The organism is Patescibacteria group bacterium (assembly GCA_041665345.1).
Classification (GTDB): domain Bacteria; phylum Patescibacteriota; class Patescibacteriia; order PEXW01; family PEXW01; genus JBAYJA01.
The window spans coordinates 1-202647 of record JBAYJA010000002.1; the positions used below are offsets into that span (position 1 = coordinate 1).

Sequence of the window (202647 nt, forward strand, 5' to 3'; positions counted from 1 at the left end):
CCGCCATACCTTTTCGCTCACGCATGTATGCACTGCATCTACTGCGGATCAACCGGACCCTTTAATAAGGAGCACGTCATCCCTCAATTTTTGGGGACGTTTACTCCGGTCAATCCAACACTCCAAGGTGCAGATGGCCTGGTCTGCCAGCGCTGCAACTCAGTTGTCTTCAGTGCGCTCGAAACCGAATTCAAAGAAGACACCTGGGAGGGCATCACCGGGCAAATGTTGAACTTCCTTGGGGCCAACAGCATCCGTATCCGTGGTATCAATGTCACCATGGAGTTTTTCTCCGGCATGGGTGACAACTTCTTTGACGAAATCTTCCCGTTCCTTAAGCAGCAGGATGGTAAGTTTGTCGTCGATCCTAAGGCGCAGGTGAAAATAAAAAATTACGGTGGCGAGCACGGCTACCAAGTCTTTGCACTGGAGGCGCTTCAACGTCTCAAAGATGAGGCTCCTCAGTCGCGTACGAAACTGGAAGCTTTTAATCGCGTCAAGAAACGTCTCCGAATGTCTGGAAGGGACAACATTGCGGTGTTTGTTGGCGGCAATGCCCAGACTGATGATGGTGCGCTAGATCGGGCGATCGTCTTACTGGGTGATTTTGGCGTTACGTATCGAGAACGAGAGCGAAAGTTTGCTCCCGTAGGGGTCAACCCGGATGCTCAATTTGAAGTCCAGATGCAGGTCACTATTACACCGAATATTTGCCGCCTTATCGCGAAAGTAGCTTTCAACTACTTTGTCTGTTGTGCGCTCCAAGAAGGTCGGCAGGCCATCCTCTATGACACACGGTTCGACCGAATCAAACGATTCATCTTAGGCGACACTGCTATTCAGCGAAAGGATGTCATTGTCGAGGTATCTGACGAGCCAATTACAATCCATGAAAAGGAGTCTGGACGTCGATACGTAGGCCACACTATCGTCTTCTATCAGGAAAATAATTTACAATATGCGAGGGTAAGCTTTTTTGGTGGGAAAGTATACAAAGTGCTCCTGGGCCAGGCGCTGCCAGAATTCCTTAATCCTCACTTTGGCTGCGGTCACCTCTTCTATCCTTTTAATCAAACTATCCATAATCTAGCTCAGCACTTCAAAGCAAACCCAACAGCAGAAGAGCTTAGGCAATCCTTCGGTTTATTTAGGCGGCTTGATCTCTCAGGGCAACGATAGGGTTCTACCCCCCCGCCAGCGGTGTAATCGTTTTGTTCTTTTACCCTCTTCCCACCGCCACGCCGAGGATGGGGAGGTTTGTGGTTTTCCGAATTGCTTGGGCTACTTCCTGGAGCGTTGAACCAGTCGTGGTGACATCATCCACGAGGATAATCCTCTTTGCATCGATCGGTTGTGCCTCAAAGGCGTCCGCCAGGTTGGTGCGGCGCTCGTCGCCATTGCACTCCACCTGGGGTTTGGTGTGGCGCGTGCGCACGGCACCTTGTAACACCGGTGCGCGCAATGTTTGCCCCACCCGGTCTGCCAGGAGCTGGCTCTGATTGTAGCCGCGGGTGCGTTGCCGCCGGCGATGGAGGGGGACGGGGATCAGCACATCCCCAGGTTGCAGCATGGCCCGGACAACTGGAGTTAACCATTGTGCCAAAGGTTCTGCCGCGGCTTTGATGCCTTCGTACTTCAGGGCGTGAATAAGGTCGCGGACCAGCGGGGTTTCAAAATCCATAGCTGAGGTGATGGACTCCAAAGGTGCAGGTCCAAGAGTTTTTTGGACATGCGGTTGCACTTTCGCCAGGCAGTCTGCACAGGCAATGTCGTCAATAGTGTTACAACCCACACAGCGCAGCGGAGCCAGTGCGTCCAGCACAAAACGCCCCACCGCAGGGCTGTGCTGGCGGAGGAACGACAGAACAGACATACAGCTAGTTCAACGTGAAACCTGCCTTCCCCGCGTGCACCTTAATGGTGGAGCCTTTGGGGAATTTGCCTTCCAGCAAGGCGCGCGCCAGGGGATTCTCAATTTCATCCTGTACCACTTTGCGAATGGCACGGGCGCCCTGGTCTGGAGAAAAGCCAAGTTCGGCAATCCGTTGCACGGCGGCGGGTGTCGCAGTCAGTTTGTACCCTTGCGCTTCAGCCAGGCGCTGGAGTTCCGCTACCTGAAGCAATACAATCTTCTTCACGTCCACGGGTTGCAAGGGGCGGAAGACAATAATTTTATCAATGCGGTTCAAGAACTCTGGGCGGAATTGTTCGTGCAGCTGGCCGGTCACTTCCCGTTTAATATGGTCAAACTCAGCTTCTGCTTTCACCTTGGCATTGCTGCTGGCGGTTTCAAAACCCACGTGGGCACTCTGGTTCAGGCTTTCCAAGCCCACGTTGCTGGTGAAAATGATAATGGTGTTCTTGAAGTTCACCTGTTTGCCCGTGGCATCCGTCAGCTGCCCGTCCTCCAGCACTTGCAAAAGCAGGTTGAACACTTCGGGGTGCGCTTTTTCCACTTCGTCAAACAGCACCACGGCGTAGGGTTTGCGGCGCACGGGTTCCGTTAGCTTGTTCCCTTCCTTGTACCCAACATAGCCGGCTGGTGCGCCAATGAGCTTGGAGACGTTGAAGCTCTCGCCAAACTCAGACATGTCAATGCGAATGAGCGCGTTCTCATCCTCAAAGACTTCCCGGGCCAGGACTTTGGCCATTTCGGTTTTCCCTACCCCGGACGGACCCATGAAAATGAAAGAGCCAATAGGCCGGTTGTGGTTGCGCAGACCCACCCGGGAGCGGCGAATGGCATCGCTGATGGCGTGCACGGCTTCGTCTTGGCCGACCACATACTTGCGCAGGCTCTCTTCCAGGTGGAGGAGCCGGTCGCGTTCCTCGTTCACCAAGTCTTTCAGCGGGACATTGGTTATGCGGTGCACCACATCGGCAATGTCTTGCCGGGTAATGGTGCCCAGGCGTTTGCGCTGACCCTTCTTGGGCTGTTGCAGTTTACGGAGTTTTTCCTCCAGCTCGTCCTCGGCTTCCTTCAGTTCCAGGGCATCTGAGAAGCGCTCTTCCAACGCCGCGCGCTGCTTGTTCTGGCGCAAGGTTTGCAGCTCTTTTTTCAGTTGCCGGAGTTTGCGCAGCTCACCACCTTTGGTGGCGCTCACTTTCACTTTGGCCGCGGCTTCGTCAATGAGGTCAATGGCTTTGTCGGGCAAGAATTTATCTTGGACGTAGCGCTCGGAAAGCTCCACTGCCGCCTGGATGGCATCATCCGTGATGGTCACGTGGTGGAAGGTTTCGTAGTTGGCGCGCAGACCTTCAAGAATTTTAATCGTTTCCGCTGGGGCGGGTTCAGCCACCACAATGGGCTGAAAGCGACGTTCCAAAGCCGCGTCATTCTCAATGTGCTTACGGTACTCATCCAGCGTCGTTGCACCAATCACCCGAATTTCGCCGCGCGCCAGAGCAGGCTTCAGAATGTTCGCCGCGTCCATGGAACCTGAAGCAGAGCCAGCACCAATCAAGGTGTGGATTTCATCAATGAAGACAATAATGTCGTCGTCGGCTTTCACTTCATCAACTAGCTGCTTGAGACGAGATTCAAATTCGCCCCGGTACATGGTGCCGGCAACCACCAAGGAAAGATCCAGCCGAAGAATGCGTTTGCCAAGCAAAGTCTCTGGCACATCACCCAGGACAATCTTCTTTGCCAAGCCTTCCACAATGGCAGTCTTGCCCACGCCAGGATCGCCCAGCAGCACAGGGTTGTTCTTGGTGCGGCGGGAAAGAATGTGCACCAAGCGTTCCAGCTCGGGTTGGCGGCCAATGACCGGGTCAATGCTTTCTTGCAATTTGTCATTCGTCAGATCAGTTGCAAAGAAATCCAAGGCCGGGGTCTTGGACTGCTGCTTGCCGGGTCGGTCTTCATCACCCACCGCTTTTTCAAACAGTTCGGTAATGTCTGGGAACTTGGAGGTGGTGCGCAGCACCATGGAAATTTGATTACGTAGCTCCTGCGTGTCAACTTTTTGCTCACGCCACATGCGCGTCACAAAGGTATTCTCCAATTTCAAAATGCCGTACAGCAAATGCTCGGTCCCAATGTACCGGTGCTGGTGCTTCGCGGCCACAATCGCGCCTTTCTGAATAGCATCTTTGCTCTCTGCGGAGAGTAGAGGTTGGTTGCGGTTTGTGGTTGCAGGGCTGACGTCCGTTTCCGTGCCGCCATCGCGCAGTTGGATTGCAGTTCGGATGGCTTCCACGTTCATCCCGGCTTTTTGCAGCAGCTCGTAGGCAATGGCACCCTTCTGGAGAATGAGCGCGTACAGCAAATGCTCAGGTCCAATTTCCGTGGCCCGGTTTCCGGAAGCGAAGTTGGTTGCCTTTTGCAAAACTTCCTTCAGGTGCGTGGTGAATTTGTTCAGAATCGGTAGCATACCGTTGTCGTACGGTACCATGGAACGCTCACTGTGTCAAAGCTGGTTCTCCGACAATGGGATAAGAGAAAAGACCGCTAGAGCAGTCCCAACGGTCTTTATCCAAAGACCTATATTTTTTTGAGCTCATACTCGAAAACGAAATCAAGAGCTCAGAATTTTTTATTTTTGTATTCAGGTAAGTTGAACTTACCCTACAGACATAGTATAGCGCAAAAAACAGCTTTTGTCAACTACGAAGAGGGTTACGAATTACGAAAAGATACTACGAAAATACGTCCGCCAGAGGCGGATCCGCCTCTGGCGGAAATGCAGAGGGGGAAGATTGAGAATAATGGTTTGATTTGCTTAAAGCTTGGTTCATGTAATACAGGCTTTGACCGGTAAGGGTTACCCCACCTAACCTCCCCTTTGGAAGGGGAGGAAACGTACAAACAGACCTTAGTCGGTAATGAACCAAAAACTGCTCCCCTCCTTTCGAAGGAGGGGGGAGGGGGGGGAGGTAACCCTGATGTGTAGACTTGGTCCAAAAGACCAAGAATGCAAAAAGAGCACAGATAGTCATCTTGGTTCTGTATTACCGCAAGATTGCCACGCTCCTGCCCTCCTCCGCCTTTGGCTTCGGCGGACAAGCTGGAGCTCGCAATGACAGAGTAGAGATCTCTATAGCTTACAGCCCTACGGCTTACAGCTTCCCCTATATTTTCCGCAGCTGCGCTATCCGTTCCTCAATTGGCGGGTGGGTGGAGAACATTTTACTTAGCCCATGTGCGTGCATGGCGCCAAATGGGTTGGCAATGAAGAGATGCGCCGTGGCATTGCTCGCTGATGCTAAGCGTCCGTCTTGCTGGCCAATTTTTTCCAAAGCGCGGGCTAAGCCTTCTGGGTAGCGGGTGAGTTGCACGCCAGATGCGTCAGCCAAAAATTCTCGCTTGCGTGAGATCGCCAGCTGGATGAGCGTGGCGGCTATGGGCGCCAGAATGGACAGCACCAAGCCAATGATCATCAAAATCCCTGCAGCGTTTCCGCCGCGGTCAGAGCTGGAGCGTCGGCCGCCGAAAATGTTGAAGCGGAGGAACCAGTGGGCGAGCAAACCAATGATACCCACCAGGACAGCCACCAAGGTCATGAAGCGAATGTCGTAGTTCCCGACGTGCGAAAGTTCGTGGGCAAGCACACCTTCCAGTTCTTCGTTCTCCAGTTTTTCAATTGCTCCGGCGGTCACGGCAATGGATGCGTGCTGCGGATCTCGGCCGGTAGCAAACGCATTGATCATCTCGTCGGGGATGACGTACACCCGGGGAAGGGGAAGGCCAGCAGTGATGGCTAAGTTTTCCACCATGCGCACCAGGTATGGGTTTTGCTCTTTGGTCACTGACACTGCGCCAGCAGTCCACAACGCAACCTTGTCACCAGAGTAGTAGCCCACCAAGGTCATGCCCAAGGAGAAGAGGATGGCCAGCAGCAAAACCCCAGGACCAGCTTGGTAGGCCGTGCTGAAGATCCACCCCAAAGCCAGGATGATGATGATAAAAATTGCAATGAGAAACACGCTGCGACGTTTGTTGGTGTTGATTAGAGAATATGTAGTCATAGTACGGTAAGGGTAACATGAGTGTTTTTCCTTGTCATCGAACGTCCTCTTTCTGTCATTGCGAGGGAGTCCTGTTGCAGGACGACCGCGGCAATCCCGAAGTATCAAGAACCAGATTGGTTCCGTAGTAGTACGGGATTGCCACACCTCGTTGCTGCGAGGTTCGCAATGACAATAGAAAAACAAAAGCGCCCTGCTTTTGCAGAGCGCTAGGTTTTTCGTTCAATGTTAGCTCTAGAATTTCACTTCCACGGGCTTCCCCGCCGCGGCCTTCTCATCCTCCGCCAGTTCAAAGAATTCCCGTTTGGCAAAGCCAAAGCTGGACGCAATCATGTTGGTGGGGAAGGTTTCAATCTTCGTGTTCAGGTCACGCACGTTGCCGTTGTAGAACCGGCGAGAGGCTTGGATCTTGTTCTCCGTGTCAGACAGTTCATCCTGGAGCTTCGCAAAGTTCTCGTTGGCCTTCAGGTTGGGGTAATTTTCCGCCACCGCGAACAAGGACTTCAGGGTGTCGGTCAGCATGTTCTCGGCTTTGGACTTGTCCGCAAAGCCCTGGGCACCCATGGCTGCAGCGCGAGCTTTGGTCACGTTCTCAAAAATCTGCTGCTCATGCGTGGCGTAGCCTTTCACCGTGTTCACCAGGTTGGGAATCAGGTCATACCGGCGCTTCAGCTGCACGTCAATATCCGACCAGGCTTCTTCCGTCTGGTTCTTGAGTTTCACTAAGCCATTGTACGTAGCCCACAACCACAAGACAATGATGGCAGCGAGGGCAATGATAATCCAGACAATGGTCATAAATGTATTGGGTAAAGGTTAGGGGTAAAGAACCAGGTACACTTTTTCCGCTTTGTAGGTTGCGCCCTCTTTGAGCGTGACGATCACCACTTCGTCACCGGTTTTCAGATCGGTTTTTGCAATTTTTACCCCGTCACCCACGCCATTCTTTGGAATGGAACGGAAATCGAGTTTTCGATAGGTCGTCGTACTTGTCAGCTCAGTGCGTTGGTTCGCCTCCTGGTCGGTGCCAGTCAGCTTCACCTCCAAGCCTGTGTCACTCATGGAGGCCAACTTGCCGCTGAGGGTGACTTGGTTGACGTTTGGTTGCGATGTGCTGTTTGCTACCGTGTTTGCATTCGTGTCCTCCGCTATGGTTTCAGCCGTGGGCAGCACGGTGTTCTTGCCGTACCAGTACCCCCCAAAGGTGAAAAGGATGAGGAAGAGGGTCATCACCGTGGTGGCCAGCGCTGATTTCCGTGCTGGGCTCATGGTGGACCACACTGAAGGGGTTTGATTTTCTGGCATACGGATTTTTGGGTCAGGTGACAAACTGCTTCTTTTCTGGTATACTCAGTATACCGTTCTTCGCTCTACGTAGCAAACCCCATGCAAACACAGGTTTTCCAAAAAATTGCCCACCCCTGGCTGCTTGGCGTGTCTTTGCTTGTGGTGGGTATTTTTGCCGGTGCCGGAATCCAGATGTTGAAAGCGCAAACCACACCTTTCACTGAGCCGACGTGCAATCCAGGTGAAGCCTGCAATCCCAATGCCCCGTTGCTCGGTTCTTCTAGTTCGACACAGACAATTTCTAGTGATTTAAATTTGAACGGAAATCTAGCCTTGCAAACTGGGAAACAACTCCAAACTGCAGTGGGTTATGCCGGTATGCCAATTAATGTCACAACCACAGATAATTTTACCATTGTTGCAAATACGAGCAGTGGTGTACATTCTGCGATGCAGGCGAATGGGACTGGCAGCGCTACGGGTTTATGGGCAACCTCAGTGAACGGAAATGCAATACGCGCAATTGCAACTGGCTCTGGGTTAGCTGGGTACTTTCAAGGGAATGTTGATATTGGGTCACTCACGAATGCTGGTAGCTTGCGCCTTCCAAATGGCGGAATTACGGCCAGTAATACTATCTCCGGCGGACGACTTCATTCCACCAGCGGGGCGTCCATTTTAGGTGGCGTTGGCATTACCGGTGGTTTGACGGTTAATGGCCAACCAGTGGCGGTTGGTGAAACGCGGCATACAGTGTTGTATGCAAGTTTAGCTGCTGCAGCTGGTACGAATACGACGTTTACCGGTTCGCAGATTGTTGGCAGCTCAGCGTCATTTCGGCTGGTTTCGTACCAAGTTTTTTCAACGAGCACTGCCGCGGCTTACGCAACAAATCGAACCTGGGCACCCGCAAGCGCACTCGTTGCATCGCTGTATACCGAGTGTAGTGCCAGCGCATTTTCTGGTTCGCTGAAGGTGACTAATAATTCTGGGCAAGCAATCTCCGTTCGGGTTATGGTGACCTACCAAACAGATCCAGTACCGTGCGGGAACCCTGACGTTACCCCACCAACAGTGTCAATCAGCTCCCCAATCAGCGGCACACCCGTCACTGGAGCTACATCAATCACCATCACCGCGAGTGACGTGGTTTCCAACCCTATCCAACTGTACGAGTTGTTGATCAATGGTAATGTAGTGGCTACGAGCACAACGAGCGGTACTTTCTCACATGACTTCACTAACTATCCTTTCAGCCCTCCAAATATTACTGTTTCTGGTCGGGCAACAGATAATGCAGGGAATAAGGCCACTTCTTTGCCAATAGAAGTTTCACACACGAATGCACTTTGTAGCCCTGCCTGTACAGGTATTACCTCCTGCATCTACTTTGGGTGCACTGGCCCTACAGATTATCGGTGCTGGGATCCAAACCTCTCACACACTTGTGGCGGAGGCGGTCCTGGTGAGACATAGTATGCAAAAAATCGTTTCCATTCCTGTGAAACCCTTGCTCTGGTCCATTCTTGGTGCCGGCTTGGCCACGTTGTTTGCATTGCCCATTGTCTTTGCCCAAACCTTTAATGACCCCGAGTGCGACCCGAAGATTGACCCGGCGCTGTGCAACAAAGAAACGCCCATTTTCTCGGCGTTGAATCCGATCTCGACGAATCAAATAATCAAAACCCCGTTGCAAGTGGGGGAGGCAAGCACCCCCCAGAACCTCACCTTGCGGGGTGGGTTGGTTTTGGGTCAGGCCAATGCCGGGATTACCCGTGCAGCGTTGGCAGGAACGGCAATTGACGTGGAAAGTAGTGACGTTAATGCGATTATCGCAAAGTCTAGTGGAACAGCTGCTTTAGCGGCGAATGGCTTAGCGGCAGCCGGTGGGTTAACCGCAAGTTCCATTAATGGGAATGCACTGTACTCCTATTCGGTTTCTGGGAATGCTGCTTTTTTTGAAGGGAAGGTGCTTATTGGCTCTACCACAAAACCCAGCAACGTCCTCTTACAGCGTGGCAACCTCACGCTCGCGAATGGTAACTTGGCGGTTACTGGAGCACTGACAGTGAATGGTCAGCCAGTCTCAACTGGAGATAATAAAACAGTCACGCTCACCGCAAGTATTCTTGGTAACGCATCCCGAACATTTTCGGCTACAGAGATTATCGGCAGTCCGGCATCTGGCTCAGTGGGTTCGTACCGGCCACTTTGGTACCAGGCGGTGTACGCGGTCACTGGCACCCGAACGTGGTTACCGCTTGTCCCTAACCCCGCAGCTGCGCCAACGAATTTGCTCTTTACAGAATGTACCGGGGCAAATTTTACGGGCAGCCTTTTCGTTCGCAATCCCAGTGCAACGCCAGTGATGATGAAAGTAACATTTGCGTATAAGTTAGAGGCCACGGATTGCAGCAATGCCGATGTTACCCCGCCAACCGTCACCATGACCGCGCCCACGAATGGCCAAAATGTTTCCGGTGTGAATTTCGCGGTAACCGGCACGCATGCGGATTCGGGTGGCTCGGGTTTCAAACAAGTCGAACTCTTCATTGACGGAGCGCCAACTTCACCAGCTGTGACGTATACCGGTGCGTCGCCGTTTTCACTCAGTTGGGACACCACCAAATACTCTGATGGCCAGCATGCCGTTTCCGTTCGCGCCTCAGACAATGCAGGGAATATGACGACCACGCCGGCAGTGAATGTGCAAATTGTGAATGGTGCTGGCGTTGCCTGCGGAAGCCTCATTTGCAGTGGCGGGACGCCAGTCTGCTGTGACTTCTTGGTCTGCAATGGCACAACCATGTGCATTTCCAGTTCTGATAGTTGCGCCGCACATACCCCAATCTGTAGTTAGAGAACTTTGTGAGTGGAAAAGCATTTGCTTTTTTGCAAATTTTGTGGTAGAATAGTTCTACTTCCAAGAGCAGAAACCAACCCTAGGATACCAAGCAATGCAGCTTCCCTTTTCCGGGATACGTGCCGTTTTCCTCTCGCTGATCTGCGCTGGGGTGCTCAGCATCCTCGGCGTTTTTGGGTTGCGGGTGGGGGACACCCATGCCGGACTGACGGTTCCTACAACGATTACACAGCAAGGTACGCAGTATGGGGCACAAGAGGGCATGGGCTGGTTTCCCCAGGGTGCCTGGCGAGGGGAAAATCAATCAACCCAAAGAATTGTACATGTTCGACCGAACGGCGCTGATTACCTAGTTGCGGGAGTGGTTCGCTATGATAACGCCCAACCGTACTCAACTACTAATGGTGTACTTGAATTTCGTGTAAGTTATGACGCTGGGTTAACTTGGGGTCAAGCAATTCGAGGAAGTACATTAACCTTGGATCTTGTTGATGATTCGAATTACTTTTCGTATTCGCTTTTCGTTGACCCAAACGGGTATGACATATGGGTCGGATATGTAACAGCAAAAACTGGGGCAACTAGCACTTACCCAAAAACGACAATTCGGAAATTAATTTGGGACGGAGCTGGGGGGTGGCGTTTTGGAACCTATGGCCATGCGCCGTTGTTAAACTCTGGCCCTCCTTCAAACACTATTGTTGATGCTAGTCCCACCGCTGTTGGTGTACAGAGTGTGAACGGGAAAGAACGCGTGTGGGCAGTCATTGGTTTACGAGGGACGGGTCTGCCCTGGGCTCCGCCATTACCCTATGGTTTTTACTACTGGTTGATTTACACCGAGAATGACCCAGGTGTTTTTGACTCGAGTGTTACAGTGTCATGGACACCAGTAGGTCAGGTTTTTGGTTCTCCCTCGGGGTACATTGGTGATCCAGCTGGTTCACTAACAGTTACTGGTCCAATGTCGCGTTTCGCTTTTGTGCCCGTTGGCCAAGGAACAACGAAATCCATAGCAGTGATTATGGGGAAACATAAAACTACCGGGAACCAGGGCGGCATTTGTGGGTCAACCACAACTGCACCAGAAGGAATACAAACTTATATCCTAAAAGATTCTACAAACCCCGCAGCATGGTCCACTGGTATTAGCTTAGCAACAGTCTACCCCTACCAGGAGATAGCTTTTGACTGTAATGGAAATGGCAATGCGAACAATACATATTCGTTTGATTATTCAGTTGGGTATTTGCCAAGTACTACAGCTACAACATCTCGCATTTTGCTCACCTACGAAGGGGGGACAAGTAGCGCAACGCCGACAGTATACGAAGACGGAAAACTTCGGGTAAAAAGTTGTACTCTCACAGCGGGCGCAACACCCAGCGCTGTATGCGGTAGTGAGGTTGCTATTGATAGCACAAATCAGTATTACGCACCCCAGGCGGGGTTTCACCAGGATAAGGGGTACATTGCTGTACGCCGTGGTGGCACGAATCGACTGGTTATTTTTAAAGAAGATCCGGTTAATACCTGGACACAAATATTGGCAGCGAGCCCAAATCCAACAACCTATGCTCAATCTCCCGCGACTCCAGCATATGGTCCCAATACCTCCACTCCGACTTTTTCCATAAATTCAGGTCTCCCACCCGTTGCTTGGGCTGAAGCTCCAGCACAGCACAAAGTAAATTTTTCAGCCAATAGTGGTGGAAATTTATTTGGTTGGGGTTGGTCATCTAACTTCGGGTGGCTCTCATTAAACTGTGCCAACGAAGGATTGCCGCCAACAGTTTGTACCAATCCGTATGGAACTCTTGTAGCCGTCCCCCCACTTGATAGCACTCCAAGTGAAAGAACGTCTGGTGTTTCCGGTGTCACTTTTAATCCGTACGGCTATCCACTCAGTGGTTTTGCCTGGTCATCCAATGCTGGATGGTTTACCTTTGATCGTTCCTATAGCGTGAGCGCTGCAAACCCCAATGGGAACCCACCTGGCCAAGATTACAATCTGCTTTCAGTATCGACACATCCAATCGCAAAATACGTTCCATCCACCCAAAAAATTCACGGTTGGGGTCGTTTCTTGAATTTATGCAGTTTTTCCAGTGGTGTTTGCCAGAGCAAGGATGGCGGATGGGTTCGGATGCATGGTTACTGGCTTGATCCCGCAAGACAAACAACCATTTCCGCCGTTGGAGGATACGTTGCTGGTGCGGCGACAATTTCTGTTGCCAGCTGTGCAAATTTTGCGACAAATCCAGGCCTTGGGATGGTCGGGGCAGAAATTTTTGGTTTTAGTGGTTGCGCTGCAAACACGCTAACCATTATTTCTCAGGATCGCCCACAGAAGAGCTATCTTCAAAATACCGTAGTTTCAAATGTTACGAATCAAGGATACGGCGTCGACGGTTACTGGACTGGCAGCCGGTATGAGGTTTCCGGTTGGGCGTGGAGCACGGAGTATGGCTGGATTCACTTCCGGCCTACGCTGTTTGCAGGTTTTGCGTGGCTGGAAACCCTGTTTGGGAATATTTACGCGCAAGATGATATTGTCTTACCTAATCCGCAGGATGCGGACAGACAGCCGTTGAAGAGCTGCGGTGCAGCGGGTACGGAGCAGTGCTATACCGCAACGTACCGGATTGAGGCCGGGGGTACGATCACGCAGCTCACTGTCCCAGGCACGGGGCAGACCGGTGGTTTTGCGAGTAGCGCAATTCCTTATATTCAAACGCTGACGAATCCAGTGACAGGTCTCCCATATAAACTTCTGCATTCAACCACAGCTGGAGTCTTAGATCCTTTTGTCAGTCGGGAAAATTCAGCATCTGGCATCACCTTTCCAACCGTCAATCCAGATTCCACCACATTCCGCAATGCCTTGGGGAAGGTTGATGTGGGGGCGCTGACCACCTTTGTGGGAACGCCGGATGATGATGGTAATCATGTACCCAGTCATGTGAAACAGAATAAGGACAATCGGCTTGGGAATCAGCTGTATAAAACTGATCAAGCGCTTGTTGGAACACACGAGTGGAAGCTGGCAGATTTGGCCGGCTATATACCGGCTGGCGGTACCATGCTTGGCTGGTCGCCACCCGGTATACCCTTAAATACTCTACGCAATCAAGTTATTCACGTTCAAGGTGATTTGAGTATGCTCCCAAATCGAACCGATCCAACAAAAATTGCAGAAACAACCTACAGCAACCTTGCAGCTGGAACCATGACCGTAGGCAGTGCGGTAAATTTTCCAGAACAGGGCTACCTGGTTATTGACCCGGGAGGTGCGCACCAAGAGTACTATTCGTATACAGACGCACCAACAGGCACAACAATTACCGGTGTTGCTAGTCTCACCACCCCGAAATCGCATTCGGCAGGTGAACGAGTTCGTTGGGCTTGGAAGCTGCCAAATCCGGTAAGTGGGGACAACCATGCAGATACTGCTACCATTGTGGTAGACGGAGACCTAAATATTCAGTATAATATCTTCAGTATTCCGCCAGTCAATCCCGGAAGTGTTCGAGAAATTCCAACGATTGCCTTCATTGTTCGTGGTGATGTGACCATTGATCCCGCGGTCACGCAGGTTGCCGGGGCATTCGTGGTCTTAGGGAAAGACAGCGCATTGGTCCCAACAGACCCAGCTGGGCGTGGGCAATTCAGTACTGGAAGCGATGATGCGCTCTGCGACCCAACAAGTAAGAAGTGCAATCCGTTGAAAATTTTGGGCCTGCTCTTTGCTCGCCAGTTCAATTTTGAACGGACAGGCGACCAAAAATTGGCCTCGCCAGGTGAGCAAGTTACCTTTGATTCCAACCTCTTACTCAATCCGCCACCAGGGCTGGAAGACCTGACGAAAGCCTTACCTAGGATTACCCGAGTTAATCAGTAAAAAATTCCCCCATGCCCCTCTTTCAGAACAAGCAAAGTTACCTCGGTGTGGACATTGGCGGTTCCTCCATTAAGGTGGTGGAACTGAAGGCTGTGAATGCACGGCCAACTTTGGTGACCTATGGGTTTGCAGAGCGGCGGAGCGATTTGCTGAAGAGCAGCCCGGCCGAAGAAATGCGCGCCATAGCTCAAGCCATTAAGCAGGTAACCAGTGCAGCAAAAATTACGTCCAAGCAGGCGGTGACCGCGTTGCCAAGTTTTACGGTGTTTAGTTCCATCATTTCCCTGCCCCAGATGTCCAAGAAGGAGCTGATGTCCGCGGTGAAGTGGGAAGCCAAGAAGTTCGTGCCCATGCCGCTGGAAGAGACGATTTTGGACTGGGAAGTGCTGCGGGAGGATACGCTGGCGGCCAAGATGACCGCAGCGAACCAAGCGGCGCCAGCCAAAGGAGCTGCAGGCTCAAACCCAGCGCCAGGGGCAGGTCCGCAAAAGGATATGAAAGTGTTGCTGACGGCGGCACCCAAGAATTTGGTGCGGCGGTACATGGACATATTCAAAATGGCTGACCTCCAGCTCGTGGCTTTGGAAACCGAGGCGTTTGCCATGGAACGTTCCCTCATTGGGCATGACAAAGCGCCCATTATGATTGTGGACATTGGTGCAGTGGCCACGGACATTGTGGTTTTCAGCGAGGGGATTCCCATGCTCACCCGGTCCATTGACGTGGGTGGGGATACGATTACCAAAACCATTGCCAGCACCCTGCGCGTAAGCAAAGAACGCGCTGAGCAGTTTAAGCGTGACTTCTTCATTGTGGCGGAAGGTGCCAGTCAGAGTAACATCCCCAAAGCCATTGAGTTCGTGGTGAATTCTATTACCAATGAAATTCGGTACGTGCTGAACCTCTACCAGAACCAGGGGACTGGGCGGGGGATTGAGAAAATTGTGCTCGCGGGCGGCTCTGCCTTCCTGGGCAATTTACCAGAGTACTTCACCAAAGTGCTGAACCTCCGTGCGTACATTGGTGACCCGTGGGCTCGGGTGTCTTACCCAGTGGAGCTCAAGTCAGTGTGGAATGAAATTGGCCCGCGGTTTGGGGTGGCAGTTGGTCTTGCCCTTCGTCAGCTTGGCACCTAAGTATTACCCATGGAATCCGACATTAACCTCCTTCCAGAAAAGGACAAGCAGCTGGGAAAACCCAGGCCAAAACCAAAGGCGGTGGTGGAAATGACCACACCGAAGGATCGTGTTGTCCAAGAGCGCGTGGTTCGTACAGGTGGGCTTATGGATTTTTTCCGGAATCTCTTCCCGAAGAAGCCTCAAACCCTAGTGAAAAATGAGCAGAAGCAAAATCTGGGGATTCCCAGTATGCCGCAGCAGGCCAAAAATGCCCCGGCGCCAGTCACCAAACTGGAGGCAATGTCTGATCGTTTTGCGCGGGATACCCGGGTAACGTCAGTTGTGCCGCCGCCACTGCCACCAACATCTCCACTCCCAGTGCCGCCGCCACCCGTGCCTGCAGCCGGAGCTGAGAACATGCTGAAGACGGCGCCAGTGGTTCCGCCGCCAATGCCGCCAGTTCGGAAAGCCCCAGCCTGGGCTCCACCGCCACCAGGTATGCCGCGGCCAGGGCAGCCAAGCGGGGTGGCTGCTGCCGTTCCCATGCCAGTGCCCCCACCTGCTCCAGCCTTCAAACCAGTGTCAGCGCCAGTAGCTTCAACTATGCCGGAGAGTGCCCGGGTGGGCATGGCTGCGCCAGGTGGCAGCACCAATGCAGAGTTGGTTCGGGGTGGTGGTTTGGACGTGAACTTAGTGCCGGAGGAGTACCAACCTGAGGTGACCCCCAAAGATAAGCTGATCTTCGGCTTGTCCATTGGCGTGGCACTCGTCTTGGTCGCCGCCATTGTGGTTGGCCTGCAGCTGTACAGCAAGCGGGTGGAAGCGCGGGTGGCGAATGTGCAAGCAGAGCTTGATACCATCACCGTGAGCGTCTCTGCCTTGGAATCTGGTACGTTGGGTCGGGCGCAGGTTTTGCAACGCCTAACCGGTGACGTGCGGCGGATTCTGGATCAGCACGTCTACTGGGATGGCTTTTTCCAAAAATTGGAAGCCGTGACGTTACCCAGTGTCACGTACACGAATATGTCGGTTGATGTTTCCGGCACCGTTACCCTCTCTGCTGTAGCCAAGACCTACAACGATGTGGGTGACCAGCTGCTTACCATGCAGCAAGCCAAAGACTTCATTACGGACGTGACCATAACTTCCGGCACCAAGTCTTCCGCCGCAACCCCGGGTGCACCTGGGCAGTCAACAACCGCGGAAGTTGTCACCTTTTCCATTTCTCTCCGCGTGGTTCCCACGGTTTTCTACCAAGCCGCCCCAAGTCTATGACCCTGAGTCTCATGCCCCTGCTCCGGTTTTTCCAGCGTCACCTAGTGGTGATTGGCTTCGTGGTGAGCTTGCTCATCTTGGTCATTGGACTGTTCAGTTTCATCTTGCCTCGCTACACCAAAGTGCAGGAGTTGGGTGGTTTGAACTACAACCAGAAACGGGCAGAGTTAGAAACCAAGCAGCAGTACCTGGATGACTTGCGTGCCTTGCGAGCCAATTTGAACCTGGTGACGCCCGAAGACTTGGAGCGGGTGAATTTGGTGGTGCCGCGGGGCAAGGATATTCCTGGGATATTCAGCCAAATGCAGGAGTTTGCAAAGGAAGCAAAAATGGAATTACTCTCCGTTGCCGTGAGTGATGGGAGTACGGTGTCGTCTACGGGAGCCACAGGAAGTGTGACGAATGCTTCAAGCCAGCTCCGCACCGTGAGCGTGTCCGTGGTCTTGGGCGGGGCGTTGAATTACGAAGGACTGAAAAGTTTCCTCAACGTCGTCTCTCGCCAGGCGCCAATCCTAGATCTCACGGCGATTTCTTATGCACCAGGCGCAGGCACGTCGCAAGCTTCGTACAAATTTTCTTTCCGCTCCTACTTCTTGGAACCCTAAGCGCATGCTCGTCCATCGCCAACAATCTTCGCGGCTTCGCATGCTCCTCCTGGTAGGAGGTGGGTTAGTGCTTCTCGCTCTCGGCTACCTGCTCTACCAGCAGTTTTCTACCTCGGGTGATGCCGGGACAACCACAGGCACGGTTCCCCGCGCCACAGTTCCTAAAGACTTTGGTCAGTCGCTCTTTCGTGATCCACGTTTCTACAGCCTGCAACCCAAGGTTGGGACTGATTTGCTGCAGCAGACCACGGCGAACATTCCTCGGAACAGCGTTACCGCACCCCAAAGCTTCCGCGCGTTTGATGTGCGGACAGGGAAATCTGTACTGGTGGTCTGGAGCGTGCCAGCTGGGTTAACTGACGTCACGGATATTTCTCTGGATCGCTCCCTGGACGGGACGGTACAGAATGTGGCCACCCTCCCCCTGAAGACCACGAGCTTCTTGGATACCACTGCAAAAGATAAAGCTGTGGCGACGTACGCTGCGGCGTTCGTGCGCTACGTCGGTCAGCTGACCAGCCCGCAAGTTGCGGCGCGTACCGGCCGAAAAGAAGAGCAAACCACTGAGTCACAAATGTCGATTGCTGTGGAGCCAACCAGCGCCGGGGTACGAGTGAGCTGGGTTCGTCCGCAGCTGGCAAGTGGGAAAGCCGCGGACATTTTCCGTTCCACGACCGCAGGGATGCTGGGACAGCGGGTTGGCCGAGTGACCAGCGATGAGCAAAGTTTTACCGATGCCGACGGCAAAGCTGGCCTCCATTTTTACACTATCCGTTGGTACGATAGCGTGGTGATTGGTGAAGTTGCTACTGCCGAAGCAATGCCTACGGATACTATGCCGCCACAACCCCCAGAGAGTGTGACCGTCGTGTACAATGCTGATGCCAAGGCCTTCACTGTATCGTGGACGCCGTCTGTCTCCCTGGACGTAGCCCGCTACGATGTCTACCGCTCCATTACCCCCCTGCAGTTGGGCGTGAAAATCAGCGGTGAGAAAGGAATTGCGCCTGATGCAACCAAACCTGTGGAAGAGCAGAACCTCAGCTACCTGGACGTTAGCCCTCCAGCCTCGGGAACAGTGTACTACACGGTTTTGGGTGTAGACACCACTGGGAATACCTCTCGCTACCAAGAATTGCAGCGTGCCGGTCGGCGTAATCCGTTCGGCGAGCTATGACCAGTCCTGTCCGACAAGCAGAACTGAAGGATTTGGGAGCAGTCCTGGTGGAGCGGAAAGTCATTACTGCTACCCAAAAGGCAGAAGCAGAACGACAAGCACAGCAACGGCGCGTGCCGGTCATTCAGATTTTGGAGGAGCAGAACCTGGTGCATGACGAAGATGTAGCGAAGGCGCGCTCCGTGGTTTTTCAGGTGCCCTACGTGGAATTGCAGGGTAAAGTTTTATCACAGGAATTGCTCAATTTTGTGCCGCGCGATCTGGCCAGCAATGCCCAGATGGTCGCGTACGCCAAGGAGGGCGCCAAACTCTCCGTGGCCCTGGTTGACCCCGCCAACTTCCGGGCGCTGGAAGCCATTGAATTCATTGCCCGAAACAATAATTTGGTTCTGGAGTACGCGGTTACCTCGCTTTCCTCTCTGCAGTCCATCCTGAAGCAGTACTCCAGCCTGAGTGCGGAGGTGCAGGAAGCGCTGGCTGCCACTGCCGGGGCTGAGAAACCCGTCACCACGAACCTGGATGAAATTAGCCTGGCGGACAAGGGGATAGAAGAAGTTATTAAAACTGCGCCGGTATCCAAGATGGTGGCGGTCATTCTCCGGCACGCTATTGAAGGGAAAGCCTCGGACATTCACATTGAACCTACGGCTGAGGGTTCGCGGGTGCGCTATCGCGTGGATGGCATTCTCCACACGTCCATCAAGCTGCCGCCGTACGTGCACTCGGCCATTGTGGCACGCATCAAAGTGATTTCCAACCTCAAGCTGGATGAGACGCGCTTGCCGCAGGATGGTCGCTTCCATACGGAAGTGGATGGGAAGAGCATTGACCTGCGCGTTTCCACTCTCCCGCTGATGGGCAATGAGAAAGTGGTGATGCGTATTCTGGACTCTACCGCTCAGAAACTCACCCTCACCGATCTGGGCTTCGTCGGCCGCGAAAAAGACGTGCTGCAGAAGTCCCTCACCTCCACCCAAGGTATGGTACTCAGTACCGGTCCAACCGGCTCCGGAAAATCCACCACCCTATACACGCTCATGGGGATGATCAACAAAGAAGATATTAACATTGTGACCCTGGAGGATCCGGTGGAGTACCACATGGAGGGGGTGAACCAAAGTCAGGTGAATGCGGAAGTGGGTTTGTCTTTTGCCAACGGGCTGCGCTCCATCCTTCGCCAAGATCCCGACGTGATTATGGTGGGTGAAATTCGGGACCGGGAGACGGCAGAATTAGCCGTGAACGCTGCGCTGACCGGGCACTTGGTCTTTTCCACACTGCACACGAACGACGCCTTTGGCGCAGTGCCTCGGCTCATTGATATGAAAGTTGAACCTTTCCTCATCGCGGCATCACTTTCCACAGTCATTGCCCAGCGCTTGGTGCGCCGAATTTGCGAAAGCTGCCGGGAGCCTATTGACGTGCCAGAGGCAACGCATAAAGAGGTTTTGGAAGTGCTGCAGAATGCCTCCCAAAGTGCCTTTCCAGAAGGAGTGAACCTGAAAGAAAAATTTACATTCATGCATGGGAAGGGCTGCCAACGCTGCGGGAACAGTGGCTACCGAGGTCGGTTGGTCATTGCCGAAGTGCTGGAAATTACCGAGCAGATGCAGGACATTATCACCGGCGGTTCCAAGCTGGCGGACATCAAAGCTGAAGCGAAGCGGCAAGGTGTGCTGACCATGAAAGAGGACGGTTTTGTGAAAGCCATCCTGGGCATGACGACCATTGAAGAAGTGCTACGCGCAACGCAAGAGTAACTTTCCATTTTCCACCCCTATGCCAACCCCCCCCAAGAAAACCGCCAAATCCAAAGCCACCCCCAGCAAAGTCAAACCGTTAATCCTCCTGGTGGAAGATGATACCTTTCTGGCCGGGATGTACGTGACCAAGCTGGAGCTGGAAGGTTTCCGGGTGAATTTGGCCACCGATGGCGAGCAAGCGCTGCAGCTAGTGAAGAGAGAACTTCCGCGGATCATGCTGCTGGATATCGTCTTGCCGAAGAAGAGCGGATTTGAAGTGCTGGCTGCGGTGAAAGCCGATCCAGCCACCAAAGACGTGCCGGTCATTTTGCTCACCAACTTGGGCCAAAAGGAAGATGTGCAGAAAGGCCTCAAGCTTGGCGCCCTGGACTACCTCATCAAAGCCCACTTCATGCCGTCAGAGGTTGTGACGAAAGTGAAGCGATTGGTGAAATAGGGTTACGAATTACGAAAAAAGATACGAATATACGAATTACGAATGGGGATGGGAAATAATGGAAGGCGGATGACTTTTCTTTCCACCCAACCCGTCCTCCCCTTTCCAAGGGGGCCAGCAGGCGGGTGCGACCCATCGGAAGCACCCCGGACGGTGCGGAGGGGTAACCCTTATCAGGAAGAAGTTCGTCTTCGGGACAAAGATTGATACAACCTCCAAAAAACCTCCTTCCTCCTCATACATCCATGCTTACTTCCGAGCAACAAGCTATTACCGCAATCCTTACCCAAGCGACGCAATACCGAGCGTCGGATGTGCATTTGGTTCCTGGAAGCCAACCCATGCTGCGGGTGGATGGGAAGCTAACACCCTTGCCAGATGCCAGCGTGCTCACGGCAGACCAACTGCGTGGGTACATTGAGGCAACCCTCACCCCGGCGCAGCTGGCCTTGCTGGAAAAGGAGCGAGATGTTCGCGTTGCCATTTCCCTGGAAGGGAAGCTGCGTTTTCGGCTGGTTGTGGCCTACCAGAAAGGTTCCTTGGCTTTGGAGCTTCGGTACATTCCGGACGTGCTCCCTGGGGTGAAAGAGCTTGGCCTGCCGCCCATTGTGGAGCAGATTCCAAGTTTTACCCACGGCTTGGTCCTGCTCTCCGGTCCGTATGGTTCTGGGCGGACAACTGTTCTGGCGAGCATACTGCAGACCATCAACCTCACCCGCGCTTGCCGCATTGTGACCCTGGAACGGCCAATTGAGTTTCTCCTGGCTGGTGAGAAGAGTGTCATTGAGCAGCGAGAAATTGGTACAGACGTACCCAGCGTTGCGCACGGCTTAGATCTCTTAGACCGGGAGGATGCAGACGTGGTGGCGATTTCGGAATTGGAAAAGCCAGAAGACCTGCAGGCCACGCTCCGCTCCGCGCATGCCGGGCGGCTTATCATTGCCACTCTTCCCGCAGATTCGGCGGTGCAGACACTGGAAGCCATGGTGGCGGCTTTTTCCTTGGATGAGCAGACCTGGGCCCGGAAAAGGCTGTCTGAGGCTCTCCAGGCCGTCATAAACCTGCGTTTGGTGCCCCGGGTGGGCGGTGGACGCATCCTGGTTTCTGAAGTGCTGGCGCCGTCCACCCCCATTCGCGCGGGGATTCGGGATGGGCAGTTCCTTCAGCTGGCAAACACCCTGCAAACCAGCCGTGAGGAGGGGAGCGTGTCGCTCGACCGATCCCTAGCCGAACTGGTACGCTTAAATGAGATCAAGCCAGATGATGCCGAAGCCGTTGCCTTGGATCCCACCAATTTCAAATTCATGATTAGCCGTTCCTAAACCCTGCTATGGCCATTTACGACTACCGAGCGAAGAATGATACCGGGCAAACCGTGGTTGGAGCTGTGGTGGCGCCAACCGACGCGGTTGCGTACGATACCCTACGGGAAAAATCCCTGACGATTATTTCGCTGAAAGAGCGGAAGAAGAGCGCGCAACTTTTTGGCACCGACATTTTTAACCGGGTGAGCGTGAAGGAGCAGGTCATCTTTGCCCGGCAGCTCTCGGTGATGATTTCCGCCAACGTGCCCATTGTGCGTGCCTTGCGTATTTTGGTACGGCAAACCAAGAATGTGCACTTCAAAATGATCCTCTCCGACATTCTGGATGAAGTGGATGGTGGCGCAAAATTTTCGGCTGCCCTGGCACGGTACCCACAGGTGTTCAATACGTTCTTCGTCTCCATGATCCGCTCAGGGGAAACCACGGGTAAGCTGGACGAAACCTTGGTGTACTTGGCTGACCAGAAGGAAAAAGATTACGGCGTCATTAGCCGGGTACGAGGTGCCTTCATCTACCCAGCAGTCATCCTCTTTGCCGTTCTGGCTGTAGGTATTGTCATGGTGGTGTTTGTGCTGCCCAAGCTCATGGAAATTTTCTTGCAGAGCGAAACAGAATTACCTTTTACCACCAAGGCGCTTATCGCGGTCAGCGACTTTGTGCGGTTCCGATGGTACATTGTGATTCTGCTCATCATTGGCATTATTGTGGCCTTCGTTGCCTGGCGCCGGACACCTGGTGGCCGCCGGGCAATTGACCTTATCAAACTAAAAGTCCCAGTGGCGGGCAGTATTTTTTCCATGATTTATCTGAGCCGCATGTCCCGGGCGTTGTCCACACTGTTGGCGTCCGGTGTGCCCATTTCCCAAGCCTTAGCCATCACCTCCGAAGTAGTTGGTAACCAAACCTACCAGCGCATTCTCCAAGCCACAATCCGGGATGTAGAAGATGGGAATTCCATCACCACCCAGTTTATGAAGAGCAAGAGCGTGCCCTTGATGCTCAGCCAGATGATGAGCGTGGGTGAGCAGTCTGGGAAAATGGACTTGGTCTTGTTCAAGGTCGCTCAGTTCTATGAGAACGAGCTGGACGGCATGGTCCGCAACCTGGTGGCGCTCATTGAACCAATTATCCTGCTCATCATGGGTGTGGGTGTGGGCTTCCTGGTGTCGTCCATTCTCATGCCAATTTACAACGTGAGCAATGCGATACAGTAACAGTTTAGATTGAAGGTTTGGTTTTCGATAGCGGTATTGGTAGAAGATAGAGGTAATAAAGAAGTGGAAATACGAAAAGCATGATTGTGCAACGTCTCCCTCGCCCGCTGAGGGAGAGGGAACAAGGGAGAGGGGAGGTTTGGATAATAACCCCCTCCTTTCCAAGGAGGGGCTAGGGGTGGTTCTTACTTCCCACAAGGAATCGCCAGCGCGCTAGCTAGCAACCCCCTACATACAGTCCCCGCAAAACCTGGTATACTATTCACATATCCTTGTCGTGGCATGCAGGCTTGTTCCCTCACTCTCGTGGGGGGTCTAGGAGATGGGTGGTGCAGTACTGATCACTGATCCCCTTTACCCAAGCCTTCATCAATTTTCCACGGATACCCTGAAGGGAGGTGACAATGACATGACACAACGAAAAGGTTTTACCCTCATTGAACTTTTGGTGGTCATTGCCATCATTGGTATCCTCTCAGCGGTCGGTTTGATCGCTTTGAACGGTGCTCGTGAAAAGGCACGCGACAGCCAACGTAAGAGCGATTTGGGACAGCTCCGCACGGGTTTGGCGCTGTACTATGACACGAATAATGATTACCCATCGTCAGATGCGGGAACTGCGAATGGCCACACAACAGATAATGCCGAAGGTACAAATCCAACGCTCCCAACAGCCGGAACCGGGTCTATTGCTACAACGACGGTAAAATGGGTTCGCGCAGACTCTGGTCCTATTGCTGGGTTCTCAGCAGCAGGAGACTTGCTGTTCGATGCGTTAGTAGCAGGACAAAAGTATATTTCTCGTTTGCCCGCAGCACCAAATGGTGGAGCGAATAACTCCATGAAGCAGTATTGGTACGCTTCATGTACCACTGCTGGCGCAATAGGCAATACTGCCTACGCGATCGCAACGGAATTGGAACGTCCAGCTGATAGTACAAAACAGATGTGGATAGTAAACTCCACAAATGGTACAGCAGCTGAAACGACGCCCGCAGCAACCTACTGCTCGTAGTCTTGATGTTAGTGAAACCAAAGAAGGACCCAGCGGTCCTTTTTTGGCATACTCATCCATAGAGTAAAAAGTTTTTTTAATAGCAATACGAGTGCCTTTGTATTATACTAGTAGCATGAAAATGATACCCGACCGTAAAGGCTTCACTTTAGTTGAACTCCTTGTGGTTATTGCCATCATTGGAATCCTTTCAGCGGTCGGACTTATAGCTCTTAACGGAACACGTGAGAAAGCAAGGGATGTTACTCGAAAAAGCGATTTGAAGCAGCTAACAACAGGGTTAGCCTTATACTACGATTCAAATAATAGTACATACCCTGATTCTACTGCTGCGGGTGTTGCTACTTGGACAGGTTTGGGAGGCGCACAGCTTGGTGAGCGAGCAGATGCAACAGGGTGTGGCCTTGGATGTGTGGTTTACGATGCTTTGGTTGGATCAAGCAAACATATTGCGCGTTTACCAAATGCACAGACGGTGGGACCAACAGACCTCTCAAAACAGTTTTGGTACATGTCTTGTGTTGGCAAAGGAGATTCAAGTCAGGTGAGTGCAGAAGCTTATGCGTTAGTAACTGAATTGGAGCGTCCTGCAGATCCTACAAAATCCTGGTGGATATACCGTTCAACTGAGTCAGCAGCGGAAGAAAGTGCACCAACTTCCACGCCTTGCGACTAAGCTATGATGACGTACCTCCGCTACTGGTTGCCGGTGGGTTTTCTGCTAATCGCAGTAGCTGCAGGTTGGTTCCTGCCAAGTTTTACCAGTAAATGGCCTTTGGTGGTCATGGGGTTTTTGCTGCTTCCTCTCGCATGGTCGTTTCATTATTTGGTAAAAATTAAGTTTTCCTGGCGAGAACCGGCGGTGTACTTGTGGCTGAGTGTGGGTTTGGGGCTAATCAGCAGTGCTCTAGCTGCAAATCCATATTTGGCACTGCGGGGTTGGTTGGTGTTCTTGGCTGGGGTGGTTGTGTACTTTTTGGTTCGTTCACTAACCCCTGAGCATAGGCAACCCTTGATGATTGGTATCGTCATTGTCGGTGTGGTGATTGTTGGTTGGTCATATCTCGCCACAAAAACGTCATTGTCTATTCCTTGGGTTCCTGTAGTTAGCAAAGACCCACTACTCCTGACTGCTGCAGTGTTGCTCCCCTTGGCCTGTGCAATTATTCTGCTCATCAGGGCTCAGGGAAGGGGATTGAGGGTATTGTTTGCTGCTATAGCCATATTCCTCGTTAGCCCGTGGGTACTCCCAAGCACGTGGCAGGCATGGCATAGTGCCTGGGCAGCGCTCACCCAGCAAATGAATGTACTGCAACAGATATTTTCTGCACACCCGTTGGTGGGCGTTGGTTCAGGGAACTACACTTTTTACTTTCCCCGGTTTGCGTCGAATGCCTCGGTATATGCCGAACATGCACCAAGTTCACTAGTAGACGCCATTGTAGGTTTTGGCATACTCCCTATTGCCGCTTTCCTCGTTTTTCTCTTTTTCAGTATCCAACCACTGGTGGCACAAAAAGCCAAAATGCCTTGGGTATACGTGGCGTGCCTTGGTTTGCTTGGAGCCGTAGCCTGTGTCGTCTTTGTGGATCACCCGGCTGTGGCACTCAGTTGGCCAATCCTGTTTGGACTCATGAGTTCACCGTTCATAACCCAAGAGGGCTCCAGTCAAGAGACGCGACGAATCTTTCGGCGGTCACTTCTTGTTGGTGGTTGGGTGGTAGCACTCCTGAGTCTGGCTATGGGTTTTGGTATTAATCGCTTTGGGCGAGCAGAGCGGGCAGCACAGTCCGGAGACACCAAGAGCGCTGCATCGCTCTATGCCTCTGCCCTGCATTTTGATGCTGACCCAATGCAACGTCGGGCATATGCGGAGTCGCTTTGGCTGAATGGACACCAAAAGAAGGATCTTGCTGAGGCGGAGCATCAAGCCCGTTTAGCCTACCAGTGGAATAGGGAAGACACTTTTGCATACCAAGTCGCTGCTCGAATTGCTTTTTCAGAGGGCAATAATGCCGAGGCGGAACGGTTATACAAAGAGGTGCTACAACGAGATAGATTTTTTTCCTTAGACGCAGCTATTTCTTTGGCTGATGTGTATAAGAAGCAGGGGAAGAAAGTTGAGGAACAACAACTTGTCGAACAAACCCTGGCGCCATTTACTGTAGAGGTAGTGGAAAAAGGCTTTGCTTTTTCAACTATCTCCCAGCAACTTGAGCAAATCAAGAAACGTCTTGTAGATCTAAAAAAGTAGTTTTCTTTGGGGTTTTCGTGTATACTTTTTGCTGTATGAAAGCAATACCAAAAGGTCTCTCCATGGTAAGTCTCGTCCTCATTGGCCTGGTGTTCCTGGCATTGGCTGCTGGGGCGCTGAGTTTGGTTGGCCGGGAACGCGCCAAGGCGCGGGATGCCCAACGCGTGGCCGATATGGCGCGGCTGCAGGTTGGGTTTTTGCTGCTGTACAATCGGACGGCCAGTTACGCCGGTGCGGCCCAAGGTGGGTGTGCCACGGTCAATGCTCCGGTTCGTACTTGTAACCTTGCACAAGATTTGACCAGCATCGCTTCCTTCAAAGACCCACGCGGGGGTGACTACCTGGTGTCCAAAGTGCCAGATGAGAAGACGTACGAAATTTCCTTCACCTTGGAACGTGGCACCTCTGGACTGGTTGCCGGAAAGCATGTCCTAACCCCGGCTGGGTTGCAGTAAACAGAAGAGTATTCCCCTCTCCCAGCCTTCCTCCATCCGGGTGAACCCGGATGGAGGAAGGCGTCCCTCTCCCACAGAGTGGAGAGGGTGAGGAGGTTCCGTGTCCGAGCAGTTTTCACAGTTGCTGTTTTATCCCCTCCCTCGCCTCACCAGAGGAGAGGGTTCGCGCAGCGCGGGGGAGAGGAGAAGAATGTTATGTCCACGAAGCGCACATCACAAGCACGAGCTCTGCGGAAGAACCAGACGGAAACTGAGGCCATACTCTGGCAACATCTGCGCGCACATCGCTTCTCGGGTGTGAAGTTTCGCCGGCAGTATCCCATTGGTCCGTACATTGCAGATTTTTGTGCGCCAAGCTGTAGGTTGATTGTTGAGGTGGATGGGAGTGGACATGAGGTGCCGGAGCAGCGCATGCATGATGTTCGGCGAGATACTTGGTTGTCCGAACAAGGGTGGAAAGTATTGCGTTTTTGGAACAATGAAGTTGGAAGTGAACTTGAAGCGGTGTTAGAGAAAATATTTGAAAGTATCCCCCAGATACAGAACATGGATGCAGAAGGTAAAAATCCCTAACGAATAAAATGAAAATACTCATCCTCACCACCCTCTTCTTCCTCGGCGCCTGCATAGGCAGTTTTTTGAATGTTGTCATTTACCGTCTACCACGCCGGAAGAGTTTTTTGAAAATCAAAGACCGGTCGTACTGTCCCCGTTGTCGGAGAGGTTTGGAGTGGTACGATCTCATTCCAGTTGTAAGCTACCTGGTGCTCCGGGGGAAGTGCAGGAAGTGCGGCAAAAAAATTAGTCCCCAGTACATTTTGGTTGAGCTAAGCATGGCTATCCTTGTACCGTTGCTGTGGTGGATGCATGGGACCAGCGTGTACGCACTGATTGGTGTTGTGGGTGCCGTGGGATTACTCATCATTGCCTGGATTGATGGTCAACGGAAGGTAGTGCCAGATGCCGTGAGTTTGCCAACTCTGGGAGCGCTCGTCATCTTGCAGGTGGTGTATGCGTTTGTGGGGACTGATGCGCCCTGGCAGCACTTGTGGCACATTGCTTTAGCTTCCGTCCTTGGTGGGGGTTGGTTTGCCGCCCAATGGTTCCTTTCCAAGGGGCGATGGGTGGGGTCTGGGGATATCCGTATAGGGGCAATTCTTGGTGCGTATCTTGGCTTGTCCCTGGGTGGCTTAGCACTCTTTGGTTCGTACATTTTTGGGAGTATCTGGGCGGCGGTGCTGCTTAGCCGTGGCAAGGCGAAATTTGGCACGCAGTTGCCCTTTGGCGTCTTCCTGGGGCTTGCCGGCATCTTGACGTTCCTCTTTGGGCATGTCGTGGTAGAATGGTACCAGGAGCTCATTGGCTTCTAGTACCATTTCAGTAGTCAAAAGACCCTCATGCGCAAAGTAGCAGGATTTACCCTTATTGAAGCCCTGGTTGTCATTGCCATCACCGGCATAATGCTAGGTGTGCTTTTGGCTAATTACCGAAGGTCAAACGAGAATAGTTTGCTGATTCGGGAGGTTGCCAGCGTGATGAGCCACATTCGCTTGGCGCAGGAAACCGCGGCGAGTAGTAAAATAACTGAGGCTCAAAATAATAATGATGAACTTCGGTTTTGTGAGAATGATATTCACCGTGAGTGTGATGCAGACAGTGACTGTCCTGGATCACCAGGTGTACAAAGATGTGCATTGATGCCACCTGCTGGAGGTGAGGTCATTAAATTTGATTGTGGATCAAACGAGTATGATTGGTATGCTGACACAGTACAGTGCAAGGCGAATTGCTTTCTTGGAGCGCATGTTTTTGCTGACGCGGAACTACTCTTAAACGCTTCTGATAACATTATTCACCATGGTACCGATCCTGACGGAGCCGGTGTTCCACCGCATCTAGAGGATTATAAGCGAGAACGGCTGGTCTGGGATGCAAAAGTTCAAGTGAAGGATATAAAAATTAGTAATGCGGTTGCGTACGCGCAGTGTACCGGACTTGGAGGGAATCGTACTGTTTGGAATGGGAGTTCTACTTTAGCGCCAACGAGCTCTGCGGTGCCTGTTGATCGAGAATTAAGCGCAACTATCCAATTTACTTCTGAATCAGGCGACGCATTCTCTGCGAGTATTGGCCGGAAAGTGATTCTGACCGATAATGTCGCTCCAACGTCCGCAGATGGTGCACATACGCCATGGTCAAAGGTGGAAATATTGATGGGATTGGTCAATCGGACTACTGATTGCCGACTCGTTATAATGACTGATAAAAATGTGTTAACTGATACACCAGATGCCGATTGCGCGATCTAAAAAATTTCGCTTGCCGGCTGGAACCACTCTCTTGGAGGGAATTATTGCCATTGGGGTAATAATCACTGCGGTTGTTGGGTCTTTGGTACTCATTATGACTACCATTAAGCTTGGCCGAGCAAACCAAGACCGCGTGGTGGCGCAGAATCTAGCGAGGGAAGGTGTGGAGCTGGTGGTGAGTTTACGGAACAGTGCGTCCCTCATGCGGGCGAGTGATGCATCAGTTTCATGGGATCAATTTTTCACTACATTAGTCCCAAAAAATTACGCGGCTTTGGCTCACATGGATGTTGGAGCTGACTTTTTGGGTTTCTATCAAATTACCGGAGACACGCGTTGGTGTTACGAACGTGGCGCAGATGTTACTCCTCCAGCCTGCGGTGGGTACCCATCGGATAACTGCGTCCGATATGATTCTAACGTCATCACTGGTGTGGATATTGTTGTGAATCCGGGGCAGACCGTTCCTGCAGGAGTGGTGAATCGATGTGACATCATTGCCCTTGAAAATTACATTTTTGCTGGGTGGGATCTCCCACGGCTCTGTGGTCCGCTCCAAGATGCTTTTCCATATCCAGGTGTTTCAACAACGGTAGATTGTGACTTTAATGGAGATAACCAGCTAGACATCTCTGACCTCGTCATGATGGTAAACACCATTAATGACGCTTCATACCACTTGACCACTGGGTTTCCAAAAATGGCAATCAAACCCCCAGGGACGCAGACTGTGGCTGCGCAGTTGGAGATGTTTGTACCAGCCACAATAGATCTCACCTTTGACCCAAATGAAGCTTGGAATGATTCCCGAGCGAGGGTGCAAAGTTACCTGGGTACCTACATGCAAAACGTTGATGCAAGCAACCCTGCACTTGCTGCAACGAAGTACTTCCGAGTTGTTTCAACCCGTGAAGTATGCCGAACCCCTGGTGGGGAGGAAATTATGCCAATGAATAGTAACAATGATTGCAAGGGGGAATTTGCTGGGGCAAAGAAGGTGGGTGTTTTGGTGACCAGTGAAGTACGCTGGCCAACGCCAACGAGTTCAACCAAAGCAGTGTACCAAACGTATTTGTATGACTGGCTCCAGTTTTAATTTTTTTGTCTTTGGCTTTCGGAACCGTCAACGGTCTGGTTTTACGCTTATTGAAGTTATTGTGACTATGGCGCTTTTCTCCATGACGGTGCTCATGGCAGTCACATTGCTCGTAGTATTCATTCAGCAGCAGCGAAGAGCGGTTTCCCAAGAGCAACTGCAAAATGATATTCGGGCAGTTATTGAGCAAATGTCGCAAGAACTTCGTGAAAGCTCTATTGACTATGCATTCTACCAAAGTGAATTCCCATTACCTACTGGCAGACAGCGTCTATTCACTTCACTTGATGGTCAGGCGAATAATTCGGGTGATAGCTACCTCGCTTTTGTTGATGCCTTTGAACAGCGGATTCTCTATCGTTTTGCCTCGAATACCCTCCAACGCTGCGTACCCACCATTACTCTCGACTGTACGGATGCAGCTGAGAGTTGGGAAACCGTCACTCCGGTCTCAATGCAGATTACTAACTTCACTTTTTATGTGTCGCCTTCAGCCGACCCTTTTGCAGGCACTGGTCCGATAAATTGCGGAACACCTCCCGGAGGCGGCGTCACAGGGGTCTACAATGAAAGCATCTGTCGTTGGGGTGAGCACTGCCAAACAATTGATGGGAATGGCTTGCTAGGAGATAATTGCGCTTTTGGAAAAGGAAATCCACGTGCATGCTATTGCATTCCGCAAAAGTTTGGTGAAGTCATTGGTCTCCATCCCCGGGTGACCTTCAGCATTGCTGCGCAACGGACAGTAGGCCAGAATACCGTGAGTGATATTTTTCAAACCACCGTTGCCAGCCGGGTCTTCCAAAACATGCAACAACTGAACCAGTATGCGCCGTAAGCAATTTTCACCAAAGCGAAAGGGTGTCACATTGATTTTAGCACTCATGGTCATGAGTGCCGTCATTGCCATTGGGGTGACGATAGTTGCGATTGTCGTTTTCCAAACCCGCATTAATGCAACAACAACTCAGGGGCAGCAGGGCTACTACGCGGCGGAATCTGGCATTGAGCAGGCACTCAGCAAAGTCTCAGGACTTCGAAGCGGTACCTTAGCTGCAGCAGAATTGGCTTTACAAGGCTCCCTTGCGCCAAATGCATCTCCTTTTCCTTTCAATCTTGACCTGAGTACGGCCGTGACAAGTGGAACTGTAACCCAAAAAGAGTTAAAGCAAAATCAAAGTACGTTTGTGGAAATCTATGATGTTGATGCCTCCATCACCACAAACCTGGGTGCTCCTGGTTTATGTGTTTTTGCTGAAAGTGGCGACACGACCAGTGATGAAGTCCTTGAAATTAGCTGGGTTGCTTGGCTGCAGACAACTGGGCAAGTTTCTGCAACGCAACGCGTCTTAGCTTCGTATTCTGAATTCTCTACTGAAAATAATTGTACGATTGGAGGGGTAACGTACGACGGTTTCGTTGTCCCACTTACCCAATTTTACCCGGCGTTTCCAGGAACGTACGCAGGTTTTCGGATCCGCATTACAGCTTTGGCGCCGGAGGGAACGAATGCAAATGGTGATGTTGCAAATCTCACAATCAACAGTTACCCGCAGCTGAATTCCCACCTCCGCATCAAATCCACTTCACGCAGCGCGTTCGCTAACCAGCAGCAAGCATTGCTGGCCGTCGTACCCTGGTCAATACCCCTTTCCTCCCTCTTTGACTTTGTCATATTCAGTGAAAAAGATTTGACGAAAGACAAAGCGCAATCAACGACGGATGAAATTTTGCGGTATGGACCGTACACTGCCCCAGCACCTAACACCCCTACTTTAGTTGGATCAGCTGCAATTCAAAATAATGCCGATCCATTAGTGAATCCATTCACTTCATGCGATACTGCTCCGTGTAAATACTATGTTCGTCTGTTGTATACCACTGGATATAGCGGGAGCGTTACCTTACCAACATCAGGCGGAACAACGGAAACCGTCAATGCTGTCGGAAGTGGTTCGTGTATTATTACTGATCAATTCACAATTTCTACAAAGACACCGCCCCCAAGTATCAACATAAACTTTGGAGGAGATACGACGGGGGTGAGCTACGAACTTCTGAATCACCTCACGTATCGTGACCCAACCGAAGGACCTTGTCCGTAAGTTACGGAGTGAGTTCTGTCAGCGAGACTGCATTTTTACTGACCGACACAACCAACGCGTGAAACTTCTGGGGTAGCAAGCCGCCCAGGGCATTTTGGATTGGCTGACCGCCGCCCCCAGACACCGTAATCGGAATGGACTTCGTGGGTTTGTTGGTGTTGTCCCAGCTCACCACCAACGGAAAATCAATCTTGGTGTGCAAATGGCCGGTGAAAATTTGGGCAACGTCGTGCTTGGCCAGGATTTCTAAGAAGCGTTCGTTGCTCTTGCGGGAGGTGCGTGTTTCATCATCACCCAGGATGTCTGCCAAGGGGTAGCCAAATGGTCGGTGGTAGGCAAGGATAGTCATTTTGTCCGGCTGCACCGCGGCAAGATCTTGCTCCAGCCAGTCCAGCTCCTCAGCAGGAAAACCTACTTTCCGTTCAGCATTGTCCAGCAACACCAAGTGGACGTTTTCAATATCCAAAGATCGCCACGGTGTACCGTAGGTTACGTTCCAGTTTTTTCGGTCAGGGTCGTCAATGATGTCGTGGTTGCCTGGTACAGCGTAGACAGGGATAGTCAGACCTAGCTCCTGGTGCAGCTTTTTCAGCTCAGCGTGTTCCTGGGCAGTTCCATGTGCCGTTGCATCACCGACGTGTAGCAAGAATTGCACCTGGTTGTTTTTCGCAATCTGGGTAATCAAACTCCGGTACGCAGGATTATCACCTTCATTGTCGCCAATCACGGCAAAGGTCATGATGCTCTCTTGATCGTGCTTTTGCGTATCAATCGTTGTCTGTTGTGTGTTGTCTGTCGTCAGTTGCCGTGCACCCCACGCCAAAATGCCCAGAGCAACCAGGCTGGCGCAGGCAAGCACAATGAGGATTCTGCGGTATACTACATGCATGGTTTCCCCAGCATACCGTGAAGTGCAGTCTTTGCCTACGGCATCTAGCCTATGGCTTACAGCTTTCCCCTATGACTAAAGCCGAAGCCAAAATTCGCGTTGCCAAACTTCGCCAGCAGATTGACCACTACCGGTACCAGTACCACGTCTTGGACAAGTCCGAAATTCCTGATGCCGCGCTTGATTCACTCAAGCATGAGCTGCAATCCCTGGAAGCGCAGTTCCCAGATTTACTTACCCCGGATTCGCCGACCCAGCGGGTGGGTGGCAAACCATTGGCCAAGTTCACCAAGGCGCCGCACGTGGTTCCCATGCTCTCCTTGAACGATGTCTTTAGCCCGGAAGAAGTTGCAGACTGGGAGACGCGCATCAGGAAATTACTGCCAGCAAAGCAGAAGCTTTCGTACTTTGCGGAACTGAAGGTGGATGGGCTGGCACTGAGTTTGACGTACCAGGACGGCGTGCTCACCCGTGCGGCTACCCGCGGTGACGGCCGCGTGGGAGAAGACGTCACGCAGAATGCAAAGACCATTGACGCCATTCCTTTGCGGCTGCGGCAGACCAGCAGGAAACTTCCGGCAACCATGGAAATCCGCGGTGAAGTGTTCATGCTTCGGAGTGTGTTTGACACCCTGAACAAGCAGCAAGCAGCCGCTGGGCAGCCGCTGTACGCCAACCCCAGGAATGCCGCGGCCGGTGCGGTTCGCCAGCTTGACCCAAAAATAACCGCCAACCGGAAACTCTCCTTCTTGGCATATGACATGGTGACGGACATTGGACTGCGCACGCACGCCGAAGTGCACGGAATGCTGGCTGAACTGGGTTTTACCAGCGGTAAGCATAATCGGCTGTGCCACACTTTGGCAGAAATTGAGCAGTACCACAAAGATATTGATAAGGTTCGAGCCAAGCTCCCGTTCTGGATGGATGGGAATGTGATCAGCGTGAATGCGCTTGCATTGGTTCGGCAGCTGGGCGTGGTGGGGAAAACCCCTCGCGGTGCCATTGCGTACAAGTACCCGGCGGAGCAAGCCACCACCGTGGTGGAAGATATTGCCGTACAAGTAGGGAGGACTGGCGCGCTCACACCTGTGGCGCATCTCCGACCCGTGCAGGTGGCCGGTTCCACCGTCTCCCGTGCAACCTTGCATAACCTGGACGAAATCCGCCGCTTAAACGTGCGAGTTGGGGATACGGTGATTATTCAAAAAGCTGGGGAAATTATTCCTGACATTCTGCAGGTTCTCCCAGCGCTCCGACCCAAAGGGACGTCAGCGTTTCAGATGCCCAAGCGCTGTCCAATCTGCAAGGCAGCGGTGCTACATCCCGCCGGTGAGGTTGCGTACTACTGCACCAACAAGAAGTGCTTTGCGCAGCAAATGGAAAACCTGCAGCACTTTGTCGCTAAGACTGCGTTTGATATTGTTGGCCTAGGACCCAAAATTCTGGAATCCCTATGGAATGCAGATTTGATCCGCACCCCAGCGGATATTTTCCAACTGACTGAAGCAGACATTGCACCGCTGGAACGCTTTGCGGAAACCTCAGCAAAGAAGCTGATAGCCAGCATTGAGGCCAAGCGCCAAGGAGTGGAGCTTTGGCGGTTCATCAACAGCCTGGGCATCAGGCATGTGGGTGAGCAAACCAGCCGCGCGTTTGCTCAACAGTTCCGCACGCTGGAAAAGCTGCAGCAAGCTGATGCGGAAACGCTGCAGGCCGTCCCAGATGTTGGCTTGGTGGTGGCTGAGAGTATCCATGCGTATTTCAAAGATCCAGAAACCAAGAAAATGCTGCAGGCGCTGGCCAGCCGGGTGCGCATTCTTCCGGTTGCTGCTGGGAAGCAGTCAGGGCCTTTGGCTGGGAAGAGCATTGTGGTGACCGGCGCGCTGGAAAATTTCAGCCGCGATGCCGCAAAGGAAGCAATTCGCAAGGCGGGCGGGAAGTGGACAGACAGCGTGAGCAAGAAAACGGATTTCGTGGTGGTAGGGGAGAATCCAGGCTCCAAGGCGGCAAAAGCGAAAGCCCTGGGGGTGAAGGTTATTGATGAGCAGGCTTTTCAAAAGTTGCTAGGGTAGCATGGACACCCTTTCCCATGCCTTGTGGCCAGCCGCGCTATTCCCCAACGCGCGGTGGCGCTGGGTGGCTGCACTGTGGGGCATTCTGTCAGACCTAGGGATGGCCGGGCCGTTGCTGTACGTCATCTCTCAGGACGGTCTACGGCAACTGTGCTGGATAACCCCGGGTTGGGTGTGCAGCGCCGCGATCCCGCACTACAACATCCCAGATGTTTGGATGCTGCCGTACACCCTGCTGCACAGTTTTGTGCCCTGGGTCATTGTTGGCGTTGGCTTATCCCTGGTTTTTCGCAAACTGTATTTCCCCATAGTTGGCTGGGGTTTGCACATCCTCCTGGATATGACCATGCATGACGGTGACTATGCCACGCAAATTTTCTACCCATTTTCCAGCTACCACCCACCATTCCTGGTAAGCTGGCAGGATAGCCGGGTCTTGCTGGTCAATTGGGTTTTGTTGGTAGCTTTGCTTGGGGTTGGTTTTTTCGTGCGAAAACGAAGGAGGAAATCCAACGTGTAGCTCTTTGGTAATGTGTATGCGACGCACTACACGCATGGGAAATGCTATACTTTAGCCATGCAACTCACCCCTGAAGAAGTAGAAAAATTGGCCAAGCTTGCCCGCCTGGAGCTCACCCCCGGGGTTCGGGAGCAATTTGCTGACCAGCTTTCCAAAATTGTGGAGTACGTGGATCAGGTGCAAGAGGTTGGCAAAGGCCTTACCGTGCAAACGGAGCGACGGACAGTAGCCGCAGCAGACCTGGCCAAAGATGCAGTTCTGGAAACGGCCACTGAGCCGCTGCTGGACTTAGCGGCAAAGCTGGAAGGGCGTTCTATTGTTGCTCCGGGCGTCAAGGCGTAACTATGGATCCTCGTCGCCTTACCATCCCTGAGCTCCACGCTGCCTACACCGCAGGTGATTTGAGCGTGGAAGCCGTCACCGGCGCGTACTTGGATGCCATTGACCGGCACGGTGCAACCGTCGGAGCGTATTTGGAAGTGTTTGGGAGCCAGGCGATTCAGCAGGCAGAGGCTTTGGATGCGCGCCTTCGTGACGGCGAAAAACCCAGCGGCCTCTTTGGTGTCCCCACGGCTGTCAAAGATAACCTTTGCCTTACCGGGACGCGCACCACAGCGGGTTCAAAAATGTTGGAACGGTACATTGCACCGTATACGGCAACCAGCGTGCAGCGGGTTATGGATGCGGGCGCGGTGGTGCTGGGGAAAACCAACTTGGATGAGTTTGCCATGGGTTCGTCAACGGAAAATTCTGCTTACCAGAAAACCACAAACCCCTGGGATGCTGCGCGCGTGCCCGGCGGTTCCTCTGGTGGTTCAGCCGCAGCAGTAGCCGCCAGCCAAGCGCTGGTTGCCTTGGGGTCAGATACCGGTGGTTCCATCCGGCAACCCGCCAGTTTCTGCGGGACAGTTGGTTTGAAGCCAACCTACGGCCGCGTGTCACGGCACGGACTCATTGCTCTGTCTTCATCATTGGATCAGGTTGGGCCATTTGCCAGAACCGTTGCTGATGCGTTTTCACTGTACACCGCACTGGTAGGGGTTGACCCGTTCGACGCAACCACGGTGCAGGCGCCTGCGTTTGATACTTCAGTGCTGAGCAAAGGTTTGCGCGGCCTCACCATTGGCGTTTTGGATACGGACATTGCCGGCATGGACGAAGAAGTTGTGGCCCGCATTACCGAAGCAACTGATTGTATGCAGAAAGCCGGCGCAACCATCAAGAAGATCTCACTTCCCCTCTCCCGGGCGAGTTTGGCCGTGTACTACCTCATTGTGTCCAGCGAAGTCTCTTCCAACCTTGGGCGGTACGATGGGGTTCGGTACGGCGGCACCGGGCAGGCGCGCACGGGCAACTACTGGCAGACCAGTATGGTTGAGCGCTCCCAAGGGTTTGGTGATGAAGCGCAACGGCGTATTCTCTTGGGTACCTACACCCTGTCCGCTGGCTATGCTGACCGGTACTACAAGCGTGCGCTGGAGTTGCAGCGGGGAATTGCTGCGGAGTTCGTGCAAGCGTTCAAAGATGTGGATGTGCTCTTTGGTCCCACGTCCCCGTCGGTCGCGTTCCGGCTGGGGGAGAAGTTTGATGACCCGCTCACTATGTACCTGTCAGACATTTTCACCGTGCCGGCCAACATAGCGAATGTGCCTGCGCTCTCACAACCCATTGGGTTTGCCAAAAAAATGCCTGTGGGTGGGCAGTTCATTGGCCCCAGCTTCCGGGAAGACCTGGTATTTCAGGCGGCTGCCGCTTTAGAACGGGAATTAACCTATGCAAATCTCGCCGCCCCGCTTGCGTGAAACGCAGCGCTCTGCTATCCATTGAGTATGGCTACGAACCAAAAACCCACCGTTGTGCTCATTGAAGATGACCCGCTGATTGCAGAAATGTACACGGCGAAATTCACCAAGGAAGGTTTTGACCTGCACCACGCCGCCGATGGTCAGGCTGGTCTGGATCTCCTCAAGACCGTCACCCCGCAGGTTGTTCTGCTGGATATCATCATGCCCAAGCTTGACGGTTTTCAAGTGCTGCAGGCACTGCGCAAGGAACCAAAGTACGCTACTCTGCCCATCATCATGCTCACCAACCTGGGCCAGGAAGAAGATGTGCAGAAAGGCCGCCAGTACGGAGCAACCGACTATTTCATTAAAACGAATTTCACCCCGGCCGCCATTGTGGACAAAGTGCGCGCCGTTCTCGCTACGCAATAATTGCATTTTTTATGACGAAAGCAGTACACCCCAAAGAAGAGCGAACGCTGGTGCTGGTGAAACCCGACGGTGTGAAGCGTGGGTTGACTGGGGAGATTATCCGTCGGTTTGAGCAGCGCAATTTGAAAGTGATTGGTTTAAAAATGATTTGGGCAACCAAGGATGAAATGCACAAGCACTACCCAAATGACGATGCATGGTTAACCCGCGTGGGGGAGAAGACCGCCAAAACCTACGAGAAGTACGGCTACGACCTTCAGGGTGAGCTTGGAACAACGGATCTCCTGGCGATTGGCAAAATGGTGCGCGGGTGGTTGCTGGACTTCATGACCAGTGGACCCGTGGTGAAGATGGTGGTTCAGGGTGTGCACGCCGTGGACATGGTCCGAAAGATTTGCGGGGTGACCATGCCCTACATGGCAGACATGGGCACCATTCGTGGCGACTACTCGGTTGACTCTGCTGCCGCTGCGAACAAGGAGAAGCGCTCGGTGCACAATCTGGTCCACGCTTCAGAAACCCCAGAAGAGGCAGCAAATGAACTGGGAAACTGGTTCACCCCAGAAGAGATCCACGGCTACAAGCGGATGGAAGAGGACATGCAGTTCTAGGGGAAGCGAGCTTTGTACGTAGTAAGAAACAACAGTTTTCCGCTTCAGTGGCCGGGGTATAGCGCAGTTGGCTAGCGCGCTTGCATGGGGTGCAAGAGGTCGCCGGTTCAAGTCCGGCTACCCCGACCACTGGTGCGGAGCTACGCCCGGAATTAAGATTTCCTCCGTTCATTGGTACGGGTTTCTTTGACGTGGAAAGTTGATTGTCCTGTTCAACGGATATGCTATATTCAGGTTCTGACAAGCGGCGAAACCTCGTACTCCGCTATATTTATGTCCGAATATCTAACCAAACAAGAATTTACCAGTTTTACTAAGGGTTTGTACGCGACTATGCGTCAGAATACCCGTGAAATTATTGAACACTTCAATCAGAGCCAGTCTCAGCAAAATGTGAGCCTTGATAGGCTAGAAAACGGCCTTCAAAGTGTTTCTGATGATGTTGTTACTATTAAAGTAGCAGTTCTCGATTTGACGAATACAGATCGTCACCTGCACAACCTTGTTGATGAATTGCATGATAAAGGGGTTGCAGTGAATAAGAAACGTATTTTTTCTTGAAGACCGCTGAATATGAAAAACACCTCTTCTCTATGATGAGGTGTTTTTCTTTCGACAAGTTACTTTGCCGACGGGGTAGTTACCAGGTACACCACCGCGGCTTTATCATCGGTAATGTACAATCGGCCATCCGCTGTCGGTAGCACATCCACGGGTCTGCCCAAGGCGCCGTCTGCCGTGAGCCACCCAGAAATGAAGTCATGCGTGTCACCAGCTGATCCGTCAGCAGTGATATCAATCCGCACCACTTTGTACCCCGTGGGTTGGGTGCGGTTCCACGAACCGTGGTAGGCAACCAGCAGATCACCACGCATGTCTGCTGGCCAGGCTTCGGTATCTGGGATAAAGGCCAGACCAAGTGGGGCAGAGTGTGCTTGCAGGTTGATATGTGCAGGAACGGCAGTAGCGCAGCGTGTGGCCGCATTCCGGCTGAAGTTCAGGTCTGCCACATTGTTGCCGTAGCAAAATGGCCAGCCGTAGAATTTGCCGGCTTCCAGAATATTCACTTCATCTGGTGGGAGATTGTCACCCAGCAGGTCGCGGCCGTTTTCCGTTGCCCAGAGCTTTCCATCCGCTGGTCGAAAAGCCAAAAACGCTGCATTACGCAAGCCTGTGGCAAAAACCTTGAAGTCAGATCCATCGCGGTTCAGGGAGTAGACCGTTGCATTTTGTTGGTTTGACTCATTGCAGACATTGCAGCTGGAACCAATGCTCACGTACAGCCGCTTGTCCGAGCCAATGGCTAAGGTACGGCGATTATGGTTGTTCCCATCAGGGAGGTCTACGAGTTTTTCCAGCGGCGCATCGCTGTTCAATCGTGCTTTGCTAATGCGGCGCTCCTCGGCAATGTAGAGTAGGTTCGCATCGTCCGGATCTAGCACCAAGCCGTGGGGGTTGCTGAGATTTCGGAAGGGAGTCGTTTTCTCCGTCACCTTTCCATCCACCACCGTGAGTTTTGTCACTGTCCCTTGGGTTAGCTGACTCACCCACAAGTTTCCTTCGGCATCTTGGGCGATGTCCCGGGCTCCCACCAGCAGTTTGGCAAAAACGCTAATGGAAAAACCTGCAGGTAAGGTGAGAGGGAAACCCGTTGCGTTGTGCGAGACTTGGGTAGAAACATTTGCATTTGCGGTTGGTGTGGTGTTCGTTGCCTGAGTATTCGTGGGTTGGGTGTTGGCGTTTTCCAGCAGGTCCACAATGTCCTGCGGTGCGGGTTGCACAGCTGGGCCAGCCCCGCGAAAATTCCGGTACGCAAACACCCCCAGGGCAGTGAGGCCAAGGGCAAGAACGATGATAATGGTGACAACTGCCAGGCGGCGTGGCATGTGCTTACTGTACTTGAATTTCCTTTTTCAGGATAGTGTCCCGGTCTTTGAAGTGGAATGTACCGTGAATATTTTTTCCTTCCAAAAGCAAGGGGAGCCAGAAGATATCGTCTGGCCACATGTCCGCGTAGGGGACAGCGGCATGCAAAAACCACAGTGGCCGCATTTCTTCAGACTCAGTAGCCTCGCCAGAAAATTGCGTAGTACTAAAGAGGTGGACGACCAGGGTTTCATCCGGCTTTTCCACAAATGAAAAACGGAGTACGCCGCGTGCCATGAGGTTGTCTGACGTAATCCCAGCTTCTTCTTCCAGTTCTCGCTTTGCTGCTGCTTCAATCGTTTCGCCTTCGTGCACTTTGCCCCCAAAGCCGTTCCACCGACCTTCCCCAAACCCGCGTTTCTTCATACCCAGCAGAATGCGCTGATCATCGTACACAATCACAAGCGTGAGGTGTTTTTCGGTCATGGGGGAAGTATAGTGGAGAGAATAGCGAGTTGGCCAGTTTTCGAGTTAGCGAGCTGGCGCGTTGGTAAAGCGGGTTCCTATTGACTGTAAGTAACTCGTTTGCTAGGTTGATGTATTCAGAAAAACAGAAATTCCTAAAGGAGGAAAAATGGACCTTCAATCAATCCTAGCGGCGATCGATAGTTTGTCGATGGAACAGTCTCGTCAGCTACGTTCAAAGCTCGATGACCATTGCGAAAAAATTCGTGCAAGCCTAACCGCGGCATTGCCAGAATTACTTCAGGAGAAGTATGGGGATTGGGACAAAACTTCCAACCTTGTGTGGAATCGTGAGTGCGAATTCTGGATGTTTGAGGGGGTTGGAATGGAACTGACCGAAGATCAAATCGACGAGTACCGGCGGAAAGCTATGGTAATGCTCGAACCAGTGATAGCTGCCTGGGAACCCCTCGGTGTCGAATTCGATGTTGTGACGCACCTTAAGTGTAATAACGGTCTTATCATGGCGTACTTCAAGGCTTGATGTTGTACGCAAAGAATTTACAAACCACGATTGCAAAGTCGTGGTTTTTCTATTTGACAGTACATCAAATCGAGCTATCCTGGACATATCCGTAGTGAGGAATGGCCACCCTTCCTACTTCTCCATCAGGAGTGACGTTGGATACGGCTGCCGCGAGTGTTGGGGGAGCGTCATACTAGTTGCTCCTTGTATACTAAGCCCAACAACTATACTCGCGGCTTTTCTTTTTTCGTCCGCACAAAAGTCCGCTTTCTGTTCTTAGATAGTCTCCTTTCAATTTCTGGGTGGCGTTTCAGGTATGCAGCAAGTTGCGCTGGCAGTGCATTTGCCGGAACAATTACCTTAACACCCGGTGGAATGACTCGCTGTATTTGTTTCGCAATAATTCCAAAGTGGGTGCAGGCTAAGATCAGGATGTCGATACCAGAAAACTTTTGCTGCAGTGTTTGTAGCGTTGACTGAATGAATTTCGGTTTTTTAGATTCAACCGCGAGGACAAGTTTGAATGTTGGAATTCCCGTAACCTGTGTTCCAGGAAACCGAGTTTTGATTTCCGTTTGAAAAACTTTTGACCGAATGGTACTGGGTGTCGCTAAGATACCAATATGTTTCCCTTTGTGCTTCTCTACGTGTTCGATGGTTGGAATGACAATTCCCAACACGCGCCGGTCAGGGAAGTGTTTGGGGAGCCACTGCTTTTGGATTTTTCGTAAGGCTTGGGCTGAGGCGGTGTTGCATGCCAAGATTACCAGAGCGCAATCGTGCTCGAAGAGATAGTGTAGGGCTTTTGTGACGAGTTTGTAGATTTGTGCCGGCGACTTGGTGCCGTAAGGGAGATTGGCAGTATCCGAATACGCCAGGTAGTCATACCTGGGTAACTTTTTCACAATTTGTTGTAGGACATGCAAGCCTCCAAGGCCAGAGTCGAATATGCCAATGTAAGTACTCATCAATTTTTTTTCTTTGATTTAATTCGGTACCCAAAACGCGTAGCGCCTCCATAGGAATTCTTTACTACCGGAGATTTGGCGTATTCTTGTAATGATCTAAAGAAACTAACAGACTTTGCTCCCCTTAAGTGGAAGTTAATATAGTTAATTTTATTTTTTGTTAATATATGATGGTATTTATTTTCAAGATCACGAGCATACATCATTTTCCATGCATGAAATTCTTCTTGATCTAATTTAGCATTTTGAATTTCATTTATAACACCTGGCATCAGATAAAAAATTCTATAAAAAATTGTGTGGAATTTAATAATTTCTTTTCTCGATATTTTTTTATTATGAAGGAATTCAATTTCCTCCTTATGAAATTTTATCCAGCTCAAGTGATAACCGTGAATTACAGTATTCCTAACTGGGTAAATTTCTTTTGAAAGTTTAATTGCTGCACCAATAATAGTTTTTGAGAAATTATCTTGAAAATTCTTCTGAAAAAATTCTAATTTTTTCCAAGGAAAGTCCCTAATAATCCTGTTAGCCCATTCCCTTTGCAAAGTGACATCATGATTGAAAAGTATTATTGCTTGATTGATAATTTCAGTAATGTAATATTCAAAAAAAATTGAAAAAAATAAGGCACCAAGAACAATTTCCTTAGGTTTAGGTTTTTTCTTTCTTAAAAATTTGTTGCAAAATTCATTATAATAGAGCTCAGAACCAAACTCATTTCCAATAATTATTTTATAAATGAATTCCTTTTTCCCCATATTTCAAAAGTAGCACCGCTGGTATTAAAAGAAAAGCCAAAAAACCACCTATTGGTGGTCTAATCAATCAACATGCAAATTGCTACTTCGTTGGTACAGCAGCCTTGGCTGCAGCCTGGGTCACTTGCTTCGCATTTGTTCGAACGCACGACGTACACGCCATCACCCGCTTTCCTTTGAGGAAAAGGGTTTGGAGGTTGACATGCTGCCGGCGGATGGTAGCAATGTTGGAGTGGCTCCGGCTATTCGCCTTCAGACTCCCTTTGCCGCAAATGGTGCAATTACGTGCCATATAAGGTATGCTGGGTGCTGTGCCGGGAAGCCTACCATGTCTTTTTCGCTCAGGCAAGTCCATGACCGTATGCCCTTCCTCCACCTCCTCACCACGAATCCGTTAGAAGCCGTTGCTTGGGTTTTGGCCATTATTTTGGCCATTACCGTGCATGAATTTAGCCATGCCCTGGTGGCTTGGCTGCAAGGGGACTCTACCGCCCAGTTGGAAGGCCGGGTCACGCTCAATCCCATAGCGCACGTTGACCCCGTTGGGTTCATCGCCCTCATTTTGGTGGGTTTTGGCTGGGGCAAGCCGGTGCCATTCAATCCGTACAACCTTAAAGCCAAACGCTGGGGTCCAGCCCTCGTTTCACTTGCCGGCCCTGCGTCCAACCTCCTGGGGGTTGTAGTTTTTGGCTTGGTACTCCGGTTGGTACTGCAGTTTTCAAGCTTACCATCAGACAACTTACTCATCACTTTTCTCATCCTGTGCGTGCAGTTCAACGTGGTGCTCATGCTCTTCAACCTGCTGCCTGTGCCGCCATTGGATGGGTCAAAACTCCTGCAATTGCTCCCATCCCGGTTTGACTATATCATCGAAAACCTCAATAAATACGGGTTTATTATCCTCCTCGCCGTGGTATTATTGGGTCAGCCATTCCTTAGTCGGATTTTTGGCGCAGTGACCGATTTTATGTTCAGTTTGATTCTGAAGGGTCTCGACTAACGTAGGGCTGCACACTTCGCCTTGACGTACCTGACTTCTCATGGTACGCTCAGCCCTGTTCTGAGGTCGCGGTTCCCCGCCCACGGATGAGCGAGGCGCTTTCTCACTAGCTACATTTTTTTCTCATGCCAACGGTCAACCAGCTCGTCCGCCTGGGACGACATACAAACCTGAAGAAATCAAAGACTCCGGCCCTCCAGCCGGTGCTGAACGCTTTGAAGCGCCACCGACATGAATTGCCGGAAGGTAGCCCGTTTAAGCGTGGTGTGTGCGTGAAAGTGACCACGACCACCCCCAAGAAGCCAAACTCCGCACTCCGCAAGATTGCGCGTGTTCGGCTGTCCAACGGTATGGAAGTCACAGCGTACATTCCGGGGATTGGCCATAATTTGCAAGAGCACTCCATTGTCCTCATTCGTGGCGGCCGGGTGAAAGACTTGCCAGGTGTGCGGTACCACATTGTTCGCGGAGTCTACGACACCCAAGGTGTTGCCAATCGCAAGCAAGGTCGCAGTCTCTACGGTGTAAAAGCCAAGTAATATGCGCGGAAAACAAGCACCCCGTCGTGTCATTGCCCCAGATCCGCTCTTCCAGAGCATTCCTTTGGCAAAATTTATCAACTACGTCATGCAGCGTGGCAAGAAGACCGTGGCACAGAAAATTGTCTACGGTGCTTTGGCCATTGTGAAAGAGAAGACGGGTAAACCAGAAATGGAGAGCTTTGATCTAGCCATCCGCAACGTGGCGCCGGTGGTGGAAGTGAAAGCCAAGCGCGTGGGTGGTGCAAACTACCAAGTCCCCATGGAAGTCCGCGGTGATCGTCGGATGGCACTGGCCTACCGTTGGTTGCTGGACGCAGCGCGGAATAAGAAGGGGAAACCCATGGCGCAGAAATTGGCTGCAGAATTGCTGTCTGCCTTGGCCAATGAAGGTGATGCGGTGAAGAAGAAAATGGACGTGCACCGCATGGCAGAGGCCAACCGTGCTTTCGCTCACTTTGCATAAGAAAAGCGAATTTTCGCTCAACTGTGGCAATCGACTTTTTCCTGCGGCCGCGTGTGCCGCGGTTTCTATAACTAGCGATTTTTCAAACCCAGTATGCCTAGAGAATACTCCTTAGAAGATACCCGTAACATTGGCATTATTGCCCACATTGACGCGGGAAAAACCACGGTTTCCGAGCGTGTGCTTTTCTACACCGGCAAGAAGCACAAGATTGGTGAAGTGCACGAAGGCGCAGCGGAAATGGACTGGATGGAACAGGAGAAAGAGCGCGGGATTACCATTACCGCCGCCGCAACTACCTGCTTTTGGAAGAACAAGCGCATCAACCTGATTGATACCCCAGGCCACATTGACTTCACCGTGGAAGTGCAGCGATCTTTGCGCGTGCTGGATGGTGGTGTGGTGGTTTTTGACGGCGTAGCGGGTGTGGAATCCCAATCCGAAACCGTCTGGCACCAGGCTGAAAAGTTTGGCGTGCCCCGCATTTGCTTTATCAACAAGATGGACCGCATGGGCGCGGATTTCTACTACGATCTGAAGAGCATCCACGAACGTTTGACCACGAATGCTCATCCACTGCAGCTGCCCATTGGCGCGGCAGAGACGTTTACGGGTCTCATCGACCTGTTTACCCGCAAGGCCTACATTTCCAAGGACGATTTAGGGAAAGACATTGAAGAAACGGATGTGCCGGCAGACATGAAGGAAAAAGTGGAAGAGTACCGCCACAGCCTCATTGAAGCCATTGTGGAGCAAGATGAAACCTTGCTGAGCCAGTATTTGGAAGGGAAGGAGCCTGAGATTGATGCCCTGAAGGCTACCCTCCGAAAGGCCTGCATTGCGAATAAACTGGTGCCAGTGCTGTGCGGCTCTGCTTTGAAGAACAAAGGTGTTCAAGCGCTGCTGGATGCAGTCATTGACTTCCTGCCGAATCCGCTGGACGTGCCACCGGTCGTTGGGAAACATCCAAAGACAGACGAGCCGGTTGCATGCCCACCTGATGACACCAAGCCTTTTGCTGGTCTCGTTTTCAAAATTGCGGCTGACCCGTTTGTGGGCAAACTCGCGTTCTTCCGGGTGTACTCTGGCATGCTCAAAGCCGGTTCCTACGTGCTGAATACCAGCACGGGTAACCAAGAGCGCATCGGCCGCATTGTCCGTTTACATGCCAACCACCGGGAAGATGTGAACGAAGTGTACGCCGGCGACATTGCCGCTGCGGTGGGCATGAAGAGCACATTCACTGGCCAAACCATTTGCGACCCAGACCATCCATTGGTTTTGGAGAGCATTGTCTTTCCCACGCCGGTCATTGACCTGGCCATTGAACCCAAGACCAAAGCTGACCAGGAGAAAATGGGCACGGCTATTCAACGTTTGGCAGAAGAAGACCCAACCTTCCGCGTCAAATTCAACGAAGAAACCAACCAAACCATCATCTCCGGTATGGGCGAATTGCACTTGGATATTATCGTTGACCGCATGAAGCGGGAATTCAAAGTGGAGGCCAACGTAGGTAAGCCTCAGGTAGCGTACAAGGAAACCATCAAAGGCACGGCCGAAGGTGAAGGGAAGTACATTCGCCAAACTGGCGGTCGCGGGCAGTACGGCCACTGCTGGGTCAAAGTTGAACCCAATGAGAAGGGGAAAGGCTACGAATTCATTGACGAAGTGACGGGTGGTGCTATTCCCCGCGAGTACATTCAGCCCATTAACAAAGGGATCCACGAAGCATTGGAGCGCGGCGTCATTGCCGGGTACCCCATGGTAGACGTAAAAGCAACGGTCTATGACGGTAGCTACCACGATGTGGACTCCTCCGAAATCGCCTTTAAAATTGCGGGTTCCATGGCTGTCCAGACTGCTGTGAAGAAGGCTACCCCCGTGATTTTGGAACCAATCATGAAAGTAGAAGTGGTTACCCCAGAAGCGAACATGGGTGACGTGATGGGTGATTTGAACTCCAAACGCGCGCAAATTAAGGAAATGCGCGATCGTGGCTCTATGCGCGTGATTGATGCAGAAGTACCGCTGGCAGCGATGTTTGGCTATGCCACCAGCTTGCGCTCCATGACCCAAGGCCGAGCCTCGTACAGCATGGAATTCTCCCACTACGCCGAAGTACCAAAGAACATTGCAGCCGAGCTGATTGCCAAAGCCGCTGGAGAAACCACCCGAGTGTAGCCAGAAAGTTGACACGATTCAGTAGATGTGTTGGAATGGCGTTTCAGGGGTGAAGACTTGCGCCATTTGCGAACCCCTGCTATACTCGCTCCTGCACCTGCAGGTTTGCCTGCAGGCTCAGCCGTAGTTACTTTTTCTCACTATTTTACTTCGCTAACCGTAACGACCATGGCAGACAAATTTGACCGATCGAAGCTCCATGTGAACGTGGGAACCATTGGCCACGTTGACCATGGAAAGACCACCCTCACTGCGGCAATCCTGAAGACCCTTGCGGACAACGGGATGATGGCTCAGCAAAAAGGGGTTGACCAAATTGATAACGCGCCTGAAGAAAAGGCACGTGGTATTACCATTGCCACCGCACACGTTGAGTACGAATCCGAGAAGCGCCACTACGCGCACGTGGACTGCCCAGGCCACGCGGACTACGTGAAGAACATGATCACCGGCGCAGCCCAGATGGACGGCGCAATTCTGGTGGTTTCTGCTGCTGACGGTCCCATGCCCCAGACCCGCGAGCACATTCTCTTGGCTCGACAGGTTGGCGTGCCCTACATCGTCGTTTTCCTCAACAAAGTTGACATGGTGTCTGACGCGGAACTCATTGACCTGGTGGAAGTGGAAATCCGCGACTTGCTGAAGAAGTACGAATTCCCAGGGGATACCACCCCAATCATCCGTGGTTCAGCTTTGAAAGCCCTGGAAGGGGACAAGGCCAGCCAGGAATCTATCCTCCAATTGGTCAAAACGTTGGACGAGTACATTCCTGATCCAGCGCGCGATTTGGACAAGCCATTCCTCATGCCTGCCGAAGACGTCTTCTCCATCGAAGGCCGTGGCACAGTGGTCACGGGTCGTATCGAACGCGGGGTCATCAAAGTGAACGACGAAGTGGAACTGGTTGGCCTCCGCGCCACGCAGAAGACCGTGGTGACTGGCATTGAAATGTTCAACAAGTCCCTGGATCAAGGTCAAGCTGGTGACAACGCCGGTTTGCTCCTCCGCGGTACCAAGAAGGACGAAGTGGAACGCGGGCAGGTCATTGCCAAGCCCGGCACCATCACCCCTCACACGGAATTTGAAGCAGAGTGTCTGATTCTCACCAAGGAAGAAGGTGGCCGCCATACCCCATTCATGAAAGGGTACAAGCCACAGTTCTACCTCCGCACCACAGACGTCACCGGTGAAATCATGTTGCCCGAAGGTACGGAAATGGTGATGCCTGGCGACCAGCTGAAATTCGTGGTGAAACTCGTCTCCCCGGTGGCTTTGGAAGAGAAGCAACGCTTCGCCATTCGCGAAGGTGGCCACACGGTCGGTGCCGGTGTCATTACCAAGATTTTGAAGTAAACTTTCTTCCCCCGTCCTCCGCCTCTGGCGGGGGGCGGGGGTTTCTCTCTCCGTTCTTTCTGCACGTTTCCCATCCATGCCAACGCCTGAACCCGCCATTCCCCAGACTGTGCTTGCCCCCGAGGAAGAATCCCACCAGCGGATTCGCATCCGCATTCGTGGGTATGATCACAAGATCATTGACCAGTCCATTCACACGATTATAGAAACCGTGAAACGGACGGGTGCGAGCGTGCGCGGACCAGTGCCGTTGCCCACGGAGAAGAATCGCTTCACCGTCATTCGCTCCGCCTTCGTGCATAAGAATTCCCGCGAGCAGTACGAAATGCGAACCCACAAGCGTTTACTGGATATCGTTGACCCTACAGCCAAGACCGTGGATGCGCTCATGAATTTGAACTTACCGGCCGGGGTTGACGTGGAAATTAAAATGTAGGAAGCTGCAGTGCCCTGCGCCCACGCGATGACGAATGTCACCCCGTGCGCAGAGGGTACCAAGTGTGCCCATCGTTAGGCTAATAGGTTCTGGGGCCAAGAAGACTTGTACTGGTTGCGCGAAGCCCTGGATAACGATTTGCCGATAGTCTGTGTTCGCCAAAGGCGAATCAGTCCATCTGGCAGTATGACCGCCAGATTTTTCTTTACCTGTAACTATGAGCTTCATTCTCGCCAAAAAGATTGGGATGTCCCAACGGTTCGCCGACAACGGTGACGTTGTGCCCGTGACCTTGCTGGAAGCAGGTCCGTGCGTGGTCACCCAGGTGAAAACCCAAGAAAAAGATGGCTACACGGCCATCCAGCTTGGTTTTGGCAAAGCGAAGCACATGTCAAAGGCACGCACTGGCCATTTGAAAGATTTGGCACCCAGCCAGTGGTTGCGAGAATTTTGGGTGGAGGATGCAAAAGGTTTGGATCGGGGAACGAAAGTTGATGCTTCAGTCTTTACCCCTGGTGATACCGTGGAAGTGAGCGGTACCTCCAAAGGCAAAGGCTTCCAAGGCGTCGTGCGGCGGCACCACTTCCGTGGGGGTCCGGCGAGCCACGGCCATAAAGACAACTTGCGCGCCCCAGGGTCTATTGGTGCAACCTTCCCCCAGCACGTGATGAAGGGCTTGCGCATGGCTGGCCGCATGGGCGGGGAGAAAACCACGGTCAAACACCTGAAAGTTGTGGAAGTGCTGGCTGACAAAAATTTGCTGGCAATTTCTGGCGCCATTCCCGGAAGCCGGGGTAGTTTGGTGCTGATCCGGAAAACTGCGTAACCTGTATGCCCGCGACGAAAACTCCCACTCCCGAAAAGTTGACCCTGGATGTGTTTTCCGTGACTGGCGAAAAGCAGAAGACGTTGGCGTTGGACGCAGACATTTTTGGCGTCAAGCCAGACACGGGTTTACTGCACGACGTGGTGGAAGCGCACTTGGCTAACCAGCGGTTGGGACTGGCGCACACCAAGACCAAAGGCGAAGTGCGGGGTGGTGGGAAGAAGCCCTGGAAGCAGAAGGGGACTGGCCGCGCACGCACGGGTTCGATTCGCAACCCACAGTGGCGCGGGGGTGGTGTCACCTTTGGCCCACGTACGGGAGCAAACCACACCAAGAAGATCAACGTGAAAGCCAAGCGGAAGGCACTGGCCATGGCGCTGTCTGCCCAAGTTGCGGCTAAGCACGTCATTCTGGTGGAAGGTATGCCAACGGATGGAAAGACCAAGAGCGTCCACACGCTGTTGACCAAGCTTTCCGCACGACGGCGTGCCCTGCTGGTTCCTGCTGCACACTCCGCAGTCATTGTTCGGGCGACGCGGAACCACCCGGAAATCACCGTGCTTCGTTCCGACAGCCTGAATGTCTACGACGTCCTGCGCGCACATCGTGTTGTCCTCAGCGTGGATAGCTTGCCAGTGATTCGCAAAACTTTCTTCGCCGCTGCAGCCAAGGCGTAATTCTATGAGCCTGCTTGATAAATTCCGAAAAAAGCACGAGGCCGTTGGCCAAGAGAAGAAACCCACGAATGTGGTGAAAACTTCGGATGCGCCTAAGGAGAAAAAGGCTGAGGCAAAAGAAACGACAAAGCCCGTGAAGGCTGAAGCGCGCGTCCTGAAGAGTGACACCCGCCACGCGTACCGTGTCCTCCTCCGTCCGTTGATCACCGAAAAAGCCACTCGCTTGCAGCAAATCCACCAGTACACGTTTGCCGTCGCCAAGCGGGCGTCCAAAGTGGAAATCGCGCAGGCCATTCACGCGGCGTACGGCGTTCGGCCAACCATGGTGCGCACGCAGGTGGTGCACGGGAAAGCCGTTCGGTTTGGTCGGATGCAAGGCAGCCAGAAAGAGTGGAAGAAAGCCATTGTCTCGGTGCCGGCCGACAAGCATTTGAACATCAGCGAGTAAGTGTATGGCCATTACCTCCTACAAACCAACCAGTCCATCTCGCCGCTTTGCCAGTGTGTCGCCGTGGAACAAAGAGGTGACCAAGGGCAAACCCGAGAAGTCCCTGCTGTCCATCCGGAAACGCAACGCCGGCCGCAACAACCAGGGGAAAATCACCACCCGGCACCGCGGGGGTGGGGCCAAGCGCATGCTGCGCGATTTGGACAGCTTGCAAGAGCGTCTGGACATTCCAGCCAAAGTCGACAGCATTCAGTACGATCCAAATCGCACTGCGTACATTGCGCTGCTGGTGTACCCGGATGGTGAGAAGCGCTACATCATTGCCCCAACTGGTCTGAAGCCTGGCATGCAGATCCTGAGTGCCAGCAAGCGTGTCGAACTTGATCCAGGAAATCGGATGCCGTTGCAAGATATTCCTGCTGGCACCATGGTGCACAGCGTGGAATTGCAACCTGGCCGTGGGGGTCGGATTGTCCGCTCGGCTGGTTCATCGGCAACCCTCATGTCCGTAGACGCGGGCATGGCGCAGGTGAAACTTCCATCTGGAGAAGTGCGAATGATTGCTGCACATGCGCGTGCGTCCATTGGTCAGGTGTCTAACATTGACCATGGCAATGTGCGCTTGGGCAAAGCTGGCCGCACGCGCCACCTGGGTTTCCGTCCGTCGGTTCGTGGGAAAGCCATGAACCCGGTGGATCACCCACACGGTGGTGGTGAAGGTAACCAACCAATTGGTCTGAAGCACCCCAAGACGCCGTGGGGCAAACCCGCCTTGGGCGTTCGCACCCGGAAGAAGGGCAAGTTCTCCGACCGATTCATTCTCAAACCTCGAAAGAACCGTTAACCTATGTCCCGCTCGCTTAAAAAAGGTCCATTCACCCACCCGAAGCTCTTGAAGAAAGTTGGTAAGCTTCGCCAAGGTGATAAGACGATCATCAAAACCTGGTCCCGCGATTCCGTCATTACACCGGAAATGGTGGGTTTCAGCTTTGGCGTGCACAATGGTCGCGTCCACGTAACGGTGAATGCTACGGAGAACATGGTGGGTCACCGCCTGGGTGAGTTCTCACCAACCAAGAAATTTGTCCGTCACGGCGGAAAGATGCAGAAGGAGAACGAAATGGCTGCAGCCGCTGCAACCAAGCCCGCTGCTGCACCAGCTCCAGCGAAGAAGTAAGGCATACCTATGGCAACTGCTCCCAAAAAAGTGAAGAAGCCAGCCGTCGTGGCGCCCGAGCTGTACTCGGCCACACTGCGGCACTTGCGCATTTCCTCGCGGAAAGTGCGGTTGGTGGCTAACCTGATTCGGGGCAAAGCCGTGCTTGAAGCGCAGAATATTCTCACCCATTTGGCCAAAGGCAGCACAGGTCCGCTGCGGAAACTCCTGGACTCGGCCGTTGCCAATGCCAAACAAGCCGGGGAGAAAGTGGAAGGCTTGCACATTGCAAAAATTACGGCTGACATGGCACCTCGCTTGGAACGCTACCGCCCCCGCGCAATGGGTCGCGCTGCCTTGATTCTGAAGCATGCATCGCACATCACGCTTTCCGTTGCGCATCGTGATATCCCCGTCGTCACCCCTGTGGCAAAAGCAAAGGCCGAGAAACAGCCTGCGTCCGTCACCCCTAAAGCCCCAGCGGCAAAAAGCTAATTGTATGGGACAGAAAGTTCACCCAACCGCGTTTCGCCTCGGCATCACCACGGAATGGAGCTCCAAGTGGTTCTCCGTGCGTGGTTTCCGCAGCCAGCTCCAAGAGGATGTGAAGGTAAAGTCCTTCATCCGCAAGAAGTTGAAGGCGGCTGCTGTTTCCCGCGTGGAAATTGAGCGCTCTGGGAATGCCATTACCGTAACGATCGCGACGGCGAAACCTGGCATTGTCATTGGTCGCGGGGGAGCGGGAGTGGAAGATTTGAAGAAGCAGTTGGCTTCCTACTTCCCACCCAAGATGAAGTTCCGTCTGAACATTCAGGAAGTAGCAAACCCAGCACTGGTCGCGCAGTTGGTGGCGCAGAACATGATTGAGCAAATTGAGCGCCGTTTGCCTTTCCGCCGCATCCTCAAACAGTCTATTGAGCAGGTGAAGAAAGCTGGTGGCCAAGGGGTGAAAGTGATGGTTGCCGGCCGCTTGAATGGCTCAGACATTGCCCGCACGGAAGCGCTCAGCTGGGGCAAACTCCCTTTGCAAACCCTTCGTGCTGACATTGACTTTGGTCGCGGCGCTGCTTTCACCACCTACGGTGCCGTGGGCGTAAAAGTCTGGCTGTACCGCGGCGACGTGTTCGCCAAGAAGGACGGCACTCCACCCGAGGTCAAGTAACTATTTCTATGCTTACTCCCAAGAAGGTCAAACACCGAAAGCACCACCGCGGGCACATCCGCGGGAATGCCACGCAAAAACTCCGCGTGAGTTTCGGCGCCTTTGGTTTGAAAGCTTTGGAGTCAGGATGGATTAGCGCGCGGCAGATTGAAGCTGCCCGCCGTGCCATGACTCGCTTGCTGCAACGCGGTGGCAAAGTGTGGATCCGCATCTTCCCCGACAAGCCCGTGACCCTCAAAGGCTCAGAAATTCGCATGGGTGGCGGCAAAGGCCCAGTTGATCACTACGTAGCCATTATCAAACCCGGCACGGTGATGTTTGAACTGGATGGCGTTGCTGAAAGTGTCGCGCGGCGCGCCATGCAATTGGCGGCGTACAAGCTGGCCGTGAAGACGAGGTTTGTCACCAAGGCCGAAACCCTGTAGAGTCCTATGCACCTCACACTCAAAGAACTGAAGAACAAAACCGCCGAAGAACTTCGCCTGCACCTGGCTGAAGCACGCGAGCGCGTGCGCGACCTCCGTTTCCGGGTGGCGCAAGACAGCCACAAGGATGTGCGGGAAGTCCGGGAAGTCCGGCAGATGATTGCGCGCATTCTCACGCTCCTCCGCAAGCCGCACACTCCGTCTAAAGTCTAATTTCGTATGGAAACTGCAACTCCCAAAACCCGCGTGCCTCGATCCTTCAGTGGGGTTGTCACCGCAAATGCGATGACCAAAACCATTGTGGTTCGGGTTGACCGCATTCTGGTGCACCCCAAGTACGGCAAGCGCTACCGCGTGAGCAAGAAGTACCACGTGCACGCAGAGCAGGGGACTTTCCCCGTGGGAACCAAAGTGCAGTTTGTGGAATGTCGGCCGTACTCCAAGACCGTTCGGTGGCGCGTGCTCACCCCCACCGCGTAAGCTCCTATGGTACAACTTCGCTCAAAACTCGTTTCTGCCGACAACACTGGCGCCCGCGACTTGCAGGTGATCACTGTGCTCAATGGCTACAAAAAGCGCTACGGGCAGATTGGCGACATTGTGAAGGTCGTGGTGAAAGCTGCGGTGCCGCATGCCGCCGTGAAGAAGAGTGAAATGTACCACGCCGTCATTGTGCGCCAGCGGAAAGAGTACCGTCGCGTGGACGGCTCCTACATTCGCTTCGATGACAACGCTGCGGTGATTGTTGACCCAAAGTCCAAAGAGCCCAAAGGCACCCGTATCTTTGGACCCGTGGCTCGCGAATTGAAGGCCATGGGCTACAGCAAACTCATTTCTCTCGCTCCTGAAGTTCTGTAATTGTATGCGACTCAAGACTGGCGACCAGGTACAAGTAGTGAGCGGACGCAACCGCGGCAAGCAGGGCAAAGTCCTGCAGGTCTTTCCTGAGCGCGCCCTGGTGGTTGTGGATGGTTTGAACAAGCGCACGCGCCACATCCGCAGCAAGCAGACCCGCGACAAGGGACAGAAAGTGGAATTCTTTGCCCCCCTTCACGAATCCAACGTCATGCTGGTGTGCGCGTCCTGCGGAAAGCCCCGCCGGGCAAAAGTGCACGTGGGCACAGACAAGAAGAAGCAGCGCTTGTGCGCAAAGTGTGGTAAACCTTTTGGTGCCTAATTCTCTATGACTCCTCGCCTCCTCAAACTCTACCGAACGACCGTCATCCCCGCCTTGCGTACCCGCTTGGGCGTGCAGAATGTGCATGCATTACCGCGTGTGACCAAAGTCGTTTTGAACACCAGCTTTGGCACGTCGGTGAAGGACCCCAAAATTCAGGAGACGGTAGTTTCCACCTTCACCCGCATTACCGGGCAGAAGCCGGTGCTCACCCGAGCCAAGAAATCTATTTCTGCTTTCAAATTGCGACAAGGGATGGTCATTGGTGCGAAAGTCACCTTGCGCGGTACCCGTATGTACGAATTTTTGGACAAGCTCATCAACGTTACTCTGCCGCGCGTCCGCGACTTCCGCGGCGTGTCACCCAAAGCATTTGACCGGCAGGGGAACTTCACGCTCGGCTTCCGCGAGCACTTAGCTTTTCCAGAAATCCACACAGACGAAGTGGAAAAAATCCATGGTTTGGAAGTGATTGTGGCTACCTCGGCAAAAACCATTGACGCTGGCCGAACGTTGCTGGAACTCCTGGGTTTCCCTTTCCGCGACACCGCAGTTTCTGCTCGCACGCGGGAAGAAGAGAAGCTGGGCGCCAAGAAGCAAGCTCCCGTCGTGAAGAAATCCCCTTCAAAGTAAGCTCACCCTATGGCTACAGCCGCACAAGTCGCAAAGTCCAAACGCACGCCCAAGTTCAGCTCCCGGCTGGTTCGCCGGTGCTGGCGCTGTGGTCGGCGGCGTGGGTACATGCGCAAGTTTGACCTCTGCCGCATCTGCGTGCGCGAGTTGGCCAACAAGGGCGAAATTCCTGGACTCCGTAAAGCTAGCTGGTAACCTATGGACCCTATCGCAGACATGCTCACCCGGATTCGGAACGCTGGCTTAGCCCGGCACCGAACCGTCACCATTCCCCAATCGAAACTTCGTTTCGCGCTTGCCAGCGTACTCGTGCGCGAGCAGTACCTGGCTGCGGCAATTCCGGCTCCTGATGGCCGAACGTTCACCGTGACCTTGAAGTACCAGCCCAACGGTGCTCCGCACATCCAGGAATTGCATCGCTCGTCCACCCCTGGCCGTCGCTACTACGTTTCCGTGGGTGCAATCCCCCGGGTGAAGAACGGCTTGGGTATGGCGGTGCTCTCCACGTCCCAAGGTATTCTCACCGATCGGGAAGCTCGGAAAGCACGCACGGGCGGCGAGCTCCTCTGTACAGTCGCTTAACTTTTTCCTATGTCCCGCATTGGCAAACTCCCCATTCCCATCCCCGCCGGCACCACTGTGCGTTTCACCGCACCAGAAGTGGCGGTTTCGGGTACCAAAGGGAGCCTGACCTTCAACCTGCACCACCGGGTGACATTGGACGTGCAGCCAACGGAGGTTCTGGTCAAAGTGCCAAACCCTGATAACCGGAATGATCGTGCGCTCTGGGGTCTGTGCCGCCAGCTGGTGGCAAATGCAGTGCACGGGGTGACCACGGGTTTTGAGAAGCGGTTGGAAATTACGGGCGTGGGCTTTAAAGCTGCAATGCAAGGCAAAGACCTTCAACTGAACCTGGGCTTCTCTCATCCCATTCTCTTCGCTGCACCCGCTGGGATTACCCTGGGGGTGGAGAAGAATGTTATTATCGTGGGTGGGGTGGACAAGCAGGTGGTTGGAGAAACCGCTGCGCAAATTCGCCGTCTGAAGCCGCCGGAACCGTACAAGGGCAAGGGTCTGAAGTACGTGGGTGAAGTCATCCGCCGTAAAGCTGGTAAGGTCATGAAGGCCGCCGCAAAGTAACTGTATGCCTGTATCCACACGCACATCTCGTCGGTTTCGTCGGCACACTCGGATTCGCACGCGCGTCTCCGGTACGGCAACGCGTCCACGCGTGAGCGTCTTCCGCAGCGCCGCGCACATTCGCGTGCAGCTCATTGATGACGTGGCTGGAAAAACTTTGGTTGCAGTAACCGATGAACAACTGAAAGCAATTCCCAAGGATGCAGAGCGCACGGGCAAGGTGGCCAAAGCCTACGCCGTGGGCCAAGCACTGGCTGAAGGTGCAAAAGCAAAAAAAATTACTGCCGTGGTCTTTGACCGCGCTGGTTACCGCTACCATGGCCGCGTTCGCGCCTTGGCTGAAGGCGCCCGCGCCGGAGGCTTAACTTTCTAATACTTTCGCTATGCCCGCACCCCAACGACCAGGACGCTTCGGCCATCGACCTCACCGTGAACGTGAGAAGTCTGAGTTTGACCAGAAGACCATTGACCTCGCGCGCGTCACCCGCGTGGTCGCGGGTGGGAAGCGCATGCGCTTCCGCGCCTGTGTGGTTGTTGGTGATCGCAAAGGCCGGGTAGGCATGGGCGTGGCCAAAGGTGTGGACGTGCAGAGTGCCGTGGAAAAAGCGTCTACCGCCGCCAAGAAGCGCCTCGTCACTGTTGTTCTGGAACGCGGTACCATTCCCCATGCAATTCAGGTCAAATTTGGTGCAGCCCTCGTCCTCCTCAAACCCGCCCCCCAAGGTTCTGGGGTTATTGCTGGCGGTGCCGCGCGTGCCGTGCTGGATCTGGCTGGGGTCACCAACATCAGCAGCAAGATGCTAGGTTCCAAGAACAAGGTGAATAATGTTCGTGCCGTGGTCATTGCGCTTAGCCGCTTGCAACCTCGCATGCGCGTGAAGACGAAGACCGCCAACGCTTAACTCTATGGCAACCACGCTCCACACCCTCAAACCCAACAAAGGTAGCCGCAAGCGCAGTGTGCGTATTGGACGTGGGAACGCGTCTGGTCATGGTGCGTACAGTGGCCGAGGTATCAAAGGCCAACGCGCCCGAAGTGGTGGCCGGAAGAACCTGGCTCGCCGGGGTTTGAAGCAAATGCTCATGCAGTTGCCCAAGAACCGCGGTTTCCGGAGCATGCACGCAGCGGCAGCGGTGGTGAATCTCTCCCTCTTGCAATCAACCTTTCCTGCACATACGCATGTGACCCCAGTGCTCCTGCTCCGCCGGAAGCTCATCACCAGCACCAAGTATGTGAAAATCTTGGGTGATGGGACATTGAAGAATGCATTGGATGTGCACGCGCATGCGTTTTCTGCGACGGCCAAAACTGCCATTGAAAAAGCTGGGGGCACTGTGCATATCATGGTGGTTCCAAAGCAACCCACGCCTCGCCGTCAGGCAGAGCGTCTCGCCAAAGCCGCAGCTGCGGCCTAGCGCCATACACAAACCATGCTAGAACGCCTCCGTCAGCTCTGGAACGTCCGAGAACTGCGGAATAAAATTCTGTTCGTGCTTGGAATGCTCGTGATTTTTCGCATTCTGGCACATATTCCCATTCCGGCCATAGACGCAGCGGGTCTGAAGTCCTTCCTCTCCGGCAACCCACTGCTTGGGCTTTTGAATTTGTTCTCCGGTGGTGGTCTGGAAAACTTCTCCATTGTCATGTTGGGTGTGGGGCCGTACATTACGGCTTCCATTATCATGCAGCTGCTCACCATGATTGTGCCAAAGCTGGAAGCGATTCAGAAAGACGGTGAGTCAGGGCAAGCAAAAATTAACCAGTATACGCGCTACCTGACACTGCCCATGGCTTTGCTCCAGGGTTTTAGCACCCTCACGTTCCTGCGGCAGCAAGCGGGCGGGGCTTCCGTGCTTGGCGCCATCTCCCCGTTTGACATGGTTGTGGCTCTTGCGGCAATTTTGGGCGGCACCATGCTGCTCATGTGGATTGGTGAACTTATCTCCGAGAAAAAAGTTGGGAACGGCATTTCTCTACTCATTTTTGCTGGGATCATCGCCCAGCTCCCGCAGTCGGTGCAGCAGACGGTCAGCGTCATTGATCAAACGCAAATTCTGACCATTGTCTCTTTCTTGGTCATTGGACTCATTACCATTGCGGGTGTGGTTTTTGTCACCGAAGGGCAGCGGAATATCCCCGTGACCTACGCCAAGCGGGCAATTGGTACTAGCTCTATGGGTGGGGTAAACACGCACCTCCCTTTGCGGGTGAACCAGGCCGGCGTTATCCCCATTATTTTCGCCGTGTCTATCATTCTCTTCCCCCCACTCATTGCGCAGTTTTTCACCACGAGCGCTACTCCGTGGATTGCAAACCTGGCGGTGTGGGTTCGGGATTTTTTCCAAAATCAGACCTACTACGGGCTCATGTACTTTATCTTGGTCGTGGCGTTTACGTACTTCTACACCGCCGTGGTTTTCCAGCCCCAGCAAATTGCTGAAAACCTCCAGAAGCAAGGCGGGTTCATTCCTGGCATTCGTCCCGGCACACCCACAGCGCACTACCTGAGCTACGTCAGCAATCGTATTATCTTGGGTGGCGCGCTTTTCTTGGGTCTCATTGCGGTTTTGCCCACAATCTTGCAGTCATTTTCCAACATGCAGTCAATTGCCATTGGCGGTACTAGTTTGCTCATCGTCGTCAGCGTCGTACTGGAAATGCTGAAGCAAGTGCAGGCGCAGCTGGTGATGCGGGACTACGAGTCATTCTACAAGTAAGCGACGTCATGTACACTTTGCACAGACGCCGAGCAGTCGCCCAGCGTTGATTTTGCAGTTTCTCTCGTCTACGGTATAGTATTCAAGCACGACACATGTCTACCTCACACGCTCGCCCAATGAACCTAGTGCTCCTTGGCCCACCAGGCTCGGGGAAAGGCACGCAGAGTCAGCTCCTTGAGGAGCGTTTTTCGTTATACCATTTGGGAACAGGTGATTTGATCAGAGCAGTTTTGCATCGTGCAGGTGGGACGGATACTTTTGCGAATGAGGTGCAGGAACGCTACAGCGCTGGGGTACCGCAGCCCGACCACGTCATACTGGAAATGGTGGAGCACGAACTGACCCGTTTGCACCACAAAACCGGTTTTGTCTTTGACGCTTTTCCACTTTCGCTACCCCAGGCAATTGATCTGGAGCGGATGGTACAGAAGTTTGATATGCGGGCGCCCATTGCCATCTCCATTGATGTGATTCGGGAGGAAGCTGTACGCCGCCTCACCCTGCGGAAGTACTGCCCAAATGACAAACTGGTTTTCCACCCGCAGGACGCTGATTACAAAGGCAACCACTGTCATATCTGTAGTGCAGAACTCCAGCATCGATCAGATGACACACCGGAAATTGCTGGGAAGCGGTACGATGGGTACGTGCAGCGTATTCTGGATTTGAAAGCTTTCTACAAGGAACGTGGTCGTCTGCTGGATGTGAATGGTGAGCAACCCATCAAGGCTGTTTTCAACGACATCCTTCACGCACTGGTGCCATACCTATGATTCGCTTGAAATCTGCCCAAGACATTGCCATCCTCCGCGAGGGCGGTGCGATTTTAGCACGAACATTGCATACGGTTCGTGAGGCAGTTGTTCCTGGGGTACGGGCAGCATTCTTGGACAGTATTGCGGAAGAAGCTATTCTGCAGGCGGGAGGAAAACCGGCGTTCAAAGGCTACGAAGGGTTCCCTGCCACGCTCTGCGTCTCCATTAACGATGCAGTGGTGCACGGCATTCCGGGCGAGCAAGTTTTGCAGGAGGGGGATATCGTGGGCATTGATTGTGGCGTGACCTACAAGGGGTTGATTACCGACGCGGCGATGACCGTTCCGGTTGGCAAGGTCAAGAAAGACGCGCAGAAGTTAATTCGGGTGGCCGAGGAAGCGCTTCAGGAAGCCATTGCTTTTGCCGCGCCAGGGAAAATGACCGGTGACTTGGGTGCGCTTATTCAACGGTATGTAGAGAAGCGGGGTTTTGGTATTGTTCGGGCGTTGGTTGGTCACGGCGTTGGCTATGCTGTGCACGAAGAACCCAAGGTGCCCAACTACGGCGTCGTCGGGAGCGGCACAATCCTGGAGCCAGGTTTGGTCATTGCCATTGAACCCATGATTACCGCGGGTGGGTATGAAGTGAAGACGCACAAAGATGGCTGGACCATTGTGACGGCAGACGGCAGCTTGGCCGCCCATGCCGAGCATACAGTGGTGATTACCGAAACCGGCTGCGAGATTCTTACCCAGATATGAAAATTTTGGGTATTGATTGGGGCGAGCGACACTTGGGGCTGGCGTTGAGTAGTGAAGACGGTGCTTGGGCCTTTCCCTGGAAGACCGAAAGCATCCGGGGTTTTTCGCATGCCATGCAGGTCATTACCCAGATTGTGGGAGCAGAGAAAATTGGGGCCGTCGTGGTGGGGTTACCATTAGGGATGAACGGAAAAGACACGCCACAGACCAGCCGGGTACGGGAAGTCGTGGCAGATTTGTCCAATCTGATTTCGGTTCCGGTGGAGATGGTTGATGAGCGTTTGACCACCCAGTCGGCCGTGCGTTTGCAGCAGGATGGTGATCGGCATACTGATGCGCCAAATGACACCCAGGCAGCAGTGGCGATTCTCCAAACCTACCTTGACCAGCATCGGTCATGAACTTCGTGCTTGCCTTTGGCGCTGCTTTTTTGCTCAGCCTGGGTCTGACCCCGATGGTGAGACGCGTCGCGTTACGCTGGGGGATTGTTGACCGGCCCAGCGACGCGCCAGACCGGAAGATCCAAACCCAACCCATTGCCTTGCTGGGTGGCATTGCGCCGTTCCTGAGTTTTACCATGGTAAGTTGGGGCTTTGCGTTGGGCACTGATTGGTTTCTGCAAGGTTTTTTGCAACCCAAGTTTCTCTTGGGTATGACCGTGGCTGGTGTCGTGCTTATGATTGGCGGTGTGCTGGATGATGTGAAGCACCTTCGCCCCAGCCGGCAGCTACTCTTCCCAATTCTCGCTGTACTCATCATCATCGCATCTGGTATTGGCATCCCGTACATTACCAATCCTTTTGGCGGAATCATCAATTTAGAAAGCGTATCCTGGACTGTGCTGGTGATTGCCGGCGTGCCGTACATGCTCACCTTGTTCGCTGACCTCTTTGCCTTTGGTTGGGTCATGGCCACCACGTACACCACCAAGATTCTGGATGGGTTGGATGGTTTGGTCGCCGGCACCACGCTCATTGGTGGTATTGTCATTGCCATCCTCAGTTTTTCCAAAGAGGTATACCAGCCAGAGCTGGCCGTGCTCGCGCTGGCTTTGGCCGGAGCCGCAGCCGGGTTCTTGGTGTGGAACTGGCACCCAGCAAAAATTTTCTTGGGTGAAGGTGGGTCAACCTGGACTGGCTTCATGCTGGGCACGCTCGCTATTCTCGCCGGGGGAAAAATTGCCACCGCCTTGCTCATCCTGGGCATTCCCGCGCTGGACGTCGCTTGGGTCATTCTCCGACGTTTATTCGGCCACCGATCTGCAGCCAGTGCAGACAGAGGACACCTGCACTTCCGTTTGCTGGACGCTGGTTTGAGCCACCGACAGGCAGTGCTCATGCTGTATACCATCACTGCAGTGTTTGGTATGGTCACCCTGGTCACGCGCGGCCCGCAGAAAGTGTACGCCCTCTTGGGGCTGGCAGGAGTCATGGTGCTGCTGGCAACGGCAGTCGTTCTTGCTTACAGGCAGAAACAGCGTAGATAAAAAAAGACCCAGGAAGAGGATTCCTGGGCTTTATTGAAGGTGGGTTTTTGTTACGTTGTGCGGAAAGTAGCGTCGATGTTGTTGCTTGGAAAGAAAGTTCTGAACAGGTATTCCCGAACTCGATGTCCCTGACTTGCGCAGGCGCGTTCGGCTTGCGTTCTCACTTTTCGACCCCGGGCACATTCAATTTCGATTTGTTCTTCAGTAATCCGAAGCCAGAGAAAGACTGTTCGACAGTTAATAATTGGCTTCCAGAAGTTAATGATGAAGGACTCCTGCGAATCTTCTTGAGCAGCTTCGAAACTGATTCGATTAAGAATGCAGTCTCGAACACCTTCCGCCTGCGCTCCTAATGAGTACAGTCGTTTCAGCAAACGAGCAATGTTTTGAAGATCCAAATTTGGATCCAGACACGCGATGGATAACTCCTGAAGGATAAGCTCCTGCTCATCCTTTATTACTTTGTCCCTTTTTCGCAGGGTACAAGCGTCTTGTTCCTCTACAAGAAATTCAGGTTTTTCCACTGCAGGTTCCTTTCCTGGTTTGTGAGGGTACGATGTTTCCCAACAGTCCCGTCCTGGGGCTGCGAGCACTTTTTGATATCTCAATCTACCAAGCTGGACCCACTTTGTCAATGGTATGCGGGGCAGGGTAGGGGTGGTACCATGCAAATATATGCAACGAAGCTGGGTTACACTACTTGCGGTTTTCTTTGTCCTCATTGCCACATTTTGGGCGTTTGGCGGGGATGAAGTGACGGAGTACCTCCCGTACGCTACCCAGCGTTTCACCGGCCAGTCTGCCCACGTGTTGGTTGGCGGGAAGACGTTTGGTACTGAAGTTGTGCGAAGTGAAAAATCTCAGGCCAAGGGTTTGTCTGGGCGTCGAAGTTTACCCGCAGACCGGGGGATGCTCTTCGTCTTTGCAAAACCAGGGTTGTACCCTTTTGTGATGCGGGACATGCGCTTTGCATTAGATATCATCTGGATCCAGGATGGGAAAATTGTTGACCTCTGGCGGAACGCACCATATGGGAAAGAACCTCCAGCCCAGTACACGCCAAAGACCGCCGCTGACCAAGTGTTGGAAATTCGGGCAGGTATGGCAGGTGTTCTCCAGGTAGGAGATATGGTGGTTATTACTGACGATCGGTGGTTCTTCCGCTAGTATGGCAAACAGTAAAGCGCCGGTTGGGTGCCTCCTCATCCATGGGTTTACCTCGCACCGCTCCAGTTTGGAAGCGGTTATTCCGGAATTGGAAAAGCGGCACATTCCATGGCACTACCCCATTCTGGCAGGACACGGCACTTCACCCGCTGATTTGCGAAATGTTACCTGGCAAGATTGGGTGAATGATGTGACGCAAGGGCTACAGTACTTGCAAGGGGATGTTGAAAAAGTGGTGGTGGTCGCGCTGTCCATGGGCAGCATGTTGGGACTAGAATTAGCTGCTGCTTTTCCAACGCAGATTGTGGGAGTGGAGCTGCTCTCACCAACACTCCATTTCCGATTGAAATTGGCGAAGTTTACGCCTATGCTCAGCCGGGTCATCAGACGTTTTCCAAATCCCAGCCCCGCGAAGTTCAGCTCGTTGAAGTTGGCCAAGCAGGATAAAGGTTACCAGTGGTTCCCGACAGGGACTTTTCGGCAGTACTGGGAACGCACACAGGATTTTGACCCGGTCATCCAGCGGGTACACCAGCCCACCCGGATCATCCACGCCAAGCGGGACATGGTTGGCCATCCCTCTGGGGCGCAGCATATTTTTGACCTGCTCCCAGCCAAGCAGAAGGAGCTCATTTGGCTGCACAAGTCTGGCCACGAAGTACTGCTGGATGCGGAAGTCCCAACGGTTTTGGAGCATATCCTCAGTTTTCCACCCCTGCAGGCAGCCGCCAGAGCCCTTGACGGGACAAGGTAAGCCTGGTAGCATTCTGTGTACATTCCTATGGATACCTTCGCAGTCATCGCAACCGGCGGTAAGCAATACCTCGTCAAAGAGGGGGACGTCCTTCAGGTGGAAAAACTGGAAGGCGAAGCAAAGGCCAAACTGACGTTTGACCAGGTGCTTCTGGTTGCCAAAGGCAAAACCCCAACCGTGGGTAAGCCTTTTATTGCCGGAGCAAAGGTGGAAGCAGAACTCATGAACCAGATGCAAGGTAAGAAAATCTACGTGGAAACCTATAAGGCGAAGACCCGCAAGCACCGGAAAATTGGCCATCGGCAGCAGCTGACCAAAGTGAAGATTACCAAAATCACCGGGTAAAGGTTTTTTTGGGGTGATTGGTGATGCGAGGTGAAAACCTCGTTTTTTTATTTGACTTGGGTGTTGGTCCTTGGTAAGGTTGCAGGAATCAAAAAAATGGAGGAAAGTCATGATTCAAGAGGTTGTTCCGAGATTTCGAACGTCGGTTGAAAAATTTGATACGACGACATGTCAGCGGACAAACCAGCGTTTTGCAAATCTCAATCCACAGTGTGGACCTTGGCCTTTTACAGAAATCGCCTACACACATCAAGCTGGAGAGTTTGCGCAGTTTAGTACACAACTTACGCCCGAGTTTATCCAGGCACAGATCCTTCCCCGTGGGCGGCCGCATTTTTCCCTGCTCCACATTGCCCTCATCGATGATGCGATTGCGTCATCATCATTCCAGTGCATCATGGGCGAGTCATACGGGGAAAGGTATCGGTACCTTGAGCTCGGCGCGATTGCTGGGTTTCATCACGAAGCTTTTTTCCGTGGGAGTTTGAGTCAGGTACCCTTGGGGGCAATTGAAGTGAACGGGTTTTTGGTCCGATGGCAATGTATGAAGCGGAAACCAACGAGCAGGCTTGAGCAGCGAGGAATTCTACAAGTGGCTGTGCTCACGGAAAGCGCGGGTGAAGAGCAGCAAATTGCTTCTGTCGAAATTGAGTATTTCCGTCGTCACGGCGTACTAAACATTGCAAAGCAGTAGCACATTGAAAAAAGACTTACCCTGAGAAGTAAGTCTTTTTTTCTGATTCTTAAAAGTATTTTCCTTAAAGCGCGGGCAAAGTGATCCTGAGAAAGGATAAAGCAATAGAAGACCAAGTGTGTCTTTCTTATACTCTGGGTTCTAAACACCCTAGTTTTCCCCATCAGGATTACCTCCCCCTACCCCCTCCTTCGAAAGGAGGGGAGGAGTTTTATCAGTAACCCATGCCCCTACCCTCTAACCCCACTCGCCGCTTCAACTAAACCCTACTCTCTGTGGCGAAACCGTACTCCGTATTACCGAGCTTCTTCAAACCGTCCTTCTCCCCTTCATCGCATCCCCCAACGTCACTTCATCCGCATACTCCAGGTTTGAGCCCATGGGCAGACCTCGCGCCAGGCGGGTAAGCTTCAGGTTGAGTGGTCGGAGCAGCTTGGTGAGGTAGAGCATCGTCGTTTCGCCTTCCAAGTCTGGGTTTAAGCCAAAGATCACCTCAGTTATTTGTGTACTTGGGTTTTTGAGTCGCGTCAGCAGTTTGTCGACATGCAAATCATCGCCTGTAATCCCAGCCAGGGGATTGACCACCCCACCCAGCACGTGGTAGAACCCGCGAAATTCATGCGTGCGTTCAATGGCGGCCACGTCCTGGGTTTCGGCCACCACGCACAGCAACGCCGTGTTGCGTTTCACATCCGCGCAAATGCGGCAGGGGTCGGCGCCGCTCCACTGGCCGCAGGTGCTGCAACGGTGCACGCCGGTTTGGACATTGGTAATCGCCCGCGTGAGCTGCTCCCGCTCGGTCACTGGCGCTTTCACCAAATGGAACGCCAGACGTTCTGCTGACTTGGGGCCAATACCCGGCAGGCGGTTCAGCCGCTCAATGAGTTCCTGGATGGCGTCAGCGTAGGTTGGCATGCGCTAGACCGGGAGGTTGGGGAGACCACCCATTTCTTTCACCCGGCTGGCCATTTTCTTCTGCGCCTTCTTGGTGGCGTCGTTCACGGCTTCGGCCACGGCCTTTTGCACGTCACTGGCTTTTTCTGGGTGGAGCATATCAGGCTCGATTGTCACATCCTGCACTTCCAAGTTACCATCCATGGAAACTTTCACTTTGCCCCAGCCGCCACTGCCTTCCACCAGCTCTGTTTTTAGCGAGCTCTGGATCTTCTTGGCTTGGCTGCGGTAATCTTTTATCTGCTTCAGCTTTTCAAACATAAACTTGCGTGGGTTAGGGAATTAGAGAGGAGCGGGGCCGGTAAATTTTTCATCTGCCCGGCTTTCAAACCGCACTTTATTATCGTTGAAGATGAGATCAACCTGGCCGGTGGGGCCATTGCGATGCTTGGCCACGTGAATTTCTGCAACGTTCTTCTTCATCGGGTCAATATTTTCACGGTCGTACATGGCTGGGCGGTAAATGAACATGACCACGTCGGCATCTTGCTCAATGCTCCCAGACTCGCGGAGGTCAGCCAGCATAGGGATTTTCCGTTCCCGGCTTTCCACGGCGCGGGAGAGCTGGGACAGGGCAATGACTGGAATGCTCAGCTCGCGGGCAATTGCTTTGAGGCCGCGGGTAATTTCCGCCACTTCTTGTACCCGGTTTTCCGAATTGGATCGGCCTTCCATGAGCTGCAAGTAGTCCACCACAATCATGCCCAGGCCGTGCTCCGCCTGCAAGCGGCGGGCTTTGGTACGCATCATCATGACGTTGCTGGTGGCGGAGTCATCAATGTACAGCGGGGCTTCGCTCAGCACACCCATGGCATGGCCAATCTTGGGGAAGTCATTGTCCTCGGGCCGGTCAGACAAGCGGCCGGTGCGCATTTTCCAGAGGTCCACCCCGGCTTCAGCGCACAGCATTTTGTCCACCAGCTGCTCCTTGGACATTTCCAAAGAGAAGATACCAACCGGAACCCGGGCCTTCACCGCCGCGTACCGGGCAAAGTCCATAGCAAGCGTCGTTTTGCCCATGCTCGGGCGGGCAGCGACAATGATCAGGTCACTTTTTTGGAACCCAGCCAGGAGTTTATCAATGTCTGGGAAGCCGCTGGTAATGCCGCGCAGTTTGCCTGCGCCTTTGTGGAGTTCATCAATGCGGTCAAACGCCTCGGTCAGGACAGAGCGAATGGGGATGAAGTTCTGCTTTAGGTAACGCTGGGAGACGCCAAAGACCTCTTGCTCAGCTTCGTCCAGCACGCCCTCCACATTTGCTTCTTCCTGATAGGCCAGGGAAGTGATTTGCGAAGCGGCGTGGAGCAGCCGGCGGAGCGTGGATTTTCGCTGCACAATGTTGGCGTAGCTCACCACGTGGCTGGCCGTAGGCACAGCATTGGCCAGGGCGGTAAGGGCACTCATGCCACCCAGTTTTTCTAAGAGCTTTCGCTCTTCTAAGCGGTTGGCCAAGCTCACCACGTCAATGGGTTCCTGGGCAGTGTACAGTTCCTGCATGGCCTCGTAGATCTTACCGTTCAAGTCCCGGTAGAAATCCGTGGGTTGCAGAATGTCCGCGACCTTAATAATAGCGTCTTTATCAATGAGTAAAGAGCCCAAAAGCGCCTGTTCGGCCTCCAGGTTCTGCGGGGGGAGTTTTTCCAGAGAATGCGTGTCTACCATAGGTCTTCATATGATACCTGCGGGGCAAAACTGGGGCAAGGCGCACCTGTCCCCAGCGGGTGCACGGGTTGTGCACAGTTTTGAACTTGGTAGAGGGTTTGGGTGTAGAAGCTTGTATGGTTGGAGGGTGGGGGTGTAGCAGCGAAAAAGGGAGTTTAAAGAAAACCCCTCCTCTTTGCCTATTTACCTAACTAGCCTCAAAACCTTTATCCTTCTGCATCTAGCTCGCTTCATGCTATTCTACCTACCGATGTCTATCACCGACCCCATTGTTGTTGTCCTCGACGTGGAAACCACTGGTCTGAAACCAGAGGACGGCCATGAGATTATTGAAATTGCCGCGCAGAAAGTCCAAGGCCAGGATGTGGTGGGGGAATTCTGCTGCTTGGTGAAACCCATTCGTCGGGTGGAAGCAGACGTGGAAAAAGTGCATGGTATTAGTAACGAACTCCTTGCAGTTGAAGGCAAAAACCCAGAGGATGTATTTCCTGCCTTCGTGGCATTTTTGGGAACCCTGCCCATTGTGGCGCACAATGCTCCATTTGATGTGGGTTTCATTAACGCGCACCTGAAGCGAATGGGTATTCCCACGTTGACGAACCAAGTGTTGGACACCATTACCCTGGCGAAGAAGTACCTGATTATTCCCAGCTACAGTTTGCAAAAAGTAGCAGCCTACCTGGAAGTGCCGCAGCCAACCGCGCACCGGGCGTTGGCAGACGTGGAAACCACCCGGCAGGTGTTTTGGAAACTAGTGCAAAGGGCGAAGGGGAAGTGAGATAGCGAGTTAGAAGGTTGGCGAGCTGGCGCGTTGGTAAGGAGGAATTGCCTGCAAGCTTTGAAAGGCTTGCATTATTCTGCTAATTACAGCACAATCAACCTGTATTTGGGTTCGTAGCTCAATGGTAGAGCAGGGGCCTTTTAAGCCCAAGGTTCTGGGTTCGAGTCCCAGCGAGCCCACCACGCGTGCAAGCGCCATTCGCCCTCCTCGGGCGTGCTTCGCGTGCCCGATTGCGGGCTTCGGCGCAGCCCGCTTTCCCCGTAAACCCCTTCGGTGTTTGCGGGGGCCCCATTAAAAATTTAACGAAGCCTCGCTTTGCCCCACAAACCCGTGCTCACTACATTCCGCTTCGTGTTTGTGGGAACCCCCTATCATTAAGGTTTTTTGGTATACTAAACGTATGTTAGAAAGCAAAGGAGAAGGTGGCCAACAATTCAAAGCACCCGAGGAGGAAGGAAAAAAAGAGAGTAGTTTTTTTGATGCGCCAATGGATGAAAAAGTTGGTGCACTGAAGACCACGTACCTGAAGGATTTGGCTGAGCTTGTTACTGGTGAAGCAGTGCCAGAATTAACAAAAGAAGAGGATCCGAATGCATATGAAATCGATCATCATTACGCAAAGGATGAAATAATCGCCGAGTACTTTTCCAGACTCATGAAAGACAAGGTGGTTTTGGATCTTGGATGCGGAGTCCAGACTACTGGGTACAAGATCGCAAATTTTTCACATGCTAAAGAATACATTGGCGTGGAGAAGCATTTTGGGAAAAGCGCGTTTGAAAAAACAGCAGAAACTGCAGCTGGTGAATCAACGCCATTTCAGATTGTACAACAAGACATGGTTGAGTATGTTCAAGATCAGTCGCACTCGGCAGATGTCATCTTTTTAGTGGGTGTTGACCTCATTATTATTCCTGAAAACGAGTGGGAAAGACTTTTGCAAGGAATCCATCAAACTCTAACTGAGGATGGGCGTCTGCTCATCGGGGGTGGGATGGGGAAACCATGGCAGACAATTGAGAAATACTTTGTTCAGGACGCTTCGCTGGATGAGGTAAAAGCAAAACCAGAGTACATGCTTACTTGGATTCCATCAGTATGGAAAAAGAGGATGCACAGCCAGTAGTAGTCATTTTGGATTATTTGTAAATAGTGACTCTACCTTTCCTTATCTTAAACAGATTTCACTATGATTGAAGGCTCAGGTGAGAATCGTGAACAGTTTAATGCTCCTGATGAGGAGCAAGCTGAAGGAGAAAAATTTCCAACGCTTGTTAACCGTAAAGGTGAGCAGCGCATTGTTCGAAGCGCAGAAGAGGCTACTGCCTTAGTTACGGGGAGTAAGGATTGGGAGCGCGGAAATTTTTATCTTCTTGGCGGAACAAATGAAAAGCTGCGTGACGATTTATTGAAGAGTATAGGTTTGACCTTCGCGGAGCTGTATAAAATCTCTGCACAACACGTGGAAAATGCCCGGTTAGCGCTAAATAAGGATAGAGAAATACTGTATCTTCAAGAAGGGTCCGAGCAATGGCATGAGGCGGTGAGAAATTATCACTATTTTAACCGGTTGGAAAGCGAGCAAAGAAAGGAAAGAAATCCAGAAGAAGATTTCCCTCCGCTGTATGCTAAAGTTGAAGGTCTTGAAGCTGAGGTTCTTGAGAAAATTGAAACAACAATTGTAAGAATTGCTCATTATATTGGCAAAGATTCACGTGCGTTGCTTGACTCATATGGGAGATTTAATAAAAGTCTCCTTGAGCAGCATGTGGAATTTGAACCTTTTAATGCAAAGAATTTATACGAGGCGTTCTGTCTCTTTGATTATTATTTTAACTATTCTGATGGTATGAATAAGAAAATCGAAAATGTCATGGAAAATCACAAGCCAAAAAAAGTAATGAAGTATGAAAAAAATCCACTCCTTAGCCCTTTTACAGAAACATGTAGAAAACTTCAAGCGGAAGGTGCAGAGCACATACCTGCCTGGCTGGCAGAACAAGCAAACATGGCAGGTACATCAGCTGTTTTCAGTGATGCGCAAGAGTTTATGAGTCAATTTGTAAAGGATATGACTAGCTATAAGGAACGGTATGAGGCTTATATCCTTCAGAATAAGATTGAAAACACACCAGCTTTTCCTGTTGAAATGTCATTCATAACGAATTTTGAAAAGATGTCTAAAGAAATTAGCCGTGTTGGAAAGCCAAAGGGTGAATCTGCAGAGGAATAATTAGCAGACATAAGGTTTGTTGCATTTTTCTGGTACAATGTATCCATGCCAGATTTCCGACCGGCAACGGTGCCGATAGATGACGTTTTTCACCAGGTTGATGCTTCTAAACGGGGTTTGACCCAGCTTGAGGTTGATGCCCGATTGCAGCAGTTTGGACCCAATAAGCTCCCAACCAACGAAGCTTCTTCTTCGGCGCGGACGTTCTTCCGGCAGTTTGAGAGCAGCTTGGTGATTATTATGCTCATTGCCACGGTGGTGAGTTTTTTCTTAGGTGATAACCTAGACGCTGTGGTTATTCTGGCCGCAGTTTTTTTGAATGTGCTGGTTGGTTTTTTCCAAGAGCGCCGGGCGGAGCGTGCGCTGGCTGCATTGCAAAAGGTTGCAACCTTCACTTCCACTGTGCTGCGCGATGGGCGGGAGCGGGACATTGCTTCATCCGAGGTTGTGCCAGGTGATGTGCTGGTGCTCCATGCTGGGCAGAAGGTTGCTGCTGATGCACGGCTGCTGGAAGTGTACGAATTTGAGGCAAATGAATCTGCGCTGACTGGTGAGTCCGCCCCTGTGGAGAAGCAGGCCGGGGTGCTCCCAGAAGCCGTGACCATTCCAGAACAGTTGAACATGGCTTTTGCGGGCACGGTGATTACCCGCGGCCGGGGATTAGCAATAGTGACGACGACGGGTTTGCGGACGGAGCTGGGGAAGATCGCGCAGCTCTTAGATACTACGGTGACCGAGAAAACCCCGCTGCAACGTCGCTTGGTCAAGCTCAGCCGGAATCTTGCTGCAATTATTCTCGTTGTCGCGGCGCTGGTGTTCCTGCTGGGCTTATTCCGTTTGTACGACATCGAAATAATGTTCACCACGGCAGTGGCTATTGCCGTGGCCTCCATTCCCGAAGGTTTAGCCGTGGTGGTTACCATTGCCTTGGCCTTGGGCATGACGCACATGCTGAAGCAACGCGCCTTGGCCCGGTCACTCCTGGCAGCCGAAGCGCTGGGTTCTGTAACGGTGATTGCGACGGATAAGACTGGAACCGTCACCGAAGGCTACATGCGTGTGGTGCAAATATTGACGCATGACCGTGCTGTGGGGCACCCGCACCGTGATCCAGGCGAACCTGATCCAACCGCGCTCACTGTGCTGAAGATCGCCGCCCTGGCCTCAGATGCCACGATTGAGAACCCAGACCGGCCGTTGGAAGAGTGGGACATTCGGGGCAACCTCACCGAACGAGCACTAGTACGCGCTGCAGCTGAATCCGGTTTCAACTTGCCGGAGCTACGCCGGCAGTACACCCGCTTGGGTGAAGTACCGTTTGATTCTTCCCGGCGGTTCATGGCCGCGCTGCTGGAGCGGAAAAATGATGGCACCAGCGTGGTGGTGAAAGGCGCGCCCGAGGTGCTCTTTGCAAATGTGCAGTTCATTGACGAAGATGGGAAGCGGGTTCCGTTTACTCCAGAACGGAAACGTGAATGGGAAACCCGAGTGCGAGACATGAGTTCCCAAGGGCTTCGAGCTTTGGCTGTTGGTGAAAGGAAGGATGTGGCAGGCATTACAGAACTAACTGATGAAAACGCGCTGCACGACCTTACACTGGTTGGTGTGGTTGGTATTCAAGACCCACTTCGGTCAGACGCCAAAGAAACCATTCGAATTCTCACAGAAGCAGGCATTCGAACGGTCATGCTGACCGGTGACAACCGGGCTACTGCGCTGGCGATTGCCAAAGGCTTGCAACTTGCGTCAACGGAAGCCGAGGTGATGGACGGCCGGGATTTGGAAGCATTGGATGCCGAAACGTTACAAGAACGCGTGGCGAATATTCGCGTCTTTGCGCGGGTGAGTCCCAAGGACAAACTTCGTATCATTGATGCATTGCAGGCACGCGGAGAAGTGGTGGCCATGACGGGCGACGGGGTGAATGACGCCCCAGCGCTGAAAGCTGCCGACATTGGCGTGGCTTTGGGTTCGGGGACAGATGTGGCCAAAGAGGCCGCGGATTTAGTTTTGCTCGATAATAATTTGCGAACGATTAGCAATGCAGTGTTTGAAGGACGAGTTATTTACCGCAATATCAAGCGGATTGTTCTCTACCTTCTCTCTGGCAGTTTTGCAGAGTTTGTCATCATCTGTGCAGCAGTTCTGCTTGGTTGGCCTTTGCCCATGGTGGCATCGCAAATTTTGTGGAACAACTTGGTGACCGATGGTCTGCCGACCATTGCCCTAACGCAGGAAACTGAGGATGCTGGGATTTTGAAGGAGAAGCCTATTAAACCCAACCAACCCATTGTTGGCCCTTTCACCCTCCGGCTGACCATTGTCATGAGCCTGGTCATCGGTCTGGGTGCGCTGGCGCTGTTCTGGCTGGGTTGGGACAATGGTCGTAACCTTGCCTACGGCCGAACACTGGCCTTTGCCGCGGTGGGTATTTCTACGTTGCTGTGCGCGTTTTCTGCCCGCACGCTGCGTCACCCCCTCACGTCCAGCTCACCACTTCGTAACCCATCTCTACTCGTAGCTTTAGGGTTTAGCCTGGGCCTGCAACTTTTGGCTGTATACCTGCCCCTTGGACAGAAAGTGTTTGGCACGGTGGCACTCAGCCTGGGTGACTGGGTACTGATTTTGGCCTTTGCGGTAATCGTGGTGGCAATTACCGAGATGAGTAAAGTCTGGTTCCGAAAGCGGGATGTGCCAGTGATAGCCTTTGTGGGGAAGGGGGATGGGGAAGCCGTAAAGCTATAGAGGTGTAGAGTTTTAGAGATCTTGGAATTCTGTAACAATCTGTCATTGCGAGGAACGAGTCCTCGAGCGACGCGGCAATCCCGCTGTAACACGGAACCAAGAAGACTCACTAAGCTCCTTTTTTCTGTCATCCTGAACGTAGCGTAGCGGAGTGAAGGATCTTGCTTTTCATTAAGGACTGTCCGCAAGATTCTTCGTCAGACTCAGAATGACAGAGGAAGGGGGATAATGAGTCTACAGCCAAAAAAAAGTTCACCATCCATTGACGGTGAACTGAATATGTTCGTATTTTTTGGTGCAATTACCCGTGCGATTCTACACGCTCGAGCCAACCACTTTGCGTTGTAAAATCCAGCATCCCTTTAAACTGGATCCAACAGGTCATATGTTCGACTGCGATCATATCCCGGAAGTCTTCACAGGCTGCCCAAAGGAAGGCGGTAAACTCTTGAGCCATTCCGCTTCGATTAACCCTTTTTGTATCAGTGATGATTAGCAGGAGTTCTCGCTTCTCACCCTTTTCATTTTCCGTTAAGAAAGTTTCACCTCGAAATGTTGGTGATTTGACTCCTCCTCGGCTGTGCGGTGGGGGTAAGTAGCCGGGATATGGGTCTGCATCGATTTCCGTAAACAGGGAATGCATAAACGCCAGTCGATCGGGACCTGCCAAAATTTGTATCCTAGGCATTTTTCCTCCTACAGGTTGTTAAGTGATTTACTATATTAGGTATCAAACTCTTCATACAAACTACACTAACCTGACGGATAATCAAGCGTGAAAATTACTTGCCAAAGCCCTGAAAAATCAGTATATTTAGGCCATGAATGTTCGGATTGCTGACATTGCTGGTTTTGACGGCAAAGAGGTTTCTATCCAAGGCTGGGCCGCCAATGTGCGCTCCAGCGGGAAGATTGCGTTCCTCCAATTGCGTGACGGCTCAGCTGGCTTGCTGCAAGTTGTCGTGTCGCACGAGGCCGTGGGGGATGCAGTTTTTGCGTCCGCAAAAGCAGTGACCATTGAGTCCTCGATCATTGTCACCGGTCTGGTGAAAGCTGAGCCCCGTTCACCCGGCGGTTTTGAGTTACAGGCCACCAAGGTCGAGCTGCTCCAAAAAGCTGAAGAATACCCCATTGGCAAGAAAGAGCATGGTCCAGACTTTTTGCTGGATAACCGGCATCTGTGGATCCGCAGCCCGCGTCAGGCCGCGATTCTCCGCGTGCGGGACACAGTCATTTGGGCGTTACGGGACTTTTTCCGCAAAGAAGGGTTTATTCTCACGGACACGCCCATTTTGACGCCCACCTCCTGCGAAGGGACGACGACCCTTTTTGAAACTGAGTACTTTGACCAACAGGCGTACCTCTCGCAGTCTGGCCAGCTCTACCTGGAAGCCTTGGCAATGGCTTTGGGCAAGGTCTACGATTTTGGTCCCACCTTTCGCGCGGAAAAGTCCAAAACCCGGCGGCACCTGACCGAATTCTGGATGCTGGACGCGGAAGCAGCGTACATGGACTTGGAAGCCAGCATGCAGCTGCAGGAGCGGATGATTGTCCATGTTGTCCAAACAGTCCTTACCGAGCGCAAGACAGAGCTCGCACTCTTGGAGCGAGATGTCACAGCCTTGGAAAAAATTCAATCGCCATTCGAACGCATGACCTACGATCAAGCACTGGCAAAACTCAAAGAACTTGGCTCTGACATCAAATGGGGGACAGACTTGGGTAACGATGACGAGACCATCTTGACCAAAGCCTACGACAAGCCAATTTTCATTACACACTACCCTTCGGAGATCAAAGCTTTCTACATGAAGCCAGACCCAACGAATCCAAAAGTTGCCTTATGTGCCGACCTCCTTGCCCCGGAAGGGTATGGGGAAGTAATTGGTGGCTCGCAGCGCATTGATGATTTGCAGATGCTGGAGCAGCGGATTGCCGAGCACAAGCTTCCCAAGAAGGATCTGGAGTGGTACTTGGATTTGCGGCGTTACGGTTCGGTGCCGCACAGTGGCTTTGGCATTGGCCTGGAGCGCACGGTGACCTGGCTGTGTGGTCTCACTCATGTCCGTGAGTCCATCCCTTTCCCAAGATTGATTAATCGTCTAACACCGTAACTATGGAACGCACGCTCGCTGTAGAAACCCCACAACTCGTTGGTCAGGAAGTGAAACTTCAAGGCTGGGTACACAACCACCGGCGCTTGGGGAAAATGGTGTTCATTGACTTGCGGGATCGCACAGGTTTGGTGCAAGTGCTTTTTGCTGATGATTTGACCGAACCAGCCAATCAAATTCGGCCAGAGTACGTGGTGGAAATAACTGGCACGGTTGTTGAACGGAAAGGCAAAGGTGCAAATCCAAATCTTCCCACAGGCTTGGTGGAAATTCATGCGAAGTCGCTCAGCGTCTTGAGTGAGGCGCAAACTCCACCTTTTCCCATCAACGACGAAACCAAAGCTCAGGAGACGAATGAGGAGCTTCGGTTGGAGTACCGGTATTTGGATTTACGCCGCCAGAGTATGCGGCAGAATCTGGCCTTACGCGCCAAAGTGAATGCACACTTCCGAGCTTTCTTGCAGGAGCAAGGTTTTACCGAAGTAGAAACACCGTACCTAACCAAAGGCACACCCGAAGGTGCGCGGGAGTTCATTGTGCCGTCCAGGAATTTTGCCGGGAAGTTTTACGTGTTGCCGCAGAGCCCGCAGCAATTCAAGCAGCTGCTTATGGTGGCTGGGGTGGAACGCTACTTCCAGATTGTGCGGTGCTTCCGGGATGAAGACCAGCGGGGCGACCGGCAGCCAGAGTTCACCCAGCTGGATATGGAAATGAGCTTTGTAGATGAACACGAAGTCATGCAGTTGGTGGAAGACATGATGATCGCCTTGGTCAAAGCTGTCACACCGGAAAAGCACATCACCCAGGTGCCGTTCCCGCGCATTCCATATGTTGAAGCAATGGCCAAGTACAATTCGGACAAGCCAGATATTCGGAAAGATAAGAACGATCCAAACGAGCTGGGCTTTTGTTTCATTACTGACTTCCCCTTGTTTGAATATTCGGAAGAGGAAAAGAAGTTGGTTCCGGTGCACCATCTCTTCACCGCGCCCAAAGACGCTGACCTGGAGTTGCTGGCCACTGATCCAGCCAAAGTCACGGCCAAGCAGTATGACTTGGCGCTGAATGGGTTTGAGGTTGCAGGTGGCAGTATTCGGAATCACAAACCAGAGGTGCAGCAGCAAATTTTTAACATCCTCAAACTGGCACCCGAAGACGTTACCCGTCGGTTTGGCCACATGCTGAAGGCCTTTAGCTACGGTGTGCCACCGCACGGGGGGATTGCCCCAGGCATTGACCGGCTGGTTGCGATTCTCGCCGGTGTGCCAAACATCCGGGAAGTCATTGCTTTCCCCAAGACCGGTGACGCACGCGACCCCATGATGGGCGCGCCAACTGAGCTGCCCGAGCAGCAACTGAGAGACGTGCACATCGCATCCATCAAGAAAGAGTAAGGTCTATGCCTGCCCTGTCTCGCCTCCAGCGGTTCATTCTCCGAGAAGCACTTGGGGGAGTGGTGACCAAGCGAGCAGCGTTTCAAAAGTTTTATTCTAAGCAACCCAAGCCGCCCTCAGCGCATGATCGAGAGAACGCCATAACCAAGTCTATTGAACGGCTGATCGACAATGGGTACCTGGTGGGGCTGGGTCGTCGCACACCCCAGAGGTGGTTCTTGGAAGCCGTGCGGTTGACCCCCGCCGGCAAAAAGACTGCCAAACGGCTACTTGGCCAGCAACAACAATTTCCCTTTCGCCGAAAGTAAACCCTATGTCCATCCCCGCAAAAATCAGCAAGTTCCTGGGCGCCAAGAAAGTGCAGTACGACGTGGTGCCGCACAAGACCGTTTTCACCGTGTACGACTTAGCCCAGACCATGAAGCTCAAGTTGGAGCAGATTGCCAAGACGCTGCTGGTCAAAGCTGACAAGCGGTACATTCTGGTGGTCATGCCCGCACACTACCGTCTGGATTTTGGGAAATTGAAAAAAGTGTTGAAAGTGAAGGACGTGAGCATTGCCAAGGAAAAGGACATGCAAGCCAAGTTCAAGACCAAACCCGGGGCCATGGTTCCGTTTGGGGCCATTCACAAGTTGGATGTCATTACCGACAAGTCATTTTTGAAAGTGAAGGACGCGCTGTTCTCCGCCGGCAGTTTCACAGATAGTATCCGGATGAAGTTAAAGGACTATTTGAAAGCTGTTGAGCCAACCGTGGCTGATATTGGAAAGAAGTTTCCCATCAAACTTCAGATCGTGAAGAAGGCACCGAAGAAACCACATCGCAAAGGTACGCGAAAGCCAAAACTAGCCAAGCGGAAGAAGCGGTAGTCATGGACGCAATTTCTCATGCCGCCTGGGGAGCGACCATCCTTCGGAATCGGAAATTTGTGGGTTGGGCAGCGCTCACTGGCATTTTGCCAGATTTGATCCCTGCGCTCTACGGCGTGGTGCGGTATGGGAAGCGCTACTTTACTGATATCATTGATCAGTCCTTCGCTGAACACCCCGGGAACTTTTACATCATCCTGTATCGCTTCACGCACAGCTTGCTCCCCATTAGTCTTGTATCGCTCGTGCTTTGGGTGGTCGCTCCGGTGTGGCTCCCACTGGTCATTCCGTACTACTTGCACTTGGCCATGGACGTCTTTACGCACCGCGGCTTGTGGGCAACGCGCTTGCTCTACCCCGTGTCAGACTGGCATATTGAAGGTTGGAATTGGTGGCAGCGACGCTGGGTGAACATTGGGAACTGGAGCGCGCTCGTCATTCTCAATTTGTGGTTCTTCCTTCGTTAAACCATGCGCAACATTACTGTGGAAAAATTTGAAGGCCCACTTGACCTCCTCCTCCAACTCATTGAGACCGAGGAGCTGGACATTACCCAAGTAGCTTTAGCGCAGGTAACGGAACAGTACTTGCGTACCCTGGAAGGCGCAACGAATGTGGGGCCAGAAGAACTCGCTGATTTTTTAGTGGTGGCGGCAAAGCTCTTACTCATCAAGTCCAGAGTGCTGCTGCCGCAGCTGCAGGTGGGGGACGAAACTGAGGCGACAGATTTGGAACGGCAGCTGAAGATGTACAAGGCGTACTTGGATGCCTCCCGGGCTGTAGCCAAAATTATTCACAAGCGGCGGTTCACCTTTGGTCGGGGCAAACCAGCGGTGATGATTGAGCAGAAATTTTCACCCCCGCCATCGTTGACGAGTGCAGCATTGCACGTCACTTTCCTCACGGTTCTGCAAGAATTGGAGCCAATCATCAGCCTGCCCAAGGCGGTGATTGAGCGCACAGTGTCCATTGCCGAGAAGATTGAGCATATCCGGGTTTTGATTCTGGACCAAGCTTTGGTATCCTTCAAGCAGATTGTGCAGCAAGCAGGCTCCAAAACCGACGTGATCGTTTCCTTCCTCGCCCTCTTGGAGCTGGTGAAGCAGCGGGGGATCATGGTGAAGCAGACTGCACTCTTCGATGACATTGCCATTCAACGCCTAGACCCACCCACCAATGCTGAAGCATAAGATTGAAACCCTCCTCTTCCTGGCTGGCAAACCACTCACGGTAAAAAAACTTGTTGAGTTGGTTGATGCACCCAAAGCTGACGTGCAAGCAGCGGCGACGGAGCTCATGCATGACTACGAACAGAAGCAGACCGGTCTGCTCATCCAGCAGGCGGGGGACAGCTTCCAGCTCGTCAGTCACCCAGACCATCGGGCCTTGGCGCAAACCTTTGTGAAAGATGAAGTGTCCGGCGAGCTTACCAAGCCCAGCCTGGAAGCACTGACCATTGTGGCGTACCGCGGGCCTGTGACCAAAACTGAGCTGGAGCAAATTCGCGGGGTGAATTGCACGCTCATTCTCCGCAACCTGTTGATCCGTGGTTTGGTGGAAGCGAGTTACGATAAAACGCAAGCCACCACGGTCTACTCCGTTACCCATGACTTTGTTCGCTTCCTGGGGCTTGCTACGGTAGAAGAGCTTCCTGACTACGAAAAACTCCATTCCCATGCCACCCTCAACGAATTCCTTGAGCGGACGGGCGCGGTCGCCGCAGCGGACAGCAACGCCCAAGCGGAAACCGTCCCAGCCGCGTAAACCTATGATGCATCCAGTGCCCATCTCACCAGTCAATCCGGCTGGGAGCGTGCGTCGTCGCTTGCTTCCTGGGAATGCCTTTGCCGTCCTTGGCTTCTTGCTGGTCAGTGGGGTCATTGTGGCAGTCATTGCCATGGCCTACGTTTTTGTCTACCTGCCTGATGCGCGGCTGGCAGCACATCTGGGAAAAGTTGCAGGGGCAACGTACACGCGTTCGCTTCCAGTCGTCCCCTTGCCCACGACACCTGTGCCAGTGGTTACCCCGGTTTCCGGGATTTTACTGGATGTTGATTCTGCAACCGTGCTGTGGGAGAAAAATGCACTCCAACCTCGGCCAATTGCCAGCCTCACAAAGTTGGTGAGTGCGGTGACCTGGCTCAACACCAACCCAAAACTTGATGCCTACGTCACCATTCCCAGTGACATTGATCAAGCCGTGGCCGAAGCCGGTGAACCCGGCGATGTTGCAAGTAAAGTGAGTCTCCAGCCAGGGGAGCGCGTGCGGGCAAAAGATCTCCTTGCCAGCGCTATCATTGCTTCGGCGAATAATGCCCTGCTGGCGCTGGTTCGAAGCACGGGGTCGGTGGCTGACTTTACGCAAGAGATGGCGCAGTCTGCGGCTGACGCGCATACTACAACCTTGACCGTGGCTGACCCCACGGGCTTAGACCGGGCGAACGTTGCCTCGGCCAAGGACATTGCTCTGCTGGCGCACCAAGCCTTCCAGAACCCAGTGCTCAAGCCATTCTTCACCCAAGCGCAGACGCGCATCACTACCGCCGGGGGCCGGACCTTCACTGCCCGCAGCACTGATGAGCTGGTTCGGACGACCCGGACGTACACGGTGGTGGGGGCGAAAACTGGGTACTTGCCTGAGGCTGGGTACACCTTTGCGGTTGAAGCCAAGAAAGACGACAGAAAACTCGTCTTGGTCTTGCTGGGTGAACCAAATTCCGCTGCCCGTTTTGCAGACGCTGACGCCTTGCTGCAGTGGGGTTTTAGCGCGACGTAGCAACCAGAAGCTGCATTGCCAGTACCGTGCAGCCGAGCTACAATTGCTGCATGCGACCGCTTGTCGTTGCCAATTGGAAAATGCACGTTACACCGCCGCAAGCGGAGGCTTTTGTGCAGGATTTTTTAGCCCAGGATCCAGCGCCGCTCCAGGCCGCGAACGTGGTGCTCTGCCCGGCCGCGCCGGTGATTGGCACGGTGGCCCAGGTCTGCGCCGGTTCCCCCGTGCGCTGGGGGGCGCAGAACGCATACTGGGAAGCGCGAGGGCAGTTTACCGGTGAGGTGTCCATGGAAATGCTCCGCGCGTTGGGCTGTGCCTACGTGCTGTGTGGCCATTCAGAACGGCGGGCACACTTTGGGGAAACGGACCAGGATGTGAGCCGGAAGGTGCAGCAGGCCGTGGCGAATGGCATTGAACCAATTCTGTGTGTCGGGGAGACATTTGCGCAGCGGCAGCAGCAGATTCATGAGGTAACGGTGAGCGAGCAGGTACGCAAAGGTGTGGATCTCCTCAGTGCGTTCCCGCAAAAGAAGTTTACTATTGCGTACGAGCCTGTTTGGTCTGTGGGTACCGGACATCCAATCGAACCGGAACAAGCGTGGGCAATGGCACGGCTGATCCACCAAACCCTACGAGAGGAAATGCCTGACACTGCCGATACAGTGCCAATTATTTATGGCGGCAGCGTGAAACCCGACAATGCAAAATCCTTTGTGGATGGGAAGCACCTCGTTGGCGTCCTGGTCGGGAGTGCAAGCCTTGACCCAAAAGCCTTGTACGAAATTATTACCCAGCTGACAACGAAATAGTATGCTTACTCACGTGAAAGAAATTGTGCATGATGCTATTGCCAGGAACTACGCCATTGGCGCCTTCAACGTGGAAAATTTGGAGACAACCCTGGGTGTTGTTCGGGCAGCGGTGAAGGAGAAGTCCCCCCTCATTTTGCAGGTGTCAGAAAAGACCATTGCCTACGCCGGGCTCCGGGCGATTACCAGCATTGTGGAGCACATTGCGCGTGATGAAGCCGGCACCATTCCGGTTGCCTTACACTTAGACCATGGCAAGTCGTTCCGTTCCGTGGCAGCGTGTATCAGCGCAGGTTTTTCTTCCATCATGATTGACGCGTCTGACGTGCCGTTCCAGGAAAATGTGATTCTCACCAAGCAGGCAGTTGACTACGCACACCGCAAAGAAGCTTGGGCGCAAGGGGAGTTGGGGGTGGTGAAAGGTTTGGAAGAAGCAATGACCCTGGCGCAGCGTGAACCTTTTATGACCAAGCCGGACGAAGCGAAAGCGTTTGTTGCCCAAACCGGGGTTGATACCCTGGCCGTAGCCGTGGGGAACATGCATGGGGTAGTGAAAATGCGGAAAGGCGCTACCCAGGAGCTGGATCAAGCCCGGTTGGAAGCCATCCACGACATGCTGCCCGACACTCCTTTGGTGCTCCACGGTGCGTCTGGGCTTGGGAAGGCGGAATTGACCCGCGCGGCTGACCATGGCGTGCGGATTGTGAACATGAACACAGAACTCAAACTCGCTTTTGCCAATGCACTCCGCGCAACGCTGACCAAGGATGATGAGGCGTATGACCCGCGGCTGATTTTTGGGCCAGCCATGGCCGCCTTGGAGGCGTTGGTCAGTACCAAGCTCCGCGCCTTAGGCAGCACCGGTAAAGCAAACGGTTAATTTTTTTCACCTTTTCTCCTCCTTCTAAACACTTCACTATGCCAGTACGCATTGCCATCAACGGTTTCGGTCGCATTGGTCGTATCGCCGTTCGTGCGGGGTGGAAAAACCCCAAGCTGCAGTTTGTGGCTATAAATGACCTTACCGATGCTGCCACGAATGCACATTTGCTGCAGCGCGACACCGTGCATGGCAAGTTTGACGCGCCAGTGAAAGTCCAAGGGAATACCATCATGGTTGGGAAGCACAAAATGGAAGTCCTGGCGGAGAAGGATCCCACCAAGCTCCCCTGGAAGCGCTTGAAAGTGGATGTGGTGCTGGAGTGTACCGGCCGGTTTACCAAACGTGAGCAGGCTGCCATGCACCTGAAAGCAGGGGCAAAGAAAGTCATCATTTCGGCGCCGGCGGACGATGTCGATGCGACGGTCGTTTTGGGGGTGAACGAAGAAGTACTGAAGAAGAAGCCCACGATTCTCAGTAACGCGTCCTGCACCACAAACTCACTTTCGCCTGTGGCCTGGGTGATGGAACAAGCGTTTGGGATTGATCGGGGGATGATGAACACCATTCACTCGTACACCAATGACCAGCGCATCCTGGATTTGCCGCACAAAGATTTGCGCCGGGCAAGGGCTGCAGCGCAGAATATCATTCCCACCACCACCGGTGCCACCAAAGCCGCTGCAAAGGCAATGCCCAGCCTGAAAGATCGGATGCAGGGGATCAGCCTCCGCGTGCCCACCCCTTGCGGTTCCATTACTGACTTTGTGTTCGTGGCCAAGCGCGTACCCAAAGATGCTGCCGCCGTTAATGCGGCCCTGAAAAAGGCTGCCAATGGCAAGCTCAAAGGCATTCTGGAGTACAGTGAAGAGCCCCTGGTGTCATCGGACATTGTGGGCAATTCCCACTCAGCGATTGTTGATGGACTCTCAACTCAAGTGAACGGCAACTTAGTCCGCGTGATGGCCTGGTACGACAACGAGTGGGGCTACTCTTGCCGCCTTGTGGAACTCGCGGCGAAGCTAGGATAAGACTTGCGTTTCCGCTTCACTTTGGGTAGTCTCTCAAGTACTGCGGCGCCATCGTCTTCCACCAGTCTCCGACCCGGAGGGAGGCGGATCCGCCGAAGCGGCGGAAGCGGTGAAACAGTACATCCGCTGGGCAAAATAGTCAGACCTATACTTAGGGCGCCATCGTCTAGCGGCTAGGACGCCAGGTTCTCATCCTGGTAACAGGGGTTCGATTCCCCTTGGCGCTACCAGCTCGTTTCGCGCTCAGAGCTACGCGTCTCCGGTTGCTACCGAATCCGCTCCGCCCGTCGCGCGAAGCCTCGCTTAACCCCATGAACGCGTGCTCACCCCGCAGACGGGTTTCCGCGCCACATTCATGGGGGTCCTGGAAAAATTTTGAACCAAGTGGGTAGCCTGGGTCCCTTGACCTAGGCATGAAGTTTTGGGTCACCAAAAAAAAGAAGGTCTAGGAAGTTCCTAGACCTTATACTGACAAAGCTAGCTGCCTTAGAGATCGATTCTCAAGGCGTAAGCCATGCTTGCGAAAGCGGCGACAATGGCGGCTGCCATCAGTATCACCGTGCTGAGTTTTTTGCGCATTACTCCTCCACGTCGTAAGGTGTATTTTATAACGATTGCAATTTGAGTATAGCATAAAGAAAAGCGGCGCATACCTGTAGATACACACCGCCTGCAATAAGCACCACCATCTGGGCTTTATTCCCATTTGGGGGACATGTACATACTGTAGAGCGTGAGGTTAGCTAAGTCAAATTTTACAATCTAGACAGCTTTACCCTTAGTGCTAGGCTTATCCTATATGCGACCACATTTTGAACAGGATTTGAAAGAGTACAATGCCGTTGCCAAGACGGAACGCCGGATAAGCCGGAAATTTGACCAGGAACTCTTGGCCGAAGACTTGCTGAATTTGGAAAAGGACATTGCAGAAAATGAGCAAACTTCCCTGGGGACGCAGGCTCTGGTGATGAAGCTGCAGCGGCAGAAGCAGGAAATACTTGCGGAGCTCCATGCGGATCTGCGAGGAATTGATGACCAAAGTTATACACCTGAGTCTTCGTTGGAGGATAATCCACAAGCCTGGAATGTGCGGGAGACGAAGAATGGAGACTTTGTGGCGCAGCAAGGTGAGCGTACTTTCCCAGTCACTTTGGGTGATTTGGTGGCTGACCAGGAGTGGGGAGTGGACTATACTTTGGACAGGAAAAGTATGCCCAGGCAGGTGCAGAAGCGTTTTGCATTGGAAAAAGCGCGCAAGCAGGTACAGGACGCCCTTGATGAACAGATTCTGCTCGTCAGCCAAGATAGCGGACGGGTGAATGCGTATGCCCAGGAAGGCTACAAGGATATTGCGAAAGACCGAGAAGGCGGGCATGATCGCCGCATTGGAGTCATTGCTGAAAAAATGGTGCGAACGTTTCTGGAAAAACTCAGCTATGACGTGCCAGACCTGGAATTCACCATTGCACGAGCAGACTTGCACCAAGACGTGGAAGAGAAAATTGATTTCTTGGTACACCGGAAGCGAAAATGGCGCGGGGTGCGGGTTGCGACGAAAGGGAAAGATGATGAAGGCATTCAGTTCACTACTGATGAGCGAAACGAAACCGCCGAAAAGAAACGAGCTGCGCTGGAACGGGTAAAGCCCTGGGCGCTGCAGCGGGAGCACTTGGATGATATTGTGCTGGTCCAAATTTCCCCAGATGATTTTCGGTCTGCATACAATGCATGGCAAGAAGCTGGTTCGCCGCCTGGTGGGCCGGATAGTTTTTGGGATACAGCCACAAAGGAAAAAATATTCCGGCATTTGCTGCAAGACATGTTTACTCCAGAAGAACTGGATGCCCAATGGCAAAGCGCGGTGCAATCAATTCCTGAGCATCGAGCCGCGGCGTAAAAAGTAATTACCTCTTTACCCTTCGACTCCCCCTCGGCAAGCTCGGGGTCGCTCAGAGTTATCTTTGCATTATCAAATAATGCAAAGATAAGAAAACCCTCGTGCCGGAGCGCGAGAGTGCGAATGAGCTAGTGGATGTTTTCCATACCACCAACACCATACAGCACGAGGGTGACGCCCCCAGCCATGATCACTAGCTCGATGAGGAGCCCAATGACCGCCAGAGGATCGCCGCGGCGAAACCGACCACGTCGCCTGGGCCTCCATAAATTGAGGAGGAGCAGGAACGCGCCCGAGAGCGCCGCCTCTAAGCCCGTTGGAATCGTCAACATATGTGTTTGACGGTTACGGAAAAGAGGTTGCACCAGGGACTGGTGCGCTGTATTGGTGTTGGCAAAGGGCGGTTTTTGGTAGCCTCAAAGTATAGGCCTTTTGGGGAGAAAGTCAAGGGGAAGCTGTAAAGCTGTAGAGGTCTTTTTTCTGTCATCTTGAATCAGATGACCTGCCCGCCGAAATCGCAGAGGCGATGCAGGCGGGAGGATCCCCAGGCTATGTACCTACTTCGGAGATTCTCCCGCCTACGTTCAGAAACTTCGGCCTATGCCGACCGAAGTCGGCTTCGGCCGACGAAGGTCGGCGGACAGGTCGTAAGACTCAGAATGACAGAGAGGGAGAAAGCTTTGGGTATGGACGCTGGATGGATTGAAGGCGAAGATGGAGATGGAAGGGAAAAATAAGAACCACCCCTAGTCCCTCCTTGCCCCGCTAGTCAGTGAGGGTAGGAAAAGGAGGGGAAATAAATCCGAATCCCGAAACCTCTACCTTCTGCCGATACTGGCAGCGATAGCGTATTCCGTTCCCTCCCTACTACCTATCCCACACCCCCGCCTCTCAACCCTTGACAAGGTTTTTTAATGTGCTAAGGTGTAAGTCCAAGATAAAAAAAGTCATTTCTGTTCAATATTTGCGGCCCAGGTGTAGTTTGTCTGTGAGTTTTCTGCCCCCCTCTCACGGACACCACCTGTGGCCGCTTTTTTTATCCAAACCTTTTTTCCAAACAGGCCTCTAAACCTTCTTCCTCATCTCACCATCCCACCTGGTATACTACCTGGGTATGGAACACGCAATGTACACCAATCTTCTCACCCGGAAATTCTGGCGAACTGCCTGGTTGCTTGGCTTCTGCTTGTACGCCATTGCGCTACTGTACGTGTACGGTGCAGATCATACTTTTTCTGCAATGAGCCTGAGTAAAGCTCTGGCGGCTACCGGGGGATTGCTCATTGGCTTTTCCTTTGCCCTCAGTGGTTTTGCGTACTACTTCAATTTTCTCGACACCAAAGTCGCCTACCGAAAGTACCTGGGCTTGGTGGGTTTTTGGTTTGCCTTGGCATACACACTCTCCCTTTTCTTCGTCGACCCAGATAAGTACTTCTTTGGTTTGTTTCACAATCTCTTAACCGCAGATGTGCTACTGGGTTTGGGCGCGATGCTCATTCTCACATTCATGGCGCTCATTTCCCGTACTAGAGCAATGCAGTGGCTGGGACCACCGCGTTGGCGGAAGTTGCTGCGGCTTGGGTACCTTGCGTATGCTATGTTGGTGGTTCGCGCAGTCGTTGTGGAATGGGATGTGTGGACAGCCTGGGCCGAAAACCCAGCCGGCCGGTTACCCCCTCCCAGACTCGTACTCTCAATATTCGCAGTTGGCATCCTGCTCTTCCGGGGGTCAATGATCGTTAGTCAGTTCTTTCGGAAGAAGAACACAGTGGCGGCTGTGGTTCCACCCCAACAGCAGCTAAGTACGCAAGAAAAGACCCCCAAGTAGTTACTTGGGGGGTTGGTTGACTTTTATTGTTTTAAATAGCGCAGAGAGTGGCTGGCTGAGGTGGCTTTTCAAATCTCGTGCATTGGGACAGGGAATTGTGGTCAGGGGTTCTGTTGACTCTTCAACGACAGCATCTCCCATCTGCACACGGTAAACGTGATACGCTCGGCCTAATCGTTCGATGGTAGCCACAAAAGTGCTGAGTTGGAAAGCTTCATCAATGAGCGTGGCTGCAGTTGTTGGGAAGTCTTTTGCTTGGACCCTCGCTTCACCTAGTAAGTACAGAACCACAAATCCCGCAAAGCAATCGTCAGCAATGAATTGGCAAATTTCTTCTTGCTCAATGTTATTTTCCTGCATGTTGGTAAGTAGAAGATTTGCTAGTTCCTTGCCAAAAGTTGTCAGCTGCCCTCGTTTTGGTACGGCGTATGCATATCCAGCCTGTTTGGATAGTTCGCGGAGACTTTCGTACGCAGCTGGGTAGGAGAATAAGCTTTCAGGATTCATGGGGGCAATTTCCATCTGGAAAGGTGGAGCCTTCAGAATGTCGGGGAATGCAGTAAGTTCGTCAACGTACGCTGCATAGATTTTGTCCAATGCCGAAGCTGTTGAAAGCTTGCTCATACATATCCTTTCATTTTCAAAAAAGCAATTTCCCTTGATTCTAGGAGATATATTTAGGCACGTCAAGGTGAACGAAAATCCCCCTGGCTGGTGCCAAGGGGAGTGTACTCGCTTGTGCTGCTTCTAGACCCCGCTTGCGTGATTAATGATAATCCGATCCCGGGTGGAAAACATATGCAACGAGTTTGCGGGAAGGCGAATAGCTTTCCCATTGGTCAACGTGTAGTAGTTGATGGTGGGTTGTGAGCGGGACCCCAGGCTAAGCCCCACATCGTCCTTTCCGTCCGCGTTAATATCAACCGTAGAAATACGGGCGCCAACCCGGAGAGCTGCCCCATGTGCGGTGAAGGTGCCTGGTAAACCAACCAGCCGACCGCTCCGGTACACGAAGTAGCGAACTTCCGCAGAGGCGCTTGCACGGGGAACGGTGACAATTTCTGTGATACCGTCGTTGTTCACATCACCCAGGGCTATGTCGTAACTAGCACGTAAGCGGGGATTGTATGGAGTGGTGAGCAAGGCAGAACGAACCATGCTATTTCCACTGAGACTAAACACCGCAAGGGCTGGAGCGGCGGTTGTCGCCGGCATGACCACTACATCTTCCTTGCCATCATTCGTTACATCTCCACCCGCCACCGAAACGCCGGGGAATTTTGTATCAAACTCCCGTGCCACTTGCGTGTACTTGCCATTTCGGTAGCCGAAGATGCGGACAATGCCCCGGCGGGTTTTTTGCGACACAATAATTTCCTGCGTCCCATTCCCATCCACATCCGCTGTGGCGACGTTAATGCCGTCACGGTATGCGTTTCCAAAGGGGAGGAAAGTATTAATGCGAGAACCATCTGTTCGGAAAAGCCGGACTTCACTCACTCGTCCGGAACCAGAGCCAACCACAAGTTCGCTATAGCCGTCACCTCCTAAGTCAGCCACCGAAACGCTCACCCCACCCTGAAAAGTCTTTTCGTATGGGAAGAAGTCCTTTTTCACAGTTTTCCCTTCCATGACCCGAATACGTGCGGCTGCACCAGCTTCCACGCCAACAGCAGTAAATGTTCGTAGTTTCACGGTGAACGTCGTCGTCGCTGGACTGGCGTCAATATTCCCTACGGCATCTCGGCTGCGGACGCTGAAGGTATGCGTCCCATTGTGGAGTTTGCTGAGCGTCACTTCTTGCTTTGTGGTCCAGGCAGACCAGTTGCCAGAATCCAGCTTGTAGGCAAAGCTCAGCTGGCTGGCAGCTGTGACGTCATCAATCCCACTCCAGGTGAAGCGGAAAAGAGGAGTGATCAACCCGCTGGCCGCAGGTACTGCAGTGAGCACGGTGTTGGGGGCAACGTCATCACTCGTCGTGCCACCACCACCCGTGGAGGTGTTCGTGTTCACCGAGGAGTTCGTATTGGTCGTTGGGACGGTGCAAGACTGGGTCAGGGGCGGCTGGCTGCTGGGGTTTGGGCAACTGGCCGCATCTGTGCAGGTACGGCTTTGGGAACCAGCGGAACAGGTGCTCCAGGCCGAGCAGCTCCAGTTTTCCACGCACGGGGGGACAGAGACGGCTGTGGTTTGCTTGCTTGCGATATTTGACAGAATTGATTGGTTTCCTGCTTCGTCAGTTGTCTTCAATGCAAAGTAGTACAAGGTATTCGGCTGTAAGCCGCTGACGGTCATGGACTGGGCTGTACCCGCTGTTTGTGGGGCAGGCGGGTTGCTGATACTGGTTGCTACCCCCCAGTTGCCGGCGGTGATAGTGGATGTCGCATAACGAATGTCATAGGATGTCGCTTGGCCTGTGGTTCCGTCATCGCCCGGGGCGGTCCAGGTGAGGTCGACCATGGTGGTGGGGTCGCTGGCCGCGGCTTGGACTGTTGTCCCATCGCCACTGGTTTGATTTCCAGTGAAATTCTGCACTTGGCCAAGAACAATAAATCCTGCAAGCGCTGAGAAAGTAATAACTGCTGCAATAGCAATAACCGGTCGAATGTAGGTTTTTTGCTTGGTGAGTGTTTCAGTATCTTGCATATGTCTAGAGAGTAGCTTATTTAGTGGGCGAAACATAGGAGTGATGTTAGCTGGCGAGCAAATTGGTTACCTGTCCAGGTGTAGTTGTGTCTGTAACTGGATTGCTAATTGTTACATTGATAGTTGTGGCTGTTGCAGTATTGTTTGCAGCATCCCGTGCTACCGCGGTTAAAGTATGCGAACCATTCGATGCGCCGGTTGTATTCCACGAAACACTGTACGGCGTTCCAGTGTCTTCTGACCCCAGGTTCGCGCCGTCAAGCATAAACTGGACTCCGGTAACCCCCACGTTGTCTGATGCACTTGCGGTTACGTTTAAAGTCCCTGATACGGTGGCGCCATTTGCAGGGGCAGTAATGGAAACCGTAGGATTGGTAGTATCAGAAGGAGACTGGTAGAGCTCCAGGTAAATATCTGCTGACCAGCCATCGGGTGCAACATCATAATCAAGATCCCACCACGTCGATCCGCCCTGCTGTATTGGACCGCCGACCACGGTAGCCAAGGCGTCCGTATCGTGATTGCCCAGGAGGGTACCGCCGGGGGTGGCGCGGACATTTAAGAGCGCAGTGACGCGGACCCGGTCGTTGATGGTAAATTGGCCAGTGTTACTCACGGTTACCGCAACATTCGTGGCGGTGGTGGTATTGCCTGCTGCATCACGGGCAACTGCGGTCAGCGTGTGGCTGCCATTGCTTACACCCGTCGTATCCCAGCTGAGGGAGTAGGGAGCGGAAGTATCTTCAGTCCCGAGGTCAGTTCCATCGAGGCGAAACTGGACGCCCGATACCCCAACGTTATCCGTGGCGGTCGCGGACACGGTGACTGCCGCGCCAGATACGGTGGCACTTGCTGCCGGAGCGGTGAGGGAAACGGATGGGGGAGTGGTGTCACCGCCCTGGGCACCGCAGGCAACCATAGGACCAATATACTCTGTGGCGACCACGACGTCGTCGAACGACAAGCTATCAGTCGCACCATTCGCACCAGTTTCGTGATAGTACTGGAACCAGAGGTAGTTGATATTCAGCGCAGTGGTGTTGCGCCACTGAAACCCTTCAAACGGACTACCTGAAGGATTTGGGAAAAATTCATCGCTGGACCAGTTGCCCAAAGGAGAGCCCTGGGTGAGATGTTGTTTCAGAAGGCCGTTCAGCCACATGGCTTGCTCACCGTTGAAGGAGGATACCGGGGAATTGAGTTTGATCATGAACTCAACGGGAAACCAGTCGTTTGTAGTGAGCGGCGCTGTCGGGGAGGGATTGAAGCCATTGCCAAAGTACTGGGAGCCATTCCAGCTTCGCATGTGCATCCAGTAGGTGTAGAAATCCCAGACAAATGGATTGCCACTTGGTTCCACCGACGAGCTGAAGCGGTCTGACCCCGTTGGCTGGGTCCCTGCACTTCCAATGGGAAAGTTGGAAGCGGGATTGCGGCCGCCCAAAGTCACCAGGTGATGGAGCCCGGGAAAGTTTGACGGGAATTTCACGTAGTACCGAACGTACAGCGTGTCATAGCCAGCCGGGGCAAAGTTTTTGTAGAGGTACCCACCGGTGGTGCTACCACCCACGGCAGTCATGCGCAAAGACTGGGAGCCCCCACTGGTTGCAGGAACGTCACTGGAAAAGGACATACCCCCGGTGTTGTCGTTGTCATTCCACCGAGCCGCCATGGTGCCAATGGAATTTTCCTCAAAATTTTCTGTAAAAATAACTGCAGGATCATTTTGCAAACCAGCATCACAGGGGTACTGCTGGGCAATACCCTGTACGACTTGCCCTTCGGCAATGTGCGCAGGTGTCCAAGTAGCAATACCTAGGCTTACTAGGAGGAAGCCGGAGACACTTTTCCAAAGCCGAAGTATGGAACGGGAATGCCGCATACGTCAATTAGGGCGCGGTGAGGTCGGTTACCTGGCCAGGGGGCGTGGTATCCGCCAGAGTAGTGAAGGTGTTATCACCCGATGTCGTGCTGTTATTCGAGGCGTCTTTGGAAATCACCCGGTAGTGGTAGGTGGTGCCAGGCAGCAAACCAGTGAGGGTCTGAAGGTGGGTGGTTGTGAGCGTGGCATTGAGCGTCGATTGGCTACCGTAGCTGAGCGTCGTCCCGTACTGGACCAACGTGTCGGCGACTTCATCGGTATTCCAGAGAATGCTGCCACTGGTTAGGGTAATGGCGCTGGTGGTGATACTTGAAATAACTGGCGGAGTTGTATCCGACGCCGGTTGGTAGGCAGCGAGGTAGATGTCTGCTGACCAGCCATCTGGGGCAATATCGTAGTCCAGCTGCCACCAGGTGTAGCCGCCTTGGATTACTGGTCCGCCAGTAACTGTAGCTAAGGCACCCGGCTGATGGTTCCCAATCACATTTCCTTCTGGGGCATCCCGCGTGTTGAGTAAGGCCGTGACTTGCACCCGATCGTTAATACTAAATTGTCCGGTGTTGCTCACGGTAACGGTAATGCTAGAGGCGGTCGCCGTGTTCCCTGCAGCATCCCGGGCAATTGCCGTGAGCGTGTGGCTCCCATTGCTTGCGCTGGTGGTATTCCATGACGTGGAGTAGGCGGAAGTTGTATCTTCGGCTCCAAGGTCTGCGCCATCTAGCCGGAATTGCACACCAATCACGCCAATAGTATCTGATGCGTTGGCGGTGACACTTACCGTGCCGGAGACTGTTGCGCCATTTGCTGGTGCAGTAAGATTGACCGTTGGATCTGTAGTATCACCTGCGCCATTATTGACGGTAATAGAGATGCCGGCTGAGATGGTCGAGTTCCCGGCTGCGTCCCGGGCTACTGCAGTTAACGTGTGCGCTGCGTTTGTAGCAGCCGTTGAATCCCAGGTTATGGAGTAGGGAGCATTGGTATCCTCTGAGCCAATATTCGTGCCATCGAGTTTGAATTGGACACCAGCAACACCGGTATTATCCGCAGCTGTTGCCGATACGGTGACGCTGGATCCACTTACCGTAGCCGCATTTGCTGGAGCAGTTACCGAGACGGTTGGTGGGGTAACATCACCGCCGCCAGCCGCGTAGTATCCGGCGTTCGCTGGGCACTGGCTGGCAATAGCTGAGAGCAGGCTATAGTCGTTTGCTCCAGGATTGGTGAAAATTGCTGTGGCACTGCTTTGGGTAATGAAGGTTGAGTTCGCATCGTACCCAAAGGTGGTCGTGGCATCCTGATGCGTGTAGTGCTCTTGCGTACCACTCACGTGCCGCTGCACCATTTGGAAGTCTGCAAAGGGGGTGATGAAGCAGTTATTGTTTGAGGTAATGTCTTGTAAAATCGACTGGTTCACATTTGCCGGGTCAGGGTAGGTTCCAGATTTGGTAATGTACGCCATGGTGTCATACCCAGCTCCAGGAACCCGGTCTGGCAGGCCAAAGAATACATTCCGCTGCACATTGTGGTTCGTACCATTCACAATATTGAAAAGTTGATCCAGCCCCACAAAAGTGTTGTTCGTCACCACAGCATTTTGGCCACTAATGGTGTAAAGTTGTGCAGTTAATCCGTCCCGACCCACGAAATTCCAGCCTTGGTCCACGTTGTAGACGAGATTGTGGTTCATCGTTACGTTCGAGGTAATCATCGTGCCCAAGCTCTCCGTATCGTGAATGATATTATCGCTGATCATCACCGGTCCCTCGGTAGGATTTTTGAAGAAGAAGGCTTGCGGCACGTGGTAGACAGTGTTGCCTGAGAAGGTGATAGAACCCGTGTGCCCGCAATCAAAACCCACGTATGACTGGCAGGAGAGGGTCGTGAGTGCGCCCAGGTGAATACCGCCTAAACCGGTATTTTCCCACTGGCCAGGATGTGAGGCTTCGTAGAAATCGTGGAGCTCGTTGTTGAGAATGGAAATATTGTACGCACCGCCATTGTCACCTCGGTTGATGAGAATGAGCCCGTGGTTTTCTGAGCTTTCTAAGGTTAGGTGGTGGATATTGCTGTTTTGAATGGTTATATCATGCGTTAGGCTCCCGTTCGGCGATGCATTGCCATCACTGTAGGCGTTCAAACTCACGTTGCCGTTGATAATTTCAAAACCATCGAGGGTCCAGAAGGACTTTTCCCGGAATATGACCGCCGGATGGTTCATGGTGGTTAAGTTGAAACGGGAATCATTCATGTTGAGAATTGGCGTCTCGCCAGGGTAGTTTCGGATGACAATTGGGTTGCCCACCGTGCCGTTATCGATGTCTGTATACTCGCCAGTAACATTTTGAATGGAGATGAAGTTTTGTACCCCTTGGCCAGCACTCATGGAGTTATCGTAGTTGTACGTCCCACCGCGAGCATAGATAATGTCGCCTGGGGTTGCTGCACGGAGCGCTGGTTCAAAGGTTTTAAAGGGCGCGTTGATGGAGCCATTATTACTATTGCTGCCGCTTGGTGCGACGTAGAAGCTATTCCCCGCAGCTTTGGAGGGGATCAGCGAGGCAGCAAAAAAACCTGCTGCCATGACGGTGAGTACGGAAATGAGAAGCGCGTGTGGGTGCCAAGATTTTTGAAGAAGGAAGTGCATAGGCATGTTTGAACGGGAGTGAGGAACGACGAGTAATTTAGTAGTAGTATACCAGCTTCTCCCCTATGGGTGGTAGTGATCGATAAGAAGGAAGGGATTGTTTCCAAGCTGGAGATAAAAGCTGGGGGGTGTGTGATTGCAAGAGGTCGGTACATTGGCTATGTCTTGGCAGGTGCGTACAATGCTTGCGCCGGCCACACGACCTGGGAGATGGGCACCGCGAGATTCTGTGAGAGCTGTGCGCGCCACCCACGTACCCAAGAGTCCAACGACAGTAATACCTAGAATGAAACTTACAGATGCAACAAAATGACTTAGCTGATTGCTACGTGAGGAGGGAACGCGACGCATATGGTCGTGTTGGCTTTTGAGCATAGTGTTTATTTTCTAAATATATTTTAGCATAAACAACCTTTTTCGTCAAATACGAAGAGGGGTTACAAAAGTTACGAAATACGAAAAAAGATACGAATATACGAATTACGAATAGGATTACGAATACAGTTACGAATTACGAAAAAGTACTACGTCACTGCGTTGAGTGGGATCCCGCCTTCCTTTGCATCTGAAGCAGAAAGAGGCGGGAAATTACGAAAGGAAAGAGAAATACGCCCCGCGGAGCGGGGTCCGCCTATGGCGGAAATGGGGAGAGGACGGGAGTAACTCCGAGTGCGGGTCACGCACCATCTGATGCGGGGTCCGCGCTCGACCGAGGATGGGATGAGGTGTGGATGCTTGTTAGGTTCGGGGTCTGGGGTTTGGTGGAAGAATGCAAGATGACCTTCTTCTATTCCGTTTACCCTAACGAGCATCTATACCCTTCCCTGACCCGTATTTTTTTCTCCCCCTCTGTCATTCTGAGTCATACGACCTGTCCGCCGACCTTCGTCGGCCGAAGCCGACTTCGGTCGGCATAGGCCGAAGTTTCTGAACGTAGGCGGAAGGATCTCGCGGATAATCCTCAAGGAAGAGCAAGATCCTTCACTCTACTGCGCTATGTTCAGGATGATAGAGGGAGGAAATTAAGGGGGGAGCTGGAAGCAAAAAGTTATGCGCAAAAAAAGCCCCGACTTATACATCGGGGCTCGTACCTGCCTGTTAGGGTAGACACTTTTGGGTTACGCTGAGAAGCAAACCTGCGCTGAGTTCAGCGCAAATAAGTTTTATTACAACCCATGTTGGCCGGGTGCCATGCTTCCGCGTGTGGATTTGTTCCAGCCGTTTCAGCTCAATTATCCTTTTGAGTAGATATGCTGTTAGCGATCTGAGTTTGCGAACAATGTTCATTCGCATTTTTTTATTGTCCTTTCTGTTTTTGTTTACTCCAATCTCTCAACGCACAAGCGTGCTTATACTCTGGGAGATTGGGGAGTCTGAAGACTCCCCAAGAAGGTAGTTAACGTTTGATGTTTGTTGTCGCTGCATCTCGCTGTTGCTTCTCGCGCCCTTTGCTCCAAGGGATGATGTACATCAGCCCAGAAATACAGGCGACCAGTACGCCCACGACAATAGGGGCAATTGTGTGTGCACCAATTGATGTCATCACGCCAATGCCAACGCCGTGCATTGCGGCTGTGAAAATCAGCTGCCACAACTTGAACCATTCCGGCCAGAAGTAGAGCACGATCATGATGATGGCTCCAAGGATCAAGAAGAATCCCTTCAGCCAAAACATGGACATGCCCCCAAAAAAGCCGTAGCCAAGGCAGATCAGAAAGATCAGCCAGCCGTACGAGTTTTGTTTCACTATTTCTCCTTTCGAGGTTTGTTGTTCTTCATTTTTTGGTATTTCGTTTGCAATGTGATCGCACACTGCAACAATGGTGAACTTACCTATTGTGCATAAGTCACCGAAATTCAGTTCACGCTGCGTGATTTTTTGACCGTTGACGAATGTCCCATTTTTCGAAAAATTGTCAACAAGCTGGTAGCTACCGTCTTGCATGGTGTAGACGATCGCATGACACTTGTCAATCCCATTTGATGGTAGTACAAGTTCGCAATTTTCTCCCTGGCCGATGGTAAAAGTTTTTCCACGACGTGCAGGGAGAGCTTTTTTACCCACCTGTTTATTGTTGTGGTAGACAAGAATTTCCACCAATCACTCCTTTCATTGTCTCATGCCATTATTCCGTTACCAAGAAGGCATAGGAGCCAATATGCACCTTGTCGCCGGCGCGTAAGTCGCGATCAACTATTGATCGACCGTTCACCATGGTCGTTGCTTTTGCGGTACGACTGCAGATGCGGAACCCACCCTTTTCGGTTCGAATGATGAGGGCGTGGTATTGTTCCACACCCTTGTTCGCAGGCAAGCGCACGCTGCAGTTCGATTCATAGCCAATTTGGAAAAATCGGCCGGTATTTTTGGGCAGCGTGTACGAATGTTTTGGTCTGTCATTGTGGAGTAACACGAGATTCATTCTCTCTCCTTTGTATTCTTGTTCTCTTCCTCAACCTCAACCCATTCAGTATGAACGAGTTGAGGAAAGGAGGCGAACGTGTGTTCGCCTTTTCCAAAAGTTCTATTTTTTACCAGCCCATCTTCCCAGGACGTTGGTTGGTGTTGCAGAATTTGGCTTCAGAAACAAGTGCCTCGGGTTATATAGCCAGCCGCCGAGGTTCGTGTCTGCGGGGGAATTTTCATTCCTCCCGTACAACCAGATGAGCGTGTCCGGCGTTGTGCCACTGCCGGGGTTGACCAGGCCGAGAGCTCGGATACTATCCTGCGCTTTTTTGTGCAAGTCGCACATGAACAGCGAATCGATCTGCCGGGCGATCGTCGGTTCGAATCTGAGCCGGGTATTCACCTCCCGAGCGGCCAGAGTGTACTTTTCCTGCATGCCGAAGATTACCGCAAACACACTGTCGGCCTTCGCCTGCAAAGACACTTCTGGTGTTTCTATTCGCTTGCTGTAGCCGTTCGACAACAGGCTGCAAAGAAGAATCGTTGCCATCGTGAGAATAAACCAAATGGGCGGGCAACTCCTTGCTAGCGTTGTGGATTTGGGTGACTCTACTTTCATGTATCCTCCTAAAGTTTCTGTGTTTCTTCCTCAACCTCAACTCATTCAGTATGAACGAATTGAGGAAAGGAGGCGAGCAAACGAAAGGTCTGCTCGCCCCAAAAAAGCTACGATTTACTAAAACCAAAAAGGACGAAGGCGATAGTTAAACAACCAATGTACAGGAGGTAACTTTTTCGCCGTTGCTGGTAGTCTAATGCTCGCCAATCGTATTCGCTCGCACGTTCCTTACGGAGTTTGAATTCCGTAAGCATGAGCGACCAAAAGTATACCAACAGCAAGAAGAAAAATCCAGTCTTGAAAATGAAATTCACGACCCCGCCAAAACCAAAAACAAAAATTCCGAGACGGATAACGAATTCTTTTCGAGCCACGCGTGGCGTACTCTGCAGAAGTTTCCGAATAAATCGTCCTCCATCCAAAAACCCAAGCGGGATAAGGTTGATGAGTATGATCCAGCCATTGAGCAGCAGAATAATCTGAAACTCGCTGACCGTGAATTGCTGGAGGAGAGTAAGCGCGCAGGATATTCCAACGAAAACGAACTGACCGTACACGCCGGCGAGGAAGATGTGCATTTGCTCGTACCAAGGAAGTTCTTCTACTTGCGCTTCAATTTTCTTTGAGAAGATTACACCACCGATGAGTGGCGTGAAGACCATTAGACAGTACATACGGTGCCGCGCCATTGCAAGCCAATGTCCCATTTCATGGACCAGGAGAATGACAAAGAGCACCGCCGCTGCAAACGAAGCATTTTCAAACGGGAGTAAGTAACTTCGCATTGCATAAATACCAAACCAGGTTACTACGGCAGACCCAATAGCTAGCACGGGGTAGCCAATTTTCCTCGCGATCGCTCCTTTACCACGGCCCCTTAGCTGTTCAACAATTTTTTGGATTGGATCCTCATCCATTACCCAGAAATAGTAGAGCAGGCCTAGCCAGCCATGGGCAATCCCAAATGCAATGAGATTTGGTTCATGTTGGTAGAGCAGGGAGAAGATGAATCCCAGAACAACCGTCGCCGGCATGAGCCAGCGGTTCGGGACATGTAGCAGCATAAATGCAATCGCTGTCACAATAGCGATGGGGATTGGCGACCATCCTAAGCTAGTCATCTTCATGTTTAGGTAGCCCAGAATGAGAAACTGCTGCGCAAACCCGAAGAGCGGGTAGAGCAGAGCGCTTATGGTCATGTGGCTATTCCATTTAAGTGTTCTCGGGGTGCGGAGTGCTGCGAAGAGCAGCATAATAATAACCCCGACAACCATTAGCAGGATTACCGGTCGGATCCCAGCAAACCAGTCATCCGTACGGATGCCAAGCTGTGGCCAGGAAAGTCCGGAGGCTACTTGACTATAGCCGAACCAACCTACGACCAGGACGAGTATTCCCACTTTGACCACGATTTTTTCCTTCAGTGCTGAAGGAAGGCATGCGTAGACCAGCAGACCCACAAAAACGACGATCAACTCGATCACTTTCTACCTCACTTTGTTTGTGTTTATTCTCCTTTCCACAGCACAAGATTGTTCTGCGTTGGAAAGGAGAGACAGGTCAGAAATATTCCAACCTGTCATCTTTGAAAGAGCGAAGCGAGTGTAATTGTCCCGCGTTTACTGCTGTTTTGTGATGCGGATTAGTCGGCGTGTTATATAGTAGTACACCTGCCGGCCGGTTCCACGAACGACAATGGAAAGCAGATACTTTCCGGTTTGCAGTTTTTTGGGTAACGTGATTTTCAGCTGTAGCGTTACATCCATTTGTGTGGCGGTGCGTTTTTCCCGCAGTAAGGTTTTGGCTTTCACCCCGGTGGGTTCGTCCTTTCCTTGCTCCATCACCGCCGGCATTGTCTGTTGCCACATCCCGCTTGGGTAGGGCTGGTTCAGGCTGTCCGCAACCACGTAGGGTTGGCCAGTGATGATTGAACCTGGTGTGGTATTGGAAACGTCTGGCAGGCGTAGCAACGTTGCTCTTACCTCAAAAGTTCCTGTGTCAGGGAGCTTTACCTCAGCGTAGAGTGGTAAAATCGTACCAGGCGTAAACCAGGCTTCGGGGTTGTTGTACAGATTGGTACTGTCTCGGACAATGCCCGGCAGTACGTTGCCACCCATAGCGCTGCTTGACTGCAGGATGAGCACGTCGCTCAGGTGGTTTTTGACTGGAATGAGAATATCAAGCCAGAGGTTACCCACATTGAGGCTATGCCCAGCCACTGTAAGTCGTGCGTGGTAGTGGCCCGGTGGAATGTCCGTCAGCCGCAAGCACCCCATTGCTCGGATCAAGTGGCGATCCTGGCGCTGCGTTGCCTGAAGAAGGCCACGCAACATTTGGAGATTTGCGGTTGTACTGTCTGCACATATTTCATTTGCTTGCAGACTGTCGAAGAGCTGAACGCGCATGGTGAGCGTGCCAGCTTCCAGAGTGAGACCAGTGAACTGATTCCCCGGAACCCAGACCGTGAACCACGCCTCCGTACTTCCATCTGGCGACGGAAATCTGGAAACTTGGACAAACGGCCACATTGGATACGCTGTGGGAAATCCTTCATCCATTGGAATGATTCTGGTTGGGTAGTGTTCGCCAGCTTTTGACTGACAAGCAATCTCCAACCCTTGGCGCATTGTGGCTGTTGACCGCCAGATGTAAGTCCAGATTGAGCAGGTGTCATGACCGTTGGCACAAGTGCCAGGAACGATGAGGACATTGCTCGGTAGTCCATTGATGATAAATAGTGCCCAACGCACGTCAGGCTCAACTGCATCAATGGACGTACCAAAGTAGTTGCTCTGCGCTGCTCCTTTGCAGGCGGCAAGAGTCTGCTGGACTTCCTGCCAACGCTCAGGGTGGTCTGCTGCCCACGCGTCAACACGTTCTTGGAAGTGCCGGAGGTCTGGCATTTTTACCAAAACCTTCTTTACAAACTTCGCATCAAGAATTTGGAAGAGTGTATACATCTCTCTGACGTATGCATCTTGTATCGAATCCTGTACTGCAAAGCTTTTCACGCCAAACTTTTGTAATGGATGAAATTGCTGTGCTTGGCAAACATGCGTCATGCCAAGAATAAGCAAAGCCATGCCAAGGCATTTCGCTACCATCGTAGCCTCCTTTTGTGTTTTTGTTCTTTTTCAAAACATAGAGTTACCTTCTATGCTTTGAAAAAGAGGCGAGTGCTGGGATGGACCAGACACTCGTCCTCGAAGAGCGAATTTTTGTGCTGCGCACCTTTTTGAAGACTGACCTATTCTAGATCATTCAGGATAACGAAAATTTTTCCTCTTTCGTCAATTCTGATTTCATCCATGGCCGGGTCATCATCCAGGTTTGCTTGCGCTCCCGCGACAAAAGTTTCGCCATTGTCTTTCGACGAAATGCAGAACATGTACGGGCTGTCGTTTGGGATCTGTACTTCTTGTGTTGGCTCGGATCCTGAACGGGGCTCCAGAGCAAGTGTGGGGATGCTACTATCGGCGCAAACGGTTGCAAAATCAGAACCGTAGTAGTAACCATGCTGTGTCTTGAAATCTTCTTGCGCCTTATATATTTGCATAAGGCACGCTTTGGCTTCTCTCTGCGGTGTGTGAACAATTATTGGAATGATCAAGGTTGCTAAGATGCCGATGATGACAACGACGATCATGAGTTCGATGAGGGTGAACCCACCCTGGTTTTTGGTAATGTGATTGCTCACGCAATCTCCTTTCGATTTTGGGTTATTGGTTTTGAATGACGTTAATACTACAGGCCGCAGAAAATTCGTTCTGCATGGAGCCCGTTATTCCAGCTCCAGTACGTGCAGACTGCGAGGCCGACAATTTGGTCATTGGGAATTGCACCCAAGTATCGGCTGTCGAAGGAATCGTCACGGTTGTCGCCCATCACAAAAAAGTGATCATTGGGTACGACGTAGGGACCAAAGAAGTCCCGAGGGGAATTTTGCTTGGGGTAAGTCTTGGTGTCCCCATGCACTGCCTGCGGAGGCAGCGGGATAAAGACGTTATTGACGAATAGGTCTTTATTTCGTACTTCCACCGTGTCCCCAGCAAGGGCGACGCAGCGTTTCACAAAGTCCGTGTTGCGTTCCGGCACGTGGAAGACCACAATGTCATCGACTGCTAATGTACCCAGCTTGTAAACAATGATAAAGTCACCGGTTTGCAAGGTTGGGGTCATTGAGTCGCTGCTGATTCGAGACGCTTGCGCGCAGTACACTCGACTAAGTGTCGCAACCACAACTCCAATTACCAGCCAAAGGCAAACGGGTTTCCACCAATTCTGTACAAATTGGAGGAATTTTGTGGTTTTGATTCTCGCTCGACCGCTTTCATATGGAGCAGTCCCTCGGGTTATTTTTTTTTCCATTTTCCAACCTCCATTTTTTCATTTTTTTCTTTTTCTCAAACCAGGAATGCTCATGGGTTGGGAAAAGGGGAGGAAACACTTAGGTTTCCTCCAGAAGTGCGCTCTGCTTTCTTACTTGCTCACCCGGCAAGCATGAAAAAGCGGTGCGAGCACAGCACCTGGCAGCGTTGCCGGTAGGCAGCCGACTACCAAAATTCCGGCGAAAAGGTACATGACGAAGTTGCTGAAAAATTTCAACATTAGCTCCTCCTGATTGATGTTTTTTCTCTTTCCTCAGCCCACAGTATGGGCTAAGGAAAGAGGTAGACTTCGGGTGAAGCTGTCTACCAAAGCTTACTGAAATTACCAACGATCCATTTTTGGGATCGGGACGTACGGGATGCACCCTGCGGTGGAAAGTTGGTACTTCCCGTCCTGCAGAATGCAGGATGAGCGAAAGCCACCAGAGGCTTCGTTGAGAACGACAACGTGAAGGCCTGATTTTGTAGTATTGCGCAGTTCAAAGATGAAATGCGGAATAGTAATTTTTTCTCCAATGCGCACTGGTTTGCCGTCACATTCGACTTTGCCGGATTTCACCGTAATGAACTTTACTCTGTCCATGTCTAACCTCCGATTTGTGTTTTTTTCTCTTCCTCAATCCTCGAATTTACTCGAATGCTGGGGAAGAGAGGCAGATGGTTAGTCTGCCTCTGGAAAATTCTAAATGAGCATTATGACCATTCATTACACAATGGCCGGTGACAGTTCCTTTCCGACTTCCGGGGCATCGTCTTGAGGACTGCTATCCACCAGAAGTGAGATACTTCTGCCAGCAAACAGCGCTACTGCGCCAAACCCAATGATTATGAGGAGCATGTTTAATTCCATTGGAAACATATTGAAGAATAGGTCCGAGGCTGTTTCAATGAAACACGCCCAATGAGCTACTCCGATGATGCTGCAGTAGAAAATTGCAAAACCAATTATCCGCTGAAGTTCTTTACTGTTGATTTTGAACTTCCTGGCCGTCAGACCACATGCAAGCAGTCCTACGGTCATGGCCAAAAACTGCCAAACCGTCGATGTGTAACTTTCCGTACGATCATGCGCGCGTAGAAAGTAGTCGCCGTTCGGTGCCTGATAGACTTGGTCGATCTGGTGGCGAAGACCTAGCACGCGGATTAAGCTCAATTGTTCAGTTTGCATGCCTGGAAAGTGCTGAATCTTGAACGTTTCATTCTCAGCCGGAAATACCATATAAAACATGGTAATCAGGCTGAATGCAAATACGATTGCAAGGGTGGTCATGAAGATTTTCATTTTTCTGTCCTTTCAGATATGTATTTTATTCGTTTTTTCTCTTTCCTCAGCCCACAGCATGAGCTAAGGAAAGAGGTAGACTTCGGGTGAAGCTGTCTACCAAAGCTTGTAATGTGCAAATTGGGTTTTAGTCCCCTCTGTCACCGAAAGCGTAGCAAAGTTTGTTTCATTTTCGCCACGACAGTTGCTAAATGGTTCTTTGCGGTTGCTCGTCAAGCGCTGGCCAGGGAAATCCGCCAAGAGTATAAAATTTGGCGATGACGAAAGGTCTTGAGGTCCCTCGGTCGATGAGGTTCCCAGTCTCGATTGACGTATGATAATCGTAGTACGTTTCTTCGTACACCAGGGAATCGACGAAAAGCGTGTCGGGCTTTCTCTGCTCAAAGTGGTAATCAATAGGGACCCAGCTCACGGTAAAGGGTCTCGGGGGCTCGTATGCCTTGCCGGTACTGCGATCGACCAATACATCACACACGGTGATCGAATGCTGTTCGACCTTCATTCTGGGGTAGAGGTATCCCTGATCCCAGGCATACCAAGTGGTAAGGGCAACCATTACCACCACGATAATAATGTTTACGACGTTTCGCATTTTTTATCCTTTCAAATAAGTGATTTACGTTTTTTTCTTTTCCTCACTAATTGATTATTCAAAAGTTGAGGAAAAGAGGCGAGTGAATGGTTCACTCGCCGGTGATCAGCGTAGCCACATAATGGACAGGATCAGACTCAGCAGCCCGATGATGGTAAAGGTGATGATGAGCCAGATTGGGGTCTTGCCCTGTGGATTTTTGGGTAGTTGCGCCAGGATTTTGTGGCGCAACTTTTGTGCAGCGGGGAAGTCGATACTCAGAATTCCAATGCCAGCGAGCAGCACCAGAATGCCCGGACCTGGGCCAATGAGCATCACCAGGCCGGCAATGGTGACCACCAAGCCAGCTAAGATGCGCCCGACTTTCAGCGCTGCAGTCCAGACTCTTTTCACGGTGCCTCCCTGTTGGTTTTCAGTTTAGGTTCCTTTTCCAGAGCACGATACCATATGCTCGTACGCTAGAAAAGAGAGGGGTGGTCCAGCCGGCCACCCCAACAATTATGTTCAAAATGTACTTTGCAAAATTCCTCCTGGTAATTTTTCGCCACGGAGATCTATGCTCCACGACCAGGCCGACACAGTCCTGGGCGGTTACTCGTTATCGTTGCCGTTTGACTCATCCTCTTCCTGTTCACGTCGTACTCGGGAGATTGCGATCGGTATGAGTAGTAGAAGTGGAACAGATCCTAGGGCCAGTGACGGGCTGCCAGAGTATTTATACTTCGGATCGAAGAATAAATCCCCACCATTTGAGCACCCGACCCCCATAAGTAGGGCACTCTCAAGGGAAGTTGAATCAAACCAACTTTCTTTTGAAAGGCCAGTGGTCATTCCAAGGTCAGGAGATGAGTTCATAGGTTCAATTTTCCTGCCTAAGCATGTATGGAACTCAGCAATTGTGATCGCCTTGGTACTCCCGTTGACATGCAGGAGGCCATTTATGAAATCCGCGTGTTCCGAGTAACCGTAGTCTTTCACATATTGGATTGTATCGACGTACACGGTGTCAGGAGTACCGCTATCAATCCTAAATAATGAAATGAACGGAAATGGATCAAGAAAAGGTTGATAGGTTGCCCCGGTGTTCTTTTCGACGATGATGGCACTGTGGTGCCAGAATTTGCCAGTCTCCTCGAATCTGGGATAAAGGTACCCCTGATCCCAGGCGTACCAAACGCCAAATGTCAGAAAGATGGCAACAAGACCGATGTTGATGATTGTTCTCACTTTTTCCTCCTCAGGAAGTTTTTGTTTACTAAATGTGTGTTTCTCTTTCCCAATCCACAATCTCTTGCGGCCTAGGAAAGAGAGGGGTGTATGACAGCCAAACCACCCCTCTAACAATTATGTTACAAATGTACTTTCAAAATTCCTCCCGGTTGATTTTTCGTATGGAGATCTATGCTCCACGACTGGCACGACACACGCCAGCCGATTATTCACCTATGCCCGTGTCTGGTCTTGGTGCAAGCGTTTTCCCCACCATTCGAAAAGAAGTCCAAGCAGGATTGCTAATCCTGCAGAAGCAAAGAATGTCTGCAGAATTTCGACTACGCTGATCCCGGTTCCTTTGTTCGTTGTGAGATCGAGAACAATGCCAATCAGGAGCGCGGTTGTCCCGATGATTTTTTGACTCAGATTTGAGACGCTGTATAGTCTCAATATGATGATTGCCAAGAATCCCACTACGAAGCTGAAAGTTAAACTAAATACAGTGGACATGTGTCCTCCTTGTGAATATTGTGGTTAAATTGTTTTTTCTCAACTGCAAAACAGAATTTTCATTCTGTTCTCTAGTCGAGGGGCAGCATATTAGAAGCTGCCCAACGAAGGTGCGAAACTTTAGTCGACGGATAGTTATGAGTTTCTTCGAGTCATCTCCTCGGAAGAAGTTCACAATTACCGTCTTGAAATGCTAATACGTTTGTCAAACCCCCAGATGGTTTGACCAAGATAGTTCGCTCATCATTTTTGCACGTTGGGTCTGGGACACTGCAACTAAATAATTTAAAATCTTCTGGCCCCTTTGGAAAGGTCGAATCTTTGGCCGTTTCTTCATCGAGAATGACGAACAATACGTCCACTTGATCATCATGATTAAATTGTCCATGAATTTCCAGGTCGACGTTTTTCAAAACGTATACGTTGCCCTCGGGGCAAAGCAATTTTGCTCCGTAGTAGCTTCTATCAAGAGTGGCGGTATATCCCCAGCATATTTTCTGCGGTAGGCCAATCTGGTAGAGCTCAGCGGCGCCTCCGAAGGAGATGCTATACATTGTTTGGCGATAAAGGTATTCCCTGGCATATTGCCAAACACTGTCCGGAACGCAGTTCAGCTCAACATTCAGCGAGTCAGAAATTTGTTTTAGTTTCTGTTCCAGAATTTTTTCTTCATTCGCGACCACTTGCGCCTGTATCGTCGGCATCAGCGCCAACGAATTCACCATGACGAACATGGCGACGAGGATTGCGAAGGTAATCAATCTTTTCATTTTCACTCCTTGTTCTTAGTTTTTATGATTGTTTGTTTCTCGACTTCAGTCCAGAATCAGTATTCTGCACTCAAGTCGAGGGGCAGCATTTTTTTTAGTGCTGCCCGACGAAAGGACATTAGCCAGCAAGCGCTTGCTGCTGGATATTCACCGGCACATTGGGCACGGTGAAATAATGGTCGTGCGTAAGGAAAGAGATTCCCCTCACCCAGATTCGTACCGTTCCAGTACCAGGATTGCTGGATAGTCTTCTTTCGAAGATACCTGTTCCTGTCTGCAGTTCGAAATGGAGAGGCAGACTTTCGTTCTCAGATGCGTCAAGCACCATGTCGAACGAGGCGCTCTCCATCCCGACTTCCATGAGGTAGTCGGTGATTTCTTGTTCGAGACCCTTAATGTATTGACGTTGTTTTTCGTGGGTCTCTTCCCGTTGCTTTCGGAACTCCTCGGCTTTGTCAGGGCCACCTATGACTCTGCCGAGCCAGTAGCCGCTAAAGACCGATTCGCCTGGAACCTTTTTTGTGATTTCAACCAGGTAAAAACCCGGTTGAGTAAAGGTCACCAAGTGTTTCGCATTTCGATCTGCGAACACCAGCGGACCTCTCATTTCAGGGTGGCCAATAACTCTGCCGTCCCATTCATCCTTGTGGAAATCCACGAGAATAATCTCAGTACTCATACTTCCTCCGAATAATTTGTTGTTTCTTTCTCTTCTCACAGCGAGCCAGGTCTACGCAATCCCGCACAACCCTGGAGAGAGGGAAGGAAGCGGCATGACGCAGAACCTGACTCAGTGTGAGGAGAGAAGGGAAGCCGTAAGCTGTAGAGCTGTAAGCCGTAAGGTCTGCAAGATGTACAGTATGCTTTACAGTAAAGGAGTTCCTTCTTCAGTAAAAAAGCGTTTTTATACTAGAGAAGAAGGGAGATGGTTAGATCTCCCGAGTTTTCCTGTAGTAAAAGAACTGGCCAAGGATGATCCCCGACAGCACTATTCCGATTGTATCCGGAATCAAAATGTAGAAATCGTTGATAGTAAGTGCATGCCAAGCTCTGCAGCTATACACGCACACAGTGAGAATGGCCAAGAAAAAGGCCGTTCCGCACCGGCGCTCTTTGCGATTTTTTAGGATCTGCATGGTAAGCCCAATTAAGACCATCAGAATCGCAAAGGTCAGCGTTGCATATCCAGATATCTTTTCCATTGTGTATTCCTCTTTTTTCGTATATTCGTACTGATTCGTAATTCGTAAATTTTGTTTCTCTTCTTCAGGGCAAAAGTATGTTTCGCGCTAGAGAAGAGTAGGGAGGAGACGAGTTGAACGTCTGCCTCCCACTTTCAGAAATGTGCTTAGAAGACTTTAGAAGCTGAAGCCTACTTCAGCAAAGTCTACGTTACCATCTGGGGTAAAAGCCCGTAAGGCCTTTACCCGGATGTGTTTCGTGGCGTCGAGTCTGACGCCGAGCGCGCGGTTATGGACCTCGCCGTCGTTGACGGCGTAGAACAACCGGAAGGACTTATAGTCCAAGTTCACAATCCCAGACAACTGGTCCTCGCGACCACCGTTGTACCAGGTCTTGCCACCGTAGGCATTGACCTGGAAGGTGTGCCGAATGTTTACCTTTGGCGTTGTGAACCCCGCCGTTTTGGCAAAGTCTTCTTGCCACAGTAACTCAATACCGTGGAAGGTTAGAGCCGCTGAGAACTCGTTTGTCCGTACAGCGTACAGACTAAGTGCACCACGGTTATACCCAACACCGATACCGTTGCCGATAAAGGTGTACGAGTTATGAACGGGGAACCATAACTTCCCGTTCAATTCATTTGGGGACGGCGTAATCTGGCCGGCTGCGGTGAACGTCGCACCGACGTAGAGAGTTGCCTCCCCATCGAAGATACTCTTCGGTACGCAGCCCTGAGCCGCGATTACCGTATTCGAAGCGAGGTCGTATTGAAACTCGCCGCGGATACTGTCAACGTGGAGGGTCAGTTTGGAAACCGCCCACCGATTCGTGAACGACTTCACAGAATCATGCGGTGCCTGGGTCATGATATACCCACCAAACTTGACGCTGTCCACTTGCGCGAACAGCGAAGTTGCCATCACAAGGACGGCAATGATCGAAATGATAACTGACTTAAACATTTAATTCTCCTTGCCCAAAGCCCTGGGCGTTTTATGTCATTTCTTAAATTATCGTTCTCAAGATTCTAACCAGTGAATTACTTCATGGGTTAGAGAGTGAGGGGGAGGCAGAATGGAACTGGCTCCCCGTAATTTTACAATTTTAGCCTCCTTTGCAGAATTTCTAACCCCGTCTTTTGGTTTTTCACCAAAATGATCGGCAGTTGATTCTCCCGAATGATCTGAGAAATGCTTTCGCTGAGCCCGGCGATGATGAGAAGATTGCTACTCCCCAATATTTCCCGGCAACTCTGCAGGGAATTAATCCCCTCAGTCGTCATTTTGCCCACACCCTCCATTGAGAGGACATAGGATACCCTCGTTTTCTTTCTGACCTCTTGAACTAGGAGTGCGCCTCCTAGTTTATCGAGCGACCCTCGGCAGGTGATGATCCTGATATCTTCATCGCCAAAATTTTTCAATGAGAGCATGCAATCTCCTTGCATTTGTTCTTGATTATTTTCGTTCTCACTGTTTCAACCCATGAACCATTTCACGAGTTGGAGGATGAGGGGGAGCCAGAGTAGTACTGACTCCCCGAAATATCGTTACGGTAATGCCGCTATTCTCTCAAGGGCCGCTTTCTCGTCTTGAGCGATCTCGAAGATAGCGGACAGCTGAGTGATCTCCATCATCTCTTGGATATACGACGCCAGATCAGTGAGAACAAAGCGTCTGTTTGCCAGCCGGCAAAGCTTGAGGCAGGTGACCAAGCAGCCAAGGCCCGCGGAGGTGATAAAATCAACTTCCTTGAGGCAAAGGAGGATTGGACCCGTTCCTTGCTTTACGATTTCCTCGACCTTCCTTTGCAGTATTTCTCTGCTTAAGATGTCGATTCGACCTTTGCAATGAAGAATGGTCGCCGAACCTTCGTTTCGGATTGTGATTTCCATGTTTTTTCTCCAAACTTTGGATTAAATAGTTCTGTACCAACTTGCCCCATTCATTAGTTGGACATAGCGAACCGGACAATGTTTGCAAGTCCGGGTATGGTATTTCGTTTTTGGTTCAGATGAACCAGTTGGCTGTTTCGTGAACCCGTCAATAATTTTCGCTTCCTCAATTCGATAGGTCCATACGGCCCAGTGCAGGCGACCTCGGAAGTGAATATTCGGGTTGAGGACGCAGATGAATACGGCGACTAGGAAAGCCACAAATAGTGTCACGGTGATAAATTCGAACATTTTTTCTCCTTGCCCATTTCTGAGTTTTTTGCTTGTTTACTTTTTTCTCACTTCTCAGCACACTGGAATGTCCTAAGAAGTGAGAGGCAGCCGGCGGTTAATGCGACGGCTGCCTTTCTCTTAAGGTTCGTTTTTTTGCTAGCCAATAGCTTTGTGGAAACGTTTCCAATATTCGTCGTCCACACAGGGTTCGCCATCGTCGGTCATCGGAACTTCCAGACTAAGGGTCCAGAGCCCGTTGTATTTTTTGGTAGCGCGGATAACGCTACCGGTTTCACGAGATTCGAAGAGGATACTCTTCACCGTCGCATTGGTGAAGACGTAGATCCCATCGGATTCGACGCTTGTTCCGTCGGGTCGTTGGACGAATTCAGTCCCGAATAATTCCGGACACTTCGTTAAGTTGTCTTCCATCGTCCATTCTCTTGAGCCGTTCCAATGCGGCGTATTCCAGTACGCCTCCATGAGAACAAACGGGGTTGTTACCAACCCTTTGTCCTTGATAAATTGCGCAAACCTTTCTGCACAATCTTCAGGGATGACGGCAATGCCGCGTACAGCCACAGCAACAACCTCAAAATCAACCTCATAAATTCTCTTTATGATACTGGTTGACACTTGAATCGAACTTTCCTGTAACATTTTATTCTCCTTTGCCTTCTCAGGCTTGCGCAAATATTGTTTTTCTCACTTCTCAGTACACCGTTATATGTCCTAAGAAGTGAGAGGCAGCCGGCGAAAAGCGTCGGCTGCCAAGTAACCTACGTCCTGGTCTGATTGCTAATTTTTAGCACCAGAATCGTGGTGATGATTACCATCACCACACTCAGGATCGAGAAGGCCAGTGTGGCCTTCATGTTCTGCGCCATCATGGCGCAGAACGCGAGAATCAGGGTAATAGAGTGGCAGACCAATATTCTGAAGATTTTTTCTAACATTTTTTTCTCCTTGCCCATAGTCTTGGGCGGTATGTTTGTGTTTATTGTTTCAATCTCATAGATCCAACCTATGAACCATTTCACGAGTTGGAGGATGAGAGGCAGCCGGCGAAAAGCGACGGCTGCCCTCGAAATAGAGCTAGCGACTTTTACTGATGATTACCTCAGCGGGGACGACGCCGAGAAGAAATTCTGCGAACACTGCGAAGAAGCAGTAGACCGCGATTTCCAACCAGATCAACCCACCACCGGAAATGCCGATCATTCCGGTGATTGCCATGATCATTGCAGTGGCTACCATGACGGTAAACCATACTGTAATGAAATCCCACTTCATTTTTCTCATTGTTTCCTTTCGTTGGATTTCCTCACTGTCACCCGCACCAGTCCCTCCGGACTCATGCGGGCGGACAGTGTGCCCGAACGACAAACTGTTCAGGACACTAAATAAAACAGACCCTCTTCTTTTTATAGGAGAGAGTCTGTTATTGGGTTGTAATCATAAGAATAGATAAATGAATAGTGAAATAATTGCAAATTATCCAGTCGCTTGTCGCAGCTTTCGCCGCGTTGTTTACACCAACCCACTGGTAGCGGGTAAGGTGCTCTCTCCGTCGACCCCCCAAGCGAAGAGGAGACGACTATGGCACTATTCGGTTTTCAACGTTCGGACAGGCCGCTGAAATAACCAGTTCTAGCGTAACGGGGGAGTATATACTGGATTGCCAATCCTGTCAATACCTAAAAAGGCTAAGGTTAGCCAAAAGGGCTTAGATTAGCCAAAAATACTTATGGTAGATTGTTACGTCCCGCCACCGAGGCGGGATCCCGCCTTCCTTTCCTCAGAAGTAGAAAGTGGCGGGAAATTACGAAATGAAAGGAGTTACGCCCCGCGGAGCGGGGTCCCGCTTCGCGGGAAATATACGAATTACGAATGGGGATACGGATGAATGGAAGGGATGGCAGGACGGGTTTGATTCTTGGATAATGACTGGTTCAAGTAATACAAGGGTTTGCCTGGTAAGGACTACCTCCCCCTACCCCCTCCTTCGAAAGGAGGGGAGGGTGTTTTTGGTTATGTACAGACCAAGGTGTATTTGTACGTTTCCTCCCCTTTCGAAGGGGAGGACAGGTGGGGTAACCCTTACCGGGTGAAAGTATGAATATGAACCCAGCTTTCTCCTTACGCCATACTTCTGCTATGGGGTATTGACAAGCTCCAAATACCATGCTACCTTTAGTTGTTTTTCAGGTAGTGCCACGCAAGGTGCAAGGAGCAACAAGCGTGGTGTTGGGTGATTAACTTTCCAAGGAGGAATTTGCATGAAGCAGGGGATTATTGTGACGCCGGATATGCGTATTATTCGCACTGGCGGCTCGATCAATGATAATGCCGACGCGCTCGTTCAAGCGCGCGAGAAGTAAAGTTCGTTCAGCATCGAGCCGGTTCCATGGAGGAACCGGCTCACATTTTATCCTCCTACGTCTCGATGACGAGACTTCGGAGGACAAGTCCCTCGTTTTGCTCACGGAACTTCGAGGGCGAGCCCTCCTTTCGAAGTTTGCCTAATCATTCACCCCTCCCTATACTCACCTCACTATGCGTAAAAGTGTTCTCACAATCCTAACGATTGCAGCGCTCCTCCTTATTGGTGGAGGCGTGTGGGTTAGCAAAGGCGATGATATCCGCGCTCGGTTTTTTGACGACCAACCTGAGGAATTGCCAGTTGCGGTAGAGGCTGACCCTGAGCTTGGGAACGAGAGCACCAATGTTGTGGTGAGTAATGCAAACACGAATGTTCCAGTGGTCGCCGGGGAAACTGTGGAAGCGGTGGCTAAACTACCCAGCCAGTACAACCTGGCTGTGCCCTTTGTGCTCCAAGCGCCCACAGCAAACTGGGACGCCGTGCACAATGAAACCTGTGAAGAAGCTGCGGTGCTCACCGTACACTACTTCTGGACAAAGGTGAAAGGTGCAACTGCCCCACAGATTGAGACACAGTACTCCAAAATGATTGCCTACGAGAACAAGACCTTTGGCGACTTCAAAGACACCACTGCAGCGCAGACCGCCAAGATGATCAAAGATTTGTACGGCTACAAACGCGTGGATGTGCTGCCCATGAAATCACTGAACGACGCCAAAGTGCATGTGGCTGCTGGCCGGCCGGTGATTATCCCTTCCTCAGGGAAATTGCTGAAGAACCCGAATTTTAAAAATGGCGGTCCGCTGTACCACATGCTGGTCATCCGCGGCTGGATGAAAGATGGCCGGATTATTACCAATGACCCAGGGACGCGGAAGGGGAATGGGTACGTGTACAAACCAGACATTCTCTGGAACGCCATCCATGATTGGAATGGTGGGAAGGTGACGACGGGGAAGAAGGTAATGATCGTCGTCTACCCGAACGGCAAGTAAAAAATGTAATAAACAAGCGCGGGTCTCTGTGCCCGCGCGCAGGCAGAGACGCCTGCGCTTGGGTGTTTATTATTGTCATCCTGAATCCCGTAGCGGGATGAAGGATCTCCGAAGTTGGTATATTGTTCGGAGATTCTTCCGCCTACGTTCAGAAACTTCGGCGGACAGGTCGTAAGACTCAGAATGACAGAAGGAGGAGGGGGTAGGCCAAAGCCCTCGCTTTGGCCTTTGCTATAAGTTGCTTTTCCCCCTCAGCCACGAGCGACCCACCTACATTGTTGCGATTTCGGCCACTGGCCCAGTGGGCGGGCAGGGGGCTCGCGGCTACCCCACGTGGGTAGGCGTGGTCCCTTGACCTCGCCTAATGGAAATCCGCCCGGGTCAAGGGACCCGGGCTACCCAAGGTGTGTGCTTGTTTCAGGACTGTCCAGCAAGATCCTTCCGCCTACGTTAAGAAACTTCGGCCACTGGCTCAGAGGGCGTACAGGTCGAAGACTTGGGATGACAGAAGGAGTGGGTAGGCGGGGCTTTCATGCCCCGCCATGTACAAAGCCAATAATCCTTGAACCAAGTGCTGAGGCATAAAAGCCTCAGCTACCCCCTTGGTTTGTAAATACCAAAAAGCCCCGGGCAGATGCACGAGGCTTGGTTTGAATGAGCGTGTTGTTACTTGAAGATCTGGCCGACGTACGGCAGGAGCCAGCCCATGAGGAAACCAGCGGCTACGTAGTAGAATGTCCAAAGGGTATGGCCGAGCATTGCTCCTCTGAGGAATTCATTGATGTCCATCCCGTTTTCACCGGCTGCAATGTTGATATGGCCACAGTACGCTGCAAATTTTCCAATGCGACTTCTGAGTACGACATTTTGATCGGTTCGTAATGCGTTTAAAGCACCCTTATACCGTTCAGACGATCGCACATTGCCGAATGGAAGTCCAAGACGTCCGGCATTAAACCCAGCGAGTGAACCTGCAACCGCAGCCGCAACAATAGGTAATCCTGCTAAAAGGAACCACCAGCTTAATCCCTGACCAATGCCCCAACCTAAGAGAAGTGGGGCAAACATATTTGGTAATCCCGGAACGTAGTTTCCAACGAACACCCAGAAGATGAGCAGCAGACTGATAGTCAAGAAAAGAGGCGGATTTGCTTGTGCTACGTTGATTATAGATTGCGAGCTAAAAGCCGTAAGCAGAGCGAAACCGATGAAGAATATCCACCACCCGGCGGTGCACCATTTCGGAAACGTGTCCCAAAACCACACGCCTTTCATGTTCGTTTCATTTGTCAAAGTTACCTCCTATTTGAAATCAGTCATTTGTATTTCAACACACCGTACGTGGATTTTCAGTTTTTGTCAAGGACTTGGTATACTACCCCCATGTTCCAGACCCGAACTTTTGCGTTGCCTGATGGTGAGGTTATTACCTTTGGGGACACCCGGCAAGGGGAGGCTGATACCCGGCCAGTGCTTCTGCTTCTGCCTGGCCAAAAGCGTCTGCCACCCGGGCAACTTTCTGGTGACTTCATTGCTGAACAAGTTGACTTCCTGCTGCCGGAGTTCCGGGTGATCATGTGGAACTACCGGTTCAATGACTATCCAGGTGAAAAGATAAATATTCCTCGTCTGGCACAAGACCTAGTGGCATTTTTGGCTGCGGAAAAAATTGACCAGGTGTGTTTGTACGGCTACTCGTACGGCGGCATGGTCGCCATTCGCCTGGCCAGCCTGGTGCCGCAGAAAATCAAAGCCATGGTGCTGCTCAATGCGTTTCCCTACCTCTCCTTTACCTGGTTTGGCTTCAACCGGATTACCCTGCGGTTCCTGCTCCACCTGTCGGTTATTCCCAGCAATGTTTCTTCCCACATTCGGGAAAGCATGTACCCGTCCTTTCGCCAGCACCCCAATGGGTACCACGGTATCATTGGTCGCTTTTGCAATTGGCTGAGCCACCACGCCTTGGACACCATCTGGATTCACATCTGGAGTCCGCGCATTTGGTCTGCGCTCAAAGACGACGTGCGGCCGTTGCTCCCTAGTATTACCGCACCAACGTTGATTTTGGGTGGGCGGGCAGACGCGGCCTGCTCCTTGGAATCCGCGCGGGAATTTAAGCAGGGTTTGCCCAACAGTCAGTTGGAAGTGCTGGATAGCGCCGGGCACTACACCGTGCGCATTTGGCCAGAGTCGTTCAACCGGCCCATCCGGTCGTTTCTGGTGCAGCAGTACGGACTGCCAGAAACCGCCATGCCTATTCCACACCGAACCCCGCCGGCACCCATGCCTGCGGTTCGCCTGCTGCGAACGCTCGTGGTACAGTATTGGGAGTGGCTTCGTTCCCGCTTTCGCTAAGCTGCAAATGAATATTGGCATTGTTTCGGAATCGTACTACCCGGCAGTTGGGGGGATTTCCGAACACATCCACAACTTGGCTGCCGCGCTTCGGTTGCGCGGGCACAGTGTGAAAATAATCACCACGTCCTATGGCGAGTACGCCGATGCGCCGTACAACAGCCCGGACGTTCTTCGGATTGGGAAAGTTTTCAATTTTCATAAGAACGGTTCGCAATCGCATGTGGCCACGGGTAAGCATTTAAGCCGGCAGCTGCGTGAGATTTTTGCCAAGGAGCAATTTGACGTTCTGCACATTCACGCGCCAGAGCAGCCCATGCTGTCCCAGCTGAGTTTGCTGAACTCCACTACGGTGAATGTGGGAACCTTCCACGCGCAGTATGACCGCAGCTTACCCCTGGGTTTCCTTCGACCCTTGGTGGCGCCGGGCATGGCACGCTTGCATGCCCGCATTGTGGTTTCGGATGCGGCGCAGCAGTCCATTGCTAAGTACTTTCCGGAAGGCGCGTACACCACCGTACCCAATGGAGTGGACGTGGCACACTTTGCCAGTGGCAAACCTTTGGCAGAGTACGCAGACCGGCCTAACATACTCTTCGTGGGAAATTTTGTGATTCGCAAAGGGTTTGTCCATTTGCTGGAAGCCTTTTTGCACTTGCGAAAAACCTTGCCCAAAGTTCGTTTGCTGGCAGTAGGGGATGGGAATCTTCGGCCAACCTACGAGCGCGAGCTAGGTGACTTGGTGGGTAAAGATGTGATTTTCACTGGCCGCGTGCCAAATGAAGCCTTGCCCAACTACTACGCATCCGCGCAGGTCTACTGCTCTCCAGCAACCGGGCGGGAGAGCTTTGGCATTGTGCTGCTGGAAGCCATGGCCGCGGGTCGGCCCGTGGTCGCCTCAGATATTCCTGGGTACCGGGCAGTGGTTGGCGCTACCCAAGCCGCCCGCATGGTGCCGGTGGGTGATACCCTGGGTTTTGCTGCTGCCTTGGCGGAAGTGCTGACCCAACCCGAAAAAGCCCAAGCCATGGCCGTGGCAGGGCAGCGGGCAGCCAAGCAGTATGCCTGGGAACATATTGCAGCGCAGGTGGAGCAGGTGTACCAGCAGGCCCGAGCCGTGTACCCAGCAACCGTGCCCGTGGTACCAGGGTACCGGTGGTTGAGCGCGCTCATCCGCAGCCGCAAGTGGAAGGTAGCGCGGGAGGTGGCGCAGTAATGGACCTTACCGAATCCGTCCAGCACATTTTTGCAAGCTACGGTTTCTTTGGGTTGTACGCCATCGTGGCTTTTGAGGCATTTCAATTCGTCTTCTCCACACCCATTGGCCCCATCATTGTCTTCTTGGGTGGCTTGGCAAGCCAGGGAGCTTTTTCCGTACTCACACTCTGGCTGGTGGTGTACGCCGGGGTGGTCACCGGTGACAACCTGGGTTTTCTGGTTGGCCGAAAGTTTGGCCAACCCATTCTGCACCGTTTTGGCACGAAGCTGGTGAAGAAGGAAATGCTGGAAAAAGCAGAGAAGACTTTTTCTAAGTACGGCGCAGTGGCAATTTTTTTTACTAGGTTCATCTTCGCCACCATTGCTGCGCCGCTGAACGTCCTCGCGGGCGCATCAGACTTGCCCTGGCGCCGGTACATTGTGGCAGAAATGGGCGGGCAAATAGTTTGGACCAGCTTGTACGTGTTCCTGGGCTACTTCTTTGGAAAGCAGGTGGAGCAGTACATCAGGGTGGTTGACGATGCGAATATAACCATACTCTCCCTCAGCGCACTGATCATCATTTTACTCATCATCTGGATTCTGGGCCGAGGGATTCACCAGCACGTCCAGCACCGTAAGCGCCTGCGCCATGGAAACCAGTAGCTTCCTCCAATTCGTGACGACCTACGGGTACTTTGGGCTGTACGCGTTGGTGGCCGTGGAAGCGTTTGAGTTCATTTTTTCTTTCCCCCTCAGTCCGTTACTAGTAACACTGGGCGCCCTCAGTAGCCAAGGTACATTCATTTTTGTTTGGCTGTGGTTGGCTGCCTGGGCCGGTGCCATGACCGGGGACATGCTGGGGTACGCCCTGGGCCGGAAAGCTGGCCGGCCTATTTTGGAACGCCTGACCCGGCGGTGGCTGAAGCCCGTGGTGCTGGAAAAGTCCGAACACTTTTTTAACAAGTACGGAGCGTGGGCCGTCTTTTTTGGCCGGTTCATTTTTGCGTCCCTCGCCGCGCCAATCAATTTGCTCGCTGGCGTTTCAAAAATGCGGTTCCGCACTTTTTTCATTGCTGATGCCCTAGGTCAAGCAGTGTGGGCAACGGCGTACCTCACCCTGGGGTACTTCGTGGGGCCAGTGGTCATTGATTGGATCGAACGCATTGCCCGGGTCGGCACCTCCATACCGGCACTGCTCATTGTCGCCTTTCTCCTGAGCTTGTTCTTGGTGCACTTGCGGAGGAAGAGGAGGGGAGTGTAAAAAATTATTTACTTAAGTCGTCATGGTTCAAGACTGACGAGCGTTTTCCATTAGGGCTACCTCCCCCTACCCCCTCCTTCGAAAGGAGGGGAGGAGTTTCTTTAGTCACCCATACTCCTAGCTATCCCAAACCTTAACCCTCACACTATACTCGCCGCTACACCGAAACCCATGCCTCAGCTTGTGCCCCCCTTGACACATTCCAATACCCATGCTAGTATGGCCTGTACGCTTCTGAAAGTAACTGCAGAGACTGCAAGAGGCGTAGCAAGTTACCCCTTTAAAAAGTAGAAAATATTTTGGAGTTTCGTGGTTGGATTTTCAAATCCAATACCACGCTGGTGCCCCACGAAAGGCACCCAAAGCCGTACTACGCTGAGTCGTTGGTACGCACATACTCGCTCGATGATGGGTTCATACACCTGTCGATCAACTCCTCCCGAGCGATTCTACGCCTCGTCCATGCTGGCGACGCGCTGCTGATGGCCCCCATCTTGCGGCGTGATGGGGGCCACTGAAAGTTTGTACGTAAGTACATAGGCAGCTCACCGAACAACGAGCAACAAAAAAAGATTGATCTTACCCGGATGCTACATGCTCCGGGTTTTTTCTTTGCTTTATTCCGATAAATCACCCCGAGCAAAGCCCTTGAGTCGATCGAAAGGACGTAGTCCTTGAGCTTGTCGAAAGGGCGAGCGGAGCCAGTCGAGAGGACGCAGTCCCTGAGCGGAGTTGAAGGGTGAAGTTATTGACTTGTACAAGGTATAGTCGTAAGGTAGAACCATTCTTTAACAACTCATACTCACGGATAATCTGTGGGAGAAATTAATCACATTAGTTGTCGTCTGCGCGTCATAAAAAGAAAGTGATGTGTGCAGGGCAAGGAGGTTTGTATGGCCGAAGGTTGTGGCTTTGGGGAGTCTTGGAATAAGCCCCCAGATTGGTTGGCGTACACTGGTAAGAAGTACCGGCTCATGTTGGTGAAACTCGATGGCAGTCCAGAATCACCTAAGCACAATTATGTTTTTCTTGGGTCACATACTGAAGTGCAGTGCCTGGACACAATCCATGAAGGGGTTGTCTGCGGTTGCACAACAGTAAGCAATCCCTTTTGCAAAGGCGCATTGCAAATGTACATTCGATTGAAAGATGGATCCCCATCACTGGAGATTTCCTGTCATAGTTGTGCTATTCAATTTTTTCCAAAAATTTCTCTGGAGTATATGAAAACTTTTTGGGCAAAATATGAGCGCTGGGTAGCGGCAGGGGCAATGGAACCAAGGGATGTTCCATTTTTTACTCCATTTATCACGTTACCCGAACATGGTGGCGAAAGTATCCCGGTTTTGGAAATTCCAGTTCGAATAAAAGCCATACCAGTACTCCTGGGATTACTTCCTTCTGAGTATAGTCTGCAGCGTTCACATGCGGCGCTTACCCGTCGGTATGCGGATTTGATTAAGCTAACCAAGCAAGACCGCGATGCTATTTCGTCGCATCTTGGTTACAGGGGTTAATGTACTTTTCAACCACCGTCTCATCTGAGTCGGTGGTTTTCATTTCTTCTGAGAAATCACCCTGAGGGGAGTAAGTCTAGGGGATGAACCTGGTTATTCTTAGCGGGGCATGAAAGCCCCGCCTACCCACGTGAGGGTGGGTAGCCGTGAGCCCCCTGTCCGCCGAAATCGCAGCGATGTAGGCGGGTCGCTCGCGGCTTGGGGTAATGTATTGCAAAGACCAAAGCGAGGGCTTTGGTCTACCCACTTTTTTACAACGGACAAAAACAAAAGCAAACCCGAGCGCGGGTCTCCGTGCCCGCGCGCAGACAGGGACGCTTGGGCTTGGAGGAATAGGGGATATAAAAAACCTGGGTGGGGGAGTCACCCAAAAAAATGAACCCCGCGGCTTAGAAAAGCCGCTCTGGGGTGCATAGTATAAGTTTATTAGAAATGACTTACTAACTTTCCTCCTTCCCAATTCGTACATTCGTATTTTCGTAGTATCTATTCGTAATTCGTAACGCCGCTCTTGACACCCTCTATTAGCACTCTATACTAACGAGTGCTAACACTTATGCAAGCGCTCGAAACCCGTAAAAATCAGCTTTTCCAGGCCATTGTACGGCAGCACATTGCCCTGGGTGAACCCATTGGTTCAAAAGTCCTGGTGGAGCAGGCGGGTTTGGATTGCTCGTCTGCCACGGTCCGGAATGACTTGGCGGCGTTGGAGCAGGACGGGTATTTGACCCACCCCCACACCTCTGCCGGCCGCGTGCCCACGGAAAAAGGCTGGCGGATGTACTTGGAGCAGTTTATGCAGGAAGTGCCGGTACCCAAGAAGGCGCAGGACGCGTTGGGTAAGGCGAAGGCCGAAGGGTCAGATGAAAACCACAGCTTAAAGCAGGTGGCAAAAACCCTGGCTGAGCTTTCCCAGCAAACCGCCATCATTGGTTTTGGGCCAGATGACACGTACTACACGGGTCTGTCTCATCTTTTCAATAAGCCAGAATTCGCCGAACTGGATCTCATGCAGCACTTGTCCGAAGTCATTGACCATTTGGACACTGCCATGCGCAAGCTCATGAAGAGCAGCACTGCAGAAGACGTGCGTGTCCTTGTGGGTTCCGACAATCCCATTGATGAACGCTGCAGCCTGCTGGTGATCCGGCCTCCAAATGTTGATGACCGCGTGTTTGCCCTGCTGGGTCCCATGCGCATGGACTACGACCGCCTCCTTCCTCTCGTCCGCTTTACCCGCACGTTAATTTAATTCTGTATGACTGACGCACCTGCGCAGCCGAAGCTTGAAGAAACCGAACTGGAGAAAATGCAGAAGCAGAACCAAGAGTACTTGGATGGCTGGAAGCGCGCCAAGGCAGACTACCTGAACCTGAAGCGGGACAGTGAAAAGGAGAAAATGGAAATTGTGCAGTTTGCCAACGCGGGTTTGCTCATTGAGCTCTTTCCCATCTACGACAACCTGAAAACTGCCCTGAAGCACATCCCCGAAGGCCAGCAGAAGGAAGCCTGGGCCCAAGGGTTCCAGCATATCCTCCGGCAGTTCAAAGATTTTCTGGGCACGCTGAAGGTGGAAGAGATTGCTACGGAAGGGAAAATGTTCGACCCGCTGCTGCACGAAGCCGTAGGCAAGGAGAAGCGTGAAGGCATTCCCAGCGGGCAAATCTTGGACGAGCAGCAATCCGGCTTCACCCTGCAGGGGAAAGTGATCAGACATGCGAAGGTGACTGTCTGTGAGTAAAAATTACGAATTACGAAAACGGTTACGAAATACGAAAAAAGATACGAATATACGAATTACGAATAGAGAGCGGAGGTAACTTTCATCAATATTTCACCCCTTAACCAAATACATATGCCAATAGTCAAATGGACACCAGCAGGAAACATCTTCGATGACATGGACAGTATGTTCAACGATGCCTGGCTCCCCGTAATGCGCCAAAACTTTGCGCCAGCCGCAGACGTGTACGAGGACAAGGACAACGTGGTGGTGGAAATGCCCCTAGCGAACATTGATCCGCAGAAAGTGGACATCACCGTGGAGAACAACGTGCTTACCGTCTCCGGGAAGTCTGAGCACAAGTCCGAAGTGGATGAGAAGAGCTACTACCGTAAGGAAATCCGCACTGGTTCCTTCAGCCGCGCCATTGCCCTGCCCAAGAGCGTGCGTGGTGACAAAGCCGAAGCGAGCTATGATAAGGGTGTCCTGAAAATCGTCGTTCCCAAGGCGGAGGAAGCCAAACCGAAAACAATTAAGATCCAAGTGAAATAAGCACGACGAATTACCACCCCGGCCTCGAGTACGAGGCCGCCCCTCCTCGACGAGGAGGGGATAGGGAGGTGGAAAGTGCCACCAGCGTGATGATTGTCACCTCTTGTATCCCCTCCTTGCATAAGGAGGGGACAAAGGGGAGGTAATTCTCTCTATCTCCAACCTCTACCCATACTTCAATCCTTACCTAAACCTTCAATCTCTCCAAACATGCCCCAATTCCAGTTTCCAACCTTTAACCAGGAAAGTAAGCCAGACCATCTGCGCTTGGATGGGCATTGCCCAAACTGCGGCAAGTTGTTCGACTTCCGGAAGACCCAGGTGTTGGCGGAGGAGCAGGGCGTAACCCTCATGTACCTGAAGTGCAGCCAGTGCGCGTTGGCCGCCGTGGCGACGATGACCATGTCACCCCAAGGGTTGATGTTCCGCGGCTTGGTTACAGACCTGACGGCCCAAGACGTGCTGAAGTTCAAAGACCAAGGCAGCGTGTCGTCCGATGACATTGTGGATCTGCATATGCATTTGGACTCTGATTCGCTCACATTCTCGTAAAATAGGATTTCGGTGTGGCGGCGAGTATAGGCATAGGGTGGAGGTGAAGGCAGCAGAAGCCCAAACCTTATCTCCACACCCATACTCGCCGCTCCAACGCAAACCAAACCAGTAAGTTGTCATTCCTTTACTCATTAATCTAACAACTAGTATGTCCAAGATCCTCGGTATCGACCTCGGTACAACCAACTCCTGCATGGCCATCATTGAAGGTGGTGAGCCAAAAGTTTTGGAGAACAAAGAAGGGAACCGCACCACGCCTTCTGTCGTTGCAGTATCCAAAACCGGCGAACGTCTGGTTGGCCAAGTGGCCAAGCGCCAGGCCGTTGTCAACCCAGAAAACACTCTCTATTCCATTAAGCGGCTCATTGGTCGGCACTGGAATGATGAAGAAGTCCAGCGCGACCAGAAAGTTCTGCCCTTCAAACTCAAGCAATCTGGCGATGGCGTGAAAGTGATTTTGCAAGGCAAAGAGTATGCTCCGCAGGAAATTTCAGCCATGGTTTTGCAGAAAATGAAGGAAGACGCGGAAACCAAGCTGGGTGAGAAAATCACCGAAGCAGTGATTACCGTCCCGGCCTACTTTGACGACAGTCAGCGCCAAGCCACCAAAGACGCGGGTGAAATTGCCGGCCTCAAAGTCAAGCGCATTATCAACGAGCCAACCGCAGCCGCGCTCGCCTATGGTTTCAACAAGAAGAAGGACGAGAAAATTGCAGTGTACGACCTAGGCGGCGGCACATTCGACATTTCCATTCTGGAAGTCAGCAATGACACCGTGGAAGTGAAAGCCACCAACGGGGACACCCACCTGGGCGGCGACGACTTTGACCAAATCATTATCCACTGGATAATTGACGAGTTTAAGAAAGACCAGGGGATTGACCTTGGCCAAGATCAGATGGCTTTGCAGCGCTTGAAGGAATCTGCGGAAAAAGCCAAGCACGAGCTTTCCACCACCGCGGAAACGGAAATCAACCAACCTTTCATTACCACGGACGCATCCGGCCCCAAGCACTTGGCCCTCAAACTCACCCGCGCCAAACTGGAGCAGCTGGTGGGCGATCTCGTTGAGAAAACCTTGGAACCAACCAAGAAAGCTTTGGCTGATGCCGGCCTGAAAGCCAGCGACATCAATGAAGTCATCATGGTCGGTGGTATGACCCGCATGCCTCTGGTGCAATCCACCGTGGAAAAATTCTTTGGCAAAAAGCCGCACCTGGGTGTGAACCCAGACGAAGTGGTAGCCATCGGCGCCGCAGTTCAAGCCGGTGTGCTGCAAGGTGAAGTCCGCGACGTGCTGTTGCTGGATGTCACCCCGCTCACCCTGGGCTTAGAAACCCTGGGCGGTGTGTCCACACCTTTGATTGACCGCAACACCACCATTCCAACCAGCAAATCCCAAGTGTTCTCCACAGCCGCGGACAACCAGACCAGCGTGGAAATTCACGTGCTGCAAGGGGAGCGACCCATGGCCAATGACAACAAGTCCCTGGGCCGGTTCATCCTCAGCGGCATTCCGCCGTCACCCCGCGGCGTGCCCCAGGTGGAAGTCACCTTTGACATTGACGCCAACGGCATCCTGAACGTGAAAGCCAAGGACAAGGCTAGCAACAAGGAGCAGAGCATTACCATCACCGCGTCGTCCGGCTTGTCCAAGGACGAGGTGGAGAAGATGAAGCAGGAAGCGCAGGTTCACGCCGAAGAGGACAAGAAGAAGCGCGAGCTCATTGACATGCGTAACATGGCCGACAGCCTGGTCTTCACCGCGGAGAAGAGTCTCAAAGACGCGGGCGACAAAGTCCCAGCCGACGTGAAGAAGGAAATTGAGGAAAAAATGGAAGCCGTGAAAAAGGTGAAGGATGGGGATGATAAGGATGCCATCAAGAAAGCCACGGATGACCTGGGGCAGACGATACAGAAGATTGGTCAGGCGATGTATAAAGGTAGCGAGCAGGCGAGTAAGCAAGCTGGCGAGTCAGCAGGAGGGGAGAAGTCTGGCGAAGCACCCAAGGATGATAAAGGTCCGGTGGATGCGAAGTACGAGGAGGTGAAGAAGTAATTTGGTAGGGGCGCCGAAAGGCGCCCTTTAACACTTCATATATGATTGAATTAAAAATTACCGAAGAAGTTCGATCCTACTATTCAGAACTGCAGGGGTATCTCTCGCAATTTCCTATTGCCAAGAGTCCAAGTGATGTAAGTGATGATTTTTCAATGGTTGAACGACTCAATGGGGTCATTGATAAATTGCAGACTTTATGTAATGAGGATTTGAGCCGCTTCAAGGTTAGCAGCCCGCCAGGATACGATTCACAGTACTTTCTTATTTCTCAGTACCGTACATTGGTTGGTGGTTTAATTTCTCGACTGCACGCCAAGTTTTTTTCAAATGAACCCCCACCATTTTCTGGAATGCCAAGCACAGTGAATCACTTTTCTCAAAGTCAAACACAAAACCAGTCACAAAATATGCAGCTAGTTATGGAGGTAACTGAGATAATAACAAAAAGTCTGGCCAATACTGATATTCCCCAAGATGAAAAAACGTTTTTGCAGAAGGTAAAGGAAATTTTACCAACAATCAATGGAGGATTAGACTTAGTACAGAAAGTGAGTGCAATTGCTGCACAATTAGGTATGAGCATTGAAGCGGTGAGTAGACTCCTTCGTTAGTTTTTGATAAACCTCTAGAGATATAAAACCATGAAGTTATTCATTTTTGGTGCGGGGGCTTCAAGAGGATCAACTAATAAGAATGTAGAGCATAATTCATTGCAGGCGCCCTTAGCTAATGAATTATTGGATGATATCTACAAATCTTATGCTGATGCTTTAGATTTAAATATTGATGTTCTAAGGGCGGATTATAAAAAGTATAAAGAGGAGGCATTACTAAATAAACAAGTGGTTAGCTTAGAAACCTGGATGACTGATTTATGGCATAAAGCACATGCGGGCGCTGGAAGTCTTACATCTGAAATCATTACATCATACAGAGGGTTTCTTGGACGGTTTGCGCATTACTTAAGGTGGATGCTCCAAGAAATTTCACAATTGAAGAGTAACTCAGAATTGTATCGTTTACTATTGATTAAACTACATGAGGAAGGTGTAAATGGTGTTGAACATGCATATGTAAATTTTAATTACGATACACTATTTGATATTGCATATGATGATATTTGGGGGACAACGCTCTCTGACATTGATTCTTACACCTCACATCGAATTTTAAAGCCTCACGGCTCGATTAATTGGTTTGCTCAAAAGAGAGATCAAGATGGTGGAATACCTTCAAAACATGCTGATAACGATGAAAGGAATAGATATCGCGTCGCGTCGCGGAATCTCTTTAATGGGAGTCCAGTGGACCTTAAAGATCATAGGACTTATGATCCAAAGAGTACGCTATTACATAATTCCAGTTTTATTGGTAGCTCTGATTTTAAAGGGGACTATTTTCAGCCACTAATTTTTTTGCCACTTTCGGAAAAGATGTTTGACCACATTCCTGAGTTAAGCAAAAAGATTGAAAAGGCTGCATCAGAAATACTACCAAATGTTGATCAGGTTTATTTGATTGGCTATCAGGCAAATGATAAACTGATTCATGAATGGATAAGTACATATATTAAGAAGGCGGTTCTACATGTTGTGAGTAATACAGAGGATTCATGTAATGCCTTAATGAGTAAAATGCAAGAAATGCATAAAGATGTGTTTGAAAAGGGAACGGTAACATATGATGCAAATGACACTTCGTTTAAAAATGGCTTCTATAATTTTGTTGAGAGTTATGGTAACAAACAACAAAAAGAAACTTAGAGAAAATTGGATGAAGCTTAGGAGCATGGAAAACTACAAAAGCGTATTATTTAGGAATCGTTAGCAGATAAGGCGATTTTGTAATTTTCTTCCTCCGCCCCGCCCGCTGCGTGGGAGAAATAATGCTAGAATAGAAGCATGCATAAAGACTTAAGTAAGCTTTCACGGGATATTATTGAGAGCAACCAGTATATGGTGGTTGGGACTGTTGATGCAGCCGGAAAGCCTTGGGTGTCCCCGGTGGTGTATGCATACGATAAGGAGTGGAATTTTTACTTTGTGAGTATTCCATCTTCGCGGCACGGAAAGAATATTGGCAAACAGGGGAAAGTAGCCGTTGCCATTTATGATTCACGTCAGCGTTCAGGAGAAGGGGTTGGTGTCCAACTTGATGCCGTTGCAGAGATGTTGCCACTCTCGGAGAGTGTGTCTGCAGCTAGAGTGTACTTCACCCGAAAATATCCGTACGGGAAAATTCGGCAGGTTTTCTTAATAGCGTTTAAACGGCTCATAGAACGGAAGTTGTATCGATTTTACAAAGTCACACCAAAGAAGGTGTACTTGAATGACCCAAACGCAGACACTGATGTCCGTGTGGAAGTGAAGTTATAAAAATTCCTGAGGGTAGGTAATGTGAAGCATTTTTTTCGCCCCGCCCCGCCCGCTGCGTGGGGAGAAAGTTTGGTATACTTGAAATATGAAAACTATCCTTACTCTTCGGCAGAAAGACGTTTACCCACGTTCTAAGGTAAAGAAGATAACGTACCATACTCGTACAGCTGCCCGCGCTATACTTTTTGATAGTCAAAACCGTATTGCCCTGGAATACGTGAGTTTACGGAACTACTACAAGTTGCCTGGCGGTGGGGTGGAAAAGGGTGAAAGTATTTTGCTTGGCCTACGTCGTGAATGTATGGAGGAAGCGGGGTGTGCCATCAAACCCGGGAAAGCCATTGGGAAAATTGTGGAGTATCGTGACCTATACAAGATTCACCAAGTTTCGTACTGCTACTTTGCAAAGGTGGTTGGGAAGAAAGGGAAGACCGCGTTCACCGGGAGTGAGAAGACAAACAAGTTTAAATTGTTATGGGTGCCGCTGGGAAAGGCAATTGCTCTCTCACGCAAAGCCAAACCCTCGACGTACGAAAGTGGGTTTATCATCAAACGAGATTTGCAGTTCTTAGAAACGGCGAAGAGTTTGTTGTAATACCCCGCCTCGCCCGCTGCGGCCCACCTACGTCCACGACTTCGTCGGGACTCCGGCGCTACAGGTGGGTGTGGTACCATGGGGATATTAAAATCTATCTAAATTCTGGTAATACAATTCACTATTGCTTGAATTCACAATATGAAATCTAATACGATAAAAATAGAAAAGAAGAGGTATTTGCTCTGCCCTCAATGTCATACTTATACACGGATGAAGATGAGTATGAATAATCCGTCGTGGTTTTTAAAACATTTTTTCATTGGTCGCTTTGCCTCAACCGTCATGGCTTCTGAAAGGAATAGTGATAAGTGGGGCGTTAATTGTAAAAAGTGTGGGAATAGAGAAGGTCTTGCAATGATGTTTCTCAAAACTGAAGTAGGTTCCAATAAAGTTGAACTAGCATATTACACGGAAGCTAATGAAAGAGTCAGCTTGATTTAAGTACTCCCCCCGCCCCGCCCGCTGCGAGCAGGGGAGTAAGAAAAGACCCGGCCAAAGTGGTCGGGTCATGCGTGCGTTTATGTTTACTTGCCAAACGACACATCGAGGAGCGCGTTGTGCAGGTCCGGATTGTTACACGTGATAAAATCAATTTTGTGTAAACTGTTTGGATACTTCTGCAGGAATGTCTGCCGGCCTTCCATCATTTTAACTGCAGTCTTTTTCGCAACTGCTTTTTTCCTGAAGGTGCGTTTTCCAACATGGACAATTCTGAGTGATGCTTCCTGGAATCGGCTGGAAGAAGCTGCTTGGAGACAGTGAATGACAATGGTGGGAAGCTTCTCAATTTCACTGTCCGTCACAAAGGTTGCGTGCATTATTTTGTCACCGTCATTCTTCTGACGACCAATGACAATAACTGAATGCTGCATATCCAAGGATTGTTGTGCATTGAGTGTGTCATCAGTTACACGCTGAAGAAGAAACTCTGTGAGTTTCTCATCACCGAAAATAATTCCTAATTCCATATTTGTAAAGACCTCCGTTTTGTTTTATATTCTTTAATTGAATACTGTAGATCATAACCAACTTTCTGTCAACCCGCCCCGCCCCGCCGTAGGTGTATACTTCCCCTATGCCATACGATGATATAGCAAAGGTGCTGGATATACAGTTCAGTGGGAGCCCTGAGATAGTAGCCAAATTCAGGGAGCGCTTAGAAGAAGGGAAATGGACCCGTGACGAGAATCCGCAGTCGCATTTTTGCGCCTACTTTTTGCCATACAATCCAGAGACTAAAGAGGTGTTCATTGTGCACCACAAAAAGTCAGGACTGTGGATTGCCCCAGGTGGCCACATTGATGAGGGCGAAACACTCTTCCAGACGCTCAACCGTGAGATTGAAGAAGAGCTTGGCGTCAAGCAGTTTTTTTCTTCCAGCCAAATGCCTTTCCTGCTGACCATTACGCCAATTGAGATGCAGACCCATCCGTGCAAAATGCATTATGATATTTGGTATCTTGTGCAGACAAATGGTAAAAATTTTCAGATTGACCCCAAGGAATTTTTGGCTACCAAGTGGTTGAGCATAGAAGCTGCCAGAAAGTACGTCACCGATCCGCCAAATCTCAAAGCTCTAGAAATGATTGAGCAATCCTAACCTCGCCCCGCCCGCTGCGTGGGGGGATACGTAACTTTATATAGTTATGCCATTTGACAAACTTTATAAAGTTTGTTATTCTGGGTGTATATGACCATTCAGCAGAAATTACAGACCATTCAGGCCCTTACCGGCAAAACGCAGGAAACACTTGCCAAGGTGCTGGGCGTAAGCTTTCCGGCATTCAACGCCTGGTCTACCGGCAAGGCGCAGCCACGACCAAGTGCGCTCGCTCGCATTAACGCGCTGTACGTACACGTTGGCGGTAGAATGACGCCTCAGGCTTCTGGCCTGGAGGCGAAGAAGCTGACTATCCAACACCTTTCCCGCAAGCACCCAAACGTGCTGAAGAAGATTTTGGCACGCAAAGACTTGCACGATTCATTCATGTTGGCATTAACATTTCATACAAACCGTATTGAAGGTAGCACGGTGACCGAAGATGAAACTGCAGCAATTTTGTTTGACCACCAGGTCTTACGGAATCGCACTTTGGTGGAGCAGCAGGAGGTAAAAAATCACCAAGCCGCCTTAGACTATCTGCTGCACCATTTGCAGAGTGGGAAGCGTATTGATGAAGTTCTCATTTTGCGTTTGCATGGTATTTTGCTCAATGCCATTCAGACTGATGCGGGGTCATATCGTCAACATGCAGTCCGGATTGTTGGCGCAAACGTGCCTACGGCGAATTATTTGAAAGTGCCGGTGCTTATGAAGTCTTTGGCTTCTGGGTTAGAAAAGAAAGTGGCAGATAGTATTTCTGCCACTGCTGACGTCCACGCGCGCTTTGAACAGGTCCATCCTTTTGCCGATGGTAATGGACGCATTGGGCGTTTGCTGATTACTGCAATGCTGTTGCGGGCGAACATTGCTCCCGCAATCATTGAGCAGCGTCAACGTCGCACCTACATGCGTAGTCTAAATGTTGCCCAAACGACATCGGATAGCATCCCATTGCAGGAGTTTCTCAGTGATGCGGTATTGAAAGGGTACGCGCTACTTGTGTAGTTTCGTATAGTTTTTTTTGTAGTCAACCCCCCCCACCTACGCAATAGCTACGGTGGGCAGGCGCCCCGCCCGCTGCGTGGGGTTGCAATTATTTTTATCTTTGCCTATAGTGCGTTGATAACGCTCTTTCCATGTGGAGGTTTCCATGCCTGAAGATGAGAAGCCGAGCAGCTTGCCAGGGAACGAGAGGTACATCGTTGATTTTCTCTACGTCCAGAAGGGTTGGTTCTCCTGTTTAGGACCAATTCGGAAGTATCGTCTCCTTGGTGATGTTCTGGGTTTTCGAAAGGGACAGATAGTAGATGATCAAGAATTGCAACACGCATGTGTCGCTGCTTTACAGGCACGGCCAAGAAAGGCTCCAGGACATTCTGACAGCAATGATACTGATTACGAGCTTCCCACAGTGACGTGCCCACGTTGTGGAGCAGAAGTGTATCGGCTGATTGCATGTCATTGGTGTGAAAACAGCATTTGCACGCACTGTTGCTATGAAGATGAACTGTACGGAAAGTTCTGTGATGAGAGCTGCTATAGCGGCCGTTGGAATTCTGATAATTACGATTAAAGACTAGGCAATGCTTAGTCTTTTTTTCTTTAAATTTTTCAAGAAACTGACATACCTTGGCACGGGGAAATAAGAAAAGACCCATCTGGTGAAGATGGGCTTTTCAAAGGGCATCCAATTACACCCTCGATCTTTTCAATTGGTATAATTTTAGGGCAAAATGCAGGAGGGCGGTTCCAAGATACGCAGTCAATACCCATTTTGTTGCATCTGATATTCCCCAGATAAGGATGTGAGTGAACGTCACGGCAAGGGCAAGGTTCATGAGTGTGCAGGTTGCAAACGGTAGTGCGGCAAATGTTCTGGTTGTAAAGTAACGCGTTTGACGCAGCTCTCTCACGGCGAATCCGAGCATGAACCCAGACACGATGAGGAAGAAACAAGCCACTGCGAGCATTGCCCAATGGTCTTGCATGGGCGGAGTAAAGTATCGCTTGCACCCCAGAACCCCGGCGAGCCCAGCAGCAATGGAAAAAAGAAAGAAAATACGAGTCGAGTCTTTCAATTGGTAACCTCCAATGTAAAAATTTTTATGTTCCCAATAACCTATATCGTTAGAGTTGTTTTGTCAACCCCCGCCAGCTGTGATTCGGGATAAGAAAAGACCCATCTGGTGAGGATGGGCTTTTCAAAGAGAGTGTTGTGTTTGGGTTAAACCTTGGGTTGCGGATTGGCCTTGAGCGCTTTTTCCTTTGCTTGAAACGCAGCGAGTGCTCCTTCACCACCTTTTTTCGTGATAGCGTCGTGCAAGTGCTGAGTTGTCCAATCACCGTAGGTGACCATTCCGCAGATGTGATTCATCCGGAGGTGGTAGAGCGCACCTGGGAAAACCCCGCAGGGAATATCATTCAGACGGATGAATTCATCTACACCCTCGCTCATCGGACAAGCCGAGCAGATGAGCTTGTCGTAGAGATCCTGGTAGAACACGCGTTTGCATTTGTCATACCAGTCAAAGTAGTAGGTCTTCCCTTCAGGTGCCGGCGGACGTTCTTGGCCATTTTCTACTTTTGGCATCTGGGTGGGCAGGATGACATTGAATTTTTCCGCGACTTCCAGCGCGAGTTTCATGGAGAGCTCGTCGGCTTCACATACCTGGCCATGATGCTTCCGTCTTTGTCCTCGATACGCCCATGACTCATGTCATGCCGTGTATGCCAGGAAAAACCACCCAGCGACTCTATTGCTTGCCAGTACTCCAGCTCTGTTTCGGGCTGTTTTTCAAGCTTCATTGTATCCTCCTTAGTTATTTCAAGTTTCTATTTCGTAGTAGTTTTTCAGATAATGTAATAACTGTCAACCCCCCACCTACGCAGCAGCTATGGTGGGCAGGCGCCCCGCCCGCTGTAGCGTCCCTTCTGTCATTGCGAGCTCCAGCAGGAGCGTGGCAATCCCGATGAACTTCGGAACCAGGCTTGTACAATAGCCTGGCTCTTGATACAACGGGATTGCCCGCCTGCATCGCCTCTGCGATTTCGGCGGGCAGGCCGCGTCACTCGATGACTCGTTCCTCGCAATGACAAATGAAAACGTGCAAGAACGGTATTACTATGTCTACATCATGACCAACGAGCGCAACACGACGCTCTACACTGGCGTGACCAATGATTTGCCCCGGCGGGTCATGGAGCATAAGGAGAAGACATTTCCCAAAAGCTTCAGTGCCAAGTACAACCTGACCAAGCTGGTGTACTACGAAGCTGGTGAAGATATCAGCGGCGCCATTGAACGGGAGAAGCAAATAAAATCCTGGTCGCGAAAGAAGAAGGAGGAAGTCATCACCAGCGTCAATCCCACGTGGAAGGATTTGACTGCAGAGCTACTTGAGGGATAAGGAAAGACCAAGAAACTGGGGGACTTTTACGGTCCCCATGCGTTTACATTTCTTGTAATAAAAAACACCCGGCTAGGAAAACCTTTAAGGAGGTTCTCAGAGCCGGGGTGGCACGACAGGAGTCGCGGAAGTCAAAAGAACGATAGTTCTCATTTACTATTGTATCAGCTTCGTGGAAATATGCAAATCGGATGATTTTTGGGTAGCTGCTAAATTGCTTTGATTAACGGAGGTAATAGTTTTGTAAATAAAAGACCGGGTTTCACGAATGAAACCCGGGGTGATACTGCTCTTGCAATCCAGCCAGAACCAACTAGTGAATGGGAATGATGCTCAAGTGAACCTGAGTCTCGCTACCTCACCAAGGTGAGGGTCTCGGCAAAAACTTCTCAACGGTTCAGGGATACAAAACCCCATTCAAATGCGGAAACTATTACTGGTGAAAGGAGCAGCATTAAATATTTTGATAAACCGAGACTAACTTACTCCTGGGCAACTGTCAAGGTGCAAGCTTGTCGGTCAGGACAGGCGGATATAGAGGTTGGGATATTGCCCCGCTTTCAACTTCCGCAAGTATCACGGTATACCCCAGTGCTTGCAGGGCGAGCAAGAACGCAGTTACCTTCCGTGGCGGTTTATTGCTAATCATTTGCGCAAGTAAACGGAAGGCGGTTCGTTTTGACATTTTGCCACGTACTTGCAGTTCGTTGGCAATATCCGCAACCGCGCCAAACTTTTGAGCTCTTTTATTGTCGATGACTGTCCTGAACTGCTGCAGGAGCTCTGGCAGGGGCTGCGTTAAATCAAGCGGTTGCAATACCGTGGGTTGGACAATTTGTGTTTCTTCCATTTTTCTCTCCAGGTGAACAATTTTCCTCTAGTGTAGGCTTGGTGTGAAGATTGTCAAGCTTCCGTGTGGCAAATATTCACTTGACGAAGTTGCACGAACGTTCTACAGTGGTGGGAAAATAAGCACTTTAAAAATTGGAGGAAATGTATATGTTCTCAGAAAGTATTCCTGATGAGGAGCGTCAGCGATTACAAGAAATTCCAAAATTCTTCATTATAACTGCGCTCATTGGGGCAGCGCTGACGGCTTACGCATTGCATCATTTCCCCGCAATACTTCAAGCTTCACTCCTAGATCGTTTGCTCATGCTGTGCCTCCTAAGTTCATCGACGCTATTTGTCAGTGCCAATGGATGTTTGGTTGAGTATAGACGAACTCTTATACATTTAGCCATTTTCGTTGGTGTGAATCTCTCAGTGTATTTTGGATGCCGTGCATACTTTATTTCCCCGGAGGAATTGAGCACCTTCTTTGTCCTCCTGTACTCAGGAATTGCAATTGTACTGGCAAGTTTACTCACGCAATCAAGCGTCATGCGGATCACGACGAGAGACGGTTCATACGCCAAAATGTTCAAGCAGCATATCATGCCACGGGTGCGAAGATTACTGTTTCGTTCCTTTATGATGGCGGTTGGACTTCAGATTGCGGTTTACCTATACTTTGCAATTTTGTAAACAAACGAGAGTAGTCGTCCTCAAGTTTTTTGTTTGACATTGGCAGCAGATATGCTAAAAAACGAATATAACCAAAAACCACAAAAGATGAGAAAGGAGATGAAAGATGAGAAGATCATTACTCACGGATCCAGGCAATTGGTGGCACGATGATTACCAACGGTACCCAATTCTGGCGTATGCTGCTCTCTGCCTGCTGATTCTCTGGCTAAAACTCAGTAACGCATTCCCCATGAGTTGGGAACAGGGGCTACTACCCCTCATTGCTGTGGGTATAGTGACCATCCTCTACTACATTGGCAAGGGGTTGAATCACACTATCCCAGACGCGGTGCTGTGCCTAGGTATGCGCTGGCGTCAACTGGCGCCCGGAAATACCATGATCACACAATCGGCCAATGGGCTACGGGTTGCACTCACAAACCTTAGTTGGTCGGTAACGCCCTTCAAGGCATACGGTCAGAAAATGACCGAAAGTCGCAGTCGGCAAGGTTTCTGGTTAAAACCATAGTACGTATTTTTTTTGAGGCTGTCGCACGACGGCCTCTTTTCTATTATACTCATTCCATCTATCCACCAACTATTTTCTCATATATGCAACTCAAAGATTTTATTACCTACACGCTCACCAGCATTGCCCAAGGCGTGGATGAGGCAAATAAGTACACGGGTCAGCAGTTCCAAATTGTGCGGACGGGCAAAGAATCCTACGTGGATTTTGACGTGGCCGTCACCTCCACCAAAGAGAAGAAGGGGAAAGCGGGGATTGTGGTGTGGGTGGTGGGTGCCGGCGGTGAACGAAACCGCAAGACCCAACAGGTGAGTAGGATTAAGTTCAAGGTGAATTATCGGGGGAAGAAGCTGTAAAGGCGTAGAGAATTTTTACAAACCAGAGCGCCCTCTCCAGGGCGCGATGCATGTTTTTGGTGCACGGTATCGGTTGTGTGTTATATGTTGTTTGTTGGTTGTTGATAAAAAAGACCCACCTGGTTTGGGTGGGTCTGGCCTGCTTTACGTTATACTACCTTACACAAAGCCAATAGTTCACCGCATCGTATGATGGCCGCCGTAGGAGGAGAGTGGTCTGCTGTCCCTTTTTGATAAAGGTGTCTGGACCGCTGTCACGGACATCGATGGTCATTTTCAGGACCTCAGCATGGGTGAATTGTCGCGTTGGATCATCCACGCAGTGCAAGTGCATCGTGTTTACGCGAATTTCAATTGCTTGAATAGTACTTGATAAGAAAAGGACTTCATTTGTGGACACAGTACCTCCTGGTTTTTTTTGTGTTCAGCAGAGTGTAGCATTAGGTTGCAAACCGTCAAGCGCACATAAAAAAGACCCACCCTCCTCCGCCACTGCTTTGGAGGGCAGGCCAGGTAAGGGTGGGTTTGATACTTACACTTTTCCTTTTAACCAGTCATTGACTGCATCGGCGGTTTCCTTGCAAAGGCTAAGAGAGTCAATACCATTGCGTTGCAAAAGCATGTCACGGCCAGTCGAGTTCACGGTAATCTTCATTTTCCGCACTTCCTCGATGAGTCCTTTCCATTCTGTATGGTGGGCGGTAATCAGTATTATGTGTTTTGGAAACACACTGACCGAAAGAATTGTCGCAATGGAAAAAAGTGAATCTGGTTTTTTCACACGGTTCCTCCTTGGTTTTGGTGTTCAGCAGAGTGTAGCATTCGGCTACTAGCCGTCAAGGCGTGTAAAAAAAGACCCACCCTCCTTCGCTGCTGCTTTGGAGGGCAGGTCGAGGAGTGGTGAGTCTTTATAATGTGCTTCACGAGCACGTGACGCTACTTTCAGCCGGGCCATTCGTTGGCCCAGGCGGAGAGGAGCTTGGTGGTGTCGTAGGTCAGATGAAAGGTGCACCTTGATCCTTCTTCAACCACACGCTCATTCTCATTGGTTGTGTGAATGCTGACCATATTCGAACATTGACCAACAGAAAGTTCGAATTCGCGGCCATCTGTGCACTGAATGGTTACAGTGTCTTTCCCGGGAGCGATGTTGAGTACAGGGTGTTCTTTTTTTCTAACGTCCGTGTCAGCCATGGTTCCTCCACTTGATTTTTATGTGGTCTTTTTGTATAATCTGCTTTCGTCTCCCTATCCTACGTCGCCGGTTTCGCAGCGTCAATATGCTACACTGGCAGTAGGTGTAACCCCCTTTTTCCTATGAACCAAGCCCAACAATTGCAAATAAAAATTGATGACATCACCATGAAAGGTGTGTACGCCAACATGATGAGCATTGCCCACACCAAGGAAGAATTTGTTTTGGATTTCCTGCACATTGCGGCAGCGCAGCAGCAGGGCATTGCCGTGGCGCGGGTGGTTGTTTCCCCTGGGCACGCCAAGCGCATTTTGAGCGCCATCAAGGAAAACCTGGAAAAGTACGAAGCGGCTTTTGGGAAAATTGAAGCCGCCAAGGAGCCAACCTCTGGTGGGGTTGGGTTCCAGGCGTAACCTACATTTGGAGTAGTATGGCCACCCCCTCCTCACTCGCGCAAAAAATGACCAAATCCACAGCACCAACACCAAGTCCACTGACGTGGAAATTTGTGGTTATGGGTGTGGTGCCGGTGGTGAGTAGCGTGCTGTTGTGGTGGACGCTGCACATAGCGTTGCTTGGACCCAATGACGCGCTGACCACGGTTGAGCGCCTGATGCAGTACAGCGTGAGTTTGATTTTTTTCTGTATTACCCTGGCCTTGTTTGGCGTCTTTGCTATGGCCGCTGGCCGTCGGCGCTGGTGGGCTTCGCTCGTTTCCGGTGCGCTGAGTTCCATCACCTTGCTCCCATTCTTCCCGTGGCGCTGGGCAACCTTGGCTGCTGCGCTCATTACCTTGTGTGGGTATGCACTGTGGTCATGGAACGTGGCTGGGGATGTGGCCATCCGGCGGAAGTTCCAACCACATTACACCATCCATGCCGGATTTGGCACAGGGTTGATTCTCCTCCTGGTGGGAGTGTCGATGTGCTACTATACTTCGTTGGGTCAAAAAGATGCTTCTGCTGCGACATTCCGGGAAAATTTGATTAGCTCTGGTCGTGAGGGAATTGATTCTGTGCTGGCGAATCAAGTGGAGGGGTACCGGGGAGAAATGACCTTGGATGAATTTTTGGGTTTGGTGGCAACGGATAAGCTTGGGGAATTTGTCCTCCCTCAGGTGACGGAGACATTGGACAATGACCGAGCCAAGCAGGAAGCGTACAGGAAATTGCAGACTGAATTGCGGAAGCTGAACCCTAGTTTGCCAGCCACGCAGACAAATGCAATGGGCGCTGAGCTGGACAAGCAACTGGAAGCTGAACGGCAAGCGCTGTTGCAGGCAACGTTGGCTAAACTCAGTGATGTGCAGCGGCAACTCTTAGATGAAGCACGCCATGAATTTGTGCAAACTTTTCGCATTCAGGCTGCCGGTACGGAAACGATGGACGCGGTCATTGATAAAATTCTCTTACGAAATATTTCCACCTACGTGGATCCGTACGAAGATTTCTTGCCACCGTTGCTTGCGCTCTCTTTCTTCTTTGTCATTGAGCTGATTAGTATTATCTACCGGTATATCATTTTTGCTTTGGCGCCGCTCATTGCCTGGGTGTACCAGAAAATGGGTGCCCTGCGCTTGCGGGTGGTTCAGGCAGATGTTGAGGAAGTGGTGGTGTAGCGCGTATGGAAAAAGACTACTACTCCATTCTTGGGATTTCTCGCTCCGCGAGTGCGGATGAGGTGAAGAAAGCCTTTCGGAAGAAAGCGCACGAATTTCACCCTGACAAATCCCACGGTGACGAGGCAAAGTTTAAGGAAGTGAATGAGGCGTACCAGGTTTTGTCGAACCAGGAAAAGCGCCAGCAGTATGACCAGTACGGCCAAACCTTTGACGATGCTCGCCGGCAGGGTGGTGGCCCTGGTGCGGGTGCTGGGTTTGGCGGTTTTGGTGGATTTGGCCAGGGCGGGTTCCAAGGCAACGTGGATATGGGCGACCTGGGAGATATGTTTGGTGACCTATTTGGCTTTGGGGGTGGGCGGAGTCGTCGCAGCACCCGGCAACGTGGTGGTGCAGATATCCAGGCAGACATCCAGCTCACTTTCCGGGAGGCATCGTTTGGCGTGGAAAAGCAATTTGAACTATTGAAAGAAGTTGTGTGCGATCACTGCAAAGGTAACGGGGCAGAACCTGGTGCCAAGGTAGAAACGTGCAGTACGTGCAAGGGTCAAGGTCAGGTGCAGCGCGTGGTGAATTCCATGTTCGGCCAAATGGCGCAGACTGTCGTTTGTCCAACTTGCGAAGGGCAAGGGAGTGTCCCAACCCAGAAGTGTCGGACGTGTGGGGGTGATGGCCGAGTCCGTCGTGAAACCATGATCAAAGTTTCGGTCCCGGCTGGGATTGATGACGGTGAGCGCATACGCCTCACTGGTCAAGGGGAGGCAGGTGAACGTGGGGCAGCGGCAGGGGATTTGTACCTCCGTATTCGGGTAACACCGGATGCACGGTACGAACGGGATGGGGCAAACGTGGTTTCCACCGCCCACATTACTTTTTCCCAGGCAGCACTTGGAGCGAAAGTCGACGTCGAAACTTTGGATGGCGCAGTGGTCATGAAAATTCCCTCAGGAACCCAGAGCGGCAAAGTGTTCCGCTTGAAAGACAAAGGCATTCCGCATCTGCGCAAACGCGGCCGGGGGGATCACCTGGTCACCGTTGTCGTTGACGTGCCCACGAAGTTATCCGGTAAACGCAAAGCACTACTGAAACAACTTGCAGAAATTGAGGGGAGTGAGGTAGAGGAGGGGTAGAGGTATAAAGCTGCTCCGACGCTTTGGTCGGAGCCCCGAGTGAGTCAGACGAATCGAGGGGTAGAGATCTTGGAAGCCTGTGGCAATTCCGCTAGAACACAGAACTGTCAGTTACCTCACCTCAAGCAGCAGCTTCTCTAAGCTGCGGTGTTATTAAGACCAAAGTGAGAACTTGGACCTACCTTTTTTCTGTCATCCTGAATCATATGACCTGTCCACCGAAGCAGCAGCGTAGGTGGGAGGATCCCCAGGCTATGGATAAACTTCAGAGATTCTCCCGCCTACGTTAAGAAACTTCGGCTGACTGGTCGTCAGACTCAGAATGACAAAGGGGAAGGAGAAAGTTTTGGTTTTGGATGGTGGATGGAAGATGAGAAATGCAACTAAATAGCCTAAACCTATACCTCTCCCAAACCTCCACCCTCTAACTCCACACGCCGCGACACCTAAAACCTACCAACACACTTGCGAAACTAGTGAGAATCCATTAGGGTATGAAAAATGGTTACAGCGAACATTGGAGAGGAGAAAACTTTGATAAAGATTAAAGACGGCATTGTGTACCTGAGTGTGCAGGAAATCGCAAAACGCCTGGGCGTGACCACACGGACAGTTGCACGGTGGAAAAAACTCGGCTATGTCGAAGTGTTTTGCGGGAATCCTACCAAACCTCATGCACCAGAGACCGCCGTGAAGTATCCCTTACCATTTCAGCGTGTCTTCCCGGCTGATTGCCACAAGTACCTTGCCATTGATGACGCGAATCGGTTGTTCCTATTGCATGGCATTCACCCACTGGTTTTTGCAGCCCCGAAGGTGTATGAACTGCAGGAGTTGCTCAAAGAGCTGGCGAAGGGCAAGCAGAAGTCTGAATAGCCAAGAAGTGGTATTCCGCAAGTACTCTCCCACACCCGTGGGAGTACCATCACCCGCAGCGCCTGTTTGGAAATCAGGGCTGCGGTGTTTTTTTACACAAACACCCGCCCTGAATTTGTCAGAGGGCGGGTGGAAATGTACTAAGCAAGTTTTAGGCGGCCAATCCGCTGCAACGCCAGGAAGGTAATCCCAATGGATATTTCTTCTGGAACACGTCCTGCGCTGATGAGTTTCAGCCAATCAGCTAAGGGGATCAACATGACTTTCAAATATTCATTTTCATCGAGCTTGATGTGTTCAATAACAATTGGCTCTTCGGCATACCCCAGGAACGGAAAGTAGCGCTGGGTGTTTCCTCTGGTGCTTAATGGAATCCCATCGGTGGAGAGTGGGTGGAGGTTTGCTAGGATGATTCCTGTTTCCTCTTCGAATTCCCTTTTTGCGCAAGCTGCCATGTCGCCATGGTCAACGGCAGAAACGACACCAGTAGGCGGGACTAAAGATATAACCTCAGCCCCATGCCTCCACTCAACAATGATTGGCAATACATCGCCTGGCAGAATGCAGAAAACTGTTGAACAGTTTTCTGCAACGGTACGGAAACCCCGGAATGTAGCCCCATTAGGTTTTTCTAAGGTCAGCACTTCCGTTTTGGGTGAAAACTCAAGTTCGTGGATTTGCTCCTCACTCAATTGGCCTTGGCGGTAGCGGTCAAAATCAACTGGCGGGGCTAGATGCTTCCAGGGACGAATTCCTGAGTGAAGAAGGTATTCGTCAAGTTGATACGAACGGACAATAGGCATTCCCCACTGCATTTCAAATTGCATTGCTGCTCCTTTGTAGACTCGTTTATATTTCCAAATATCGTATACCTTTTCCTATCCGATGTCAATGGAAGTACTAGTGTACATTGAGAAAAAAAATGGTATACTCATACCATCGTCAGGAGGAAACGAACATGGACACAACTTCCATTGGAGGAGTAGCACAAAGTGCATTCAGCAGTATCAACTGGGCACAGCCCACCTGGGACTTGTTCATTATCATGTTCTTCATTATTGCTGCGTTCCTCTATGGGCTCAGTTTGGGCCGGGATCGAATCATAGTCATCATGGTGTCCATCTACATGGCCTTGGCCATTGTCAGCGCGGCACCATTCCTGGGTCCAACCACAACGATAGTTCTCAACACCCCAGTGGTCATTAAGATCAGCGTCTTTTTGGGAATCTTCGTGCTGCTGTTCTTCTTCATGTCTCGGTCTGCCTTGCTCCGTACCATTGCCTCGTCCGATGATAAAGGCAAATGGTGGCAGGTGCTCATTTACTCCATTCTCCACATTGGTTTACTGGTCAGCGTGACGCTGAATTACTTGCCCTCTGGAGCTGTGGAAAAATTAGCGCCGCTTACCCGCGCAGTCTTTGCTACCCCCAACGCTCGCTTTGGCTGGGTGATTGCCCCCATCATTGCCATGGTTCTCTTTGGCGGTGCGGCCAAGGAGAAGAAGAAGTTTAAGTACGAGGTGTAGGGAGGTAGCAAGATAGCAAGATGGCGAGTTAGCGCGCTGGTATGAAGGCGCTTTTTTGTCTACCACAGGTGGTAAGGTGAATTATTTTACCCTCTGTCATTGCGAGGAACGAGTCATCGAGTGGCGTGGCAATCTTGCTGTCACACGGAATAAGTATAAAAAAAGCCGCCCGGTGGTGCCAGGCGGTGGTACTTCAATGGAAGGTTGAGTAATGGGGCAGACAGTTATGCAGTGGCCTGATTTGGTCTCGACAATTTGTAACTGATAGCAGCGAGTATGGCTCCTAAGACCAGGCAAAATGCTGCAACGTGCCATTCAAACGGGAGTTGTTCGTGTAGCACTCTCCGGTTATAGACAAGGATGTTGTCGAAAACCAGATTTATAGTGCAGAGACTGAGCGCCACAATGCCAATGAGGCAGGAAACTGCTTTCCGGTTGCTCCCGTCAACCCTTACGAGCAGGGTAATGAGCATCGAAAGCGAGAGAAGCAAACCGCCGTTCGTCATGAGCTGGTAGTGCTCATTTTTTGGAAGCAGGGCGTCTGTACTAAATATGAGCACGGACCCAATCAGCGATAATGCAGTGAGCCGAAAAACAATGTACATCTCTTTCATGTACAATTCCTTTCCTAAAGATCATTTTTTCCATCTTAGAGTCCGTTTTGGCATTTGTCAAATAATAAAACCGCCCAGTTGAGCCAGGCGGCAAAGGTGATTACACCTGTAGATTACCAAAGCAATCTATGTGGAGGGTAACGTTACTTTCACTGTATCCCTTCCCCTCGATTTCCAGAAGAGAACCTTGCATTCGAAGCTTAGCATCCCCAACTGCTACTAAGCAGAAATCCCCATCATTTTCTAGACCATAGTAGTAATAGAAGTTTATTTTTTTATCCTTGGTCAAGAGAATGTAAAAGAATAAATTGGGAAGGACATAGGACCCATTACCACCAAGCGTTACTGATCCGGAGAAAGCAATCGCTTGGTTTTTTTCAGCAGCCTCTACAAAAGCTAGTGGCCAATCGTAGGGGTCGAGATCAGACCGAACTGCTGGAATTCCCATGCTTGAATTTCCTTTAGTGTTCACTCATTCCTCCTTTACAGAACTTTTTTTCAGCCTAGCTCTGTACATAAAGAACGTCAAATAGAAAAAGCCGCCCGGATTTTTCCAGGCGGCGAATGCTGCTACAGAATTTGGATCATTCCTTTTGTATCTAGACATAAAACGATCAATGTATCGTCAACAGTCTTGCCGATTATGTACAGGTCATCGTCTAGTTCTTGAACAAGAGAAACCCTGCGGTAATAGACAGTGAAAAGATCCCCTCGTTGATTATCTAACGTTAAAGTGACTCGGAGACCTTTTTTTCTAAAGCCTAGCTCCCTTTCTAGTATTAGGGTTGTGCCGCTATCTTTAGTCTCGAGTTGCAGCGTTTCTACGGAGATGGTTTTGTCCCCTTGCTTCCCGATTTCCTTGTCGTGTTTTACAAATTGTTTGCTAAAGTAGGCCTCGATGATCTGTTTAAATTTTTCCATTTTTCCTCCAATTTCTTTGTGCCTACCTTAGAATAAGAGGAATAATTTGTCAAAAAAGGACCGCCCGGTGGTGCCAGGCGGCTTCAATGAAAGAAACTGCTGCGTATTAGCCCTGAACGTCATCCTCAACGCTGAAACTGCCATCTCGGTAGAAGTAAACGGCTCGTTCCACGCCTGGGAGAGGCTCAGTGATAACGGCCAGTTCATTTTCGGGGTCATTGAGATTAGGGTATTCAATGGCCACGATTCTTTCGACGGATGCGTGACTTAGAGCAGCTTCGTCGGCCGCTTTGGGTGACCCAGGAATGAGCGCGCACAAGCGCTGGGTAAATCTGAGTCCAAAAGAGCCTTTCTGTTTACCATAATGAATGCAAACCAGCAGGCTGATTCCTTCCAAGCGCTTGTGTTGCATTGGTACCAAGAAACTTGCAAGTCGGAAGCCTCCTGGAAGTTCTTCGGAAAAATGTGTGAATCCGCCATTTTTCTCGAAAAATGTTTTTAATTCCTTAACAATGCGCTCGGGACTCAAAGGAGTTCTCAAGAAATCCATATGTACCTTTCTTTCGCTGTTTATATTTGTTAATACATGAAATTAGCATAGTTGTCGTTTTCTGTCAATACTTTTTAGTAGAGCAGAAAACCGCCCGGTGGTGCCAGGCGGTCGATTCTTGTTTAAGGTACACTGAGAATGTATGTAGCTTGCCGGTTCTGCACTAAGCAGATTTGGAAGGAGGCTGACATGCCCATAAAAGTTCCGCGGATTTTAAGCCAGCGGCAAACAAGTTTTGACTGCTTGGTCCAATTTTGATTGGAAATGAGAAATGGAGGTTTTGTGCGTTTTAGTTGGCGTACCTCGTTGACAGAGTAGATTAGAGATCTCTTGGTATTTTTCGAATCAAACTCACAAGCAGTGAGAGTAAGTAGCCCACCAAGGAAATAAACAGTAAACTTTCCGTGATGCCTATACTTACTTTGGAAGGGGACTGTTGCTGTGAAAATATCTTTTTCAGTTTTTTTCACCTTGAAGAATGCCTGTAGTTGCTTGATAATTTCGGTATCTTCCATTTTTTTTGGAAAATTTCGCTTTTGCTTCTGCATCTGACTATCCTTATTTTTAGGGTACTTTCTTGTTTAGCTTGGAAATGTAGCTTACTATAGAGGTAACGTCAATTGCTTTTCAAATATGCCCCTCAAACTCTTCAATACCCTCACCCGGAAGGTGGAGGAATTCAAACCCATCAACCCACCCCACGTGGGATTCTACGCCTGCGGACCAACAGTATACGGCCGGGCCCACCTGGGGAATTTACGCACGTACCTATTTGTGGATGTGCTCCATCGCACACTAGAAAATAGTGGATTTGATGTTGACTTCGTCATGAATATCACAGACGTTGGTCATCTTACGTCAGACGCAGACGAGGGTGAGGATAAGATGGAAAAAGGCGCGGCGCGAGACCATGTGAGTGTGTGGGACGTTGCGAAAAAGTACACAGAGCTTTTTAAAGAAGATATGCAAGAGCTGCACATTTGGGAGCCAGACCAATGGCTACGGGCCACGGATAATATCCCAGAGCAAATTGCACTCATTGAGCGGCTGGAGGCTGAAGGGTACACGTACAAGACCTCAGATGGGGTGTACTTTGATACGAGTAAGTTCTCAAAGTACGGTGCCCTGGCCAAGCTGAATCTCAAAGGGCAGAAAGCCGGAGCTCGGGTGGCGGAGAATCAGGAGAAGCGAAACCCAACAGACTTTGCCTTGTGGAAGTTTTCACCTCGGGATAGCCAGCGCCAAATGGAGTGGGAGAGCCCGTGGGGGATTGGTTTCCCAGGTTGGCACCTGGAGTGCAGCGCCATGAGCATGAAAGCCCTTGGTTCCAGTTTTGATTTGCACGCTGGTGGAGTGGATCACATTCCCGTGCACCACACCAATGAGATTGCCCAGAGTGAAGCAGCAACGGGGAAGCCATTTGTGCGCACCTGGGTGCACGGAGAATTTTTGCTCATTGATGATGGGAAGATGTCAAAATCTTTAGACAATACGTACACGCTGGAAAATTTGGAAGAGAAGAAATTGAGCCCACTGGCGTTCCGCTTGTATTGCCTTGGCGCGCACTACCGCAGTAAATTGAATTTTACGTGGGAGGCTTTAGCGAAGACCCAAAAGGTGTTGGAAGATTTGCATCAACGCATTGCTGCACTGGATGGCGCGCCCAATATCGGCATTCGGAAGTATGAGGAAAAGTTTTTTGCGGCTATGCAGAACGATCTGAACACGCCCCAAGCTCTGGCAGTACTGTGGGAACTCCTCAAGAGTAATGAACCTGCAGCAGCCAAACGTGCTTCTGTGGTCAAGATGGATGAAATATTGGGACTGGGTTTGGCAACCATTGAACCACTGGTTCTGGTTATTCCTGCGGCTATTCAAAAGCTGGTTGCTGAGCGGGAGGCTGCACGCAAGGCAAAGGACTGGGCAAAGAGTGACGAACTGCGGAAGCAAATTGAGCAAGCCGGTTTTTCACTCAAGGACACCGCGGACGGCCAGGTGCTGGGCAAGGGGTAAAAAAGAACTCCATTTGCTGTGTAGGAGTTTGACGAAACGACTTTTTTGTGGTATCATATAGATACTTCAACAGATAAAAAGCAAAAATATGTCGGAAATACCTCAGTCTTCGTCTGCAGTTGCAACGAAGCAACGCATTGGGCTTGCAGTGAGTCTGTACGTCGGTTTTGCGGTACTCACTGCCGGAGCTGTGGGCGGATCTTTGGCTGCAGCGCTTTTTATTAAACCAGGAACACCAACGCCTACGCCAATTCCAATGAAAGTAAGTTACGTGCAGACAGCATCAGTGCAGCTGCAATCAGCAGGGAGCCCGACAATAAGTTTTTTTACCTGGGAAGGTGTTAATCGAGTCGACTTTGGTGCTTTGTTTGGATCAACAACGATTTTTACTCCTGGGAACCAGGCAACAAGTCGGCTTCCACTAGGTGTTACCGTTACAAATCCTCATCCTGCAATGGTTGTGGTCATTGCGGCAAATGCAACGGAGAGCGGAAATGTCTATTCACTCATTCCCACAGCCCATGCGCAGGTTCAGGTTGGTACTGCTTCGAGTATCTGCATACCCGCAGTGAATGCAGCGAATTCAGGTGCGCTCATAAATATCAATACAAATACGAATCAATCTACGACGACGTACTACATTGATGCAAATGGAAACGCTTATGCGAATCCGAATTTAACTGGAGTCCTCAATCCAGTACCATGTGAAACTGTGCTTCAGAAAGCAATGATAGCTGACGGCATGACTGGCGCAACGTTAAATGCAGCATATCCTTCCGATGCCAGTCCAATGCTGGGTTTGTATGCTGGTGGGTATCCCATTGGCGCTCTTACCAGCAATACAACCACAGTGACGCCAGTTGAGGATCCAAACAATGATCATCCATACCCTGGCGCGAAAAGCCCTTTGACCATGATTTTGGGAAGTACGCAAACGCAACCCATCTCCGCCCCCTCGCGCGTGCTGCAGCCACGGCTGACGGTCGGGACTGTGGTTTCAAGTAGTCAGGATTTGTGCATTCCTACATTTACTTTACCTGGTTCTGGTGGATCAGAGGGGAATGCAGTGGCATTTTTCTACGATCGATTTGGTAATCCCTATACGGATATTTTCCTCAGTCAGCGAGCAGCGTGCATTTTACCGCCAACTCCAGTGAATCAGTAAAATCCTCATAGTATGTACAAAACCCCTTCCCAAGTGGAGGGGGTTTTGCTATAGATACGTGCATGGAGAACTTCTGGAACACACTCCCGAAGCCGATTTTAGCGCTGGCCCCCATGGCTGGGGTGACCGACTCGGCCTTCCGGCAAATGTGCAAACTTGGCGGCGCTGATGTGCTGTATACGGAGTTTGTGTCCACAGACGCGATTGTCTACGAGAGTAAGAAGACCTTTGCCATGCTGAAGTTTAATCCCAGCGAGCAGCCTGTGGTTTGCCAGGTGTTTGGAAAAAAACCGGAACATTACTACAAGAGCGCCAAGGTGTTGGCCGAGCTTGGGTTTGCTGGCGTGGATATTAATTTTGGCTGCCCAGCGTACAAAGTGGTGAAGCATGGTGGGGGAGTGACGCTCATGCGTGATTTGAAAGTTGTACGAGAATTAGTCCAGGCAACCTGTGAGGGTTCGCCCATTCCGGTATCCGTTAAAATACGCGCCAGTATTTGCAAAGAAGGTTGTGCGGTGGACGATCCAGAAGGGCAGGTGACGGCTTTGGACCTGGTGGAGGCAATTAAAGATTTACCCGTAGCGACCGTGATGGTGCATGGCCGGAGCTTTGAACGTCCCTTTGACGGCAGCCCCAATGTGGAGGTAATAACTCAGGTCGTAAAAGCCTTTCCAGGGGTGGTTTTGGCTAATGGCGGGGTTTATTCGCCTGAAGAGGCAAAGGCTCTCCTAGAGCAAACTGGGGCCGCTGGCGTGGCTATTGCACGGGGTTCCTGGGGCCGGCCCTGGCTTTTCCAGCAGGTAAAGGACTACCTAAAAACAGGGGCATACCAAGCCCCGGATTGGGAGGAATTGCAGCGGCGGATGCAGACGCATGCACAGATTGCTTTTGCGTCCACAGGGAGCCACGGGCTCATTGAACTGCGAAAGCACCTTGCCTGGTACGTGAAGGGTTTGGACAATGCCAAGGAGTTGCGCTCCAAGTTGGTACGGGTCACAACACTCGCGGAGGTAGAAAGTGCTTTAGAGGATGCATAAAAAGGCGACCGGGGGTCGCCTTTTCAATTTACAACGTAAATGTCACATCGGCCTTACATACTTCGTTCGGGCATGATGCCGTGTAAAAGTCACCGTCGCGTTGGTCAGAGGTGAATTTTACTTTATCACCAGCTTCTAACCTGAACTCACATTTACACGTTCGGCAATCTAGTTTTTTGCCCACCCAAGGCTCGCGTGGATTCAATCTTCCTTCTTTTAGGATTTTTGTCATTTTTCCTCCATTGATTTTAATTTTTTCGTCAGCACGAGTTTAGTATAGGTCTTAGACAATGTCAATAGGTTCTCTCTAAACCCTTTTTTCACTGTCATTCTGAGTCCTCCAGCAGGAGGGCGAAGAATCTCCGAAGCTCGTCGTTACCATCAGGCAGATGCCGTCACGGACATACTACGTCTATATCCTCACCAATAAGCATCACACGGTGTTGCATACTGGGGTGACGAATGACCTGGAGCGACGGGTGACCCTGTCCGCCCACGTAGCAAAATTGGTTTAATTTGAAAAAAGCTTGAAGCATATAGTACAGACTTGACTCGGTAAGGGTTGCCCTCTTCACCACCGGGGTGCTTCCGATGGGCCGCACCCGTCTCCGACCCCTTGGAAAGGGGAGGACAGATACTAAGACACCTTGGTCAGGAATGAGCCACAAACTTGTCCCCTCCTTGCAAAAGGAGGGGGTTGGGGGTGGTAACCCTTCCCGGGGTGACACTGTTATACAAACCAAGTAGGCAAAATGGCCACAGCCTGTTTCTGTATTACCGGAAGATTGCCACGTCCCGCATGTGCGGGACTCGCAATGACAGAATAGAGAGAAGGAGAGGGATCGAAATATAGTACCAAGACTGCAGAACGTCTCCCTCGCCCTCTGAGGGAGAGGGAACAAGGGAGAGGGGGCACCCTCATGGGTCGATCACATCTAAAAAACCAAGCACGAAGAAAGAGCACGGTTAGTCTTCTTGGTTCCGTGTAACAGCAAGATTCTTCGACGCAGACTCCTCAGAATGACAAGAGAGAAAACAAAAGTCCGACCTTGCGGTCGGGCTTTTGGGTATACCTGAGAAACGGTACACTTTTATTTTTTTCGCACGCTGATACTTACTGAGTTAAAAGGCCGGCTACTGTTTGCACACTGAAGTCGCCAGTGCCTTCGGTGGTGATGCTCACCCACCCACTGCCACCCCAACTTGCGGGGATGCTCTTGTTAACGCAGCTTGCTACCTTCGAATTCAAATCTTGCAGCTTGCTGGCGTCAGAGTACTTGGTGACTAATGCTGTGGTCTTCGCTGCTGCCGTGGTCTTCGCGTCAGCTAGGGCTGCGGTGTTCTCTGCTTGAACGGTTGCAATGAGACAACCATGCCCAGCTGCCCACGCGCCCTGCGTGTAGACCGCTTCTTGCGCCTTGGCATCCTTATCACGGAAAGCGGCAAGGTTTGGACCAATTTCATCTGTAGCATTATTAATTGCCCAGATGAAGAAAATGCCTAGCAAGAACACGAAGATGAAAGCGACAGCCAACACGATAGGGGAGCCGTAGGTCAGCTTTGGGTCAAAAAGTGTTTCGTTTTTTGCCATAATTCTTCACCTCCTTCCAATTGTAACTGCTTTGTTGTGTTCGTTTTCAGCGGGGAACCTACTCAGCCTTTGGCGGCCATCCGTGCTTCTTCCAAAGGTAGTTCCACAAAATCTTTCACCACAATCCGTAGGTCTTCCAGTGTAACCTCTGTGGGTCCAGTATTCTTCTTCCCCACTTCAATTTGTGCTAGGTGGACACGGGAACCGGCTTCATCCAGTACATCAATTGCTTTGTCAGGGAACACGCGATCTCGTAGGTGTTCCTTTGCTAGCTGGATTATAGCTTCCAGCACGGCATCTGAATAGCGGACGTTGTGGTACGTTTCGTACTTGCCTTTGAGACCCCGCATAATTTCCAGAGTTTGCTCTGGGGACGGTTCATCAATGAGCACAGGCTGAAACCGGCGTTCAAGGGTTTGGTCTTTCTCCACGTACTTCTGGTACTCTTCCAGGGTTGTTGCACCAACCACCTGCAATTCACCCCGGGCCAGGGCAGGCTTCAAAATGTCCGCTGCATCAATGGCGCCTGTGGCTTCACCCGCTTCTGCCAAAGTGTGGAGCTCATCAATGAACAAGACAATGTGTCGTTCCGCGGCAATGATTTCATCCACCAGAGCCTTCAATCGCTTTTCAAATTCCCCACGGTACTTGGTGCCCGCAACTAATCCAGAAAGGTCCAGAGCAAGCACGCGTTTGTGCTTCAGGGTTTCTGGTACATTCCCGCTGGCAATTTCGTTGGCCAACTCTTCTACAATTGCCGTTTTGCCCACTCCGGATTTGCCAATTAGTACAGGGTTATTCTTCGTGCGACGGGAGAGAATTTCGATAACGCGGTAGATCTCGTGCTTCCGACCAATCACTGGATCCAGTTTGCCAGCAGTGGCCAAAGCGGTGAGGTCTTTGGCGTACAAATCCAAAATGCGGCCAGAGGACTTTACATTCACATCACCTTGACGACGCAACAGTAAAAAGGTGAGCAGGATTGCTAAAGCAATGATGCCAACAATTGTATAGGGGCTCATATACGAATTTTCCAGACGAGATAGGTGAGCCCAAACCCCAGCAGGACGCTGCCTGTGAAGGTGAGTGTCGCAATGCGGAAAGCAAGACTCACTCGGCTGAGGGTGGTCATCGCAGCAGTGGCTTGCGTTTGTACGGCAACGTCGGTCATAGGAAGCATAGCTTTATCTTACAACCAACGCTTACGTTTGAAAATGTAGACCGAGAGTCCAGTGATAATTGCCAGCAGGCCAAGCAAACCGTAGAAGCCATTGTCCGTATCCACCAGGGGAGTGCGGGCAAGTCGCGCGGCGATTATTGTCGTTGCAAGTGTGAGGGTGAAAATGATCACGGAGATCGTGGTATACGTCTTCATGATGTCATTCAACCGGAAGGAGATGAGTGATTCATTGGTCTGCTGTAGAGCCTCCACCGATTCTTTGAATGCTTCCAAGTGATCCCAAATTTCTTTGGTACGTTCCACTGCATTATTGAGCAGCGCATTTGCGGTTTCAGGTTCGGTAAGTTGTAGCACGCGGTTTGCAACTTCCATCTTCTTCACCACATTCTTGTGCGCCTGCATGATCTTGCGGAAGTCGGTGATGTTCCGGCGGGTGACCAGAATTTCTTTCACCATCGACTTTTCCGATCCACGGAAAATCAGCCGTTCAATGGCATGCAAGTCCATGGAAATATGGTCGAGCATGGGCAAACAGGCATTCAGTTGTCTGTTCGTAAGCTCGGCGGTCAACAGCAGTGGATTATCCAGGTGCGCTTGTGGGTGCGCGTTCAGGGCTTTTACTTCTGTAAACAGATGCTGTACAGAATGCAGCCGTTCATCATGGATGGTGATGATCAGGTCTTTCTGAATGAAGAAGTCAATTTCCGTGGGCTCAATTTCTCGCGTCTTCCGGTTGAAGACCGGGAAGAGGAGTACCAGGAAGGCATACTTTTCATGTATCTCGAGCTTCGGCCGCTGGCCATTACTCACGCAGTCTTTGATATCCAAAGCTTGGAAGTACGGAAAATGCTCCCGGAGGTAGGAGACCTCAGGGGTGTCGTCTGCAGTTGCGCCCGTGATATTTATCCAGCGGAAAGAACCCGCTGAAACTTCACGAATTGCCATATAGAAGAGTGATTTTTCTTTTTGATATATATATCATAGCACGAATTGGTAATAAATGCAAGTTTGTATTGTAATATGAAAATCCTCACCTTGTGGGGGTGAGGATTTGGATAAGGATCTATATGTTACCAGGGAGGGCAAATTGAATTTGCGTACAAGTTTACTTTGGCAGAGTGTTCATCTCTTCGGAGCACGTCGCATCCTTCGCAAGTAGACCAGGTGACCACTGCCCGAATTTCTACGGTACCCCGGGCATCATTTGCTAGCCAGGTGTTGCTCACTTCCTTTCCAGCAACGAAGTACTTTATTTTGCTTACGTATCCCTGGGTTTCAAAAACTGGTACGTATACAAACGCAACACCTCCTTCTGACCAAGGAACAGAATACAACTGTCCCTCATAGAGGCTTTTTCTCGTACCGTTTTCAAAAACCAATTTCAAGCCGCCGTAGCTTGGGAGATCAGTGTTTTGAATTGTCAACCCGCCTTGAATAACCATTGAACAACCGGCTATGCAAAAGCAGCAGATCAGCATGAAAAGAAATAAATGTTTCATGGCTTACCTCACACCTACTTCCAAAGTAATTTCCAAGTACTCGTGTGGATCGAGTAGAACAGTCCACTCATATGATTGTCCTGCATAGTCTAAGACAATAAACAAACTCGTGGCACCCGGAGGTGCATGTCCAACGAAACTACTGGTGGTGAGGTCGATTGATTTATATCTTGGTTGTACAGTTGCAGGAGAATAGGTGACACCCAAATGTCCACCATAGATGTCCCGTCCACTTGGGGTTTTGAAGTGAATTTTGAAGTTCGGCCGAAAGTGAATGCCCTGCGTTTCCATTCGTGCATCGAGAGATGCGCTTTTACCAATCGAGCCAGGAATGGTTTTCCAAAGTTTCGCCACGGCACAACCATCAATCCACCATGCGCACATGCACAGCAATGCAATGAAAATTAAATTTTTCATGTTCTCTTTTCCTTTCAGTTTTTTTGTTTTTCAAATCAAGCTACCTTACCTTAGATATGGTGAAATGTCAAGGTTGAGTGGGAGGTGAAAAAATGGTATAATGTGTTCACCTATGCCTGTCCAAAATGCTGCTACACCAGGAGTGCCCATGCCGGAAAAAGAGCCGGAGGATATTTTTGCCTTTCAAGGGGAAACTCCAGCTACGCCAGAAGGTCGGGTGGAGGTACGCGTTGAACAACCTGTAGAAAAACGTGAGACTCGGCCAGAAGTTGCTCCAGTAAAGGAACAGCCCGAAGTTCCTGTTGCACATGAGACACCTACCACCCAACCTGTAACGAACCAAGCGTTGCCAGTGCAAGCGGCTGACCAGCGGCTCATTCAGGTGGAGAAGATTTTAGCTGAAGGATTGGAGGAGATTTACAAAACCTTGCCGTCGGCTGAGCAACAGCGTTTTCGGATTGAAGGGGAAAAGGCGGCACACGAAGTTGCCACGCTGATGGGGCAAGTCAAAGTGCGGGTGCAGCAAATCATCACGGTTATCAGAAAGTGGCTTTCCGTTTTGCCTGGGGTGAACAAGTACTTCATTGAGCAGGAAGCAAAAATTAAAGCACAACGCATTCTGCTTCTCCGTGACCCAGAAAAGTTGTGATTGGCGCTTTTTTCATTTCCGCAGCACACGCCCAGTTTCTGGATGAGCCGGCGGTCGTTGAAACCAGCTTCCCGTGGCTGGTCGTTGTACTTGTGGTGATTGTCGTCCTTTTGGTGTTGGTTGGACTCGTCCTGCTCCGGCAGCGCCGTCGGAAGGGCACGCCAGGGAATTTGCAAAAAGTATTTTTGCGCGTGACTTTACCCAAAGAGCAGCAAGAAGAGGAGAATGGCCAGGCTGCTTCTCGTGTGCAGCAAATGCAGGAGCAGATTAGCGTTGGTGAATCCTTCCTCTCCTTTTTGGCAAATATGCGAGCGCAGCGGTGGTACGCCACCTTGGGTCAAGGCCGTAGCGATCACTTCAGTTTGGAAATTGCCGCCATCAACGGTGAGATTTGCTTCTACGTGGTGGTGCCGCAGGTGATGCAGGAATTCATGGTGCAGCAAATCCACGCCCAGTACCCCAGCGCGGAAGTCCTGCCAGTGCCGGAGTACAATCCATTCCAACCCCGAGCTGTGACTTTGGGTGCGGCAATTGGCGTTTCTAAGAATCCACTGTTGCCTATTCTAACCTACCGGCGCATGGATGTGGATCCACTTGCCGGTCTGTTGAACATTCTGGGGAAGCTTGGGCAGGGTGAGTCTGTGGTCATTCAGTACGTCTGCCGTTCTTCTCACCCCCGGTGGCACGCTCGTGCAGGTTCGATGATTCGCGGCATTCGGGAGGGGAAGAGTACGTCGGTTGCCGGTGGGTTAGCAAAGTCGGTTGCGTCTGAGGTTATTCACACCTTCATCCCCAAAGGGAAGAAAGATGATTTGGCAGATATTCCCAAGCAACTCTCGCCCGTACAGGAGGAGCTTATTAACCGGATTCAGGAGAAGAGCGCAAAGCCTGCGTTTGACGTGAATGTCCGCATTATCGTTTCCTGCCAGAATGCGCATACTGCCACTGCGCGCCTGCAAAATGTGGTGGACGCCTTTGGACAGTACACAGCGTCGGATACAGGGAATGGGTTTCGGAAGCGGAGCTCAGGAACCAATGATACAATTGTCCGTTCCTTCATCTATCGGGCTTTTGATGCAAAGCGTTTTGCCTTCCATCGCATCATGTCCTTACTTACTACAGAGGAAATGGCGAGTATGTGGCACTTGCCACTGGCGAGTACGGAAACGCCAAACGTGCGCTGGATTTTGTACCGTACCGCGCCACCCCCACTTACGATTCCTAAATCTGGCATCCTGTTGGGCATCAGCCGGTACCGTGGGGATGAAACGCCTATTCGGATAGCGCGGGAAGACCGGCGACGGCATGCCTACGTGATTGGAAAATCTGGTGTAGGAAAATCTGTGCTCATGGCGAACATGGCCTTGCAGGACATTGCCAATGGTGACGGCGTCTGCGTGGTGGATCCACACGGAGATTTGGTGATGGATATTCTTGCTCGGCTGCCCGTAAACCGGAAAGACGACGTCATCTACTTCAATCCTTCTGATACTGAACACCCGGTGGGTTTGAACATGCTGGAGGCGGATACGCCCGAGGAGCAGGATTTTGCCGTGCAGGAAATGATTGCAATTTTCATGAAGCTGTTCCCGCCGGAAGTCATTGGTCCCATGTTTGAGCACAACATGCGGAATGTGATGCTCACGCTCATGGCGGACAAAGAAAACCCCGGGACGATTGTAGAAATTCCACGCATGTTTACCGACCCAGCTTTTCAGAAAATGAAGGTAGCAAATGTAACTGATCCAATTGTCCGGTCCTTCTGGGAAAAGGAAATGGCCAAGACTAGTGATTTCCACAAGAGTGAAATGCTGGGCTACTTGATTAGCAAAGTTGGGCGCTTCGTAGAAAATGCCATGATGCGGAATGTGATTGGCCAGCCGCGCAGTGGCTTTGACTTCCGGAAGATAATGGATGAAGGGAAAATTCTCCTGGTAAACTTGTCCAAGGGAACGACTGGCGAAGTGAATGCAAACCTGTTGGGGTTAATTATTGTAAGCAAACTGCAGATGACGGCTTTGCGCCGGGCAAATCTACCTCAGGAGCAGCGCCGAGATTTCTTTCTGCACATTGATGAATTTCAAAACTTCATTACCGACTCTGTGGCGACAATCCTCTCTGAAGCTCGGAAGTACCGTTTGAATCTCACCATTGGCCACCAGTACGTTGGCCAGCTGGTGCAAGGCGCGGACACGAAGATTCGCGATGCGGTCTTTGGGAACGTCGGCACCATCATTGCCTTCCGGGTGGGTGTGGAAGATGCCGAGACCTTTGCTCAAGCCTTTGCTCCAACCTTCAGTGCGTACGACGTCACGAATGTGGAAAAGTACACGGCGATTGTGAAGTTACTGGTGGACAATGCCTCATCTAAGCCATTTACCATGCAAACTTTGGCATTGAATCCTGAAGTGCCAGGCCAGGCGCAACAGCTCATTGAGCTGTCACGCATGCGGTACGGTCGCGCTCGTCAGCAGGTGGAAAGTGAAATTTTGGAACGTTCCAAGTTGGGCGTGAGCGCCCCGCCACCAATGGTCGCGGAGAAGAAGGCGTAGGGCAGTATTTATGAAAGGATCCAGAAAACGTATGCACCAGGAAACTGAAGTTACAACGCGAGGTCTTACATTGACCCAGGTGACTGCGGGAATTTACCTGGTGACCAGTGTCCTTGCAACTGGGGCTATTGCTGCAGCATTACTGGTGCAGTTGTCTACGAAAACACCCGCGACAAAGCCTGCTCTGACCGCCTGTACTCCAGTAGCTGTCCAGACACCCATGCAGCTAGCGAATGCATCCACTACCACCCGCAAAGCAATTACCACCTCTTTTCAGGTGGTAAACCAAAAGGTGCTAGATGCCCAAGCAGCAAAGCTCACTGATGCACAGCTCATCCAAGCGGCAAAGAATCGGAAAGAGTACTTTTTGAAAATGGCCGCCTTGGATCCCGCCAGCTTGCTCAAGAACCTCTCCTCAGCATCCGTCAGAAATCGTTTAGCAGGAATAAGCACGAATTGTGTGGAGCAGAAAGAAATTGCGGAAGGAGTTGTGGAAATCCAAATTGCTGAAGATCTCATTGGGGAACGAGACTGGCATTTTTACGCGCTCAAACAAGCAGACGGTACACGCCTCCAGTTATTCCCAGCGAAAGGGGAACTAAAAATTTCCGCTGGCTCGCAAATTCGGGTGCAGGGTTTCAAACTTGATGATAAAGTAGTTTTTGATGCAACGCGCGATATAGCCGCAGTTCCGTCAGCAAGCCCTGATGATAGTGGGTATGTAGTGCAAAACTATCGCAGTCCTAGTGTTGTGCAGGGTGAGCAAAAGACTTTGGTTATTCTGGGAACTTTTGCAAATAGCAGCACGCCAACCGGGGACGTGAGTGTGGTAAATGTGCAAGAGAAAATGCAAGAGGTGAATAATTACTTTGTGGAAGTTTCAAACCAGCGGATGAACATTGCTGCACTGCAAGCCGATGGTCAAGCAGCAGATGTCCGAGGTTGGTACAATTTAGATATTCCAGAAAGTTGCGATCGAAATATTGTTGTTGCCTCTGCGATTCGTGCTGCCGATGCTGAAATTGATTTCAGCGCTTATTATAACGTCATTGTCTACGCCCCAATTGAAACTTTACCCTGTGGGTTCAGCGGTGTGGCATCGCTAGGTGGCAATGAGCAAATGGTAACAAATGATGGCACAGTTTCTTTAGCAATGGCATGGATAATATTCAAAACTGAATTTTTCCCAATGTACTTCATGGGGACGACCACCCATGAGATGGGGCATCTTATAGGCCTGCAGCATGCAGCACGTCTTTACAATAGAACTTTTCCATTAAATGATGGGACAGACATTATTGGACAATATGGAGATCCGTACGATGTTATGGGTAATGTACAAAGGCACGGGTCCTTTAATGGCCCACATAAAGAATTTTTAGGCTGGATGCAACCTGAGAATAGTAGGACGGTGTTGGCTAGTGGGGACTACACTATTTACCCTTTAGAATTCAATGGCGGCGGTACCCAACTTGTAAAGATTCCACGCTCCTCAAATCAGTTTATTACTATTGAATACCGACAGCCGATTGGTGTCGATTTTGACTTGCCAGTGAGCGTTTACACCGGTGGACTTGTGCATTTAATGAATCAGGATAACACCATGACCACGATGCTTGATGTTGATGACCCAACGAGCGATGAAAGTTACGTACTGGGGATTGGGCAATCAGTAACTGACCCACGTTCTGGGACGGTTATTCAGGTTTTGAGTGCAACGAGTGAAAGTTTACAAATACGTGTGAACATTGGGAATGTTGATTTTATACCACCTGTATTTTCCCATAATTTCATTAGTGGATCTAGCATTTCGGGACCTTTCCAGATAATGGTTTCAGCTACTGACGAATCTCAGATTGAAAAAGTTGTTGTTGAGTTGGATGGTCTTAATATTCTGCTGTGTGAAGATTTTTCATTCCCATACCAGTGTACTTGCAGTCTTCCAGAAGATTTATCCGATGGTAATTATTACCTGCGAATAAAAGTTTTCGATCGTGTTGGGAATATCGGGATAAAATACGTTTCGTTCCTGTCCACCCAACATGGTGACGTGGGTTTGTTTTCAGATATTCCAAATGGTGCGTACATAAAAAATGGTATGCCCGCAACACTTCTAGTGCGTGGGATTACCCCTTTGTCTCTCCCTGGATCAAGTGTAGATATGTGCCTCATGCCATCTAGCGGAGTAGTCCCAATTTATTGCCGGTATGATTATGATGCTCCATTTACGTATACGCTTTCGACCACAGGGATTAGTAATGGATATCATCGCGTACGTTTTTCTTTTTATGATGAGGTTTTTCACTACTGGGAACTAACACGAAATGTGGTTATTGACACAATTGCGCCATTTGGCTCATTTAGTTACCCCGATCCTGGAGTGGTGATATCAGACAATATTTTTACGAGCCAGGTTTACTATGAAGATCAATTTGGTACTGAGAAGATAGAGTTCTTTAAGGGAGACGAACAAGAGCCATTAGTCACCATTCATATTCCTCAAGATTTCACTTACTTAAATTTACACGATTTTCCTGAAGGGGAAACAACATTACGTGCAAAAATTTATGATTTTTCTGGAAATACCCGGGACGTAGAAACAACTTTTCGGGTAATGTACAATCGTCCTTGTGGTGATGTTGATGCTTCTGGTGTCACAGATATCACCGATGCTGTTTTTTTAATAAACTACCTGTTCGGTGGTTCATCCCAGAATCCCTCCCCGTACAGATTTGGAGATCCTGACGGGAGTGGATTCATTTCTGTTTCTGATGCGGTGTACCTCATCAATTACATCTTTGGGGGTGGACCAGCCCCGGTCTGTGGGTTGCAAGGCTTTGTGAAAAAAGCGCCGGATATGACCGAAGGGTGGACTTTGGAATCCTTCAAGCAGAAGTATCCGCAGGCCTTTACCAGCCAGGCTGAGGGCAAGCCGCAAGATTGAGCGTGTTTATACCCATCCTGCTATTTTTAGTATTTCTGCTCGTCGCCACCGCTGCTTACGCCGGGTACCGGGCTGCACCGTGGTTACCCACCCGCGCAGCTGATGCGCAACGGTTGGTGGATTTGGCCGGGGTCCAAAGTGGTGACGTAGTTTACGAGCTTGGAGCAGGTGATGGGCGGGTGTTGCTCCCATTCACAAAAACCCAAGCAAAGTCCATTGTTGGTTTTGAGATATCCCTTGTCCCATATTTGATTGGGCTTTTTCGGATCCGAAAATTTCGGCCCAGGGTTGCGTTGCGCTTCCGGGATTTCTTCAAAGTCTCGTTCAATGAGGCGCAGGTTGTTTACTGCTTTCTTACCCCCAAAGCTATGGCAGCGCTGGCGCCGAAGTTCCGGCAGGAATTACAACCAGGGACGCGGGTGCTCTCTTACGCTTTTCCCATTCCTGGTTGGGAGCCGGAGCAGGTGAGTAAGCCCACGCCGGAGCAGATGGCGATTTATAAGTACATCGTGGGGGAGAGCCGTAGAGCTGTAGAGCGGTAGGCAGAGAGATCTGTGTACGTGCTATTTGTCGTTGCGAGGAACGAGTCATCGAGTGACGCGGCAATCCCGTTGAACTTTGGAACCAAACTGGTTCTATATACGTCGGGATTGCCACGCTCCTGCTGGAGCTCGCAATGACAGAGGGAGGGGCTTGACCCCTCTCCAATCCCCATGGTACATTCTGCCTAGGAAAACACACCTCCACATCCTCTAATAAACATATGCCAGAACAAACCCCAGACCCCATAGCAATCGTCAAACAGCTGCTCGCTGAGGCCAAAGCCTCCCTCCAGTCCGCCGAGCAGGTTTTAGCGTCCCTTGGGGGCGAAGCCGGTGAAGCGGTGAACATTGCCGCCCTGGCGCGGAAGGCGGGTTCTTCGTCTATAACCGGTGACAGCCGGGTGATTGAAGGGCTTTTTGATGGCCAGCACATGGTTGGCCCAGATGGGAAGCAGTACTCGGTGCCGGCAAACTACGCCTCAAAGTCGAAGCTCGTTGAAGGCGATAAATTGAAGCTCACCATTACCGGTGACGGTTCCTTCATCTACAAGCAGATTGGCCCAACGGAACGCGTTCGGGTGGTTGGCAAGTTGGTACGGGATGAGCAGACAGATGAATTCCAAGTTGTGGCTAACGGTGTGAATTACCGGGTGCTGCTCGCCAGTATTACCTACTTCAAAGGTGACGTGGGTGATGACGTGGTCATTCTCCTACCCGAAGGTCGGCAAGCGCGCTGGGCAGCCGTAGAAAATATCATTAAGAAGATTCCTGGGCAAGAGTATGTTCCGCCAGTGGTTGACCCTGTGGTTGCCCCACGGGAAATGCTACCCGATGTATCTGAAGATGAGCCAGTTGCAGTGCAGAGTCCAGAGTCGCAGGATAAGATTGACGAGATTTAATCACTTTCTTGGAATAGCAAAACCGCTCCTTCCGGAGCGGTTTTGCATTTGAAGGTTTCAGGAACCTGGATTACCAGGAATTGCGACCCCCACCGAAGTTACCACCACCGCCACCGGTGCGTGGAGGGCGGTTCTCCATCGGGCGCGCTTCGTTGACGGTCAACGTGCGGCCTTCGAAGTCCTTACCGTTCCACAGCTCGATAGCTTTTGCAGCATCTTCATCGGCTGCCATTTCCACGAAGCCGAAGCCTCGGGAGCGGCCAGTGACTTTGTCCGTGATGATTGTCGCGGACGTCACAGCACCGGCTTGTTCAAACGCTTGACGAAGGCCATCCTCCGTCGTGTTGTAGGGGATGCCCCCCACGTAGAGTTTCTTTGCCATTGTTGCTTGTATATTCTAAAACGAAAACGTAAGTCGACCGATTCTCGCACACTTGTCGAACTCTTTGGCAAGAGGGACACACGTGGAGAACTTACGCAGAAAGTATACAGGAATGGGAGAAATTGTCAATCCCCATGGCTTGCACCCCGTTTGCTGGGCTTTACATGTTTTACGTACTCCGTAATGAGGTAGAGGCAGAGCACCGTACCCGTAATAATTGGTAGGTCTTCAGGGAGGTGGTAGGGGTTTGTGGCAGGAGCAAAGGTCATAACACAGGTCAATCCAATGAGGGTGACCAGCCAGAGGAGCACGAAAAGTTCGCCTTTGAGGTTTTTGCTTGAGAAGTGTTTGCGGAGCCGGGAAATTTCTTTGTCACCCACGTAGGTAGCAACGAGGGTAACGTAGAGCGTTGAAAGAGCAGTGGGGACGTGAAATTCTTGATGGGTAAAAAATTCCACTAGCACTAAAAGCCACACCACGATACTCAGGGTATCGAAAAGGAAGAGAAAGGTGCGGAGGCGATACATCACGCAGGCAGCAGGTTACTCCGGTTAGAGTTGCTCAGTTGTCTGTTGGGTAGCCGTGAAAACTTGGGGGTACTTTCCTTTGAATTGTTCGTACGTCATCCCCTGCGTTGGATTCACTGCACGTTTGACGCTGGTGCTCCCGGTTGGGCATTTTGGTGCTGACCCACCGGCGAAGATGTAGTTGATGAGGTACACCGCATCGGTGATGCTCACTTCGCCTGAGGCATCTACATCACCTTGGCTTAAGGGTGTTGGTACTGACCCACCGGCGAAGATGTAGTTGATGAGGTACACCGCATCGGTGATGGTGACTAGGTTGTCTCCGTCAACGTCTCCATTCGTTCGGGTTGTGCCGTCCGTACAGCTGGTGTCAACATTGCACGCTTGGTTTGGTGACCCATCAGCGCACATACCCACGCAGGCTGGGTCGGCGGTGCTTCCATCTGCAGTTGGGAGGCAAAGGGTAGGAATTGTGGGACGTAAGGTTTGGTTCTGTTTCACATGTGGCCACTGCGCACTACGTACAGAGGTCGCAATCTCTCCATCCCAGCGGAAGATGTAGCTTGTATTTGTCGCCGGAACCAAGATTTCAGGCTTTCCGTCAACGTCGAAATCCGCTACTACTGGTGGGCGATAACCAGTAATCGATGCATTGGTTGCGTATGGGGAACCCGAAGTATGCTGGCCATCTGCATTTAATATCGCAACTTGGCAATTGGTTTGGGTGGACGAATTCGTGGTCACCACAATCTCTGGGGATAGATCTCCGTTTACATCGTTTAATAATACATTTCCTGGGGCGCAGGTTGAAGTAGGGCTTACGGGCCAACCAGGAGCAACCGTTCCATCACTCTGGAACATTGTTACCTGTCCATTGACGATCGCTACTATTTCCAAATTGTCTGTGCCAGTTTGGATTTGTTGCAGTACATTCCCGATTGCCATTTCATCAACATTCGTACTGATTGGCCAACCGGACAAAGGGGCCCCACTGCTTGCGAATGCATAAATTTTATAAGTGGTTTCAGAAGTTTGTTTGTTGAAAAGAGAAGCCGGAATAATAATTTCTTTTCCGGGTGAGCTTTGAAGAAGGTCGACAGCGTATAGCTCTCGCGCTTGCCCGTCGGTGTTCCAAGAGGTACTTTTTTGACCACTCAGTGAGTAGATTGCCGTATGGAGGATATCGTAGGGAATTGCCGAGGCTTGGGTTGTGGTAATAATTTCTACCTGGCTATCACCAGTCACATCTTGGATGTCCATTTTGGTTGTCGTTGTAGTACCAGATAAACCGTCGGCGGTGCTGAAGGCGCGAATCTCCTGTCCACTGCCGTTGACCATGTGGACGTTATTCTTGGTGATGTAGACCACATCAAGTGTGCCGTCGGCATTGACGTCGACTAGCTGCAGATTTTTTGCAGCACCTTGATCAATGGTGATTGGCCAGCCAGATACTGGAGTCCCATCATGGTTGAAAGCAAGAATTCTCGAAGATGTTTGGGGGGTGATAATAATTTCCGCCTCCCCATCACCATCGATATCGCCTACTGCTGGTGGTTGGAGCACTGAATTACCGATAGAAACTGGGGTAAAAATGTCGGTGCCATTTTGGTTAAGGATTTTTAGTGTGTTGGCATTTGCTCGTACAAATACAGTTTCTAAGCCCGGAACATTTTTTTGTACTTCTGCAACGGTGAGTGCAGAAACACTTTGTTCAAGTGCATAGAAAGTAAAAGTAGAAGTTGACACTCTATTTACTGGTGTCGTTGTAGGAGATTTCATGAGTAACATCCCCGCCAGCAAACCTGTCCCCATCGCCATGGCTGCGACCATGGAAACAGTTACGCCGAGTATTTCCATAACACTGGTTGAGGTAGTAACTTCAACAGACGTCAATTTTGGCATACGGGTTCGGGTTGATGGGCGGGGTGGCATACGTGGAATGTAGTATAGCAGGAGGTGGGGAAGTGAAAAAGCCATAAAGCCGCCTGCGCCGACATCCCGTCGCGGGATCGTCGGGGTACAGCCGTAGAGCTGCTTGTTCACCGAAACGCCGAGTGTAGGCGGAAACTTCAGAGCGAAGGAGGGTAGAGACTTTTTTATACAATCCAGAGCGGCTTTTCTAAGCCGCGGTGGCTTGTTGGTGGCGAAAGGGTTTTTTGCTGAAGTTCGACTATTTGCGTAAATAAAAAACCACCCAGCCAGAGAGTGGTTTATTGGGGCCTCTCATGGCTGGGGGTGAGACTACACCTGACACCGAATGTTCGGTGTTTTGTTTCAGTAGAAACTATAGAGCAATCAAAAAAGCCTGTCAATGAGAAGTTGAGGCAGCGTGGAAAATTTTTACCGCCGAAAACCTCGGTTGCGGCCACCCGGCCGGCCTTGGCTGGGGCCACCACGGGCATTACCGCGAGAACCACCTCGGGCAAAGGGTGCGCCGCCACGGCGGGGACCCGAGAAACGCCTTGGTCTTTCCTCACGATCTGGTTCAACGTGTGGCATGGATCGTGCGGGAGGGAGTTCGGGAATACGTTTTACCGGTAGGGCAATCCGCATCAGGCGTTCGATGGAGCGCACATCCCCCCGTTGGTCAAACGTGGCAAAGGAAATAGCGCGGCCAGACTGTCCGGCTCGGCCGGTGCGGCCAATGCGGTGAACGTAGTCTTCAGCATTGGTGGGTAAATCAAAGTTCACCACTAGTTCGATTCCTGTGACGTCAATACCTCGGGCGGCAATGTCCGTGGCAATGAGCACGCGGTACTTGCCGGACTTGAAACCATCCAAAGCCTCACGCCGCTGTGCCAGGCTTCGGTTGGAATGAATTTCTGCTGAGGTGTGTCCCATGGTCTTCACTAAACGTGTTAATTTTTTTGCAGCGTGCTTTGTCCGCGTGAAGACTAAGATCGGTCCCAGGGCTTGCTGCAAAGTTAATTCCAGCAAGCGAGGCTTTGCAGATGAGTCTAGGAAGTAGACTTCTTGGGTCACTTTGTCCGCTACAGTCCCAGATCGCGCAATTTCCACCTGAATGGGGAGCTGCATGTGTTGGCGCGCAATGCCTACAATAGTGGTTGGCATGGTGGCCGAGAACAGCATAGTCTGCCGTTCCCGGGGCACAGCTGCCAGAATTTTTTTGATCTGCGGTGCAAAACCCATATCCAGCATGCGGTCGGCTTCGTCCAACACCAGAATTTTTGTATCGCTCAGCCGGACGGTTCGCTGCTCCATGTGGTCCAACAAGCGGCCGGGGGTAGCAATAATGATGTGGGGTTTGCGTTCCAAGTTTTTCCGCTGGAAAATCATGGACGCGCCGCCAATGAGCACAGCCGTGCGTAAGCCCATACTTCGGCCAATAGATTGTATGGCTTCGTCAACTTGAATTGCGAGCTCACGCGTGGGGAGGATGATGAGGCCTTGTCCTTTCACCTGTTCCAGGCGCTGGAGCATGGGAATGCCAAAAGCCAAGGTTTTGCCAGTGCCAGTCTGGGCAATGGCAATGAGATCCTTCCCCGAAATGCCAACAGGAATAGACCGTTGCTGAATAGGGGTTGGGACAGTGAATTTCAGTCGGTCAAGCGCGTCAAGGAGTCGCGGCGCAATCCCGAGGCCGTTAAAGCCAGATGAGGGTTGGGGTTGGTTCACCTTTTGACTCTAGCACGGCCTTTGGAAACTGTCGCCTGATGGGGTTGGCGTGCTAGCGCGCTGGCGAGTTTGCAAGGTTGTTCGCCGCGGAGAATTGTCGATGCATCGGCCTGAGAAAAAAGCTCCCTGTTTCCAGAGAGCTTTGGCATACTTTAATGCAGAAGGTTCTGTGCTAAAATTCGCACTTCATTATCTCGCGTTTCGTACCCCGGCGCCAGGAAGACTTTTAGGCGGTATATGAGCTGGGCATGATTCTCATCACATGTCTCCGTACCATCTGGTTGCCGAAACGGCAGTTTGATTTGGCGTCGATCCCGGCCTGCACCCGCGTAGACAGTGACTGCCCAGGCAGGAATTTTTAGCTGACTCTGCAGGTAGTTTGCAGCCGTACTGCGGAAATCCCATTCCTTGCAACGATCTTGGAAAGCCTGACTTGGCGTTGTGGTCTGGTGCTGGTACACAGTTGAATACACGTGGCCATCCAGAACACTTTGGACCAAGCACGCGGAACCAGCGTTGCACTGGAGCAGGTATGCCAGCGCTTCTGCGTCAGTGCAAAAGAAGAAGTCTTTCGTCAGTTCATTTTTCTGGAACGCCAGGTACACTGCGCGGTACACCATAAGTGAAACGTTCAAGTTCGGCTCGCCATAGACAATGCCGTACACTTTTTCACGAGTATCTTGCCACCGGCGGCATTCAGCTTCTGCTGAAGCTTGCAAATACCAGCTGTGGTTCGTGAACCGGAACGCACGGGCAATCAGGTGCGGGTCGTACGGTATGCTGCCGGGGTTGTACGCCAGCCAGAAGCGGTAGACGTTGTCGAGATTATCCACATCCATGCTGCCGTGTAAGATGGTGGACAACGGTGTCAGTTGTCCAGAAACCAGCCTCACGAGTTCGCTTGGGACCACCCCTATTTTTTGCAGAAGTGGCCCCGTCTTAAAGCGTGCCAACATATCTTCCAGAAAAGTCTCACCATTTTTTCCAAACAGCTGCTGCAAGAATGGTTCAGTGAGATGTGAAAGGGCAGCGTTGCCAGTATCATGAAGCAAACCTCCGACGAGGAGGAGTCTGACAAAACGCAGTAGCTCTGGGTTCACCCGCACTGTTTCCAGCATATTCCCACAAACGCCAAAACCGTGCACGTAGCGGGAAGGGGTTTTGACTGGCCGGACGCTAGCCGGCAGAACATCCTGAGAAATGTCTAATGTACGTTGCATGAGTGGGGTTTCTGCAAGTTCACCAATAAAGTCTGGGAAAACACGCGGCCCAAACAACGGATCATGGTAATGCACTTTGTTCTCCTTTGTGTTGATTATTTTCCCCTTACCCTAGCACGGGTACGTTGCGTGTCAACAAAAAAAGCCAGAGCTTTTACCCTGGCTTTTCTGCTTTAATTATTCCACCAGTTATCGTACTGATTATTGGTGGCTGAAGGTGGTCCGTACAGCCAGCGGACGGTTGTCCGGCGGCGGGTGAGGGAGGGGACAGCCGTGACTCCAATGACGCCACCATTTTCGGCGGCTAGGTCATACCCACCTTCCCACCACGGCTCCAGGAAGTCGTAGGTTGTCAGAGTGTTGCCCAGAAGATCGAACATGGTCGCAGTGGGTGCACTGCGGACGTAGGGGATAGTAACGATCTCCGGGTCTGAAGTAGAAGTATCAACGTCAGCGATGCTTACGCGTAAGCCAGTCCGCGCTTTAGGGTCGCCGGCAAAGAACCAACCAACCAGAGAGTTGTCATTGCCGTTGAAGATGCGGACGTTGGGGCCCCCACCCAGGGGTGTGGTGACAATCAAAGATGGGCGGGTTGCAGTAGCCGCAGTAGCTGCAACATCAATTCCCGCGTGGAATTTTTCGTCGTAGGTAAAGAATTGGGAAAGGACGGCGCCCGTCTGTCCGTCAAAAATCCGAACATGCGGGCCACCACCATACCGGGGGCCGGTGACAATTTCCGCTCGACCATCACCATTTAAATCTGCTGCCGTCACATTGGCACCTTTACTGAATTTGTCTGTATATGGAAAGAAATTTGTCAGCAGTTGTCCTGCCGGGGTATAAACCATGACCTGCGTGATGCTACCTGGACCAGAGGCGACAATAATTTCTTCGGTGCCGTCACCGTCTACATCACCAGTAGCGACGTCTAACCCACCTTTGTACGTCTGGGGAAAGGCAAAAAATTGGGAGTAGAGGACGTTAGTTTCGGAGTAGACCCGGACTTGGGGGCCACCACCAGGACCCGCACCTACCACAATTTCCTTCTCTGGGGTTGAGGCATCAACATTGCCCAGGGCAATTGCACCACCGCCGGTGAATTGGCCAAAGGGCAGAATTTCATTTGGCGCAGCAGGAGGAACCACAGCTTTGCTTATACGTCGGGCTGCTTGCAGACTGCTGTATGGATTTATGACGCCACCCGTGGGTGGGTGCATTTCAAAATGGAGATGCGCTTGCGTGGACTCCGCATTGCCCGAATCTCCCATCCAGCCCAAGAGCTGGCCTGCCACCACAGGCATACCACGGTAGAGGTCGGGTGCGTAGCCAAAAATCCCGCGGGAAGCACCATCGTCCGTCCCGGGTGTGTCGTTGTTCACATGAATGTACCAGAATGACCAGCCATCCGCATTTTGGATAGAGAATTGCAAACCTGAACCTTTACGCGGCGTGGTAACCCATTCCACGGTACCGTCAGTCACGGCGATGAGCGGCATACCCTTCCGACCCATTATGTCATTTCCTTGATGCGTGTGACCAACGCGGGGTGCACCAAAGTCGTTGGAATAGTTTACATTCCCTATGACCGGGAAGAGGATTGTGGGCGTCGCTGCATGCACAGACTGCAAAGGCAAAAAGGCCAAGACGCTGGTGAGCAGCAAGCAAGAGCTTACAAAAAAGCGTATAGTTTTTTTCATGTATTTTTGTTTGAAACGCTAGTATAGCACGTTTTTTTGGTTTTGGGAAGGGCAAAAAAGAATATCTCATTGGAAGAACTTTTTTGTTTTGAAGTAATTTTTTTATCCAGCAAAAAAACTTAGCACTCAATCTATAAACGGTTGAGTATGTTGGATTGTTTCCGGGGTCCCCATGAATGTGGCGCGGAACCTCGTCTGCGAGGTGAGCACGCGTTCATGGGGTCAAGCGAGGCTTCGCGCGACGGGCGGAGCGGCCTGCCTTTGAAGCGGTGTATATATCAGTCTTTTGGGGTCCCCGCAAATACGAAGCGGAGCGGAGCGAGCACGGATTTGCGGGGTAAGCGGCACGCTCACGACGGCTGGAGTGAGGGATGCCAAAGCAGCCCTCACGGAAGTCTGAGGGAGCGATGACGCGTGGTTCCGAGACCTGGACTCGAACCAGGATACCTGCCTCCAGAGGGCAGTGTCCTACCATTAGACGATCTCGGAATAAATTTTTGATATATACCTCCTGCCCGCTGCGGTCTTTAGGTACTGCTCACGGGCTCGTGCTTCTGCTCTTGTTTCAAAGGTCTTTTTCTCAAGGGCTTCCCATGGTTGATGTAATTTCGTGTATCCATGCTTGCTTAGATTGTGTTCTTTTAGCCGGCGTGGGAAATCAGTTGTCATGCCCACGCATGTCCTTCCGTTCTTTGTACTTTTTAGAGTATATGCGGTCCACATACGAAGATCCCGTTAGACCCGCCTCGACTCGCCGAGGGCGATCCGAGGCGAGGCGGGCGATCTCGGAGTAGATTCGAACAATATCAAGATGTATCCTGCCTGTCCAGACAGGAGCTATCATCTACTTAGACGCTGGCACTTTTTACTATCTGATCCCACAGCTGGTCCGGGTTTGCTGTCTTGGTTGGCGTTGCCGTTGGGATGGTTGCCATTGGAGTATCTTGGCTGGTCGGGGCGGATGTATCAAGCGTGGCATTAGCATCATGCTGCACCTGGAGAATAACAGGTGAGCCAATGACCGTTGTTGCGGCTTTTTGGAAGGCGGCTTGAGCTTTTGGAGAAGACATGCGTTCCGCATGGAAGGCGTAGGGCGTAGCCAGGGTAAATACCTTCCCATCAAAGTGCATGGGCTTGACCATTTTGCAGGAGACGGAGAGCGAAGCTTCTGATTCGCCAACCAGCACAGAAATCTGCTGCCAGAGTTGATCAACATTTCCAGTACTCTGGGTTTTCTTTGTTACAGCCATTTTGGGCGCCGGATTTGCGGGGGCTGGTGTGGGTGCAACCAGTTTGGTTGCCTTTGGCGTTGATGGCACTGGTGTTGTTGCAGCAGGTTCGCCAAAGAGGTTGTTGGCTCCGGTACTCGCAGAGGTTAGTTCAACTGTTGCAATTTCCAATGGGAGGGAGGGGATGGGTGAAACCTGGACGTACTGTTCGGCCATGAGTAATTTTTCCAAAATGCGGGTAACCGCTGGGATATGCTCTTTACTAAGGCTAGATTGCAGGGTGGCGGGGATAACCGGTTTGAGTTCAGTTGGCAAAGTCAAGGCAAGCAAGCACGTTCGTGCCAGACGAAGAGCATCCAGCCGAAACGCTTCCATGTCCACCCCGGCTTGGAGCTGGGTTTGGATATGCGTGATGGCGGCGTGCTGTCCATCCGCCAGAAGCATTTGGAGGTATGAAGCAACTGCTTCAACGTTGGATCGTGGCAGCACAAGATCTGCGTGCTCACGGGTGATGTGCTCTTCACCCATAGAGAACAGTTGGCCCAACGTACTTTCGGCATCACGGCTACTTCCGTCCGCAGCTTGGACCACTGCGTCAATCACTTCATCATCCACTTGAAAATCTTCAGCCTTGGCAATCCCGCGCAAGCGTTTGGCCAGGGCAGCATCAGCTATCCGGTGAAAGTCAAAACGTTGGCATCGGGACTGGATGGTCTCTGGTACTTTGTGCAGTTCGGTGGTGGCCAGTATGAAGATGCAGTGGCTGGGTGGTTCTTCCAACGTCTTCAGTAAGGCATTGAACGCTGCGGTAGAGAGCATGTGCACTTCGTCGATAATAATGACTTTGTACGGTAGCTTGGACGGCGCAAACCGGCTCTGCTCAATCACGTCGCGAATGTTGTCCACACCGGTGTACGATGCAGCGTCAATTTCCAAAATGTCCAAGGCCTGATTGCTGGCAATGGTTTTGCAATTTTCGCAGGTATTGTCTGGTTCCCCAGCCTTGGGCTTGGCACAGTTCACCGTTTTAGCCAAAAGCCGGGCCGTGGTGGTTTTGCCCACCCCGCGCGGGCCGGAGAACAGGTAGGCATGGCTCAGCTGCTGCCGGGTTATTTCATTCTGCAGCGTTCTGGTAACATGCTCCTGGCCAATGAGGTCAGCAAAGCGTTGGGGACGGTACTTTCGGTAGAGGGTTTGGGAGCTCATCGTAGGCCTAGTGTAGCGTAGGCAGCGGGCTTCGTGAAGGGTTACGAAAACGGTTACGAATTACGAAAAGATACTACGAATATACGAATTACGAATAGAGATAGGGAACGAAGGACTAGTACCTAAGAACAAGAAACCAGAGAAGTGGCGGGAAATGCACGAAAGAAAATTTCCCGGCTTACAGCTTACCCCGACGATCCCGCAACGGGATGTCGGGGCTCCGACATTCGACCCCGTCGAATCGTCGGAGTAGCTTACGGCAGACCCCCTATGCTAGGGTTAGGTATATGGAAATCATTACCGTCAAACCCAGGGGGTTTTGCGCCGGGGTAGACCGGGCCATTGATATTGTGGAATTGGCCCTGCACATCCATGGGGCACCGGTGTACATGAAGCACCAGATTGTCCACAATACCCACGTGGTGGAGCGGCTGTGCGCCAAAGGTGCGATTTTTGTGGAGGACCTCAATGAGATACCAGACGGCAGCGTCACTGTCCTCAGTGCTCATGGCGTGCCTCCGTCATTACGTGAGCAAGCCAAAGTAAAGCAGCTTCAGGTCATTGATGCGACCTGCCCTTTGGTGACTCGCGTCCACTTAGAAGCAATTCGCTACAGCCGGGAAGGGTACAGCATCCTGCTCGTCGGCCACCGGGGGCATGTGGAAATGGAAGGCACGATGGGGGAGGCGCCTGCCGTAACGCAGTTGGTGCATGATAAGGAAGAAGCAGAGCGGGTGGAGGTGCCAGATCCAAATCGGGTCGTCGTTCTGTCCCAAACCACCTTGAGCATTGATGACGTGGCAGAGATTATGCAAATCCTGAAGCGCCGTTTCCCAAATCTCACTACACCACCCAAAGGAGATATTTGTTACGCCACAACCAACCGGCAAGCAGCAGTAAAAGTCCTGGCTGAAAAAGTCAGCGTGGTTTTGGTTGTGGGTTCCACCACCAGTTCCAATGCCAACCGGTTGCGGGAGGTTGCAGAGCGCTTTGGCACGCAGGCGTACTTGGTGAATGGCCCAGACCACGTGCAGCAAGATTGGTTTACGAATGCAAAAGCCATTGGCATTACTTCCGGCGCTTCCACACCCGAAGATGTTTTCCAGCAAGTCGTCAACCGCGTCCAAGAAATGACAAAAGGTGAAGTGCGGGATTTAGAAGCCTTGCAGGAGGAAGTCTGGTTTGCCTTACCGCCAGATTTGGTGAAAACCGCAAAGGAGAAGCAGGTTGGTAATGACGTTTTAGAAAAACATTTGATTCATGCGAATGCGAAGATGAGGGCAGGGTGAGGATTACGAATTACGAAAAGATACTACGAATATACGAAAGTACGAATTGGGAGGAAGAGGAATAGGAGGGGTTACATGAAAAAGCTGTGTGGTTTTGTCGATCTTCTACCCACGACCCGCTATCAATACCTCTATCCAAAACCCAAACCTTTATCCCTCTTGCTATTGACATATAGCCTGGTTTAGGCTACTTTGATGTATCGCACGTTTACAATTCGTATGGCTACCATGGTGGTAGTCTGCTAGTCATTAACCCTTTTGAAAGGAGACTGACCATGTCAGACAACATGCTCGGTCGTATCGTTAGGAAGCTCGCACAGCTGCCGGCAGAGATGTTTGGCTCACTGTTTGACCTTCTGGAAAAACTTTCCGGTTCTTCTGGTCGGATGTGGCTTTTTGCACTCAATAAGTTTCTTCGCGGTGAACAGCCCTGGGGAATTCCTCCTACCTTCACCATCACGACAAATGGTCGTTCTGGTGAACAGTGTATCACTGATCTCAAAAAGAACAGCTTTAGTCTTGAGGGTGCTGCATGGCAGTTACTTTCTGACAAAGATTTCGTTACCACGAACGGTGTTACCTACAAGCTCGCCTTGATCATGGGCGACGAGTTTATTGATATTGGACGTACCGACAAGAACATTCGCACAGAAGCATATCAGCGGGGTTACGTCGATCCCCCAGTTGAACTTGGCGCTTATCTTCGTGAAATGTACGCGGATGAAGATTTGGAGAAGATGGGTCTCTGGTCTCTAATTCTCATGCACAAGCCAATCCTTAATTCGCTTGGCGGTCTGTTTATTCTTGGCATCAGCCGCGCCCGAGCTGGTCGTCTGCTATGCGCTTTCAAAGGTCATACCGCTTGCCATTGGGACCGTAATAATGGCTTTGTGTTCCTTGTCCCCACAAGTAATTAATTGTCCTTTGGACTACTTAACCTGGTTTCCTCAGACTTTTAACTGCAGTTTGCTTCACACCCGCCCTGGCTTTTCCACGGCGGGTTTTTTATACCCCCATTTATCTATTGACGTATAGCTTGGCTTAAGTTACCTTGATTTATCGCACGTTTACAATTCGTATGGCTACCATGGTGGTAGCCTGCTAGTAATTAACCTATTTTTGAAAGGAGACTGACCATGCCGGAAGGTATGCTCGGTAATCTCTCGCTCGCTGAGACCCAGGGACCGATGAGAGACTTAGAACAGAAGCTCGCTGGGCCAAATGGCCGGATGTGGCTTGAAGCATTAAAAAAATTTCTCCGGGGCGAAAAAAAGCTTGCCCCAAATGATGCAACAACGGACAAAGAAATTCTTGTCTGTACCTTAGTGAAGGTAGATCGGTCAATCAAACCGTATTACTCCGATTGGATGAAGAAGGTCTTGCACCCGAAGTTGGAGAGTACGGGACTTGCCGATTATGACATTACCAAGGATGTGTGGCTGTGGCAGCATGACGAGCAGCAATATGGGGTGGTCACAGGTCAGGTTATATATGATTTTCTCAGGAAGAATAAGATGCTCGAATCCTGTGGAAACCTGCAAGACGCCTTGGCTATTCAGAAACTTGGCGTAACTACCTTTAGAAAAGCGTTCAGCAACGATACAGTCTATTTTTGGAAATCAGTTGTGCAGAACCTTGATGGTCTTAGTGTTCCGTATCTTTGCGTGAACGGGGGCATAGTTGTGTTGAGATGGAGCTGGCTCGGAGATGACTGGGATGACGATGGGTCTGCGTTTCGATTCAAAATCAAATCGTAAAACTTTTTTTAATCCTTTACCCGCCCTGGCTTGTCCACGGCGGGTCTTTTTGTATACAACGAACAACTAACGAGACACAATAGACAACTAAGGAGTTTGTTTCTCTTTCCTTAGATATTTGATAAGGTACAGGCAATGCAGACGGCAAAGGCAAAAATCGTTCGAAAGAAATTACTTTCCTGGTTCAGTAAACACCAGCGGGATTTGCCGTGGCGGAAAATCAAGAATCCGTACCATATTCTGGTGTCGGAAATCATGCTGCAGCAGACGCAGGTGGACCGAGTGATTCCTAAGTACCAGGCGTTCCTCAAACGCTTTCCTTCTTTATCCGCATTAGCCAAGGTACGACAAGCGAGCGTCATTGCCATGTGGGCGGGGTTGGGGTATAACCGTCGAGCGCGAAATTTGCACCAGTTGGCGAAGAAAGTAGTAAAAGAACACAAAGGTAAACTGCCCGCTCAACCAGCAATCCTTCAATCCCTACCTGGTATCGGTCCGTACACTGCAGCCGCTGTTGCTTGCTTTGCATATGGTGCACCAGTGGCGTTGGTGGATGTGAATGTTCGCCGGGTTTTGGGACGGGTGTTTCATGGTGTTCACGGCCCAGAAAAACTTGCTGAAGCTGCACTGTGGAAACTTGCGGGTTCCATGGTTCCACCGAAGCAAGCAGTTGCCTGGAATTCCAGCCTCATGGATTTTGGCGCAACGGTGTGCACCAAGCGCAGTCCAACGTGCGCCACGTGCCCTTTGCAAAAACAGTGTGCGGCGTATCCGGCCATTCTCACGCAGACCATTGTCCAGGAAAAGAAAGAGGCATTCCATGACTCCAACCGGTTCTGGCGGGGGAAAATGATTCAGTATTTGCGGCAGCAGCCTCGGCGTTCTGCTTTGATCGCTGCTTTGCACCATGTCATGGTCACCGCGGGGTTAGAACCGGTGCGGAGTGAGAAGTTGCTGCATGGCTTGGCCAAGGACGGGCTGGTACGTCTTCGGGGTACCAAAGCCCGCTTGTAGTCTTGGTTGGTTGTCGTACACTATAGCCATGGCATCGGTATTCAAAAATTTATCTAGGGAAATCCGCGAAGTGGTCTTTGGGATTGAAGACAGTCTGGTTTCCACCATGGGTGTGATTACGGGCGTTGCCGGTGGAACCGCAAGTAAGGGCACCGTCATTATGACTGGGCTCGTTGTTGTGGTCGTGGAAGCCGTGTCCATGGCCGCGGGGAGCTACCTTTCCTCAAAATCCAAGCGCCAAGCAGACGAGCGGGGATTGCGGGAGCTCCGGGATTTTGTGGCCAAAGAACCAGCCCGGGCTGAAGCGTTGCTAACTCAAGCGTACCAACATCGAGGTTTTCAACCTGCAGAAATTCAAATTCTGCTCCGCCGGGTGGTCCCCAACCAGAAGTTGTTGGCCGAGGAATTGAACGCCCATAAATTGCATGTAGATCTACCCATCCACGAGCGTCCAACTGAGAACGCCTGGTACATGGGGATTTCCTACATTCTGGCCGGGATCATTCCAATTCTCCCCTACGCTTTTTTCTCTGTCCGAACGGCAATTGTGGTTTCTGTGGTTTGTACGGCAATCGCCTTATTCCTGCTTGGGGTAGGGAAGGCGAAGCTAGTCCAGCAGCGACCCCTCCGAAGTGGTTTGGAGATGTTCATCATCTCACTTTGCGCCGCTGCAATTGGGTTCATCATTGGGAAAGTTGCAGGGGCAGCGTTAGGTGTGTAGGCATGCTGCGCGTTACGGTGTGCACAGTTGGGAAACCCACGGCCGTCAGTCAACCTTTGGTGCAGCACTACCAACGCATGCTTCGCGGTTTTGCCAATTGTAAACTTATCCACCTGCCAGAGTCCACGGTCCGGGGTGTGACCCAAGCCCGGGCGGCGGATGCAGTGGCTTTTGCGAAAGTGATTCCTAAAGGCAGCCAGGTTATTGCTTTGGATACGGAGGGAAAAACTTTTTTGACGCACCAGTTTGCCCAAGCCTTAAAAAGGTTTGAAGATCAGGGTGAGCATGTGGTTTTCCTCATTGGCGGCCCAGACGGCTTTGCACCAGAATTTGTGCAGCAATACCAAAGTTGGTCACTTTCTGATCTAACCTTTCCGCACCAATTGGCGTTGGTTGTCCTCCTGGAGCAAGTATACCGAGGCCTGACCATTGTCCACGGGAAAGCCTACCACCGTTGACCAACCGTTGTTCTGTCTAGTACCATAGCCCTATGGTAACCAAAGATGATGTGCTCAAAGTACTCCGCACCTGCGACGATCCTGAGCTTGGGATTAACGTGGTGGAGTTAGGTTTAATTTACAATATACAGATTAGTCCTGAGAACCAGGTACACGTCACAATGACCCTGACGACACCGGGCTGCCCCTTGCTGGACTACTTTGTGGATACTACGTCCAGTAAAATCCGGGGTTTGCCAGGGGTGAAAGATGCGAAAGTAGAAATTACCTTTGATCCTCCCTGGGATAAGAGCAAAATGTCGGAGGAGGCAAGGGCACAGCTGGGGTTGGATTGAGGGAAAGAAGAAGCTGTAAGCCGTAAAGCTGTAGGCTGTAAGCTAAGACCGAAATAAACCCCAGAGCGGCTTTTCTAAGCCGCGGAAGATAGTATTACGCGTAGGTGCACAGCTTGCTATGCTAGTTTGTATTAACCTTCTTAACCAGTAATCTCTTCTCTGTCATTGTGAGGAACGAGTCCTCGAGTGACGTGGCAATCTTGCGGTAATACGGAATCAAGATGACTGTCCGTGCTCTTTTTTTCGTGCCTGATTATTTAAACGTAGTAGACCCATGAGGGTGCCCCTCTCCCTTGTTCCCTCTCCCTCAGAGGGCGAGGGAGACGTTCTGCAATCTTGGTATAATATTTCAATCTCTCTCCTTTTTTTTCATTCTGAGTCTTACGACCTGTCCGCCGAAGTTTCTGAACGTAGGCGGGAGAATCTCTGAAGTAGGTTCATAGCCTGGGGATCCTTCATTTGATTCAGGATGACAGAGGGGAGGAGGGGACTAGGCTTGACATAATCCCTTTCATGCACTACGATATATTTTTAAAACATAGAAACACACACAACGCAGGAGGCGAAATGTTTAAACAGGATCAGGATCTGCTCGCAGAAGTTTTGAAGCAGGGAGCTGCAAAACATCCTAAAACGCCTGAGACAGTCGCTGCTGATTTTGACCAGCAGAAAATGTATGCGGAAGAAGCAGCTGCGCGTCAACGGCGCGCCGCGAAAGCAAAGCAAAAGAAGCGGAAAAGATAACCGCACCTTGGAACCTCGCGCTTGCGAGGTTTCTTCATGTTTGACATATGCAATGTAGTTGCATAACCTTTGTACATGTAGAAGCAGCGTGGCGTTACATTTGAAAGTAACTTCATGCACTTGCCACGTGTCCGTATCGTCATCGCCTTGTAAAAAACTGTATCCGTATGTCTATCTGGTTTCCTACCCTGCTCAGCGTGTTCATCATCAGCTTGATTTCGCTCATTGGAGTGTTCTCACTAACACTGGCACTGGATAAGCTGCGGAAGTGGTTGCTCTACCTTGTTAGCTTTGCCGCGGGTGCCTTACTGGGTGATGCTTTTCTCCATTTACTCCCTGAGGCGGTAGAAATTAGCTCCATTGAACGAGTGTCCGTACTCATTCTCGTTGGGATTGTGGTTTTCTTCTTTTTAGAAAAAGTCATTTTCTGGCGGCACTGTCACTTCCCAACCACAGCACAGCATGTGCACAGTGTGGGTCCAATGAATCTCATTGGCGATGGACTACACAATGTTATTGATGGTGCCATTATTGCTGGGAGTTTCCTCATTAGCGTGCCACTGGGCATTGCCACTTCGATTGCGGTTTTGCTACACGAAATTCCCCAGGAGATTGGTGATTTTGGCATTCTGATCCATGCTGGGTATACCAAGCGGAAAGCGCTGTGGTTGAATTTTCTTTCTGGGTGTTTGGCTATAGTGGGTGCAATTGTGACTTTGATCATTGGCGATTCGGTTGAAGGTTTTACCGCGTACTTAGTGCCACTTACCATTGGGGGTTTCATTTACATTGCTGCGGCTGACCTGCTGCCGGAAATTCACCGTGAAGAGCACACTGGCCGGTCATTGGGACAAGCCTTGATTCTGCTGGTTGGTATTGGGGTGATGGGGTTGCTGTTGCTACTGGAGTAGTTTTTCATTTAAAAAATACCCCGCTCCGAAGAGTGGGGTATTTGAAGTTACGAGGTAAATGCAAAGCCGATGAGCATAGCAATATAGAATGCTACAAGCATCGCTCCTTCGCCTTGCTTCCACTCGTTATCGTGGAGGACAAGGAAAGCGCCAATGAAGCTGAGGATGACGAGCTCAAGTGGCTGTGCGGAAAAGTGCAGGGTTACCGGGTTACCAAAGAGGAACCCAAAGAGTACTGCAGCAGGTGCAACCACCATCCCAACCTGGCTCGCTGAGCCAACACTGATGGATAAGCTGAGTTCCGCCATGCCTTTTCTGGCAGCGGTTACGGCAACTGCATGCTCGGCAATGTTGCCTAAGATGGGGAGCAGCATGAAGCCAATAAACCCTTCGGAGAGGTGGAGGCTATGAGCCACGTGTTCCACATCAGCGACCAGTATCTCTGACATGAAGAAAGCGCCAATTGCCGTACTGACCAAGACAATAATACTCGCCTTTTTACTTAGCTCATGTTCAATGTGTTCGTGTTGCTTCTTCACTTCATCAAGCCGGCTATCACGTTTTGCAAGAACAACGTAGTAAATGTAGGCAACGAGCAGCATGGCAGCCAAGATGTAACTAAGGTAGAGCTGCCGGTGTTCAGGGATGTTGTCATTGAACATTGTGGGGATAAACAATGTCGCGCCCACTAGAAAGAACTGATTAATATACAGCGCCGTGATGCCGGGTTTTAATTTCATGGTTCCGTTGCGCTTGCACCCAAGGTAGATAGATAGTCCCATGACTAGCAACAGGTTACCAAAAATGGAGCCGGCAATACCAGCCTGCACCAAGGCAATTTTCCCCGCCTTGACCGCAACCAGCATAATAATGATTTCCGCAAGGTTGCTGAGGGTAACATTGATGAACCCAGCAACATGTTCGCCAACATGATGTGCAAGGGACTCTGTTCCTACACCCAGAAACTTACTCAGCAAAATAAGTGCCGTCGCAGCGGTAAAGAATGATACAGTAAAGAGGTGAAGCACGTAGTGCCCTACCAAAGCCGCGCAAAAACTGATGGCAAGAATACCAATCAGCACTTTTGTGGTTCGACTCACAAAAAGCTCCTTTGTCAAAGATAATTTGATTTTCGTTTTACCCTAGCAAAATACAGCCTTTTGTCAAGGCCAAAGGAGTGGAGACAATCCAAGGCTATTTTTCCGCGGTCAAATGGAAGTGCAGGTAGGCGACGTCTTGCCAGCCTGGACCCAGAGTAGAGAATTTATACTTTTCCAATTTGTCCTGCTCAATAAGCTGTTGCGCCACGGCGTAGGCATCCATGACGTAGGTTTGGTCTTCGGGGCTGAGTTCCCCAATATTCCGAATATCTTTTTTGGGAATAATAACGTAGTGAATTGGCGCGGTGGGGAGCGGATGGGTTATTGCCACATTCAAAGGCGTTTCCAAAACTACGTTTGGAATGGTCCAGCCAGCCTTTTGGACACCTACGGAGCCAAGTAAGCCCAAGAGCTCCTTGCGGGAAAGGCAGTTGCTCTGGCATTGGTCAATGGCCAAAAATGACCGGGGTTGAGTATCCCGAAACAGGTACGCGCCAAGAACGACGCCAGCCAGCAAAACGCCAATACTCAGACTTACTTTGAACCAGAGGGAACGGCGACGATTTTCTACTGGCACAGCTTCGCCGTTTCGGTGAGCAGGGTTTGGGCGAGTTGCTCAGCAGTCGCTTTGGCTGCATCAAGTTCACCCTTGGCTACAGCTTCGTGCACCTGGACGTAGATTTTCAGTTTTGGTTCGGTGCCAGAAGGGCGGACCGTCACCCGTACCCGGTTATCCTCCCGTAGGCTGTAGATGAGAACGTCGCCTTTGGTGCCCGGGTTGGTTCCCAGACTTTTGCCAGTAGAGGGGTCGGTTACGGCGCCTGAAAGTCGGTCAGTCACCCGCAAGATGGGTAACGTGCCAATGGTTTTGGGCGGGTTGGTTCGCAGCGCTTGCATAATCGAGGCCATTTTTTCGTTGCCAGCCGCGCCTTCGTACATAATGTTTTGCAGCACTTCGGTAAAGACGCCGTACTTTTTGTACAGTGCATCCAAGTAGTCAACAACCGTAGTTCCCGCATCTTTGCAGGTGGAGGCCAGTTCGGCGAAGAGCAGTGCGGCCACGGCAGCATCTTTATCCCGCGTGTAGTTACCTTTGAGAATGCCATGGCTCTCTTCACCACCAAAGAGGAAGATGCGGTCATTCTCGTGCAACCGAATCAGTTCAGCAACGTACTTAAAGCCAATGAGGATGTTTTCTTCGATTTGCACCTTGTACTTTTCCGCTAGTGCGCTTAATCCATCCGTAGTCACAATAGTTTTTACCAAGAAGTGTTCGGGTTTCAATTTCTGCTGTGCTTGGTACTGCTCCAGGACAAACGCGCCAAGGGCAAAGGCAATTTGGTTGCCGTTCAAGAAGTGGTACGCGCCCTCTGCATCACGCGCAACTACGCCCAAACGGTCTGCATCTGGATCTGTGGTAATAGCCAGGTCAGCGTTAATTTGTTTGGCTCGGTTGGTTACTAAATCACTTGCGCTTGGCACTTCTGGGTTGGGAATATTCCCTGGGACATTTGGAAAATTGCCATCGGGTGAGGCTTGTTCGGCTACCAGATCCACACTAAAGCCTGCACGTTCCAAAATTGGATATGCACTGGCAACTCCTGTCCCATGGAGGGGGGAGTAAGCAATCCTGGCCGAGCGGGTGGTGACCAATGATTCACTAAATACTGCCTGAAAGTACGCTTCGTCAACCTGCTTGCCTACGTACTGAATGCGCTGGTTGGCCAAAGCTTGGTCAAAATCTTCGTGCAGGATTTCCTTCACCTTTGCGACCGCTTCCATTATGCCCAGATCATGGGGCGGGACAATCTGACCGCCGTCATTCCAGTACACCTTAAAGCCGTTGTCTGTGGGTGGGTTATGGCTGGCGCTCACCACCACGCCCGCAGCCGTTCGGAGGTGCCGAACCGTAAAAGAAAGCTCAGGGGTTGGCCTGGGACCTTCAAAGAGGAAAACCGGAATGCCATTAGCTGCAATAACCCCGGCGACATAGCGTGAAAATTCTACCGAGGTCAGACGAGTGTCATACGCCACGGCAATGCCGCGTTGTTTGGCATCTGGGATGTTTGCCAAAACGTAATTGCACAACCCTTGGGCCGATTCACCAATGGTGACGCGGTTTATCCGGTTGGAGCCAATGCCTACGCGGCCACGCCGGCCACCAGTGCCAAATGGCACCACGGTAAAGAAATTGTCTTCCAGTGTCTTCCAATCTTCAGCCATGATGAGTTTCTCAATTTCCGTACGGAATTCTTTGTACTTTTCTTCAGTGAGCCAGGTGGTGACGTTCGTGAACGTCCCAAAGGAAATTTTTTTATCTGCATGTGCAACGTGGAGCGCGGCAGTGTGTGACATGGTTGGGTTAGAAAATGCTGGCGAGAGTTTTGGTCAAAAGAGGATTTCCCACTGCTACACTGGAAGGCTTCCAGGAAAACGACCAGGGTTTTCTTTGTGCATTGAGTATTTTTGCCCCAGCGCGCTGGGCAATGAGCATTCCTGCTGCAATATCATAGGCTTGCATGTCAATTCCCAGAAAGCCGTCGGCATGTCCCATGGCGACATCGCAGAGCTCGAGGGCTGCGGCTCCGTGGAAGCGGAAGGTGCGGATTTTTTTGGTGAGTTTTGGTAGGAGTAGTGCAGTTCGATGCTTGCTTTGGGGATTCCCTCCACGGCTCATGGAAATAACAGCACGGCTTGGTACGCAGTTATGAATATGGATTCTCTTGCCGTTACAAAAGGCTGGACCTTTCGCAGTCGCCCAGTAGGTTTCTCTGAGCATTGGATTAGCAACGACTCCCAGCAATATTTTGTCATCTTGTACTAAGGCAATGGAAACCCCAAAGTAGGGGAAGTGGTGGGAGAAATTGGTGGTGCCGTCCAGCGGATCCACAATCCACGTGGGATGACTGTGCGAGCCAGTATGACCTGATTCTTCCGCAAAAGAGCTGCTCTTGGGGAAAGCTCGCTTCAGAACTTTGAGGATGGCACGTTCTGAAGCTCGGTCAGTACTCGTCACCACATTGTGCTGATCTTTCATGGTCACGCGTTGCGTCCGCGGAAAATTCTTCCGCAAAAGAATGCTAGCAACACGAGCGGCCCGAAGGGCGGTCTGCAAGGCGTGATCAATCATGACTAAAGTATACAGGAAGATAATGTTCTGTGCAGGTGGATTGTGGTAGCATTACCACATGCGACGAGGGGTACAAATTTTACTGCTTACCGATGCCTGGTGGTCCCTGGCCATTGGGCTCATTGGACCCATCTACGCCATTTTTGTCCAAGACATTGGTGGCGACATTCTGGACGCCAGTTGGGCCTACTTTGCGTTCATGTTCTCTTCCGGCGTTGCGCTGTACCTCTTTGGCAAGATTGAAGATAAAATTAAAAAACCGCAGTACGCCTTGACCCTGGGGTACGTCCTTCTTTCGCTTGGTTGTTTTTCCTACATCTTTGTCCATGACCAATTCACGCTGGTCATAACGCAGATTATTTTAGGCATGGGTATTGCGGTAGCTTCGCCGATTTTTGATGCGATGTATGGACGGTTTGTCTCCAAAGGTCACGCCGCGTCAGAGTGGGGAGATTGGGAGGCAATGGGCTACATAGTTACCGCAATTGCGTCGTTGATTGGTGGGTACTTAGCAACCCTGGTCGGCTTCCGGTGGTTATTCATCATTATGTTTGCCATCTCGGTGCTGAGTGTGATTACTTCGTTATTTTTGCCAGCGGAACAGGTGAAACGAAGAAGAAAGAGCGTGGAATAATTTTTTTTGCTTAGTCTACAAAGAGGAACTACTGGCTAACTCATTGCTGTGGTCGGGGTGGTGGGACTTGAACCCACGGCCTCAGCGACCCGAACGCTGCGCGCTACCAACTGCGCCACACCCCGGAATACATTATTCATTTCCTTATCGAACACTACCTCCATATTGACGAAATGTCAAAAGAAACGTAGTGTAGCAAGTACGTATTCTATGGAGAAAACCGCTAAGACAACCCCCGCCGTGCCCGTGCATCTTGGGGTCATTATGGATGGGAACCGGCGCTGGGCGAAAGACCAGGGTGTAACGTACGAACAAGCCTACCAAAAGGGGATTGAGGTTTTACGTATGGTTGTACGGCAGGCCGCGGATGCCGGGACGCGTTTTGTGACCGCCTTCACTTTTTCTCATGAGAATTGGAATCGTCCCAAAGAAGAAGTGACCTTACTGATGCGGCTCCTGAAAATGTACATGGAAAAAAAGGTGCGAGAATTGCATAAGGAGAATGTTCGGTTTAAGGTTATTGGCCGACTGAAGGATTTTTCAGATATGATGCAGCGTGTCATTCATGATGCCGTTGCACTTACTGCAGCGAACACTGGCATCACACTAACTTTGGCATTGAATTACGGTGGACAAACTGAGCTGGTTGATGCGGTGAATGCGTTGGTGGAAAAGAATTCGGGTGAAATTACTCCAGAGGATATTCAAAAACATCTATACGATCCAGAACAACCCCCCGTTGATCTCATTATTCGAACCTCCGGTGAACAGCGGACATCAGGTTTTTTGCTTTGGGAGTCAGCCTATGCAGAGCTCTTCTTTCTCCAAAAGAATTGGCCCGCATTAGCTGTGGAAGATATTACTTTGGCTTATTCAGATTTTGCTCAGCGGAAGCGGAATTTTGGGTCGTAGGCACGTTGTTGTAAGCCACTGGAAGCTGCTATACTAGAGGAGCTGGTTTTCGCTTTGGCGACTGTGCCATGATTACCCATCCTCTGTTGCAACCCAAGCAGGAATCCTCGCGGCAAAAGGTCATGAATCTTGCGGTTGACCTGGGGACGCGCGAAGCACGAAGTGCGCCAAAAATTGAACGGAGTACCAACCGGAATTGGGTGGTCACAATGGTGGTCTATCTGCTTATTGCCGTTCCAGCGTTCTTGCTGGTGCCGCTCATCTCCTACAATTTTGGAGATGCGAGCAGTAACTTAGTCGACAACTTAAATAAACTTGTGGTTTTTGGTTCGCCCACACTCTTAGTGGTCGCCGTGTTAGTGGGGATCACTGGGTACTACGGGTATGGCCGATTTTCTTGGTGGCTGAGTTTTGGGTTTTGGGTCAGTATCATCGTTCTTCTGCTGAACATCGGGACCCGGATTAGCTGGCTGAATTTTGGCATTTTCTGGATTATCATTGGAACGCTGGGGGGTATGTTTTTGGGTTGCGGTTTTGAATTACTCACGGCAATCAGACGGAGTACGGAGAAGCTTATCATTTGGGTATTGGTCATTGGCATGGCATTTTCTGCGGCGGCAGGCGCGTTTGCGGTTCGTAATGGCACGCGACCGGAGAAACCGGTTTCCACTTTGACCCGCGCAAAAGAAATGCTCCCATTTACGATTTTCACCCCTACAGTACTACCAAGCCAGTATCAAACTTTTACACCGGTCATTGCGGTCTCCGGAAATCGCTTACTCATGTACTATGGGGATGATCCCTACCCACCCCCACCAGTCATTGATTTTTTGGAAGGACTTGAAGTTATTGAGACCAAGGGTCTTGATGAGCCAATAGACACGTCCGGAGTACGCATTCAAGTGAATGGTGAAAATGCGTACTACCATGAAGATTCAGGGCGATCGGTTATTGAATGGCAACAGGGTGATACGTACATCATTATGACGAGCCATAGCCCAATCAACGGAAAAGACTTAGTGGATGCTGCGCGTTCTTTCACTCCATACGTTGAATCCTAGACCCTATGCGCGTCCGTGATGTGATGGTTCATGACTTCCACACCCTGCAATCTTCGCAGAGCGTTGCCAGCGCGGTCCAGCTTTTTGTGAAAGAAGAAATTACCGGTGCACCAGTTATTGACCACGGGAAGCTGGTGGGCATGCTTTCTGAAAAAGACATTTTCCGGTCGCTGTACCCCAGCGTGGCACAGTTTGCTGACAACCCAGAGCTGTGGTTAGAAGAAACTGAACTGGAAGAGAATGCAACAGGTGTCGCTGCATTACCTGTTGAGCAGATTATGCAGCGCCACGTCATTTGCGTACCACCGGATGCGCCACTCATGCAGGCTGGCTCGATTATGCTCGCACACCGCGTGCATCGCCTCGTGGTGCAAGATGGGGACAAAGTGGTGGGTTTACTCACACGTTCAGCGGTTTTTCGGAACGTCTTTAAGCAGAAACTTTCCTAAGGCATGCCAGAATTGCCAGAGGTTGAAACCGTGGTTCGGGGGTTACAGGGATTGGTGGGGAAACGCATTCGCAAGGTTGAAGTCCGACGGCCAAAGTTAGTTTCCGTTGGGCCGGGCACACTTAGTCCAAAACGCTCGCATACCGCAGCCCAGGCGCGGCGCTTTTCAGCTGTGCTGCAGGGTCGAAGCGTGCAGAGTATAACCCGGCGAGCAAAGCTTATTTGCATCCAGTTGTCCGGTGGCTGGACGCTTTTCATCCATTTAAAAATGGCTGGGCAATTAGTTGTGCAAAAAGCGAAGCAGCGGAAGTTGCTTATCCGATTGCTCAACACACCCACCGCACCCTTGGAAATGCTGCCTACCAAGCATACGCACATCATCTGCACATTTGGTGATGGAACCATTCTATACTTTAATGACATTCGGCTGTTTGGCACCTGGCGAGTTGTGCATACCAGAGATCATGCTGCTTTGCAGGATGTCGCTTCCTACGGGCCTGAGCCACTGGAAAAGGATTTTACGGCAAAAGTATTGCAAGCATCGCTGGGCAAGCGCCCGCGGATGCTCATCAAACAAGCACTTACTGACCAGCAATTGCTAGCCGGGGTGGGGAACATATATGCCGATGAGTCACTGTTTGCTGCCAAGCTCTTGCCAACCCGAACGGTGGGGTCATTGCAACCAAAAGACTGGCTGCGGCTTTTCCAGAGTGTGCAGAAAGTGTTGCGTCACGCTATTCGCACGCACGGCTCGTCGGTCGGAGAATTCATCCGACCTGACGGGAGCATGGGGATGTTTGGTCGGTATCACAAAGTCTACGGACGGAAAGGGGAGCCGTGTGTGATTTGCAAAACACCCATTCGCAAGATTGTCGTGGGTGGGCGGGGGACGCACTACTGTTCGAAGTGCCAAGAGTGAGCTGTGGAATAAGAGACGTAAGTAATTGAGTTTAGTTCTATTAATTCGTAATAGAAAACCCTCTAAAGTTGTTCAGAGGGTTTTTTGTAATACGAGTCAATTTATTCCCTTGCGATAGCCACGAAAAGGTGGCGCCTGTCCCAACGACCACTAACCATATCTAAGGCTAAATACACACCGTCTTGCTTCCCGCCAACGTATGGCTGGCAAAAAAAGCCTTCTTCTTGAAAACGCTCACCTGCAAGCGCTATCACAGTGAACCTGCGGAGTATTTCTGGAGCTAAACTTCGTATAACGGTTTCAGCCTCAGCTCGATCAGGAAGACGGCAATGCATGTATGCCAGCTGGGTGGTTACTGCATGATTAGATGCGTTTTTACATCTTGGAGGTACAAGCCGAAATCGGATATTATTTCTACCCTTTCCTCGAACGGGAAAGTGCTGGAGTTCCACATATTCCACAGATGCGTATCTATCCTTATCGATTGTCTGCCATTGCTGATCGTCGTAGTCAACAAGAATGGTGTTAAGATGCTTCGTTATTTTGGGTGCAAACATAAGATGGATCCTCCATATTTTTTTGTTTTTTCATATACTCATTCCAGAAAATGAACATCTTTCAGGTTGGTAAAGTACATCAATTGCCAAGCCTATCAATATAGGCTTAGAACGTCAATATCACATTTTTTATAGCTTAGAATACTTGCACAACTACCCCAACTGCAATCCCAATGGCGCTGCCAACAGTGATTTCCCAGGGCGTGTGGCCCCAGCGCTCAGAGAGTTTTGGGTAGGTTGAGGATTGCGCAGCCGGGTGTTCGGTAACCAAGCGGTTGAGGATTTTTCCATGCACGCCAATTTCTCGCCGGAAGCCAATGGCGTCACGAATGGTGAGGACTGAGAACACGGCGGCAATAGCAAAGGCTGCTGAGCCAATTCCTTGGTGAAAGCCTACCATGGTCGTAAGGCACGCAACGAAAGCTCCATGTGAGCTGGGCATGCCACCGTAGCTATCCCACATATGCTTCAGATCCAGGTTGCCTTTGATGTGGTCAACACCCAGCTTCAGCACTTGCGTGCCAATTGCCGTGGCAACTGGTATGATGAGTAAACTCCAACCGGATTCCATATATGGACAGTATACATGCTTTTTTCCTAGGTGTCGTTCAGGGGCTGACTGAGTTCCTCCCCATTTCCAGCTCTGGGCATTTGCTGGCGTTTCATGAAATCACAAATGCTGGGATTTTTGATAGCCTGCGCTTTGATGCTGCTTTGCACGTTGGCACCCTTGTCGCAATCATTGTCTACTTCTGGCGTGACGTGGTGGAAATCGTCCAGGGCTTCTTTCGGTCTCTCCGTTCCTGGCAGGTAAAAACTGACGCCAAGCAGAAGCAAGCCTGGACGGTCATTGTGGGCTCCATTCCGGCTGGGATTGCCGGGATGCTTGGCGAGAAGTGGATTGAAGACAACACTCGGAATTTGTGGTTGGTTGTTATCACATTGGTCATTGGCGCGGTTGCTTTTTGGCTAGCAGAAGTCTGGTCACGCCGGCAGCAGCAACACGCTGAGGTTTCTTATGCCACAGCCTGGGTCGTAGGTTTGGCGCAGGTGCTGGCACTTATTCCCGGTATATCCCGGTCTGGTGCCACCATTGTTGCAGGCTTGGGCAGGAAGTTGGATCGGGTGGCAGCAGCGCGATTTGCATTCCTCGTGTCCATCCCGGTGGTCACTGGTGCGGGGGCGTTGAAGCTTACGGATATTATCCGGGGGAATCCGTCGAGCGCTGAAGTTTTTAATGTCGTGCTAGGGGTGGTTACCTCTGCAGTTGTGGGCTACATTGCCATTCGTTTTTTACTGAAGTTTGTGCAGCGCCATTCATTGTCAGCCTTTGCGTGGTACCGGATGATTGCCGCTGGTGCCCTGGTCGTATACTTGCTGGTACGGTAACGAAGATCATACAAAAAAGCCCCGCTACGTAGCGGGGCTTTGGGTTAGAAGGTCGGTCCTTTATCCACTGGCTGGTCAGGTGGTGGGGGCTCCTCACTCAGGCCTTGGCGCTGGTAGTAGGCGCTGGAGAGGATGATACTGATTCCCAGTCCTGTCCACGGCCACCACAGGTAGTCGCCTTGGCAAATGGTGACGCGGTAGGTGATAAGCGCTGCTGCAGTGAGCAGGGCAGGGAAGAGCCACCAGAGTGCCAACTTCCGGCGTTGGAGCCAGACAAAGTAGGCAGCCAGCACAATTGCCTGCAAGAGAACCAGGACGAGAATCCACGGGTGCGCCAGATTGGTGCAGGTCGTTGCAGCGGTGGCTGTACCAGGCGTCAGATTTTCCTCCTCGTCAGTGCTAGTTGGCGTTCGATCCACTTCTTCGGCGGCTACTTGAGGTGTGCGATTTTCGGGGCGGGTGACGGCAATAATCTCGTTCGTGGGGGTTACAGCTTCCGATTCACCTGAGCGAACGACAATTGGTTCGGCAGCACTCACGCCGTCACTCTCCACCACCAGGTTCGTCTGCCCAGTGCTGCGGGCGGTCACTTTCCCTTGCTTGTCCACCGTTGCGACATCTGGGTTGGTGGTTTTCCAATTGAGATTCTTTTGGACAGTATTTCCTTTCGCATCAACCGGTTTCGCAATGACTGTGGTCGTGTCCTGTGGGTTCAACGTTGGAATTGGGGCAGGTGTCAGTTCAATCTTCGCCAGCATCCCCGGCGTGATGGTTACTGGCAAGCTTGCTTGGTAGCCAGCCAGGATCGCGGTAATGGTCCAGGTCCCCGCCGTGTGTGGTGTGAAGCCACCTGCCGAGACCGTGGCCTGTGGATCATCAACGCTGTACGTCGCAGTGTCCAGGACGTCCCAGGCATTTCCATTACTATCAACGCCAAAGAGCCGGATGGGTAAAACCCCATCTGCAGTCAGATCTGCCCTCTTGGGTAGGAGGTTGAGCTGGCTGAGGGCGCCGTGAGTGACCACAATCGTTGCTGCGGCGGTGACGTTTCCATAGGTTGCCTGGAGGAGCCAGCTGCCCTGTGCCACGGCCGTGTACGTTCCTCGCTGGCCTGGGATGCCCGTGAAACCGCCTCCATTTGGATTCCAAACCGCGTTTTCTGTGACATTGACTGCTGTCCCATCACTGAGGGTTGCGGTGAGGGTAAAAACCGTACTTTGGCCAGCCTGGAGACTTACGGTAGTTGGGGAAATAGCCAGACCGGTCACTGTGGGGTCAGCTGCCTGAACAGGGTGTGGGCTAAGGCCTAGCAGGGTTATCCCCAGGGTTGTTATAAGGAATGTCGCGAGGATTTTTTTCATGGCTTGGGATAGTTGGAGAAAAAGAAAAGGCTAGTAGTGGCCCAAAAATCTTTTCAAATACTCGCCATAGGCAAGAAATGCCTACATTCGCAAAGTATTCGCTGAAGATTTTTGTTCGCTACTAGCCCAGTAATTTATGGCTATTTTTGGGGAGGGATGCGTGAAATTTCGCACGCAGGTTTTGAGGAGTTTTATATTACACAATTTTTTCTTTTGGGTGTCAATATTGCACTAAGTACGCCACAGAGCGCCCACCCTCCAAATGGTCAATGCTTTGTTTAATTTTTCTTCTCCACTACCTTAGCAAATCCAGCACGCAGGGTCAATGCACATTTGGCAATTACAAAACCCGTATCGTCTGTCCAATTTTTTCTAAGAAGTGCCCTTTGAGGAGGATCGCTGTGGCAGCAATGGCAATGACGGCCATGGTTTGGCCAATGACATGGGGGTGCTGAATCCGTAACTTGATCCCAATGTTGAGCAGAAGGGCGATTCCTAGGAAGAAGAAAGCGGCCAGGTAGAAATCATTGAAGAAATTGAGCATGCGACTGAAGAAGTCTGCCCCGGCTGGGTTGCTGATGACGGTTGGCGCAGGCTCGTTCCGTGTGGGTTCCGCAGCCTGAATATCCTTCTGGGTAGGGTCAGATTGGGTTTGGGCAACCGTGGTTGGGGTGGCGATGTTCACGGCCAGGTGTAGGGAGGTGCCGGCAACAACTGTCCCACTGGCGTCGACCAGAGCAAAGGCTTCTGTCAAAGTGCCTTCCGTGGCTTGAGCTTTCAGTTTCCACTCGAATCGGGCGACGTCATTTGCCGGGACGTCTGTTGAAAGGGTGCCAACGGTTGTGGCATTCACCCAGGAAGAATCAGCTAGGGTTGACGTGCGGCTGCTTGGGGTCGTCACAAGCCGCAGGCTATCAGCTTTCCAGGTTTCGGTTCCGGCATTTTTGAATTCTGCCCACACGTCAACCGTTGCATTGGGAGTTACGGTGACGGAGTCACTACTTTGCTGAATAACGTTCCCTTTGGGGGGTGTCACTTGCTCAGCCCGCACTTCCGGCTTTGTGGTGGTTGGCTTGACGGTTGGTTTTGTGGTGGGCAATGCTGGAGTGGTTGGCTTGGGTTTTGGTTTCACCGTGGTCACCTTTGCCACCTGGGTTTTCTGCGCCACTTGGGTGCCAAACATTTCCACCAGCACCGTGGTTTCTACCCCATCCATTTCACCAGTCACCACGGCAATGCCAACCTCCTTGTAGCGGGTATTCAAAATATTCTCCCGATGGCTGGGGCTCGCCATGAGTGCGGCATGGGCCGATTCGGGTGAGGTAAAATCAATCGCTAAATTTTCACCAGCCACAGAGTAGTTGTACCCAGTATTATCTATCCACGTCCAAAAGCGCTTGCCGTCGGGCGTGGTGTGAGCAAAGTAGTTTCGGGCCAGCATGTCTTTGGCCTTGCGGGTCGCAGCCTCGGCAAGTTTCGGATTGAAGGTTAACGTGCCAATTTTTTTCTCCTGTCTGGACTGATTGCTGAGGGAAAGAATGGTGCTGGCTGTGTAGGCGCTGTACTCTGCTTGGTTTGGATAGGCAGCAAATAGGAAAACCACGCTGGAAATTTTTGCCGCCAGAATGAGGTAGGCATAGAAACGCAGCGCCCGCGGTCGCAAGGCGTGCGGCTGGTGGTTATTGCCGGCGTGGGGAATAAACCAATGCTTGGCGTGGTGCACAACGTGCCCAGCAATTGACCGACGTGGCTCTTGTTTTGCTACAGATTTCTTTGTCATACAAAGCAAGTGAGTGTATCAAAAAGCCGTCAATATGTCAAGTATAGCTTAAGGTTACGAATTACGAAATACAGATACGAATATACGAATTACGAATGTCGTTACGTCCCGCCACTGAGGCGGGATCTCGCCCTCCTCTTCTCAGAAGCAATAAGTGGCGGGAAATTACGAAATAGAGATACGAATTACGAAAAGAGACTACGAATATACGAAAGGGGAGGGGGATGGCAAGAATGCTCTGGGCTCGGTGCCTCCGTACCCGCAGCTCGATCGGGGATGGTTTGGAGGGTGGGGAGAGTTTTGGGTGTAGCGGCACTTCGGTAGACTCAGGACTGGAAGTGAGAATTGTTGAAAGGTGGGGGTCTGGGATGGGTAGAGATGTGGACGCTTGTTCGGTTGGAGGTCTTGGGTTTGGTGGAAGAATGCGAGGTGACCTTCTTCCAAACCGTTTACCCTCACGAGCATCCATACCCTTGCCTGACCCGCATCCCCCTCTTCCATCCAGCGTCTAAACCCAAACCTTCTATCCAGTTCAACAGGAGGGGTTAGGGTTGGTTCTTTTGCTTGCTCAGCAGACCTAACTAAGTATTTAGTTAAAAATGCGTGACGCCTCAAAGACCTTTATAGCTTTACAGCTCTAAAGCTCTACAACTGATTTTTTTTACAGTAATTCTCCAACCACGACCAAACGATTCTTCGTCGAGAACAGTGGATGGCAAGTGAAGACGGTGAGTTGCGGGGTAAGAGTTGGTTCCACGATATCAGTCTGCGTGCTGGGAACAACTTTGGTGGTGCCGACCTTGAAGTCGAATTCTTTTCCTTGCCAGTAGATAATCATAATATCACCAGGCTTCACTTGGTCCAGTAAGTAGAGCGTGAGGTTGGACGGAGGACGGTAGCGGAAACGGTGTGCAGACAGCACCACATTCCCACCTTCGGGTGGGGTGCTGGAACCAGGAATGTGCCAGGCGCCCAGGTTCAAAGCTTTGGATTCGTTTGTTCCTTCCACAATAGGCAAATCCACGCCTATTTTGGGAATGACCAAACGGTTTGTGGTGGGCACAGTGTTCGATTGAACTTTTGCCTTTACCTGCTTGGTTGCAGGCCTTGGGGTGTTTGTGTTCGTAATGCTGGGAGAATTCGTATTGGACTCAGGGATAGTGAGGGTTTGGTCATCTCCTAAGAGTTTTGAAGGGTAGGGGAAGACCGGCTCCTCGGGTGTGCTCACCGGGCCGGCAAGTTTGTAGCGAAGAATGGGCCAGAGCGGGTAGGACAGGACGACCAACCCCAGTGCAACGCAGAGGAAGCCCACCGTGAGGGTGAGCTTCCGTCGATACGTTGTGGACCTAGGATGCTGGTCCGTCATGATGATTGGTTAGGCAGGAGAACCCTCTTTGCGGCGTCGCAGGAGGAAGACCCCGAAGGAGATCAACCCGGCACCAGCGACAGCGACCATCAGGTCCAGCATGCTGGCTCCGGTGCTGGCAAGGCTCTCGCCCAGCACGCGGCCGCGTTTCACTTGCACGGGGACGCTGGTGGTAATTTTACCATGGTTGTCCGCGCTGGCAATTGCTAGGTTCTCGTAGCTCCCATTGGGCACGGATTTGCTCACTACTACGTCGTAGGTGACCGTTGTGGTTGCACCCACGGCCAGGTTGCCCAGGTTCCAGGTTTTGCTGGTATCCGTGCTGCCTTTGAAAGTAAAGCCCAGGGGCAGGACGTCCTGTAAAATGACGTTTACAGCTTCACCTGTACCGGTGTTCTTGATTTCCACGGTGTACTTCACCGTGTCACCAGGCGCAACGGTTGCTTTGCTTACGGTTTTCTTCAGCTGCAGCACCGGTGCAGTTGTATCACCCAAGACACGTGGCACACGCACTTCCACAGCGACTTTGGCTTGCACTTCAGCGGCATTGTCCGCTTTGGCTTTGGCCAGGTTATTGTAAACACCGGCGACCACCGCAGAGCCAACGTTGACCAAGTAGGTCGTGGTTTTTTCTTCACCTACCAGGAGACTACCCAAACCAAAGGTCTTGGTTGCCAGGCCACCATCTGCAAAGGTGAAGCCAGCGGGGAGGGTATCGTTCAGCGTCACATTCACTGCCGTGTCGGTTCCAACATTCTTCACCTTCACCGTGTAGGTGAGCGGGTCACCAGGGTTCACGAAGACCGCATTAACAGTCTTGGTAATTTGCAGTTGGGGTGCTGTTACCGCCGTAATATTGACTTGCGCGAAGATGGGATCAAGCTCATCGCTCTTGATGCTGGCTTGGTTTGGGATTACGGTGCCATTTGGGATGGAGATGGCAGACTTGACCACCAGGGTCAACGTGCCAGCGTCACCCGGGTTTCGGGTACCCAGGTTCCAGGTTACACCGCCAACTGGCGTGCCAGTCTGGGCCATGGTGCAGGTGCCGGTGGTCGTACCACAAGTCATGGCAACGTAGCTGGTGTGTGCGGGAATGGCGTCAGCCACAACCACATTGGTCGCCAGCGCCGAGTTGGACGCGACTGACCAGTGGATGGTGTAGGTCACGTCCTGGTTGCCACCCACCGTTGCGGCGTTGGCGGTTTTTTCCAGGGTCAGTACCGGAAAGTTATTCTGCACAGTGCAGGTCCCACCTTGCTCGGTAACGGTTAGGGTAATAACCCCTTGGGCATCCTTGGCGCAAACACCGCTGGCAGACTGCAAGCTGTAACCCTTTGGTCCGGATTCAGTCAGTGTGTAGGTACCCAGTGGGATTGCCACCTGGTCACCATCCTTGAATTGCTGCCCATTGGCAGTGAAAATGAAGTCCGTGTCTTTCGCCGTTCCACCAACCACAACCTTGTCAAAGCTCACGGTGCCAGTTTTTCGGTAGTTGACGAAGCTCACCTGCACGTTGGTGCCGCTCACCGCGTCAAATTCCGCTTCATCTTTGCTGCTGTCATCGTCGCTCCAGTTGGGGGTAATAACGTTGTCTGACAGTAAGGCCTGGTACAGGCTGCCGTTGAACTTCTCAATGACACGGTATTCGCCCGGGCCCAGGTTCGTCCAGGTGTAGGCACCGTTTTGATCAGTCACTTGCGTGTCTACTTTGGAACCATTTTTCCAGACTTCCAAGGTCCAACCAGGCGTGAGGGTGCGGTCTGCAGTGGTTGCTACATTCCCGTCCGCATCCATGAGTTTGTTCACGGTCAGGTCAAACCCTTCAAAGTTTAAGAAATTTTTCTGCGTCTTGGTTCCAGAGGTAACCGTGACTTGGTGTCCAAGAACAGGGTTCACTGCGTACCAACCTGAGACCATTTGCTCGGTGACCAGGTAGGTGCCGGCCGGGAGGCCCGTGAATTCGTAATAGCCGGTTGACCAGTTGCCAGCGCCAGTGACAACACAGGTGTTGCCATTCAAGCAGATGGTCCAGCCATCTTTTTTTACGTCGCTGTGGTTCACATCGCCATTGGCCGTCAGGTCTTCGTACTTAAAGCCCCAAATTTTGCCCAGCTTGAAGTTGCCAAAGTCTTTGCCGTCCACATCCTGATTCACCGTGAGGGTTACCACATGTTCGTCGTTGACCGGAGCGGTTTGGATCCATCCAGATTCCTGTACCTCACGGACGGTGTACGTGCCTGGCATGAGGTTGCTAAAGTAGTAGTCACCATCGTGATCCGTATAGTCATACGGTTCACCGTTGTCCCAGCGATCATTGCCGTTGAGGTCTAAGTAGATTTTCCAATCTTCCAGCCAGTCTTCACCAGCAGTGCGTACGCCGTTGCCATTCTTGTCTTCAAATTTTTTACCCGCAATGCTGCCGGCTTTTTGCCAGTTCACGAAGGTGTAACTGGTGCTGCCGTTGCTGGCCACGGTCAAGGTCTTGGGGTTAGTGGAGTGGACGGTGTAGTTGCTGGGGTTACTCTCGGCAAAGGTGTACGATCCAGGGTTGACGGTGAGTACCTTGGGCGTATTTTCGCTAATGCTGAAGTTGCCCGCATTGCTGGTTACGTTGAAAGCAGTGCTGTCTGCAACGTTGCCACCTTGGGCATTCCGTACATCTTTACTAATCGTGATCGTCGCTTTCTTCTGCTTGTTCGTGATGGTGAGGTGGGTGGTTTGACCCTTGGTAATGCTCACCTGTGCACCCGCGGTGTTCAGATCCAAGTCATGGTTAAAACTCACGAAGGTGTAGTTTCCGTCGGTATCCTCGGTTACCGTGTAGGTGCCGGTGGCCAGGTTGCTGTAGGTTGCTTCGTTTCCTTCAGCGATGGTTTTTGGGTTTGCGCCGTTCACCCGAGCCGTGAAGTTGTGGGTGTCATTAACTGTACCACCATCTGGGTTGACCACGTCCTTGTGGACGATGAGGGTTCCGGCGTCGCGTGTATTGGTAATGGTGCAAGTGCCGCCATGCTTGGTGACGTTCAGAGTAATACCATTTTGGCCCAAGCTGCAGGCGCCAGACGCTGCGGTCAAACTATAGCCAGGAACGCCAGACTCAGTCAGTGGGTACGTGCCGGTGAGGAACGTGCCGCTTTGACCATCGGTAAACTGGCGACCATCCGTGGTGAAGACGAAATCGGTGTCCTGTGCTGCTCCGCCAACCACGACTTTATTGAAATGGACTAGCCCGGTATCATGGGTGTTGGTGAACGCACAGAAGTACGACCCACCTGCAGGGAGCTGCAAAGTGAAGCTCGTGCCCGTGCCGGTAATGTCAGGTTCGTTCACCAAGACGTTGCGGCAAAGCCAAGTCGCGTGAAAGTTTGGGTACCCATCTTCGGTGATGGTGTGCGTGCCAGCTGGGAGCTGGATAATCGCCCCACCTGCATTATTCTGGGTGCCCTGCACGACGTCCCAGGTCCAGCCTTGCGGGTTGTGGTAGTCACCGTCTAGATCGTTAATGAGGCCGTCTGCATTGCGATCCACTTTCTTGTGCACGGTCAGCGTTGCTTGTGCAACCTGATTGAGGAAGGTGCACGCAATGGTCTGGTCGTTGCTCAGGTTCAAACCCGTTATGCTCTTGGTCTGTTGGTTCAGCTGGCCAACTGGCTGCGTCCCCAGGAAACACTGTGCGGACAGGAATTGGGTGCCAGAAGTTTGATTGGTTTCGGTAACACTGTAGGTGCCCGTCAGAACTGAGAACTCCAAGCTGCCAGTGTTCGTGGTGGTTTGGGCTGCGGGATTGCTGGGCGTACCGTCCACATCAAAGGTCCAGTCTGCCAGTAGGGGATCAGCTTGGCTACCAGTCACATCGGCTTGGCCATCGCCATTGGTGTCGAATTGTTTCTGCACCAAGATTTTTCCGCCACAGAGTTGGTTCGCCAACGTGGCCAGGGTGCCGGCCAGAGAAGCAAAGTCGGTGGTAATGACGTCAGAAGTGACGCCGGTATTCACATTAGATCCAGAGATTGCCTTGAGGTTGTTCACATCCAAGTCGTCGCCAATGCCCAAGGTCACAATCCGGGTGCCGGCAGTCTTGAAAGTGTTCGCCTGGGTTACTGCGGCTGCCAGGGCTGCAGATTCTGATACGCTGGTACCGGCGGTGCCTTTCCGGTTTGGGTTGCCGTCAGAGGCAAAGAGGATGAGGTTCTGCTTCGCCGGACGGGGGTCGAAGGTGGACCAGGCTTTCAGCAACCCGTCTTCCCAGTTTGTAAAACCGCTGCTGTTTGCGCTGTTAATGGCATTCTTTAGCAAGGTAACGTTATTTGTAAAACCTTGGCGGACAGTAGCAGTCGTATCAAATTCCGTCACGCTCATTTGCGTTGGCGTACCAGGCAAGAAAGCATCTACAAAGGCTTTGTAGGCGTTCTTCATTTGGGTCAGCTCGCTATTGCTAATGCTGCTTGAGCTGTCAATCACGAGTGCGATATCCAGTCCACAGGCTTGCCCGAGGACAGGGTTGGTTACTGGAGTTGGGTTTGGTGTGGCTGCCTGGGTGGTTTGCGGCTGCAGAAACACCCCAACCATGCCGGTATTTAGCACAATTGCCAGCGTTGAGAGGATATTGAGCGTCTTCCAGCTCCGGCGCTTCAGCACCCGAGGTTTCAGGAAGTTCGGCTGTTGCAAGGGAAAGGACTGACTGGTGAAGAGATTCTTCATAGGGGTCTTGGAAATGGTTGAAACTTGTTGCAATTGTAGAAAGAGAAAGGGTGATGAGTGAGTGTCGATAAAGCGCCTTCAGGGGCGAAAAATTGTCGATTTTATGCAAAAACCCAACGAACCAGAGATCGGTTGGTTTACGACTGTAGAACGCTTTGGTTGGAGGTTTCGGTTTGCATGTGGGTAACAGCTATGTTTAGCAAGCCGACGGATATTTGTCAAGATTCCTCCCCTCCAGAAGCAATCTTTTTGAGTTAACACTAAGTTAGCTAAATCCTACAAAACGAGTGCAATTTGTCAAATGATTAGAATAAATATTTACACGTATGTCAAGAGTTTGATTTTCGGATTGATTCCCAAGACTTTAACCATTCTTTCTGTATCATCCTCATTAAAATTTACATAATCAAGATATTTTTTAAGGTTTTGTAACCTTTTTGCTTGTGGATAAATCAACCCAATAACCCTCAACCGGAAATGAAAAGAGACTCATAAATTGAAATTTTTGCTAAAACTAGATGATTTATTGGAGAATTGAATCTTTTTTAGCTTTTTGATCGTCGAACTCTTAGGACGGCTAAGGACATAGAGTTTGTGAATAAAAAAACCCCTTTATAAAGGGGTTTTGCTTGATGAAAAGCTTAAAGGATTGAGTTGCTCATAAAGGTCCCTCGAAAGACTCGGGACGGCCAAAGACATACAAAAAGAGAGAGACCCTCACTTGTGAAGGCCTCTTTCTTTAAAAACCGTACTATTCCTTAGAGAATTGAGTCTTTTTTTAAAGGTCCTTCGTCGCAGATTCCTCAGGACGGCTAAGGACGCGGAGTCAGTAAATATAACAAAACCCCCTTGTTTAAGGGGGTTTTGCATGATAAACAGCTTAAAGGATTGAGTCCTTAGCCGCCTTTGCAACCCGGAATTTCACCACGGTTTTGGCTGGGATCTGGATCTCAGCGCCGGTGGCTGGGTTACGCCCTTTGCGAGCAGCGCGGTGCTTCTTCATAAGCTTCCCGAGCCCTGGGAGGGTGATTTCACCCTTCTTTGCTTCGGCGTATGCCGTGGTAACGATGAGGTCCCACATTGTGGTTACCTCTTTCTTGCTGTGACCGGACTTCTCCGCCAAGAGGGCGATGAAGGCCGATTTGCTCAAGCCTTTTGCCATGGTTGCATGGGGTTAAATGACGATATGGAAATAGTATAGCAAATTTCCTAGGTTTTTTCAGGGTGGGTCAAGAAATCGGCAAGAAAATCAGAGGATTTTCTTTGATCCTTAAACTGTGGATAACTAAAGTTGTTCAATAAATGGCTAATATTAGCATAAAAATAACCATAAAAAGATGGCGTATACTTGTATATATGGAGGAAAAGCAGGAGCCAAAAAGAACAATATTGTCTGCTAATCAAGCGCCTGCGGCAGTGCTGAAAGCCTTGGGGACAACTTTGCAAGGTTTGCAAAGCACAGAGGCGGGAATTCGGCTAGGGCGTGATGGGGAGAATACCATTCATACTACCGACCACTCAGGGTGGGTGGTTTTGGGCAGGCAATTCCGTTCCCCAATGGTTCTTCTCTTAGTTGTGGCTTTAGCTGTATCGGGAATACTTCGTGAGTTTGTGGATGCTATTACCATTGCTGTGATTGTGGTCATAAACGCGGTATTGGGCTTTGTGCAGGAGTACAAGAGCGCCAAGTACTTGCAGAAACTGCAGACTATTGTGCACGATCATGCGGTTGTCCGTCGCGGGGGGAAAGAGCTCGTCATTTCACGGTCAGAGGTTGTTGTGGGTGACATTGTACTTGTACGGACGGGTGATGTGGTACCTGCTGACATTCGTTTGTGTGAAGTGAAGAATTTTCTATTGGATGAATCAGTGTTAACTGGCGAATCGGTTCAGGTTGCAAAGCAAACCACTGCAATGAGTGTTTCCATAAGTACTCCTGAACGCGCAACGAACGTGGCCTTCATGGGAACCACGGTCGCAGCTGGCGAGGCAGTTGGGGTGGTCATTGCCACGGGTCGACGAACCGTTTTGGGGGAAATTGCAAAACTGACATCGCAAACAGTTCGGCATTCAAGTTTTGATGAGAATTTAGCCAAGTTCAGTAAATTCATGCTTCTGGTCGTTGGGATCACTCTGGCGATCGTTTTCGTTTCGCGGTACGCACTCAACGGCGCTTTGGGTATTGGCGAGCTCTTCCTTTTCTCCATTGCGCTTGCGGTGAGTGTGATACCAGAAGCCCTCCCCACAGTCATTACCATTACCCTGTCTCGGGGTGCTCTGCGGCTAGCCAAGGAAAAAGTGGTGGTAAAGCGACTGGGCGCAATTGAAGACCTGGGGCAAATTGAAATTCTGTGTACTGATAAAACGGGAACGTTAACCCAAAATCGATTAACGGTTGAAGATATTTTTGCATCGAGTCCGGAAAATGTTGTGGCGTGGATGGCTGCAGGTTTTTCGGCTGGTGATGATGCGCAGGCGGCAGCGTTTGACCGAGCCCTTCGGCACGTCCAGCGGAAAGGTGAACCCGTACTCCGCGGACGTATTGTTGCCCGCATTCCCTTTGACCCTGAGCGACGAAGATCGAGTGTGGTATTTGAACGAACGGACGGTTCTCGTTGGTTGGTGGTGCGCGGTGCACCAGAAGTGCTCCTGGATCACACCAAGAATGTTGAGCTTCCGCATGGTCTGGTTCCGGTGCAAGAAGCGCGACCAGAAATTCTTCGGGTCCTTGCTACATTTGGGGAGGCCGGGCACCGTGCGCTAGGTGTGGCAATTCGGCCAGTGAGCAAGCGGCCAGAGTACCATGAGAATGATGAAGCTGGCCTGACGTTCTTGGGCATGGTGGCTTTTGCTGATCCGCTGAAACCAACGTCTGTGGATACACTGGCAAAGGCCGCGGCCTTGGGAGTGGAAGTGAAAATTCTTACTGGAGATAGTTTGGCTGTGGCCGGGAGTATTGCGAAGAAGTTACAGCTACCGCATGGGCCAGATGATATTGTTTCCGGTGAAGTATTGGATACGCTGCACGGTGCTGGCTTTGAGCAGGTTGTGAGGCGAGCGCGGGTCTTTGCACGGGTGACCCCCACGCAGAAGTACAGGATTATTGAAACGCTCCAGACCCGGGCGTCTGTTGGCTTTTTGGGTGAGGGAATGAATGACGCCCCAGCTTTGAAATTGGCAAACGTCGCTATGGTGGTGCAAGGCGCAGCTGATGTGGCGAAAGATGCGAGCGACGTGGTGCTCTTGGAAAAAGATTTGCACGTTATCATCCGCGGGATTGAACAGGGTCGTGGTATTTTCGCGAACATCACAAAGTACTTGCGCTACACGCTCATTGGGAACTTTGGGAATTTTTTTGGCATTGCTGGCATTTCTTTACTCGTCCCATTCTTGCCGCTGTTACCGCTGCAAATTCTTTTGGCAAATCTCCTGACAGATTTACCCCTCATGGCTGTCGCGGCTGACCGAGTGGAGCCAGAAGATACGGCAAAACCAGTGCGACTGCATTTGCGTGAGCTTGCGTTCTACTGTCTCATTCTTGGTTTGGTGAGTACGTTGTTTGACTTCTTAGCCTTTGCAACCTTCCGGCACTTTGGAGAAACAGAGTTGCGAAGCCTCTGGTTGATTGAGAGCATTCTCACAGAGCTGGTGCTCGTCTTCTCCATACGTACATTTCGGCCAGCACTTTTTGCGCGGAGACCTGCTGGGGTTGTGCTGTGGATTGCCGCAGCTGCTGCGGGTCTAACGCTGCTCATTCCATTTGTGCCGTTTGCCGCCAATGTTTTCCATATGGTTCCACCCACCGCACCACAGTTCGCACTCATTATTGGTTTTGTTTTGGCGTACTTTGCGTTGACGGAAATTGTGAAGGCAGTGTACGTCCGAACATTGCACAAGCAGACTGCGCCTGTTGCAGTGAAGAACGCATCGTCAGTTTCTCGTTAAGCGTGTCTATGCAACGTAAACCCACGAAAAAAGTTTTTGCGTATGCTTGACATGGAAGGCAGAATATTGTACGGTAAGCAGGCCAAAGTCAGCTAGACGGCTGCCCTCCTACGCCCTTGCTCTGCTCGGGCTACGGAGGGAGGAAAGTCCGAACACCGACCTACGCCTGGCTTCGGCCGGCGAGCTGCCTACAAGTCTGTAGGTGCTTGCCAGCCGAAGTCATGAAACGGGGTCACGGAGAGTTGCTAACGGCAACCGGGAGTAGGCCATCCAAGGAGTCCTCGCGAGTTCTTGAATGGATGAAGCCCAGGGAAAGTGCCCCACTTCGGTGGGACCTCGCCTGAGGTGCGAAAGCACCTGAGGAGTGGCAACAGAAAGATACCGCCGATGGCTCAGTACGGAAACGTGCTGGGAACAGGTAAGGGTGAAATTGTGGTGTAAGAGACCACAGCATCCTACCGTGAGGTAGGAAACGGTAAACCCTCTCCAGTGCAAGGCCAAGTAGGCCCTGCACCGAGCCGTAAGGTTCTGGTACAGGGCGGGTTGGCTGCTAGAGGTTTGCAGCAATGCAGATCCCAGAGAGATAGTCGTCACGTGGTACTCGATGCAAGTTGAGCGCTACGAACAGAATTCGGCTTATCGGCTGGCTTTGGCAACAGGCAACACCATACAGTAGCGCATGGCGTTTCCTGCACTTTCGTTCAGATTCATTTTCCATGCGACGACTTGAGCTCATCACTGCCGCAGTGTTGGTACCCCTGGATTTTGTTATGGTGGTGCTGGCGGGTTGTGCGGCGTATAGCTTGCGCTTCAGCGGGACGGTGGCGAATCTGCGACCAGTCGTGGCGGAACTCCCATTTCAGGAGTACGTCATTTTTGTTTTTGCCATTGGCATTATTTGGGTACTCTGTCTGGCCATGGCTGGGTTGTACGCCTTGCGCCAGCGCTACGCCATTGCGGAAATTGGACGGGTGATTGTGGCGTCTGCCGCGGCCATGACCGTGGTCATTTTTTCCATCTTCTTCCGGCGAGAACTTTTTTCCTCTCGCTTCATCATTCTCGTTGGCTGGCTGCTGGGCGTGCTCTTTGTTGCTTTTGGGCGCTTGCTGGTGCGGTGGATTGTGCAGGTCATGCAACGTAATGGCGTTGGCCTGCAGCGACTGCTGGTCGTTGGCTCTGGTGATCTGGCTGACCGCATTGTAAATGATTTGTACCAAGGTCGCGGTGAAGGCTACCAGTGCGTTGGTCGGTTGCCAGATTTTGGGAGTTCCACCCAGCTGCAGTTTGGTACGGTGCTGCAAGAGAAAAAACCCGATGCCGTGCTCCTAGCTGCAACAGATGTGCCGCAAGCAGACGTCGTTGCCTTGCTCAATGCGGCGCAGCTCCACCACTTGGGTTTTCAGTATGTGGCAGATATGTTCGCCACCCATGCTGGGCATTTGCGCGTGTCCACCTTGTTTGGCACGCCAGTGGTAGAAGTGCAGCGGACTCGTCTGGATGGGTGGGGAAAAATTTGGAAGCGAACATTTGATATTTTGGTTTCCGGTATGGGGCTCATCATCCTCTCCCCATTTTTTCTCATCATTGCCCTGCTGATTGTTTTGGATAGCCCGGGACCAGTCTTCGCCAAGCTCAAACGGGTGGGCGAACGAGGGAAGACTTTTACGCTGCTGAAATTTCGGTCCATGATTCGGAATGCGCATGCGCTGAAACCCACACTCATGGAGAAGAACGAACGGCAGGATGGTCCACTCTTCAAAATGGCAAATGATCCACGGATTACCCGCGTGGGCCGTTTCTTGCGGCAGACCAGCTTGGATGAATTTCCACAGTTGGTGAATGTACTGCTGGGTTCAATGAGCCTGGTTGGCCCACGGCCGCACGAACCAGAAGAGGTGGCGAAGTACGCTGGTTGGCACCGGAAGCTCCTGACCATTCGGCCAGGGATGACCGGTATGGCGCAAGTGCGCGGCCGAGCAGCATTGAGCTTTGATGAAGAAGCGCAATTGGATATTACCTACATTGAGAACTGGAGTTTTGCTATGGATGTCATGATTCTCCTCCGAACTCCAGGCGCGGTTTTCTCTCGCCGAGCAGCTGTCTAGCACCTCTATGCGCGTTGCTCTTGTCCACGAATACTTAAACCAGCTTGGCGGCGCGGAGCGCGTACTGGAAGCGCTGCACGAACTGTACGCCGACGCGCCGGTGTACACGTTGGTGCACGACCAAAAAAGGGTGGGTGACCGTTTTGCCAATTGGCATTTGCGCACTTCGATTATCGAACGTCTGCCGTGGGGCAAGAAGTACTACAAGTGGTACCTCCTGGCCATGCCGGCGGCAATTGAGAGCTTTGACTTCACCTCGTATGATGTGGTCTTGTCGGATGCCTCCGCCTTTGCCAAAGGCGTGATTGTGCCACCAGGAGCACTTCACATTTGCTACTGCCATACGCCCACGCGTTACCTGTGGAGCGACGCGCATACCTACGCAAATGAAATTCGCGTGCCACGGATGGTTCGGAAATTTCTTCCCCTTGCGCTCAACTACCTGCGGGTGTGGGACAAACAAGCTGCAGATCGGGTGGATCACTTCATTGCCAATTCACAGTTCGTGGCCAAGCGAATTCAGAAGTACTACCGCCGAGAGAGTACGGTCATCTACCCACC

At 51.3% G+C, this 202647-nt stretch carries 220 protein-coding genes, 5 tRNA genes and 1 other RNA gene; 140 read left to right on the forward strand and 86 right to left on the reverse strand.

What is annotated here, in order from left to right; all coding sequences use genetic code 11:
- A partial coding sequence (locus WCV85_03645; protein MFA6473947.1) for a hypothetical protein occupies positions 1-1179 on the forward strand: 1179 nt, incomplete at its 5' end.
- Between the two features lie 40 nt (positions 1180-1219).
- On the opposite strand, the gene WCV85_03650 is transcribed toward WCV85_03645, so the two are convergent.
- The 5 genes from WCV85_03650 to WCV85_03670 form a co-directional block, all read right to left on the reverse strand.
- Positions 1220-1873, reverse strand: coding sequence for a hypothetical protein (locus WCV85_03650; GenBank protein MFA6473948.1), 654 nt, complete (start codon positions 1871-1873; stop codon positions 1220-1222).
- A gap of 4 nt (positions 1874-1877) precedes the next feature.
- A complete protein-coding gene (locus WCV85_03655; GenBank protein MFA6473949.1) occupies positions 1878-4376 on the reverse strand; it encodes an ATP-dependent Clp protease ATP-binding subunit in 2499 nt (832 codons plus the stop codon).
- Between the two features lie 697 nt (positions 4377-5073).
- Complete coding sequence (locus WCV85_03660; GenBank protein ID MFA6473950.1) at positions 5074-5970, reverse strand: M48 family metallopeptidase; 897 nt, start codon at positions 5968-5970, stop codon at positions 5074-5076.
- A gap of 234 nt (positions 5971-6204) precedes the next feature.
- Entirely contained in the window at positions 6205-6768 is a 564-nt protein-coding gene (locus tag WCV85_03665; GenBank protein ID MFA6473951.1) for a LemA family protein, read from the reverse strand.
- 18 nt (positions 6769-6786) lie between these two features.
- A complete protein-coding gene (locus tag WCV85_03670; GenBank protein ID MFA6473952.1) occupies positions 6787-7275 on the reverse strand; it encodes a hypothetical protein in 489 nt (162 codons plus the stop codon).
- An 81-nt stretch (positions 7276-7356) separates the two neighbouring features.
- On the opposite strand from WCV85_03670, the gene WCV85_03675 reads away from it, so the two are divergent.
- From WCV85_03675 to WCV85_03775, 21 genes are all read left to right on the forward strand, one after another.
- On the forward strand, positions 7357-8733 hold the full coding sequence (locus WCV85_03675) for an Ig-like domain-containing protein (GenBank protein ID MFA6473953.1): 1377 nt from the start codon (positions 7357-7359) through the stop codon (positions 8731-8733).
- A gap of 1 nt (position 8734) precedes the next feature.
- Positions 8735-10117: an Ig-like domain-containing protein gene (locus WCV85_03680; protein ID MFA6473954.1), complete on the forward strand. Its 1383-nt coding sequence runs from the start codon at positions 8735-8737 to the stop codon at positions 10115-10117.
- Between the two features lie 97 nt (positions 10118-10214).
- Complete coding sequence (locus tag WCV85_03685) at positions 10215-14021, forward strand: hypothetical protein (protein ID MFA6473955.1); 3807 nt, start codon at positions 10215-10217, stop codon at positions 14019-14021.
- A gap of 11 nt (positions 14022-14032) precedes the next feature.
- Positions 14033-15157, forward strand: coding sequence for a pilus assembly protein PilM (pilM, locus tag WCV85_03690; protein ID MFA6473956.1), 1125 nt, complete (start codon positions 14033-14035; stop codon positions 15155-15157).
- Positions 15158-15166: 9 nt separating this feature from the next.
- Positions 15167-16414, forward strand: coding sequence for a hypothetical protein (locus tag WCV85_03695; GenBank protein MFA6473957.1), 1248 nt, complete (start codon positions 15167-15169; stop codon positions 16412-16414).
- Positions 16411-17019 carry a hypothetical protein gene (locus tag WCV85_03700; GenBank protein ID MFA6473958.1) on the forward strand — a complete coding sequence of 203 codons (609 nt, stop codon included), beginning with the start codon at positions 16411-16413 and terminating at the stop codon, positions 17017-17019. The genes WCV85_03695 and WCV85_03700 overlap by 4 nt, the downstream gene beginning before the upstream one ends.
- A gap of 4 nt (positions 17020-17023) precedes the next feature.
- Positions 17024-18196, forward strand: a complete 1173-nt coding sequence (locus WCV85_03705; GenBank protein MFA6473959.1) for a hypothetical protein — start codon at positions 17024-17026, stop codon at positions 18194-18196.
- A complete protein-coding gene (locus WCV85_03710) occupies positions 18193-19956 on the forward strand; it encodes an ATPase, T2SS/T4P/T4SS family (protein MFA6473960.1) in 1764 nt (587 codons plus the stop codon). The genes WCV85_03705 and WCV85_03710 overlap by 4 nt, the downstream gene beginning before the upstream one ends.
- Positions 19957-19975: 19 nt before the next feature.
- Complete coding sequence (locus tag WCV85_03715) at positions 19976-20395, forward strand: response regulator (protein MFA6473961.1); 420 nt, start codon at positions 19976-19978, stop codon at positions 20393-20395.
- Positions 20396-20640: 245 nt separating this feature from the next.
- A complete protein-coding gene (locus WCV85_03720; protein MFA6473962.1) occupies positions 20641-21717 on the forward strand; it encodes an ATPase, T2SS/T4P/T4SS family in 1077 nt (358 codons plus the stop codon).
- A gap of 8 nt (positions 21718-21725) precedes the next feature.
- Entirely contained in the window at positions 21726-22934 is a 1209-nt protein-coding gene (locus WCV85_03725) for a type II secretion system F family protein (GenBank protein ID MFA6473963.1), read from the forward strand.
- A 409-nt stretch (positions 22935-23343) separates the two neighbouring features.
- Positions 23344-23949, forward strand: a complete 606-nt coding sequence (locus WCV85_03730; GenBank protein MFA6473964.1) for a type II secretion system protein — start codon at positions 23344-23346, stop codon at positions 23947-23949.
- A 115-nt stretch (positions 23950-24064) separates the two neighbouring features.
- Positions 24065-24625, forward strand: coding sequence for a type II secretion system protein (locus WCV85_03735; protein ID MFA6473965.1), 561 nt, complete (start codon positions 24065-24067; stop codon positions 24623-24625).
- 3 nt (positions 24626-24628) lie between these two features.
- Positions 24629-26203 (forward strand): hypothetical protein, encoded by a 1575-nt coding sequence (locus WCV85_03740; GenBank protein ID MFA6473966.1) that lies wholly within the window; start codon positions 24629-24631, stop codon positions 26201-26203.
- A gap of 35 nt (positions 26204-26238) precedes the next feature.
- Positions 26239-26658, forward strand: coding sequence for a hypothetical protein (locus WCV85_03745; protein MFA6473967.1), 420 nt, complete (start codon positions 26239-26241; stop codon positions 26656-26658).
- Positions 26659-26853: 195 nt separating this feature from the next.
- Positions 26854-27231 (forward strand): endonuclease domain-containing protein, encoded by a 378-nt coding sequence (locus WCV85_03750; GenBank protein MFA6473968.1) that lies wholly within the window; start codon positions 26854-26856, stop codon positions 27229-27231.
- An 8-nt stretch (positions 27232-27239) separates the two neighbouring features.
- Positions 27240-28028, forward strand: coding sequence for a prepilin peptidase (locus WCV85_03755; GenBank protein MFA6473969.1), 789 nt, complete (start codon positions 27240-27242; stop codon positions 28026-28028).
- Positions 28029-28055: 27 nt separating this feature from the next.
- Positions 28056-28967 (forward strand): type II secretion system protein, encoded by a 912-nt coding sequence (locus WCV85_03760; protein MFA6473970.1) that lies wholly within the window; start codon positions 28056-28058, stop codon positions 28965-28967.
- A complete protein-coding gene (locus WCV85_03765; protein ID MFA6473971.1) occupies positions 28948-30063 on the forward strand; it encodes a hypothetical protein in 1116 nt (371 codons plus the stop codon). The genes WCV85_03760 and WCV85_03765 overlap by 20 nt, the downstream gene beginning before the upstream one ends.
- Entirely contained in the window at positions 30044-30901 is an 858-nt protein-coding gene (locus WCV85_03770; protein ID MFA6473972.1) for a prepilin-type N-terminal cleavage/methylation domain-containing protein, read from the forward strand. The genes WCV85_03765 and WCV85_03770 overlap by 20 nt, the downstream gene beginning before the upstream one ends.
- Positions 30891-32168 carry a pilus assembly PilX N-terminal domain-containing protein gene (locus WCV85_03775; GenBank protein MFA6473973.1) on the forward strand — a complete coding sequence of 426 codons (1278 nt, stop codon included), beginning with the start codon at positions 30891-30893 and terminating at the stop codon, positions 32166-32168. The genes WCV85_03770 and WCV85_03775 overlap by 11 nt, the downstream gene beginning before the upstream one ends.
- A gap of 1 nt (position 32169) precedes the next feature.
- Here the strand turns inward: WCV85_03775 and WCV85_03780 are convergent, their stop codons facing one another.
- Entirely contained in the window at positions 32170-33057 is an 888-nt protein-coding gene (locus tag WCV85_03780) for a metallophosphoesterase (GenBank protein ID MFA6473974.1), read from the reverse strand.
- A 71-nt stretch (positions 33058-33128) separates the two neighbouring features.
- Here WCV85_03780 and ligA point away from each other — a divergent pair, with 71 nt between their 5' ends.
- The 8 genes from ligA to WCV85_03820 all read left to right on the forward strand — a co-directional run bounded on the left by ligA (position 33129) and on the right by WCV85_03820 (position 39040).
- Positions 33129-35132, forward strand: coding sequence for an NAD-dependent DNA ligase LigA (ligA, locus tag WCV85_03785; protein MFA6473975.1), 2004 nt, complete (start codon positions 33129-33131; stop codon positions 35130-35132).
- A 1-nt stretch (position 35133) separates the two neighbouring features.
- Entirely contained in the window at positions 35134-35652 is a 519-nt protein-coding gene (locus WCV85_03790; protein MFA6473976.1) for a hypothetical protein, read from the forward strand.
- Positions 35653-35709: 57 nt separating this feature from the next.
- Complete coding sequence (locus tag WCV85_03795; protein ID MFA6473977.1) at positions 35710-35994, forward strand: hypothetical protein; 285 nt, start codon at positions 35710-35712, stop codon at positions 35992-35994.
- Between the two features lie 2 nt (positions 35995-35996).
- Positions 35997-37454 (forward strand): Asp-tRNA(Asn)/Glu-tRNA(Gln) amidotransferase subunit GatA, encoded by a 1458-nt coding sequence (gene gatA / locus WCV85_03800; protein ID MFA6473978.1) that lies wholly within the window; start codon positions 35997-35999, stop codon positions 37452-37454.
- Between the two features lie 27 nt (positions 37455-37481).
- The gene (locus WCV85_03805; GenBank protein MFA6473979.1) at positions 37482-37868 is read left to right on the forward strand and encodes a response regulator; all 387 of its coding nucleotides are present in this window, start codon (positions 37482-37484) and stop codon (positions 37866-37868) included.
- An 11-nt stretch (positions 37869-37879) separates the two neighbouring features.
- Positions 37880-38479 carry a nucleoside-diphosphate kinase gene (locus tag WCV85_03810; GenBank protein MFA6473980.1) on the forward strand — a complete coding sequence of 200 codons (600 nt, stop codon included), beginning with the start codon at positions 37880-37882 and terminating at the stop codon, positions 38477-38479.
- A 52-nt stretch (positions 38480-38531) separates the two neighbouring features.
- A tRNA-Pro gene (locus tag WCV85_03815) sits at positions 38532-38608 on the forward strand.
- 144 nt (positions 38609-38752) lie between these two features.
- Positions 38753-39040: a hypothetical protein gene (locus WCV85_03820; protein ID MFA6473981.1), complete on the forward strand. Its 288-nt coding sequence runs from the start codon at positions 38753-38755 to the stop codon at positions 39038-39040.
- 59 nt (positions 39041-39099) lie between these two features.
- Here WCV85_03820 and WCV85_03825 read toward each other — a convergent pair whose 3' ends face one another.
- On the reverse strand, positions 39100-40365 hold the full coding sequence (locus WCV85_03825; GenBank protein ID MFA6473982.1) for a PQQ-dependent sugar dehydrogenase: 1266 nt from the start codon (positions 40363-40365) through the stop codon (positions 39100-39102).
- A 4-nt stretch (positions 40366-40369) separates the two neighbouring features.
- Positions 40370-40831, reverse strand: coding sequence for an 8-oxo-dGTP diphosphatase (locus tag WCV85_03830; GenBank protein ID MFA6473983.1), 462 nt, complete (start codon positions 40829-40831; stop codon positions 40370-40372).
- 148 nt (positions 40832-40979) lie between these two features.
- Here WCV85_03830 and WCV85_03835 point away from each other — a divergent pair, with 148 nt between their 5' ends.
- On the forward strand, positions 40980-41354 hold the full coding sequence (locus WCV85_03835; protein ID MFA6473984.1) for a hypothetical protein: 375 nt from the start codon (positions 40980-40982) through the stop codon (positions 41352-41354).
- Positions 41355-41560: 206 nt separating this feature from the next.
- Here WCV85_03835 and murI read toward each other — a convergent pair whose 3' ends face one another.
- The 3 genes from murI to rpmB all read right to left on the reverse strand — a co-directional run bounded on the left by murI (position 41561) and on the right by rpmB (position 43360).
- Entirely contained in the window at positions 41561-42304 is a 744-nt protein-coding gene (murI, locus tag WCV85_03840; GenBank protein MFA6473985.1) for a glutamate racemase, read from the reverse strand.
- On the reverse strand, positions 42304-43068 hold the full coding sequence (locus WCV85_03845; protein MFA6473986.1) for a hypothetical protein: 765 nt from the start codon (positions 43066-43068) through the stop codon (positions 42304-42306). The genes murI and WCV85_03845 overlap by 1 nt, the downstream gene beginning before the upstream one ends.
- Positions 43069-43150: 82 nt before the next feature.
- Complete coding sequence (gene rpmB / locus WCV85_03850) at positions 43151-43360, reverse strand: 50S ribosomal protein L28 (GenBank protein MFA6473987.1); 210 nt, start codon at positions 43358-43360, stop codon at positions 43151-43153.
- A gap of 69 nt (positions 43361-43429) precedes the next feature.
- Between rpmB and WCV85_03855 the strand changes: the two genes are divergently transcribed.
- The 30 genes from WCV85_03855 to WCV85_04000 all read left to right on the forward strand — a co-directional run bounded on the left by WCV85_03855 (position 43430) and on the right by WCV85_04000 (position 62413).
- On the forward strand, positions 43430-44068 hold the full coding sequence (locus tag WCV85_03855; GenBank protein MFA6473988.1) for a site-2 protease family protein: 639 nt from the start codon (positions 43430-43432) through the stop codon (positions 44066-44068).
- A 125-nt stretch (positions 44069-44193) separates the two neighbouring features.
- The gene (gene rpsL, locus WCV85_03860; protein MFA6473989.1) at positions 44194-44607 is read left to right on the forward strand and encodes a 30S ribosomal protein S12; all 414 of its coding nucleotides are present in this window, start codon (positions 44194-44196) and stop codon (positions 44605-44607) included.
- A 1-nt stretch (position 44608) separates the two neighbouring features.
- A complete protein-coding gene (rpsG, locus tag WCV85_03865; protein ID MFA6473990.1) occupies positions 44609-45073 on the forward strand; it encodes a 30S ribosomal protein S7 in 465 nt (154 codons plus the stop codon).
- Between the two features lie 93 nt (positions 45074-45166).
- Positions 45167-47257 carry an elongation factor G gene (gene fusA / locus WCV85_03870; GenBank protein MFA6473991.1) on the forward strand — a complete coding sequence of 697 codons (2091 nt, stop codon included), beginning with the start codon at positions 45167-45169 and terminating at the stop codon, positions 47255-47257.
- Between the two features lie 168 nt (positions 47258-47425).
- Positions 47426-48610: an elongation factor Tu gene (gene tuf / locus WCV85_03875; GenBank protein ID MFA6473992.1), complete on the forward strand. Its 1185-nt coding sequence runs from the start codon at positions 47426-47428 to the stop codon at positions 48608-48610.
- A 76-nt stretch (positions 48611-48686) separates the two neighbouring features.
- On the forward strand, positions 48687-49046 hold the full coding sequence (gene rpsJ, locus WCV85_03880) for a 30S ribosomal protein S10 (GenBank protein ID MFA6473993.1): 360 nt from the start codon (positions 48687-48689) through the stop codon (positions 49044-49046).
- Positions 49047-49263: 217 nt separating this feature from the next.
- Entirely contained in the window at positions 49264-49872 is a 609-nt protein-coding gene (gene rplC / locus WCV85_03885) for a 50S ribosomal protein L3 (protein ID MFA6473994.1), read from the forward strand.
- Positions 49873-49877: 5 nt separating this feature from the next.
- Entirely contained in the window at positions 49878-50549 is a 672-nt protein-coding gene (gene rplD / locus WCV85_03890) for a 50S ribosomal protein L4 (protein MFA6473995.1), read from the forward strand.
- A 4-nt stretch (positions 50550-50553) separates the two neighbouring features.
- Positions 50554-50997 carry a 50S ribosomal protein L23 gene (gene rplW / locus WCV85_03895; protein MFA6473996.1) on the forward strand — a complete coding sequence of 148 codons (444 nt, stop codon included), beginning with the start codon at positions 50554-50556 and terminating at the stop codon, positions 50995-50997.
- Positions 50998-51001: 4 nt separating this feature from the next.
- On the forward strand, positions 51002-51841 hold the full coding sequence (rplB, locus tag WCV85_03900; GenBank protein MFA6473997.1) for a 50S ribosomal protein L2: 840 nt from the start codon (positions 51002-51004) through the stop codon (positions 51839-51841).
- A gap of 3 nt (positions 51842-51844) precedes the next feature.
- Positions 51845-52174 carry a 30S ribosomal protein S19 gene (gene rpsS, locus WCV85_03905; protein ID MFA6473998.1) on the forward strand — a complete coding sequence of 110 codons (330 nt, stop codon included), beginning with the start codon at positions 51845-51847 and terminating at the stop codon, positions 52172-52174.
- 9 nt (positions 52175-52183) lie between these two features.
- Positions 52184-52648: a 50S ribosomal protein L22 gene (gene rplV, locus WCV85_03910; protein MFA6473999.1), complete on the forward strand. Its 465-nt coding sequence runs from the start codon at positions 52184-52186 to the stop codon at positions 52646-52648.
- 4 nt (positions 52649-52652) lie between these two features.
- Positions 52653-53315 (forward strand): 30S ribosomal protein S3, encoded by a 663-nt coding sequence (gene rpsC, locus WCV85_03915; protein ID MFA6474000.1) that lies wholly within the window; start codon positions 52653-52655, stop codon positions 53313-53315.
- Between the two features lie 8 nt (positions 53316-53323).
- Positions 53324-53740 (forward strand): 50S ribosomal protein L16, encoded by a 417-nt coding sequence (rplP, locus tag WCV85_03920; GenBank protein ID MFA6474001.1) that lies wholly within the window; start codon positions 53324-53326, stop codon positions 53738-53740.
- A gap of 6 nt (positions 53741-53746) precedes the next feature.
- Positions 53747-53953, forward strand: a complete 207-nt coding sequence (rpmC, locus tag WCV85_03925) for a 50S ribosomal protein L29 (GenBank protein ID MFA6474002.1) — start codon at positions 53747-53749, stop codon at positions 53951-53953.
- Positions 53954-53959: 6 nt separating this feature from the next.
- The gene (gene rpsQ, locus WCV85_03930) at positions 53960-54220 is read left to right on the forward strand and encodes a 30S ribosomal protein S17 (protein ID MFA6474003.1); all 261 of its coding nucleotides are present in this window, start codon (positions 53960-53962) and stop codon (positions 54218-54220) included.
- A gap of 6 nt (positions 54221-54226) precedes the next feature.
- Positions 54227-54598 (forward strand): 50S ribosomal protein L14, encoded by a 372-nt coding sequence (gene rplN, locus WCV85_03935; protein ID MFA6474004.1) that lies wholly within the window; start codon positions 54227-54229, stop codon positions 54596-54598.
- Between the two features lie 4 nt (positions 54599-54602).
- A complete protein-coding gene (gene rplX / locus WCV85_03940) occupies positions 54603-54917 on the forward strand; it encodes a 50S ribosomal protein L24 (GenBank protein ID MFA6474005.1) in 315 nt (104 codons plus the stop codon).
- Positions 54918-54923: 6 nt separating this feature from the next.
- Positions 54924-55550 (forward strand): 50S ribosomal protein L5, encoded by a 627-nt coding sequence (gene rplE, locus WCV85_03945; GenBank protein ID MFA6474006.1) that lies wholly within the window; start codon positions 54924-54926, stop codon positions 55548-55550.
- 9 nt (positions 55551-55559) lie between these two features.
- Entirely contained in the window at positions 55560-55745 is a 186-nt protein-coding gene (locus tag WCV85_03950; GenBank protein ID MFA6474007.1) for a type Z 30S ribosomal protein S14, read from the forward strand.
- A gap of 3 nt (positions 55746-55748) precedes the next feature.
- Positions 55749-56132, forward strand: a complete 384-nt coding sequence (gene rpsH / locus WCV85_03955; protein MFA6474008.1) for a 30S ribosomal protein S8 — start codon at positions 55749-55751, stop codon at positions 56130-56132.
- A gap of 9 nt (positions 56133-56141) precedes the next feature.
- Positions 56142-56690: a 50S ribosomal protein L6 gene (gene rplF, locus WCV85_03960; protein ID MFA6474009.1), complete on the forward strand. Its 549-nt coding sequence runs from the start codon at positions 56142-56144 to the stop codon at positions 56688-56690.
- Positions 56691-56694: 4 nt separating this feature from the next.
- Positions 56695-57063 carry a 50S ribosomal protein L18 gene (rplR, locus tag WCV85_03965; GenBank protein MFA6474010.1) on the forward strand — a complete coding sequence of 123 codons (369 nt, stop codon included), beginning with the start codon at positions 56695-56697 and terminating at the stop codon, positions 57061-57063.
- Between the two features lie 10 nt (positions 57064-57073).
- Positions 57074-57592 carry a 30S ribosomal protein S5 gene (rpsE, locus tag WCV85_03970; GenBank protein ID MFA6474011.1) on the forward strand — a complete coding sequence of 173 codons (519 nt, stop codon included), beginning with the start codon at positions 57074-57076 and terminating at the stop codon, positions 57590-57592.
- Positions 57593-57596: 4 nt separating this feature from the next.
- Complete coding sequence (gene rplO, locus WCV85_03975; GenBank protein ID MFA6474012.1) at positions 57597-58106, forward strand: 50S ribosomal protein L15; 510 nt, start codon at positions 57597-57599, stop codon at positions 58104-58106.
- A 15-nt stretch (positions 58107-58121) separates the two neighbouring features.
- Positions 58122-59408, forward strand: a complete 1287-nt coding sequence (gene secY / locus WCV85_03980; protein MFA6474013.1) for a preprotein translocase subunit SecY — start codon at positions 58122-58124, stop codon at positions 59406-59408.
- Positions 59409-59503: 95 nt separating this feature from the next.
- Positions 59504-60184, forward strand: coding sequence for a nucleoside monophosphate kinase (locus WCV85_03985; protein ID MFA6474014.1), 681 nt, complete (start codon positions 59504-59506; stop codon positions 60182-60184).
- On the forward strand, positions 60181-60927 hold the full coding sequence (gene map, locus WCV85_03990) for a type I methionyl aminopeptidase (GenBank protein MFA6474015.1): 747 nt from the start codon (positions 60181-60183) through the stop codon (positions 60925-60927). Before WCV85_03985 ends, map begins: the two co-directional genes overlap by 4 nt.
- The gene (ruvX, locus tag WCV85_03995) at positions 60924-61328 is read left to right on the forward strand and encodes a Holliday junction resolvase RuvX (GenBank protein MFA6474016.1); all 405 of its coding nucleotides are present in this window, start codon (positions 60924-60926) and stop codon (positions 61326-61328) included. The genes map and ruvX overlap by 4 nt, the downstream gene beginning before the upstream one ends.
- Positions 61325-62413 carry an MraY family glycosyltransferase gene (locus WCV85_04000; protein ID MFA6474017.1) on the forward strand — a complete coding sequence of 363 codons (1089 nt, stop codon included), beginning with the start codon at positions 61325-61327 and terminating at the stop codon, positions 62411-62413. The genes ruvX and WCV85_04000 overlap by 4 nt, the downstream gene beginning before the upstream one ends.
- Positions 62414-62463: 50 nt before the next feature.
- Here WCV85_04000 and WCV85_04005 read toward each other — a convergent pair whose 3' ends face one another.
- Positions 62464-62937: a hypothetical protein gene (locus WCV85_04005; protein MFA6474018.1), complete on the reverse strand. Its 474-nt coding sequence runs from the start codon at positions 62935-62937 to the stop codon at positions 62464-62466.
- A gap of 151 nt (positions 62938-63088) precedes the next feature.
- On the opposite strand from WCV85_04005, the gene WCV85_04010 reads away from it, so the two are divergent.
- The 4 genes from WCV85_04010 (at position 63089) to WCV85_04025 (ending at position 65373) form a co-directional block, all read left to right on the forward strand.
- Entirely contained in the window at positions 63089-63580 is a 492-nt protein-coding gene (locus WCV85_04010) for a DUF192 domain-containing protein (GenBank protein ID MFA6474019.1), read from the forward strand.
- A 1-nt stretch (position 63581) separates the two neighbouring features.
- Positions 63582-64334, forward strand: a complete 753-nt coding sequence (locus WCV85_04015) for an alpha/beta fold hydrolase (protein ID MFA6474020.1) — start codon at positions 63582-63584, stop codon at positions 64332-64334.
- A gap of 27 nt (positions 64335-64361) precedes the next feature.
- A complete protein-coding gene (rplU, locus tag WCV85_04020; protein ID MFA6474021.1) occupies positions 64362-64679 on the forward strand; it encodes a 50S ribosomal protein L21 in 318 nt (105 codons plus the stop codon).
- A 109-nt stretch (positions 64680-64788) separates the two neighbouring features.
- Positions 64789-65373 (forward strand): hypothetical protein, encoded by a 585-nt coding sequence (locus WCV85_04025; GenBank protein ID MFA6474022.1) that lies wholly within the window; start codon positions 64789-64791, stop codon positions 65371-65373.
- A 309-nt stretch (positions 65374-65682) separates the two neighbouring features.
- On the opposite strand, the gene recR is transcribed toward WCV85_04025, so the two are convergent.
- From recR to dnaB, 3 genes are read right to left on the reverse strand one after another with little or no spacing between them, the layout of a single operon-like run.
- Positions 65683-66288 carry a recombination mediator RecR gene (gene recR / locus WCV85_04030; protein MFA6474023.1) on the reverse strand — a complete coding sequence of 202 codons (606 nt, stop codon included), beginning with the start codon at positions 66286-66288 and terminating at the stop codon, positions 65683-65685.
- A 3-nt stretch (positions 66289-66291) separates the two neighbouring features.
- Positions 66292-66588 carry a YbaB/EbfC family nucleoid-associated protein gene (locus WCV85_04035; protein MFA6474024.1) on the reverse strand — a complete coding sequence of 99 codons (297 nt, stop codon included), beginning with the start codon at positions 66586-66588 and terminating at the stop codon, positions 66292-66294.
- Positions 66589-66609: 21 nt separating this feature from the next.
- Positions 66610-67989 carry a replicative DNA helicase gene (dnaB, locus tag WCV85_04040; GenBank protein ID MFA6474025.1) on the reverse strand — a complete coding sequence of 460 codons (1380 nt, stop codon included), beginning with the start codon at positions 67987-67989 and terminating at the stop codon, positions 66610-66612.
- Between the two features lie 250 nt (positions 67990-68239).
- Here dnaB and WCV85_04045 point away from each other — a divergent pair, with 250 nt between their 5' ends.
- From WCV85_04045 to WCV85_04065, 5 genes are all read left to right on the forward strand, one after another.
- Positions 68240-68767, forward strand: a complete 528-nt coding sequence (locus WCV85_04045; GenBank protein ID MFA6474026.1) for a 3'-5' exonuclease — start codon at positions 68240-68242, stop codon at positions 68765-68767.
- Positions 68768-68877: 110 nt separating this feature from the next.
- A tRNA-Lys gene (locus WCV85_04050) sits at positions 68878-68952 on the forward strand.
- A 218-nt stretch (positions 68953-69170) separates the two neighbouring features.
- Positions 69171-69896, forward strand: a complete 726-nt coding sequence (locus tag WCV85_04055; GenBank protein ID MFA6474027.1) for a class I SAM-dependent methyltransferase — start codon at positions 69171-69173, stop codon at positions 69894-69896.
- Positions 69897-69959: 63 nt separating this feature from the next.
- Positions 69960-71003, forward strand: a complete 1044-nt coding sequence (locus tag WCV85_04060; GenBank protein MFA6474028.1) for a hypothetical protein — start codon at positions 69960-69962, stop codon at positions 71001-71003.
- Positions 71004-71048: 45 nt separating this feature from the next.
- A complete protein-coding gene (locus WCV85_04065) occupies positions 71049-73748 on the forward strand; it encodes a cation-transporting P-type ATPase (GenBank protein MFA6474029.1) in 2700 nt (899 codons plus the stop codon).
- A gap of 301 nt (positions 73749-74049) precedes the next feature.
- On the opposite strand, the gene WCV85_04070 is transcribed toward WCV85_04065, so the two are convergent.
- On the reverse strand, positions 74050-74436 hold the full coding sequence (locus tag WCV85_04070) for a hypothetical protein (GenBank protein MFA6474030.1): 387 nt from the start codon (positions 74434-74436) through the stop codon (positions 74050-74052).
- A gap of 133 nt (positions 74437-74569) precedes the next feature.
- Here WCV85_04070 and asnS point away from each other — a divergent pair, with 133 nt between their 5' ends.
- The 13 genes from asnS to WCV85_04135 all read left to right on the forward strand — a co-directional run bounded on the left by asnS (position 74570) and on the right by WCV85_04135 (position 85520).
- Positions 74570-75862 carry an asparagine--tRNA ligase gene (gene asnS, locus WCV85_04075; protein MFA6474031.1) on the forward strand — a complete coding sequence of 431 codons (1293 nt, stop codon included), beginning with the start codon at positions 74570-74572 and terminating at the stop codon, positions 75860-75862.
- A 2-nt stretch (positions 75863-75864) separates the two neighbouring features.
- Positions 75865-77256: an aspartate--tRNA ligase gene (gene aspS / locus WCV85_04080; GenBank protein MFA6474032.1), complete on the forward strand. Its 1392-nt coding sequence runs from the start codon at positions 75865-75867 to the stop codon at positions 77254-77256.
- Between the two features lie 5 nt (positions 77257-77261).
- Entirely contained in the window at positions 77262-77564 is a 303-nt protein-coding gene (locus tag WCV85_04085; GenBank protein ID MFA6474033.1) for a hypothetical protein, read from the forward strand.
- Positions 77565-77569: 5 nt separating this feature from the next.
- Positions 77570-78127: a YbaK/EbsC family protein gene (locus WCV85_04090; protein ID MFA6474034.1), complete on the forward strand. Its 558-nt coding sequence runs from the start codon at positions 77570-77572 to the stop codon at positions 78125-78127.
- Positions 78128-78129: 2 nt separating this feature from the next.
- Entirely contained in the window at positions 78130-78594 is a 465-nt protein-coding gene (locus WCV85_04095) for a hypothetical protein (protein ID MFA6474035.1), read from the forward strand.
- 3 nt (positions 78595-78597) lie between these two features.
- Positions 78598-79317, forward strand: coding sequence for a ScpA family protein (locus WCV85_04100; GenBank protein ID MFA6474036.1), 720 nt, complete (start codon positions 78598-78600; stop codon positions 79315-79317).
- Positions 79304-79891 carry an SMC-Scp complex subunit ScpB gene (gene scpB, locus WCV85_04105; GenBank protein ID MFA6474037.1) on the forward strand — a complete coding sequence of 196 codons (588 nt, stop codon included), beginning with the start codon at positions 79304-79306 and terminating at the stop codon, positions 79889-79891. The genes WCV85_04100 and scpB overlap by 14 nt, the downstream gene beginning before the upstream one ends.
- 4 nt (positions 79892-79895) lie before the next feature.
- On the forward strand, positions 79896-80903 hold the full coding sequence (locus WCV85_04110; protein ID MFA6474038.1) for a serine hydrolase: 1008 nt from the start codon (positions 79896-79898) through the stop codon (positions 80901-80903).
- A gap of 50 nt (positions 80904-80953) precedes the next feature.
- Positions 80954-81712: a triose-phosphate isomerase gene (tpiA, locus tag WCV85_04115; GenBank protein MFA6474039.1), complete on the forward strand. Its 759-nt coding sequence runs from the start codon at positions 80954-80956 to the stop codon at positions 81710-81712.
- 1 nt (position 81713) lies between these two features.
- Positions 81714-82592 (forward strand): class II fructose-bisphosphate aldolase, encoded by an 879-nt coding sequence (locus tag WCV85_04120; GenBank protein ID MFA6474040.1) that lies wholly within the window; start codon positions 81714-81716, stop codon positions 82590-82592.
- Between the two features lie 38 nt (positions 82593-82630).
- Entirely contained in the window at positions 82631-83623 is a 993-nt protein-coding gene (gene gap, locus WCV85_04125; GenBank protein ID MFA6474041.1) for a type I glyceraldehyde-3-phosphate dehydrogenase, read from the forward strand.
- Between the two features lie 155 nt (positions 83624-83778).
- Positions 83779-83853, forward strand: a tRNA-Glu gene (locus tag WCV85_04130).
- 569 nt (positions 83854-84422) lie between these two features.
- Positions 84423-85520, forward strand: a complete 1098-nt coding sequence (locus WCV85_04135) for a hypothetical protein (protein ID MFA6474042.1) — start codon at positions 84423-84425, stop codon at positions 85518-85520.
- 128 nt (positions 85521-85648) lie between these two features.
- Here WCV85_04135 and WCV85_04140 read toward each other — a convergent pair whose 3' ends face one another.
- Positions 85649-85852, reverse strand: a complete 204-nt coding sequence (locus WCV85_04140) for a hypothetical protein (protein MFA6474043.1) — start codon at positions 85850-85852, stop codon at positions 85649-85651.
- Positions 85853-86634: 782 nt separating this feature from the next.
- On the opposite strand from WCV85_04140, the gene WCV85_04145 reads away from it, so the two are divergent.
- Positions 86635-87348: a hypothetical protein gene (locus WCV85_04145; GenBank protein MFA6474044.1), complete on the forward strand. Its 714-nt coding sequence runs from the start codon at positions 86635-86637 to the stop codon at positions 87346-87348.
- On the opposite strand, the gene WCV85_04150 is transcribed toward WCV85_04145, so the two are convergent.
- The 20 genes from WCV85_04150 to WCV85_04245 form a co-directional block, all read right to left on the reverse strand.
- Positions 87349-87972: a hypothetical protein gene (locus WCV85_04150; protein ID MFA6474045.1), complete on the reverse strand. Its 624-nt coding sequence runs from the start codon at positions 87970-87972 to the stop codon at positions 87349-87351.
- Between the two features lie 123 nt (positions 87973-88095).
- Positions 88096-89994, reverse strand: a complete 1899-nt coding sequence (locus WCV85_04155; protein MFA6474046.1) for an FG-GAP-like repeat-containing protein — start codon at positions 89992-89994, stop codon at positions 88096-88098.
- Between the two features lie 46 nt (positions 89995-90040).
- Positions 90041-91876, reverse strand: coding sequence for an Ig-like domain-containing protein (locus WCV85_04160; protein ID MFA6474047.1), 1836 nt, complete (start codon positions 91874-91876; stop codon positions 90041-90043).
- A gap of 7 nt (positions 91877-91883) precedes the next feature.
- On the reverse strand, positions 91884-94523 hold the full coding sequence (locus WCV85_04165) for an Ig-like domain-containing protein (protein ID MFA6474048.1): 2640 nt from the start codon (positions 94521-94523) through the stop codon (positions 91884-91886).
- Positions 94524-95919: 1396 nt separating this feature from the next.
- Positions 95920-96621: an FHA domain-containing protein gene (locus WCV85_04170; protein MFA6474049.1), complete on the reverse strand. Its 702-nt coding sequence runs from the start codon at positions 96619-96621 to the stop codon at positions 95920-95922.
- A 28-nt stretch (positions 96622-96649) separates the two neighbouring features.
- Positions 96650-96946, reverse strand: coding sequence for an FHA domain-containing protein (locus tag WCV85_04175; protein MFA6474050.1), 297 nt, complete (start codon positions 96944-96946; stop codon positions 96650-96652).
- Between the two features lie 102 nt (positions 96947-97048).
- Positions 97049-97480, reverse strand: a complete 432-nt coding sequence (locus tag WCV85_04180) for a hypothetical protein (GenBank protein MFA6474051.1) — start codon at positions 97478-97480, stop codon at positions 97049-97051.
- 176 nt (positions 97481-97656) lie between these two features.
- The gene (locus WCV85_04185) at positions 97657-99033 is read right to left on the reverse strand and encodes a CPBP family glutamic-type intramembrane protease (protein MFA6474052.1); all 1377 of its coding nucleotides are present in this window, start codon (positions 99031-99033) and stop codon (positions 97657-97659) included.
- Between the two features lie 135 nt (positions 99034-99168).
- Positions 99169-100632 carry a hypothetical protein gene (locus WCV85_04190; protein MFA6474053.1) on the reverse strand — a complete coding sequence of 488 codons (1464 nt, stop codon included), beginning with the start codon at positions 100630-100632 and terminating at the stop codon, positions 99169-99171.
- A 164-nt stretch (positions 100633-100796) separates the two neighbouring features.
- On the reverse strand, positions 100797-101246 hold the full coding sequence (locus tag WCV85_04195) for a prepilin-type N-terminal cleavage/methylation domain-containing protein (GenBank protein MFA6474054.1): 450 nt from the start codon (positions 101244-101246) through the stop codon (positions 100797-100799).
- Positions 101247-101293: 47 nt separating this feature from the next.
- Positions 101294-101917, reverse strand: coding sequence for a signal peptidase I (gene lepB / locus WCV85_04200; protein MFA6474055.1), 624 nt, complete (start codon positions 101915-101917; stop codon positions 101294-101296).
- 111 nt (positions 101918-102028) lie between these two features.
- Positions 102029-102157: a hypothetical protein gene (locus tag WCV85_04205; GenBank protein MFA6474056.1), complete on the reverse strand. Its 129-nt coding sequence runs from the start codon at positions 102155-102157 to the stop codon at positions 102029-102031.
- Positions 102158-102259: 102 nt separating this feature from the next.
- Positions 102260-102520: a hypothetical protein gene (locus WCV85_04210; protein ID MFA6474057.1), complete on the reverse strand. Its 261-nt coding sequence runs from the start codon at positions 102518-102520 to the stop codon at positions 102260-102262.
- A gap of 123 nt (positions 102521-102643) precedes the next feature.
- A complete protein-coding gene (locus WCV85_04215) occupies positions 102644-103207 on the reverse strand; it encodes a hypothetical protein (GenBank protein MFA6474058.1) in 564 nt (187 codons plus the stop codon).
- A 199-nt stretch (positions 103208-103406) separates the two neighbouring features.
- On the reverse strand, positions 103407-103811 hold the full coding sequence (locus tag WCV85_04220) for a hypothetical protein (protein MFA6474059.1): 405 nt from the start codon (positions 103809-103811) through the stop codon (positions 103407-103409).
- A gap of 105 nt (positions 103812-103916) precedes the next feature.
- The gene (locus tag WCV85_04225; GenBank protein ID MFA6474060.1) at positions 103917-104204 is read right to left on the reverse strand and encodes a PGPGW domain-containing protein; all 288 of its coding nucleotides are present in this window, start codon (positions 104202-104204) and stop codon (positions 103917-103919) included.
- A 198-nt stretch (positions 104205-104402) separates the two neighbouring features.
- On the reverse strand, positions 104403-105038 hold the full coding sequence (locus WCV85_04230) for a hypothetical protein (protein ID MFA6474061.1): 636 nt from the start codon (positions 105036-105038) through the stop codon (positions 104403-104405).
- A gap of 216 nt (positions 105039-105254) precedes the next feature.
- The gene (locus WCV85_04235) at positions 105255-105533 is read right to left on the reverse strand and encodes a hypothetical protein (GenBank protein MFA6474062.1); all 279 of its coding nucleotides are present in this window, start codon (positions 105531-105533) and stop codon (positions 105255-105257) included.
- 152 nt (positions 105534-105685) lie between these two features.
- On the reverse strand, positions 105686-106303 hold the full coding sequence (locus tag WCV85_04240) for a hypothetical protein (protein MFA6474063.1): 618 nt from the start codon (positions 106301-106303) through the stop codon (positions 105686-105688).
- A gap of 118 nt (positions 106304-106421) precedes the next feature.
- A complete protein-coding gene (locus tag WCV85_04245; protein ID MFA6474064.1) occupies positions 106422-106982 on the reverse strand; it encodes a hypothetical protein in 561 nt (186 codons plus the stop codon).
- A gap of 181 nt (positions 106983-107163) precedes the next feature.
- On the opposite strand from WCV85_04245, the gene WCV85_04250 reads away from it, so the two are divergent.
- Positions 107164-107430: a hypothetical protein gene (locus WCV85_04250; protein ID MFA6474065.1), complete on the forward strand. Its 267-nt coding sequence runs from the start codon at positions 107164-107166 to the stop codon at positions 107428-107430.
- Positions 107431-107661: 231 nt separating this feature from the next.
- On the opposite strand, the gene WCV85_04255 is transcribed toward WCV85_04250, so the two are convergent.
- The 7 genes from WCV85_04255 to WCV85_04285 form a co-directional block, all read right to left on the reverse strand.
- Positions 107662-108447, reverse strand: coding sequence for a hypothetical protein (locus tag WCV85_04255; protein MFA6474066.1), 786 nt, complete (start codon positions 108445-108447; stop codon positions 107662-107664).
- 134 nt (positions 108448-108581) lie between these two features.
- Complete coding sequence (locus WCV85_04260) at positions 108582-108917, reverse strand: hypothetical protein (protein MFA6474067.1); 336 nt, start codon at positions 108915-108917, stop codon at positions 108582-108584.
- A 117-nt stretch (positions 108918-109034) separates the two neighbouring features.
- Complete coding sequence (locus tag WCV85_04265; GenBank protein MFA6474068.1) at positions 109035-109379, reverse strand: STAS domain-containing protein; 345 nt, start codon at positions 109377-109379, stop codon at positions 109035-109037.
- 21 nt (positions 109380-109400) lie between these two features.
- Complete coding sequence (locus tag WCV85_04270; GenBank protein MFA6474069.1) at positions 109401-109670, reverse strand: hypothetical protein; 270 nt, start codon at positions 109668-109670, stop codon at positions 109401-109403.
- Between the two features lie 138 nt (positions 109671-109808).
- The gene (locus WCV85_04275) at positions 109809-110312 is read right to left on the reverse strand and encodes a hypothetical protein (GenBank protein ID MFA6474070.1); all 504 of its coding nucleotides are present in this window, start codon (positions 110310-110312) and stop codon (positions 109809-109811) included.
- Positions 110313-110431: 119 nt separating this feature from the next.
- Positions 110432-110608, reverse strand: coding sequence for a hypothetical protein (locus WCV85_04280; GenBank protein ID MFA6474071.1), 177 nt, complete (start codon positions 110606-110608; stop codon positions 110432-110434).
- 139 nt (positions 110609-110747) lie between these two features.
- Positions 110748-110954, reverse strand: a complete 207-nt coding sequence (locus tag WCV85_04285; protein MFA6474072.1) for a hypothetical protein — start codon at positions 110952-110954, stop codon at positions 110748-110750.
- 1254 nt (positions 110955-112208) lie between these two features.
- On the opposite strand from WCV85_04285, the gene WCV85_04290 reads away from it, so the two are divergent.
- On the forward strand, positions 112209-113030 hold the full coding sequence (locus tag WCV85_04290; protein MFA6474073.1) for a C39 family peptidase: 822 nt from the start codon (positions 112209-112211) through the stop codon (positions 113028-113030).
- A gap of 666 nt (positions 113031-113696) precedes the next feature.
- Here the strand turns inward: WCV85_04290 and WCV85_04295 are convergent.
- The gene (locus WCV85_04295) at positions 113697-114323 is read right to left on the reverse strand and encodes a hypothetical protein (protein MFA6474074.1); all 627 of its coding nucleotides are present in this window, start codon (positions 114321-114323) and stop codon (positions 113697-113699) included.
- Between the two features lie 90 nt (positions 114324-114413).
- Here WCV85_04295 and WCV85_04300 point away from each other — a divergent pair, with 90 nt between their 5' ends.
- The 15 genes from WCV85_04300 to WCV85_04370 all read left to right on the forward strand — a co-directional run bounded on the left by WCV85_04300 (position 114414) and on the right by WCV85_04370 (position 127669).
- Positions 114414-115385, forward strand: coding sequence for an alpha/beta hydrolase (locus WCV85_04300; GenBank protein MFA6474075.1), 972 nt, complete (start codon positions 114414-114416; stop codon positions 115383-115385).
- Positions 115386-115392: 7 nt separating this feature from the next.
- Entirely contained in the window at positions 115393-116601 is a 1209-nt protein-coding gene (locus WCV85_04305) for a glycosyltransferase family 4 protein (protein ID MFA6474076.1), read from the forward strand.
- Positions 116601-117248 carry a DedA family protein gene (locus WCV85_04310; GenBank protein ID MFA6474077.1) on the forward strand — a complete coding sequence of 216 codons (648 nt, stop codon included), beginning with the start codon at positions 116601-116603 and terminating at the stop codon, positions 117246-117248. The genes WCV85_04305 and WCV85_04310 overlap by 1 nt, the downstream gene beginning before the upstream one ends.
- The gene (locus WCV85_04315) at positions 117235-117846 is read left to right on the forward strand and encodes a DedA family protein (protein MFA6474078.1); all 612 of its coding nucleotides are present in this window, start codon (positions 117235-117237) and stop codon (positions 117844-117846) included. The genes WCV85_04310 and WCV85_04315 overlap by 14 nt, the downstream gene beginning before the upstream one ends.
- A gap of 893 nt (positions 117847-118739) precedes the next feature.
- Complete coding sequence (locus WCV85_04320) at positions 118740-119363, forward strand: hypothetical protein (protein ID MFA6474079.1); 624 nt, start codon at positions 118740-118742, stop codon at positions 119361-119363.
- 556 nt (positions 119364-119919) lie between these two features.
- Positions 119920-120615, forward strand: a complete 696-nt coding sequence (locus WCV85_04325) for a hypothetical protein (protein ID MFA6474080.1) — start codon at positions 119920-119922, stop codon at positions 120613-120615.
- A 6-nt stretch (positions 120616-120621) separates the two neighbouring features.
- Entirely contained in the window at positions 120622-121104 is a 483-nt protein-coding gene (locus WCV85_04330; protein MFA6474081.1) for a nucleotide exchange factor GrpE, read from the forward strand.
- A 114-nt stretch (positions 121105-121218) separates the two neighbouring features.
- Positions 121219-121638, forward strand: a complete 420-nt coding sequence (locus tag WCV85_04335; GenBank protein ID MFA6474082.1) for an Hsp20/alpha crystallin family protein — start codon at positions 121219-121221, stop codon at positions 121636-121638.
- 210 nt (positions 121639-121848) lie between these two features.
- Positions 121849-122190, forward strand: coding sequence for a hypothetical protein (locus tag WCV85_04340; GenBank protein ID MFA6474083.1), 342 nt, complete (start codon positions 121849-121851; stop codon positions 122188-122190).
- Positions 122191-122341: 151 nt separating this feature from the next.
- Entirely contained in the window at positions 122342-124252 is a 1911-nt protein-coding gene (gene dnaK / locus WCV85_04345) for a molecular chaperone DnaK (protein ID MFA6474084.1), read from the forward strand.
- Between the two features lie 41 nt (positions 124253-124293).
- Positions 124294-124866, forward strand: coding sequence for a hypothetical protein (locus WCV85_04350; protein ID MFA6474085.1), 573 nt, complete (start codon positions 124294-124296; stop codon positions 124864-124866).
- Positions 124867-124896: 30 nt separating this feature from the next.
- Positions 124897-126018 (forward strand): hypothetical protein, encoded by a 1122-nt coding sequence (locus WCV85_04355; GenBank protein ID MFA6474086.1) that lies wholly within the window; start codon positions 124897-124899, stop codon positions 126016-126018.
- Positions 126019-126156: 138 nt separating this feature from the next.
- Complete coding sequence (locus tag WCV85_04360; protein MFA6474087.1) at positions 126157-126630, forward strand: pyridoxamine 5'-phosphate oxidase family protein; 474 nt, start codon at positions 126157-126159, stop codon at positions 126628-126630.
- Positions 126631-126715: 85 nt separating this feature from the next.
- Positions 126716-127225, forward strand: coding sequence for an NUDIX domain-containing protein (locus WCV85_04365; GenBank protein MFA6474088.1), 510 nt, complete (start codon positions 126716-126718; stop codon positions 127223-127225).
- Between the two features lie 225 nt (positions 127226-127450).
- Positions 127451-127669 carry a hypothetical protein gene (locus WCV85_04370; protein ID MFA6474089.1) on the forward strand — a complete coding sequence of 73 codons (219 nt, stop codon included), beginning with the start codon at positions 127451-127453 and terminating at the stop codon, positions 127667-127669.
- A gap of 83 nt (positions 127670-127752) precedes the next feature.
- Here the strand turns inward: WCV85_04370 and WCV85_04375 are convergent, their stop codons facing one another.
- A complete protein-coding gene (locus WCV85_04375; GenBank protein ID MFA6474090.1) occupies positions 127753-128196 on the reverse strand; it encodes a hypothetical protein in 444 nt (147 codons plus the stop codon).
- A 107-nt stretch (positions 128197-128303) separates the two neighbouring features.
- On the opposite strand from WCV85_04375, the gene WCV85_04380 reads away from it, so the two are divergent.
- Both WCV85_04380 and WCV85_04385 read left to right on the forward strand, forming a co-directional pair.
- Positions 128304-128828: an NUDIX domain-containing protein gene (locus tag WCV85_04380; GenBank protein MFA6474091.1), complete on the forward strand. Its 525-nt coding sequence runs from the start codon at positions 128304-128306 to the stop codon at positions 128826-128828.
- A 90-nt stretch (positions 128829-128918) separates the two neighbouring features.
- Positions 128919-129836 carry a Fic family protein gene (locus WCV85_04385; protein MFA6474092.1) on the forward strand — a complete coding sequence of 306 codons (918 nt, stop codon included), beginning with the start codon at positions 128919-128921 and terminating at the stop codon, positions 129834-129836.
- A 686-nt stretch (positions 129837-130522) separates the two neighbouring features.
- Here WCV85_04385 and WCV85_04390 read toward each other — a convergent pair.
- The 3 genes from WCV85_04390 to WCV85_04400 all read right to left on the reverse strand — a co-directional run bounded on the left by WCV85_04390 (position 130523) and on the right by WCV85_04400 (position 131636).
- Entirely contained in the window at positions 130523-130819 is a 297-nt protein-coding gene (locus tag WCV85_04390) for a hypothetical protein (GenBank protein ID MFA6474093.1), read from the reverse strand.
- 236 nt (positions 130820-131055) lie between these two features.
- Positions 131056-131475, reverse strand: a complete 420-nt coding sequence (locus tag WCV85_04395) for a hypothetical protein (protein MFA6474094.1) — start codon at positions 131473-131475, stop codon at positions 131056-131058.
- The gene (locus WCV85_04400) at positions 131472-131636 is read right to left on the reverse strand and encodes a hypothetical protein (GenBank protein MFA6474095.1); all 165 of its coding nucleotides are present in this window, start codon (positions 131634-131636) and stop codon (positions 131472-131474) included. Before WCV85_04400 ends, WCV85_04395 begins: the two co-directional genes overlap by 4 nt.
- Positions 131637-131920: 284 nt before the next feature.
- Here WCV85_04400 and WCV85_04405 point away from each other — a divergent pair, with 284 nt between their 5' ends.
- Positions 131921-132238: a GIY-YIG nuclease family protein gene (locus WCV85_04405; GenBank protein MFA6474096.1), complete on the forward strand. Its 318-nt coding sequence runs from the start codon at positions 131921-131923 to the stop codon at positions 132236-132238.
- A gap of 499 nt (positions 132239-132737) precedes the next feature.
- On the opposite strand, the gene WCV85_04410 is transcribed toward WCV85_04405, so the two are convergent.
- Positions 132738-133088 carry a hypothetical protein gene (locus tag WCV85_04410; GenBank protein ID MFA6474097.1) on the reverse strand — a complete coding sequence of 117 codons (351 nt, stop codon included), beginning with the start codon at positions 133086-133088 and terminating at the stop codon, positions 132738-132740.
- A gap of 149 nt (positions 133089-133237) precedes the next feature.
- Here WCV85_04410 and WCV85_04415 point away from each other — a divergent pair, with 149 nt between their 5' ends.
- From WCV85_04415 to WCV85_04425, 3 genes are all read left to right on the forward strand, one after another.
- The gene (locus tag WCV85_04415) at positions 133238-133765 is read left to right on the forward strand and encodes a hypothetical protein (protein MFA6474098.1); all 528 of its coding nucleotides are present in this window, start codon (positions 133238-133240) and stop codon (positions 133763-133765) included.
- A 106-nt stretch (positions 133766-133871) separates the two neighbouring features.
- The gene (locus WCV85_04420) at positions 133872-134276 is read left to right on the forward strand and encodes a hypothetical protein (protein ID MFA6474099.1); all 405 of its coding nucleotides are present in this window, start codon (positions 133872-133874) and stop codon (positions 134274-134276) included.
- Positions 134277-134359: 83 nt separating this feature from the next.
- Positions 134360-134632 carry a trypco2 family protein gene (locus WCV85_04425; GenBank protein MFA6474100.1) on the forward strand — a complete coding sequence of 91 codons (273 nt, stop codon included), beginning with the start codon at positions 134360-134362 and terminating at the stop codon, positions 134630-134632.
- Between the two features lie 154 nt (positions 134633-134786).
- Here the strand turns inward: WCV85_04425 and WCV85_04430 are convergent, their stop codons facing one another.
- From WCV85_04430 to WCV85_04440, 3 genes are all read right to left on the reverse strand, one after another.
- Positions 134787-135032 carry a hypothetical protein gene (locus WCV85_04430; GenBank protein ID MFA6474101.1) on the reverse strand — a complete coding sequence of 82 codons (246 nt, stop codon included), beginning with the start codon at positions 135030-135032 and terminating at the stop codon, positions 134787-134789.
- Between the two features lie 132 nt (positions 135033-135164).
- A complete protein-coding gene (locus WCV85_04435) occupies positions 135165-135413 on the reverse strand; it encodes a hypothetical protein (GenBank protein ID MFA6474102.1) in 249 nt (82 codons plus the stop codon).
- A gap of 161 nt (positions 135414-135574) precedes the next feature.
- The gene (locus tag WCV85_04440; protein MFA6474103.1) at positions 135575-135826 is read right to left on the reverse strand and encodes a hypothetical protein; all 252 of its coding nucleotides are present in this window, start codon (positions 135824-135826) and stop codon (positions 135575-135577) included.
- A gap of 123 nt (positions 135827-135949) precedes the next feature.
- Between WCV85_04440 and WCV85_04445 the strand changes: the two genes are divergently transcribed.
- From WCV85_04445 to WCV85_04460, 4 genes are all read left to right on the forward strand, one after another.
- Positions 135950-136240: a DUF3467 domain-containing protein gene (locus WCV85_04445; protein ID MFA6474104.1), complete on the forward strand. Its 291-nt coding sequence runs from the start codon at positions 135950-135952 to the stop codon at positions 136238-136240.
- Between the two features lie 17 nt (positions 136241-136257).
- On the forward strand, positions 136258-137445 hold the full coding sequence (locus tag WCV85_04450) for a hypothetical protein (protein MFA6474105.1): 1188 nt from the start codon (positions 136258-136260) through the stop codon (positions 137443-137445).
- 5 nt (positions 137446-137450) lie between these two features.
- A complete protein-coding gene (dnaJ, locus tag WCV85_04455) occupies positions 137451-138575 on the forward strand; it encodes a molecular chaperone DnaJ (GenBank protein ID MFA6474106.1) in 1125 nt (374 codons plus the stop codon).
- A 534-nt stretch (positions 138576-139109) separates the two neighbouring features.
- Positions 139110-139451, forward strand: a complete 342-nt coding sequence (locus tag WCV85_04460) for a helix-turn-helix domain-containing protein (protein MFA6474107.1) — start codon at positions 139110-139112, stop codon at positions 139449-139451.
- 140 nt (positions 139452-139591) lie between these two features.
- Here the strand turns inward: WCV85_04460 and WCV85_04465 are convergent, their stop codons facing one another.
- A complete protein-coding gene (locus tag WCV85_04465; protein MFA6474108.1) occupies positions 139592-140278 on the reverse strand; it encodes an NUDIX domain-containing protein in 687 nt (228 codons plus the stop codon).
- Between the two features lie 95 nt (positions 140279-140373).
- On the opposite strand from WCV85_04465, the gene WCV85_04470 reads away from it, so the two are divergent.
- Positions 140374-140976: a hypothetical protein gene (locus WCV85_04470; protein ID MFA6474109.1), complete on the forward strand. Its 603-nt coding sequence runs from the start codon at positions 140374-140376 to the stop codon at positions 140974-140976.
- 224 nt (positions 140977-141200) lie between these two features.
- On the opposite strand, the gene WCV85_04475 is transcribed toward WCV85_04470, so the two are convergent.
- From WCV85_04475 to WCV85_04495, 5 genes are all read right to left on the reverse strand, one after another.
- Positions 141201-141590: a hypothetical protein gene (locus WCV85_04475; protein MFA6474110.1), complete on the reverse strand. Its 390-nt coding sequence runs from the start codon at positions 141588-141590 to the stop codon at positions 141201-141203.
- Between the two features lie 100 nt (positions 141591-141690).
- On the reverse strand, positions 141691-142062 hold the full coding sequence (locus tag WCV85_04480; GenBank protein ID MFA6474111.1) for a hypothetical protein: 372 nt from the start codon (positions 142060-142062) through the stop codon (positions 141691-141693).
- A 98-nt stretch (positions 142063-142160) separates the two neighbouring features.
- Entirely contained in the window at positions 142161-142511 is a 351-nt protein-coding gene (locus WCV85_04485) for a hypothetical protein (GenBank protein ID MFA6474112.1), read from the reverse strand.
- Between the two features lie 106 nt (positions 142512-142617).
- Positions 142618-142923 carry a hypothetical protein gene (locus WCV85_04490; protein MFA6474113.1) on the reverse strand — a complete coding sequence of 102 codons (306 nt, stop codon included), beginning with the start codon at positions 142921-142923 and terminating at the stop codon, positions 142618-142620.
- 260 nt (positions 142924-143183) lie between these two features.
- On the reverse strand, positions 143184-143576 hold the full coding sequence (locus WCV85_04495) for a hypothetical protein (protein MFA6474114.1): 393 nt from the start codon (positions 143574-143576) through the stop codon (positions 143184-143186).
- Between the two features lie 118 nt (positions 143577-143694).
- Between WCV85_04495 and cysS the strand changes: the two genes are divergently transcribed.
- The 3 genes from cysS (at position 143695) to WCV85_04510 (ending at position 147276) form a co-directional block, all read left to right on the forward strand.
- Complete coding sequence (cysS, locus tag WCV85_04500) at positions 143695-145074, forward strand: cysteine--tRNA ligase (GenBank protein ID MFA6474115.1); 1380 nt, start codon at positions 143695-143697, stop codon at positions 145072-145074.
- 88 nt (positions 145075-145162) lie between these two features.
- Entirely contained in the window at positions 145163-146239 is a 1077-nt protein-coding gene (locus tag WCV85_04505) for a hypothetical protein (GenBank protein MFA6474116.1), read from the forward strand.
- A 62-nt stretch (positions 146240-146301) separates the two neighbouring features.
- The gene (locus WCV85_04510; GenBank protein MFA6474117.1) at positions 146302-147276 is read left to right on the forward strand and encodes a tRNA-dihydrouridine synthase; all 975 of its coding nucleotides are present in this window, start codon (positions 146302-146304) and stop codon (positions 147274-147276) included.
- 28 nt (positions 147277-147304) lie between these two features.
- Here WCV85_04510 and WCV85_04515 read toward each other — a convergent pair whose 3' ends face one another.
- Positions 147305-147508 (reverse strand): hypothetical protein, encoded by a 204-nt coding sequence (locus WCV85_04515; GenBank protein MFA6474118.1) that lies wholly within the window; start codon positions 147506-147508, stop codon positions 147305-147307.
- 157 nt (positions 147509-147665) lie between these two features.
- Here WCV85_04515 and WCV85_04520 point away from each other — a divergent pair, with 157 nt between their 5' ends.
- Complete coding sequence (locus WCV85_04520) at positions 147666-147791, forward strand: GIY-YIG nuclease family protein (protein ID MFA6474119.1); 126 nt, start codon at positions 147666-147668, stop codon at positions 147789-147791.
- A gap of 599 nt (positions 147792-148390) precedes the next feature.
- On the opposite strand, the gene WCV85_04525 is transcribed toward WCV85_04520, so the two are convergent.
- The 5 genes from WCV85_04525 to WCV85_04545 all read right to left on the reverse strand — a co-directional run bounded on the left by WCV85_04525 (position 148391) and on the right by WCV85_04545 (position 151963).
- Positions 148391-148867 carry a hypothetical protein gene (locus WCV85_04525; protein MFA6474120.1) on the reverse strand — a complete coding sequence of 159 codons (477 nt, stop codon included), beginning with the start codon at positions 148865-148867 and terminating at the stop codon, positions 148391-148393.
- 62 nt (positions 148868-148929) lie between these two features.
- Positions 148930-149889: an AAA family ATPase gene (locus tag WCV85_04530; protein ID MFA6474121.1), complete on the reverse strand. Its 960-nt coding sequence runs from the start codon at positions 149887-149889 to the stop codon at positions 148930-148932.
- Complete coding sequence (locus WCV85_04535; protein ID MFA6474122.1) at positions 149886-150038, reverse strand: hypothetical protein; 153 nt, start codon at positions 150036-150038, stop codon at positions 149886-149888. The genes WCV85_04530 and WCV85_04535 overlap by 4 nt, the downstream gene beginning before the upstream one ends.
- 18 nt (positions 150039-150056) lie before the next feature.
- Positions 150057-150992: a CorA family divalent cation transporter gene (locus WCV85_04540; protein MFA6474123.1), complete on the reverse strand. Its 936-nt coding sequence runs from the start codon at positions 150990-150992 to the stop codon at positions 150057-150059.
- Between the two features lie 557 nt (positions 150993-151549).
- Positions 151550-151963, reverse strand: coding sequence for a hypothetical protein (locus WCV85_04545; protein ID MFA6474124.1), 414 nt, complete (start codon positions 151961-151963; stop codon positions 151550-151552).
- 112 nt (positions 151964-152075) lie between these two features.
- On the opposite strand from WCV85_04545, the gene WCV85_04550 reads away from it, so the two are divergent.
- The 5 genes from WCV85_04550 (at position 152076) to WCV85_04570 (ending at position 159549) form a co-directional block, all read left to right on the forward strand.
- Positions 152076-152612: a hypothetical protein gene (locus WCV85_04550; GenBank protein ID MFA6474125.1), complete on the forward strand. Its 537-nt coding sequence runs from the start codon at positions 152076-152078 to the stop codon at positions 152610-152612.
- On the forward strand, positions 152609-155164 hold the full coding sequence (locus WCV85_04555; GenBank protein ID MFA6474126.1) for a type IV secretion system DNA-binding domain-containing protein: 2556 nt from the start codon (positions 152609-152611) through the stop codon (positions 155162-155164). Before WCV85_04550 ends, WCV85_04555 begins: the two co-directional genes overlap by 4 nt.
- A 10-nt stretch (positions 155165-155174) precedes the next feature.
- On the forward strand, positions 155175-158108 hold the full coding sequence (locus WCV85_04560) for an Ig-like domain-containing protein (GenBank protein MFA6474127.1): 2934 nt from the start codon (positions 155175-155177) through the stop codon (positions 158106-158108).
- A 2-nt stretch (positions 158109-158110) separates the two neighbouring features.
- The gene (locus tag WCV85_04565; protein MFA6474128.1) at positions 158111-158650 is read left to right on the forward strand and encodes a hypothetical protein; all 540 of its coding nucleotides are present in this window, start codon (positions 158111-158113) and stop codon (positions 158648-158650) included.
- A gap of 221 nt (positions 158651-158871) precedes the next feature.
- Entirely contained in the window at positions 158872-159549 is a 678-nt protein-coding gene (locus tag WCV85_04570; GenBank protein MFA6474129.1) for a hypothetical protein, read from the forward strand.
- Positions 159550-159619: 70 nt separating this feature from the next.
- On the opposite strand, the gene WCV85_04575 is transcribed toward WCV85_04570, so the two are convergent.
- The 9 genes from WCV85_04575 to dnaX form a co-directional block, all read right to left on the reverse strand.
- Entirely contained in the window at positions 159620-159931 is a 312-nt protein-coding gene (locus WCV85_04575; GenBank protein MFA6474130.1) for an RNA-binding protein, read from the reverse strand.
- 125 nt (positions 159932-160056) lie between these two features.
- On the reverse strand, positions 160057-160461 hold the full coding sequence (locus WCV85_04580) for a hypothetical protein (GenBank protein MFA6474131.1): 405 nt from the start codon (positions 160459-160461) through the stop codon (positions 160057-160059).
- A 21-nt stretch (positions 160462-160482) separates the two neighbouring features.
- The gene (locus tag WCV85_04585) at positions 160483-162390 is read right to left on the reverse strand and encodes an FG-GAP-like repeat-containing protein (GenBank protein MFA6474132.1); all 1908 of its coding nucleotides are present in this window, start codon (positions 162388-162390) and stop codon (positions 160483-160485) included.
- Between the two features lie 408 nt (positions 162391-162798).
- Positions 162799-164094, reverse strand: a complete 1296-nt coding sequence (locus WCV85_04590) for a DEAD/DEAH box helicase (GenBank protein ID MFA6474133.1) — start codon at positions 164092-164094, stop codon at positions 162799-162801.
- 152 nt (positions 164095-164246) lie between these two features.
- On the reverse strand, positions 164247-165389 hold the full coding sequence (locus tag WCV85_04595) for a hypothetical protein (GenBank protein MFA6474134.1): 1143 nt from the start codon (positions 165387-165389) through the stop codon (positions 164247-164249).
- A gap of 98 nt (positions 165390-165487) precedes the next feature.
- Positions 165488-167011: an FG-GAP-like repeat-containing protein gene (locus WCV85_04600; GenBank protein MFA6474135.1), complete on the reverse strand. Its 1524-nt coding sequence runs from the start codon at positions 167009-167011 to the stop codon at positions 165488-165490.
- A gap of 415 nt (positions 167012-167426) precedes the next feature.
- Positions 167427-167500: transfer RNA gene (locus WCV85_04605), tRNA-Gln, on the reverse strand.
- Positions 167486-167734: a GIY-YIG nuclease family protein gene (locus tag WCV85_04610; GenBank protein ID MFA6474136.1), complete on the reverse strand. Its 249-nt coding sequence runs from the start codon at positions 167732-167734 to the stop codon at positions 167486-167488. The genes WCV85_04605 and WCV85_04610 overlap by 15 nt, the downstream gene beginning before the upstream one ends.
- 125 nt (positions 167735-167859) lie before the next feature.
- Positions 167860-169446 carry a DNA polymerase III subunit gamma/tau gene (gene dnaX, locus WCV85_04615; protein MFA6474137.1) on the reverse strand — a complete coding sequence of 529 codons (1587 nt, stop codon included), beginning with the start codon at positions 169444-169446 and terminating at the stop codon, positions 167860-167862.
- 287 nt (positions 169447-169733) lie between these two features.
- Between dnaX and ispH the strand changes: the two genes are divergently transcribed.
- From ispH to WCV85_04660, 9 genes are all read left to right on the forward strand, one after another.
- Positions 169734-170735 carry a 4-hydroxy-3-methylbut-2-enyl diphosphate reductase gene (ispH, locus tag WCV85_04620; GenBank protein MFA6474138.1) on the forward strand — a complete coding sequence of 334 codons (1002 nt, stop codon included), beginning with the start codon at positions 169734-169736 and terminating at the stop codon, positions 170733-170735.
- A gap of 275 nt (positions 170736-171010) precedes the next feature.
- A complete protein-coding gene (locus tag WCV85_04625) occupies positions 171011-171652 on the forward strand; it encodes a hypothetical protein (GenBank protein ID MFA6474139.1) in 642 nt (213 codons plus the stop codon).
- 219 nt (positions 171653-171871) lie between these two features.
- Positions 171872-172492 carry a hypothetical protein gene (locus tag WCV85_04630; GenBank protein ID MFA6474140.1) on the forward strand — a complete coding sequence of 207 codons (621 nt, stop codon included), beginning with the start codon at positions 171872-171874 and terminating at the stop codon, positions 172490-172492.
- Between the two features lie 135 nt (positions 172493-172627).
- Entirely contained in the window at positions 172628-173506 is an 879-nt protein-coding gene (locus WCV85_04635) for an A/G-specific adenine glycosylase (protein MFA6474141.1), read from the forward strand.
- A 28-nt stretch (positions 173507-173534) separates the two neighbouring features.
- Entirely contained in the window at positions 173535-174227 is a 693-nt protein-coding gene (locus tag WCV85_04640; protein ID MFA6474142.1) for a VIT1/CCC1 transporter family protein, read from the forward strand.
- Positions 174228-174229: 2 nt separating this feature from the next.
- Positions 174230-174685, forward strand: coding sequence for a 23S rRNA (pseudouridine(1915)-N(3))-methyltransferase RlmH (locus WCV85_04645; GenBank protein MFA6474143.1), 456 nt, complete (start codon positions 174230-174232; stop codon positions 174683-174685).
- A gap of 32 nt (positions 174686-174717) precedes the next feature.
- Positions 174718-175020, forward strand: a complete 303-nt coding sequence (locus WCV85_04650) for a metal-sulfur cluster assembly factor (GenBank protein MFA6474144.1) — start codon at positions 174718-174720, stop codon at positions 175018-175020.
- Positions 175021-175533: 513 nt separating this feature from the next.
- Entirely contained in the window at positions 175534-175764 is a 231-nt protein-coding gene (locus WCV85_04655; GenBank protein ID MFA6474145.1) for a hypothetical protein, read from the forward strand.
- Between the two features lie 167 nt (positions 175765-175931).
- Positions 175932-176675 carry a ZIP family metal transporter gene (locus WCV85_04660; protein MFA6474146.1) on the forward strand — a complete coding sequence of 248 codons (744 nt, stop codon included), beginning with the start codon at positions 175932-175934 and terminating at the stop codon, positions 176673-176675.
- A gap of 47 nt (positions 176676-176722) precedes the next feature.
- On the opposite strand, the gene WCV85_04665 is transcribed toward WCV85_04660, so the two are convergent.
- From WCV85_04665 to WCV85_04680, 4 genes are all read right to left on the reverse strand, one after another.
- Positions 176723-177775 carry a hypothetical protein gene (locus WCV85_04665; GenBank protein ID MFA6474147.1) on the reverse strand — a complete coding sequence of 351 codons (1053 nt, stop codon included), beginning with the start codon at positions 177773-177775 and terminating at the stop codon, positions 176723-176725.
- 94 nt (positions 177776-177869) lie between these two features.
- Positions 177870-178352, reverse strand: coding sequence for an HIT domain-containing protein (locus tag WCV85_04670; protein ID MFA6474148.1), 483 nt, complete (start codon positions 178350-178352; stop codon positions 177870-177872).
- Positions 178343-180130: a phospho-sugar mutase gene (locus WCV85_04675; protein MFA6474149.1), complete on the reverse strand. Its 1788-nt coding sequence runs from the start codon at positions 180128-180130 to the stop codon at positions 178343-178345. The genes WCV85_04670 and WCV85_04675 overlap by 10 nt, the downstream gene beginning before the upstream one ends.
- A gap of 7 nt (positions 180131-180137) precedes the next feature.
- Complete coding sequence (locus tag WCV85_04680; GenBank protein ID MFA6474150.1) at positions 180138-180905, reverse strand: inositol monophosphatase family protein; 768 nt, start codon at positions 180903-180905, stop codon at positions 180138-180140.
- 58 nt (positions 180906-180963) lie between these two features.
- Between WCV85_04680 and WCV85_04685 the strand changes: the two genes are divergently transcribed.
- The gene (locus WCV85_04685) at positions 180964-181539 is read left to right on the forward strand and encodes an MFS transporter (GenBank protein MFA6474151.1); all 576 of its coding nucleotides are present in this window, start codon (positions 180964-180966) and stop codon (positions 181537-181539) included.
- 49 nt (positions 181540-181588) lie between these two features.
- Here the strand turns inward: WCV85_04685 and WCV85_04690 are convergent.
- A tRNA-Pro gene (locus WCV85_04690) sits at positions 181589-181664 on the reverse strand.
- Between the two features lie 85 nt (positions 181665-181749).
- On the opposite strand from WCV85_04690, the gene uppS reads away from it, so the two are divergent.
- From uppS to mutM, 4 genes are all read left to right on the forward strand, one after another.
- On the forward strand, positions 181750-182451 hold the full coding sequence (gene uppS / locus WCV85_04695; GenBank protein ID MFA6474152.1) for a polyprenyl diphosphate synthase: 702 nt from the start codon (positions 181750-181752) through the stop codon (positions 182449-182451).
- Between the two features lie 68 nt (positions 182452-182519).
- A complete protein-coding gene (locus tag WCV85_04700) occupies positions 182520-183512 on the forward strand; it encodes a hypothetical protein (protein MFA6474153.1) in 993 nt (330 codons plus the stop codon).
- Positions 183513-183517: 5 nt separating this feature from the next.
- Positions 183518-183961 (forward strand): CBS domain-containing protein, encoded by a 444-nt coding sequence (locus WCV85_04705; GenBank protein ID MFA6474154.1) that lies wholly within the window; start codon positions 183518-183520, stop codon positions 183959-183961.
- A 3-nt stretch (positions 183962-183964) separates the two neighbouring features.
- On the forward strand, positions 183965-184879 hold the full coding sequence (mutM, locus tag WCV85_04710; protein MFA6474155.1) for a bifunctional DNA-formamidopyrimidine glycosylase/DNA-(apurinic or apyrimidinic site) lyase: 915 nt from the start codon (positions 183965-183967) through the stop codon (positions 184877-184879).
- Between the two features lie 101 nt (positions 184880-184980).
- Here the strand turns inward: mutM and WCV85_04715 are convergent, their stop codons facing one another.
- Complete coding sequence (locus tag WCV85_04715; protein MFA6474156.1) at positions 184981-185436, reverse strand: hypothetical protein; 456 nt, start codon at positions 185434-185436, stop codon at positions 184981-184983.
- A 136-nt stretch (positions 185437-185572) separates the two neighbouring features.
- Entirely contained in the window at positions 185573-186007 is a 435-nt protein-coding gene (locus WCV85_04720) for a divergent PAP2 family protein (GenBank protein ID MFA6474157.1), read from the reverse strand.
- Positions 186008-186009: 2 nt separating this feature from the next.
- Here WCV85_04720 and uppP point away from each other — a divergent pair, with 2 nt between their 5' ends.
- Positions 186010-186825: an undecaprenyl-diphosphatase UppP gene (gene uppP / locus WCV85_04725; protein MFA6474158.1), complete on the forward strand. Its 816-nt coding sequence runs from the start codon at positions 186010-186012 to the stop codon at positions 186823-186825.
- Between the two features lie 44 nt (positions 186826-186869).
- Here uppP and WCV85_04730 read toward each other — a convergent pair whose 3' ends face one another.
- From WCV85_04730 to WCV85_04750, 5 genes are all read right to left on the reverse strand, one after another.
- Positions 186870-188186, reverse strand: a complete 1317-nt coding sequence (locus WCV85_04730; GenBank protein MFA6474159.1) for an Ig-like domain-containing protein — start codon at positions 188184-188186, stop codon at positions 186870-186872.
- A gap of 340 nt (positions 188187-188526) precedes the next feature.
- Entirely contained in the window at positions 188527-189966 is a 1440-nt protein-coding gene (locus WCV85_04735) for a CAP domain-containing protein (protein MFA6474160.1), read from the reverse strand.
- Positions 189967-190627: 661 nt separating this feature from the next.
- Positions 190628-191332 (reverse strand): class D sortase, encoded by a 705-nt coding sequence (locus WCV85_04740; GenBank protein ID MFA6474161.1) that lies wholly within the window; start codon positions 191330-191332, stop codon positions 190628-190630.
- Between the two features lie 9 nt (positions 191333-191341).
- Positions 191342-196036: a SpaA isopeptide-forming pilin-related protein gene (locus WCV85_04745; GenBank protein ID MFA6474162.1), complete on the reverse strand. Its 4695-nt coding sequence runs from the start codon at positions 196034-196036 to the stop codon at positions 191342-191344.
- An 880-nt stretch (positions 196037-196916) separates the two neighbouring features.
- Positions 196917-197198: an HU family DNA-binding protein gene (locus WCV85_04750; protein MFA6474163.1), complete on the reverse strand. Its 282-nt coding sequence runs from the start codon at positions 197196-197198 to the stop codon at positions 196917-196919.
- 194 nt (positions 197199-197392) lie between these two features.
- Between WCV85_04750 and WCV85_04755 the strand changes: the two genes are divergently transcribed.
- The 4 genes from WCV85_04755 to WCV85_04770 all read left to right on the forward strand — a co-directional run.
- Complete coding sequence (locus tag WCV85_04755) at positions 197393-199981, forward strand: cation-transporting P-type ATPase (protein ID MFA6474164.1); 2589 nt, start codon at positions 197393-197395, stop codon at positions 199979-199981.
- A gap of 85 nt (positions 199982-200066) precedes the next feature.
- An RNA gene (rnpB, locus tag WCV85_04760) (RNase P RNA component class A) lies at positions 200067-200636 on the forward strand.
- Between the two features lie 61 nt (positions 200637-200697).
- The gene (locus WCV85_04765; GenBank protein ID MFA6474165.1) at positions 200698-202086 is read left to right on the forward strand and encodes a sugar transferase; all 1389 of its coding nucleotides are present in this window, start codon (positions 200698-200700) and stop codon (positions 202084-202086) included.
- A 7-nt stretch (positions 202087-202093) separates the two neighbouring features.
- A partial coding sequence (locus WCV85_04770; GenBank protein MFA6474166.1) for a glycosyltransferase occupies positions 202094-202647 on the forward strand: 554 nt, incomplete at its 3' end.

Bases quoted from the DNA above. Each gene is read 5' to 3' on its own strand.
- WCV85_03650 (MFA6473948.1), bottom strand. From the start codon at position 1,873: ATGTCTGTTCTGTCGTTCCTCCGCCAGCACAGCCCTGCGGTGGGGCGT.
- WCV85_03655 (MFA6473949.1), bottom strand. From the start codon at position 4,376: ATGCTACCGATTCTGAACAAATTCACCACGCACCTGAAGGAAGTTTTG.
- WCV85_03660 (MFA6473950.1), bottom strand. From the start codon at position 5,970: ATGACTACATATTCTCTAATCAACACCAACAAACGTCGCAGCGTGTTT.
- WCV85_03665 (MFA6473951.1), bottom strand. From the start codon at position 6,768: ATGACCATTGTCTGGATTATCATTGCCCTCGCTGCCATCATTGTCTTG.
- WCV85_03670 (MFA6473952.1), bottom strand. From the start codon at position 7,275: ATGCCAGAAAATCAAACCCCTTCAGTGTGGTCCACCATGAGCCCAGCA.
- WCV85_03675 (MFA6473953.1), top strand. From the start codon at position 7,357: ATGCAAACACAGGTTTTCCAAAAAATTGCCCACCCCTGGCTGCTTGGC.
- WCV85_03680 (MFA6473954.1), top strand. From the start codon at position 8,735: ATGCAAAAAATCGTTTCCATTCCTGTGAAACCCTTGCTCTGGTCCATT.
- WCV85_03685 (MFA6473955.1), top strand. From the start codon at position 10,215: ATGCAGCTTCCCTTTTCCGGGATACGTGCCGTTTTCCTCTCGCTGATC.
- pilM (MFA6473956.1), top strand. From the start codon at position 14,033: ATGCCCCTCTTTCAGAACAAGCAAAGTTACCTCGGTGTGGACATTGGC.
- WCV85_03695 (MFA6473957.1), top strand. From the start codon at position 15,167: ATGGAATCCGACATTAACCTCCTTCCAGAAAAGGACAAGCAGCTGGGA.
- WCV85_03700 (MFA6473958.1), top strand. From the start codon at position 16,411: ATGACCCTGAGTCTCATGCCCCTGCTCCGGTTTTTCCAGCGTCACCTA.
- WCV85_03705 (MFA6473959.1), top strand. From the start codon at position 17,024: ATGCTCGTCCATCGCCAACAATCTTCGCGGCTTCGCATGCTCCTCCTG.
- WCV85_03710 (MFA6473960.1), top strand. From the start codon at position 18,193: ATGACCAGTCCTGTCCGACAAGCAGAACTGAAGGATTTGGGAGCAGTC.
- WCV85_03715 (MFA6473961.1), top strand. From the start codon at position 19,976: ATGCCAACCCCCCCCAAGAAAACCGCCAAATCCAAAGCCACCCCCAGC.
- WCV85_03720 (MFA6473962.1), top strand. From the start codon at position 20,641: ATGCTTACTTCCGAGCAACAAGCTATTACCGCAATCCTTACCCAAGCG.
- WCV85_03725 (MFA6473963.1), top strand. From the start codon at position 21,726: ATGGCCATTTACGACTACCGAGCGAAGAATGATACCGGGCAAACCGTG.
- WCV85_03730 (MFA6473964.1), top strand. From the start codon at position 23,344: ATGACACAACGAAAAGGTTTTACCCTCATTGAACTTTTGGTGGTCATT.
- WCV85_03735 (MFA6473965.1), top strand. From the start codon at position 24,065: ATGAAAATGATACCCGACCGTAAAGGCTTCACTTTAGTTGAACTCCTT.
- WCV85_03740 (MFA6473966.1), top strand. From the start codon at position 24,629: ATGATGACGTACCTCCGCTACTGGTTGCCGGTGGGTTTTCTGCTAATC.
- WCV85_03745 (MFA6473967.1), top strand. From the start codon at position 26,239: ATGAAAGCAATACCAAAAGGTCTCTCCATGGTAAGTCTCGTCCTCATT.
- WCV85_03750 (MFA6473968.1), top strand. From the start codon at position 26,854: ATGTCCACGAAGCGCACATCACAAGCACGAGCTCTGCGGAAGAACCAG.
- WCV85_03755 (MFA6473969.1), top strand. From the start codon at position 27,240: ATGAAAATACTCATCCTCACCACCCTCTTCTTCCTCGGCGCCTGCATA.
- WCV85_03760 (MFA6473970.1), top strand. From the start codon at position 28,056: ATGCGCAAAGTAGCAGGATTTACCCTTATTGAAGCCCTGGTTGTCATT.
- WCV85_03765 (MFA6473971.1), top strand. From the start codon at position 28,948: ATGCCGATTGCGCGATCTAAAAAATTTCGCTTGCCGGCTGGAACCACT.
- WCV85_03770 (MFA6473972.1), top strand. From the start codon at position 30,044: ATGACTGGCTCCAGTTTTAATTTTTTTGTCTTTGGCTTTCGGAACCGT.
- WCV85_03775 (MFA6473973.1), top strand. From the start codon at position 30,891: ATGCGCCGTAAGCAATTTTCACCAAAGCGAAAGGGTGTCACATTGATT.
- WCV85_03780 (MFA6473974.1), bottom strand. From the start codon at position 33,057: ATGCATGTAGTATACCGCAGAATCCTCATTGTGCTTGCCTGCGCCAGC.
- ligA (MFA6473975.1), top strand. From the start codon at position 33,129: ATGACTAAAGCCGAAGCCAAAATTCGCGTTGCCAAACTTCGCCAGCAG.
- WCV85_03790 (MFA6473976.1), top strand. From the start codon at position 35,134: ATGGACACCCTTTCCCATGCCTTGTGGCCAGCCGCGCTATTCCCCAAC.
- WCV85_03795 (MFA6473977.1), top strand. From the start codon at position 35,710: ATGCAACTCACCCCTGAAGAAGTAGAAAAATTGGCCAAGCTTGCCCGC.
- gatA (MFA6473978.1), top strand. From the start codon at position 35,997: ATGGATCCTCGTCGCCTTACCATCCCTGAGCTCCACGCTGCCTACACC.
- WCV85_03805 (MFA6473979.1), top strand. From the start codon at position 37,482: ATGGCTACGAACCAAAAACCCACCGTTGTGCTCATTGAAGATGACCCG.
- WCV85_03810 (MFA6473980.1), top strand. From the start codon at position 37,880: ATGACGAAAGCAGTACACCCCAAAGAAGAGCGAACGCTGGTGCTGGTG.
- WCV85_03820 (MFA6473981.1), top strand. From the start codon at position 38,753: ATGTCCGAATATCTAACCAAACAAGAATTTACCAGTTTTACTAAGGGT.
- WCV85_03825 (MFA6473982.1), bottom strand. From the start codon at position 40,365: ATGCCACGCCGCCTGGCAGTTGTCACCATTATCATCGTTCTTGCCCTT.
- WCV85_03830 (MFA6473983.1), bottom strand. From the start codon at position 40,831: ATGACCGAAAAACACCTCACGCTTGTGATTGTGTACGATGATCAGCGC.
- WCV85_03835 (MFA6473984.1), top strand. From the start codon at position 40,980: ATGGACCTTCAATCAATCCTAGCGGCGATCGATAGTTTGTCGATGGAA.
- murI (MFA6473985.1), bottom strand. From the start codon at position 42,304: ATGAGTACTTACATTGGCATATTCGACTCTGGCCTTGGAGGCTTGCAT.
- WCV85_03845 (MFA6473986.1), bottom strand. From the start codon at position 43,068: ATGGGGAAAAAGGAATTCATTTATAAAATAATTATTGGAAATGAGTTT.
- rpmB (MFA6473987.1), bottom strand. From the start codon at position 43,360: ATGGCACGTAATTGCACCATTTGCGGCAAAGGGAGTCTGAAGGCGAAT.
- WCV85_03855 (MFA6473988.1), top strand. From the start codon at position 43,430: ATGCCCTTCCTCCACCTCCTCACCACGAATCCGTTAGAAGCCGTTGCT.
- rpsL (MFA6473989.1), top strand. From the start codon at position 44,194: ATGCCAACGGTCAACCAGCTCGTCCGCCTGGGACGACATACAAACCTG.
- rpsG (MFA6473990.1), top strand. From the start codon at position 44,609: ATGCGCGGAAAACAAGCACCCCGTCGTGTCATTGCCCCAGATCCGCTC.
- fusA (MFA6473991.1), top strand. From the start codon at position 45,167: ATGCCTAGAGAATACTCCTTAGAAGATACCCGTAACATTGGCATTATT.
- tuf (MFA6473992.1), top strand. From the start codon at position 47,426: ATGGCAGACAAATTTGACCGATCGAAGCTCCATGTGAACGTGGGAACC.
- rpsJ (MFA6473993.1), top strand. From the start codon at position 48,687: ATGCCAACGCCTGAACCCGCCATTCCCCAGACTGTGCTTGCCCCCGAG.
- rplC (MFA6473994.1), top strand. From the start codon at position 49,264: ATGAGCTTCATTCTCGCCAAAAAGATTGGGATGTCCCAACGGTTCGCC.
- rplD (MFA6473995.1), top strand. From the start codon at position 49,878: ATGCCCGCGACGAAAACTCCCACTCCCGAAAAGTTGACCCTGGATGTG.
- rplW (MFA6473996.1), top strand. From the start codon at position 50,554: ATGAGCCTGCTTGATAAATTCCGAAAAAAGCACGAGGCCGTTGGCCAA.
- rplB (MFA6473997.1), top strand. From the start codon at position 51,002: ATGGCCATTACCTCCTACAAACCAACCAGTCCATCTCGCCGCTTTGCC.
- rpsS (MFA6473998.1), top strand. From the start codon at position 51,845: ATGTCCCGCTCGCTTAAAAAAGGTCCATTCACCCACCCGAAGCTCTTG.
- rplV (MFA6473999.1), top strand. From the start codon at position 52,184: ATGGCAACTGCTCCCAAAAAAGTGAAGAAGCCAGCCGTCGTGGCGCCC.
- rpsC (MFA6474000.1), top strand. From the start codon at position 52,653: ATGGGACAGAAAGTTCACCCAACCGCGTTTCGCCTCGGCATCACCACG.
- rplP (MFA6474001.1), top strand. From the start codon at position 53,324: ATGCTTACTCCCAAGAAGGTCAAACACCGAAAGCACCACCGCGGGCAC.
- rpmC (MFA6474002.1), top strand. From the start codon at position 53,747: ATGCACCTCACACTCAAAGAACTGAAGAACAAAACCGCCGAAGAACTT.
- rpsQ (MFA6474003.1), top strand. From the start codon at position 53,960: ATGGAAACTGCAACTCCCAAAACCCGCGTGCCTCGATCCTTCAGTGGG.
- rplN (MFA6474004.1), top strand. From the start codon at position 54,227: ATGGTACAACTTCGCTCAAAACTCGTTTCTGCCGACAACACTGGCGCC.
- rplX (MFA6474005.1), top strand. From the start codon at position 54,603: ATGCGACTCAAGACTGGCGACCAGGTACAAGTAGTGAGCGGACGCAAC.
- rplE (MFA6474006.1), top strand. From the start codon at position 54,924: ATGACTCCTCGCCTCCTCAAACTCTACCGAACGACCGTCATCCCCGCC.
- WCV85_03950 (MFA6474007.1), top strand. From the start codon at position 55,560: ATGGCTACAGCCGCACAAGTCGCAAAGTCCAAACGCACGCCCAAGTTC.
- rpsH (MFA6474008.1), top strand. From the start codon at position 55,749: ATGGACCCTATCGCAGACATGCTCACCCGGATTCGGAACGCTGGCTTA.
- rplF (MFA6474009.1), top strand. From the start codon at position 56,142: ATGTCCCGCATTGGCAAACTCCCCATTCCCATCCCCGCCGGCACCACT.
- rplR (MFA6474010.1), top strand. From the start codon at position 56,695: ATGCCTGTATCCACACGCACATCTCGTCGGTTTCGTCGGCACACTCGG.
- rpsE (MFA6474011.1), top strand. From the start codon at position 57,074: ATGCCCGCACCCCAACGACCAGGACGCTTCGGCCATCGACCTCACCGT.
- rplO (MFA6474012.1), top strand. From the start codon at position 57,597: ATGGCAACCACGCTCCACACCCTCAAACCCAACAAAGGTAGCCGCAAG.
- secY (MFA6474013.1), top strand. From the start codon at position 58,122: ATGCTAGAACGCCTCCGTCAGCTCTGGAACGTCCGAGAACTGCGGAAT.
- WCV85_03985 (MFA6474014.1), top strand. From the start codon at position 59,504: ATGTCTACCTCACACGCTCGCCCAATGAACCTAGTGCTCCTTGGCCCA.
- map (MFA6474015.1), top strand. From the start codon at position 60,181: ATGATTCGCTTGAAATCTGCCCAAGACATTGCCATCCTCCGCGAGGGC.
- ruvX (MFA6474016.1), top strand. From the start codon at position 60,924: ATGAAAATTTTGGGTATTGATTGGGGCGAGCGACACTTGGGGCTGGCG.
- WCV85_04000 (MFA6474017.1), top strand. From the start codon at position 61,325: ATGAACTTCGTGCTTGCCTTTGGCGCTGCTTTTTTGCTCAGCCTGGGT.
- WCV85_04010 (MFA6474019.1), top strand. From the start codon at position 63,089: ATGCAACGAAGCTGGGTTACACTACTTGCGGTTTTCTTTGTCCTCATT.
- WCV85_04015 (MFA6474020.1), top strand. From the start codon at position 63,582: ATGGCAAACAGTAAAGCGCCGGTTGGGTGCCTCCTCATCCATGGGTTT.
- rplU (MFA6474021.1), top strand. From the start codon at position 64,362: ATGGATACCTTCGCAGTCATCGCAACCGGCGGTAAGCAATACCTCGTC.
- WCV85_04025 (MFA6474022.1), top strand. From the start codon at position 64,789: ATGATTCAAGAGGTTGTTCCGAGATTTCGAACGTCGGTTGAAAAATTT.
- recR (MFA6474023.1), bottom strand. From the start codon at position 66,288: ATGCCAACCTACGCTGACGCCATCCAGGAACTCATTGAGCGGCTGAAC.
- WCV85_04035 (MFA6474024.1), bottom strand. From the start codon at position 66,588: ATGTTTGAAAAGCTGAAGCAGATAAAAGATTACCGCAGCCAAGCCAAG.
- dnaB (MFA6474025.1), bottom strand. From the start codon at position 67,989: ATGGTAGACACGCATTCTCTGGAAAAACTCCCCCCGCAGAACCTGGAG.
- WCV85_04045 (MFA6474026.1), top strand. From the start codon at position 68,240: ATGTCTATCACCGACCCCATTGTTGTTGTCCTCGACGTGGAAACCACT.
- WCV85_04055 (MFA6474027.1), top strand. From the start codon at position 69,171: ATGTTAGAAAGCAAAGGAGAAGGTGGCCAACAATTCAAAGCACCCGAG.
- WCV85_04060 (MFA6474028.1), top strand. From the start codon at position 69,960: ATGATTGAAGGCTCAGGTGAGAATCGTGAACAGTTTAATGCTCCTGAT.
- WCV85_04065 (MFA6474029.1), top strand. From the start codon at position 71,049: ATGCCAGATTTCCGACCGGCAACGGTGCCGATAGATGACGTTTTTCAC.
- WCV85_04070 (MFA6474030.1), bottom strand. From the start codon at position 74,436: ATGCCTAGGATACAAATTTTGGCAGGTCCCGATCGACTGGCGTTTATG.
- asnS (MFA6474031.1), top strand. From the start codon at position 74,570: ATGAATGTTCGGATTGCTGACATTGCTGGTTTTGACGGCAAAGAGGTT.
- aspS (MFA6474032.1), top strand. From the start codon at position 75,865: ATGGAACGCACGCTCGCTGTAGAAACCCCACAACTCGTTGGTCAGGAA.
- WCV85_04085 (MFA6474033.1), top strand. From the start codon at position 77,262: ATGCCTGCCCTGTCTCGCCTCCAGCGGTTCATTCTCCGAGAAGCACTT.
- WCV85_04090 (MFA6474034.1), top strand. From the start codon at position 77,570: ATGTCCATCCCCGCAAAAATCAGCAAGTTCCTGGGCGCCAAGAAAGTG.
- WCV85_04095 (MFA6474035.1), top strand. From the start codon at position 78,130: ATGGACGCAATTTCTCATGCCGCCTGGGGAGCGACCATCCTTCGGAAT.
- WCV85_04100 (MFA6474036.1), top strand. From the start codon at position 78,598: ATGCGCAACATTACTGTGGAAAAATTTGAAGGCCCACTTGACCTCCTC.
- scpB (MFA6474037.1), top strand. From the start codon at position 79,304: ATGCTGAAGCATAAGATTGAAACCCTCCTCTTCCTGGCTGGCAAACCA.
- WCV85_04110 (MFA6474038.1), top strand. From the start codon at position 79,896: ATGATGCATCCAGTGCCCATCTCACCAGTCAATCCGGCTGGGAGCGTG.
- tpiA (MFA6474039.1), top strand. From the start codon at position 80,954: ATGCGACCGCTTGTCGTTGCCAATTGGAAAATGCACGTTACACCGCCG.
- WCV85_04120 (MFA6474040.1), top strand. From the start codon at position 81,714: ATGCTTACTCACGTGAAAGAAATTGTGCATGATGCTATTGCCAGGAAC.
- gap (MFA6474041.1), top strand. From the start codon at position 82,631: ATGCCAGTACGCATTGCCATCAACGGTTTCGGTCGCATTGGTCGTATC.
- WCV85_04135 (MFA6474042.1), top strand. From the start codon at position 84,423: ATGCGACCACATTTTGAACAGGATTTGAAAGAGTACAATGCCGTTGCC.
- WCV85_04140 (MFA6474043.1), bottom strand. From the start codon at position 85,852: ATGTTGACGATTCCAACGGGCTTAGAGGCGGCGCTCTCGGGCGCGTTC.
- WCV85_04145 (MFA6474044.1), top strand. From the start codon at position 86,635: ATGGAACACGCAATGTACACCAATCTTCTCACCCGGAAATTCTGGCGA.
- WCV85_04150 (MFA6474045.1), bottom strand. From the start codon at position 87,972: ATGAGCAAGCTTTCAACAGCTTCGGCATTGGACAAAATCTATGCAGCG.
- WCV85_04155 (MFA6474046.1), bottom strand. From the start codon at position 89,994: ATGCAAGATACTGAAACACTCACCAAGCAAAAAACCTACATTCGACCG.
- WCV85_04160 (MFA6474047.1), bottom strand. From the start codon at position 91,876: ATGCGGCATTCCCGTTCCATACTTCGGCTTTGGAAAAGTGTCTCCGGC.
- WCV85_04165 (MFA6474048.1), bottom strand. From the start codon at position 94,523: ATGCACTTCCTTCTTCAAAAATCTTGGCACCCACACGCGCTTCTCATT.
- WCV85_04175 (MFA6474050.1), bottom strand. From the start codon at position 96,946: ATGAATCTCGTGTTACTCCACAATGACAGACCAAAACATTCGTACACG.
- WCV85_04180 (MFA6474051.1), bottom strand. From the start codon at position 97,480: ATGGCAACGATTCTTCTTTGCAGCCTGTTGTCGAACGGCTACAGCAAG.
- WCV85_04190 (MFA6474053.1), bottom strand. From the start codon at position 100,632: ATGGCTTTGCTTATTCTTGGCATGACGCATGTTTGCCAAGCACAGCAA.
- lepB (MFA6474055.1), bottom strand. From the start codon at position 101,917: ATGGAAAAAAAAATAACCCGAGGGACTGCTCCATATGAAAGCGGTCGA.
- WCV85_04205 (MFA6474056.1), bottom strand. From the start codon at position 102,157: ATGTTGAAATTTTTCAGCAACTTCGTCATGTACCTTTTCGCCGGAATT.
- WCV85_04210 (MFA6474057.1), bottom strand. From the start codon at position 102,520: ATGGACAGAGTAAAGTTCATTACGGTGAAATCCGGCAAAGTCGAATGT.
- WCV85_04215 (MFA6474058.1), bottom strand. From the start codon at position 103,207: ATGACCACCCTTGCAATCGTATTTGCATTCAGCCTGATTACCATGTTT.
- WCV85_04220 (MFA6474059.1), bottom strand. From the start codon at position 103,811: ATGCGAAACGTCGTAAACATTATTATCGTGGTGGTAATGGTTGCCCTT.
- WCV85_04235 (MFA6474062.1), bottom strand. From the start codon at position 105,533: ATGTCCACTGTATTTAGTTTAACTTTCAGCTTCGTAGTGGGATTCTTG.
- WCV85_04240 (MFA6474063.1), bottom strand. From the start codon at position 106,303: ATGAAAAGATTGATTACCTTCGCAATCCTCGTCGCCATGTTCGTCATG.
- WCV85_04245 (MFA6474064.1), bottom strand. From the start codon at position 106,982: ATGAGTACTGAGATTATTCTCGTGGATTTCCACAAGGATGAATGGGAC.
- WCV85_04250 (MFA6474065.1), top strand. From the start codon at position 107,164: ATGCTTTACAGTAAAGGAGTTCCTTCTTCAGTAAAAAAGCGTTTTTAT.
- WCV85_04255 (MFA6474066.1), bottom strand. From the start codon at position 108,447: ATGTTTAAGTCAGTTATCATTTCGATCATTGCCGTCCTTGTGATGGCA.
- WCV85_04260 (MFA6474067.1), bottom strand. From the start codon at position 108,917: ATGCTCTCATTGAAAAATTTTGGCGATGAAGATATCAGGATCATCACC.
- WCV85_04265 (MFA6474068.1), bottom strand. From the start codon at position 109,379: ATGGAAATCACAATCCGAAACGAAGGTTCGGCGACCATTCTTCATTGC.
- WCV85_04270 (MFA6474069.1), bottom strand. From the start codon at position 109,670: ATGTTCGAATTTATCACCGTGACACTATTTGTGGCTTTCCTAGTCGCC.
- WCV85_04275 (MFA6474070.1), bottom strand. From the start codon at position 110,312: ATGTTACAGGAAAGTTCGATTCAAGTGTCAACCAGTATCATAAAGAGA.
- WCV85_04280 (MFA6474071.1), bottom strand. From the start codon at position 110,608: ATGTTAGAAAAAATCTTCAGAATATTGGTCTGCCACTCTATTACCCTG.
- WCV85_04285 (MFA6474072.1), bottom strand. From the start codon at position 110,954: ATGAGAAAAATGAAGTGGGATTTCATTACAGTATGGTTTACCGTCATG.
- WCV85_04290 (MFA6474073.1), top strand. From the start codon at position 112,209: ATGCGTAAAAGTGTTCTCACAATCCTAACGATTGCAGCGCTCCTCCTT.
- WCV85_04300 (MFA6474075.1), top strand. From the start codon at position 114,414: ATGTTCCAGACCCGAACTTTTGCGTTGCCTGATGGTGAGGTTATTACC.
- WCV85_04305 (MFA6474076.1), top strand. From the start codon at position 115,393: ATGAATATTGGCATTGTTTCGGAATCGTACTACCCGGCAGTTGGGGGG.
- WCV85_04310 (MFA6474077.1), top strand. From the start codon at position 116,601: ATGGACCTTACCGAATCCGTCCAGCACATTTTTGCAAGCTACGGTTTC.
- WCV85_04315 (MFA6474078.1), top strand. From the start codon at position 117,235: ATGGAAACCAGTAGCTTCCTCCAATTCGTGACGACCTACGGGTACTTT.
- WCV85_04320 (MFA6474079.1), top strand. From the start codon at position 118,740: ATGGCCGAAGGTTGTGGCTTTGGGGAGTCTTGGAATAAGCCCCCAGAT.
- WCV85_04325 (MFA6474080.1), top strand. From the start codon at position 119,920: ATGCAAGCGCTCGAAACCCGTAAAAATCAGCTTTTCCAGGCCATTGTA.
- WCV85_04330 (MFA6474081.1), top strand. From the start codon at position 120,622: ATGACTGACGCACCTGCGCAGCCGAAGCTTGAAGAAACCGAACTGGAG.
- WCV85_04335 (MFA6474082.1), top strand. From the start codon at position 121,219: ATGCCAATAGTCAAATGGACACCAGCAGGAAACATCTTCGATGACATG.
- WCV85_04340 (MFA6474083.1), top strand. From the start codon at position 121,849: ATGCCCCAATTCCAGTTTCCAACCTTTAACCAGGAAAGTAAGCCAGAC.
- dnaK (MFA6474084.1), top strand. From the start codon at position 122,342: ATGTCCAAGATCCTCGGTATCGACCTCGGTACAACCAACTCCTGCATG.
- WCV85_04350 (MFA6474085.1), top strand. From the start codon at position 124,294: ATGATTGAATTAAAAATTACCGAAGAAGTTCGATCCTACTATTCAGAA.
- WCV85_04355 (MFA6474086.1), top strand. From the start codon at position 124,897: ATGAAGTTATTCATTTTTGGTGCGGGGGCTTCAAGAGGATCAACTAAT.
- WCV85_04360 (MFA6474087.1), top strand. From the start codon at position 126,157: ATGCATAAAGACTTAAGTAAGCTTTCACGGGATATTATTGAGAGCAAC.
- WCV85_04365 (MFA6474088.1), top strand. From the start codon at position 126,716: ATGAAAACTATCCTTACTCTTCGGCAGAAAGACGTTTACCCACGTTCT.
- WCV85_04370 (MFA6474089.1), top strand. From the start codon at position 127,451: ATGAATAATCCGTCGTGGTTTTTAAAACATTTTTTCATTGGTCGCTTT.
- WCV85_04375 (MFA6474090.1), bottom strand. From the start codon at position 128,196: ATGGAATTAGGAATTATTTTCGGTGATGAGAAACTCACAGAGTTTCTT.
- WCV85_04380 (MFA6474091.1), top strand. From the start codon at position 128,304: ATGCCATACGATGATATAGCAAAGGTGCTGGATATACAGTTCAGTGGG.
- WCV85_04385 (MFA6474092.1), top strand. From the start codon at position 128,919: ATGACCATTCAGCAGAAATTACAGACCATTCAGGCCCTTACCGGCAAA.
- WCV85_04390 (MFA6474093.1), bottom strand. From the start codon at position 130,819: ATGCAAGACCATTGGGCAATGCTCGCAGTGGCTTGTTTCTTCCTCATC.
- WCV85_04395 (MFA6474094.1), bottom strand. From the start codon at position 131,475: ATGAAACTCGCGCTGGAAGTCGCGGAAAAATTCAATGTCATCCTGCCC.
- WCV85_04400 (MFA6474095.1), bottom strand. From the start codon at position 131,636: ATGAAGCTTGAAAAACAGCCCGAAACAGAGCTGGAGTACTGGCAAGCA.
- WCV85_04405 (MFA6474096.1), top strand. From the start codon at position 131,921: ATGACAAATGAAAACGTGCAAGAACGGTATTACTATGTCTACATCATG.
- WCV85_04410 (MFA6474097.1), bottom strand. From the start codon at position 133,088: ATGGAAGAAACACAAATTGTCCAACCCACGGTATTGCAACCGCTTGAT.
- WCV85_04415 (MFA6474098.1), top strand. From the start codon at position 133,238: ATGTTCTCAGAAAGTATTCCTGATGAGGAGCGTCAGCGATTACAAGAA.
- WCV85_04420 (MFA6474099.1), top strand. From the start codon at position 133,872: ATGAGAAGATCATTACTCACGGATCCAGGCAATTGGTGGCACGATGAT.
- WCV85_04425 (MFA6474100.1), top strand. From the start codon at position 134,360: ATGCAACTCAAAGATTTTATTACCTACACGCTCACCAGCATTGCCCAA.
- WCV85_04440 (MFA6474103.1), bottom strand. From the start codon at position 135,826: ATGGCTGACACGGACGTTAGAAAAAAAGAACACCCTGTACTCAACATC.
- WCV85_04445 (MFA6474104.1), top strand. From the start codon at position 135,950: ATGAACCAAGCCCAACAATTGCAAATAAAAATTGATGACATCACCATG.
- WCV85_04450 (MFA6474105.1), top strand. From the start codon at position 136,258: ATGGCCACCCCCTCCTCACTCGCGCAAAAAATGACCAAATCCACAGCA.
- dnaJ (MFA6474106.1), top strand. From the start codon at position 137,451: ATGGAAAAAGACTACTACTCCATTCTTGGGATTTCTCGCTCCGCGAGT.
- WCV85_04465 (MFA6474108.1), bottom strand. From the start codon at position 140,278: ATGCAATTTGAAATGCAGTGGGGAATGCCTATTGTCCGTTCGTATCAA.
- WCV85_04470 (MFA6474109.1), top strand. From the start codon at position 140,374: ATGGTATACTCATACCATCGTCAGGAGGAAACGAACATGGACACAACT.
- WCV85_04475 (MFA6474110.1), bottom strand. From the start codon at position 141,590: ATGAAAGAGATGTACATTGTTTTTCGGCTCACTGCATTATCGCTGATT.
- WCV85_04485 (MFA6474112.1), bottom strand. From the start codon at position 142,511: ATGGAAAAATTTAAACAGATCATCGAGGCCTACTTTAGCAAACAATTT.
- WCV85_04490 (MFA6474113.1), bottom strand. From the start codon at position 142,923: ATGCAACACAAGCGCTTGGAAGGAATCAGCCTGCTGGTTTGCATTCAT.
- WCV85_04495 (MFA6474114.1), bottom strand. From the start codon at position 143,576: ATGGAAGATACCGAAATTATCAAGCAACTACAGGCATTCTTCAAGGTG.
- cysS (MFA6474115.1), top strand. From the start codon at position 143,695: ATGCCCCTCAAACTCTTCAATACCCTCACCCGGAAGGTGGAGGAATTC.
- WCV85_04505 (MFA6474116.1), top strand. From the start codon at position 145,163: ATGTCGGAAATACCTCAGTCTTCGTCTGCAGTTGCAACGAAGCAACGC.
- WCV85_04510 (MFA6474117.1), top strand. From the start codon at position 146,302: ATGGAGAACTTCTGGAACACACTCCCGAAGCCGATTTTAGCGCTGGCC.
- WCV85_04515 (MFA6474118.1), bottom strand. From the start codon at position 147,508: ATGACAAAAATCCTAAAAGAAGGAAGATTGAATCCACGCGAGCCTTGG.
- WCV85_04520 (MFA6474119.1), top strand. From the start codon at position 147,666: ATGCCGTCACGGACATACTACGTCTATATCCTCACCAATAAGCATCAC.
- WCV85_04525 (MFA6474120.1), bottom strand. From the start codon at position 148,867: ATGGCAAAAAACGAAACACTTTTTGACCCAAAGCTGACCTACGGCTCC.
- WCV85_04530 (MFA6474121.1), bottom strand. From the start codon at position 149,889: ATGAGCCCCTATACAATTGTTGGCATCATTGCTTTAGCAATCCTGCTC.
- WCV85_04535 (MFA6474122.1), bottom strand. From the start codon at position 150,038: ATGACCGACGTTGCCGTACAAACGCAAGCCACTGCTGCGATGACCACC.
- WCV85_04540 (MFA6474123.1), bottom strand. From the start codon at position 150,992: ATGGCAATTCGTGAAGTTTCAGCGGGTTCTTTCCGCTGGATAAATATC.
- WCV85_04545 (MFA6474124.1), bottom strand. From the start codon at position 151,963: ATGAAAAATTTAATTTTCATTGCATTGCTGTGCATGTGCGCATGGTGG.
- WCV85_04550 (MFA6474125.1), top strand. From the start codon at position 152,076: ATGCCTGTCCAAAATGCTGCTACACCAGGAGTGCCCATGCCGGAAAAA.
- WCV85_04560 (MFA6474127.1), top strand. From the start codon at position 155,175: ATGAAAGGATCCAGAAAACGTATGCACCAGGAAACTGAAGTTACAACG.
- WCV85_04570 (MFA6474129.1), top strand. From the start codon at position 158,872: ATGCCAGAACAAACCCCAGACCCCATAGCAATCGTCAAACAGCTGCTC.
- WCV85_04575 (MFA6474130.1), bottom strand. From the start codon at position 159,931: ATGGCAAAGAAACTCTACGTGGGGGGCATCCCCTACAACACGACGGAG.
- WCV85_04585 (MFA6474132.1), bottom strand. From the start codon at position 162,390: ATGCCACCCCGCCCATCAACCCGAACCCGTATGCCAAAATTGACGTCT.
- WCV85_04600 (MFA6474135.1), bottom strand. From the start codon at position 167,011: ATGAAAAAAACTATACGCTTTTTTGTAAGCTCTTGCTTGCTGCTCACC.
- WCV85_04610 (MFA6474136.1), bottom strand. From the start codon at position 167,734: ATGTGGACCGCATATACTCTAAAAAGTACAAAGAACGGAAGGACATGC.
- dnaX (MFA6474137.1), bottom strand. From the start codon at position 169,446: ATGAGCTCCCAAACCCTCTACCGAAAGTACCGTCCCCAACGCTTTGCT.
- ispH (MFA6474138.1), top strand. From the start codon at position 169,734: ATGGAAATCATTACCGTCAAACCCAGGGGGTTTTGCGCCGGGGTAGAC.
- WCV85_04625 (MFA6474139.1), top strand. From the start codon at position 171,011: ATGTCAGACAACATGCTCGGTCGTATCGTTAGGAAGCTCGCACAGCTG.
- WCV85_04630 (MFA6474140.1), top strand. From the start codon at position 171,872: ATGCCGGAAGGTATGCTCGGTAATCTCTCGCTCGCTGAGACCCAGGGA.
- WCV85_04635 (MFA6474141.1), top strand. From the start codon at position 172,628: ATGCAGACGGCAAAGGCAAAAATCGTTCGAAAGAAATTACTTTCCTGG.
- WCV85_04640 (MFA6474142.1), top strand. From the start codon at position 173,535: ATGGCATCGGTATTCAAAAATTTATCTAGGGAAATCCGCGAAGTGGTC.
- WCV85_04645 (MFA6474143.1), top strand. From the start codon at position 174,230: ATGCTGCGCGTTACGGTGTGCACAGTTGGGAAACCCACGGCCGTCAGT.
- WCV85_04650 (MFA6474144.1), top strand. From the start codon at position 174,718: ATGGTAACCAAAGATGATGTGCTCAAAGTACTCCGCACCTGCGACGAT.
- WCV85_04655 (MFA6474145.1), top strand. From the start codon at position 175,534: ATGCACTACGATATATTTTTAAAACATAGAAACACACACAACGCAGGA.
- WCV85_04660 (MFA6474146.1), top strand. From the start codon at position 175,932: ATGTCTATCTGGTTTCCTACCCTGCTCAGCGTGTTCATCATCAGCTTG.
- WCV85_04675 (MFA6474149.1), bottom strand. From the start codon at position 180,130: ATGTCACACACTGCCGCGCTCCACGTTGCACATGCAGATAAAAAAATT.
- WCV85_04680 (MFA6474150.1), bottom strand. From the start codon at position 180,905: ATGATTGATCACGCCTTGCAGACCGCCCTTCGGGCCGCTCGTGTTGCT.
- WCV85_04685 (MFA6474151.1), top strand. From the start codon at position 180,964: ATGCGACGAGGGGTACAAATTTTACTGCTTACCGATGCCTGGTGGTCC.
- uppS (MFA6474152.1), top strand. From the start codon at position 181,750: ATGGAGAAAACCGCTAAGACAACCCCCGCCGTGCCCGTGCATCTTGGG.
- WCV85_04700 (MFA6474153.1), top strand. From the start codon at position 182,520: ATGATTACCCATCCTCTGTTGCAACCCAAGCAGGAATCCTCGCGGCAA.
- WCV85_04705 (MFA6474154.1), top strand. From the start codon at position 183,518: ATGCGCGTCCGTGATGTGATGGTTCATGACTTCCACACCCTGCAATCT.
- mutM (MFA6474155.1), top strand. From the start codon at position 183,965: ATGCCAGAATTGCCAGAGGTTGAAACCGTGGTTCGGGGGTTACAGGGA.
- WCV85_04715 (MFA6474156.1), bottom strand. From the start codon at position 185,436: ATGTTTGCACCCAAAATAACGAAGCATCTTAACACCATTCTTGTTGAC.
- WCV85_04720 (MFA6474157.1), bottom strand. From the start codon at position 186,007: ATGGAATCCGGTTGGAGTTTACTCATCATACCAGTTGCCACGGCAATT.
- uppP (MFA6474158.1), top strand. From the start codon at position 186,010: ATGGACAGTATACATGCTTTTTTCCTAGGTGTCGTTCAGGGGCTGACT.
- WCV85_04730 (MFA6474159.1), bottom strand. From the start codon at position 188,186: ATGAAAAAAATCCTCGCGACATTCCTTATAACAACCCTGGGGATAACC.
- WCV85_04735 (MFA6474160.1), bottom strand. From the start codon at position 189,966: ATGACAAAGAAATCTGTAGCAAAACAAGAGCCACGTCGGTCAATTGCT.
- WCV85_04740 (MFA6474161.1), bottom strand. From the start codon at position 191,332: ATGACGGACCAGCATCCTAGGTCCACAACGTATCGACGGAAGCTCACC.
- WCV85_04745 (MFA6474162.1), bottom strand. From the start codon at position 196,036: ATGAAGAATCTCTTCACCAGTCAGTCCTTTCCCTTGCAACAGCCGAAC.
- WCV85_04750 (MFA6474163.1), bottom strand. From the start codon at position 197,198: ATGGCAAAAGGCTTGAGCAAATCGGCCTTCATCGCCCTCTTGGCGGAG.
- WCV85_04755 (MFA6474164.1), top strand. From the start codon at position 197,393: ATGGAGGAAAAGCAGGAGCCAAAAAGAACAATATTGTCTGCTAATCAA.
- WCV85_04765 (MFA6474165.1), top strand. From the start codon at position 200,698: ATGCGACGACTTGAGCTCATCACTGCCGCAGTGTTGGTACCCCTGGAT.